We start from the raw sequence: 218,920 nt of genomic DNA, 5'->3' as shown, positions 1-218,920 counted from the left end.
CTTCGACGCGGCGCATCGATTTCTCGGCCTCGGCGCCCTGGACGCCCTTGGCCATCTCGCCCAGCTGGCCCGGCATCTTTTCCAGCAGGTTGGCCATGCCGCCCATCTTCTTCATCTGCTGCATCTGGGCCTTGAAGTCCTCCAGGTCGAAGCCCTTGCCGGACTTCAACTTCTTGGCCATCGCCTCGGCTTCCTTCTGATCGATGCCCTTCTGGACTTCCTCGATCAGGGACAGCACGTCGCCCATGCCCAGGATGCGGCTGGCGATGCGGTCAGGATGGAAGGGCTCGATGCCGGTGACCTTCTCGCCGACGCCGATGAACTTGATCGGCTTGCCGGTGACGTGGCGCACTGACAGCGCCGCGCCGCCGCGCGAATCGCCGTCCATCTTGGTGAGCACCACGCCGGTCAGCGGCAGCGCCTCGTTGAAGGCCTTGGCGGTGTTGACCGCGTCCTGGCCCTGCATCGCGTCGACGACGAACAGCGTTTCCACCGGGTTGATCGCGGCGTGCAGCGCCTTGATCTCGTCCATCATCGCTTCGTCGATGGCGAGGCGGCCGGCGGTGTCCACCAGCAGCACGTCGAAGAAATGGCGGCGGGCGTGGTCGATCGCGGCGCGGGCGATGTCCACCGGCTTTTGCGACGCCTCGGACGGGAACCATTCGACGCCGACTTGCGAGGCCAGCAGCTTCAGCTGCTCGATGGCGGCCGGACGGTAGACGTCGGCGGATACCACTAGCACCTTCTTTTTCTGGGTTTCCTTCAGCCTTTTGGCCAGCTTGCCGACAGTGGTGGTCTTGCCCGCGCCCTGCAGGCCGGCCATCAGCACGATGGCGGGCGGCACGGCGGCCAGGTCGAGCTCGTCGTTCTTCTCGCCCATCAGCTTGACGAGCTCTTCGTTCACCACCCCCACCAGCGCCTGGCCCGGGGTCAGGCTGCCCATCACGTCCTGGCCCAGCGCGCGCTCCTTCACCTGGGCGATGAAGGTCTTGATGACGGGCAGCGCCACGTCGGCTTCCAGGAGCGCCATGCGCACTTCGCGCATCGCGTCCTGGATGTTGGATTCGGTCAGCCGCGCGTTGCCGCGCAGGGTTTTCATCACGCCGGACAGGCGGCTGGTCAAGTTGTCTAGCATGGTGCTGTCCTTACTCTCTGCCAACGAACGGCAGCTTGGTGTAGACTTTCAAATCCATCGATTTTACCACGAGCCGCCCGGGCCGCGCCCGGATTTGATCACATACCCTAATATGACCAGCCTACTGCTCGTTCTGTCCCTGCTCCTGATCCTGTCCTACGGGGCCTTCACCTGGCATTACCTGGCCAACTGGAAAGGCGCGGCGCGCTGGCCGCGCAATCCCAGGCTGGAGCACAGCCTGCTGGGGCTGCTGCTGCTGGTGCAGGCCTTCGTCGTGGTGGTGCCGCTGAGCGCCAGCGGCGGCCTGTCGCTTGGCGTCGGCCACGCGCTGAGCGTGGTGGTGTGGATCATGCTGCTGATTTACTGGACCTGCAGCTTCTTCTACAAGGTGGAGGGCCTGCAGCTGTTCATGATGCCGCTGGCCATGGCCGCGCTGGCCTTCGCCATCGCCTTTCCGGGGCGGCACATGGTCAGCGACCTGTCCAATCCCGCCTTCGTGATGCACATCCTGGTGTCCATGCTGGCTTACAGCCTGTTCGCAATCGGCGCGTTGATCGCGGTGCTGATGCTGATCCTGGAGCGCGCGCTGCACCACCGGCGGGTGTCGATGCTGGCCAAGCAGCTGCCGCCGCTGCTGACGCTGGAAAAGATGATGTTCCAGGTGATCGCTGTCGGCTTCCTGCTGCTGACGCTGACGCTGCTGACCGGCGTGCTGTTCTCTGAGGAAGTGTTTGGCCAGGCCGCCGCGCTGACCCACAAGACGGTGTTCGGCGTGATCTCGTGGCTGATCTTCGCCGGCCTGCTGGTGGGGCGCCGCCTCAAGGGCTGGCGCGGCAAGGTGGCGATACGCTGGGCGCTGGCCGGTTTCCTGTCATTGATGCTGGCATACGTGGGCAGCAAGGTGGTTTTAGAATTGATCCTGCAGCGCGGGTGAGTCCGTTCGCCTCGCGCTGACGCATACCAATACATTTCACGACTGCACTTTCATTAGGAGCTCGCCATGAAGAAGCTGTTCGCTGTCTTTGCCGGTTTGCTGTTGCTGTGCAATCTCGCCTGGGCCGCCGTCAATCTGAACACCGCGACGCCGCAGCAACTGGAGGCCTTGAAGGGCATTGGTCCGGCCAAGGCCAAGGCCATTGTCGATTACCGGACCAAAAACGGCCCGTTCAAGACGGTTGACGATCTGAAGAAGGTCTCCGGCATCGGCGACAAGACGCTGGAAAGCCTGCGCAAGGAAGTCACGGTAGGCGGCGCCGCCCCGGCCGCCAAGCCTGCCGCCGCGAACGCGAAGCCGGCCGCGGCCAAGCCCGCAGCCAAGTAAGCGCCTGCCGGCGAGGTCCGGCGCCGCATTTAAACCGCCATGCTGTTTCGGATGGCGGTTTTTCATTTCCACGGATTTTTTTAATTTGCCGACTTGATTGGTGCGGAGGGTCCTCTGTTGCTGATTGGCAACAATGTGACGGTTTTGTTGTTTTTGCGCGTCTTCTTGATGCCGCGTGGCTTGTGGCAAGTATTTTGTAAACAAGTAGATAGCATTGTTCTGTTGTTTTTTTGTTGATTTTTACCTGTCATGACGGGGCTGTCTTTGTTTTTTTGCAACGCCAGTCTTATATTGGCTACAGCGATCGACGGAACATACCGTCGGCACATAAATGTCCAGGCAAACGGTTTCGCCGGGAAGCCCACAGGACAAAATCAACTGACTTGAAAGGATTTGCAATGAACAAGAAGCTCATCGCCTTGGCGTTGGCTGCCCTGCCTGCGGCGGCCTTGGCCGACGTGACCATCTACGGTCAGATCCGTGGCGGTTACGAATACAACAAAACCTACAGCTCCACTCTGAGCAAGGATGCCAACGGCAAGCCGCAAGGCAGCTCCGAGATCAATGACTGGACCTCGCGCCTGGGTTTCAAGGGCAATGAGGATCTGGGAAATGGTCTGAAGGCGATTTGGCAGGTTGAGAATCGTATTCACGTGGATGGTTCTGGAGCTGGTGATGTGTTCAGTACACGGGATACTTTCGTAGGTTTGGCTGGTGATGGCTGGGGCCAAGTCCGCTTGGGACGACTGTCCAACTATCCGAATCTGGATATGGAGCAGGTGGATCCTGGCTATTACAGCGATCAGAGTGTAGGCGGCCTTGGCATGTTCACCCGTTTGGATGGTCGCGTGAGCAACTCCATTCGTTATGACAGCCCGAACTGGTATGGCTTCAGCTATATGGCATTGTGGGGGGTTGACGAAGCCAGAAAGATTGCAACCGACGGTTCTGGCAGTCGTACCAACAACCAACTGATCAACATTGGTTTGAGCTACGAGAACTCCGGCTACTTTGCCAAATACAGCTTCGTCAATCAGGGCGATTCCAACAAAGTGGGCGCTGGCTTGAAGGATTGGCATCGTTTGGAAGCTGGTTACAATGCCAACAATATTTATGCCGCGTTTGGTTATCAGCAAGTTCGCGGTTATGTAGGCGGAGTAGCCGGAAAGTATTCGGACTCTACGGGGGTGTTGTATAACGTCAATGCGTTGAATGCCAGTGGCGCATCCCTTGATGCCACTCAGTCGGTCAAGACCAAGGAACTGGCTTTGACTGGCGGTTATACCTTTGGCGCGTTTACTCCGTACCTGAGTTACGCCAAGGGGTATGACCTCAGCGTCGGCGGCAATACGGTGTCCAAATCTGGTTATGACCAGTTTGTGCTGGGTCTGGACTACGCGCTGTCCAAGCGCACCGATGTTTACACCTCTTATGGTCACGTGAACTGGAAGGCTAATAACTTGACTAGCGAAAGCTCCTTCGGTCTGGGTCTGATCCATCGCTTCTAACAAACGGTATTCATTCCCTCTGAAAAAGGGCTGCATCGGCAGCCCTTTTTTTGTCCAGTCCGCAGGAGAACTTGATGGACAGGGATTTGCCGGTGCGATTCGCATATAATACCGTCACAGCCTATACCTGATCACGACCGCAAGGTCCGAACCGGATCGATTTCGCTTATGGAAGCTACCGCAGGGATTTCCGGCCTGGGCAGGGCCCTGGTCCAGCACAATATGCTGTTGCAGCAGGATGCGGACGCCATTTCAAAACAGGCGGTCACTTCCCATCTCAGTTTTGTCGAGCAGCTGATCCAGAGCAAGAAGATGGCCGCGCGCGACATCGCGATGTTTTCATCCCGGGTCTTCGGCTACCCGCTGCTGGATCTGGCTTCGCTGGATACCGACCAGCTACCCAAAGGGCTGGTGGATGACGAAGTGATCGCCAGCCGCCGGCTGCTGCCGCTGCTCAAGCGCGGCAACAAGCTTTACATCGGCACTTCCGATCCCACCCAAACCTCCGCCTACCATGCGATCACTTTCAAGACCGGCCTGACGGTCGAAGTGGTGGTGGTGGAGGAGGACAAGCTGTCCAAGCTGATCGGGCGATATCAGGACAATTCGACCTCGGCGCTGAAAGAGCTGGAGAGCGAAGATTTCGGCGATCTGGAGTTCGCGGATCCGGACGCCCAGCTCGACAATGGTCCGCAGACTGAGGTCGATGACGCGCCGGTGGTGAAGTTCATCCACAAGATGTTGCTGGATGCGATAGGCCTCGGCGCTTCCGACATCCACTTCGAGCCATACGAGAAGTACTACCGCATCCGCTACCGGGTGGATGGCGTATTGAAGGAGGTGGCGCAGCCGCCCTTGCTGCTGAAGGAAAAGATAGCCTCGCGCATCAAGGTGATTTCCCGGCTGGACATTTCGGAAAAGCGGCTGCCTCAGGATGGCCGGCTGAAGCTGGTGATTTCCAAGACGCGGGCGATAGATTTCCGCGTCAGCACGCTGCCCACGTTGTACGGCGAAAAGATCGTAATGCGTATCCTGGATTCGTCCGCGGCCTCGCTGGATATCGACCAGCTGGGCTTCGAGCCGGAGCAAAAAGCGCATCTGCTGAGAGCGATCGCCCGTCCGTACGGCATGGTCCTGGTGACCGGCCCCACCGGCAGCGGCAAGACCGTATCGCTTTACACTTGTCTGAACATTTTGAACAAGCCGGACACCAATATCTCCACTGCGGAAGATCCGGTGGAAATCAACCTGCCCGGCATCAACCAAGTCAACGTCAACGAAAAGGCGGGGTTGACCTTCGCCTCGGCGTTGAAGGCCTTTCTGCGGCAGGATCCTGACGTGATCATGGTGGGCGAAATCCGCGATTTCGAGACCGCCGACATCGCGATCAAGGCCGCGCAGACCGGCCACATGGTGTTCTCGACGCTGCATACCAACGACGCGCCGTCCACCTTGACGCGGATGCTGAACATGGGCGTGGCGCCGTTCAATATCGCCAGTTCGGTGCTGTTGATCATGGCGCAACGCTTGGCGCGCAAGCTATGCAGCCATTGCAAGCAGCCTGTGGAGATTCCTGAGGAAGCACTGCTGCGCGCGGGTTTCGTGAAGGAGGACTTGGCCGGCGGCTGGCGTCCTTATGGGCCGGTTGGTTGCGAGGAGTGCCGAAACACCGGCTACAGGGGGCGAGTTGGGATTTTCGAAGTCATGCCGATCAGCGATGCGATGATGCGGCTGATCATGAAGAACGGCACCGCGGTGGACATCTCCGATCTGGCCAGAGAGGAGGGCATGGTCGATCTGCGCCGCGCCGGCCTGCTGAAAGTGATGGCCGGCATGACCTCGCTGGCCGAGGTCGAAGCGGTGACCAACGATTGAACGGCGACCCACGGCGCTGATTAGAGGAAATGGGGCGATGGCGACCACGGCGGCCAAGAAGGCGAATCCAGGCTACATCTGGGAATGGGAAGGCAAGGACAAGTCCGGCAAGATGATACGGGGCGAACTGCGCGCAGAGTCCGAGACTGTCGCCAAGACCCAGTTGCGGCGGCAGGGCATCAACGTCGCCAAGATCCGTCGTCGCCGCAGCGGCTTCGGCAAGCGCATCACCGAGAAGGACATCACGCTGTTCACCCGCCAGCTGTCGACGATGATGCGGGCTGGCGTGCCGTTGCTGCAGGCGTTCGACATCGCCGCCAAGGGGCACAGCAATCCGGCGGTGACGCGGATGCTGCTGGAGGTGAGGGCGGATGTCGAAACCGGCCTGTCGCTGGCGGAGTCGTTCCGCAAGCGCCCTTTGTATTTCGACAAGCTGTTTTGCAACATCATCGCCGCCGGCGAGGCGGGCGGCGTGCTGGACTCGCTGCTGGACAAACTGGCCACCTACAAGGAAAAGGTGATGGCCATCAAGTCCAAGATCAAATCGGCGATGATCTATCCATCGGCCATCGTCGGCACCGCCTTCATCATCACCGCGGTGATCATGATTTACGTGATCCCGGCGTTCAAGGACCTGTTTTCCAGCTTCGGCGCCAACCTGCCGGCGCCGACGCTGTTCGTGATCTGGCTGTCCGATCAGTTCGTCCATTTCTGGTGGCTGATCTTCGGCACGCTGTTCGGCGCGATTTTCGCCTTTTTCTACGCCTTCAAGCGCACGCCCAGCATGCAAGAGCAGATGGACCGCATCCTGCTGCGGCTGCCGGTGATCGGCGACATCATACGCAAGGCCACCATCGCGCGCTGGGCGCGCACGTTGTCGACGCTGTTCTCCGCCGGCGTGCCGCTGGTGGAGGCGCTGGATTCCGTCGGCGGGGCTGCCGGCAACCAGGTTTACGCCGAGGCGACGCGGCGCATCCAGGCGGATGTCAACACCGGTTCCAGCCTCAGTTATTCGATGCAGCGCACCGACCTGTTTCCCAACATGGTGCTACAGATGACCTCGATCGGCGAAGAGTCTGGCTCGCTGGACCAGATGCTGGACAAGGTGGCCGACTTTTACGAGGAAGAAGTGGATAATGCGGTGGCCGCGTTGTCCAGTCTGCTGGAGCCGGCGATCATGGTGATACTGGGCATATTGATAGGCGGGTTGGTGATCGCGATGTACATGCCGATTTTCAAGATGGGCCAGGTGGTGGGTTGATGCTGGACGACATGACATGGTTGTTGGCCACCCATCCTGCCTGGTTGACAGGCGCGGCGCTATTGTTGGGCTTGATGGTGGGCAGTTTTCTGAACGTAGTGATCCATCGCCTGCCCAAGATGCTGGAGCGGGAGTTTTTGGCGGATAGCGTCGAATACCTTGCAGAAGACGGCGTCTCTCCCGCGTTGCGGCTGGCCGCCCAGCAGGCCCGGAGTGAGCTGGAAGATAGAAGGGGCTACAATTTGTGGCGGCCCGCCTCGCATTGCCCGGCTTGCCTTGCCCCGGTGCGGCCCTGGCACAATGTCCCGTTGTTGAGTTTTCTGCTGTTGCGCGGCCGTTGCGGCCAATGCGACGCGGGCATCGCCTGGCGCTACCCGCTGGTGGAGCTGCTGTGCGGCGCATTGTTCGGCTTTCTGGCCTGGAGGCTGGGCTGGGGCTGGCCGCTGGCCGGCGCTTTGGCGTTGACGGCTTGTCTGCTGGCCTTGGCCTTCATCGATTTCGACACCAAGCTGTTGCCGGACTGCCTGACCTTGCCGTTGCTGTGGGGTGGCCTGCTGTTCAATTTGCAGACCGGACACGTCCCGCTGAGCGACGCGGTATGGGGCGCGGTGTTCGGTTATCTGTCGCTGTGGCTGGTGTTTCACGGATTCCGGCTGCTGACCGGCAAGGAAGGTTTCGGCTACGGCGATTTCAAGTTGCTGGCGGCGCTGGGCGCGTGGCTGGGCTGGAGCATGTTGCCGCTGATCATTTTGTTGTCGTCGTTGGTGGGCGCGTTGTTCGGCGTCGCGCTGATGGCGGCTGCCAAAGTGCGGGGCGGGCAGCAGATTCCCTTTGGCCCCTATTTGGCGGCGGCCGGCTGGATCGCGCTGGTATGGGGACCGCAGATCATGAATGGATATTTGGCATGGCTATCCCGGTAGTGGGATTGACCGGGGGCATAGGCTCCGGCAAGAGCGCGGCGGCGGATCGCTTCGCCGAACTGGGCGTGCCGGTGGTGGACACCGACAGCATCGCCCATCAACTGACCGGGCCCGGCGGCGCGGCGATGGCCGCGATCGAGAATGCGTTTGGCTCGTCGGCGCTGGCCGGCGATGGCTCGCTGGATCGCGCGGCGATGCGGGCCCGGGTGTTCGCGGACCCGGAGGAGCGGCACAGGCTGGAGGCCATCCTGCATCCGGCCATCCACGCGGAAAGCTTGCGCCAGCTGGCGGCGGCGTCCGGAGACTACGCGGTGTTGGTGGTGCCGCTGCTGTTTGAAAGCAACCGTTATTTGCCTTTGTTGGCGCGGACGCTGGCGGTGGATTGCCGCGAAGAGGTCCAGGTGGAGCGGGTGATGCGGCGAAGCGGATTGAGCGCGGAGGCGGTGCGTGCGATCATGGCCGCGCAACTGCCGCGCGAGCAGAGGCTGAGCCGCGCCGACGATGTCATCGACAATAGCGGCAGCTTGGCAGAATTGAGGCTTCAAGTTGATGCCAAACACAGTTATTATCTGGCAAATCTTGTCAAAGCATTGTTATAAGGCTTGCTGCAAGCCGTGGAGAAGGGCAGATCTGCCGTGATCAGTTTCGAATTTCCTGTCACCGAGCGCACCCGTATTCTGCTCCGCCTGGAGTATTTGTACGGGCGGCTGGCCTACTTTATCGGCAAGGATCACCCGCATGATCATCACGCCGCGCTGCAGGTGTTGTTCGAGCTGATGGAGACGGCGTCCCGCGCCGACCTGAAGGCCGATCTGCTGCAGGAGCTGGAGCGGCAGAAGCAAATGTTGGAGGCGTTGCGCGACAATCCCAATGTGGCGGAGGAAACGCTGGAAGGCGTGCTGGAGGAGATCGAGCGCGCGTCGTCGCAGCTGCTGGCGCTGACCGGCAAGTTCGGCCAGAACCTGCGCGAGAACGAGTGGCTGATGGCGATCAAGCAGCGCGCCGGCATTCCCGGCGGCACCTGCCAGTTCGACTTGCCGTCTTATCATCTGTGGCAGCAGCGTTCGGCCGAGGTGCGGCGCCAGGATCTGCGTCGCTGGGCCGCGCCGCTGATGCCCACCGCCGACGCCGCCGAAATCCTGCTGCACCTGCTGCGCGACAGCGGCAAGACCTATCATTATGTGGCGCGCAAGGGCGCGTTCCAGCAGATGTCCGGCGGCAAGGTGGTGCAGCTGATCCAGGTCGCCTACGACGACAATCTGGAGCTGCTGCCCGAGCTGTCCGCCAACAAGTACGCGCTCAACATCCGCTTCGTCAACGCGGTGACCGGCGAGACCCGGCCGCGGCAGACCGAGCAGGATGTCGAGTTCCAACTGACCAATTGCAAGTTTTGAGCATCATGTCCGAATCCGTACGCATCGTCGCCTGTCCCACCTGCAAAGCCGAAGTGCGCTGGGAGCCGCAGAGCCGTTACCGCCCGTTCTGCAGCGAACGCTGCCGCCTGATCGACCTGGGACAGTGGGCCAGCGAAACCTACCGGATGCCGGCGGAGGAGGACTCCCCGCCAGGGGAAATGCCGTCGACGCATTGAAGCGCGCAGGCAAACGAAAAACCGCCAGGCCAAGCAGCCCGGCGGTTTTGTTTTGGCGGGCGGCCGTTCAGGCGCGCGCGGCCAGCGCGGCGCCGGAGGCGAAGTAGCGCTTGACGCCGCTGAAGATGGCGTTGGCCATTTGCTGCTGGAATTCAGCGGTGATCAGACGCTGCTCTTCTTCCGGATTGGAGATGAAGGCGGTTTCCACCAGGATGGACGGAATGTCCGGCGCTTTCAGCACGGCGAAGCCCGCTTGCTCCACCGCGTTCTTGTGCAGCTTGTTCAAGCCGCCCAGCTGGCCCAGCACGGTTTTGCCCAGCTTCAGGCTGTCGTTGATGGTGGCGGTCTGGGTCAGATCCAGCAGCGTGTGCGCCAGATACTTGTCCTTGCTGCCGATCTTGACGCCGCCGACCAGGTCGGAATTGTTCTCGGTCTGCGCCAGCGCCTTGGCGAAGGCGCTGGTGGCGCCTTTCTCGGACAGCGCGAACACCGAGGAGCCGCGCGCGGCGCGGTTGGGCGCGGCGTCGGCGTGAATGGAGACGAACAGGTCGGCGTTCAGCTTGCGCGCTTTGGCCACGCGCACGCCCAGCGGGATGAACACGTCGTCGCTGCGCGTCATGTAGGCCCGCATATTGGGCTCGGCGTCGATCAGCTGCTTCAACTGGTGGCCTATCTTCAGCACCACGTCCTTCTCGCGATTGCCCTGCAGGCCGATGGCGCCCGGGTCTTCGCCGCCGTGGCCGGGGTCGAGCATCACGACGATGGGGCGGTCGGTGTTCTTGGACTTGGGTTTGATCTGCGCTGGCGGCTGCTCCATCTTGCCCTTGTTGTAGTCCTGCAGCAGCGCCAGCAGCGGATCGTCTTGCTGGCCGCTGGCCGGATACAGGTCCACCACCAGTCGGTGCTGGTATTCGGCGACCGGCGCCAGCGTGAAGGCCTGCGGTTTGACGTCGGTCTTCAGGTCCAGCACCAAGCGCACGGTGTCCGGGTCGAACTGGCCGGCGCGGGCGGTGCGGATATAAGGATCGGCGGCAGCGATCTGGCCGCTGATGTCCTTCAGCACGCCGTTCAGCTGCACGCCTTGCAGATCGATCACCAGCCGGTTCGGATTGGCCAGCGTGAACTGCTTGTATTGAATGGCGGCGCTGGACTCCAGCGTGATGCGGGTGTAAGTGGACGACGGCCAGATGCGCAAGGCGACGATCTGGCTGCCGGCCGCCCAGCCTTTTCGGCTGACGGCGATCAGAAAGGTGGCGGCCGCTGCGCCTAGCAGCGTGCGGCGTTTTGGGTCGAAAGTCGAATCAGGCATGACTGTCCGGTTTGGCTCAGGGCTTGAAAGTGATAGGTGCGACCATCTCCGTCGACGGCAAGTTCCAGCACGATGTCGGGCGCGGGCGCGAGGCCGCGGGCCTTGTCCGGCCATTCCACCAAGCATAGGCTGTCCTGGCCGAAATATTCGCTGAAGCCGGCGTCGTTCCATTCCTCGGGATCGGCGAAGCGGTACAGGTCGAAGTGATGGACACTATATTCAGGTAAGGCGTAGCTTTCCACCAGGGTGTAGGTGGGACTTTTCACCTTGCCGCGGTGGCCCAGCGCCGCCAGCAGGCCGCGGGTGAAGGTGGTCTTGCCCGCGCCCAGATCGCCCAGCAGGTGGACGGTCAGGCCGGGCGCCGCGGCGGCGGCGAAGGCTGCGCCCAGCGCCAGGGTCGCGCGCTCGTCGGGCAGGCCGCCGCTTTGAACGCTGGTATCATCCATCGCCATGACTGAGAATCCTCCTCAAAAACCGGATTATCCCGAATTGTCGCGCCAAATCAAAGCCTGGGCGCGCGAAGCCGGTTTCGCCGACGCCCGCGTCACGCGCGCGGCGCTGCCGCCTGAGGCGGAACAACGGCTGGAAGCCTGGCTGGCTGCCGGCCATCACGGCGAGATGGACTATATGGCCCGGCATGGCGCGATGCGCGTGCGGCCGGCCGAACTGGTGCCCGGCACGCTGTCGGTGATTTCGCTGCGGATGAACTACTGGCCGGGGGGCGAGCCGGCCGAGCAGGTGCTGGCGGACCCGTCGCGCGCCTACCTGTCGCGTTACGCGCTGGGGCGCGACTATCACAAGGTGCTGCGCAACCGATTGCAGAAACTGGCCGAGCGCATCGAGGGCGCGGTCGGATCGTTCGGCTACCGGGTGTTCACCGACAGCGCGCCGCTGGCCGAGGTGGCGCTGGCGTCGCAGGCCGGCCTGGGCTGGCGCGGCAAGCACACGCTGCTGCTGACCAAGCGCCAGGGCTCGCTGTTTTTCCTCGGCGAGATCCTGACCGACCTGCCGCTGCCGCCGGACGAGGCCGAAGACGGCCATTGCGGCCGCTGCACGCGCTGTCTGGACGTCTGTCCCACCGGCGCCATCATCGAACCCTACACGGTGGATGCGCGCCGCTGCATTTCCTATCTCACCATCGAATTGAAGGGGCCGATTCCGGAGCCGTTGCGGCCCTTGATCGGCAACCGGGTGTACGGCTGCGACGATTGCCAGCTGTTCTGTCCATGGAACCGCTTCGGCGTTTTAACAGCGGAAGCTGATTTTGCGGTGCGTCATGGTCTGGATGGCGCCAGTCTGGTAGAACTGTTCGACTGGAGCGCGGACGAGTTCCGCGAGCGGATGGCGGGCAGCCCGATCTACCGCATCGGCTATCACAAGTGGCTGTCCAATCTGGCGGTGGGCCTGGGCAACGCGCCGACCACGCCGGAGGTGGTGGCCGCGCTGCGCAGGCGGCTGGACTTTCCGGACGAACTGGTGGCCGAGCCGGTGCGCTGGGCGCTGGCCCGGCACGGCCAGTCCTGTTGATTTCAATTGCGGGACGGCGCGATCACCAGCGATTCCCCTTCCAGCACCACCTTGTCGCCGACGCGGCATTGGGTGGAGAGCCGCACCCGTTTCTTTTCCGGGATCAGCTCTTCGACGGTGACGCGGGTGGTGACGGTTTCGCCGATGCGCACCGGCGCCTTGAAGCGGGTGGACTGCGACAGGTAAATGGTGCCGTAGCCGGGCAGGCGGGTGCCGATCACGCCCGAGATCAGGCTGGCGGTCAGCATGCCGTGGGCGATGCGGGTCTCGAAAGGCGTGGCGGCGGCGTAGGTCTGGTCCAGATGCACGGGATTGTTGTCGCCGCTGACAGCGGAGAACAGCAATACGTCGGCCTCGGTGATGGTTTTGCCGGTTTCGGCGCTGGCGCCGACCGCCAGATCCTCGAAATAGACGGTCATGACAACTCCCTGCGAGATTTATGACGGGGAAATGTTGCAGTGCATTGTGACAGCTTTGGCCTGAAATGCAAACCGCAGGGAAATGACGTACTATCGACGCCTAGTTGCATTTTCACCACGCGCCGCGCCGGCGCGTACAAACCAAACGCTCGTTTGAATTTTGCTTGGGGCATAATCAGGCTCTGCTGGCCGTCGTTGCCTTCCGCGTTCGATTAACCCACAGAAGTTTGCTGGAGGAATATGAAAGTTCTAGTCGCAGTGAAACGCGTTGTCGATTACAACGTGAAAGTCCGCGTCAAAGCCGACGGCAGCGACGTTGATATCGCCAACGTCAAGATGTCGATGAATCCCTTCGACGAGATCGCCGTGGAAGAGGCGGTGCGTCTGAAGGAAGCCGGCAAGGTGAGCGAGATCGTCGCCGTGTCCATGGGCGTCAAGCAGTGCGAGGAAACGCTGCGCACCGCGCTGGCGATGGGCGCCGACCGCGCCATTCTGGTGGAAACCGACGTCGAGCTGCAGCCGCTGGCCGTGGCCAAGCTGCTGAAGGCCGTCGCCGACAAGGAACAGCCGCAGCTTGTGATCCTGGGCAAGCAGGCGATCGATGACGACGCCAACCAGACCGGCCAGATGACTTCCGCGCTGCTGGGCTGGTCCCAGGGCACGTTCGCCTCCAAGGTGGACCTGGCGGCCGAGACCGTGGACGTGATCCGCGAGATCGACGGCGGCCTGGAGACCGTCAAGCTGCGCCTGCCGGCCGTGGTCACCGCCGACCTGCGCCTGAACGAGCCGCGCTTCATCAAGCTGCCCAACATCATGGCCGCCAAGAAGAAGCCGCTGGACAAGACCACGCCGGCCGAGCTGGGCGTCGACGCCGCGCCGCGCCTGAAAACGCTGAAAGTGGCTGAACCGGCCAAGCGTTCCGCCGGCATCAAGGTGGCCAACGCCGCCGAACTGGTCGCCAAACTCAAGAACGAAGCAAAGGTGCTGTAAGACATGGCTATTCTCGTTATCGCTGAACACGACAACCAGAGCCTGAAGGCAGGCACCCTGAACACCATCACCGCCGCGGCCAAGCTGGGCGAGGTGCATGTGCTGGTGGCCGGCCACAACGCCGCCGCCGCGGCCGACGCCGCCAAGAGCGTGGCCGGCGTGGCCAAGGTGCTGCTGGCCGACGCCGCCCACTACGCGCACGGCCTGGCCGAAAGCCTGTCCGCGCTGATCGTCGGCCTGGCCAAGGGCTATAGCCACGTGCTGGCCCCGGCTTCGTCCTTCGGCAAGAACCTGCTGCCGCGCGTCGCCGCATTGCTGGACGTCGCCCAGATTTCCGAAATCGTCGCCATCGAATCCGCCGACACCTTCGTGCGCCCGGTCTACGCCGGCAACGTGCTGGCCACCGTGCAGTCGGACGACGCCATCAAGGTGATCACCGTGCGCACCACCGCCTTCGACGCGGCGGGCCAGGGCGGTTCGGCCGCGGTGGAAACCATCGCCGCCGGCGCCGACAGCCAGCTGTCCGCCTTCGTCGGCCAGGAGCTGACCAAGTCCGACCGTCCGGAACTGGGCTCGGCCAAGGTCATCGTGTCCGGCGGCCGCGCGCTGGGTTCGGAAGAGCAGTTCAAGGCGGTGATCGGCCCGCTGGCCGACAAGCTGTCCGCCGCCGTCGGCGCCTCGCGCGCCGCGGTGGACGCCGGCTACGCGCCGAACGACTACCAGGTCGGCCAGACCGGCAAGGTGGTGGCGCCGCAGCTGTACTTCGCGGTCGGCATCTCCGGCGCGATCCAGCACCTGGCGGGCATGAAGGATTCCAAGGTGATCGTCGCGATCAACAAGGACGAAGAGGCCCCGATCTTCCAGGTGGCCGACTACGGCATCGTCGGCGACCTGTTCGCCGTGGTGCCGGAACTGATCGCCGAACTGTCGAAGTAAGCGGCAGCCGGGGGCGCGGCCGCAAGCGCCCCCGACCGAGCAGGCAGCATAGCCGCCGGAACCAACAACAGCAGCCGGCGCCCAATCAGGGAGCGCCGGTTTTTTTTATGGCCCGCGGCGCGGGCCGACGCGAGAGAAGCAGAGGAGAAGCGCGATGATTTATCACGCCCCAATCAAAGACATCCGATTTGCATTGAACGAGCTGGCCGACCTGGCGGCGATCTGCGGGCTGCCGGGCTATGGCGAGTGCTCGGTGGAGCTCACCGACGCGGTGCTGGAGGAGGGCGCCAAGTTCGCCGAGGGCGTGCTGGCGCCGATCAACAAGCAGGGCGACCAGGGCGCCAAGTGGAAGGACGGCGAAGTGACCGCCGCGCCGGGCTTCAAGGACGCCTGGCAACAGTATGTCGAGTCCGGCTGGGTGGGCCTGCGCGCGCCGGAGGAATATGGCGGCCAGGGCATGCCGGCGCTGGTGGCGGCGGCGGTGGAGGAAATGTGGTGTTCGTCCAACCTGGCGTTCTCGCTGGCGCCGCTGCTGACGCTGGGCGCGGTGGAGGCCATCCACCATCACGCCTCCGATGAGCTGAAGAGCGTCTATCTGCCGATGATGGCCAGCGGCCAGTGGACCGGCACCATGAACCTGACCGAGCCGCAGGCAGGCTCCGACCTGGCCCAGGTGCGCACCAAGGCCGCGCCGGCCGCCGACGGCAGCTACCGCGTCAGCGGCCAGAAGATCTTCATCACCTGGGGCGAGCACGACATGGCCGAGAACATCGTCCACCTGGTGCTGGCCCGTCTGCCGGACGCGCCGGCCGGGGTGAAGGGCATCTCGCTGTTCATCGTGCCCAAGTTCCTGGTGAACGCCGACGGCTCGCTTGGCGCGCGCAACGACGTGCGCTGCGTGTCGCTGGAGCACAAGCTGGGCATCCACGGCAGCCCGACCGCGGTGATGAGCTTCGGCGACAACGACGGTGCGGTCGGCTACCTGGTCGGCGAGCCGAACAAGGGCCTGAACTACATGTTCACCATGATGAACCACGCCCGCCTGGGCGTGGGCATCGAAGGCGTGGCGGTGTCCGAGCGCGCTTACCAGAAGGCGGTGGAGTACGCGCGCGATCGGGTACAGAGCAGGGCGGTCGGCTCGCCCGACCCGGCCGGCGTGGCCATCATCCGGCACCCGGACGTGCGCCGCATGCTGATGACGATGCGCGCCCAGATCGAAGCGCAGCGCGCGCTGACTTTCTACGCCGCCGCCGCGCTGGACCGCGCCGCGCGCCATCCGGTGGCCGACGAGGCCGCCCGCAACCAGGCGCTGCTGAATTTCCTGATTCCCATCGTCAAGGGCTGGAACACCGAGCAGGCCAACGAGATCACCAGCCTGGCCATCCAGGTGCATGGCGGCATGGGCTACATCGAGGAGACCGGCGTCGCCCAGTATTATCGCGACGCCCGCATCACCGCCATCTATGAAGGCACCACCGGCATCCAGGCGCTGGACCTGATCGGCCGCAAGACGGCGATGGATCACGGCGTCGCAGCCCGCGCGCTGCTGGCCGAGGCTCAATCGACGGCGAACAAGCTGCAGGCGGCGGGGTTCGATTCCGCCGCGGGCAACCTTTCAGCAGCGATCGCCGACGCCGAGCGCTGCGTCGCCTTCATCCTGGAAACCTTCGGCGCCCAGCCGCAACTGGCGGCGGCGGGCTCTGTGCCGTTCCTGAAGCTGATGGGCATCGTGCTGGGCGCCTGGCAGTTGGGCCGCGCCGCGCTGATCGCCAAGGAAAAGCTGCAGGACGCCGATGCGGACAGCGATTTCCTGAACGCCAAGATCGTCACCGCGCGCTTCTTCGCCGAGCACCTGTTGCCGCAGGTTTCCGGCCTGGCGGCGGCGATCCTGAACGGCGCCGACAGCGCGCTGGCGCTGGATGACAGCCAGTTTTGACCGACCCGGTTCGATATGCGGACGCCGCGGCGTTTTTTTATGCGAAAATGCCGAAAGTTTGCTTTTTGCCGATGTAAATTTCTTGTTCGGATGCGTTGGGAATCAAGCGGCATGCGAGTCTGACGTAAATATTAACGATGACTAAATTTTTATCTGTCATCAAATATTCAGGCGGCCTATTGCAAAATCGTGCTCTTGCTGCTTAATCTAGCGTGCCTGCTGTGATAGTCGCTCAGCAAATTTACGATACGGAAGGCCGATGGTTTCAGGGGACAAGACAATCATGCGCCGCAAGCTGGACTTCAGCCGCTGGCGGCTGCCGGGCCGGCAGTGGCACAAGGCCCTGCCCGCCGCGGCGCTGGGACTGGCCGCGTTCTGGCTGGGCCAGCAGTTAAGCGCGCTGCTGGCGCCTTCCGCGCCCGGCTACCGCGATCTGGCTCCGGCCCAGCCGCAGGCCGCCGCGGCCGCGGCCGCGCAGGGGCATTGGTTCGGCGAGGCGCCGCAGCAGCCGGTGGCGGCTTTGCCGCCGGTCCGGCTGTTGGGCGTGTACGCGCCCAGCCGCGACGGCGTGCAGGGCTTCGCCATCATCGACAGCAACGGCCACCCCGAGCCGCTGTTGCAGGGCAAGCAGACGCCTGACGGCTGGGAGCTGGTCAAGGTCGCGCCCAACGGCGTCACCCTGCGCTCCGGCGGCAACGAGCAGTTCGTTCCGCTACAGCGGCAGAGCGGCGGAGGCGGCGGCGACATGCCGCAATCCGCGCCGTCGCAGCCTCCCGCGATGCAGCCGGCCCAGCCCATGCCCGGCGCCGTCCCCATTCCGATCCCGGGCCAGAACGCCGTACCCGATGCCCAGCCTCAACCCGCGGTGGACCCTGCCGCGATGATTCGCCAATAAGAGAGTGCAATGCGAATTTCCAAGCTCGTCGCCGCCCTGGCCCTGGTTTACAGTTGCAATCTGCTCGCCGCGCCGCAAAACGATACGGTCATGCTCAACTTCGTCAACGCCGACATCGAAACCGTGGTCAAGGCGATAGGCGAGATCAGCGGCAAGAACTTCATCATCGATCCGCGCGTCAAGGGCACCGTCAACATCGTTTCCAGCCGGCCGGTGCCGCGCGCGCTGTCCTACCAGGTGCTGCTGTCGTCGCTGCGCCTGCAGGGATTTTCCGCGGTGGAGGGCAACGGCGTGATCAAGATCGTGCCGGAGGCGGACGCCAAGCTGCACGCCAAGGCGAGCAAGGGCATTCCGCGCGGCGACGGCGACCGGCTGATCACCAAGGTATTCGCGCTGAAAAACAGCAACGCCAACCAGCTGGTGCCGGTGATACGGCCGCTGGTGTCGCCCAACAACACGGTGGCGGCCTATCCGCAATCCAACGCGCTGATCGTCACCGATTACGCCGACAACATCCAGCGCATCGAATCCATCATCGAGTCGGTGGAGTCGGCGGCGGCGGGCGACACCGTGGTGATTCCGGTGCTGTTCGGCTCCGCGGTGGAGTTGGCCAATTCGCTGAACAAGCTGATGCAGGAAGGCGGCGCCGACGGCGGCAAGACCACCATCCTGGCCGACGCGCGCGCCAATGTGCTGATGGTGCGCGCTGATACCCCGGGCAAGATCGGCAAGGTCAAGAGCCTGCTCAAGGTGCTGGACCAGCCCAGCCAGGCCGGCTCCAACGTCCGGGTGGTGTACCTGAAGAACGCCCAGGCGTCCGAGGTGGCCAAGACGTTGCGCCTGCTGCTGGCCAGCGAGGGCAGTCCGGTGCAGACGCGCAGCACGATCAATACCGCAACGTCTACCGGGGGCAGCGCGAGCCTGATGCCTTCCTCCACCGGTGCCGGCAGCGGCAGCGGCGCTTCGGCCCAGAATCCGGTGTCCTCGCCGGACGCCGGGGCGGCCGCGGCGGCCTCCTCGTCCTCGTCTTCCGCGCCGTCCGGCGCCGGCATCGGCACGATGATCCAGGCCGACAGCAACAGCAACGCGTTGATCCTCAATGTGCCGGACCCGATGTACCAGAACCTGCGCAATGTGATCGACCTGCTGGACAAGCGCCGGGCCCAGGTTTACGTCGAAGCGCTGGTGATGGAAGTGACTGCCAGCCGGACCACCAAGATCGGCGTGCAGTGGGCGGCGAATGTGCATGGCAACGGCCTGATCGGCAACAGCCTGCCCAGCCCGTCTCAGCCTCTGGTGACGGGTGGCGGCGGCGCGACGCCGACCTCGCCGTTGTCGGGCCTGGTCAACAGCCTGACCGGCGGCGGCCTGACCGCCGCCATCATCAACACCATCACCGTGGGCGGCGTGCAGATCCCGACGCTGGGCCTGCTGGCCCAGGCTTTGGAGCAGGAGGCGCAAGGCAATCTGGTGGCCAGCCCGCAACTGGTGACGATGGACAACGAGGAGGCCAAGATCGTGATCGGCCAGGAGATAGGGGTGCTCAGCGCCTCTTATCCGGCGGGTTCCAGCGGCACCTCCAACGCGCCTTACAATACTTATGACCGCAAGACGGTGGGCTTCGGCCTGAAGATCACGCCGCAGATCTCCGAGGGCGGCACCATCCGCATGAAGATCAGCCAGGCGGCCGACTCCATCGACGCCACCACGCTGAACGCGGCGGCGGGCCCCACCTTCAACCGCCGCACGCTGGACACGGTGGTGACGGTCGGCGACGGCGGCCTGGTGGCGCTGGGCGGCCTGACCCAGGAAACCACGAGCAACGCCGAGGACAAGGTGCCGCTGCTGGGCGACATCCCGGTCATCGGCAATCTGTTCAAGTATCAGGGCAAGGAGCGCAAGAAGACCAACCTGATGATCTTCATCCGCCCCACCATCATCCGCGACGAGATCGGCAACCGCGCGGTGGCCGGCGAGCGCTACGGCTACGTGATGGACGACGCGACGCGGAATGCCGGACGCAAGCTGCCGCTGAGCCTGAACGATCAACTGAAGGCGCCGGCGGCCGGCAGCATCCACGGCGCGTTGAACGCGCTGGATACGCTGAACAAGTCGGAAGACAACGCCAAGGCCAAGCAATGATGCAAGCCAAGTTCGCGACGCTGCTGCCCTTTCCCTTCGCCCGCGCCAACGGGGTCATCCTGCTGGACGGCGAAGTCGGCCGGGTGCTGCTGCTGCGCGAGGACGCCAAGCCGGCGGCCTGGGCCGAGGCGCTGCGGGTGCATGGCGGCGAGCTGTCGGGCGTGGAGACGCTGACGGCCTCCCAGTTCGAGAAGCGCCTGTCCGAGCACTACGCCAGCCGCGACGGCGCGGCGGCGGAGATGGTGGACGACATCGGCCAGGACATGGACCTGAACCAGATGGTCGAGTCCTTGCCGACGGTGGAGGACCTGCTGGAAAGCGAGGGCGACGCGCCCATCATCCGCATGATCAACGCCTTGCTGACCCAGGCGCTGCGCGACGGCGCGTCCGACATCCACATCGAGGCCTTCGAGGACCGCTCCACCGTGCGCTTCCGCCTGGACGGCACGCTGCGCGACGTGGTCAGCCCGCATCGCGCGCTGCACGCGGCGATGGTGTCGCGGATCAAGATCATGGCCAACCTCGACATCGCCGAGAAGCGCATCCCGCAAGACGGCCGCATCTCGCTGCGTCTGGGCGGCCGGCCGGTGGACGTGCGGGTGTCGACGCTGCCGACCAGCCACGGCGAGCGGGTGGTGCTGCGTCTCTTGGACAAGGAAAACGCCAAGCTGGACCTGGCCACGCTGGGCATGGCCGCCGACACGCTGGCCTCGGTGGACACCCTGATCCGCCAGCCGCACGGCATCCTGCTGGTCACCGGCCCCACCGGCTCCGGCAAGACCACCACGCTGTACGCGGCGCTGTCGCGGCTGGATTCGGCCCACACCAACATCATGACGGTGGAAGACCCGGTGGAGTACCATCTGGACGGCGTCGGCCAGACTCAGGTCAACGCCCGCATCGACATGACTTTCGCCAAGGCGCTGCGCGCGATCCTGCGCCAGGACCCGGACGTGGTGATGATAGGCGAGATCCGCGACCTGGAAACCGCGCAGATCGCGGTGCAGGCCTCGTTGACCGGCCACCTGGTGCTGGCCACGCTGCACACCAACGACGCCGCCAGCGCGGTGACCCGCCTCACCGACATGGGCGTCGAGCCCTTCCTGCTGGCCTCCAGCTTGCTGGGCGTGATGGCGCAGCGGCTGGTGCGGCGCGTCTGCCCGCAATGCAAGGCCCCGCATCCGGTGCCGCTGGACGACGCGCCGGAGACGGTGCATTACCGTCCGGTCGGTTGCCCGGCCTGCGGCCAGTCCGGCTACAAGGGCCGTTACGGCATCTATGAGCTGCTGCTGATCGACGACACCATGCAGCGGCTGATCCACGACCGCGCCTCCGAGCACCGGCTGCGCGACCATGCCAGCCGCCACGGCATGCGCAGCCTGCGCGACGACGGCATGCGCTGGGTCAAGGCCGGCGAGACCAGCCTGGAAGAAATCCTGCGGGTGACGAGGAGCTGATGGCGGCCTTCAAGTACACCGCCTACGACGCGGCGGGCAAGGAGCAGAGCGGCCTGTTGGAGGCCGATTCCGCCCGCGCCGCGCGCGGGCAGCTCAGGGAGCGCGGCCTGCTGCCGGTGACGGTGGACAGCGTCAACGCCAAGACCGGCGGCGCCGGCAGCAATGTGCTGCGCCGCGGCCTGCCGCGCGCCGAGCTGGTGATGATCACCGAGCAGCTGTCGACGCTGCTCAACGCCGGCCTGACGCTGGAGAAGGCGCTGACCGCCGTCACCGAGCAATCGGAAAACGCCCGCAGCCGCACCGTGCTGGCGGCGCTGCGCAGCGACATCCTGGAGGGCAAGGGCTTCGCCCAGGCGCTGTCGTCGGCGCCCGGGGTGTTCTCGCCGCTGTACCGTTCGCTGGTGCAGGCCGGGGAGCAGTCCGGGCACCTGGACATGGTGATGTCGCGGCTGGCGGAATACCTGGACAAACGGCAGAACACCCAGCAGAAGGTGACGCTGGCGCTGGCCTACCCGGCGGTGGTGACGCTGGTCGCCATCCTGGTGGTGGCCGGCCTGATGAGCTATGTGGTGCCGCAGGTGGTCAGTGTGTTCGCCCAGACCAAGCAGACCTTGCCCTTCCTGACCCGCGCGCTGGTGGCCTGCAGCGATTTCCTGCGCCAGTGGGGCGTCGCGCTGCTGATTTCCATCGTCGCGGCGGCGGTTTTGATTATCCGCGCCTTGCGCGCGCCGTCGCTGAAGCGGCGTTTCCACGCCCGGGTGCTGAAGCTGCCGGTGTTCGGCCGGCTGTTCCGCGCGCTGAATACCGCGCGGATGGCCAGCACCTTGTCCATCCTGGTGGGTTCCGGCGTGCCGCTGCTGACCGCGCTGGAAACCGCGCGCGGCCTGATGACCATGCTGCCGATGCAGGACGCGGTGGCCGACGCGATGGCCAAGGTGCGCGAGGGCGTGTCGCTGTCGCGCGCGCTGAACGCTACCCGCCAGTTTCCGCCGGTATTGATCCACCTGATTTCCAGCGGCGAGGCCAGCGGCACGCTGTCCCACATGCTGGACCGCGCCGCCCAGCAGCAGGAGCAAGAGGTGGAGCGCAAGCTGGCCACCTTCACCACGCTGATGGAGCCGCTGCTGATCCTGGTGATGGGCGGCATGGTGCTGTTGATCGTGCTGGCCATCATGATGCCCATCATCGACATGAACCAGATGGTGCATTGAGCGTTCGGATGGATAGCGGATGGGCCCGCCGCGGCGGGCGCAAAGATTTGGAAGAGACGCCGGGGAGCATTCCCGGCATGCATTCGGGAGAAAACATGAAAGCAGTTCGTCGCGCCGCTCAACGCGGTTTCACCCTGATCGAGATCATGGTCGTGATCGTCATCCTCGGCGTGCTGGCCGCGCTGGTGGTGCCCAAGGTGATGAGCCGCCCGGACGAGGCGCGCATCGTCGCCGCCAAGCAGGACATCGGCGCCATCAGCCAGGCGCTGAAGCTGTACCGGCTGGACAACGGCCGCTACCCCAGCACCGACCAGGGCCTGTCGGCGCTGGTGCAGAAGCCGACCGCCGCGCCGGAGCCCAAGAACTGGAAGCCGGGCGGCTACCTGGAGCGCCTGCCCAAGGATCCGTGGGGCAACGCCTACCAGTACGCCAATCCGGGCACTCACGGCGAAATCGACATCTGGAGCTTCGGCGCCGACGGGGAGCCGGGCGGCGAGGGCAACGACGCCGACATCGGCAACTGGGACAGCGGCAAGTAAGGCCGGGCCTGGAGCGAGGCAACGTGACTTCCGCCGCGCGCGCGCGCGGCTTCACGCTGATCGAAGTGATGGTGGTGATGCTGATCATCGGCGTGCTGGCCACCACCGTCACGCTCAGCCTGAGGCCGGACACCCATCGCCAATTGAATGACGAGGGCTACCGCTTCGCGCGCGTGCTGGAGCAGGCCGGCGATCTGGCCGAGATGGGCGACACGCTGGCGCTCAGCTGGAACGGCAAGGGCTACGCCTTCAGCCGGCTGGACGACGACGGCGAATGGCAGCCGGTGACCGAGGAGCTGCTGGCCGCGCACGAGTGGCCGGACGGCATATCGGGCGAGGGCGCGCTGCAGGACGGCAAACCCTGGAAAGGCGACCGGCCGCTGCTGCTGTGGCAGGACGGCCGGGCCGCGGCGCTGGCGCTCAGGCTGGACGGCGCCGGCCGGCGGCTGAGCGTGCTGCAGTCGCCGCTGGGCCGCGTGACGGTGGCGGACGGCTCATGAGGCGGCAGCAAGGCTTCACCCTGTTCGAGGTATTGGTCGCGCTGGCCATCATCGCGGTGGCGCTGGGCGCGCTGCTGCGCGCCACCGGCCTCGCCGCCGACAACGCGGAAGGCATGGAGCGCCGGATGCAGGCCAACTGGGAGGCGCAGAACCAGATCGCGATGCTGCAGGCGCTGCGGCAGTTTCCGGAGCCGGGCCAGCAGGCCGGAGAAAGCAAGGAAGACGGCGTCGAATGGCGCTGGGAGCGCGAAATCTCGCCGACGCCCAATCCCAATTTCCGCAAGGTGACGGTGCGCATCCTGGCGCCCGGCGCCGGCCATTACGTGCTGGCCGAGATGACCGGCTATCTGCGGCAGCAGGCGGGAGGCGGCGGTTGAGCGCGCGGCGGCAGGGCGGCATGACGCTGCTGGAAATCCTGGTGGCGATGAGCTTGTTGGCCATCCTGTCGGTGATGGGCTACAAGGCTTTCGGCTCGCTGCTGATCGCCCGCGAGCGGCTGATGCAGACCGGAGAGCAGTGGGTGGACGTGGCGCGCGCCTTCCGCCGGCTGGAAAGCGATCTGGGAGGCCAGCAGCCGGCGGCCAACGCGGCCGAGCAGCAGCAGGGGCTGACGCTGGGCGTCAGCAGCCTGGTGCTGCAGCCGGACGGCAAGGGCCAGGCGCTGATGCTGGAGGCAGTGTCCACCCGCTACCCGAGCGGGCGGGAGCGCATCGTCTACCAGAGCGGCGAGGGCGGCGTCAGCTGGTCGGCCGGCGATGCCGGCGGCGCTTCGCCCATCGTTTACGCGCTGCTGGGACGGGACATGCGCGTCGATTGGCGGGTGCTGCTCAACGACGGCAGCTGGCAGGAGGCGTGGCCGATGGGCGACGCGGCCCAGGGACGCGTGCCCCGGGCGCTGGAAATGCGGGTGAAGATGCCGGGCAAGCAGCTGGCGCGGCGGATATGGGTGCTGCCATGAGGCGGCGGCAATCCGGCATGGCGGTGATCATGGCGCTGCTGATCGTCGCGCTGGCCACCACCGCGGCCAGCCTGGTGCTGTGGCAGCAGGGGCTGTGGTGGCACCAGCTGGAGAACGACAAGAGCCGAGCCCAGCTGCGGCTGGTGGCCGACGCCGGCCTGGGCTGGGCGATGGAAATCCTGCGCTTCAACAACGGTCCGGCCGGCAACGGCGTGGTGGCGCTGTCCCAGCTGTGGGCGCAGCCCTTGCCGCAGACCGAGGCGCAGGGCGTGAAGGTGAGCGGCGCGCTGGAAGACCTGCAGGGCCGCTTCAACATCAATTCGCTGGTGCTCAACGGCCAGACCAACGCCAAGCAGCTGAAATTCTACAAGCGGCTGCTCAGTTCGCTGGGCTTGCCGGGCAAACTGTCGGAGCCGCTGCTGAAGGAGCTGCGCGGCGGCAAGGACGAAGACGAGAAGCCAAGCGGGGACGGCGCTGCCGCGGCGCCGCAGCCCAATCGTCCGCTGACGCGGGTGGAGATGCTGCGCTGGCTGCCGGGCTACACGCCGGAGGTGATGGAAAAGCTGGCGCCGCACATCGCGGCGCTGCCGCCGTCGGTGACGCAGATCAACGTCAACACCGCGACCGGCGAGGTGCTGAAGGCGATGCTGCCCGGCATGGGCGACGGCAACCTGATGGTGCTGATGAAGCAGCGGCAGACCAATTATTTCAAGGACGCCAATGATTTCAAGGCGAGGCTGCCGGGCGGCGGCTTTGTTTTTCCGGATGTGGACATCGGCGCCGGATCCTCTTATTTCCTGTTGAACAGCCGGGCGGGCTACGGCAAGGCCAGGCTGTCGATGCGGGCGATGATTTACAGCAATCAGAACATCGTCAAACTGGTTTGGCGACAAGAAGGCAACAATGGCCGCAGCCAGCAGGCGCGGCCAGGTGGAGACAAACATGACGACGCTGCGACTCTATCTGCGTCCGGGCTGGCCCGATAGCGAGCCCGGCCTGCCCTGGGCCCTGCTGAACGCCCGCGGCGAGCTCTCCGCCCAGGGAGACAGCGCGCCCGGAGGCTGGCCCAAGGCCGAGCAGTGCGAGCTGGTGCTGCCGGCCGGCCGCACGCTGTTCACCGACGTGAAGCTGCCTGACGCGGTCAAGCAGCCGACGCCGGCCGTGATGGGCTTCGCGCTGGAAGAGGGGCTGGCCAACGATCCGGCGGCCAATCTTTACGCGCTGGGCGAGGCGCTGGCCGGCGGCCGGCGCGCGGTGGCGGTCACCGAGGCGGCCGGCCTGCGGCGCGCGGTGGCCATGCTCAAGAATTTGGGCCGCCTGTGCGACCGCATCGTGCCCGAGGAGTGCCTGCTCGCGCCGCCGCCGGCGGACGGCTGGAGCGTGACCCGCCTGGCCGACCGCTGGCTGGTGCGCGCCGCCGCGCCGTACGCGGCCAGCCTGCCGAGAAGCGGAGGGCAGATGGAGCATGCCTTGTTCGCCTCGCTGCTGGCGGCGGCGCAGCCGGCGCGGCTGCGCTTGCACGGCGTGGACAGCGCCGACGAGGTGCTGGCTCATTTGCCCGGCTGGCAGGGCGAGGCCGCGCGCGGCGACGCGCACGACTGGCGCAGCGGCCGCCGCCACGGCGGTTACGATTTCGCCCAGGGCGATCTGGCCGCCAACCGTTACTGGCGCGACTGGGCGCCGTCGCTGAAAAAGACCGGCTGGCTGCTGGGCGGGCTGCTGATCGCGCAGATCGCGCTGACGCTGGGCCAGTCCGGCTGGTATGCATGGCGGAAGCACAGCCTGTCGCAGCAGATCCGCGCGGCGGCCACGCCGTGGATAGGCGGCCAGGCGCAGCCGGGCAGCAGCGCGCTGGGGATGACGCGGGCGGTGGACAAGCTGAGGCTCAGCCATGGCCAGCCGGCGCGCGACGATCTGGTGGAGCTGATGGGCGCGCTGGCGGCCGTCAGCGGGCGCGAGCTGCAGGTGCGGACGCTGGAGTACGAAGCCGGCAGGCTCAAGCTGCAGGTGGGCGAGGTGCCGGCGGATAGCCTGGCGCGCTGGCGCAAGCTGCTGGCGGCGCGGCAGATCATGCTGGACGCGACGAGCAGCCAGCCAGGCAGCAAGCAACTGGTGGTGGCGCGGGAGCCGTGACGATGAAAGCCTACAAGCAACAATTTCTCGAATACTGGAGCCAGCGCAGCCCGCGCGAGCAGAGGCTGCTGGCGGCGATGGCTGCGGTGCTGGGCGCGGCGCTGCTCTATCTGGCGGTGTGGGAGCCGGCCAGCTCGTCGCTGCAGCGCAACCGAGTGTCGGTCGCGCGGCTGCAGGCGGAGCTGGGCGCGGTGAGCGCGTTGGCCGATGAAGCCGCCAAGCTCAAGCGCCAGCCGGCGCAGTCGCCGCTGCCGGCCAAGGAACTGATCCCGCTGCTGCAGCAGACGGCGAAGAGCCAGGGCCTGTCGGTGGCCGGGCTGCAGTTCAGCGCAGAAGGCGATTCCGGCGTGGCTATGGAGGGCGTGGTCGGCTTCGACGACTGGGTGCGCTTCGTCGGGATCCTGGCCGCGCAGCAGCAGGTGCGGGTGGTCAACGTCAAGGCGGAGGCGCAGCCGGTGCCGGGGCAGGTGAAGATCAAGGCGCTGCTGGCGCACGCGGGGGCGGCGGCATGAGGCGGCGGATCTTGAAATGGCTGGGCGCGGCCGCGCTGCTGTTGGCCGGCCTGGTGTCGTCGCTGCCGGCGAGCTGGCTGTCCTTGCCGGTGTCGCGCTACAGCGATGGGCATTGGGGCGTCAGCGAAGCCAGGGGCACGGTCTGGGACGGCGGCGCGAAGCTGGTCTACCTGGGGGCGGCCGGCGAGGTGCGCAGCATGAGTCCGTTGGCGTGGAAATGGCAGCCCAAGGCCTTGCTGTCCGGCCTGCTGGTCTGGCATCTGGACAGCGCCGGCCAGCCCGGCATGCTGCAGCTGGGCTTCGGCAAGCAGGAGGTCAGGGGGCTGGCGTTGTCGCTGCCGGTGGCGGCGCTGGCCGATTTGTCCAAGACCTGGCAGGCGGCGCGGCTGGGCGGTGAGCTGCAGCTGAACATCCCGCAGCTGGCGCGCCAGGGCAAGGATGTCAGCGGGGCGGTGCAGATTGCTTGGCGCGGCGCGTCGTCGCCGCTGACCACGGTGCTGCCGTTCGGCAGCTACCAGCTGGACGTCGCCGGCACCGGCCAGGGGCTGAGTCTGAACCTGTCCACGCTGGAAGGGCCGCTGATGCTCAGCGGCCAGGGCGCGTTGCCGGCCGGCGGCGCTTTCCACATGGCCGGCACCGCGGACAGCCCGCAGGACAAGTACGATGCGTTGAAGCCCCTGATGCTGATGCTGGGCCAACCGGCCGGCCCGACCAGCGTCAGCTGGCAGGTGAAGCCGGGCATGTGACGTTTTTTGAAAAAAGGCGCCTTGCGTATTGTGCAAGCGCAAAATGCGCGGTACTATAGAAAGGTTTAACCAAACGGGACAGGCGCGAGGCGCCGAGTCCCGTTATTCACATAAGAATTTTGAAAATCCCAGGGTGTACAACGAAACCGGCTCAGCCGGTTTTTGTGTAAGCGCCCGAGCAATGCAACAGGAGCCAGCCAGTGTCAAACCTCCCCGCAATCCTTGTCTTGGCTGACGGCACGCTTTTCAGAGGTAGTGCTATCGGTGCCGCCGGCCACACGGTCGGCGAGGTGGTATTCAATACCGCCATCACCGGTTACCAGGAGATCCTGACGGACCCCTCCTATACCAGGCAGATCGTCACACTCACTTATCCGCACATCGGCAATGTCGGCGCGAATTCGGAAGACACCGAATCCAGCGCCGTTTTTGCATCCGGGCTGATCATTCGCGATCTGCCGCTGTTGCACAGCAACTTCCGCGCCGAAGATTCGCTGTCCGATTACCTGAAGAAACACAAGCTGGTGGCGATCGCCGACATCGACACCCGCAAGCTGACCCGCATCCTGCGCGAGAAGGGCGCCCAGGCCGGCTGCATCATGGCCGGCGACATCGACGAAGCCAAGGCCCTGGAGCTGGCGCGCGGCTTCGGCAGCATGGCCGGCCAGGATCTGGCCAAGGTCGTCAGCTGCCAGAAACCGTACGCCTGGACCGAGAAGCAATGGAAGCTGGGCGCGGGCTACCAGGTGCAGTCGTCCACCCGCTACCACGTCGTGGCCTACGACTTCGGCGTCAAGCACAACATCCTGCGCATGCTGGCCGAGCGCGGCTGCCAGCTGACCATCGTCCCGGCGCAGACGCCGGCCGCCGATGTGCTGGCGATGAATCCGCATGGCGTGTTCCTGTCCAACGGCCCCGGCGATCCGGAACCGTGCGACTACGCGATTGCCGCGATCCGCGACATTCTGGAGACCAAGCTGCCGGTGTTCGGCATCTGCCTGGGCCATCAGCTTCTGGGCCTGGCCACCGGCGCGCAGACTTCCAAGATGAAGTTCGGCCACCACGGCGCCAACCATCCGGTGCAGGATCTGGACAGCGGTCGCGTGATGATCACCAGCCAGAACCACGGCTTCCAGGTGGATGAAACCAGCCTGCCGGCCAACGTCCGCGTCACCCACCGCTCGCTGTTCGACGGCACGGTGCAGGGCATCGCGCTGACCGACCGCCCGGCGTTCTCGTTCCAGGGCCACCCGGAAGCGAGCCCGGGGCCCGAGGACGTGGCCTACCTGTTCGACCGCTTCATCGCGGCGATGGCGGAACGGAAGTAAGGCGGGATAGCGATATGTTGGGCATTACCGACCTTGCCACCTACCTGATCGGCACGCTGATCGTGATCCTGCTGCCGGGGCCGAACGCCATGTACGTGCTGTCGGTGGCGGCGCAGCGCGGCAAGCGCGCCGGCTTCGCCGCCGCCGGCGGCGTGGTCAGCGGCGACTTCATCCTGATGACGCTGGCGGCCACCGGCGCGGCCGGCCTGCTGCAGGCCAACCCGGCGCTGTTCGCGGTGGTCAAGTACATCGGCGGCGGCTATCTGGCCTGGCTGGGCGTCAACATGCTGAAGTCGGGCATCCTGGCCTGGCGCCGTGCGCGCCGAGGCGACGAGTCGCCGGCCAAGGCGTCGGCGCTGTCCGGCGGCCATCCGTACCGCAAGGCGCTGCTGATCAGCCTGATGAACCCGAAGGCCATCCTGTTCTTCGTGTCGTTCTTCGTGCAGTTCGTCGATCCGGCCTATCCGCATCCGGCGGTCACCTTCGCCGCGCTGGGCGCCATCGTCCAGTGCTGCAGCATCGCCAACCTGTCGATGCTGATCCTGCTGGGCGACAAGCTGGCCGCGGCCTTTCGCCGCCGCCGCAAGCTGACGGCGGCGCTGGGCGGCTCGGTGGGCGCGGTGTTCGTCGGATTCGGCGCCAAGCTGGCGGCGGCCAGCCTGTAAGGTCGAAAGCAAACATGCCGCGCCGCCGGGGAGGGGGCGCGGCCGGAAAAATACAAGTCATCAAAGAGTAGAAGCCATGCCAAAGCGTACCGACATCAAAAGCATTCTGATCATTGGCGCCGGCCCGATCGTCATCGGCCAGGCCTGCGAGTTCGACTACTCCGGCGCCCAGGCCTGCAAGGCGCTGCGCGAGGAAGGCTACAAAGTCATCCTGGTCAACTCCAACCCGGCCACCATCATGACCGACCCGGACATGGCCGATGTCACCTACATCGAGCCCATCAGCTGGCCGGTGGTGGAAAAGATCATCGCCAAGGAGCGTCCGGACGCCATCCTGCCGACCATGGGCGGCCAGACCGCGCTGAATTGCGCGCTGGACCTGGCCAAGCACGGCGTGCTCGAAAAATATAAAGTCGAGCTGATCGGCGCCACCGAAGACGCGATCGACAAGGCGGAAGACCGCGGCCGCTTTAAGGAGGCGATGGCCAAGATCGGCCTGTCCTGCCCGCTGTCCTTCGTCTGCCACACCATGGAAGAGTCGCTGGAGGCGCAGGCCAAGGTGGGTTTCCCCACGCTGATCCGCCCGTCCTTCACCATGGGCGGCTCCGGCGGCGGCATCGCCTACAACAAGGAAGAGTTCCTGGCGATCTGCGAGCGCGGCTTCGAGGCTTCCCCCACCCATGAGCTGCTGATCGAGCAGTCGGTGCTGGGCTGGAAGGAATACGAGATGGAAGTCGTTCGCGACAAGAACGACAACTGCATCATCATCTGTTCGATCGAAAACTTCGACCCGATGGGCGTGCACACCGGCGACTCCATCACCGTGGCGCCGGCGCAGACGCTGACCGACAAGGAATACCAGATCATGCGCAACGCCAGCTTGGCGGTGCTGCGCGAGATCGGCGTGGATACCGGCGGCTCCAACGTGCAGTTCGCCACCAATCCGGCCACCGGCGAGATGATCGTCATCGAAATGAATCCGCGCGTCAGCCGTTCCTCCGCGCTGGCGTCCAAGGCCACCGGCTTCCCGATCGCCAAGATCGCCGCCAAGCTGGCGGTGGGCTTCACGCTGGACGAACTGAAGAACGACATCACCGGCGGCGCCACCCCGGCTTCGTTCGAGCCGTCCATCGACTACGTGGTCACCAAGATTCCGCGCTTCGCCTTCGAAAAATTCCCGCAGGCCGACGACCGCCTGACCACCCAGATGAAGTCGGTGGGCGAGGTGATGGCCATGGGCCGCACGCTGCAGGAATCGATGCAGAAGGCGCTGCGCGGCCTGGAGACCGGCCTGTCCGGCTTCGACTCGGTGACCTCCGACGAAGCCGCCATCCGCCACGAGCTGGGCGCGCCGGGACCGGAGCGCATCCTGTACGTGGCCGACGGCTTCCGCATCGGCATGAGCCGCGACGACATTCACGCGGTCAGCAAGATCGATCCGTGGTTCCTGGCCCAGATCGAGGACATCATCGGCGAGGAGCGGGCGCTGGCCGGCCGCAAGATCGAGGACATGGACTACGCCGAGCTGCGTCGCCTGAAGCGCAAGGGCTTCTCCGACCGCCGTCTGGGCGAGCTGCTGGCTTCGGACCAGGCCGCGGTGCGCGCCAAGCGCTGGGCGCTGAACCTGCACCCGGTGTACAAGCGCGTCGACACCTGCGCCGCCGAATTCGCCACCAACACCGCCTACATGTACTCGAGCTACGAGGAGGAGTGCGAGTCCAATCCGTCCGACCGCAAGAAGGTGATGGTGCTGGGCGGCGGGCCCAACCGCATCGGCCAGGGCATCGAGTTCGACTACTGCTGCGTGCATGCGGCATTGAGCCTGCGCGAATCCGGCTTCGAGACCATCATGGTCAACTGCAACCCGGAAACCGTGTCCACCGACTACGACACCTCCGACCGCCTGTACTTCGAGCCGCTGACGCTGGAAGACGTGCTGGAGATTTGCCGCATCGAAAAACCGTTCGGCGTCATCGTGCAATACGGCGGCCAAACCCCGCTGAAACTGGCGCGCGCGCTGGAGGCCAACGGCGTGCCCATCATCGGCACCTCGCCCGACATGATCGACGCCGCCGAGGACCGCGAGCGCTTCCAGAAGCTGCTGAACGAGCTGGGCCTGAAGCAGCCGCCGAACCGCACCGCGCGCGCGCCGGCCGAGGCGATGAAGCTGGCCGACGAAATCGGCTACCCGCTGGTGGTGCGCCCGTCTTATGTGCTGGGCGGCCGCGCGATGGAGATCGTCCATGAGCCCGCCGATCTGGAGCGCTACATGCGCGAGGCGGTCAAAGTGTCGAACGACAGCCCGGTGCTGCTGGACCGCTTCCTCAACGACGCCATCGAGGTGGACGTCGACTGCGTGTCCGACGGCGAAACCGTGGTGATCGGCGGCATCATGCAGCACGTGGAGCAGGCCGGCGTCCACTCCGGCGACTCTGCCTGCTCGCTGCCGGCCTACAGCCTGTTCCCGGCGCTGCAGGACGAAATCCGCCGCCAGACCGAGGCGATGGCCCGCGCGCTGAACGTGGTCGGCCTGATGAACGTGCAGTTCGCGATCCAGGGCGAGACCATCTATGTGCTGGAAGTGAACCCGCGCGCTTCGCGCACGGTGCCCTTCGTCTCCAAGGTGACCTCCGCGCCGCTGGCCAAGATCGCCGCCCGCGCGATGGCCGGCATCAGCCTGGCCGAGCAGGGCTTCACCAAGGAGGTGATCCCGCCGTTCTACGCGGTGAAGGAAGCCGTATTCCCCTTCATCAAGTTCCCCGGCGTGGACACCATCCTGGGACCGGAGATGAAGTCCACCGGCGAAGTGATGGGCGTCGGCAAGACTTTCGCCGAGGCCTACGTCAAGGCGCAGCTGGGCGCGGGCGACCGCCTGCCCAAGAGCGGCAAGGTGTTCCTGTCGGTGCGCGACTCCGACAAGAACGGCGTCGTCGACGTGGCGCGCGAGCTGCAGCGCCTGGGTTTCGGCGTCTGCGCGACGCGCGGCACCGCCAGACACCTGGCCGATGCCGGTCTGATCGTGCAGGTGGTGAACAAGGTGAACGAGGGCCGTCCGCACATCGTCGACATGATCAAGAACGGCGAAGTGGACCTGGTGATCAATACCGTGGACGAGCAGCGCACCGCGATCCAGGACAGCCACTCCATCCGCCGCTCCGCGCTGCAGGCGCGCGTGCCGCAGTACACCACGCTGTCCGCCGCCAAGGCGGTGTGCGTGGGCCTGAAGCACGCTGAATCCTTCGATGTGTACAGCGTGCAGCAGCTGCACGCGCAGATCGCCGGCTGAAAGGGAGTGGCCGCCGGTAGGCTTTGATGCGGAAGCGATTTGCCGTTACAATTCCGCTCAAACCCGCTCGCGCAAGCCGCCGTCCCGTACGGCGGCTTGCGCTTTTGATGAAGGCGGACAACCGCCTGTGGAGAATACTGTAATGATCAAAGTCCCGTTGACTGTACGCGGCGCCGAGCTTCTGAAGGAAGAGCTGCAACGCTTGAAGAGCGTGGAGCGCCCGTCGGTGATCGAGGCGATCGCCGAAGCCCGCTCTCATGGCGACCTGTCGGAAAATGCCGAGTACGACGCGGCCAAGGAACGCCAGGCCTTCGTCGAAGGCCGCATCGCCGAGCTGGAAGGCAAGCTGTCCAATGCCGTGATCATCGATCCGTCCGAGCTGGACGCCGACGGCCGCGTGGTGTTCGGCGCCACGGTCGATCTGATGGACCTGGAAACCGAAGAGAGCGTCACCTACCAGATCGTCGGCGACGACGAGGCCGACATCAAGGTGTGCAAGGTATCGGTCAATTCGCCGATCTCGCGCGCGCTGATCGGCAAGGAAGCCGGCGACGTGGCCGAAGTGGTGGCCCCGGGCGGCATCCGCGAGTACGAAGTGCTCGACGTCAAATACATCTGATCCAGACCGCGCGGCCTTGACCGCGCGTTTTTCATCGGCCGCGTCTGTTGCCGAGCATGGGGGTGAAAATGGACGGCTTGCGTGCAGTGGCCAAGACCTTGTGGATTGGCGGTTTGTGGGTGATCGGCCTGATTGTGGCGCCGGTGCTGTTCAAGTCTCTGGACGCGGCGACTGCCGGCATGGTGGCGGGGCGGCTGTTCGCGGCCATTGCCTGGGTTGGACTGGTGTGCGGGGTGTTCCTGCTGGTCGACCAGGTATGGCGCAACGGGGTGGCGGGCCTGAAACAGGGGGCGTTCTGGCTGATCGTCGGCATGCTGGCCTGCACGTTGATCAACCAGTTCGGCGTCGCGCCTATCATCGTCACCTTGAAGCAGCAGATGAATCACGCGGCCGAAGGGCTGTTCGGCGGCGGTTTCGCCACTTGGCACGCGATTTCCAGCCTGATCTACCTGGTGCAGAGCGTGTTGGGCCTCGCCTATGTCTGGCGCAGCGAGTGACGGGTCAATAAAAAAGCGGCGGCCAGGCCACCGCTTTCAGGCGGCCGACGGCAGGCATCGGGACGATTTTGCAGGAGCCGGCAAAGCCGGGCCTCTCCATGGAGGCGCTTGAGCTGGCAGCCTGTCTTGCGACTTTCCGTCTCCCGTCTTGCCCGGCAAGGAGCCTCGCTGCGCGGGAAACAAAAAAAGCGGTGGTTCAGCCACCGCTTTTTTTCATCCGACAGGCGGGAGGGCTCAGCCCTTCATCGCTTGCTTGTTCTTCGGCAGCGTGATGCACGCCTTGTCGCTGGGACGCCACAGCACCAGCAGCTTGCCGATGTGCTGCACCGGGGCGCAGCCCAGTTCTTCGCAGATCTGCTCGAACATGGCGATGCGGGCTTCGCGGTCGTCGCCCTGCACGCGCACCTTGATCAGTTCGTGGGCGTCCAGGCTGATGGCGATCTCGCGCACCACGGCCTCGGTCAGGCCGTTGTTGCCCACCATCACCACCGGGTCGATGCCGTGCGCCAGACCCTGCAGGTACTTGCGCTGAAACGGCTTGATGTCAATTTTCATGGAAACATGGAATTCAAAGCAAAACGCGATTCTACTAGAATTTGGCTCCAGGCCCAAAGTTTGGGGCTGAAATAACCGAAAAACAACAGGATAGCGCGCCGCCCGGCGCGCATCGGCTATCCTGACGATTGAACCGACAGAAAGCACCGCCGCGTATGGCAAGAAGCAAGAGCAGCAACAGCTGGTTGCAGGAGCACGTCAACGATCCCTATGTGAACATGGCGCAAAAGGACGGCTACCGCGCCCGGGCAGCCTACAAGCTGCTGGAAATCAACGACAAGGACAAGCTGATCCGCCCCGGCACCGTGCTGGCCGACCTGGGCTCCACGCCCGGCAGCTGGTCGCAGGTGGCCGCGCGCCTCGTCGGCGACTCGGGCAAGGTGTTCGCGCTGGACATCCTGGAAATGGACCCGGTGCCCGGCGTCGATTTCATCCAGGGCGACTTCCGCGAGGAAGAGGTTTTGCGCGAATTCGAGCAATTGCTGGGCGGACGCGAGCTCGACCTTGTAATTTCGGATATGGCGCCCAATATGTCAGGCATGAGCGCCATCGACCAGGCCAGGAGTTTCCTGCTATGCGAGCTGGCGTTGGAATTTGCGCGCGATCATTTGAAACCCGGCGGACATTTTCTCGTCAAAGTGTTCCAGGGAAGCGATTTTCAATCCTATCTCAAGTCCATGCGAGAGCTGTTCGACGAGGTGGTGACGCGCAAGCCCAAGGCGTCGCGGGACCGTTCCAGTGAAATCTATCTGCTGGGCAAGGGTCGCCGCTGACATAAAAGGGCGCGCAGCGTACAATCGTAGCCATTCAATACAAGCAACCAAAAAGTCAGGGCACAGAGGAGTCCGCTACTCGTGAACAATATCGGCAAAAACATCGCCATCTGGGTGATCATCGGCTTGGTTCTGATGACCGTCTTCAATCAGTTCAACAAGCGCCAGGACACCCAGAACCAGCTCGAATACTCGCAGTTCGTCAGCGATGTCGAGTCGGGCAAGGTGCAATCCCTGACCATCGAAGGGCACCCGCTGCGCGGCCAGTGGCTGAAAGGCAAGCTGACCGACGGCACCGCGTTCTCCACCTTCGCGCCGTATGACCCGCAGCTGGTCGACGACCTGATCAAGAACAACGTGCGCTTCTCCGCCAAGCCGGAAGAAGAGCCGTCGATGCTGATGAGCATCTTCATCAGCTGGTTCCCGATGTTGCTGCTGATCGGCGTGTGGGTGTTCTTCATGCGCCAGATGCAGGGCGGCGGCAAGGGCGGCGCGTTCTCGTTCGGCAAGAGCAAGGCGCGCATGCTGGACCAGGACGCCAACACCGTGGTGTTCGCCGACGTGGCCGGCTGCGACGAGGCCAAGGAAGAGGTGAAGGAGATTGTCGACTATCTGCGCGATCCTTCCCGCTATCAGAGCCTGGGCGGCCGCATTCCGCGCGGCATCTTGCTGGCAGGCAGCCCCGGCACCGGCAAGACGTTGCTGGCCAAGGCCATCGCCGGCGAGGCCAAGGTGCCGTTCTTCAGCATCTCCGGCTCGGACTTCGTTGAAATGTTCGTCGGCGTGGGCGCGGCCCGCGTGCGCGACATGTTCGAGCAGGCGAAGAAGAACTCGCCGTGCATCATCTTCATCGACGAGATCGACGCGGTCGGCCGTCAGCGCGGCGCCGGTCTCGGCGGCGGCAACGACGAGCGCGAGCAGACGCTGAACCAGCTCTTGGTGGAGATGGACGGCTTCGACACCAATTCCACGGTGATCGTGATCGCCGCCACCAACCGTCCGGACGTGCTGGACCCGGCGCTGCAGCGCCCGGGCCGCTTCGACCGCCAGGTGATCGTGCCGCTGCCGGATATCCGCGGCCGCGAGCAGATCCTGAACGTGCACATGCGCAAGGTGCCGATCGCCGCCGACGTCAACGCCGAGGTGATCGCGCGCGGCACGCCGGGCTTCTCCGGCGCCGACCTCGCCAACCTGATCAACGAGGCCGCCCTGTTCGCCGCCCGCCGCAACAAGCGCCTGGTGGACATGGAAGACCTGGAGTCCGCCAAGGACAAGATCATGATGGGCGCCGAGCGCCGCAGCATGGTGATGACCGAGGAAGAAAAGCGCAACACCGCCTACCACGAGTCCGGCCACGCAGTCGTCGCCAAGCTGCTGCCGAAGTCCGATCCGGTGCACAAGGTCACCATCATTCCGCGCGGCCGCGCGCTGGGTGTGACCATGCAGCTGCCGGAGCAGGACCGCTTCGCCTACGACCGCGGCTACCTGATGGACCGTCTGGCCATCCTGTTCGGCGGCCGCATCGCCGAAGAGCTGTTCATGAACCAGATGACCACCGGCGCCAGCAACGACTTCGAGCGCGCGACGCAGATGGCGCGCGACATGGTCACCCGCTACGGCATGTCCGACAAGCTGGGCCCGATGGTGTACGGCGAAAACGAGGGCGAAGTGTTCCTCGGCCGCTCCATCACCACCCACAAGAACCTGTCCGAAGCCACGCTGCAGCAGGTGGATGCCGAAATCCGCCGCATCATCGACGAGCAGTACGCGCTGGCGCGCCGCCTGCTGGAAGAGAACCGCGACAAGGTGGAGGCGATGACCGCCGCGCTGCTGGAGTACGAAACCATCGACGCCGAGCAGATCAACGACATCATGGAAGGCAAGCCGCCGCGTCCGCCGAAGCCGGGCTCCGGCTTCGCCGCCAAGGCGGAAGACAAGCCGGCCCAACCGGAGGAGCCGGCAGCTTCGTCGGCGACCTCGGACCCGGCTCAGGAAGTCTGATCGCCGCATCCTCCATAACCGGGCAAGCCTTCGCGGGCTTGCCCGGTTTTCTTTCCATTCCCCGCCGCGCAGGCTGGGGGCGCCAGCAACGAGAGCCATCATGAAAACCTTGCAATGCGGGCGCTTCGCGCTCGATTTGTCCCGTCCGCTGGTGATGGGCATCCTCAACGTCACGCCTGACTCCTTCTCCGACGGCGGCCGCTTCAACCGCGTCGACGACGCGCTGGCCAGAGCCGAAGCGATGCTGGCGGAAGGGGCCGATATTCTGGACATCGGCGGCGAATCGACGCGGCCCGGCGCGCCCTTCGTCAGCCCGGAGGAAGAGATGGCGCGGGTGATGCCGGTGCTGGAGAAACTGCGCGGCATCGGCGCGCCGCTGTCGCTCGACACCCGCCGCGCCGAGGTGATGCGCGAGGCGATCCAGCTCGGCGCCGTCGATCTGATCAACGACGTGTCGGCGCTGGAAGACGAGGGCGCTTTGCCGCTGGTGGCCGCCAGCCGCGCCGCGGTGTGCCTGATGCATAAGCAGGGCAACCCGGACACGATGCAGGACCGGCCCGAGTACGCCGACGTGGTGGCCGAGGTGGCCGGCTATCTGCAGCGCCGCGTCCAGCTGTGTCTGGATGCCGGCATCGCCCGCGAGCGTTTGCTGGTCGATCCGGGCTTCGGCTTCGGCAAGACGCTGGAACACAATCTGGCCTTGCTCAAACGGCTGGACGAGATCGAGCGCGCCGCCGGGGTGCCGCAGTTGGTGGGCTTGTCGCGCAAGTCCATGCTGGGCGCGATCACCGGCGAGAACGAGCCATCGGCGCGGCTGGGGGCCAGCGTCGCCGCGGCGCTGGAGTCGGCGCGGCGCGGCGCGGCGGTGATACGCGTGCACGACGTCAAGGCGACGCGGCAGGCGCTGCAACTGTGGCAGGCGTTGCGGGATTCTTGATTTGAAGCTGGTTTTTCCCCTCGTGACGATGGCAAAATGGCGGGCATCGCGCCTGTCAAGGCCTTGAACCGATACAGAGAATATTGAATGAGTCGCAAATATTTCGGCACCGATGGCGTGCGCGGCGAGGTCGGCAAATTTCCGATCACGCCCGAATTCGTGATGAAGCTGGGTTACGCGGCCGGCCGCGTGCTGGTCAACCATGACAAGGACAGCCGCCCCACGGTGCTGATCGGCAAGGACACGCGCATTTCCGGCTATATGCTGGAAGCGGCGCTGCAGGCCGGCTTCACCGCCGCCGGCGTCAACGTGTTGCTGACCGGCCCGCTGCCGACGCCGGGCATCGCCTACCTGACCCGCGCGTTGCGGCTGGAGGCCGGGGTGATGATCTCCGCCTCGCACAATCCGTTCCAGGATAACGGCATCAAGTTCTTCGCCGAAGGCGGCAACAAGCTGGACGACGCGTTGGAGCTGGAGATCGAGGCGATGCTGGAACAGCCCATGGCCACCAATCCGTCGCTGGAGCTGGGCCGCGCCCGCCGCATCGACGGCGCGGCCGAGCGCTACATCGAGTTCTGCAAGAGCACTTTCCCCAACGAGCTCAGCCTGAAGGGGCTGAAGCTGGTGGTCGATTGCGCCAATGGCGCCACCTACCATATCGCGCCCAAGGTATTCCACGAGCTGGGCGCCGAGCTGGTGGAAATCGGCTGCGAGCCCAACGGCTACAACATCAACGACAAGGTGGGCGCCACCTATCCCAAGACGCTGCAGGTGGCGGTGCTGGAACACCAGGCCGACTTCGGCATCGCGCTGGACGGCGACGGCGACCGCCTGATCATGGTGGACGCCGCCGGCCGCATCTACGACGGCGACCAGCTGATCTACGTGATCGCCAAGGCGCGCGCCGCCCGCGGGGAGCTGAAGGGCGGCGTGGTGGGCACCGTGATGACCAATATGGCGATGGAGCTGGCGCTGCAAAAGCAGGATGTGCCCTTCGGCCGCGCCAAGGTCGGCGACCGCTACGTGCTGGAAATGCTGCATGCCGACGGCTGGCAGGTGGGCGGCGAAGCGTCGGGCCACATCCTGTGCCTGGACAAGCACAGCACCGGCGACGGCATCATCTCCAGCCTGCAGGTGCTGGCGGCGGTGCAGCAGCTGGGCGCGGCCCTGGCCGACATTTGCGCCGACTGGCAGCCTTTCCCGCAGACGCTGATCAACGTCCGCCACAACGGTTGCGACTGGAAGGGCGCTTCCGCCGCGCCGCTGGCCGAGGCGGAGGCCGCGCTGAACGGCCGCGGCCGCGTGGTGCTGCGCCCGTCCGGCACCGAGCCGGTGGTGCGGGTGATGGTGGAGGCCGACGACAAGGCGCTGGCCGACACCTGGGCCAAAGCCATCGCCTCGGCGATCGAGAAGATCGCTTCCTGATCGTTCCGCGCAGCGGGTCGACAAAAATGCCAACCTGTACAGGTTGGCATTTTTTGTGCCAAAAATTTGCTATCCGATAATAATAAACTTGAATGTCATCAATCTGTGGATAGAATTGCCGCACCTCTACTCAGGATGACAAAAAGATGAGAACAATACCCGCATTCCCCCTTTCCCGCGCCGCCATCGCCGCTGCGCTGGCGCTGGCCGGTCTGCAGGCGCAGGCCGCCTGCAGCTTGCCCGACGCGCGCATCCACCAGGTCCAGGGCAATGGCCCGCAGAGCCCGATGCAGGGCAAGACGGTCGCCGTGCAGGGCGTGGTCAGCAGCCTGCTGTACGGCAAGGACGGCCCGGTCGGCTTCTTCATCCAGGAAGCGCCGCAGAACCAGGATGCCGATCCCGCCACTTCCGAGGGCATCTACGTTTACACCGGCAAGCTGGCCTTGCCGGCGCTGAGGGCCGGCGACGTGGTCGGCGTGCGCGGCAAGGTGCTGGAGTTCGGCCGCAAGGGCGACGCGCGCACCGAGACCCAGCTGCAGCCGTCGGCGGCAGCCGATGTGCAGCTGTGCGGCTACCAGGGCGAGCTGGCTCCGGTCCGCCTGCGGCTGCCCTTGAGCGGCGACGCGGCGCAGCTGGAGTCGCTGGCGGGCATGGTCGTCAAGTTCGAGCAGCCGCTGTTTGTCGTCGACAGCTACAACTACGGCCGCTACGGCGAGCTGACGCTGTCGAGCCAAGCGCGGCAGTGGGTGCCGACCCAGCTTTATCGCCCCGGCAGCGCCGAGGCCCAGGCGCTGCGCGCGGCCAATCCGCGCGACCGCCTGCTGCTGGACGACGGCAAGACCTGGCAGAACGCCGATGCCTGGCTGCCCGGGCCGGGCGGCCTGTCCGCCGCCAACACGCTGCGGGTGGGGGACCGCCTGGACGGCCTGACCGGCGTGGTGTCGTTCAGCAACGGCGCCTACCGCGTCCAGCCGCTGTACCTGCCGCAGGTTTCCGCCGCCAACCCGCGCGCGGCGGCCCCGGCGCGCAAGGCGGGCCAACTGCGGGTGGCCAGCTTCAACGTGCTCAATTTCTTCAACGGCGACGGCCTGGGCGGCGGCTTTCCGACCGAGCGCGGCGCCAAGACCCGCGACGACTTCCTGCGGCAGAAAGCCAAGATCGTCAGCGCCATCCGCCAGCTGGACGCCGACGTGCTGGGCCTGATGGAGTTGGAGAACGACGGTTTCGGGCCGCAGTCGGCGGTCAAGGAGCTGGTCGACGCGCTGAACGCCGGACAGGACGCGGACAAGCAGTACCGCTTCGTCGATCCCGGCCTGCCCAGGATCGGCACCGACGCCATCACTACCGGCATGCTCTACCGCCCGTCGCGGGTGAAGCCCGATGGCGCCGCCAAGGCGCTGACGGTGGGGGATCCGAGCAAAAACCGCCCCAGCCTGGCGCAGACCTTCGCCGCCGACGGCAAGAAGCTGACGCTGGTGGTCAACCATCTGAAATCGAAGGGCAGCAGCTGCGAGCAGGTCAAGGTGAACGGCGCGCCCGACACGGATACCGGTGACGGCCAGGGCAATTGCAATCTGACCCGCGTGCAGGCGGCGCAGGACCTGGTGCGGTGGGCGAAGCAGCGCGGCGCATCCGCCAAGGAGGGCTTGCTGGTGATGGGCGACATGAACGCCTATGCCAAGGAGGATCCGATCCGCGTCTTCGAGGATGGCGGCCTGTCCAACCTGCTGGCGCGTTTCCAGAAAGATGCTTATTCCTATGTCTACCAGGGCGAGTCCGGCAACCTCGACCACGCGCTGGCCGACGCCTCGCTGACGAAATGGGTGGCAGTGGCCGGCGAATGGCACATCAACGCCGATGAGCCGACCGCGCTGGAATACGGCAGCGAGTTCAAATCCGCTTCCCAGCGGCAGAACTACTACGCGCCGGACGCCTACCGCTCGTCCGATCACGATCCCTTGTACGTCGACCTGCAACTGGTGCCGATCGCCGGCGCGGATGAGCTGGCGCTGGGCATGCTGGGGCTGACGGGTCTGCTGGCCTGGCGGCGCCGCAAGTGAGGCTGCCGCCGGCCAGCCTGCTGCCGGCGCTGTTGCCGTTGCTGACGCCTTGGGGCGAAGCGGCGCGGCGCTGGTTGTTCGATCCGGCCGCCGGCGGCGAGTGGTGGCGGGCCTTCACCGCCAGCTGGGTGCACGCCGACTGGCGGCACGCGGCATTGAACAGCGCCAGCCTGCTGTTGCTGGCTGGCCTGGGCGGCCGGCGCGCGGCCTGGCCGCTGTGCGCGCTGGCGCTGTTGCTGCCCTGGCTGATCGCGCTGCAGCAGCTGGCCTTGCCCGAGCCTCAGCCGTATCTCGGCGCGTCGGGCGTGGTGTATGGCTGGTGGGCGGCGATCGCGTGGCTGAAGCAGCGCGAAGCCACGGGCCATTGGCTGGCGGCGGCGCTGCTGCTGCGCCTGGCCTGGCAGGGGCTATGGCCTAACCTGGGGCCGGGCGGCGAGCCGGTGCTGTGGTCGGCCCATGTCGGCGGCGCCTTGCTGGCGCCGCTGCTGCTGGCCGGCCTCAGCCGAACGCGACGCGCGGCACCCGCGGCATCACCGCGCTCATCAGCTCGTAGCTGATGGTGCCGGCGGCGGCGGCCACCTTTTCGATCGGCGCGCTCGGCCCCCACAGTTCCACCCGGCTGCCGACGCCGGCCTGGGGCAGGTGGCTGATGTCTACGGTCAGCATGTCCATCGATACCCGGCCGACCAGCTGGCATGGGTGGCCGTCTATCGCCGCCGGCGCGCCGTTGGCGGCCACGCGCGGGTAGCCGTCGGCGTAGCCGCAGGCGACCACGCCGATGCGCATCGGGCGGTCGGCGATGAAGCGGCGGCCGTAGCCGATGGCGTCGCCGGGCTGCAGCTGCTGCACGGCGATGATGTCGGCCGACAGCGTCATCGCCGGCATCAGGCCGAGATCGGCGCCGGTTTCGTGCTCGAACGGCGACGCGCCGTACAGCACGATGCCGGGCCGGCCTATGTCGCCGTGGGTGTGCGGGTGGCGCAGCAGCGCCGCGGAGTTGGCGGCGCAGACCTTCAGTCCGCTGGCGACGGCCACCGGCTCGAAGCGGGCCCATTGCTCGGCGACGCCGTAATCTTCATCGGCGGTGGCGAAGTGGGTCATGACCGCGGTCAGCCGCACGCCGGGCAGCGCCTGCAACCGGGCTTGGGCGGCGGCGGCGTCTTCCGGGCGGAAGCCCAGCCGGTTCATGCCGCTGTTGACCTTCAGCCAGACTTCCACCGGGCGGTCGGCGGAACCTTTGGCCAGCCAGTCCATCTGTTGTTGTGAGTGGACGGCGCCGCCAAGGCGGTAGTCGGCCATCGCGGCGGCCTCGGCCGCATCGAACGGCCCCTCCAGCAGCGCGATGGGATGGTTGAATCCCGCTTCGCGCAGCAGCACCGCGTCTTCGATATTGAGCAGGGCAAAACCGTCGGCCAGATCGGCCAACGCCTTTGCAGTGTCCAATACGCCGTGGCCGTAGGCATTGGCCTTGATTACGGCGAATAGGCTGCGTGCCTGGGAATGCTGGCGGGTAAACAGGAAGTTGTGGCGGATGGCCGGGAGGGAAATCTCCAGCCGGATAGGGCGTGTCATGTCAAGAAAGCGTGTACGAGAGGTGTGCTATTATACACCTCCGTGCATGGACATTAGCCGCCCAGCCGCTTGATTGCGACGATTTGGAATAAAGCCGGCGGACGGAATACTAGATGGATACTCTGCAGATACTTCTCGACTTTTTCGCTGGTTACGGCTACGTGGCCGTGTTCGCGGTGCTGTTGATTTGCGGTTTCGGCGTGCCGATTCCGGAGGACATCACTTTGGTGGCCGGCGGCGTGATTTCCGGCCTGGGCTACGCCAATGTGCACTACATGTTCGTGGTCGGCATGGCGGGCGTGCTGGTCGGCGACGGCATCATGTTCCTGGCCGGGCGCATCTTCGGCCACAAGGTGCTGCGCTTCAAGCCCATCGCCCGCATCCTGACCAAGGAGCGTTTTGAGGCGGTGCAGGAGAAGTTCGAGAAATACGGCAACTGGGTGCTGTTCGTCGCCCGTTTCCTGCCCGGCTTGCGTTCCCCCATCTTCATCACCGCCGGCATGACCCGGCGCGTGTCCTACTGGCGTTTCCTGATGATGGACGGCTTCGCCGCGCTGATCTCGGTGCCGGTCTGGGTCTATCTCGGCTATTACGGCGCGGCCAACCGCGACTGGCTGATGATGATGGTGCATCGCGGCCAGGCGGGCATCCTCACCGTGGTGGCGGTGCTGCTCTTGGTGGTCGGTTTCGTCTGGTTCAAGCGCCGCCGCCTGTCCTGCGCGAAGAAGTAAGCGCGCCGCCGCATGAAAAAGGCCATCCTCTGGATGGCCTTTTTGCTGGATGGCGGAATGATCAGCCCACCTGCAGCAGCTCCACTTCGAACACCAGCGTCGCGTGCGGCGGGATCACGCCGCCGGCGCCGCGCGCGCCGTAGCCCAGTTCGGACGGGATGGTCAGCTTGCGCTTGCCGCCCACCTTCATGCCTTGCACGCCCTGGTCCCAGCCCTTGATCACGTAGCCGGCGCCCAGCTCGAAGCTGAACGGCTGCATGCGGTCCTTGCTGGAGTCGAACTTGGTGCCGTCGGTCAGCCAGCCGGTGTAGTGAACGGTGACTTCCTGGCCTGCGGCGGCTTCGGCGCCTTCGCCGACCAGCAATTCCTCGATGATCAGTTCGCTCATGCTATTTCCTTCCGGAAGAATGGTGTTGACCGCGGGATTGTAGCAGCCGGCCGGCCGATTTGTGTTTTCCCCCGCGTGGCATATAACGAAAAACAGAGCGTTCGTCTCTATTTTCCACGCGATGCAAGGGGGTGTGCCATGGATGTCACTCACCACGATGTTCCGCCCGTGCGCCCGGTGGCGCGCAAGGTGGAGCTGCGGCAGCCGCTTCTGTGGCTGAAAAGAGGGTTCCGCGACTTTCAGAAAGCGCCGGCCGATTGCCTGTTCTACGGCGCGGTGTTCGTGCTGATGGGGTATCTGCTGGGCGCCTATGTCGAGCAGGCGCCGGAGCTGGTGATCACCTTCGCCACCATCTTCCTGCTGGCCGGCCCCTTCCTGGCGATCGGCCTTTACGACATCGCCAAGCAGATGGAGGCCTTCGACGGCCATGGCCGCGTCAAACTGCTGCACAGCATGGCCGCCTGGCGCGTCAACATGCCGGGCTTCAGCCTGTACGCGGTGCTGCTGGCGGTGCTGGTGTTCGGCTGGTTCCGCGTGTCGCTGCTGATGTTCGCGCTGTTTTACGACACCGCGGCGCTGCCGAATCTGAACGAGATCGTCGCCGACGCGTTCAATCCGGACAATCTGGAATTCCTGATCGCCTACTTCGCCGTCGGCTTCCTGTTCGCCCAGCTGGTGTTCTCGGTCAGCGTCGTCGCCATTCCGCTGCTGCTGGACAAGGAAGTGGACACCATCACCGCGATGATCGCCAGCGTGCAGGCGGTGTACCGCAATCTGCTGACGATGGGCATCTGGGCCGCTATCATAGTCGCGATGACGGTGGTGGGCTTCGTCACCTATTACCTGGGCCTGATCATCATCATGCCGGTGCTGGCGCTGGCCAGCTGGCATGCCTATCGGGATTTGATCACCTTCGAGAGATGACCGCCAAGCAATGACTCATAACGTCGTATTTCTTGACCGGGACAGCTTGCCTGCCCCGGTTCCCGTTTTTGGCTTTCCCGTTCATTACCGCGAATATCCGGCGACCGCCGCCCATGAGGTCGCGGCCCACGCCGCCGAGGCCGACGTGGTGATCAGCAACAAGGTGCCCCTGTCGCGCGAGACGATAGCAGGACTGCCGAACCTCAAGCTGATCGCCATCGCGGCCACCGGCTACAACCATGTCGATCTGGAGGCCTGCCGCGAGCGCGGCGTCGCGGTGTGCAATATCCGCCATTACGGCGATCACACCGTCGCCGAGCACGCGTTCATGCTGATGATGGCCTTGATGAAGAACCTGCCGGCCTATCAGCGCGACGTCGCCGCCGGCGTCTGGAGCCAGTCCCGGCAGTTTTGCCATTTCGGCGCGCCGATACGCGAGGTGCGCGGCGCGACGCTGGCCATCGTCGGCAGCGGCGGCATCGGCAGCCGGCTGGCCGAGATGGCGCGCGCCTTCGGCATGGAGGTGGTGTTCGCCGAGCGCAAGGGCGCAGGGGAGGCCAGGGAGGGAAGGGTTCCGTTCGCCGAGGCGCTGGCGCGCGCCGACGTGGTGTCGCTGCACTGTCCGCTGACCGACGAGACCCGCGGCATGATCGCCCAGCCGGAGCTGATGACGATGAAGCCGGGCGCCATCCTGATCAATACCGCGCGCGGCGGCCTGGTCGATGAGGCCGATCTGGTGGCGGCGCTGAAATATGGGCAGCTGGGGGGGGCGGGTTTCGATGTGCTGGGCAGCGAGCCGCCGTCGCCGGACAATCCGCTGCTGAAGGCGCGTTTGCCCAATCTGATCGTCACCCCTCACGTGGGCTGGGCCAGCGGAGAGGCGATGAGACGCTTGGCCGCGCAGTTGGTCTCCAATATCGAAGCGTTCGCGCGCGGCGAGAGGGTAAACCGTTTGATTTAATTAGTAATAAGAAATTTTATGATATCGCTTGGCATTCTTTAGCGGATAGTCAGCTTGCCTTGTCATGCCTCGCTAGATTTTGTTGTTTTTGTTTAAAAAGAATTTGATTATAGTTATGTGATTGACTATTTTTCAAAGGCCCGGCCGGTTTGCCGGCCTGGGCTACCCCGCTTGTTGCACCGTGGACAGTACGCCTGCCACGGTGTTTTTTTGTCCATCGGCCGGAATCAGTCGCCGATAGCGTTGGGATTGACGCGTGGCGCGTCTTCTTCGCCCATGCCCAGCTTGCCGCGCACGCAGGTGATGTAGCGGTTGACATCGGGGCCGCCGCCGTAGCGCTGGGCATGCCAGATCATCTCGCCCAGGCATTCCATGATCTCGTGCTGGGCGCGATGCTCGTCGCCATGGCGCAGCGCCAGCTGCGCGTAAAGCGCGCGGATGCCGAAGGGCTGGTCGATGGAGCGCTGCTCGGCGATGGCAACATGCAGGCCCAGATGCAGGAAGGGGTTGGTCTCGCCCATGTCCGGGGTCCACTCCTGCTCCATGAAGGCATCCGGGTTTTCCAGGATGGGATGATACTCAGGGTGGTCTATAAGAATGGAGAGGACGATCTGTTCCAGGTCGGACAAGGTCTCGCCGGACTTGGATTTGTGCCAGGTGTCGAAGAAGAAGCGGCGGGCATCCTGGCGGCTGGGGCTGAACAACATCGATAAAGACCTCGGGCGATTGCTGGCTGGGCTCGGCGCGGGCGCGCCGCTTGAACGCAACAGGGTATCTGGGTCGCAGGCGGCTGCCATTCCGGGCTGCGGCATTATACGGGAGGGAGCTAGCCATGACCACGCTCTACGATTTTAGCGCGAAGCGGGCCGACGGCGCCGAGCAGGCGCTTTCGGCCTATGAGGGCCGGGTGGCGCTGCTGGTGAATACGGCCAGCGAATGCGGCTACACCCGGCAGTACGGCGGCCTGCAGGAGCTGCAGGACTACTTCGCCGGGCAGGATTTTGTCGTGCTCGGTTTTCCCTGCAACCAGTTCGGCGGGCAGGAGCCGGGCGGGGAGGACGAGATCGTGGCCTTTTGCCAGAGCCGTTTCGGCGTGACCTTTCCCTTGTTCGCCAAGCTGCAGGTGAACGGCGATGGCGCGCATCCGTTGTGGCGCTGGCTGACCCAGGCCGATTCCGAGCGTCCGCATCCCATCAAGTGGAACTTCACCAAGTTTCTGGTCGACGGCCGGGGGAGGGTGGTGAAGCGCTACGAGCCGGCGGTGGAGCCGCACGAGCTGGTCGACGACGTCAAGGCGCTGCTGGCGAGGTGAAAAGCGAACGGCCCGCGCAGGCGGGCCGTCGAGGGAGCCGTGGATGGCTTACTTGCGGCGGAAGACCACATCCCATACGCCGTGGCCCAGCTTGATGCCGCGGGCTTCGAACTTGGTCAGCGGCCGATAGTCCGGGCGCGGCGCGTAGCCGTCGGCGGTATTCTCCAGATCGGCATTGCCGCTCAGCACTTCCAGGATCTGGACCGCGTAGTCTTCCCAGTCGGTGGCGGCGTGGAAATAGCCGCCCGGCTTCAGCTTTCTGGCTAGTTTCTCCACCAGCGGGGCCTGGATCAGGCGGCGCTTGTTGTGGCGTTTCTTGTGCCACGGGTCCGGGAAGAAAATGTGCACGCCGTCCAGGCTGCCGTCGGCCAGCATGTTGTCCAGCACTTCCACCGCGTCGTGGCGCATCAGCCGCAGATTGCTCAGTTCCTTCTCGGCGATCAGCTTGCACAGATTGCCGACGCCGGGGCCATGCACCTCGATGCCGAGATAATCATTGCCCGGATTGGCGGCGGCGATCTCGGCGGTGGCGCCGCCCATGCCGAAGCCGATTTCCAGGATCTTGGGCGCGGCGCGGCCGAAAGCCTGCTCCAGGTCTATCGTTTCCGGACGGTACTCTATGCCCCACTTGGGCATGCCTTCGTCCATCGCCCGCTGCTGGCCTGCGGACAGATGGCCCTGGCGCAGCACAAAGCTGCGGATCGCGCGTTTGAAAGCCGGATTTTCCATTTTGCTGGTCTGCTGAAAACTCAAAAAAACCGCGATGTTACCGAATCTCGGCGTAGCTTGCGAGTATTGCCGCCCGCCGCGGCTCGTCCCGCCGCAGCGCGTCCAGATAATCGAGCACGCTGGGCCAGCGCAGACGGACGGCCAGCTCGCGCCGCATCCGGCCGTTGTCCAGGCGGCGCGATTCGGCCAGGAACGACCATTGCTGCGGCGAGACGCGCGCCTTCACTTCGCCGCGCGGCAATTGCGGCGGCACCGGCAGGCCGAGCGTTTCGCCCAGGCGGCGGTACCACAGGCTGACCGGCAGCGGCTGGTCGTCGCAGGCGTTGTAGACGCGGATGCCGCTTCTGCGGCGCAAGGCCGCCGCGCACAGCTGCGCCAGGTCGTCGGCGTGGATGTGGTTGCTCCAGCTGTCTTCGGCGTCGACGATCAAGGGCGCGGCGGCGGCGAAGCGCGACAGCGGCAGCCGCTCGTCGGCGTAGATGCCCGGCGCGCGCAGGATGGTCAACGCGCAGCCGCGGGCGATGGCGAAGCGGCGCAGCTGGGATTCCGCGTCGGCGCGGCGCAGCGCGCGATCATTGCGCGGACGGACCGCCGCGGCCTCGTCCAGCACGGCGCCGCCTGTGTCGCCATACACGCCGCTGGTGCTGATGTAGATCAATTGCTGTGGTATGCTGTTCGTTTTTGCCAGCGCGTACAACAACTTGCGCATTCTCGGGTCTGTCCGGCCATGGGCCGGCGGCGGCGCGGTCAGCAGCGCGGCGTCGGCCAGCCCGGCGAGGCGCGCCAGGCTGGGGGCATGGTCCAGATCGCCTATCAGCGGCAAAGCGCCCAGCGCGCGCCAGCGGGCGGCGGCCTCCTCGGTGCGGCACAGGGCCAATATCCGCCAGTTCCGGCGAAGCTGCGGCACGGCGCGCCTGGCGACATCGCCGGCGCCGATGACAAGTAAAGTACGCATGGTGTGCATTTTAGCCAGAATTCGGGATTGAGAAACGATTATGACTTGCCAGGTGAAAGTGCTCCCCAGCGGGCATGCATTCAGTGTCGAAGCGCACGAGACCATTCTTGAGGCCGCGCTGCGCCAGGGCGTGGGCCTGCCCTACGGCTGCCGCGACGGGGCGTGCGGAGCCTGCAAAGGCAAAGTGCTGGAAGGCGAGGTGAGCCAGGACGGCTTCCAGGAAAAGGCGCTGTCCGCCGCCGAGCGCGCGCAGGGCATGGCCTTGTTCTGCTGTGCGAAGCCGCAAGGCGACATCAGCATCGAGGCGCGCGAAGTGACCGGCATCGGCGACATCCAGATCAAGACGCTGCCGTGCCGGGTCGAAACGATAGAGAAGATCCACGATGTGGCGGTGCTGAAGCTGAAGCTGCCGGTATCCGAGCGTTTGCAGTTCCGCGCCGGCCAGTACATCGATATCCTGATGAAGGACGGCAAAAAGCGCAGCTTCTCGATCGCCAACGCGCCGCACGACGATTCCTTCCTGGAACTGCACATCCGCAATCAACCTGGCGGTTCGTTCTCCGAATACGTGTTCCATCAGATGAAGGAGCGCGAGATCATGCGCTTCAAGGGGCCGATGGGTTCCTTCTTCCTGCGCGAGGAGTCGGACAAGCCCATCGTGCTGATCGCCAGCGGCACCGGCTTCGCGCCGGTCAAGGGCATCATCGAGCATGCGATCCATCACGGCATCACCCGGCCGATGAAGTTCTACTGGGGCGCCCGCACCAAGGCTGACCTGTACATGGCGGAACTGGCCGAGGGCTGGGCCGCCGCGCACCCGCACATCAGCTATGTTCCTGTGCTGTCGGAGGCGTTGCCGGAAGACAACTGGACCGGCCGTACCGGATTCGTGCACCAGGCGGTGCTGGAAGACTTCGCCGATCTGTCGGGTTGCCAAGTCTACGCCTGCGGCGCGCCAGTGATGGTGGAGGCGGCCCACGGCACCTTCATCCGCGAGCGCGGCCTGCCGGAAGACGAGTTCTTCTCCGACGCCTTCTTCCTGGCCAAGGATATGGGCGGCGGCAAGTAAACAGTACAAACCTTTGATCTGTATGCAAAAAGCCCCCGGCTCGCGCCGGGGGCTTTTTATTTGCCTTGCATCAAGTCGCCGGGATGGCCGGTTTGATTTGGGTCAATTCCATTGTTGGCTAAGTGGTTATTATGTCGATGGCAAGTCAATTGAAACCGCATGCCGGTAGGAGGGAACCATGGAGTTGCTGACCCTATTGTTGGCCGACGATGTCGGCCGTCTGAGCCTGTTGACTATCGTGGTCGCCACCGTGGTGGCTTTCGGGGCTTTGTGGGTGATTTTCCGGAACATGAACAAGCCGGGCAAGTAAGGATTATCCCTGTCGTTTTCAGTATTTCCTCTTGATGTGTGTGTTGGCGGATACGGTGGTGGGCCGTATCCGTTTTTTTTCGCCCGTCTGGGCTGGTTTTTGTTCTGCATCAGACTATTTCCGCTTCGGGCTTTCTCTCCCGCTTCTCCTTTCTATGCTTAAGAGCCGCTCGCAAAACCTGGCGGAACATCCGGGCCGCGCAGGATTGGCAGTTCGTCTGCGGCGCTGAGCGCGCGTTTCCGCCGCTCCGGATTCGGCAGTCCATGACGCCTTAATGCAAGCCTTGGTCGCATTCCCCGGAAGTCGCCGAATTGATGCCTGGGCCTGCTTGATGCAAATCAACCTAACAACCGACACCGCTGGAAAGCCTTGTTTTTCGGGGTATACCATAATTTCAGATGATAAGAATTTAATAATGTAATGCTCGGTTTACATCCCAGATCGGAGAACGAAAATGTCCACTGAAACTGCAACTCAAGCCGGCTTGGCCGAGGGCGCGTCGCCCAGGCTGAAGCTGGGCGCGCTGACGGCGCTGGTCGTCGGCTCCATGATAGGCGGCGGCATCTTCTCGCTGCCGCAGAACATGGCGGCCGGTGCCGGCGCGGGCGCCATCCTGATTGGCTGGGCCATCACCTTCGTCGGCATGCTGGCGCTGGCCTTCGTGTTCCAGATGCTGGCCTCGCGCAAGCCGGAAGTGTCCGGCGGCGTGTACGGATACGCCAAGGCCGGCTTCGGCGACTACATGGGCTTCAACTCGGCCTGGGGTTACTGGATCTCGGCCTGGATCGGCAACGTCTCCTATTTTGTGGTGATGTTCTCGGCGCTGGGCTTTTGGGTGCCGGCCTTCGGCGACGGCAATACGCCCATCGCCATCGCCTGCGCGTCGGTGGTGCTGTGGAGCCTGCACTTCCTGGTGCTGCGCGGCGTGCACGGCGCTGCCTTCATCAATACCGTCACCACCATCGCCAAGCTGGTGCCGCTGGCGCTGTTCATCCTATTGATCGTGTTCGCCTTCAAGGTCGATACCTTCAGCCTGGACTTCTGGGGCAGCGCCAAGCTCGGCTCCATCGTCGACCAGGTGAAGAGCACCATGCTGGTGACGGTGTGGGTGTTCATCGGCATCGAGGGCGCGTCGATGTTCTCCGGCCGCGCCGAGAGCATGAAGGATGTGGGCAAGGCCACCGTGATCGGCTTCCTGTTGACCATCGCGCTCTTGGTCGCGGTATCGGTGCTGTCGCTGGGCGTGATGACTCAGACTGAACTGGCCGCGCTGAAGAATCCATCCACCGCCTACGTGCTGCAGAAAGCCTTCGGCACCTTCGGCGCCAACCTGATGAACGCGGGCCTGGTGATCTCCGTCGGCGGCGCGCTGCTGGCCTGGACCTTGCTGGCCGCCGAAGCGCCTTACCTCGCCGGCAAGGACGGCGTGATGCCCAAGGTGTTCGGCACCGTCAACGGCAACGACACTCCGGCCGCCTCGCTGTGGCTCACCAACGGCCTGATCCAGCTGTTCCTGCTGATCACGCTGAAGAGCTCGGCCGGCTACCTGGCGCTGCTGTCGCTGGCCACCTCGATGATTCTGATTCCCTACCTGCTGTGCGCCGGCTATTCCCTGCTGGTGGCCAAGCGCGGCGAGGGCTACGCCCAGGGCGAAAGCACCGCCAAGGAATTTTGGACCGCCGCGCTGGCCACACTGTATGGCGCCTGGCTGATCTACGCCGCCGGTCCCAAGTATCTGTTCCTGTCCATGGTGCTGTACGCGCCGGGCCTGCTGTTCTACCTGTGGGCCAAGAAAGAGCAAGGCCGCAAGCCGTTCAACCTGATCGAAGCCGTACTGGCCGCCATCGTGGTGGTGCTGGCCCTGATCGCGGTCTACATGCTGGCGACCGGTCAGATCGGCCTGTAAGCGAAAGATTTTGAAACCAGTGGGGGCGGATGCCCGCCCCCGAAGTCAGACAAGACTCAAGGAGTAGCGTTATGACCAAGTTTGGTGTTCATTCTGAATGCGGCAAGTTGCGCACCGTGATGGTGTGCCGTCCCGGCCTCGCCCACAAGCGCCTGACCCCCGACAATTGCCATGACCTGCTGTTCGACGACGTGATCTGGGTGGAGCGCGCGCAGAAGGACCACGCCTACATGGTCGAGCAGATGCGCGCCCGCGGCATCGAAGTGATCGAAGTGCACGACGCGCTGGCCAAGGTGCTGGATGACAAGGCCGCCCGCAACTGGATCCTGGACCGCAAGGTCAAGGCCGACAACGTGGGCATCGGCATGCTGTCCGACCTGCGCAGCTGGCTCAACGAAATGCCGTCGTCGCAGCTGGCCGACCACCTGGTGGGCGGCATCGCCAAGTTCGAGTTGCCGTTCGACCCGAAAGGCCTGTTCGGCGGCTACCTGGACCGCTCCGACTTCGTGCTGCCTCCGGTGCCGAACAGCCTGTTCCAGCGCGACCCGTCTTGCTGGATCTACGAAGGCGTGACGCTGAACCCGATGTACTGGCCGGCCCGCCGCCAGGAAACGCTGATCCTGCAATCGATCTACCAGTTCCACCCGTACTTCGCCGGCAAGGTCAACATCTGGTGGGGCGGCTGCGATACCGATCACGGCCCGGCCACGCTGGAGGGCGGCGACGTGATGCCGATCGGCAACGGCGTGGTGCTGATCGGCATGGGCGAGCGCACCAGCCCGCAGGCGGTGGTGCAGGTGGCCAAGCGCGTGCTGCACCGCGAGGGCGGCGCCCGTCGCGTGATCGCCTGCCAGATGCCCAAGTCCCGCGCGGCGATGCACCTGGACACCGTGTTCAGCTTCCTCGACATCGACCTGCTGTCGGTATTCCCGGACGTGGTGGATGAAATCACCTGCACCAGCATGTACGCCGGCGACCGCGAAGGCGAGATCGTCTTCGAACGCCACGAAGGCGTGAAGCTGGTGGACGTGGTGCGCGAGGCGCTGAATCTGAAGGAAATCCGCGTGATCCAGACCGGCGGCGATGCCTACCAGCGCGAACGCGAGCAATGGGACGATGGCAACAACGTGGTGGCGCTGGACCGCCGCGTGGTGGTGGCCTACGACCGCAACACCTACACCAACCGCCTGATGCGCGAGCACGGGGTGGAAGTGATCGAGATCCCGGCCTCCGAACTGGGCCGCGGCCGCGGCGGCGGCCACTGCATGACCTGCCCGATCATCCGCGACGAAGTGAAGGTGTAAGGCGGTTTGCCCCGGGCGGCGAGGCCGGCCGGGGCTGAAAATACTCATTTGGTTTGTTTGCAAAAAGACAGGTTGACCGTCGCTTCCACGGGAGCGGCGGCCCGCTTGCCCAGACTCTAATCAGGAGCAACATCATGGCTTTCAATCTGCGCAACCGTAACTTCCTCCGCATGCTGGACTTCACCCCGCGCGAAATCCGCTACATGCTCGACCTGGCCCGCGACCTGAAGCGCGCCAAGTACTCCGGCACCGAACAGCAGCACCTGAAGGGCAAGAACATCGCCCTGATCTTTGAAAAGACTTCCACCCGCACCCGCTGCGCCTTCGAAGTGGCCTGCTACGACCAGGGCGCCAACGTCACCTACCTCGGACCGTCCGGCTCGCAGATCGGCATCAAGGAATCGATGAAGGACACCGCCCGCGTGCTGGGCCGCATGTACGACGCCATCGAATACCGCGGCTTCGACCAGCACATGGTGGAAACCGAGCTGGCCAAGTTCGCCGGCGTGCCGGTGTACAACGGCCTGACCGACGAATGGCACCCGACCCAGATGCTGGCCGACGTGCTGACCATGTGGGAAAACAGCGACAAGCCGATCTCGCAGATCAGCTACACCTACCTGGGCGACGCCCGCAACAATATGGGCAACTCGCTGCTGGTGATCGGCGCCAAGCTGGGCATGGACGTCCGCATCGGCGCGCCCAAGCACCTGTGGCCGGCCGACGAGCTGGTGGCCGAGTGCCGCGAGATCGCCGTCAAGACCGGCGCCCGCATCACGCTGACCGAAGACGCCAAGGTCGCGGTCAAGGGCACCGACTTCATCCACACCGATGTCTGGGTGTCGATGGGCGAGCCGGCTGAAGTGTGGGCCGAGCGCATCCGCCTGCTGAAGCCTTACCAGGTCAACAGCGCGCTGATGGCCGCCGCCGAAAACCCGCAGGTGAAATTCATGCACTGCCTGCCGGCCTACCACAACAGCGAAACCAAGGTGGGCAAGGAAATCGCCGCGCAGTATCCGGAACTGGCCAACGGCATCGAAGTGACCGAGGACGTGTTCGAGTCCGAGGCTTGCATCGCCTTCGAGCAGGCTGAGAACCGCATGCACACCATCAAGGCCATCCTGGTGGCCACGCTGGGCGATTAAGCCTGGACTTGGGCCGGCCACGGCCGGCCCGATCGCACATCAACCGGCCAAGGCCTCCTGACCGGAAGCCTTGGCCGGCGTCGTTGAAAGAATGAGGAAGGAAGAATTATGCGAGTCGTCGTAGCTTTGGGCGGCAATGCCCTGCAGCGTCGTGGTGAGGCCATGACCGCCGACAACCAGCGCGCCAACGTCAAGGTGGCCGCCGAGCAACTGGCCGCCGTGACCCGCCTGGGCCACAATCTGGTGATGTGCCACGGCAACGGCCCGCAAGTGGGCCTCTTGGGTCTGCAGAACGATGCCTACGCCCGCCACGTGGATGAGAAAGTCACCCCGTATCCGCTGGACGTGCTGGGCGCGCAGACCGAGGGCATGATCGGCTACATGGTGGAGCAGGAGCTGGGCAATGTGCTGCCGTTCGAGGTGCCGATCGCCACCATCCTGACCCAGACCGAAGTGGACGCCAACGATCCGGCGTTTCAGAACCCGACCAAATTCGTCGGCCCGGTTTATTCCAAGGAAGAAGCCGAGAAGCTGGCCGCGGACAAGGGCTGGGCGGTCAAAGCCGACGGCCAGTACTATCGCCGCGTGGTGCCGAGCCCGAAACCGAAGCGCATCTTCGAAATGCGTCCGATCAAGTGGCTGATCGAAAAGGGCGCGGTGGTGATCGCGGCCGGCGGCGGCGGCATTCCCACCATGTATGAGGGCGACAAGCTGGTGGGCGTGGAGGCGGTGATCGACAAGGATCTGGCGTCCGCGCTGCTGGCGCGCGAGATCGACGCCGATTACTTCGTGATCGCCACCGACGTGAAGAGCGTGTTCGTCGGCTGGGGCACGCCGGAAGCCAAGGCTATCCGCCAGGCGCACCCGGACGAGATGGACAAGCTGGGCTTCGCCGCTGGTTCGATGGGGCCGAAAGTGGAGGCAGCTTGCGAGTTCGCCCGCCTGACCGGCAAGAAGGCCGTGATCGGCGCGCTGGAGGACATCGAGAAGATCGTCAAGGGCGAGGCCGGCACCGTGATCTCCACCGGCAAGCCGGGCATCGAGTGGTACTGAGCGGATAGGAATTCCGTGCCAAGCGAAAGGGCTGCCGATGGCAGCCCTTTTTGATGTCGGCGGCGGGTCTTATTCCGACTTCAACTGGCGGATCAGATCCTCCAGCTCGGCCGGGTCGGGCGGCAGGCCGTCGCGATCCGGCGCGGAATCGGCGCCCGGCGCTTTGACATTGCCCTGCGTGGCGGCGTCGGTGATCTGGTCGTTCACTGCTGCGGGGTGCGCCATGGCCGGTCTCCTTGGTTCAAGTGGCGGGGTGGAATTCCAGATTAGCCGTCTGTCCGGCGGACGGGAATGGTTGCAACTACGCAGTCATTTGCAAGGACTCCTTCAGGCCCAGTTCGCGCGCGTGGCGCTGCGCCAGCTCCTGGCCGGCGAGATAGCCGGCGTCGTACAGCCGCGACAGATTGGAGTAGGACCAGTCCAGTTCCTCGCGGAAGCCTTCCCGGCGGATGTGGGCGTCGAAATTGATTTTCAGCACCTCGGTGCGCGGGCGGCCCTGCTCGTCGCGGTTGTGCAGCGCCTCGAACAGGCGCAGGTCGTCGCGGGCGATGGCCGTCAGCGGCGCGATGATGGATTGCACCCAGGCGTCGTAGAGATTGCGCGGCGGATGCAGCAGCTTGCTGCTGCCCAGCACGTCGAACACGATGGTGTAGTCGATGTGGGGATGCAGCTCGAACAGCCGCTTGAAGTTCAGCGTGTCTATCGCCGCGCCTTCGATGTAATAGTCGTTGCCCAGCTTGTACGGCGGGTAGATGAAGGGAAAGGACAGCGCGGCGAGGAAATGCTCGTGGGTGACTTCGCGCTTGTCCCAGCAGCGCATTTCTCCCTGGCTGACGTTGTAGGCGTTCAGGTAGAACTCGCCCGGCAGCGACTGCAGCTTGGAAAAATCCACTACCTGATCAATGAAGGGCACGTGCGCGCACAGGCCCTGGCTATCGGAGGTGAGGCCGCTGGGGCACAACGCGGCCAGCGCGAGCGAGGTCCAGTCGGCGAACAGGCGATGGGCCGGGCTGCTGTCGGCCTGCCGCTGTATCGCCTGCAAAAAGGGATTGTTCGACAGCAGCGAGCGCCAGGCGTCGGCCAGCGGGCCGGGCTTGTTGAATACCTTGTAGTTGACCGGGAACAGGCTGTAGATCCGGTCGGACACGCCCATGTCGGCCAGCCGGGACAACGCCGCCACGGCGTCGCCCTGGCGTGGGGCCGCGTACAGCAGGCCGACGATGGCGCCGGCGCCGGAGGCGGAAATGATGTCGAACTTGACGCCGGCTTCGGTCAGCGCGACCAGGGCGCCGGCCATCAGCGTGGCGTTGGGCGCGCCGCCGCCCAGCACCAGCGCGATCGAGGGACGTTTGAATTGTGCCATCGCATGCTTCTCCATCGTGGATTGCCATAGGGAAATGCCGCTGGAAAATACAAATGCATGCTGAAGTATGGCCGGAAAACCGTATTTTGCAACGCAGCATGCAGAGGCGCCGCTGTGGCGGAAAAGACGCATTCCCGATGTCATGACGCAGAACAATGAAAGATACCTTGCGATACAAGGTATCTTGCCATACAGTTCACTCAGACATCCGGGTGCAGCAGTTTACCGATGTTACTTGTAATGCAAGGTATCGTGTATTGCCAGTCGGTGAGGAAGGCAACAATGAAGACGCAATTGAAAAAAGGCACGCTGGACATGTGCGTGCTGGCGGCGCTGTCCCAGGCCGACAGCTATGCCTACGAGCTGGTCAGCAAGCTGTCGCAGGGCATGGACATCAGCGAAGGCACCATCTATCCGCTGATGCGCAGGCTGCAGAACGAATCGTGGGTGAGCACCTATCTGGTGGAATCGTCGTCGGGCCCATCGCGCAAGTACTACAAGCTGACCGAGGCGGGCAGGCGCGAGCTGGAGACGATGCGGCGGGAATGGCAGGAGTTTGTGGCCGAAGTGGAAAACGTGCTGCGGGGCGGCCCGGCGGCAGCGACAGAGGGAGCGCAACAATGACACGCAAGGAATTCCTGAGGCAGCTGGAGCAAGCGCTGTCCGGCCTGAAGCCGGAGGCGGTGCGCGAAATCCTCGCCGATTACGACGAGTATTTCAGCGACGCGCAGGCCGATGGCCGCGACGAGGCCGAGGTGGTGGAGGCGCTGGGCAGCCCGCAGAAGCTGGCGCGGGAGCTGAAGGCGCAAACCCATTACCGGCAATGGCAGGAGCACCGCTCCTTCGCCAACCTGACGCGGGTGGTGGCGTCGATCGCGGGGCTGGGCGTGCTGAATTTCATCCTGGCCATCCCCTTGCTGGTCTATCTGCTGCTTCTGACCGTGGGCTACATCGCGTCGGCCGGCTTCCTGTTGTCGGGGCTGGCGGTGGTATTGGCCTGGGGCAGCCACAGCCTGTTCGGCTGGCCGCAGTTCACCAGCGACGGCTCCGGCTGGTATATCGGCCGCTACGGCGACAGCGGCGCCGAAATGGCCTGGCGCACCCAGATGGACGACCACGCCGGACAGGTCTGGATCGACAAGGGCCTGCTGATGCTGGAGCCGGACGACGGCGACCGCTTCGAGCTCAAGACCAGCCAGGGCGCCTTGCTGCTGGTGTCCAAGTCTGGCGGCAAGCTGACGGTCGACGCCAGCCAGCCGGCGACGCGCGAACTGGCGCGGATCGATGACGGCCAGGTCAGCATCGACGGCGGCGCGATCCGCGAGCTGAAGCTGCGCGAGGATAGCGGCGACGTATTCACCGCCAGGGTCGACGACGGCAAGCGCCTGGAGACGCTGGACGTGTCCGCCGGCGGGACCGTGCTGAAACTGGTGGCCAGCGGCCCGAACGGCAGCATCTCGCTGAAGGATGGCGACAGCACGCTGGAGATTTCCGAACGCAGCATCGAATTGAAGGACGGCATGGACCATATCCAGATCGATGCGCTGCCGGGCCTGTCGGTAGGCATGAGCGCGCTGGTGGTGGGGCTGATGCTGCTGCTGGGCGGCTCGCTGGGGCTGGTGTTCTGCGTGTGGCTGACCCGGCTGACCTGGCGCGCGCTGGTGGCTTACGTCAAGTATCAGATTGAACTGGTGTCCGGCAAGGGCGGCGAAAACGCCGCGGCCTGAACCTCAAACTTGCGATGGGAGTATGGATCATGAAGAACGATGCCTGCCTGCAACAGTTGCAACTGACCCTGGTCGAATTGCCGGAAGCCGAATTGCGCAAGATCCTCCGCGATTATCGCGGCTATATCCGCGGCGCGGTGGCCGACCGCGCCAGCGAAAGCCGCTTGCTGGCCGTGCTGGCCGATACCCGCCAACTGGCCGCCGGCCTTTCGCGCCGATCCGGCCGGGAGAGGCTGGCCACCCATGGCCTGGCGCTGGCCGCCGCGCTGGCGGCCACGCTGGCCTGCTACTGGCTGTTCCTGAATTGAAACGCTTGCGGAGGAAACCGAGATGAACATCGTCAAGATTGGCTGCGGGCTGTTGCTGCTGGGCAGCGCGGCCGCGCGGGCGGAGGACGCCGCCGCCATCGACAGGCTGAATTTCAACGGCGACGCGCTGAAGCTGGAGCTGAGCGCCGACGCCGCCAGGCCCTACAAGCTGGATGTGGAGAAGCGCAACTGGTCTGACGCCGACTGCAAGCTGACGGTGACTCGAATGGGAGGAGACTTGACCTTCCAGGTCAAGCTGAACAAGCCGGTCGGCGACCGCTGCAAGCTGACGGTCCGCGGCAACGTCAAGCCCGGCAAGCAGGTGGGCGTGGATATGCGGGCGTTCGACGGCGACCTGAACGGACGCTTCGCCTCGGTGCAGATGCGCGGACTGGCGCTGAAAGTGGATCTGAAGGGCGCTTACGGCGCGGTGGCGCTGAGTGGCGACGCGATCAAGGCCGAGGTGGACGCCAGCGTCGATGACCTGAAGGCCAAGGGCCAGGCGTTGAATCTGGAGTTCGACGGCGCGACGCGCGGCGTGGCGCTGGAAGGGCAGGCGGTGAAGGCCGACCTCAAGCTGCGCGGCGCGCAGCCGGCGGCCAGCGTCGACGTCAAAGGCCAGATGGTGAATCTGGATTTCCATGCCGACCGGCAGGCCAAGCTGGATTATCAGGTCAGCGGGCAGGCCGGCAAGGTCAGCGGCGACTGGGCCAACACGCCCGGCGCGCCGCTGAGGCTGAGAGTGGGCGGTTCGGCGGTGAAGGTGTCGCTGGAACGCAACTGATAGCAGAATGACTCCGTGTCCCTTTGCCCGGCAAGCCCGCCGGGCTTTTTTCGTCGCGCCATGAAAAACGGAGCCGTCGGCTCCGTTTTCAACATGCGCGGTCGCGAATCGCGCTCGCCGCGCTCAATGGCCTTCGTAGCTGCAGACGGTGAACAGATCCAGGCCGCCGTCGCGCACCAGCTGGCCGCCGCCCAATTCCGGCAGTTCGATGATGGCCGCGGCTTCCAGCACGTCGGCGCCCATGCGCTTGAGCAGCTTGTAGCCGGCCATCATGGTGCCGCCGGTGGCGACCAAGTCGTCGATCAGGATCACGCGGTCGCCCGGCTTGCAGGCGTCGGTGTGCATTTCCACCGCGGCGTTGCCGTATTCCAGTTCGTATTCTTCTTCCACCGTGGTGAACGGCAGCTTGCCCTTCTTGCGGATCGGCACGAAGCCGACATTCAGCTCATAGGCCAGCACCGAGCCGATGATGAAGCCGCGCGCGTCCAGGCCCGCCACCAGATCCACCTTTTCCATCATGTAGCGATGGACGTAGATGTCGATCAGCATGCGGAAGGTTTTCGGGTTCTGCAGCAGCGGGGTGATGTCGCGGAACATCACGCCCTGTTGCGGCCAGTTGGGCACGGTGCGGATCCAGCCCTTCAGGTAGCTGGAGTAGTCGAGGTTGCTGAGGTTTTCCATGGGCCTATTGTACTTCGAAATCAAGAGACTGTGCCGACTGGCGTCGGTCAGAAAAAAAACGGCCCGCCGCGAGCGGCAGGCCGTCGGATGAGCCGATTATTGTGCGTTCAGTGGAAGAAAGCCAGCTTGAAGATCCACAGCGCGGCGATGATCACCACCGCCGGGCGCAGGTCGGAGAAGCGGCCGGCCAGAATCTTGATCACCGCGTAGCTGATGAAGCCGAAGGCGATGCCGTCGGCGATGGAGAAGGTGAACGGCATCGCCAGCGCGGTCATCACCGCCGGGGCGGATTCGGTCAGGTCGTTCCATTCGATTTCGGCCAGGCCCCGCGCCATCAGCACGGCGACGTAGCACAACGCCGGCGCGGTGGCGTAGGCCGGCACGGTGGCGGCCAGCGGTGACAGCCACAGCGCGGCCAGGAACAGCAGCGCCACCACCACGGCGGTCAGGCCGGTGCGGCCGCCGACGGCGGTGCCGGCGGCGGATTCGATGTAGGCGGTGGTGGACGAGGTGCCCATCGCGGCGCCGGCGGTGATGGCGATGGAGTCGGCCATCAGCGCGCGCTTCAGGCGCGGCAGCTTGCCGTCCTTGTCCAAAAGGCCAGCGCGGTGCGACACGCCGACCAGGGTGCCGGTGGTGTCGAACAGGTCGACGAAGAAGAACACGAAGATCACGCCGATCAGGCCGGCGTGCAGCGCGCCCTGGATGTCCATCGCCATGAAGGTGGGGGCCATGCTCGGCACCGGGGCGACGATGCCCTTGAACGGGGACAGGCCGAGCGCGATCGACAGCACCGTCACCACCAGGATGCCGATGATGATGGAGCCGGGCACCTTGCGGTATTCCAGCGCCACGATCAGGAAGAAGCCGAAGATGGACAGCAGCGCGGTGGGCTTGTGGATGTCGCCCAGCGTCAGATAGGTTTCCGGGTGCGGCGCGATCACGCCGGCATTCTTCAGCGCGATGATGGCGAGAAACATGCCGACGCCGGCCGAGATGGCGAACTTCAGCGACTGCGGAATCGCGTTGACGATGGCCTCCCGCACCTTGAACAGGCTGACCGCCAGGAACACGATGCCGGAAATGAACACCGCGCCCAGCGCGGTTTCCCACGACAGGCCCATGCCCTTGACCACGCTGAAGGTGAAGTAGGCGTTCAGGCCCATGCCGGGCGCCAGCGCGATCGGGTAGTTGGCCACCAGGCCCATGATGGCGGTGCCCAGCGCGGCGGCCAGGCAGGTGGCGACGAAGACCGCGTTCAGGTCCATGCCGGTGGAGGACAGGATCAGCGGGTTGACCAGGATGATGTAGGCCATGGTCAAGAAGGTGGTGAAGCCGGCTATCACCTCGGTTTTGACCGTGGTGCCGTGCTCCTTGAGCTTGAAAAAGCTTTCCAGCAGTTGCATGAAGAATGACTCCGGGCGGATCGCGAGAGTTCGGAAAACGCGGCATTATCGGCCTCTAGGCGCTCAAACACCTAAATCTTGACGTGAAAATATGTCATTGCTTAACAATGGCGGTCTCGCTGTGATATCCTGAAAAATTACTCTTCGGCAAACGTTTGTATTTATGAGCCAGCTTATCGGGAACATTTACATCGTGGTCGCGCCGTCCGGCGCTGGCAAGACTTCGCTGGTGGCGGCCTTGCTGCAGGCCGAACCCAGCGTCGAGCTGTCGGTGTCCTACAGCACCCGCGCGGCGCGCAAGGGCGAGGTCGACGGCAAGCACTATCACTTCGTCGACCGCTCGGTGTTCGACGCCATGGTGGAGCGCGGCGACTTCCTCGAGCACGCCGAGGTGTATGGCAACTGCTACGGCACCAGCGCGCCGTGGATACGCGGCCGCCTGGAAGCCGGCAAGGACATCCTGCTGGAAATCGACTGGCAGGGCGCCGAACAGGTGCGCGCCGTATTTCCCGACGCCATCGGCATCTTCATCGCGCCGCCGTCGATCGAGGAGCTGGAGCGCCGCCTGCGCGGCCGCGACACCGACACCGAAGAGGTGATTCTGCGCCGGCTGGCCTCGGCCCGCGCCGAGATCGACAAGATCGCCGAGTACGACTACATCGTGGTCAACGACGATTTCGAGCGCGCCAAGCTGGACCTGATCAGCATCGTGCGCGCGCAGCGCCTGAAGAGCGGCCCGCAGCGCCGCCGCCTGGCCGACATGTTCCGCCGCATGGGCACCGCCGGCGCGAAATGAAAATAGTTCCGTCCCGCTGTGCCGGATGGGACGAAAATCGATATAGTGATCCCTGTAACCGTCATTTTAGCTGAGAGAAACCATGGCCCGTATTACTGTTGACGACTGCCTGGACCGCATCCAGAACCGTTTTGACCTGACCCTGGCCGCCGCCTACCGCGCCCGCCAGGTGGCCTCCGGCGCCAGCGCCTTCGTGGAGCCGGGCCGCCACAAGCCGACCGTGATCGCCCTGCGTGAAATCGCCGCCGGCCACGTCGGCAAGGAACTCCTCAACCGCGGCAAGGCCTGATTGACGCAGCGCGGAGCGTGAAGATGGGCACCGGCATTGAGACAGGCATCGACTACAACGCCCTGATCGACTCTGAAGCGGCGGCGTTCCTGGAGAGCGCCGCGCGCTACCTCAAGCCGGAAGACGTCGAGATGCTCAGGCTGGCCTTTCAGGTCAGCCGCGAGGCGCACGAAGGGCAGACCCGCAAGAGCGGCGAGCCCTACATCACCCATCCGCTGGCGGTGGCCACCATGCTCACCGACTGGCGCTTGGACGTGCAGGGCCTGGCCGCCGCGCTGTTGCACGATGTGCTGGAAGACACCGGCGTAACCAAGCCGACGTTGATCGAGAAGTTCGGCAAGATCGTCGCCGACCTGGTGGACGGCCTGTCCAAGCTGGAGCGGCTGGAATACCAGACCAAGGAAGACGCCCAGGCCGAAAGCTTCCGCAAGATGGTGCTGGCGATGGCGCGCGACATCCGCGTCATCATCGTCAAGCTGGCCGACCGGCTGCACAATATGCGCACGCTGGACTCGATGCGCGAGGACAAGCGCCGCCGCATCGCGCTGGAAACCCTGGAAATCTACGCGCCGATCGCAAACCGCATCGGCCTGAACAAGGTCTACCGCGAGCTGCAGGACCTGGCGTTCAAGCATCTGCACCCGCACCGCTACAGCGTGTTGTCCAAGGCGGTGCGCGCCGCGCGCGGCAATCGCCGCGAAGTGGTCAACAAGATTCTGCTGGCCGTCAGCCAGCGGCTGGTGCAGAGCAATATCGAGGCCACCATCAAGGGCCGCGAGAAAAACCTCTACAGCATCTACAAGAAGATGCAGGAAAAGCACCTGTCCTTCTCCGAGGTGCTGGACATCTACGGCTTCCGCGTCGTCGTCAACGACATCCCGGCCTGCTATCTGGCGCTGGGCGCGCTGCACAGCCTGTACAAGCCTATTCCTGGCAAATTCAAGGATTACATCGCCATTCCCAAGGGCAATGGCTACCAGAGCCTGCACACCACGCTGTTCGGCCCCTACGGCACGCCGGTGGAGATGCAGATTCGCACCCGCGAGATGCACAACGTGGCCGAGGCCGGCGTGGCCTCGCACTGGATGTACAAGAGCGGCGAGGGCGTCAACACCGCGCAGCAGCGCACGCACCAGTGGCTGCAGAAGCTCTTGGACATGCAGGAGGAGAGCGACGACGCCGTCGAGTTCCTCGAGCACATCAAGATCGACCTGTTCCCGGACGAGGTCTACGTGTTCACGCCCAAGGGCAAGATCATGGTGTTGCCGCAAGGCTCCACCCCGGTGGACTTTGCCTACGCGGTGCACACCGACGTCGGCCATCGCTGCATCGCCGCCCGCGTCAATCACGCGTTGGTGCCGCTGCGCTCCGCCTTGCGCAACGGCGACACCGTCGAGATCATCACCTCCACCCAGGCCAAGCCCAATCCGTCGTGGCTGGCCTTCGTGCAGAGCGGCCGCGCCCGCTCCGGCATCCGCAACTACCTGAAGAGCCTGCAGCGCGAAGAGGCGGTGGCGCTGGGCGAGAAACTGCTCAGGCAGGCGGTGGGCGCGCTGGCGTCGACGCCGCTGGCGGTCAGCGACGAGCTGCGCGCCGAGTATCTCGCCGCCTACGGCGAGAAGATGCATGGTTTCGACGACGCGCTGGCCGAGATCGGCGCCGGCAAGCTGCTTCCCATCGTGGTGGCGCGCCGGATGCTGGAGCTGGCCGGCGAGCGGCTGGGCGAGGGCGTGCGCGTCGGTCCGATCACCATCCGCGGCAACGAGGCCGGCATGGTGCAGCTGTCCAGCTGCTGCAACCCGCTGCCCGGCGACGACATCCTGGGGGTGATCACCAAGGGCCAGGGCCTGGTGATACACCGGGTCAGCTGTCCGAACGCGCGCCGCGCCGATCCGGACAAGCTGCTGGAGGTCAACTGGGAGGCGCAGCGCGACCGGATGTTCGGGGTCACCGTCGGCGTGTTGTCGCGCAACGAGCGCGGCGCGCTGGCCGACATCGCCACCGCGATCTCGCAAGCCTCTGCCAATATCGAAAGCGCCGACACGCAGGACAGCAGCCGCGACGGCGACAGCCTGTTCAATATCCACTTCCGCCTGCAGGTGGAGGGCGTGGAACACCTGGAACGCGTGCTCGCGGCCGTTCGCCAACTGGCGGTGGTGCAGCGCGTGGAGAGAAAGTGAGCCAAATGAATCTACGCATCAATGGCGAAGACAGAAGCTTCGCCGGCATCGCCACGTTCGCGGAACTGGTCGCCGCGCTGGATCTGGCCGGCAAGCGCATCGCGATCGAGCGCAACGGCGAGATCGTGCCTCGCGGCAGCTTCGCCGAGGCGAGGCTGGCCGACGGCGACGAACTGGAAATCGTGGTGGCGGTCGGCGGCGGCTGAGTCCGTTCTCCTGCCGCTCTGACGTCAATGGAAGAAAAGGGAATGCAGGTGGACGATAAACTGGTGATAGCCGGCCGAGAGTACGGTTCTCGCTTGCTGGTGGGGACCGGCAAATACAAGGATTTCGAGCAGACCGCGGCGGCGCTGGATATCTCCGGCACCGAAATCGTCACGGCGGCGATACGGCGTGTGAACCTGGGGCAGCACGCTAACGAGCCGAATTTGCTGGACTTTTTGCCGCAAAACCGGTATAACCTCCTGCCCAACACGGCGGGATGCTATTCCGCCGAAGACGCCGTGCGCACCTTGCGGCTGGCGCGGGAGCTTCTCGACGACCATCGTTTCGTGAAGCTGGAAGTGCTGGGGGACCCGAACAATCTGTACCCCAATGTGAAGGAAACCCTCAAGGCTGCCGAGGTGCTGGTGGCGGAGGGATTCGATGTCTTGGTTTATACCTCGGACGACCCCATCGTCGCGCGCGAGCTGGAGCAGATCGGCTGCTGCGCGATCATGCCGCTGGCCAGCCTGATCGGCTCGGGCATGGGGATCTTGAATCCGTGGAACCTGCAATTGATCATCGAGCAGTCCAATGTTCCCGTGATCGTGGATGCCGGCGTCGGCACCGCGTCCGACGCGGCGATAGCGATGGAATTGGGCTGCGACGGCGTGCTGATGAATACCGCGATTGCCGCTGCGCGCAATCCGGTTCAAATGGCGCACGCCATGAAATTGGCCGTGGAAGCTGGCCGCGCCGCGTATCTCGCCGGCCGGATGCCGAAACGTTTTTATAGTGCAGTGCCAAGTTCTCCTAGTGAGGGGGTGATTTCTTCCGTCAAGTCGTGATGTTCATGGCCCAGGCTGGCCGCGCCAAACCGCGCAAAACACCACAAGATGACCTGACGTTGTCGTTTCAGACTTTTACAAATGCAGTAACATTGCTAAAATGCTGTTTTTACAGGCGGCGGCTTTAGCCACGCCCTAAAGAAATCTAAGGACCCTTAAGTAAATGCCGACTATTCGCGTTAAAGAGAACGAACCGTTTGAAGTTGCCCTGCGTCGCTTCAAGCGCTCCGTGGAAAAAACTGGCCTGCTGACCGAACTGCGCGCTCGCGAGTTCTACGAGAAGCCGACCACCGAGCGCAAGCGCAAGCACGCTGCCGCGGTTAAGCGCCACTACAAGCGCATCCGCAGCCAAATGCTGCCGCCGAAACTCTACTAAGAGTTTTCCGGCATCAAGCAGGACCGCAGGCCATGCCTGCGGTTTTGCCATTTGTACTCCCGAATTTCCCCCGCTGCCCGCGCAGCGCCTGATTGCCAAGTGAGCACGACATGAGCCTCAGAGTTCGCATCACCGACGACATGAAGTCCGCCATGAAAGCCAAGGAAGCCGACAAGCTGGCCGCGATCCGCCTGCTGTTGGCCGCCATCAAGCAGAAAGAGGTGGACGAGCGCATCGAACTGGACGACGCCGGCGTCATCGCCGTCATCGACAAGATGATCAAGCAGCGTCGTGACTCCATCTCCCAGTATCAGGCCGCCCAGCGCCAGGATCTGGTCGACAAGGAACAGGCCGAGATGGACGTGCTGATGGGCTATATGCCGCAGCAGCTGTCCCAGGCCGAGATCGAGGCGCTGATCGCCAAGGCGGTGGCCGACACCGGCGCCGCCGGCATGCAGGACATGGGCAAGGTGATGGGCGCGCTGCGTCCGCAATTGGCCGGCCGCGCCGACATGGCGCAGGTATCCGCGCTGATCAAGGCAAAGCTGAGCGCCTGACGCCCGGGTAGCAGGATTTGATTCCGCAGGATTTCATCGACCAGCTGCTGTCCCGCGTCGACATCGTCGACGTGGTGGACCGCTATGTTCCGCTGAAGCGGGGCGGGCAGAACTATATGGCCTGCTGCCCCTTTCACAAGGAAAAATCGCCCTCATTTACGGTAAGCCCCAGCAAGCAGTTCTACCACTGCTTCGGTTGCGGCGCGCACGGCTCGGCCATCGGCTTCGTCATGGAGTATCAGGGCATCGGCTTCATCGACGCGGTCAAGATGCTGGCCGAGGGCATCGGCATGCAGGTGCCGAACGAGCGCAACGTCAATCCGGAGGCCAGCCGCAAGGCGCGCGAGAAGCAGGTCTCGCTGGAGCAGCTGATGCAGCAGGCCAGCGATTTCTACCGCCGCGAGCTGAAGGGCGCGGCCAACGCCGTCGCCTACTGCAAGGGACGGGGGCTGTCCGGCGAGGTCGCCGCCCGCTTCGGCCTGGGCTACGCGCCGGACGGCTGGCAGAACCTGGAGGCCGCGGTCGACAACTACCAGGACGACAAGCTGGTGGAAGCCGGCTTGGTGATCGTGGCCGAGGACAGCGGGCGCCGCTACGACCGTTTCCGCGACCGGCTGATGTTTCCAATCCGCAATCAGCGCGGCGCCATCGTCGGTTTCGGCGGCCGGGTGCTGGGCAAGGGCGAGCCGAAGTACCTGAACTCGCCGGAGACGCCGCTGTTCGAGAAGGGCCGCGAGCTGTACGGCCTGTACGAGGCGCGGCAGGCGATACGGGATAAGAACCGGGTTCTGGTGGTCGAAGGCTATATGGACGTGGTGGCGCTGGCGCAATACGGCGTCGGCTACGCGGTGGCCACGCTGGGCACCGCCACCACCGGCGAGCACGTGCGCAAGCTGCTCAAGCACGCCGAGCAGGTGTATTTCTGCTTCGACGGCGACGCGGCCGGGCAGAAAGCCGCCTGGCGCGCGCTGGAGAACAGCCTGCCGCAGCTGGTGGACGGCAAGGCGCTGAACTTCCTGTTCCTGCCGACCGAGCACGATCCGGACAGCTATGTGCGCGAATTCGGCGCCGATGCGTTTGAGCAGTTGTTGGTTCAGGAAAGCCTGCCGCTGTCGGTGTATTTCACCCGCGAGCTATGCCGCGGCGTCAATCTCGGCACGCCGGAAGGCAAGGCGGATCTGATCCGCCAGGCATCGCCGCTGCTGGCCCAGATCGCGGCGCCGGCGCTGGGCTACATGATACGCAAGCGGCTGGCCGAAATGGCCGGCGTGGACGTCGACGAGCTGGACATGCTCACCGGCGGCGGCAAGCCGCAGCGGTCCGAGCGCGGCAGCCGCGGCGGCGGCAAGCGCGAGTACCGGCTGCCGGCGGAGTCGCAGCGGGTGGTCAACACCACCATGGTCAAGAAGCTGATCAAGTGGTTGCTGATGAACCCGCAATGGGCGGGCGACGTGAAATTGCCGGACAGCCTGGCGCTGTCGGACGAGCTGGGCTGTTTCGCGATGCTGGCCGAGCGGGTGCTGGAGCATGGCGACGCGCCGAACACCGCGCAATTGATCGAAGGGCTGCGCGGCACGCCGTACGAGGGTTTGATCGACGGCGTGCTGCAGCAGGCGATGCAGGATCCGGACGAGTTCGCCGACCCCAGCGACGATGACCGGCAGCTGTTCCAGGACGGCAATGTCAAATTGCTCAAAATGCTGCATGCGGAGCAACTGGAGCGGCTAAAACTGAAGGACCGGCACGAGGGACTGACTCCGGAGGAGAAGGTTCTGATGGGCCAGTTGTTGCGGGAAATGTTCTCGCCGTCGAACTAACGGGTTCGACGGAAAAGTTCAAGTGGTTGTGTTATAATCAACTGTTTTTTTCGGCTTTTTTTCAAGCAGGAAGCGAAATGGCGGCCTCTCCCGAAAACCAGAAAGATGTGCAGGACAGCCAACAAGAGGTGATGAGCCTGGAAGAGCAGCGGAAACGCTTGCGCCAGCTGATCGCCCTGGGCAAAGAGCGTGGGTATCTGACCTACGCCGAAATCAACGACCACCTGCCGGAAGACGTATCCGACGCCGAGCAGATCGAAAACATCGTCACGATGATCGCCGGTCTGGGCATTCAGGTATGCGAGGAAGCGCCGGACGCCGAAACCTTGCTGATGTCTGACGCCACCCCGTCGGTGGCGGATGAAGACGCCGTGGAAGAGGCCGAGGCGGCCTTGTCCTCGGTGGATTCCGAATTCGGCCGCACCACCGACCCGGTGCGCATGTACATGCGCGAAATGGGCTCGGTCGAGCTGTTGACCCGCGAGGGCGAGATCGAAATCGCCAAGCGGATCGAGGACGGCCTCAAGTACATGATCCAGGCCATCTCCGCCTGCCCCGGCACCATCGCCGAGGTGCTGGAGCTGATGGAACGCGTGGCGCGCGATGAAATCCGCGTCGACGAAGTCGTCGACGGTTTCATCGACCTCAACGCCCCGACCGAGGACGAAGCCCAATTCGCCGAACCCGAGGACAGCGACGACCTGCTGGACGAGGAAGAGGAAGAGGAAGAGGACGAGGAAGGCGAGGTCGATGCCGACGCCGACGCCGCGGCCAATCTGGAAGAGCTGAAACAGCACGCGCTGGAGCACTTCGCCGGCGTGCGCATGCTGTTCGACAAGATGGTCAAGGCGCTGAGCACCAAGGGCCCGCAGAGCAAGGAATACCAGGAGTTGCAGGACGCGATCACCACCGAGTTCATGCTGGTGCGCTTCGCCACCCGCCAGGTGGAAAGCCTCTGTGAATCGCTGCGCGGCCGCGTCAACGAGATCCGCACTTACGAGCGCGACATCCAGGACATCTGCGTCAGCCGCGTGCGCATGGACCGCGCCCACTTCATCAAGGTGTTCCCGGGCAACGAGATCAACACCGACTGGGTGGAAAGCGAAATCGATTCCGGCAAGGCCTGGAGCGAGGCGCTGACCCGCTTCAAGCACGCCATCATCGAGAAGCAGACCCGTCTGTCCGATCTGCAGGACAAGGCGATGCTGTCGATCAAGGCGTTGAAGGAAATCAACCGCCAGATGTCGGCCGGCGAATCCAAGGCGCGCCGCGCCAAGAAGGAAATGATCGAGGCCAACCTGCGTCTGGTGATTTCCATCGCCAAGAAGTACACCAACCGCGGCCTGCAGTTCCTGGATCTGATCCAGGAAGGCAACATTGGCTTGATGAAGGCGGTGGACAAGTTCGAATACCGCCGCGGCTACAAGTTCTCGACTTACGCCACCTGGTGGATTCGCCAGGCGATCACCCGCTCCATCGCGGACCAGGCGCGCACCATCCGCATTCCGGTGCACATGATCGAGACCATCAACAAGATGAATCGCATCTCGCGCCAGATCCTGCAGGAAAGCGGCCGCGAGCCGGATCCGGCGGAGCTGGCCGAAAAGATGGAGATGCCGGAAGAGAAGATTCGCAAGATCATGAAGATTTCCAAGGAGCCCATCTCCATGGAAACCCCGATCGGCGACGACGACGATTCCCATCTCGGCGACTTCATCGAGGACCAGAACAACCTGGCCCCGTCCGACGCGGCGATGTATTCCAGCCTGAAGGACGCGACCAAGGAAGTGCTGGACACGCTGACGCCGCGCGAGGCCAAGGTTCTGCGCATGCGTTTCGGCATCGACATGAACACCGACCACACGCTGGAAGAAGTGGGCAAGCAGTTCGACGTGACCCGCGAGCGGATCCGCCAGATCGAGGCCAAGGCGTTGCGCAAGCTGCGCCATCCGACCCGTTCCGAGCGCCTGCGCAGCTTCCTGGACAGCGAGCCGGGCGGCCAGTAAGCGCACCGCTTCAAATGTCGGAAATCCCCAAGCTCATTGAATAAAGGGCTTGGGGATTTTTATTTTCCCCTGCTATAATCGCCCACTCTTCAGGGCCTCTAGCTCATGCTTGGTTAGAGCAGCGGACTCATAATCCGTTGGTGCCGAGTTCGACTCTCGGGGGGCCCACCAGATCATCAGGGGTTGCGCGCGAGCGCAACCCCTTTCCCTTTTCTGTTTCCCGACAAGAGCCCCCGTTCGCCGTTTTCTTGAGCGAACGGCCTATCCCGCCTGGCGGCGTCCGCCCTTGCCGCGCAAGAAACCCGCGGCGTTTGCGACTAATCTGCAAACGGCAGGGGAGAGCGCCATGGAATGCTGGAGAGCGATTTGTTGGGCTGGGATGCTGTCAATCTGCGCGCAGGCGGCCGGGCTTTGCGTCTTGAGCGGCGCGCGGGACGCCGGCCGTCAGGCGTCGCTGCTGGAACTGTACACCTCGGAGGGATGCAGCAGCTGTCCGCCGGCCGAAAGCTGGCTGTCTGGGCTTGCCGCGGCGGGGTTGGACGCGAAGCGGGCGGTGCCGCTGGCTTTCCATGTCGATTACTGGGATGGCCTGGGCTGGCGGGACCGTTTCGCCAGCCCCGATTATTCGCAGCGCCAACGCTGGCGCGCGGCGCAGGCCGGATCATCGCTGATTTACACCCCGCAGATGCTGGTCAATGGGCGCGACTGGCGTTTCTCCGGCTATGACGGCCTGCACGAGAGCCTTCCCCGCGGGCGGGCGGGAGCCGCGCTGCGAGTGAGGGGGCGGCAAGCGGGAGACGGCGTGGACATCGAGGCGGAAGCCGTTCTCGAGCCTGGCGAGCCGCCGCTGCGCTTGATGCTGGCGCTGTTCGAGGACGGCCTGCAAAGCCGCGTGGCGGCCGGCGAGAACGCGGGCAGGCTGCTGAGGCACGACGCGGTGGCGCGGACCCTGGCCGGTCCCTTCCCAGTCAGCGGCGCCAAAACGACGCTGAAACGGCATCTGCGCTTCGCCGATGGCCAGAAGCCGGGCGCCAGCGGCGCGGCGCTCTGGCTGGAGGACGGACAGGGGCGGGTACGCCAGGCGTTGGCCGCGCATTGCGCAGGTGGCTGAACAGACAGGTGCGTTTTCCGCCGGGAATGCCGATCCTATGCGGGGTCCTGCCACGATATTCGCGGCATGGATTGTCGTTCCATCAGTCCGAGGAGCCTGCATGATGTCGCCAGCCGAAGCCCGCAGCATAGTGGAAGCCCTCGCCATTGGAGTGGATCCGCTCACTGGCGAGCTGTTGTCGCAACACGCCGTTCTCCGGCAGCCGGAAGTGGTGCGCGCGCTGTTCCTGGCCAGCCGGGCGTTGGAGGCCGCCTTGAGCCGCGACGAGGAGCGGGAAGGCGGCGAGGCCGGGCCGGCCGCGCTGGTTCCGCTTCCGCCTGGCATCCACGCCCGCCGCCGGCCGCGCGCGCTGGCGGCCTGAGCCGCCATAAAACCGAAACGGAGCCCGAGGGCTCCGTTTGCCGGGATGCGCGCTACAAGGCGGCGCCGGGCGACACGCCCTTGGGCAGCAGCAGCCACAGGCTGCCCTGCTGCTTCATCCGGCCGGCGTACATGCCGGCCTCGGTGCCGTAGCCCCAGAACAAGTCGGCGCGCAGCGCGCCCTTGATCGCGCTGCCGGTATCCTGGGCATGCACCAGCCGCACCAGCGGCTCGCTGGAGTGGGGCCAGGTGGTGGACAGGTAGACCGGCGCTCCCAGCGGGATGTAGCGCGGGTCGACCGCGATGCTGTAGCCGCCGGTCAGCGGCACGCCCAACGCGCCGATCGGCCCGCCGTTGTCGCCGGGCAATGGCTTGAAGAAGATGTAGCTCTGGTTGACCGCCAGCAGCTCGTCGCGGCGCTGCGGGTTTTTCGCCAGCCAGTCCTTGATTCCCTGCATCGACGCCTGCCCCAGCGTCATTTCGCCCTTGTCCACCAGCCATTTGCCTATCGACTGGTAGGGATAGCCGTTCTGGTCGGCGAAGCCGACGTGCAGGAAGCTGCCGTCGTCCAGCTGGATGCGGCCGGAGCCCTGCACCTGCAGGAAGAACAGCTCCACCGGGTCTTCCACCCAGGCGATCACCGGCGCGCTGCCGGCGATGCTGCCCTGGTTGATCTGGCCGCGGGTGAAATAGGGCAGCAGGCGGGAGCCGGACAGTCTGCCCTTCAGGCGGATGCCGCGCGGGTCGGCGGGAAAGTCGGCCGGGTTGATCTCGATATTGCCGCCTGCGGCCAGCGCCAGCCGTCCGGGGCCGGTCTGCTTGGCGCGCAGCACGCCGCGATTGCGCTGGCTCATCGGCACATCGACGCTGACCATGTCGCGCGGCGCGCCGTAGACCGGCCACGGCGTGCGTTCGGAGCGGTTGAGGCTGCCGTTGAGCAGCGGCTCGTAGTAACCGGTGATCAGGCCGCTGTCGCGGCCGCCGTCGCGCAGCTTCCAGGCGGTGAAGCGGTTTTCGAAGAAGCGGCGCGCGGCGTCGTGGTCGTTGTCCGCCAGCGCGCTGGCCTCGCGGCAGACGCCGCTCCAGGCCGGTTTCTTCTGCAGGGTGCGGCAGCTTTGGCGCAGGCCTTGAATCGTGTCGCCGACGGCCTGGTCGTTCCAGGCGGGCAGAGAGGCCGGGCTGGCGCTGTCGGCGCCGGCGGGAATGCCGGTGGCCGGGCGGCCTGGGACGACGGACGGGGTGGTGGTGCAGCCGGCCAACGCCAGCAAGGCCAGCCATAGCGGCCAGCTTTTCTTGAACAGTGTCTGCTTCATGCTTGGGGCCGGATGGCCTTCCCGTGGTAGATGGTCTGGATTGTAACCTGATGGACGGCCCGGGGTGATGCCGGGCAGATGTGAAGTCATGGAGCTGAAACAAAACCGAAAAGTTTCATCGTTAACATGGACGGGTCCCATGGATATGGCCGGCGGCGCGGATGCCGAACGGCCATCGTCGCGAGAAATTTGGAGAAAACGATGAAACGAATCGCAAGCCGCACCCTGCTGTTGGCCGCTCTGGCCTGCTCCGGCGCTTTCGCCGCCCATGCCGTCTACGCCGATGACGCGGCGGTTGCCGTGCCGACCGACGAGCAGCTGGCCGTCAGCGTCAAGCAGGCGCTGGACGCCGAACCCGATCTGAAGGTGCTGGACCTGAAGGTGTCCAGCAAGAAAGGCGAAGTGACGATCGAAGGCGTGATGACCGACGATCAGCAGATGTTCAAGGCCGGCCAGGCGGCCGAGAAGGTGCCGGGCGTCAAGTTCGTCATCAACAAGATGGAACAGAAGGGCTGATTCCGGCCCGGGTTTGACGGAATGTGCGAAAAAGCCGGACTTTGTCCGGCTTTTTCGCGTTCGGCGCGGGGCGGTTCAGGCTTCCAGCGCCAGCAGCTCGGCCATGGTCTGGCGGCGGCGGATCAGTCTGGGCTCGCCGCCGTCCACCAGCACCTCGGCCAGCAGCGGCCGGCTGTTGTAGTTGGACGACATCGAGGCGCCATAAGCGCCGGCGTCGTGGAACACCATCAGGTCGCCGACCGCTGCCGGCGGCAGCGGCCGGGTTTCCACGGTGCCGCCTTCCTGTTGGGTGAACACGTCGCCGGATTCGCACAGCGGCCCGGCCACCACGGTGTCCTTCGCGCCGGTCTTTTCATGGCCGTCGGCGTCCAGCACGGTGATGTGGTGGTAGCTGCCGTACAGCGACGGCCGCATCAGGTCGTTGAAGCCGGCGTCCACCAGCGCGAAGCGGCGGCTGCCCATGTTCTTCACCGCGCGCACTTCGGCGAGCAGCGCGCCGGATTCGGCCACCAGGAAGCGGCCGGGTTCGATTTCCAGCCGCACCGGATGGCCGAGGCGCTCGGCGATGCGCCGGCGCGCGGCGTCCCACAGCTGGAAATAGTGCCCGGTGTCGATGCGCGGCTCGCCGTCGCGGTAGGGGATGGACAGGCCGCCGCCGGCGGAGATGGCTTCGATGTCGCAGTCCAGTTTCGCCACCAGCTCCACCATCGCGCCGCACACCTGCTCCAGGTGGCCGTAGTCGACGCCGGAGCCGATGTGCATGTGCACGCCCACCAGCCGCAGCTTGAACTGGCGGATGGCGCGCAGCGCCTCGTCCAGGTCGCCGTGCCAGATGCCATGCTTGCTGTTCTCGCCGCCGGTGTTGGTTTTCTGGCTGTGGCCGTGGCCGAAGCCGGGGTTGATGCGCAGCCACACCGGGTGGCCGGGCGCGGCTTCGCCCAGCTGGCGCAGCATGTCGATGGAGCCGGCGTTGACCGGAATGTTCTCGGCCACCACCCTGGCCAGCGTCGGCCGGTCCAGCACGTCGGCGGTGAATACGATGTCGGCGTCCTCGCCGCCGCCGCGGTAGCCGGCTGCCAGCGCGCGTTCGATCTCGCCCAGCGACACCGCGTCCACCTTCACGCCCTCGGCGCGCATCAGCCGCAGGATGTGAGTGTTGGAGTTGGCTTTCTGCGCGTAGCGTATGGTGTCGAACGCCTTCAGCTGGGCGATGCGCTGGCGGATGGCCCCGGCATCGTAGACCCATAGCGGGGTGCCGTGCCGGCGGGCGATGTCGGCGAGCTGGAGGGGGGCGAAAGCGTGCATGGCGGCTATTCCGGTTGAGGTTTCAAACGATGATCCACCGGCTTGTCGCAAAAATAAAATAGCAATTTGTTGGCAGGTCTTTCATTTATGATATGGATTGAATCCAGAAACGGGAGTGGCCGTGTCGATCAATCTGCGTCATGTCGAAGTATTCCGGGCGGTGATGACCTGCGGCAGCGTCAGCGGCGCCGCGCGTTTGCTGCATACCTCGCAGCCGACGGTCAGCCGCGAGCTGGCGCGCTGCGAGCAGCTATTGGGTTTGGCCCTGTTCGAGCGCGGCCATGGCCGACTGCGGCCCACCCAGCAGGCATTGCAGCTGTTCGCCGAGGTGGAGCGCAGCTTCGTCGGCCTGGAGCGCATCGTCGCCAGCGCGGATGCGATCCGCCGGTTCGCCGGCGGCCAATTGGCCATCGCCTGCCTGCCGGTGTTCGCGCAGGCATTGCTGCCGGCGGCCTGCGCCGATTTCGTCGCCGATTTTCCCGATGTGGGCGTGGACATCAGTCCGCAGGAGTCGCCATGGCTGGAGGAATGGCTGGCGGCGCAGCGCTTCGATCTGGGCTTGACCGAGCAACAGCAGGCCCCGGCCGGTTGCCTGGCGCAGCCTTTGTGGCAGGGGGACGAGTTGTGCGTGCTGCCGGCGGCGCATCCGCTGGCGGCAAAACGCAGGCTGGAGGCGCGTGACTTCGACGGCCTGTTCTTCATCAGCCTGGCCGCCAGCGACAGCTACCGCCAGCAGGTGGACGCCTGGTTCGCGCGCGAAGGCGTGGCGCGGCGGCTGCAGCTGTCCAGCCATAGCGCGGCCTCGGTGTGCGAGATGGTCAGGCTGGGCCTGGGGGTGGCCATCGTCAATCCTTTGACGGCGCTGGCCGAGGCGGGGAGGGGCGTGGCGGTGAGGCCGCTGGCCGAGGCCATTCCGTTTTCCGTGCAATTGGTGTTGCCGCAGTTCCGCCCGGCGTCGCCGTTGCCGCTGCGTTTTGTCGATGCCTTGCGCCGGACGGGGGGCGAGCTGGACAGCAGGCTGGCGGCTTTGTGCGGATGAGGACGGGAATGGGCGGGGAAGAGGTGTTTGCTTGACATAAAAGCAATTATATTGCTCATATATGCCAATTAATTGTATTTATTTTTGTTATATTCGATTTGATGGCATTCTGATTTGTAAAATACTGTCGCATTCTCGAATCCCGTCCTTGCCATGCGGGTATTTGCGCCTGATTTCCTCCCCCTGCATTGACAGGTCCGACTACTTCGTTCATCAATAGTTCCTGAACGCTATCTTTCATAGAGCAAAAGCGCTATTTGTCGTGCTTTTTCGAATGATGGCAAGAGTTTGCCTTATTTTTCAGTAGTGACCACTGTCTGTCTCACCCTGGCGTGACTGGCGATGGCCGGCGCCTAGGGTGTCTGTCTTTCCGTCATTCCGCCATGCAGGATTCTTTCCTGGGTCCGCGGCAGTTCTGATTACAAGGAACCCATAATGACGACGTCTGCGCTCAATCCCTTGCGCCAGCCCAAGCCGTTTTACCTGATCTTCTCGATCGAATTCTGGGAGCGTTTCGGCTTCTACGGCCTGCAGGGCATCCTGGCCGTCTACCTGGTGAAGGCCCTGGGCCTGCGCGAGGCCGACTCCTTCACGCTGTTTTCGTCCTTCATCGCGCTGGTGTACGGCCTGATCGCCGTCGGCGGCTGGCTGGGCGACAAGGTGCTGGGCACCAAGCGCACCATTCTGCTGGGCGCGCTGGTGCTGACCGCGGGTTACGCGATGGTGACCGCGTCGGCCGACCACATCAGCCTGCTGTATCTGGGCATGGGCACCATCGCGGTGGGCAACGGCCTGTTCAAGGCCAATCCGTCGTCGCTGTTGTCCAAGTGCTACGAGGAGAACGATCCTCGTCTGGACGGCGCCTTCACCATGTACTACATGGCGATCAACATCGGTTCGCTGCTGTCGATGCTGGCCACGCCGTGGCTGGCCGACAAGTTCGGCTACGCCCACGCTTTCGCGCTGTCGGTGGTGGGCATGCTGATCACCGTCGCCAACTTCATCCTGATGCGGGGCTGGGTCAAGGAATACGGTTCCGACGCCGACTTCCGCACGCCCAAGCTGTCCACCTGGCTGGCGGTGCTGGCCGGCGTGGTGGTCGCCTGCGCCGCCGCCGCGCTGCTGCTCAAGCACGAGATCATCGCCAACGTGGTGCTGGCCGTGCTGTCCATCGGCGTGGTGGGCCTGTACGTCAAGGAGACGCTGCTGCTGAAGGGCGCGGAGCGCAAGAAGATGATCGTGGCCGCCATCCTGATGTTGCAGGCGACGGTATTCTTCGTGCTGTACAACCAGATGCCGCTGTCGCTGAACTTCTTCGCCATCCACAACACCGAGCACACGCTGTTCGGCATCCCGGTGCAGCCGGAGCAGTTCCAGTCGCTGAATCCGTTCTGGATCATGCTGGCCAGCCCGCTGCTCGCCGTCTGCTACAACAAGCTGGGCAACCGCCTGCCGATGCCGCACAAGTTCGCGATCGGCATGGTGCTGTGCGCCGGCGCCTTCCTGGTGCTGCCGCTGGGCGCCAAGTACGCCAACGCCCAGGGCCTGGTGTCGTCCAACTGGATGGTGCTGAGCTATCTGCTGCAGAGCGTGGGCGAGTTGCTGATTTCCGGCCTGGGGCTGGCGATGGTGGCGCAGCTGGTGCCGCAGCGGCTGATGGGCTTCATCATGGGCGCCTGGTTCCTGACCTCGGCCGCGTCGTCGGTGATCGCCGGCTGGGTGGCGGGCCTGACCGCCGCGCCGGACAACGTCACCAGCCCGCTGGCCACGCTGGAGATCTACAGCCGCGTGTTCACCCAGATCGGCGTGGTGACCGGCGCGATCGCGGTCGTGACCATCATCATCGCGCCGTGGCTGCACCGGATGACGCTGGACGAGAAGCCGGAGCATCCGGAGCACGAAATGGCGCTGGACGCCCGCTGAGCGCGGCATCCGCCAAATCGCAACGGGGACCGATTCGGTCCCCGTTTTGCTTGCCTAGCCGTCCAGCCGGCGGCTCCAGTCTTCCAGTTGGCCGCTTGCCAGCCTGTTCTCGATCAGCCGCCGCCAGGACTCCACCAGCGGCAGCCGGGCGGCCTCCAGCAGCAGCTCCCGCTCCAGGCCGCGGCGGTAGAAGACATCGGCCAGCCGCGCCAGCGTCCATTCCGGATGCGGGCGCGCCAGCAGGCGGATGTCGTCGCCGGCGCCGACATCGCCCTCGCGCAGCACCCGGCAGTACCAGCCGGTGCGGCCGCTGTCCTGCAAGCGTTTGGCCATGTCGCGCTGGTCGAAGCGGTGGTTGAGCTTCCAGCAAGGCTGGCGGCCCTGGGAAATCTCCAGCACCGCGGCGCCGATGGCCAACTGGTCGCCCAGGCACAGCGTGGTCTCGTCCACGCCCAGCGTGCTGAGGTTTTCGCCGAAACCGCCGGGCTGGTCCAGCGCCGGACGCGGGCCGATTTCGTCGCGCCAGCGGGCGTAATGCTCGAAGGCGTACAGGTGAACCGCCTTGTGCGGGCCGCCGTGGTGGCGCGGATCGCCTTGCTCGTCGCCGGCCAGCCCCAGCGCGCCCACCTCCGCGCGTCCCGCCAGCGGCTGTTTGGCGATGGCGCTGAGCGCGCCGGGGCGGACATAGGGCGCGGCCTTGCCGGCCAGCGTCGCCAGCACGCTGCCGATGACGGTTTCCCGGCTCATTCCGCCAGCTCCACCACCACCCGCTTGTTGCGCGCGCCCTTGCTTTCTATCTTCTTCACCCGCACCCGGCCCACTTCGCCGGTGCGGGCGACATGGGTGCCGCCGCAGGGCTGCAGGTCCACGCCCTCCACCTCGATCAGCCGGATTTCCGGCAGGTGCAAGGGCGGCGTCACCGACATGGTGCGGATCAGCTCGGGCTGCGCCTTCAGCGCTTCGCCGCTGGTCATTTTCACCGCGAGGGGCAGATCGGCGGCCACCAGCCGGTTCAGCTCGGCCTCGATATGCTCCTTGTCCAGCTCCATGCCTTCCGGCAGCGCGAAGTCCAGCCGGCCCGATTCCGCGGTCATGTTGCCGCCGGTGACCCCGGCCTTGATCACCACGCCCAGCAAATGCAGACAGGTGTGGATGCGCATGTGGCGGTAGCGGCGATCCCAGTCCAGCTCCAGCGTCACCTCGGTTCCCGGCGCGAGGCGGACATCGCCCTCGGTCTGGTGCAGGATGGCGCGGGTGTCGCGGTCGCGGCGGGTGTCGGCGATGCGCAGCGTCGAGCCGTCGGCCAGCTTCAGGGTGGCGCTGTCGCCGGGCTGGCCGCCGCCCAGCGGATAGCACAATGTGTCTTCCAGCGTCAGGCCGGCGTCGCCGTGGGCCAGCACGCGGGTGGCCAGGCGGGTCTGGTAGGGGTCTTGATAGAATCGTTCCGTCATGATGCGTCCTTTGTCGTCTTGTCTGGACAGGGTGACGGCTGCCGGGCGGGATTTCAAGTGACAGCGCCGCGGAGAAAAGACGGTAACAGCTTGTGGCGCAAGGCTTTAACGCCGATAATCGCCGCCAAATCGTTTTTCTTAAAAGCCGTTTTCAATGCAAAGACACAATCTGGAGCACTACAACCCGCCGCCGGACACCGGCCTTTCCGTGATCTACGCCGATAGCTGCCTCCTGGTGCTGGACAAGCCCAGCGGCCTGTTGTCGGTGCCGGGGCGGGGCGAGGACAAGGCCGATTGCCTGATCAGCCGCGCGCAGAAGGTCTACCCGGACGCGCTGACCGTGCACCGGCTGGACATGGACACTTCCGGCCTGGTGGTGATGGGGCGCGGCCCGGAGATGCAGCGCGCGCTGTCGATCGCCTTCATGGACCGCAAGGTCAAGAAGCGCTATATCGCGGTGGTGGACGGCATCGTGGAAAGCAATAGCGGCACGGTGGACCTGCCGCTGATCATCGATTGGCCGAACCGGCCGCGGCAGAAGGTGGATTTCGACGAGGGCAAAGAAGCCATCACCCATTACCGGGTGATTCTGCGCGACACCGGCCGCAACATCAGCCGGATGGAGCTGGATCCGCAAACCGGCCGCGCCCACCAACTGCGCATGCACATGCTGCATCTGGAGTCCGGCCACCCCATCCTCGGCGACGACATCTACGCGCCGCCGGAGGCGCAGGCCAAGGCCGACCGCCTGCTGCTGCACGCGTCGCGGCTGGTGCTGCGCCACCCGGTGACTTTCGAGGAAATGGAGTTCGAGGCACCGGCGCCGTTCTGAGGCCGGCTCTGGTCCGCAAAAAAAGGGATGCTGTTTGGCATCCCTTTTATTTTGGCTGGTCGGGCCGCTTACTGCCGAGCGGTGCGGACGTTGTCCGTCGGCGCGGCGTCCGCGTTGCTGCGCCACGGATTGATGTCCAGCCCGCCGCGGCGGGTGTAGCGGGCGTAGACGGTGAGCCTCTCCGGCGCGCAGGCGCGCAGCACGTCGACGAAGATGCGCTCCACGCATTGCTCGTGGAACTCGTTGTGCTGGCGGAAGCCGATCAGGTAGCGCAACAGCGCTTCGCGGTCGATCTTCGGCCCGGTGTAGCGGATGGATACGCTGCCCCAGTCCGGCTGGCCGGTGACCAGGCAGTTGGACTTCAACAGATTGCTGCACAGGGTTTCGCTGACGATGTCGGCGGCGTCGGCCTTGAGAACTTCCGGGCAGGGCGCGTAGTGGTCGACGGCGATGTCCAGCTCGTCGATGTACTCGCCTGCCAGCTCGCGCACCTGTTCGGCGGCGAAGGCCTGCGGCAGCGCGATGGAGACCGAAACCTCCGCGCCGGCGGCGGCGGACAGGTCGCGCGCCAGTTGCGCGGCCAGCGCGTCGACGCCGTCCATTTGCGTCTGGTTGTAGCTGTTCAGGTAGAGCTTGAACGATTTGGACTCGATCAGCCTGGGGCTGGCGGCCGGGATGCGGAAGGTGGCGATGCCGACCTGCGGCTTGCCGCGGGCGTTGAGCCAGGACAGCTCGAAGCCGGTCCAGATGTCGACGCCGGCGAAGGGCAGCGCGGCTTCGTCCACGCCGATCTCGTCGCGCTTGGTCTTGCGCGCGATCGGGAACAGCAGGGAGGGATCGTACTGGTCCTGGTAGCTGACGGTCTTGCCCAGCGGCGAATGTTCGGGGGTGAGATGGCTCATGGATGCGACTTTCTAACCGAATGCTGATGAATCATAGGCCGGCGGCTCATTGCTCGCGGCGCATGAACTGGCGCGGGCGGAAGCCCTGCGCGAACAAGGCGGCGAAGTAGACCGCCGCGCCGACGCCGACCAGCAGCAGCAGCCACAGCGCGCGTTGCCAGGCGTGGCCGTGCCAGTCTATCGGCAGCCACCGCAGGCAGGCCAGCAGCGCGGCCGCCATCACCGCGATGGCGACGCTGAGCTTGGCGAGGAAGGCTTTCCAGCCCGCCTCGGGCCGGTAGATGCCGCGTTTTCGCAGCGTGTGCATCAACAGGCCGGCGTTGATGCAGGAGGCGAGGCCGATCGACAGCGCCAGGCCGGCGTGCTTCAGCGGAAACACGAAGGCCAGGTTCATCACCTGGGTGGCGATCAGCGTCGCCACCGCGATGCGCACCGGCGTCTTGATGTCTTGGCGCGCGTAAAAGCCCGGCGCCAGCACCTTGACCAGGATCAGCCCGAGCAGGCCGAAGGAGTAGGCGATCACCGCCTGCTGCGACATCAGCGCGTCGTGGGCGCTGAACTTGCCGTACATGAACATGGTGTACAGCAGCGGGCCGGATAGCAGGCCCAGGCCGACGGTGGCCGGCACCGCGAGCAGCAGCGACAGCCGGATACCCCAGTCCAGCAGCACGCTGAACTCGGCGTCGGACTTGCTGGCCGCGTGCTTGGACAAGGACGGCAGCAGGATGGTGCCGAGCGCCACGCCCAGCACGCCGGACGGGAATTCCATCAGCCGGTCGGCGTAATACATCCACGACACGCTGCCGGTGGGCAGGAAGGAGGCGAAGGTGGAGTTGATCAGCAGCGAGATCTGCGCCACCGACACGCCGAAGATCGCCGGCCCCATCTGCCTGATCACCCGCCACACTTCCGGATCGCGGAAGGCCAGGATGGGCCGGGCCAGCATGCCGACCTGCTTCAGGAAGGGTAGCTGCCACACCAGCTGGATCAGGCCGCCGACGAACACCGCCCACGCCATCGCCATGATCGGCGGATGGAAGTAATGGGTGAAGCACAGCGCGAACACGATGAAGCTGAGGTTCAGGAAGGTGGGGGTGAAGGCCGGGATCGAGAACTTGCCCCAGCTGTTCAGGATGCTGCCGGTCATCGACGACAGCGAGATGAAGAATATATAGGGGAAAGACACCCGCAGGATGTCGGCGAACAGCGCGGCCTTGGCCGGCTCGCGGTAGAAGCCGGGCGCCGAGATCCACATGATGGCCGGCGCGGCCAGCATGCCTATCGCCGTCACCAGCAGCAGCACCGAGCCCAGCACGCCGGTGACCTTGGCGACGAACTCGCGCGTTTCCTCATGGGTCTTGTTCTGCTTGTATTCGCCGAGGATGGGCACGAAAGCCTGCGAGAACGCGCCTTCGGCGAACAGCCGGCGCAGCATGTTGGGAATCTTGAAGGCGGCGTTGAAGGCGTCGGCGGCCATGCCGGCGCCGAAGATGCGGGCGACCAGGGTGTCGCGCACCAGGCCGAGGACGCGGGACACCATGGTCATGCTGCTGACTGCAGCCAGGGCCTTGAGCAGGTTCATTTTGGTTTGACGGCCGATACTAGGCGGATTGAGCAAGCCCGCTAGTTTACGCTGGCGGGTTTATTGTTGCAAAACCTGAGTTTAGGGCTTAGAATCGCGGGTTTCAGATTCCGCTATCAGGAGAAAGATTCATGGCTAACAGCGCACAAGCTCGCAAGCGTGCACGCACAGCCCTTAAGCAGCGCGCGCATAACGCCAGCCTGCGTACTGCGTTCCGTACCGCAGTGAAGAAAGTGCTCAAGGCAATTGAAGCCGGCGACAAGGCCGCCGCTCGCGTGGTGTTCCAGGCTTCGGAAAAAGTGATCGACCGCATTGCTGACAAGGGCGTGTTCCACAAGAACAAGGCCGCTCGTCACAAGAGCCGTCTGTCCGCTCAGATCAAGGCCATGGCCTAATCGATCGACAGCCCAGGCTGCAAGAATACGCAAAGGCTCCGCATCGCGGGGCCTTTTGTGTATCCGCGCCCCCGCCGCAGCGATGCGGCGGGGGCGTTGTCCTTTACCGCGTCGACAAGGGCAAGGGGCTTATGCATACTCGATGAATCCGCACGCAGAAACGGGAGCGCCGCCGATGAAAACCGCCATTGCGATTCGCCATGTCGCGTTCGAGGATCTCGGCTCTTTGCGACGCCAGCTGGAAATGCGCGGCTACCGCATCGAATACCGCGAGGCCGGCGTGGACCCGCTGGACAGCCCGGCGCTGGAGCAGGCCGACCTGCTGGTGGTGCTGGGCGGCCCGATCGGCGTCGGCGACGGCGATCTGTATCCGTTTCTTAAGCACGAGCGGCGGCTGCTGGAGCGGAGGCTGAGGCGGCGCCGGCCGACCTTGGGCATCTGCCTGGGCGCGCAATTGATGGCGAGCGCGCTGGGCGCGCGGGTGGCGCCGATGGGGCATAAGGAGATCGGCTACGCGCCGCTGCGTTTGACCGATGCCGGACGGGCGTCGCCGCTGGCGCCGCTGGCCGACGCGCCGGTGCTGCACTGGCATGGCGACCAGTTCGCCATCCCCGACGGCGCTCAGTGCCTGGCTGGCAGCGAGTTGTGTCCGCACCAGGCTTTCGCCGTCGAGGATTACGCGCTTGGCTTGCAATTCCATCCGGAAGTGGAGCCGGCGCAGCTGGAGCGCTGGCTGATCGGCCACAGCGGCGAGCTGGCGGCCGCCGGCATCGATCCGCGCGAACTGCGCGAGCAGAACCGGCGGCACGGCGAAGCCTTGCCCGCGCTGGCCGCCCAGACGCTTACCCGCTGGTTGAACGCCACGGGCGCCTGAGCCCGGGCCATCGACCCGGTTCTCAGAGCAGGCGCGCCGCCTGGCGAGCCATCTCGCCCTCCTCGTCGGTGGGCAGCACATAGGCCGGCAGACGGCTGCCGGCGGCGGTGAGCCGGCGCGCATGGGCGAGGTTGGCCGCGTGGTCCAGCTCGAATCCCAGCCAGGACAGTTGCTGCAAGATCCTGGCCCTGACCTCCGCCGAATGCTCGCCGATGCCGGCGGTGAAGATCAGCGCGTCCAGGCCGCGCATCGCCGCGGCCAGGCTGGCCGCCTCGCGCGCCGTCCGGTAGCAGAACAGTTCCACCGCCTCGCGGGCCTCCGGCAGTTCGCTGGCCAGCAGCTCGCGCATGTCGGCCGACACGCCGGACACGCCCAGCAGGCCGGAGTTCTTGTACAGCTCGCGCCGCACGTCCTTCACCCCCATGCCTTCATGCTCCTGCCAGTACAGGATCACCTCCGGGTCGATATAGCCGGGCCGGCTGCCCATCATCAGGCCGTCCACCGCCGAAAACCCCATGCTGGACGCCACGCTCTGGCCGGATTCGATCGCGCAGGCGCTGGCGCCGCTGCCCAGGTGGCAGACCACCACCTTGCCGTGGGCCAGGCCGATCTCCGGCAGCCGCCGCGCGATGGCGGCGTAGGACAGGCCGTGGAAGCCGTAGCGGCGCACGCCCTCGTCGTGCCAGTGGCGGGCGATGCCGAAGCGGGTGGCCACCGTCGGCTGGGTGGCGTGGAAGGCGGTGTCGAAGCAGGCGATTTGCGGCAGTTGCGGATCTATCCGGCTGAAGGCGTCTATCACCGCCAGGCTGACCGGCTGGTGCAGCGGCGCCAGCGCGATGTAGTCGTCCAGCGCGGCCCGGGTATCGGCATCCACCCGCACCGGCTGGCGGAAGCGGTTGCCGCCATGCACCACGCGGTGCGCCACCGCCCGCGCCTCCAGCCCCTGGTCGGCCAGGCCGTTCAGCGCCGCCGCCAGCGCGGTGTCGTGGGCGGCGTCGGCCAGGCCGCGCTCGGCCAGTTTCTGGCCGTTGGCGTCGGCCAGCGAGAACACGGCTTCGCGGCTGCCGAAGCGGTCCACCATGCCGCGCGCCAGCAGCGTCTGGCCGTCCAGCGAGAACGCGCGGAACTTCAGCGTGGCGGAGCCGGCGTTGATCGCCAGCAGGCAGCGGTTCATGGACGTCCTCCCTGACGGCGCTTCTGGTGGGCCAGCAAGCTGGCGATGGCGCTGGAGGCCAGGCGGCCGCTGGCGTCGTCGGCGCGGCTGGTCAGCACCATCGGCACGCGCGCGCCCATCACGATGCCGGCGGAGGCGGCCTGGGCCAGATAGGTCAGCTGCTTGCCCAGCATATTGCCGGCTTCCAGGTCCGGCACCAGCAGGATGTCCGGATCGCCGGCCACCGGCGAGACGATGCCCTTGCTCTCGGCGGCTTCCTTGGAGATGGCGTTGTCGAAGGCCAGCGGGCCGTCGAGGATGGCGCCGGTGATCTGGCCGCGGTCGGCCATCTTGCACAGCGCGGCGGCGTCCAGCGTCGAGCGCATGTCGGGGTTGATGGTTTCCACCGCGGCCAAAATGGCCACCTTGGGGCAGGGGATGCCCAGCGCGTGGGTCAGGTCGATGGCGTTCTGGCAGATGTCGCGCTTGGTGATCAGGTCCGGCTCGATATTGACCGCGGCGTCGGTGATGAACAGATAGCGGGGATAGCTCTCCACCTTCATCACCCAGATGTGGCTGATGCGGCGGTCGGTGCGGATGCCGGTCTCGCGCGCTAGCGCGGCGCTCATGAATTCGTCGGTGTGCAGGCTGCCCTTCATCAGGATGTCGGCGTAGCCGTCGCGCACCAGCTGCACCGCGCGCTCGGCGGCGGCATGGCTGTGTTCGACGTCCAGGCATTCAAAGCGCCTGAGGTCCACTTCCAGTTCGTCGGCCAGTTTTTGCAGCCGCGCCTTGGGCGCCACCAGGATGGGCGTGGCGATGCCGTTGTCGGCGGCCTCCACCGCGCCCAGCAGCGATTCCCGGCTGCAGGGGTGGGCCACCGCCATCGGCAGCGCGCCCAGCTGGCGCGCCTGTTGCAGGATGTCGTCGAATGCGTGGGTATCGTGAATCATGCCGCTCTCCTCAAGCCTTGATGTGGTGTCCGCCGTCTACGTAGATGGTCTGGCCGGTCAGGCCGCTGGCGGCGTCGGAAATCAGGAAGGCGCAGGTCATGCCCACTTCTTCGATCTCCACCAGGCGATTCTGCGGCGCGCGGGAGATGGCGTCCTGGATCAACTGGTCGAAATGCGCGATGCCGGAGGCGGCGCGCGTTTTCAGCGGGCCGGGCGACACCGCGTGCACGCGGATGCGCTTGGGGCCGAGCTCGTTGGCCAGGTAGCGCGACACGCTTTCCAGCGCCGCCTTGACCGGGCCCATGATGTTGTAGTTTTCCACCACCTTGTCGGCGCCGTAATAGCTCATGGTGATCAGGCTGCCGCCTCGCGTCATCAGCGGCTCGGCCAGCCGCGCCATTTCGATAAAGGAGTAGCACGATACCCGCATCGCCTGCTGGAAACCGGCGAGCGAACAGTCGGTGACGCGGCCGTGCAAGTCTTCCATCGGGCAATAGGCGATGGAGTGGATGATGAAGTCCAGCCCGCCCCAGTGCTTTTCTATCTCGGCGAACACATGCTCCAGCTGGCCCGGCTGCTCCACGTCCAGCGGCAGCACCAGCTTGGCCTGCAAAGCTTCGGCCAGCGGCCGCACGTATTTCTCGGCCTTGGCGTTGAGGTAGGTGACCGCGCATTCCGCGCCCAGTTGATGCAGCACGCTGGCGCAGCCGTAGGCGATGCTGTCTTCATTGGCGATGCCGACGATGAGTCCTCTCTTGCCGGCGAGGATGTTGCGTATGCTTTCCATCTGACCTTCTTGGTAAACCATTTGGACCTCCGGGATAGCGTTGCAGGGCGGTGTTGCAGCAGAATGATTAAAAGTGGTTTTTGTATTGCCGTTTCAGTCGGATATAATGGCTGGTTTGCAGGCGGCGCACTTGTGTTTGAAAGCTGGCGGCCGCATCTGTACAGTCAGACCTGTCCTGAGTTTAGTTCCGGATGTGGTGCAGTGCAGCAATCATGCGTATTATGCCATTGTGGTCAATTGGCGGGAAAGTAAAGCTATGCCGATCTATGAATATCGTTGCGGCGCCTGTGGCGTCGCCAAGGAACACCTGCAGAAACTGAGCGACGCGCCGGTGGCCGCCTGTCCGGAATGCGGCAGCGCCGACTACCACAAGCAGCTGTCCGCCGCGGGCTTCCAGCTGAAGGGCTCGGGCTGGTACGCGACCGACTTCAAGGGCGGCTCGTCCTCGTCCTCCTCCGGCGGCTCCGCCTCTTCCGGAGGCCATAGCTGCGGCGCCGGCTGCGGTTGCGACTGATGTCGGTTCCCCCGCAGATCAAAATGACCCTGAAGGGCTATCTGATCGCCGGCCTGCTGATCTGGCTGCCGCTGGCGATCACCCTTTGGGTCTTGAACCTGATCATCGGTTCGCTGGACCAGACGCTGACCCTGCTGCCGGCCGAGTGGCGGCCCGAGCAGCTGTTCGGCATGCACATCCCCGGCCTGGGGGTGGTGTTCGCGGTATTGGTGGTGATGGGCACCGGCATGCTGGCCGCCAACGTGCTGGGCCGCCGCCTGGTGGAGTTCTGGCACGGCCTGCTGTCGCGCACGCCGGTGGTCAATTCCATCTACAACAGCGTCAAGCAGGTCAGCGACACGCTGCTGTCCGATTCCGGCAACGCGTTCAAGAACGCGCTGCTGGTGCGCTGGCCGCACCAGAACGCCTGGACCGTCGCTTTCCAGACCGGCACGCCGGCCCAGGAAATCCTGCGCCACGCGGAGAACGGCGAAGAGCTGGTCAGCGTTTACGTGCCGACCACGCCGAACCCCACTTCCGGCTATTTCATCGTGGTGCCGCGCAGCGACACCCGCGAGCTGAACATGAGCGTCGACGAGGCGCTCAAGTACGTCATTTCCATGGGCGTGGTGGTTCCGAACCCGCCGCCGCAGGCTCAGCGCCCGCGGCTGAATGATGAACATAATCGGCAGGGCTAGGCCGTCACCCTGTCTAGCCCCTAAGCATGTCGTCCCCTAGCGGGAACTTCGAAGAATTCAATCAAAAAGGTTTACCCAATGCGCACCGATTATTGCGGACTCATCGACAAGAAATACCTCGGTCAAACCGTGACCGTCAAAGGCTGGGCCCATCGCCGCCGCGACCATGGCGGCGTGATCTTCATCGACCTGCGCGACCGCGAAGGCCTGGTGCAGGTGGTGATCGATCCGGACACCCCGGAGGCGTTCAAGCTGGCTGACAGCAGCCGCGGCGAGTACGTGCTGTCCATTACCGGCATCGTGCGCGAGCGTCCGGCCGGCACCGCCAACAGCAAGATGATCTCCGGCGAGATCGAGATCCTGGCCAAGGAAATCGAGATCCTGAACGCCGCGGCCACGCCGCCGTTCCAGATCGACGACGAGAACCTGTCGGAAAACGTCCGCCTGACCAACCGCGTGATCGACCTGCGCCGCCCGGCGATGCAGAAGAACCTGCGCCTGCGCTACAAGGTGGCGATGGGCGTGCGCAACCACCTGGACAAGCAGGGCTTCATCGACATCGAAACCCCGATGCTGACCCGCTCCACCCCGGAAGGCGCCCGCGACTACCTGGTGCCGTCCCGCGTGCATCCGGGCGAATTCTTCGCGCTGCCGCAATCGCCGCAGCTGTTCAAGCAGCTGCTGATGGTGGCCGGCTTCGACCGCTACTACCAGATCACCAAGTGCTTCCGCGACGAAGACCTGCGCGCCGACCGCCAGCCTGAATTCACCCAGATCGATATCGAGACCTCGTTCCTGAACGAGGATCAGATCATGGACATCACCGAGACCATGACCCGCGAGATCTTCAGCGACGTGCTGGGCGTGACGCTGCCGACCTTCCCGCGCATGACTTACGGCGACGCCATGTTCTACTACGGCTCCGACAAGCCGGACATGCGCGTTTCGCTGAAATTCACCGAACTGACCGACGTGATGAAGTCGGAAGAGTTCAAGGTGTTCCGCGGCGCCGCCGATATGGCCAATGGCCGCGTGGTGGCCCTGCGCGTGCCGAACGGCGCGTCGTTCAGCCGCAAGGAAATCGACGACTACACCCAGTTCGTCGGCATCTACGGCGCCAAGGGCCTGGCCTACATCAAGGTCAACGACGCGAGCAAGCTGAACGAAGAGGGCCTGCAGTCCCCGATCGTCAAGTTCCTGTCGGCCAATGGCCTGAAGGAAATCATCGAGCGCACCGGCGCGCAAAACGGCGACATCATCTTCTTCGGCGCCGACAAGGCCAAGGTGGTGAACGAGGCGATCGGCGCGCTGCGCATCAAGATCGGCCACGAGCACGGCCTGGAAAACGGCTACTTCGTCAAGGAATGGCGCCCGCTGTGGGTGGTGGACTTCCCGATGTTCGAGCACGACGAGGAAGCCGACCGCTGGACCGCCTGCCACCATCCGTTCACCAGCCCGAAGCCGGGCCACGAGGACCTGATGGCCACCGATCCGGGCGCCTGCCTGGCCCGCGCCTACGATATGGTGCTGAACGGCTGGGAAATCGGCGGCGGCTCGATCCGTATCCACCGCGCCGAGATCCAGGAGAAGGTGTTCGGCGCGCTGAAGATCAGCCCGGAAGAGCAGCAGAACAAGTTCGGCTTCCTGCTGGACAACCTGAAGTTCGGCGCGCCGCCGCACGGCGGCCTGGCTTTCGGCCTGGATCGCCTGGTGACGCTGATGTGCGGCGCGGAGTCCATCCGCGACGTGATCGCCTTCCCCAAGACTCAGCGCGCCCAGTGCCTGCTGACCAACGCGCCGAACGCGGTGGACGACAAGCAGCTGCGCGAGCTGAACCTGCGCCTGCGCCAGAAGGCGGAGCCGACTACCTGATCCCGCCGGATCGCATAGAGAAAACGGACAGCTTGCTGTCCGTTTTTTTATTCCCGCCAGATCAGCGGGTATAAATCGTCGGCTGGACCGACATGCCGACCCGCAATTGCCGCAAGGCCGGCTGGCCGGGATCCAGCTGGATGCGGACGGGCAGCCGCTGCACCACCTTGGTGAAATTGCCGGTGGCGTTTTGCGGGGCGATGGGGGCGAAGGCCATGCCGCTGGCCGGCGCCAGGCTGCTGACGCGGCCGTTCAGGCTGACGCCGGGCAAGGTGTCGACCTGAACGTTGACCGCCTGGCCGGGACGTATCGAGGCGAGCTGGGTTTCGCGGTAGTTGGCTTCGATGTAGACCGCCTGCAAGGGCACCACCGCCATCAGCGGGGTGCCGGTGGTGACATAGCTGCCGACACGCGCGGACAGCCTGCCGACGGTGCCGGCCACCGGCGCGCTGATGCGGGTATAGGAGAGGTTGAGCTCTGCGGTATGCCGCGCCGCCTCGCTGCGCGCCAACGCCGCTTCGGCCTTGTGAAGGTCGGCGGCGATGATGTCGGACTGCAGCCTGGCGGCGGCCAGCGCCGCTTGGTCGCGCTCTTTCGCCGCGGCGCTGATGCGCAGCTGGGCCTCGGCTTGCTGGGCGTCCTGCTGCGAGCCCGAGCCATCGGAGGATAGGTCGCGATAGCGGCGCTGGTTGGCCCTGGCCAGCGCCAGCGACGCGTCGTCGGCGCTGACCGCGGCGCCGGCCTGGGCGATGACGGCGCCCTGGCGGCTGGCCTGGGCTTTCAGCCCTTCGACATTGGCCCGGGCCGCCAGCACGTCGGCGCGGGCGGCGGCCAGCGCGGCTTGCTGATCCTGGTTGTCCAGCTCCGCCACCAGCTGGCCGGCGGCGACCGACTGGTGATCCTTCACCAGCAGCCGGCTGATTTGTCCGGAGAGGCGGGGCGCCACCAGGGTGAAGTCCGCCTGGACGTAGGCGTCGTCGGTGCTTTGCTCCGAGGTGTCGCTTTCGTGGCGGTTCAGCAAGTAAAGGGAGGCGGCGGCGAGGGCGAGCAGCACGCCGGCGCTCAAGTATTTGGCGGATCGTGGCATGGTCATGGTTTGTCTCCGGATTCAGGGTGTCTGGGGGGCGGCTGGCGGCGCGCTGCCGGGCGGGGGCACGTATTGCAGGCACAGCACGGGGAGGATGAGCAGCAGCGCGATGGCGCCGAGCAGCCAGTAAGCGTCGGATATCGCCAGCACGAACGCTTGCTGGCGCACGCCTGCGCCCAGTCCGTCCGGCAGCTGGACCACGCCGGCCACCTGGCCCAGGCGGTCGGTCAGGTCTGTGTTGTGGAAGCGTTCGCGCAGGGTGACGAAATGGCTGACCACCGCGCTGCCGAGCAGAATGCCGAACGCGCGCAGGGTGTTGACGGTGCCCGCCACGTAAGGGCCTTCCGGCGGCAGCACCACGCTGGTGCACAGGAACAGGGTGGAAATCACGGCCATCGGCTGGCCGACGGCTTGCAGCGCCTGGGCCAGCAGGAAGTATGTCCAGGTCCAGTCGCTGGTGATGCGGCTGGCGAAGAGGCAGGCCAGCGCGATCAGGCCCAGCCCGAGCGCGAAGACGTGCCGCGCGTCGACGCGGCGGCGATAGAGCAGCAGCGCCACCAGCGAGCCCAGCAGCAATTGCGGCACGGCGATGATCAGGCCGATGGGGGCGCTTTGCTGGCTGCGGTAGCCCCAGACGCGCTCCAGATGGATGGCGGGCAGCAGCGAGCCCGACAGCATCACGACCAGCAGCACGACGAAGGCGGAAAAACCCAGGGCCAGATTCCGCTTGCCCAGCAGCTGGAGCTTGATGAAGGGCGCGGGATGGAACCACTCGCTGAGCAGGAACAAGGCGGTCATGCCGGCGCCGCCCAGCGCCAGCCAGCAGATCAGATCGGAGCGCCACCAGTCCAGCCGCCCCCCTCGATCCAGCGCCAGCGCCAGCATGGACAGCCCGACGCAGGCGCAGCCCATGCCAAACCAGTTGGCCTGGCGCAGGCGCGGCAGCAAAACGGGGTCCTGCGGCAGGCCCCAGGCCACCATCGCCATCGACAGCAGCGCCAGCGGCAGGCTTTGCCAATAGACCAGCGGCCAATGGCGCCAGACGTCGGTCCATTGTCCGCCCAGCCAGGCGGCGAGATTGGGCGAGAAGGTGGCGGTCAGCGCGTACAGCGCCAAGCCGTGCAGCCGCACCGACAATGGCAGAAAGCGCAGCGCGGCCATCATCAGCACCGGGATCAGCATGCCGCCTATCAGGCCTTGCGCGGCGCGCAGCGCCAGCAAAAGCGGCAGGCTGTGGATGGCCGGCAGCAGCGCGGCGAGCAGGGCGAAGGCCGCCACCATCGCCAGGTGGAAGCGGCGCAGCGAGAAGGTGATGGCCAGCCAGCAGGAGAAGGGCATGGCCACCAGCTCGCCGGCCAGGTAGGCGCTGTTGAGCCAGGCGCCCTCGTCGGCGCCGAAGCCCAGCGCGCCGCGCAGATCGGCCAGCGCCAGCGCGCCGACGCGGTTGTTGAGGCCGGACATGATGGTGGCCAGCAGCACGCCGCACAGGCCGACGATCAGGCGGGGGCCGAAAGGCGCCGGCCGCGGCGGGGACGGGGCTGGCGCGCTCATGACGCTTCCTTCCCGGCGGCGGCCTGCTCGGCGTCCCAGCCGCCGCCCAGCGCCTTGTAAAGGCCGACCAGGGCCAGCGCGATGCCGGTGCGGCTGTCGGTCAGCTCGCGCTGGCTGGACAGCAGGGCCTGCTCGGCGTGGAGCACCGCCAGAAAGTGGCTGGCGCCCTCGCGGTAACGCTGCAAAGCCGCGTCGCGCGCGATGCTTTGCTGTTCGAAAGCCCGCTGCAGCTGGATTTGCCGCGATTGTTCGCTGGAATAGGCGTAGAGCGCGTCGTCTACCTCGTGCCAGGCGCGCAGCACGGTCTGGCGATAGAGCACGGCGGCTTCCTGCTGCCTGGCCTGGCTCAGCTCCAGCTTGCGGCTCAGCCGGCCGCCTTCGAAGATGGGCAGGTAGAAGGATGGACCGACCGAGAAGAAGCGGGAGGACCAGCTGCCGAAGTCGCTGGCCTCCAGCGCCTGGTAGCCGAAGCTGCCGTTCAGGCGGATGCGGGGATAGAAGTCGGCCTGGGCCATGCCTATCGCCGCCGTGGCTTCGTGCAGCTGCGCTTCGGCCAGCAGGATGTCGGGCCGGCGCCTCGCCAGCTCGGACGGCAGGCCCACCGGCACCTCGCGCGGCAGCGGCGGCAGGCCGGCGGGCGGCGCCAGCAGCGCTTCCAGCGCATGGGGCGGCTCGCCCAGCAGCAGGGCGAGCGCGTTCATCAGCGCGGCGCGCTGCTGGCGCAGCCGCGGCAGCTGCGACTCGAACACCGCCAACTGGGCGCTGGCGGCGGCGGTTTCGTAACGGGTGGCGACGCCATGTTGTGCGCGCCGCTGGGTCAGCTCCTGCAGTTTGAGCGCAGACTGCCGGTTGTGCTCGACGATGTCCAGCTGGGCCTGCGCATTGCGCAATAGCAGATAGTTGCGGGCGATGTCGGCCGCCAGGATCACCCTGGCGCCTTCGCTGCGCATCCGCGCGGCGTCCAGGCCGGCGTAGGCGGCTTCCCGCAAGCGGCGGTTGTAGCCCCAGATGTCCAGCTCCCAGCTGCTGTCCAGCCCGGCCTGGCGCAGATTGTGCGGCGTATTCGGCGCGCCGAGCCTGGCCAGAGGGCCCTCGCCGCTGATCGCTTCGCGCGAATACTGCGCGCCCAGCCCCAGCCTGGGCAGGTTGGCGGATTCCGCGATGCCGAGCTGGGCGCGGCTCTGCGCCAATCGGGCCTCGGCTATCTTCAGATCCAGGTTGCCCTGCGCGGCCAGCTGCTGCAGCGAGTCGAGCACGGGATCGTTGAACAGCTTCCACCACCGGGCGTCAATGGGGCGGGAGGCGGCTGCGCCGGCTTGCGCTTCCGTGTTGCTGTCCGGCAGGCGAAAAGCGGGCGGCGGGATGGACGGACGCTGGAAGTCGGGTCCCGCCGCGCAGCCGGCCAGCAGCAGGCTGGCGGCCAGCAGGATCGGCAGGGCCGGTTTGCGCGTCAGGATGGAGAGGACGGACGGGGCGATGCGGGGGCGTGGGGTCATGCCGTTCTGCCATGAATGGTTATGCAGGCGTTATATTGCTACCGGCGTCAGGGCGCGTAAAATGCATAAATATGAACCGGGATATTCATTTGATGCATCTTCTGCGCGAGGACTTGAACCTGCTGGTGCTGTTCTCGACGCTGGCTGAAACGCGTTCGGTGACGCGGGCTGCCAAGCACCTGGCCCTGAGCCAGCCGGCGGTCAGCCATGCCTTGGGGCGCTTGCGCCAATTGCTGGACGACGCGCTGTTCATCCGCGGCAAGGAGGGATTCGTGCTGACCGCGCGCGCGGAGCAGCTGGTGGCGCCGGTGAACGATGTGCTGGCCCGCGTCTGCGCCATCCTGCAGCCGCCGGTTTTCGATCCGGCCAGCGCCAGCCGCAGCTTCCGCCTGGCGGTGAGCGACTACACCGAGGCGACGCTGCTGCCGCCTTTGCTGCGCGGGCTGAGGCGCGAGGCGAGAGGGGTCAGGCTCTCCCTGCAGCCGGTCGGCGACAAGGTGTTGTCGCAACTGGAGTCGGGCGAGCTGGATCTGAGTTTCTGGGGATGGACGCCGCCGGGAGCGGGCTTCCACTACCGGGAATTGTTCCGCGAGCGCTTCATCGGCGTGATGCACCGCGACCATCCGCTGGCGGCAAAGGCGAGGGCCGGTTCGCTGGATCTGGACGACTACCTATCCTGCGGACATGTCGACGCGACGTTTCTGAAGGAAAACCAGGGCTTGGTGGACCGGGCGCTGGAGCGGTTGGGCCGCGCAAGGGACATCGCGCTGCATGCGCCGGGCTTCGTCGGCAGCCTGAGCGCGCTGGAGGGCACGGATCTGTTGATGAGCCTGCCTTCCAGGCTGGGGCGCGGATTGCGGGAACGATTCGGCTTGCTGGCGTTCGAACTGCCATTCGAGATCGACAGCTACGCCTACGCCTTGATCTGGCACGCCCGCATCGACGGCGACCCCGGACTGGCGTGGCTGCGGGAGCGGATTCTGCAGCACGGCGAGCCGGAGGGCGGGGACCGGGAGGCGAGCCCGATCTTGTCTTCCACGCTTGAATCGGACGCGATCGTCCCCATATAGGGCTTGCGGCCTGCCGGACTCGATGGCATTGCGAAACTTAATTGCCATCATATGGAATTACAATTGGCCGGTTCGACGCGGTTGTTTTATAAAGCCTCGCATTCCCCCGACGTTTCCCGATGCCCGATCAGGGACGCGTTGTCATACCAAGACTTTCAAGGAGATCCAAATGGCCGTACTCGTTGGCAAGCAAGCCCCGTTCTTCGCTGGTGAAAAGACTTTCTCCGCCGTGCTGGGCAATGGCGAGATCGTAGACAACTACTCCTTCAAGCAAGCCACCGCCGGCAAGTACGCCGTGGTGTTCTTCTACCCGCTGGACTTCACCTTCGTCTGCCCGTCCGAACTGATCGCCTTCGACCACCGCCTGGCTGAATTCAAGGCCAAGAACGTGGAAGTGATCGGCGTGTCCATCGACAGCCAGTTCACTCACGCCGCATGGCGCAACACCCCGGTCGACAAGGGCGGCATCGGCCAAGTCGGCTACACCCTGGTGGCCGACATCCAGCACGACCTGTGCAAGGCCTACGACGTTGAAGCCGACGGCGGCGTCGCTTTCCGCGGCTCCTTCCTGATCGACAAGTCCGGCGTGGTGCAGCACCAAGTGGTGAACAACCTGCCGCTGGGCCGCAACGTCGACGAAATGCTGCGCATGGTCGACGCGCTGCAATTCACCGAAGAGCACGGCGAAGTGTGCCCGGCTGGCTGGAACAAGGGCAAGAAGGGCATGAAGCCGTCCGCCGAAGGCGTGGCTTCCTACCTGGCTGAAAACGCCAAGGACCTGTAATCCGCGACTGAGCCGGATTCCGTTCCGCACCCCGCCCGCGCGAGCCGGCGGGGTGTTGTTTTATCGGCCGGGGCGCGAGCCGCCTAGCGGCTTGCCGCCGCGGGGGCGAGCATGGCTTTCAGCGCGCCGTGCTGGACGGCCACGCTCAGGCAGGCGGCCAGCGCGCACAGCCACCACAGCGCCGCGCCGCCCAGCTGGCCGTACAACGCGGTGCCCAGCGCCGGCGCCACCAGCGTCCGGCCGTTCCAGGCGGCGTTGTACAGCCCCAGGTAGCTGCCGCGCAGCCGGCCTTCTGAGCGGTGCATCACCAGCTGCGCGTAGCAGGGCGACAGCAGCAGCTCGCCGAAGGTCAGCGTCACCATCATCAGCACCGCCCACTGCGCGCCGTGGCCGGCGTTCAGCCACAGGAAGGAGCAGCCGGTCAGCAGCACGCCCAGCTGGGTGCTGCGCGCCAGCCCCCAGCGCAGGATGCGCCGGCTGACCGGGATCTGCAGCGCCACCACCATCAGGCCGTTGATGGTGAACAGATAGCCCACCCATTGCGGCCCTAGCTGGTAGTGTTCGCGCAGGAACAGCGCCAGCGTCACGTACATCTGGTCGAAAGCCAGCGTGATCAGCACCAGCGCCAGGATGGCGCGCAGGAAGCTGGCGTCGCGCCAGGGGCCGGCCAGCGAGCCGTCGCCGCCGGCCTGGCGCCGCTGCGGACGGGTGCTTTCGACGTGGCGGGCATAGGACCAGGCCATCCAGCAAGCGCCAAGCATCGTGCCGGCGGCATTGGCGGCATACACCCACTGGTAGCCGTAGGCGGCGAGGAAGCCGCTGGTGACGCCGGCGATGGCGACGCCCAGGTTGAAGGCCACCCGCATCATGCCCTGGGCGACCGGGCGCTGCTGCGGCGCGCAGGGCTCCAGCGCCAGCCGTTGGTTGATCGGCCGGAAGCCGCCGTCCGCCATGCCTGACAGCACCAGCAGCGGCATGAACAGCCATACCGGAATCTGCGATGCCAGCAAGGCCATGCACAGGCCGGACACGGCCAGGGCCAGCACGCCCAGCGCGCGGCTGTCGAAGCGGTCGCTCAGGCTGCCGCCCTTCAGCGAACCGGCCAGCATGCCGGCCCCGTAGAAGGCCATCAGCATGCCGATCTGGCTGTAGGGCAGGTGATAGTTCTCGCGCAGGTAGAGCGGCAGGAACAGCTTGGAGATGCCGCCTACGTTGTTGATGAAGCTGCAGGCGACCTGGATGTAGACGCTGGGCGGCAGGCCGCGGTAGGGGCGGGCGAGCCGGTCAAGCAAAGCGGTTCGGGGCATGGCGCGGCAACGGCCGTTCGGCCTGGTTCCGGCTGCGCGGCGGAAGCAGATTGGCGGATCGTTGTATGGTTATGCGATATGCTTATTCTTCTATTTAAAACAATAACCAGTCAATGGCTTTGTTGCATTATTTCACTGGCAGTTTTGCCTTGACCGTGCGCATCATGGTGGCCTGCTTCTCCGCGCGGGGATGCAGGCCGTCGGGCTGGAAGGCGCTCAGATCGCCGGCGAAGCCCTCGACCAGCAGCGGCGCGTAGGCCAGGCGGTTGCGCCGGGCCAGATCGTCATAAACGGCGCGGAACTCGGCGCCGTAGCGGGAGCCATAGTTGGGTGGCAGCGCCATGCCCACCAGCAGCACCTTGGCCTTGCTGGCCTGGGCCAGGTCTATCATCCGCTGCAGGTTGCGGCGCATCTCGGCCATCGGCAGGCCGCGCAGGCCGTCATTGGCGCCCAGCTCCAGCACCAGCACGTCGGGCCGGTGGCGGGCGAGCGCGTCGGGCAGCCTGGCCAGGCCGCCGGCGCTGGTTTCGCCGGAGACGCTGGCGTTGACGACCTGGTGCCGGGGCGCGAGATCGCGCGCCAGCAGCGCCGCCCAGCCTTGGCCCGGAGCCAGGCCGTAGCCGGCCGACAAGCTGTCGCCGAACACCAGCACCGTGGCGGCGAAGGCGGGCAACTGCCACAGCAGCAACAAGGGGAACAGCATTTTGCAGACGATAGAGCGCATGAACCATCCTGAGAAAAAGAAGGCGGTATTGGCCGCCAGCGAGTTGGCGAAACAAGTGCATTTCCGCGGCGATGTGCTGCACATCCTGCGCAGCGCGTCGTTGACCCTGTATTCCGGCGAGAGCGTGGCCATCGTCGGCACCTCGGGCTCGGGCAAGTCCACGCTGCTGTCGCTGCTGGCCGGCCTCGACCACCCCAGCGACGGCGAGGTGGCGCTGTTCGGCAAGCCGCTGTCGCGGCTGAACGAAGATGCCCGCGCGCTGCTCAGGCGCGACAAGGTGGGTTTCGTGTTCCAGAACTTCCAGCTGCTGCCGCAATTGACCGCGCTGGAGAACGTCATGCTGCCACTGGAGCTGGCCGGGCGCAACGACGCGCGCGAAGCGGCGCAGCGGATGCTGGAGCGCGTGGGGCTGGCGGCGCGGCTTGGCCATTATCCGCGCCACCTGTCCGGCGGCGAACAGCAGCGGGTGGCGCTGGCGCGCGCCTTCGTCATCCACCCCGGCTTGTTGTTCGCCGACGAGCCGACCGGCAATCTCGATCCGCACACCGGCCGCCAGATCATAGACCTGCTGTTCCAGCTGAATGCCGAGCAGGGCACGGCGCTGGTGCTGGTCACCCACGACAACGAGCTGGCCAGCCGCTGCGACGCCATTTACCGGCTGGTGGACGGCAAGCTGAACGGAGCGCGCGCCGAATGAGCCCGTTTGGACGTTTCCGTTTCGTTTCCCGCTTCATCCGCCGCGAGCTGGCGGCGGGCGAGCTGACCATCCTCGGCCTGGCGCTGCTGGTGGCGGTGGCGGCGATGAGCAGCGTCGCCTTTTTCTCCGACCGGGTGGAAAAGGCGCTGACCACCCAGGCCACCCAGCTGCTGGCGGCCGATCTGGTGCTCTCCGGCAACGAGACGGCGCCGGACGCGGTGCGGGCCGAGGCGAAGCGCCGCGGCCTGCAGACCGCCGACAACATCACCTTCCCGTCGATGGTGTTCGCCGGCGGGCAGGCGACGCTGGCGCAATACAAGGCGGTGAGCTCCGGCTACCCGCTGCGCGGCGAAACGACGGTGCGGCTGGCCGACGGCGCCGAGAAAAGCGGCCGGCTGCAGCCGGCGCCGGGCACAGCCTGGGCCGACGCCAGGCTGATCAGCCGGCTCAAGCTGAAGCTGGGCGACGAGATCGGCGTCGGCAACGCCCAGTTGAAGCTGGCCGGCGCGATTGTCCGCGAGCCGGACGGCAGCATGGACATCTACAATTTCGTGCCGCGGCTGATGTTCAACAGCGCCGACCTGCCGGCCACCGGCCTGGTGCAGGAGGGCAGCCGCATCCGCTGGCGCTTGCTGTTCGCCGGCGAAGACCGCCAGGTCGCCGATTTCCGCGCCTGGCTGCGCGCGCACAAGCCCAAGGGCGCCAGGCTGGAAAACGTGGAAGAGATGCGGCCGGAAATCCGTACCGGCCTGGAGCGCGCGCGGCGCTTCCTCGGCCTGACCGCGATGCTGACGGTGGCGCTGGCCGCGTCGGCGGTGGCGCTGGTGGTGCGCCGCTACCTGCAGCGCCATTGGCAGCAGGTGGCGGTGCTGCGCTGCCTGGGGCTGGGCTCCGGCGAGGTATGGGGGCTGTTCGTCGGCTTGTTCGCGCTGGTGGGGCTGCTGGCCGGCCTGATCGGCACGCTGGCCGGCTTCGGCGTGCAACTGGGGCTGATGCGGCTGTTCAGCGGCTATGTCGGCGAGATCCTGCCCGATCCGGGCTGGCAGCCATGGCTGATCGGCCCGCTGGCGGCGCAGCTGCTGCTGGCCGGCCTGGCGCTGCCGCCCTTGATGGGCATACGCGACGTGTCGCCGGCGGCGGTGCTGCGCAACGAGCTGCCGCCGACTCGCCAAGGCGTGATCGCGCCGGTGCTGGCGCTGGCCACGCTGCTGGGCCTGGCTTCGTGGCAGGTGGGGGAGTGGTCGCTGGCCGGCTGGCTGCTGGCGGCGATGCTGGGTTTTCTCGGCGTGTCCGGCGCGCTGGCGCTGGGCCTGGTGCTGCTGTTGCGCCGGCTGCCGCGCGGCGGCAAGGTGGGTTGGCGCTTCGGCATCGCCAACCTGGCCCGGCGGCGCTGGCTGGCGGTGCTGCAGATCGCCTCGCTGTCGGTGGGGCTGATGGCGCTGCTGACGCTGACCGTGGTGCGCGACGACCTGATCGGCGCCTGGCAGCGCAGCGTGCCGGCCGACGCGCCGAACAAATTCGTGATCAACATCCAGGGCAACCAGCTGGACGGCGTGCGCGACGCGTTCGCCGCGGCCGGGCGGCCGCAGCCCGAGCTCGCGCCCATGGTGCGCGCCCGGCTGATCGCCATCAACGAGCAGCCGGTGCGCCCGGCAAGCTATGACAACGAGCAGGCGCGGCGGCTGGCCGAGCGCGAGTTCAACCTGTCCTGGCGCGCCGAGCCGCCGCCGGGCAACCAGGTGGTGTCCGGCAAGTGGTGGGACGAGGGCAAGCGGGTGAATCCGCAATTCTCGGTGGAGAAGGGCCTGGCCAATCTCCTGGGCATCAAGCTGGGCGACACGCTGGCCTTCGACCTGGCCGGCACTGCTTACCGCGCCAAGGTGACCAGCCTGCGCGAGGTGCCCTGGGACAGCTTCCGCGTCAATTTCTTCGTGATCGGCACGCCGGGCCAGTTCAGCCGGCAGCCGGCCAGCTGGATCACCAGCTTCCGGCTGGAGCCGGCGGACGAAGCCTTCGCCAATCAATTGGTGGAGCGCTTCCCCAATCTGACGGTGATCGACGTGGGCAGCATCCTGGCCGAGGTCAGGGCGATGGTGGACAAGCTGACGCGCGCGATCGAGGCGATGTTCCTGCTGGCGCTGGCGGCCGGCGTGCTGGTGCTGTGGGCGTCGCTGACCGCCACCCGCGACGAGCGGCTGGCCGACGTGGGCCTGATGCGGGCGCTGGGCGCGTCGCGCCGGCAGGTGCGCAGCGTGGTGCTGGCCGAGCTGGTGTGGCTGGGCGCGGTGGCCGGCCTGCTGGCGGCGCTGGGGGCGATGGGGATCGGCGTGCTGGCGGCGGTGAAGCTGTTTTCCCTGCCGCTGCTGCTCAACTGGTGGCTGCTGCCGCTGGGCATGGCCGGCGGGGTGCTGGTGGTGACGCTGGCCGGCTGGCCGCTGGTGGGCAAGGTGACGAGAACGCCGCCGCTGACGGTGCTGCGCGCCATAGGCTAGCGGCGGAACAAGCGGGACGAACCCGCGGAAGGAGAGGCGATGGACGAAATGGTGTTGGCGGCGCTGGCCAAGTGGCCGAACGTGCCGGCGGTGTTCGGCTGGCTGCGGCTGGACGCCCGGGGCCAGTGGTGGATCAAGGACGCCAGGCTGCAGCATGAGGGGATGGTGGAGTTCTTCAACCGCAATTACAGCCGCGACGGCCAGGGCCGCTGCTATGTGCAGAACGGCCCGCAGAAAGTGTATGTGCAGCTGGACGCCGCGCCCCTGGCGGCGCGGCGCACGCCCAAGGGCTGGAGCACCGTGCCTTACGACGACGACGTGCCGGCGCGCGCGGCCTGGCTGACGCCGGACGGGATGCTGCTGCTGGAGATCGGCGGCGAGCTGGCCGCGGTGGACGACCGCGACCTGGCCGCGGTGCTGGAAGAGGCGCTGCCGGACTGGGACGGCGACGCGGCGTCGCTGCCCGCCGTGCTGAAGGTGGGCGACGCCGGCCTGCCGCTGGCGGCCGAGACCTTGCCGGCGCTGCAGGCCCGTTACGGCATCGTCGCCCGGCCCAGGTAAGTCGCTTGTCTGGATGAGAAAAAGCCCCGCCGAAACGGCGGGGCTTTGTCATGGCGCGGCAGGATCAGACCGGTTCGGCCTTGACGCCGACCAGCCGCTTGCGGCCGGCCAGCATGCCGATGCAGAAGGCCGCGGCGGCGATCAGGCTGAACAGCAGCGCCAGCGGCCAGGCTTCGTGGCTGTGGCCGCGGATCAGGCCGACGGCGAACGGGCCCATCGAGGCCAGCATATAGCCTATGCCCTGGGCCATGCCGGACAGGCTGGCCGCCACGTGCTGGTCGGGAGAGCGGTGCGCCAGCAGGCTCAGCGCGGTGCTGAACAGGCCGCCCTGGCCGAAGCCGAGCAGCGCCGCCCACAGCATCAGGCTGTCGGTGGGCGCGTACAGCATGCCCAGCAAGCCGGCGATCACCGCCAGCAGCGTGATGGCGATGGGCGGGCGCTGGTTGCGGCAGCGGTGGGCCAGGATGGGCACCAGCAGCGACGCCGGCACCTGCACCATGGTGGACAGCGACAGCATCAGCCCGCCTTGCATCGCGGTCAGGCCGCGGTCCATCAGGATGGACGGTAGCCAGCCGAACACGATGTAGGCCAGCGACGATTGCAGGCCCATGAACAGCGTCACCTGCCAGGCCAGCGGATCGCGCAGCAGGCCGCGGACCCGCCACTGGCCGCCGCTGGCGGCGTGGCGGGTGTTCAACTGCGGCCACCATACAATCAAGGCCAGCGCCGCCGGCAAGGCCCACAAGGCCAGCGCCGGCCGCCAGTCGTGGCTGAAGTGCTCGGCCACCGGCACGGTGAAGCCCGCGGCCAGGGCCGCGCCCAGGCACAGCGCCATGGTGTAGACGCCGGTCATCAGGCCGGCGCGGCTGGCGAAGTCGCGCTTGACGATGCCGGGCAGCAGCACGCCGATCACGCCGATGGCGGCGCCGGCCAGCGCCGAGCCGGCGAACAGGCCGAACAAGCCCAGCTGGGTGCGCAGCAGGATGCCGGCGGCCAGCGCCAGCAGGACGACGGCGATGGTTTTCTCGCTGCCCAGGCGGCGGGCCAGATGCGGCGCCAGCGGTCCGAACAGCCCTAGGCAGGCCACCGGCAGCGTGGTCAGCAGGCCGGACATCGCCGGGGTGAGGCCGGTATCGGCGCTGACCATGGCCAGCACCGGCGCCAGGCTGGACAGCGCCGGCCGCAGATTGAGCCCCACCAGCACCAGCCCCAGCAGCAACAGCAGCGCGCGCTTGCGGCTGCCGGTTTGCGGCACGGCGGAGGGAGTGTCGTCATCGATCAACAGTTCGTCGGCGATGGCTTGGGGCCGACCCGTATTTTCTTGCATCGTGCTTCCTTCTTATTGTTGCTTGTCCAGCAGCCGGTCCAGCGTGGCCAGCAGCGGGCGGGTGATGGCGGCGGCGGCTTGGCCGGCTTCGTCCGGCCGGCCTTGCCGGATCGCGTCGAAGATGGCGGCGTGGGCGGCCAGGTCCGGATCGGGCAGCGCTTCGTCGCGGATCGAGTCCTGGACGCTTTGCCGCACCGCGCGCGAGAAAAAATGGTAGAGGCCGGCCAGCGCCTGGTTGCCGCTGGCGTCGGCGATGGCGACATGGAAGGCGAGGTCGCGCTCGGCGTAGCTTTCCGGCGTTTCGCCGTCCTGCGGCCGCAGCCCTTCCAGCGTGGCGGCGATGCGGGCGATGTCGGCGCCGCCGGCGCGCTCGGCGGCCAGCCGCGCGGCGCTTTCCTCCAGCAGGCAGCGGACTTCCAGATGCTCGCGCAGGCTGGCGCGGCTGATCGCGCGCATCACCTCGCCCGGGTTGACGATGGCCCGCACATAGGTGCCGTCGCCCTGGCGCACTTCCAGCAGGCCGGCGTACAGCAGCACCCGCACCGCCTCGCGCACGGTGTTGCGGCTGATGCCCAGCTCGTCGGCCAGTTCGGGTTCGGTGGGAATGCGGCTGCCTACCGGCCAGCGGCCTTGTTCCAGCTGGCGGCCCAGATTGTCGACGGCGATGTCGACCAGCGAGCGTTTCGCGGCGGAAATATTCATAGATCCCGGCTTAAACATCCAATCATCCGATGAATTTTACCGGCAAACGCCGAGGAGGGCAAAGCCAAGAGGGGGTCAGGCGGTGGCGGAGAAACCGCTGCTGGACAGGCCCAGCCCCTGGCCTACCAGCAGCGAGTTCAGCGTGTAGGGCGCGCCGATCGAATACACCAGCGCGTACATCGCGAGGCCGCTGATCTGCTGGGCGGACAGCATGCTGTTGCCGGACGGGTAACTGAGCAGGTTCTGCAAGTTGAACGGAAAGGTATTGGGCGTTTGCGGGGTGTGGATCACCAGTTGCCGGTTGCGTTGCTGGGCTTGCAGCGCGCGGCTTTCATTGACCAGCGAGCCGCCGCCTTGCGAGGTGTAGCTGTTGGCGAGCGTGTTCAGCGATTGCGCCGCCGTGTACAGCAGGTTCGCGGCGCCGCTGGAATCGCTGTTGTAGGCCGCCTGCAGCGAAGTGACGCTGAGGCTCAGCGTGCCGCCCAGTCCGTACTGGGCCGGGCTCTGGTAGCTGAGGCCGATCTGGCTGAGCAGGGTCAGCAGCGAGCTGCCGTTGCTGTAGCTGTTCTGTACCTGCTGGTTCAGCATCTGCGGCAGCATGGCGGCGATCGGGTCATTGCTTGAGCGCACCTGATTGCCCAGCAGGCTGTTGATGGCGCCCTGGGCGGTATTGAAGGCGCTGGCCAGCGACTGCGCGTTGGTGTTGAGCTGGCCGAAATCGACATTGACCGTAATGTTGCTGCTGCCGGTGGCCAGCAGGTTGGCCGACACGCCGCTGCCCAGCTGAATGCCGGAATTGCTGGCGTTGGAGCCGGAAGTGCCGTTGATGGTGTAGCTGGCGTTCTGCGCGGCCTGGGTCTGGGTCAGGTTCTGGCCGCTGCCCACGGCCTGGGTCTGGTCGAATGCCAGCCGCGACAGGCCGCTCTGGTCGGTGTTGCTGCCGTCGTTGTCGCTGACCGTGATCTTGAAATTGTTGCTGGCGCCGGTGCTGGCCTGGCTGATCTGCAATTGATAGGCGCCGGACGAGTTCTGCACCACGTTGGCCACGACCCCGGCGCCGGCGCCGTTGATCGAACTGGCGATGCTGGACAAGGTGCCGTTGTTGATGTTGATGGTCACCGGCGTGTCGTTGGCGGTGAAGCTGGTGGCCGAGGTCGGACTGGTGTAGGCATAGCTGCCGGTGGTGATGGTCAGGCTGCCGCTGCCCACCACGGTGGTGCCGCTGTCGGGCAGTGAGAAGCTGGTGGTCGCGCTGTGCGCTTGCGCCAGCTGGGAGACATTGAGCAGGTAGCTGGCGTTTTGCGCGCCGGCGGAGGTGCTGACGCTGGCCACCGCGGGATTGCTGCTGCTGGCGGTGCCGCCGCCGAATCGTATCGATGGCGCGTATATCTGCTGCAGGCTGCTCTGGAAGGTGCCGAGTATCGACATCAGCTGGCCCAGCGTGGACAGCTCGATCTGGATCGGATCGGTTGCGCTGCTGCTGGCGCTGCTCTGGCTGGCGGCGCTGGACGAACCCAGCAATAGTCCGCTCGACAACAAACTGCTCAAGTTTGGCAGCAGGCTGTCGAAAGACGAGAGAGAGGGGTTGTATCCGGACAGGGAGTTCATTGCCAACACTCGCAAGCCACATCTTGTTCAAGTGTAGATCAAATCGTTCAAGTCATTGCTTATTCAGCATTTTGTCGGTTTTGGCCGTGCGTCCGCATATGGGATTTTGCGTAAGCGAGACACAAAAAAACGGCATGGCGCGAAGCGGCATGCCGTAGGCGGGGGAGGGCGCTTACTTGGCCATCGCATCCTTCACGCATTTCTTGGCGAAGCTTTGCTTGGCGGCGCCGGCCAGCTTTTTCTCCGCGGCCTTGGCGTCACAGCTGGCCTGGGCGGCGGCGGTGTCCTTTTCGCATTTCTTCAGGAAGCTTTGCTTGGCGGCGCCGGCCAGTTTCTTTTCGGCCGCCTTGGCGTCGCAGGCTGCGTCGGCCAGCGCCAGGTTGGCGCTGAACAGGGCGAGTACGGCGATCAGCACGGATTTGCGCATGATGGTTGGTCTCCAGTGAAGGCCCGCGGCGCGGGCGGATGTCATTCCGATTGTTTTTGTCTGGCGTTCAGCCAATAAACGGCGCTCAACGCCGCCAGTGAAAACAGCAGCAACATCAGCGCCAGCTGGTGGGCTGCGCCATAGTTGGCTTGCTCCACTTGATTGTACAGCGCGATCGATATCACGCGCGTTTCGCCGTCTATGTTGCCGCCTATCATCAGCACCACGCCGAATTCGCCGACCGTATGCGCGAAACCCAGGCAGGCCGCGCTGAGCAGGCCGCTGCGGCAGGAAGGCAGGATCACGTGGCGCATCCGCTGCCAGCGCCCCGCGCCCAGCAGCAGCGCGCTTTCCAGCTCTTCCTGCCGCACCGCGCGGAAGCTGGCCAGCAGCGGCTGCAGCACGAAGGGCAGCGAATACAGGATCGAGGCGAGCACCACGCCGGGAAAGGTGAAGGCGAGGCCGGACAGCCCTAAAGCAGAAGTCAGCTTGCCGACCGGACCGTGCGGGCCGAAAGCCAGCAGCAGGTAGAAGCCGAGCACCGTCGGCGGCAGCACCAGCGGCAGCATGGCGCCGGCCTCCAGGAACGGGCGCAGCCGGGAGCGGCTGTGCGCCAGCCACCAGGCGCAGGGAATGCACAGCGCCAGCAGCAGCAGGGTGCTGATGCCGGCCAGGCGCAATGTCAGCGCGATCGCGCTCCAGTCCTGGGGACTCACGGCTTGAAGCGGTAGCCGGCCTGGGCCATCAGCGCGCGCGCCTGCTCGCCTTTGAGGAAGGCCATCAGCGCGGTCGCGGCCGGAGTGGGCTTGATCAGCAGCGCGTCCTGGCGGATCGGCTGATGCAGTTTTTCAGGCACCAGCCAGTAGCGGCCGCGTATGCCTTGCTCCAGCAATTGGGAATAGGCGACGAAGGCGAAATCGGCGCCGCCGACTTCGGCGAACTGCATGGTCTGGCCGATATTGTCGCCGGTCAGCAGCTTGGGTTTCACCACCGCTTCCAGCTTCAGCGCGGCCAGCGTTTCCATCGCGGCGCGGCCATACGGCGCGGTGGCCGGGTTGGCGACGGCCAGCTTGGCGAAGTCGCCCCGGCGCAGCGCCGCTTCGCCGGCGTCGTCCCGCTGCTTGCTCCACAGCGCCAGCTGGCCGTAAGCATAGGTGAACTGGCTGGCGGCCTGGCCCACGCCGGCCTTGGCCAGCTCGGTAGGGCGTTCGTCGTCGGCGGACAGGAACACCTCGAACGGCGCGCCCTGGCGGATTTGCGCGGCCAGCTTGCCGGACGCGCCGGCGCTGGCCTTGAGGTCGTGTCCGGTGGCGGCCTTGAAGGATTTGGCGATCTTGTCCAGAGTCTGCTGGAAATTGCTGGCGACGGCGACATTGACGGTGTCGGCGAAGGCGAGGGGGGAGAGAAGCAGGCACAGCAGGGCAAGGCGCAGGCGCGGCATGGCGGACTCCGGGAACTGGATCATCCGCCCATTATGCTGCGAAAGGCCGGCGGCTAGCCAGCCGCCCGGCCGGCGGTCTTGAACTGGAGCAACTGTTGCCAGTCACAGCCTAGCAGGTCCTGCCAGTCTTCTCCGCGGACCCCGGCGGGATGGGGCGCCGCGCTTTGCAGATTGACGACGCCGCCCAGCAGGCGGCCGTCGCGCGAGTCCTCGAGCTGCGCGACGCTGGCCACCTGTTCCAGATAGGGGGCGATGCCGCGGACCAGCGGCGACTGGCCGTTTATCGGCCGGCCGGGCGTCGGGCCGGCATCGATCCCGGGGACCGCCAGCCGCAGCCTGGCGATGCCGGGTCCCGGCTCCGCCGCCTGGGGAATGGCGGGCATCCAGGCGCGCAGCAGCGTCTGCAGTCTAAGGTTGAGGCTGTGTCCGAGCGCGGTGGCCACCAGTTGCCAGCGGCCGTCGCGGCGGGTGTCGAGCAGCCACAGCGGCTCCAGCAGCAGGCCATGGTAGGGGGTAAGCAGCCGGGGGGACTCGGCGTAGACGAACTGGCGGTTGTGCCTGCCCTGGCAGAAGCCGGGACGGGCGGTTTGCGGGGCGCCGTCGCCGCCGCGGGCCACCCGGCACAGCTCGTTCCAGGCGACCAGCGCGCATCCGAGATTGAAGAAGGGTTTCATCGTTTGTTCTACCCTGGCCGTATCTTGTTGAATAAAGTGAAGGAGCGCCCGGCGCGAAGCCGGTTGTCTAGGCTGAAAAATAGGCAAAAACCGGCAAATGACTATTGATTTGGCGCAAATGACCGGGCTTGTGGCCAGTGCAAGCTGTCATGTCGGACAGCCTCGCTTGCTGGTATGATTCCGCCTTCGTCGCCATGGCGGCCGTCACATCTGGATTTGCGAAGCGTTTAAATGAAGAAAATTTCCCGCGTTCTGTTGTTGCTGCTGCTGTGCGCGGCGGGGTGGCTGGCCTGGGCGCTGCTGCTGCCGGTCGAGATGCCGGCGGGCGGCTACAAGCTGCTGGTCGGCCCCAACCGCACGATGAAGCAGATCGCCCATTCGCTGGCGAAAGACGGCGCGATACGCGACGGCCAGCTGATGGTCGCGCTGGCCAGGCTCACCGGCTCGGACCGCAAGGTGAAAGCCGGCCTGTACCGTCTGGACGGCAGCCAGTCGATGCTGGACGTGCTCAATCGCCTGGTGCAGGGACATCCGGACGAGGCCAGCCTGACCACGATCGAGGGCTGGACCTTTCGCCAGCTGCGCCAGGCGGTGGAGCGCAATCCGGACATCCGCCATGACGGACGGCAGCTGAGCGATGCGGACCTGGTGGCGCGGATCGGTCTGGGCGACGCCAGCCCCGAGGGCCTGTTTTTCCCCAGCACCTATCTGTTCACGCCGGGCACGTCCGACCTGGACTTGTACCGCCAGGCCTACGCCATGATGCGCCAGCAGCTTGACGCCGCCTGGGCGGCGCGCAAGCCCGGCTTGCCCTATGCCTCGCCGTATGAATTGCTGACCATGGCCAGCCTGATCGAGAAGGAAACCTCCAGCGAGGCCGACCGGCCGATGGTGGCGGCGGTGTTCGTCAATCGCTTGAAGAAAGGTATGCGGCTGCAGACCGACCCCTCGGTGATCTACGGCATGGGCACCAGCTACCAGGGCAATATCGGCAAGGCCGACCTGCGGCGCGATACGCCTTACAATACTTATACCCGCGCCGGCCTGACGCCGACGCCGATCTCGATGCCGGGCAAGGCCGCGCTGTACGCCGCGGCCCAGCCGGCCGAAACCGACGCGCTGTACTTCGTCGCCCGCGGCGACGGCAGTTCCGAGTTTTCCAGCACCCTGGAGCAGCACAACCAGGCGGTGCGCAAATACATCCTGAAGAAAGGCCAGCAATGAGCACGCAGCAGGTCCGACGCGGCCGTTTCATCACGCTGGAAGGCATAGACGGCGCGGGCAAGAGCACCCACCTCTCCTTCATCCGCGACTGGCTGTCCGGACGCGATGTCGACGCCGCGTTCACCCGCGAGCCCGGCGGCACCCCGCTGTCGGAAAAGATACGCGACCTGCTGCTGGATCCCGGCACCGTGGCTTCGCTGGACGCCGAGGCGCTGCTGGCCTTCGCCGCGCGCCAGCAGCACATCGCCGAAGTGATAGAGCCGGCGCTGGCCGCCGGACGCTGGCTGGTGTCCGACCGCTTCACCGACTCCACCTACGCTTTCCAGGGCGGCGGCCGCGGCGTGCCGTTCGAGCGCATCCGCGCGCTGGAGGACTGGGTGCAGCGCGGCCTGCAGCCCGACCTGACCTTGCTGTTCGACCTGCCGACCGAAGTGGCCGCCGGGCGCATGGCCGGCACCCGGGTGCCCGACCGTTTCGAGCAGGAGGCCGCCGATTTCCACCGCCGCGTGCGCGCGGCCTATCTGCGCCGGGCCGAGGAGGCGCCGCAGCGCATCGTGGTGCTGGACGCCGGCCGCGGCATCGCCGACATCCAGGCCGACATCGCCGTCCATCTGCAGCGCCTGCTGGAGCGCGGCTGATGCTGTACCCGTGGCAGAGCGATGACTGGGCGCGGCTCTCCGCCGAGCGCGAGCGCATGCCGGGCGCCTGGCTGTTCACCGGCGGCGCCGGCATCGGCAAGCTGGCTTTCGCCGAACACCTGTCGCTGTCGCTGCTGTGCGAGAGCCCCGCGGCCCATCATCAGCCCTGCGGCCAATGCCAGGGCTGCCGCTGGTTCGCCAGCGGCACCCATCCGGACTTCCGCCGCCTGTCGCCGTTCGCCGACGAGGAGGAGGAGGGCAAGGAAGCCAAGACCACGCGCAAGCTGCCGCAGATCAAGATCGAGGCGGTGCGCGAGGTGATCGATTTCGCCCATCTGACCGCGCACCGCGCCGGCCGCCGCGTGATCCTGGTGGAGCCGGCCGAGAACCTGAACCTGGCCGCCGCCAACGCCTTGCTGAAGATACTTGAGGAGCCGCCGGAGGCCGTGCTGTTCCTGCTGGTGTCGCACGCGCCGCAGCGCTTGCTGCCCACCATCCGCAGCCGCTGCCGCCAGTTCGCGCTGACCCGCCCGTCGGAGCCGGCCGCGCTGGCCTGGCTGAAGGAGCAGGGCATCGCCGATGCCGAGGCGGAACTGGCGCACAACGGCGGCGCGCCGCTGTTCGACCACGATCCCGATCTCGCCGCCCTGCGCGCCCAGTTCGTCCGCGGCCTGGGCCAGCCCAGTTTCGCCGGCATGCTGCAATTGGCGGAGCTGATCGACAAGAACAAGCAGCTGTCTTTGACGCAGCCGCTGGCCTGGCTGCAGAAATGGCTGCATGACCTGGCCGCGCTGTGCCTGGCCGGCCGGGTCCGCTATTATCCAGATCAGGAGAGGGCGCTCGCCGCGCTGGCGCCGCGTTGCGACGTCGTCCTGCTGATGGCCTGCCAGCAGGCCTTGACCGCGCTGGCGCCGTTCTCCCAGCATACCCTGAACATCCGCCTGCAACTGGAGGCGGTGTTGATGGATTATCTGAAGATCTTCGCCGGCGGAAAGGCCGGCTGAGCAAAGGGGCCTGCATGGATGCCGCCAACAACCGGCCTGATCTGAACAATCCCAATCGTCCCGGCGTGCTGTCGCTGCATATCAAGGAGCGCAGCGCGCTGTTCGCCGCCTACATGCCTTTTTTGCGCAACGGCGGCATTTTCATACCCACCAACAAGGAAATGCAGCTGGGCGAAGAGGTGTTCCTGCTGCTGACGCTGATGGAGGATCCCCAGCGCATCGCGGTGCAGGCCAAGGTGGTGTGGATCACGCCCGGCGGCGCCAACAACAGCCGGGTGCAGGGCGTCGGCGTGGAGTTCGTTTCCGGCGAGGCCGGCAAGCAGGCCAAGGACAAGATAGAGACGCTGCTGGGCGGCGTGCTCAACTCCAGCCGCCCCACCCATACCATGTGAGGTCCGGGTAGAGGACGTGATATCCTGTGGACCGGATTCACGTTTTGCTGCCCACCGACCATGTTGATCGATTCCCACTGCCACATCAATTTTCCCGACCTCGCCGAGCGCATGCCCGATGTGCTGGCCAATATGCGCCAGAACCAGGTGACGCACGCGCTGGTGATCGGCGTCAGCCGCCCCAAGTATCCGCAGGTGCTGGCGCTGGCCGAAACGCATCCCAATCTGTACGCCACCGTCGGCGTGCATCCGGACGATAAGGACGCGGAGGAATACAGCGAGGACGAGCTGGTGCAGCTGGCCGCCCACCCGCGCGTGGTCGGCATCGGCGAGACCGGCCTGGATTACCACTGGTGCAAGGGCGAGCTGGACTGGCAGCACGAGCGCTTCCGCACCCATATCCGCGCCGCCAAGCGCGTCGGCCTGCCGCTGGTGATCCACACCCGCGAGTCCGCCGAGGACACCATCCGCATCATGCGGGAAGAGCATGCCGAGCAATGCGGCGGCGTGATGCATTGCTTCACCGAGACCTGGGAAGTGGCCGAGGCCGCGCTGGCGCTGGGCTTCTACATCTCCTTCTCCGGCGTGGTGACCTTCAAGAACGCCAAGCAGGTGCAGGAAGTGGCGCAGAAGGTGCCGCTGGAGCGGATGCTGATCGAAACCGACTCGCCCTATCTCGCGCCGGTGCCGTTCCGCGGCAAGACCAACGAGCCGGCCTATGTGCGCCACGTCGCGGAGTTCATCGCGCAGCTGCGCGGCATCCCGTTCGAGGAGGTGGCGCAAGCCACCACGGACAATTTCTTCCGCCTGTTCGCCAAGGCGGCGGGCTGAAACGGAGAGGGATATGCGGCTGCCCGCATTGGGTTTGATCGGATGGTTGATCGCGCTGCCGGCGCTGGCCAATTGCGTCAACCTGGCCGGACGCAGCTACTGCGCGCCGCCGGGCGGCCAGGCGGTGCTGCACCAGGGCCAGCCCTACTGCGGCGCCGGCGCCTGCGTGTCCGACGAGTTCGGCAATCTGTTCTGCTCGCCGTATCCCGGCGGCGGCGTGGTCCGCGCCCGCGGCGGCTTTTACGCCGGGCCCGGCCTGTGCTTGCTGGGGCCGGACGGCGCGCCGAACTGCGCGGCGCAGCCGGGCGGCAGCTGCGCGATCGGTCCGGGCGGCCAACCGGTTTGCGAAGGCGGCGCCGTCGCCGTACCCGCAGCGCGGGCGCAGCCGTGCCAGTGATCAAGCAAGGAGAGTCGTGAATACGCTAGAAGTCACCATCCTGGGCTGCGGCTCCAGCTCCGGCACGCCGGCGATAGGCTGCGGCTGCCCCACCTGCCGCTCGGACGACGTCCGCAACAAGCGCACCCGCGCCAGCGCCTACGTGCGGGTGGGGGAGCTGGGCTTCCTGATCGATACCGGGCCGGATCTGCGCCAGCAGGCGCTGCGCGAGGGCGTGAGCCGGCTGGACGCGGTGTTGTACACCCATCCGCACGCCGACCACCTGAACGGCATCGACGACCTGCGCGCCTTCTGCTACCTGAAAAAGGGGCCGATCTCGCTGTACGGCAACGACTTCACCATTGCCAACATCCGCGAGCGCTTCGGCTACGCGCTGCAGCCGCCGTCCAAGATGTGGGACAAGCCGGTGCTGCTGCCGGAGGTGGTCAACGGCCCGTTCCGGCACCAGGGCGTGGCGCTGACGCCGATTCCCTTGCTGCACGGCAGCTGGCCCTGTCTGGGCTGGCGCATCGGCGACGTGGCCTGGCTGACCGACCTGTCCCACATCCCGGATAGCAGCCTGCCCTTGCTGGAAGGGCTGGAGTTGCTGTTTCTCGATTGCCTGAACCAGGATCCCTATCCATCCCACCTGTGCGTGGACCAGGCTTTCGAATGGGCGGGTCGCATCGCCGCGCGCCGCACGGTGCTGATCCACATGACCCACAAGCTGGAATATCTCGATCTCAGCGAGCGCTGCCCGCCCGGCGTCGAGGTGGGTTTCGATGGCTGGCGCGCCGAAGTGGCCATGGGATGATGGTTGTCATGTTAAAAAACATGATGATTATCAATGGCTTGTGATTTTTACTTCTTAAGCGGGATCTTCTGGTCCAGCACCGCCACCGCGGTGATCGCGTTGTCCGGGCTGCCGTCCACCAGCTTGTCCGAGTAGGTGAGGTAGGTCAGCACATTGCGCTTCGGGTCGACGATGCGCACCACGCGCACGTGCTTGAACACGAAGGACGCGCCCTCCTTGAATACCTGCTCTTGCGACGGAATCGGCTTGCTGAAGCGGATCGCGCCCACCTGGCGGCAGGCGACGGAGAAGCGGGACGGATCCTTGGCCAACCCCATCGCGCCCTTGTAGCCGCCGGTCTTGGCGCGCGACACGTAGCAGGCGACGCCCTGCACCGAGGGATCGTCAAAGGCTTCCACCACCACCTTGTCGTTGGGGCTGAGCAGCTTGAAGGTGGTGGACACTTCGCCCACCTCTTCGGCCAGGGCCGGCAGGGACAGGCAGGCGAGCAGCAGCAGGACGGCTTGTTTCATCGGTTTTCTCCGGCGTGGGCCGGCCGCCTGGAGCGGCCGGGCTGGGTCACAGGGTGCGACGATTGTAGGCAAAGCCGCCCGCCGCCTCAATCTCCGGCGGCTCGGCCGCGGAAGGCGGCCATCTCGTCGGCGACGAAGTGCTCTATCATCGTGCGGTAGACCGCCGCGGTCAGCACCGGATCGGCGCCCAGCTCGCCGGCCAGCCGCTCGACGCGCCGCATCACCTGGTCCACCCGCTTGCCGCCTTCCACTTCTTCCCGGCTGCGCTTGAACGCGGCCGCCTGGCGCACGTAGATGCCGCGCTCGGCGATCAGCGCCACCAGCGCGCGGTCGACGCGGTCTATCTGTTCCCTGACTTCAGCCAGGTCCTGGCATTGAAAAACGCTGTCCATCCCTTGTCTCCTTGAACGCGCGGAATCGGCGCTTGCGCGTCAGCCCGCGGCGCGTCAGTAGTAATTGAGGCCCATCGCGGCTTTCACCTCGGCCAGCGTGCGGGCGGCCACGTCGCGGGCGCGGCGGGTGCCGGTCTTCAGCATTTCCAGCACCGCGGCGGGGTCCTGGGCATAGCGCTCGCGGCGCTCGCGGATCGGCGCCAGCATCTCCTGCAGGCAGTCTTCCAGATGCTTCTTGATCACGGTGTCGCCCAGGCCGCCGCGCTGGTATTGGGCTTTCAGTTCCGCCACCAGCGCCTGGTCCGGATGGAAGGCGTCCAGATAGGTGAACACCACATTGCCTTCCACCTGGCCGGGGTCGGCCACCCGCAGGTGGTTGGGGTCGGTGTACATCATCTTCACCGCCTGGCGGATGTCGTCGGGCGTGGCCGACAGCGTGATGGTGTTGCCCAGCGATTTGGACATCTTGGCCTTGCCGTCTATGCCGGGCAGGCGGGAGCCTACCTCCGGCACCACGGCGCGGGTTTCCACCAGCACCGGCCGCTCGACGCTGGCGTTGAAGCGGCGGACGATTTCGTTGGTCTGCTCGATCATCGGGATCTGGTCGTCGCCGACCGGCACGATGGTGGCCTTGAAGGCGGTGATGTCGGCGGCCTGGGCGGCCGGATAGGTGAGAAAGCCGGCCGGGATGTCGCGCTCGTAGCCGCGCTGCTTGATCTCGTCCTTGATCGTGGGATTGCGCTCCAGCCGGGCCACCGTCACCAGATTCAGATAGTAGGACGCCAGCTCGGTCAGTTCCGGCACCAGGCTCTGGATGAAGATGGTGCTCTTGGCCGGGTCGATGCCGACGGCCAGGTAGTCCAGCGCCACCTGCAGCACGTTGTCGCGCACCTTCAGGTAGTTGCCCATATTGTCGGTCAGCGCCTGGGCGTCGGCCAGCAGCAGGAACTGCACGCAGCGGTTCTGCAGGATCACGCGGTTGCGCAGCGAGCCGACGTAATGGCCCAGATGCAGCTGGCCGGTGGTGCGGTCGCCGGTGAGAATGATGTCTTGCGAGCTGATAGTGTCCAGATTCATGTCGATCTCCATCGGGTTGGAGAGGTGGCCGACAAGGTGGACTGGGAAGGACCGCCAAAAACTAAACCCGGTGCGCCTTGTCGGCAGCCTCCGGGTTTCATTGCATATGCGTTCGCCGGCGCCGCCTAGGAGAGGCGCCACCACCAAAATCGGATTGCGAATGCGGGTGCGGTTTTCATCTCTTCATCAAAACACGGGGCCGCGCGCCGCGTCAAGCCCCTAGCGGTTCAGTGGCGCGAGCCGAGGTCATGGTCGGCGGCTGGGCCTTCCAGCTGGCGGGTCAGCTCGTCGCAAGTGATGATCCTGCCGTCGCGCAGCGTGATGTGGGCCTGAACCTGGAAGCGGGCGGCGCTGCCGTCCTTCTTGGCGACGCTCACCTGGTGGTGAGTCAGCACGCAGTCGAGATCCTGGGCCACGGCGAGAAAGTGCACTTCCATTTTCTCCACGACTTCGCGCAGCGCGCGCAGATGGCGCTTGAAGCCGGCGAGGTCCAGTTCGCGGCCATCGACGCGCTGGCGGTAGCCGGGGGCCATGTAGCGGGCGATGCTGTCGTCGTCGACGCGGCCGGCTTCGATCAGCTCGGCGAACATGCCGCGGACGATGGCGAGGTTGTCGGGGGCTCGGAGGGAAGTGTTCATGGTGCAGTCTCCTGGAGTGGCGCGCCGCGCCGGTGGTGGATGACAACACTGTAGGAGCTTTACGGTTTGATGCGTTAGCGGCAAAGTATCAATTATTGTCTCAATCGGATCAATCATGGATACGGTCAATCTGCCGTTTCGCTGCGTGGCGGTGCGAGGAGTGTCGCGCGGCGGGGTCGCCAGCCATGTCCACGACGTCGGCCAGCTGATTTATCTGCGCCGCGGCGCGATGTTGTGCCAGAGCGAGACCATGCGCTGGCTGATGGCGGCGGGGCAGGTCGGCTGGATTCCCGCCGGCATGGAGCACAGCGCCGAACCGCTGGCGGAGCTGGATGGCGTGACGGCCTATGCCGACCGCGCCGCCTACCCGGATCTCCCTACCGAGGCGCGAGTGGTGCCGGCCGGCGGCATGATGGGCCTGCTGCTGGAGAGGCAGCTGAGCTATGAGGCGGAGCCATGGCGCGGCCGCCGGCAACGGCTGGCCGGGGTGATCGTCGACGAGCTGCTGCAATTGGCGCCTTTGCCGCAGCAGCTGCCATTGCCGGCCGAGCGCCGCTTGCGCGCGCTGTGCCGGCGGGTGCTGTCGGATTTGGGGCGGGGATGGCTGCTGGACGAGCTGGCGGCGGCGCATGGGTTTTCCCGCGCCAGCCTGACGCGGGCGTTCGCCAGGGAAACCGGGGTATCGTTCGGCAATTGGCTGGGACAGGCCAGGCTGCTGGAGGCGGCGCGCCTGCTCAGCGGCGGCGCGGCGGTGGGAGAGGCCGCGTTACAGGTAGGCTATCAGTCCCTGAGCGCGTTTGGCGCGGCGTTCCGTCGCCATCTGGGTATGGCGCCGGGCGAATTCCAGCGTGCTCAGGCCCGGGTTTGAATCCAGCGGCGCGGCGCGGGCGGGCTTTGGGCCGGGGGCGGCTTGCGCAGTGTTCAACAGCCGGCGGAACAGCATTTCCGCCAGTTCGCGCTGGGCCGGCGTTTGTCCCTGGCTGGCCGCGGCGATGCCATTGACCCGTTGCGGGGACGGCTGCCGCAAGACCGCGATCGGCGGCAGGTGGGGATCGGGCAGATTCATGACGCTCTCTTTGGTAATATTCACAATATTTGAGAGCGAATAGTTGCTATTGTTCTGTTGTTTTCAGGAAATTTACAAATAAACAATGGCATAGCGCTAAATGGCGCCTTGCCTGGATGGCATGGCTGGCCATGCCGGGAGAAAAATGACGATGGCGAGAGAGAAAACGGGCGGGCTGGTGTATTCCACCGAGCACGGGCGGATGTGTCCGGCATGCCGGCAACCTGAGGCGGAATGCCGCTGCAAGGCGCCGACAGGCCCGGCCGGCGACGGCGTGGTCCGGGTATCCAGGGAAACCAAGGGCCGCGGCGGCAAGGCGGTGACGGTGGTGAAGGGGCTGCAGCTGGCGGCCGACGAACTGGCCAAGGTGGGGAAGCAGCTGCGCGCGCGTTGCGGCAGCGGCGGCACGGTGAAGGACTGGACGCTGGAGATCCAGGGCGACCACGTGGAGATCGTGATCGCCGAGCTGGCCAGGCTGGGCTTCCAGGCCAAGCGGGCGGGCGGCTAAGCGCCGCCCGCGCCGGGATCAGAACTTACGGCCCAGGGCGGCCTTGTGCATGATGGTGGACGCGATCTCCTCGATCGACTTGTGGGTGGTGCTGATGAAGGGCACGCCGTGATGGCGGAACATCGATTCCGCCTCGTTCACCTCGCGCCGGCAGTTGTCCATGCTGGCGTACTTGGAGTCCGGCCGGCGCTCCGAGCGGATGTGGTGCAGCCGGTTGGGATCGATGGTGAGGCCGAACATCTTTTCCTTGAACGGCAGCAGGATTTTGGGCAGGGTCGGGCTGCCCAGGTCTTCCGGCGTCAGCGGGTAGTTGGCCGCGCGGATGCCGTATTGCAGCGCCAGATAGAGGCAGGTCGGCGTCTTGCCGGAGCGGGACACCCCGACCAGGATCACGTCGGCTTCGTCCAGGTCTTTCAGCTTGACGCCGTCGTCGTGGTTCAGCGAGAAATTCACCGCCTCGATCCGGTGATCGTATTTTTCCTCGTTGACCATACCATGGGCCTTGCCCACCGTCAGGGTCGCCTTCTGGCTGAGCTCGCCCTCCAGGCGGCCGATGAAGGTTTCGAAGAAGTCGATCAGCACCACGTTTTCCAGCCGCAGCGCCTCGCGCACTTCCGGGTTGACGATGCTGGTGAAGACCAGCGGACGCAAGTGGTCGCGTTCGGCGATTTCGCTGATCCGTTCGGCCAGCGCGCGCGCTTTTTCCACCGTGTCGACGAAAGGCACGGTCTCGCGCTGGAAGTCGAGCGCGTCGAACTGGGTCAACAGCGTGTGGCCCAGCGATTCTGCGGTGATACCGGTGCGGTCTGAAATGAAGAAGGCTGAACGGTGGTGCGACATGGATGACCTTGCGGATGGTGGATTTGCCTGCTGCAAAGTGTATACCGGCGCGGGCGGCGGCGATATGGCGGGATTCGCTCGGTTTTCTTCATGTAATCATAAAATTACATGACAATTGACTATTGCGAACGGTCATTTTCAAAACAACTGTTTGATTGTATTGATTTTGTTTACCGTCCTGTCGCAAAAAGTCTTGTGCAGCGCAAAAGATGCTACGCAATTCGCACGTAATTCGGCTAGAATGCGGCCCATCGTCCCAATCCCAACACAGGAAGTGAAGTGATGGCAGACAACTACGTCATCTGGTTCGAGAAGCTGCGCATGACCGACGTGGAAGAGGTAGGCGGCAAGAACGCCTCCCTCGGTGAAATGATCAGTCAGCTGGCGGGTTCCGGCGTTCGTGTTCCCGGCGGCTTTGCCACCACCGCCCAGGCGTACCGGGATTTCCTGCAGCACAATGGCCTGGCCGACAAGATCAGCGCCGCGCTGGCCAAACTCGATATCGACGACGTCAGCGAACTGGCCCGGGTGGGCAAGGAAATCCGCCAGTGGATCATCGACACCCCGTTCCCGGCCAAACTGGATGCCGACATCAAGGAAGCCTGGGACAAGATGGTGGCCGACGCCGGCGGCGCCGACATCTCGGTAGCGGTCCGCTCTTCCGCCACCGCCGAAGACCTTCCCGACGCCTCGTTCGCAGGCCAGCAAGAAACCTTCCTGAATATCCGCGGCCTTGACAATGTCAAGGATGCGATGAAGCACGTTTTCGCCTCCCTCTACAACGACCGCGCCATTTCCTACCGCGTGCACAAGGGCTTCGCCCACGACGTGGTGGCCTTGTCCGCCGGCGTGCAGCGCATGGTGCGTTCCGACAAGGGCGCGGCCGGCGTGATGTTCACCATCGACACCGAATCCGGTTTCGAGGACGTGGTGTTCATCACCGCCTCTTACGGCCTGGGCGAGACCGTGGTGCAGGGCGCGGTGAATCCGGACGAGTTCTACGTGCACAAGCCGACGCTGAAAGCCGGCCGTCCGGCGGTGCTGCGCAAGACCATGGGCTCCAAGCTGATCAAGATGGAGTTCACCGACGCGTCGCAAGCCGGCCGTTCGGTCAAGACCGTGGATGTCGAGCCGGCGCTGCGCAAGGAATTCTCGATCAACGACGCCGAAGTGGCCGAACTGGCCCAGTACGCGCTGATCATCGAAAAGCATTACGGCCGCCCGATGGACATCGAGTGGGGCCGCGACGGCGTGGACGGCAAGCTGTACATCCTGCAGGCGCGTCCGGAAACCGTTAAGTCGCAGGAAGACCGCAAGGACACCCTGCGCCGCTACCGCCTGAACAGCAAGTCCGAAATCCTGTGCGAAGGCCGCGCCATCGGCCAGAAGATCGGCCAGGGCACCGTGCGCACCATCCGCGACGCGTCCGAGATGGATCAGGTCAAGCCCGGCGACGTGCTGGTGACCGACATGACCGACCCGGATTGGGAGCCGGTGATGAAGCGCGCCGCCGCCATCGTCACCAACCGCGGCGGCCGCACCTGCCACGCGGCCATCATCGCGCGCGAGCTGGGCATCCCGGCCGTGGTCGGCTGCGGCGACGCCACCCGCGTGTTGAAGGAAGGCATGCAGGTCACCGTGTCCTGCGCCGAGGGCGACACCGGCAACATCTACGACGGCCTGCTGGACGTGGAAGTCATCGATCTGGAACTGGACAAGATGCCGAAGGCGCCGGTCAAGATCATGATGAACGTCGGCAACCCGGAACTGGCGTTCGATTTCGCACAATTGCCGAACGAAGGCGTGGGCCTGGCGCGGATGGAGTTCGTCATCAACCGCCAGATCGGCATCCACCCGAAAGCGCTGCTGGAATTCGACAAGCTGAGCCCGGAGCTGAAGGAAACCATTTCCGACCGCATCGCCGGCTACGCCAGCCCGGTGGACTTCTACGTCGACAAGATCGCCGAAGGCGTGTCCACGCTGGCCGCGGCTTTCTATCCGAAGAAGGTCATCGTGCGCATGTCGGACTTCAAGTCCAACGAGTACGCCAACCTGATCGGCGGCCAGCTGTACGAGCCGCACGAAGAAAACCCGATGATCGGCTTCCGCGGCGCCGCCCGCTACGTGGCCGAGTCGTTCCGCGACTGTTTCGAGCTTGAATGCCGCGCCATCAAGAAGGTGCGCGACGTGATGGGCCTGACCAACGTCGAGGTGATGATTCCCTTCGTCCGCACGCTGGCCGAAGCCGAGAAGGTGGTCGAGATCCTGGCCGAAAACGGCCTGAAGCGCGGCGAAAACGGCCTGCGCCTGATCATGATGTGCGAGCTGCCGACCAACGCGGTGCTGGCGGAGAAGTTCCTGCAGCACTTCGACGGCTTCTCGATCGGCTCCAACGACATGACCCAGCTGACGCTGGGCGTGGACCGCGACTCCGGCGGCCCGATCGCCTCCACCTTCGACGAGCGCAACGAGGCGGTGAAGGCGATGCTGCACATGTCCATCCAGGCTTGCCGCAAGCTGGGCAAGTATGTCGGCATCTGCGGCCAGGGCCCGTCCGACCATCCGGATTTCGCCAAGTGGCTGGTGGAAGAGGGCATCGAGACCGTGTCGCTGAACCCGGACACCGTGGTGGAAACCTGGCTGTATCTGGCCAAGGAACTGAACAGCTGAGGCTGACGGTTATCCATCGGTGAATGAGAAACCGCCCGGTAACGGGCGGTTTTTCTTTGCCTGCCGCTGACCGGGCTCAGCCTCCGGCGCCGCCGTTCCGGCCGAGCTGATCCTGGATCAGCTTGGCTTTTTCCAGCAGCCGCTCGGTGCCTTTTTCCCGCTCCGCCTCCTGTTCCTGCCGCGCCTCCGCCGCTTCGCGCTCGGCGGCCATCGCCTGTTGCTCGCCTTCCTGCAGCAAGGCGTCGATGGCGTCGAAATTGAAGAGGTCGCGGGTGTTGGCCAGCCGCTCCGAGTAATGGACCACGTTGGCGGCGTCGGCCAGGATGATGGACGGGGAGGTGTAGCCGCTCAGCGGGTACTCGGTGATCAGCACGCCGTAGCGTTTGTGGAAATCGCGGCCGCGCAGCGTGGACAGCAGCGCGATATTGGGCAGGCCGTGCTCGTGCCGCGCGCGCGCCAGCGACGACGGCGAGTCGACGGTGATCACGATCAGCTTCAGATGGGGCCAGCTATCCAGAAAGCGCCGGGTTTCCCGCAGCAGCAGCAGGCCGGCGTGCTCGTCCTCGTCGACCGACAACAGGGTGACGATCAGCTTCGGCGTGTGGGAGAAGCCCTCCAGCGGAGCGTCGCGCTTCTGGTCGTCCACCAGCATGAAGCTGGGCAAATAGCTGCCTTGGCGTGGGAAATCGCCGATGACGGGCAGCATTTCATCGCCGTATTGCACCCAAAAGTCTTCCATTTCCACTCCTCCTAGCATTTTCATCGTGGACGAGCGGACAGCGAAATCAAGAATTTCGTCCTAAATGAAACGAAAAACCCGCCTGGCGGCGGGTTGGCGGAAACGGGCGCGGGCACCTCAGGAAGTCTGCAGCGCCGGCTCCGGCGCGGCTTCCTGCCGGTTTCTGGGCGGGGCAGGCGGCTCGGCGCCTTCCAGCACCTGGCGCATTTTTTCCACGTCCAGCGCCTTTTCCCACTTGGCGATCACCACGGTGGCGACGCCGTTGCCGATCAGGTTGGTGATGGCGCGCGCTTCGGACATGAAGCGGTCGATGCCGATCAACAGCGCCAGGCCTTCCACCGGCAGCTTGCCGCCCAGCGTCGCCAGTGTGGCCGCCAGGGTGATGAAGCCGCCGCCGGTCACCGCCGCCGCGCCCTTGGAGGTCAGCAGCAGCACGCCGATGATGGCCAGTTCCTCGCCCAGCGTCAGGTTCACATTGGTGGCCTGGGCGATGAAGATCGCCGCCATGGTCAGGTAGATGGAGGTGCCGTCCAGGTTGAACGAGTAGCCGGTGGGCACCACCATGCCGACCACCGGCTTGGAGCAGCCCAGGTTTTCCAGCTTCTTCATGATGCCCGGCAGCGCGGATTCCGACGACGAGGTGCCCAGCACCAGCAGGATTTCTTCCTTGATGTAGACCAGGAAGCGCCACAGGCTGAAGCCGGAGAAGCGGGCGATGGTGCCCAGCACGATGAAGACGAAGGCGAAACAGGTCATGTAGACGCAGGCCATCAAAAAGCCCAGCTGCTTCAGCGAACCGATGCCGTACTTGCCGATGGTGAAGGCCATCGCGCCGAAGGCGCCGATCGGGGCCAGCTTCATCAGCATGTTGATCACGCCGAACAGCGCGTGCGAGAACTCGTCCAGGATGTGGACGATGTTCTTGCCGTTGTCGCCCATTTTGGTCAGCGCCAGGCCCAGCACCACCGAGAAGGTCAGCACCTGCAGGATCTCGCCGCTGGCGAAAGCGCCGACGACGGTGTCCGGGATGATGTGCAGCAGGAAATCGACGGTGTTCATTTCCTTGGCGCCGGCGGTGTATTTGGCGATGTCCTTGGCGTGCAGCGTGTGCGGGTCGATGTTGAGGCCGGCGCCCGGCTGCAGCAGGTTGACCACGATCAGGCCGATCACCAGCGCCAGCGTGGTGACGGCTTCGAAGTAGAACAGCGCCTTGACGCCGACGCGGCCCACTTCCTTCATGTCGCCCATCTTGGCGATGCCGACCACGACGGTGGCGAAGATGATGGGGGCGATCATCATTTTGATCAGCTTGATGAAGGCGTCGCCCAGCGGTTTCATCTTGGCGCCCAGGTCAGGGGCGAGGGCGCCGAGCGTGACGCCCAGCGCGATGGCGATCAGCACCTGGACGTACAGGCGCGAAAAGAAGGGGGTCTTGGTTTGCATGGTTCTCCCGACTGGCGTTGGTTGCTTCGGATGCGGACTCTTGGACGGTCCATTTGCATCCGATGCTAACAACTGCCATCAGCCGGGAGCATTGTCGATATCCCTATCGGGGATAACCCTGATGCCGTATCTGCTTTGAATAATCAGTGCAGCTGTTTCAGGTAGGAGGCGAAGCCGCTGAGCAGCATTTCCACCGAGATGGCGGTCAGCACCAGGCCCATCAGCCGCTCCAGCGCGGTGATCGCTTGTTCGCCCAGCAGTTTCTGCAGCTTGCCGGAGAACAGGAACACCACGGTGGTGACCAGCATGCAGATGGTCAGCGCGCCCATCCATTCCAGCATCCGGCCCGGCTCGCGGGTGGACAGCAACAGCACGGTGGCCATCGCCGACGGGCCCGCGATCAGCGGAATGGCGATCGGCACGATGAAAGGCTCGCCGTGCAGCTTGTCGCCGCCGAACACGCTGCCTTCGCCGGGGAAGATCATCTTGATCGCGATCAGGAACAGGATCACGCCGCCGGCGATGCGCATCGACTCGTCGGTCAGGTGCATCAGCTCGAGGAAGTTGCGGCCGAACAGCATGAAGATGGTCAGCACCAGGAAGGCGATCAGGCACTCGCGGTAGACCACGCGCTTGCGGCGCTCGGGCTTCACCTGCTTCAGCGCGGAGATGAACAGGGGGATATTGCCCAGCGGGTCGGTGATCAGGATCAGCAGGATGGTGGCGGACAGAAACGAGGTTTGCATGGTCTGAGGCTTGGGTGGGGTTGGCGGCGATTATCGCATGCCGTCAGGGTGGCCGCGAGCGGGGATGCGACTGAAAATTAACCGTTTTCGCGATTCCTGGCGGCGAACGTCCGTAAAAATGCCGCCCGGCCATCGGCGGGGCGGCATGTCGCCGGAGCGGGCAGGCGCTTACTGCTCGCCGTTTTCGGGCTCGGTCCCGCCGTTTTCCCCGTCCTTCTGCTTGCGCGCGCTGCCTTCCACCATATTGATGACGAACAGCCGGCATTGCAGCGAGCCGTTGAACAGCGGCGTGCGGCGCTTCGGCGCCAGGTGGATCAGCTTGCCCAGGCGCAGGTCGCCGCTGAACAGGCAGGCGGTCCAGCCGGCGAAATGGGCCTTCAGCCAATCGCCCAGCTCCGGGTACCAGGCCGCCAGCTGGTCCTGCTCCTCCAGCCGCACGCCGTAAGGCGGATTGCTGACGATCAGGCCGTGCTCGGCGTGCGGGCGGGTGTCGGCCACGTCGGCGGCGGCGACCTCGATCAGGTCGGCCAGGCCGGCGCGCTCCAGGTTGGCGCGGGCGATGCTGACCATGGCCTGCGAGCGGTCCGAGCCGCGGATGGCCAGCGAAGCGGCCGGCTGCTCGGCCTTGCGGGCGTCCAGCTGCAGTTTTTCCCAAACCGCGGAATCGAAGCTGGACAGCGCTTCGAAGCCGAAACGGCGGGCGCGGCCGGGCGCGCGGTTCAGCGCGATGTCGGCGGCTTCCACCAGGAAAGTGCCGCTGCCGCACATCGGGTCCAGCAGCGGTTGGCTGCCGTCATAGCCGGCCAGCAGCAGGATGCCGGCGGCCAGGTTCTCGCGCAGCGGCGCCTCGCCGGTTTCCTCGCGCCAGCCGCGCTTGAACAGGGGCTCGCCGCTGGTGTCCAGATAGATGGTCGCCTCGTTGGCGGTCAGAAAGACGTTGACGCGCACGTCTGGGTGGCGGGTATCGACGCTGGGGCGGCCCTGATGGGTCTGGCGGAAGCGGTCGCAGATCGCGTCCTTCACCGTCAGCGCGATGTAGTCCAGGCTCTTGACGCGGGCGGCGATGCCGTCGGCCTTCAGCTTGATGGTGCGCGACACGTCGAACCAGCGCGGCCAGTCCACGCCCATCGCCAGCCGGTAGATGTCCTGTTCGCCGTGGTAGCCGCCGTGGGCCAGGCGCAGCAGCACGCGGCTGGCGGTGCGGCTGTGCAGGTTGACGGCCATCATCAGGCGCGCGTCGCCGGCGAAGGCCACGCCGCCGTCGGCCGGCGCGATGTCGCCTGCGCCCAGCGCCAGCAATTCGTCGGCCAGGATCTGTTCCAGGCCGCGCGGGCAGGGGGCGAACATGGCCAGCCTGCTGTCCAGGCGGTTGGTGATCACGTTTTCGGCGCGGGCGGCCGGCGCGTGGCCGTGGCCGCCGTCATGCGGGCGTTGTTCGAAAGCGCGGCGCGGCTGGTCGACGCGATGGGTGTCGCGGAAGGTCTGCAAGCCGCGCGGACGATGCTCGTTCCTGTCGCCGCGCGGGTTGCGGTCTTCGCGCGGCTGCCACTGCGGCTTGTCGTCGCGGCGGGTGCGGTTGTCGCGCTCGCCGTCCTCGCGCTTGGCGAACAGCTTGCGCGGCGCGTCGCCGTCCTGGCGCGGGGCGCGCTCTTCGCGCGGCTGCCATTGCGGCTTGTCGTCGCGGCGGAAGCGATTGTCGCGCTCGCCATCCTCGCGCTTGGCGAACAGCTTGCGCGGCGCCTCGCCGTCCTGGCGCGGGGCGCGGTCTTCGCGCGGCTGCCATTGCGGCTTGTCGTCGCGGCGGAAGCGGTTGTCGCGCTCGCCGTCCTCACGCTTGGAGAACAGCTTGCGCGGCGCGTCGCCGTCCTGGCGCGGGGCGCGGTCTTCGCGCGGCTGCCACTGCGGCTTGTCGTCGCGCTGGACGCGGTTGTCGCCGCCCTCGCGCTTGGCGAACATCTTGCGCGGACCGTTGTCGCCGTAGGGCGCGCGGTCTTCGCGGGCTTGCCATTGCGGCTTGTCATCGCGGCGGAAGTCGCCTTCGGCGCGCGGCTTGAATTCGCGGGGCGGGGCGTTTTCGGTATGCAGCGGCTTGCGGCCGGACGGGCCGCGGTCGCGGCTGTAGCGCTTGTCCTGCGGCGCGCCGTCGCGGCGGAAGTCGGAGGAGCGTTCCACGCCTTCCGGCAGCGGCTTGCGGCTGGACGGACCGCGGTCGCGGTCGTAGCGGCGCTCATGGCCGGCTTCCGGCTGGCGCTTGTCGAAACGGCGGTCGTCCTGGCGCGGTTGCCAGGACGGCTTGTCGCCGTCGCGGCTGAAGCGTTTCTGCTGGCCTTCGCCGCGGTCGTCGGGGCGCTTGTCGAAGCGGCGGTCGTCCTGGCGCGGCTGCCAGGCCGGCTTGTCGCCGTCGCGGCTGAAGCGCTTCTGCTGGCCTTCGCCACGGTCGTCGGGGCGCTTGTCGAAACGGCGGTCGTCCTGGCGCGGCTGCCAGGCCGGCTTGTCGCCGTCGCGGCTGAAGCGTTTCTGCTGGCCTTCGCCGCGTTCGTCGGGGCGCTTGTCGAAGCGGCGGTCGTCCTGGCGCGGCTGCCAGGCCGGCTTGTCGCCGTCGCGGTTGAAGCGTTTCTGCTGGCCTTCGCCGCGGTCGTCAGGGCGCTTGTCGAAACGGCGCGGTTCCTGGCCGGGCTTCCAGTCCGGCTTGCCCGGGCCGGGGCGTTGTCCGGAGTAGGGCGCGCGCGGCTTGCCGTCTTGCGGCTGCCGATCGGGAGCGCTCGGGTTTCCGCCTGCCGGCGAGTTGGCCGCGCGTTCGCGGCTGGTTTGATCGCGGCGCTGGTTGGCGCGTTGGCGGGAGCGGAAACTGGACATGAAACGACCTCGAATGGACAAGCTAAAATAAGTAATTGTTTAATTTTAACGTATTTGGCCGCCGCCTGCTTGGTAACGCTGCGGCTTTCCGCTACCATAATCGGTTCGATTGGATATTGGATTGCGATGTTGCACAGCAGTTTCGCCTCCCGGCTGGTGGCCTGGCAACGGCGGCACGGCCGCCACGACCTGCCTTGGCAGGTGAAGGATCCATACCGCGTCTGGCTGTCCGAGATTATGCTGCAGCAGACCCAGGTGAAGAGCGTGCTCGATTATTATCCGCGCTTCCTGGCCCGGTTCCCGGACGTGGCGGCGTTGGCCGCCGCGCCGGTGGACGACGTGCTGGCGCAGTGGAGCGGCCTGGGCTACTACAGCCGGGCGCGCAATCTGCACAAGGCGGCGCGGATGGTGATGGACGAGTTCGGCGGCGCGTTTCCTGCCGAACGCGAGCAGCTGGAGTGCTTGCCCGGCGTGGGGCGCTCCACCGCCGCCGCGATTTCGGCCTTCGCCTTCGGCCGGCGCGAAACCATTCTCGACGGCAATGTCAAACGCGTGCTGGCGCGCTGTTTCGGCATAGACGGCTTTCCCGGCGACAAGGCGATAGAGAAGCGCATGTGGACGCTGGCCGAGCAGATTCTGCCGGCCGACGCCGCCGACATCGGCCCTTATGTGCAGGGCCTGATGGACCTGGGCGCGACGGTGTGCAGCCGCGGCAAGCCGGCCTGCGCCGTCTGTCCTATGGTGGACGGCTGCGTGGCGGCGCGCGAGGGCCGCACCGGCGAGCTGCCGACGCCGCGGCCGAAGAAAGCGGTGCCTACCCGGCATACGGCGATGCTGCTGGCGCGGCATGAAAACAAGGTATGGCTTGAGCGCCGGCCGCCCACCGGCATCTGGGGCGGGCTGTTGTCGCTGCCGGAGTTCGCTACCACCTTGGAGATGGAAGATTGGCTGAGCGGCCGCGGCGATGGCGACATGCTGCCCGCCTGGCCGGAGCTGGAGCATGTATTCACCCATTTTCGCCTGATCATCACGCCGCAGCCGGTCCGGATCGACCGCCTGGCCGCGGCGGGAGTCGCCGAGGCCGACGGCCAGTGGCTGGACATCGACCAGGCGGTGGACGCCGGCGTGCCGGCGCCGGTGCGCCGATTGCTGCTGAGGCTGGCGGCGCATGATTGAAAGAGGGCAGGCTCGTCCTGCCCGCGTGGCCAATCCGCTGGCCGGGCGAGCCCGGCCGCGGTTTTCAGACGGCGAGTCCGTCCAGATAGAACTGATATGGTTTCCGTAGTCCGCACCGTTGCCGATACCCTGGCCGACGCCGCCGACCCCGCGCGCTGGCTAGAGCGCATGTCCGCCGTCTTTCCCCATGAGGAAGGCGCGCTGCTGGCGCGCGCCTTTCACGCCGCGCGGGAGCTGTACGCCGGCAAGACCGTCCCTTCCACCGGGGAAGACCTGTTCACCCACGCGGTGGCCGCCGCCGCGGTGGTCGCCGACCTGAATCTGCTGCCCGACGCCATTGTCGCCACGCTGCTGTTTTCGGCGCCGGACTACCAGCCGGAATGGCAGGCCTGGCTGACCGAGAACTTCAACCCGACCGTGGCGATGCTGGTGGACGGCGTCGGCGGCGTGCGCCGCATCACCGAGTTCGCCCGCATCGACAGGATGGCCACGCCGGAAGACTGCGCGCGCCAGGCCGAGACCATGCGCAAGATGCTGCTGGCCATGGTGGCGGACATCCGCGTGGTGCTGATCAAGCTGGCCTGGCGCACCCAGACCATGCACTACCTGGCCAACGTGCCGGACGAGACGGTGCGCCGCCGCATCGCCGGCGAGACGCTGGAGCTGTTCGCGCCGCTGGCCAACCGGCTGGGCGTCTGGCAGATCAAGTGGGAGCTGGAGGACCTGGGCCTCAGGCACACCGAGCCGGACACTTACAAGAAGATCGCCAAGCTGCTGGACGAGCGCCGGCTGGAGCGCATCGATTACATCGAGCGGGTGCTGGACGTCCTGCGCGAGGAGTTGAAGAAGGCCGGCGTCAGGGCCGAGGTGGCCGGCCGGCCCAAACACATCTATTCCATCTGGAAGAAGATGAAAAAGAAAAAGCTCGATTTCACCGAGCTTTACGACATCCGCGCGGTGCGCATCCTGGTGGACAAACTGCCCGACTGCTACACCGCGCTCGGCATCATCCACGGCATGTGGCAGCCGATCCGCGGCGAGTTCGACGACTACATCTCCCATCCCAAGGCCAACAACTACCGCAGCCTGCACACCGCGGTGGTCGGCCCGGAGGACAAGGCGCTGGAGGTGCAGATCCGCACCTTCGAGATGCACGAGCACGCCGAGTTCGGCGTGGCCGCCCACTGGCGCTACAAGGAAGGCGGCAAGGGCGACGCGGCTTACGAGGAAAAGATCTCCTGGCTGCGCCAGCTGCTGGACTGGCGCGAGGAAATGTCCGACCGCGAAGGCCTGGCCGAGGCGTTCAAGACCGAGCTGTTCGCCGACACCATCTACGTGCTGACGCCGCAGGGCAAGGTGCTGGCGCTGCCGCAAGGCGCGACGCCGATCGACTTCGCCTACGCCATCCACTCCGGGCTGGGCAACCGTTGCCGCGGCGCCAAGGTGGAGGGGCAGATCGTGCCCTTGTCCACGCCGCTGCAGAACGGCCAGCGCGTGGAAGTGCTGGTGGCCAAGGAGGGCGGGCCGTCGGTCAACTGGCTGCACGACGGCTGGGTGAAGAGCCACCGCGCCATTTCCAAGATCCGCCAGTACATCCGGCTGCAAAACGCCGACACCGTGCGCGAGACCGGCAAGGCGCTGTTCGAGCGCGAGCTGGCGCGGCGGCCGCACATCCAGCCCAATCTGCAGCAGCTGGCGGAAAAGCTGGGCTACGACAAGCTGGACGAAGTCTACGGCGCGCTGGGACACGGCGAGCTGACGATACGCGCGGTCAGCAACGCGATCACCAGCTTCGCGCCGCCGCCGGCGGTGGAGGTGCAGCCGGAAAGCCTGATCCGCGCCAGCAAGGGCGGCCATGACGCCGGCGGCGTGCTGATCGAGGGCGTGGACAATCTGATGACGGTGCTGGCCAAGTGCTGCAAGCCGGCGCCGCCGGACCAGGTGATGGGCTTCGTCACCAAGGGCCGAGGCATCTCCATCCACCGCAGCAGCTGCCTGACGCTGAAAAAACTGTCGCAGGAAGTTCCGGAGCGGCTGATCGCCGCCGAGTGGGGCGAGCAGAAGAACAGCGTGTTCCCGATCGACATCGAGGTGATGTCGCAGGACCGGCCGGGCCTGCTGCGCGACATCTCCGACGTGCTGTCGCGCGAGAAGCTGAACCTGATCGGCGTCAACACCCTGTCGCGTGACCTGAAGAGCCGTTTGCGGCTGACGGTGGAAGTGCGCCAGGTGCAGGACATCAGCCGCGTGTTGTCGCGCCTGATGGAACTGTCCGGCGTGCAGGAGGCGCGCCGGGTCTGAGCGGTGACGGCGAAGCCGGCTGGAATGCCCGCGGGACGGGCGTTGCGGCCGGTTTCTCTTTTGGCGCGGGCGAGTGGCCGGCGCCGGACGGTTTGCGTTTAAGCAAGTCGCATCGATTCGCAATTTGCTTTCATGTGAAGAAATTTTCATAATCGTGGGCATTGCCCTGGGCAAACCGCCGTCATGCGGTTTGCGCCTTTTGGACGCATACGAGAGAGATCGATATGTCTGCACTGATTGAAGCCGCGCGCCGCGCGCTGTCCCTGATGGACCTGACCACCCTCAACGACGACGATACCGACGAGAAGGTGGCCGCGCTGTGCCGCAAGGCCAAGAGCCCGGACGGCACCGTGGCGGCGGTATGCGTGTATCCGCGCTTCGTGCCCATCGCCAAGAAGACGCTGCGCGAAGCGGGTTGTCCGGAAGTGCAGGTGGCCACCGTCACCAACTTCCCGCACGGCAATGACGACATCTCGATCGCGGTGGCCGAAACCCGCGCCGCCATCGCCTACGGCGCCGACGAAGTGGACGTGGTGTTTCCGTACCGCGCGCTGATGGCCGGCAACCGCGACATCGGCTACGAGCTGGTCAGGGCCTGCAAGGAAGCCTGCGGCGGCAAGCTGTTGAAGGTGATCATCGAAAGCGGCGAGCTGAAGGACGCGGCGCTGATCCGCGCAGCCAGCGAGATTTCCATCCGCGCCGGCGCGGACTTCATCAAGACCTCCACCGGCAAGGTGCCGGTCAATGCCACCTTGGCTGCGGCCGAGACCATGCTGGCCGTGATCAAGGAGCAGGGCGGCCAGTGCGGTTTCAAGGCCGCCGGCGGCGTCAAGAGCGCCACCGAGGCCGCGGAATACCTGGCCCTGGCCGCGCGCCTGCTGGGCGAAGGCTGGGTGAGCGCCCGCCATTTCCGCTTCGGCGCGTCCAGCCTGCTGGCCAATCTGCAGATCGAGATCGCCGGCGGCGTCGCCAAGCCGACTTCCGGCTACTGATCCATTCGAATTCGCGGGGTTACCGCACTCTGGCCGGGCGATTTCCCGGCCGCATCGCCCATCGCCGTTTCATTCTGCAGCGCGATGGGTTTCAGGCAGGAGAATGCCATGTTTTTGCCGCAGGAAATCATCCGCAAGAAACGCGACAACCTGACGCTGTCGCAACAGGACATTCAGCAATTCGTCGCCGGCATCACCGACAACAGCGTCGCCGACAGCCAGATCGCCGCCTTGGCGATGGCCATCTACTTCAATGGCATGGAGCTGGATGAAAACGTCCACCTGGCGCTGGCGATGCGCGATTCCGGCCGCCGCATGCACTGGAAAGACCTGAACCTGCCCGGCCCCATCGTCGACAAGCACTCCACCGGCGGCGTCGGCGACGTGGTGTCGCTGATGCTCGGGCCGATGGTCGCCGCCTGCGGCGGCTTCGTGCCGATGATTTCCGGCCGCGGCCTGGGCCATACCGGCGGCACGCTGGACAAGCTGTCGGCGGTGCCCGGCTATAACCCGTTCCCCGAGCCGGAGCTGTTCCGCAAGGTGGTGAAGGACGTCGGCGTGGCCATCATCGGCCAGACCTCCGACCTCGCCCCGGCCGACCGCCGCTTCTACGCCACGCGCGACGTCACCGCCACCGTGGAGTCGATCGCGCTGATCACCGCCTCCATCCTGTCCAAGAAACTGGCCGCCGGCCTGGACGTGCTGGTGATGGACGTGAAGGCCGGCAGCGGCGCCTTCATGCCGACCATGCAGAAGTCCATCGAACTGGCCGAGCGCATCGTCAAGGTGGGCAATGGCGCCGGGGTGGCCACCACCGCGCTGATCACCGAGATGAGCCAGCCGCTGGCCTCCACCGCCGGCAACAGCATCGAAACCCGCGAGGCGGTGCGCTACCTGAAGGGCGACGAGCGCAATCCGCGCCTGCACGAAGTGACGATGGCGCTGTGCGCGCAGATGCTGATCGGCGGCAAGCTGGCCGCCGACGAGGCCGACGCCCGCGCCAAGCTGCAGGCCGCGCTGGATTCCGGCCGCGCCGCCGAGATTTTCGGCCGCATGGTGACCGCGCTGGGCGGTCCGGCCGACTTCATGGAACACTACGACCGCCATCTGGCGCCGGCGCCGATCGTGCGCCCGGTGTACGCCGACCGCGCCGGCTATGTCGGCGCGATGGACACCCGCGGCATCGGCATGGCGGTATGCGCGCTGGGCGGCGGACGCCGTCTGGCCACCGACGTGCTGGATTTCCGCGTAGGACTGTCGCAGTTCGTCGAACTGGGCCAGAATATCGGCAAAGACACACCGCTGATGATGATCCACGCCGCCGACGAGGCGAGCTTCGAAGACGCGGCGCGCCGCGTCAGGGCCGCCATCCGCGTTGACGAAGCCGCGCCGTCCGAGCTGCCGCTGGTTTACCAGATCATCCGCGGCGAATAAGGCCGGGGAGGCATCATGAAACGCGCAATCATCTTGATCTTGGACTCGCTGGGCATCGGCGCGGCCGCCGACGCGCCGCAGTTCGGCGACGCCGGCAGCAACACGCTGGGCCACATCGCGATGGAGGCGGCCGCCGGCCGCGCCAACGTCGGCCGCAGCGGCCCGCTGAAGCTGCCCAATCTGTCCAAGATGGGCCTGGGCCACGCTTGCCGGCTGTCGTCCGGCTATTTTCCGGAAGGCATGGACCCGGCCGATCCGTTGGCCGCCTACGGCTACGCCCGCGAAATCTCCAGCGGCAAGGACACCCCGTCTGGCCACTGGGAGATCGCCGGGGTGCCGGTGCTGTTCGACTGGGGCTATTTCTCAGACCACGACAACAGCTTCCCGCAGCAACTGCTGGACGCCATCGTCGAGAAGGCCGGCCTGCCGGGCTATCTGGGCAACTGCCATGCTTCCGGCACCGAGATTCTGGACCGCCTGGGCGAGGAGCACATGAAGAGCGGCAAGCCGATCTTCTACACCTCGGCCGACTCGGTGTTCCAGATCGCCTGCCACGAAGAGACCTACGGCCTCGAGCGGCTGTACGAGCTGTGCAGGATCACCCGCGAGCTGCTGGAGCCGTACAACATCGGCCGCGTGATCGCCCGGCCCTTCGTCGGCGAAGGCAAGGGCAGGTTCGCCCGCACCGGCAACCGCAAGGACCTGGCGGTGGAGCCGCCGGCGGCCACGGTGCTGAAGAAGCTGGCCGACGCCGGCGGCGACGTGGTGTCGATCGGCAAGATCGCCGACATCTACGCCCACGTCGGCATCACCCACAAGCACAAGGCCACCGGCTTTGACCAATTGTGGGACGCCACCCTGACGGCGATGGACCAGCATCAGGACAAGCCGGCCATCATCATGGCCAACTTCGTCGATTTCGATTCCAGTTACGGCCATCGCCGCAACACCGCCGGCTACGCCGCGGCGCTGGAGGAGTTCGACGCGCGCCTGCCCGAGGTGATGGCCGCGCTCGGCGACGACGATATCCTGATCCTGTCGGCCGACCACGGCTGCGACCCAACCTGGCCCGGCAGCGACCACACCCGCGAGCACATCCCGGTGCTGTGCTACGGCAAGAAGGTCAAGGCGGGGCCGATAGGCGAGCGCGCCACTTTCGCCGACATCGGCCAGAGCGTGGCCGCCCACCTGGGACTGCCCGCAATGGACTACGGCACGTCCTTCCTGGACTGACGCCGCCGCCCCGGGCCGCCGCGCGCGGCCCGGGGCCGTTTTTCCCGGTCCGCGCAAGCGGGGCGGGAACAGAATCATTTAGAGGAGACCTTGAATGGCAACCCCGCATATCAACGCCAAAGACGGCGCCTTCGCCGAAACCGTACTGATGCCGGGCGACCCGCTGCGCGCCCAGCTGATCGCCGAGACCTTCCTGGAAGGCGCGGAGCTGGTCACCAACGTCCGCAACGTGCTCGGCTACACCGGCAGCTACAAGGGCAAGCGCCTGTCGGTGATGGCCCACGGCATGGGCATTCCGTCCGCCAGCATCTACACCACCGAGCTGGTCAAGGACTACGGCGTCAAGAACATCATCCGCATCGGCTCCTGCGGCGCGGTGACGCCTGACATCAAGCTGCGCGAGCTGTTCGTCGCCATGGGCGCGTCCACCGACAGCAAGGTGAACCGCATGCGCTTCAACGACCACGACTACGCCGCCATCGCCGATTACACGCTGCTGCGCACCGTGGTGGACACCGCCGCCGAGCAGGGCAAGCGCATCACCGTCGGCAACGTGTTCTCCGCCGACCTGTTCTACGGCGTGCAGCCGAACATGTTGGACGTGCTCTCCAAGATGCAGGTCAATGTGATCGAGATGGAGCTGGCAGGCATCTACAGCGTGGCCGCCCAGTATGGCGCGCGCGCGGTCGGCATCCTGACCGTGTCCGACATTATCCCGACCGGCGAGGCCACCAGCGCCGAAGAGCGCCAGACCTCGTTCCGCGACATGATGGAAGTGGCGCTGGACGCCGCGATCAAGCTGTAAGCCGCTGATAGCCATGAATAAACGGACGCCGGCCGGCGTCCGTTTTGGCATCTGGGGGAGGGGTGTGGCATGCGCGCACACGGTTTATCGTGCAGTGCACAAAAAATGCTTGCCTAATCCAGATGGGATACCGATAATCGGTATTGCATCAGGGCGTTGCGCACTGTGGCGTTCCTGGTGTTGTCTCCTCCATCCTCCTTCTTTAGGTGGAACTTGGCGCAACACGCTTGAGCGTTGCGCTTTTTTTTTGCCGCCGTTTCCCGCCCGGATTCCACCGTTTCCCACCCGCTGGAAATCTGTTGTGTCACAAGGGTTTGACAGCTACCCGGCCACTGCACTAGAATCCGTAACTTTCAAGAATTACGATGGAAGAGTTCCATGAAGACCTTTTCTGCCAAGGCGCATGAGGTAAAGCGCGAATGGTACGTGGTCGACGCCGCCGATAAGGTGCTGGGTCGCCTGGCTGCCGAAATCGCCCGCCGTCTGCGTGGCAAACACAAGCCGGAATTCACCCCGCACGTTGACACTGGCGATTTCATCGTCGTAGTGAACGTCGACAAGCTGCGCGTGACCGGTACCAAGGCACAAGACAAGAAGTACTACCGTCACTCCGGTTACCCGGGCGGCATCTACGAACGCACCTTCACCGAACTGCAAAACCAGTTCCCGGAGCGCGTTCTGGAAAAGGCCGTGAAAGGCATGCTGCCGAAGGGTCCGCTGGGCTACGCCATGATCAAGAAGCTCAAGGTATACGCCGGCGCTGAGCACCCGCACGTCGCCCAACAGCCCAAAGTGCTGGAAATCTGATTTTAAGGCTTAACAATGAACGGTAAATACTACTACGGCACTGGCCGTCGCAAGAGCTCCGTTGCTCGCGTGTTCATGCAGAAGGGTTCCGGCCAAATCATCGTTAACGGCAAGCCTGTTGACGAGTATTTCGCCCGTGAAACCGGTCGCATGGTTATCCGCCAGCCGCTGGTTCTGACCGAAAACGTCGAATCCTTCGACATCAAGGTAAACGTTGTCGGCGGCGGCGAAACTGGCCAAGCCGGCGCGATCCGCCACGGCATCACCCGCGCTCTGATCGACTTCGACGCTGCTCTGAAGTCCGCTCTGTCGGCCGCTGGCTACGTGACTCGCGACGCTCGCGAAGTTGAACGTAAGAAGGTCGGCCTGCGCAAAGCTCGCCGCGCCAAGCAGTTCTCCAAGCGTTAATCGCGGATTCCTGCTCGGAAAAACCGCCCGGCTTCGGCCCGGCGGTTTTTCTTTTGCTGTGCACTTGCCGCCACAGCGTCTACTGCCTAAACTGTCGCTTTTGCGACATTTTTTTATATAAAGGGCAGTCCACATGATCAAGGTTGGGATCGTCGGGGGCACCGGTTACACCGGAGTCGAGTTGTTGCGTTTGCTGGCCAAGCATCCGCAGGCGCGCGTGACGGCGGTGACTTCGCGCAAGGATGCCGGCATCCGCGTCGACGAGATGTTTCCCAGCTTGCGCGGCCGCATCGATCTGGCGTTCAGCACGCCCGACGAAGCCAGGCTGCAGGATTGCGACGTGGTGTTCTTCGCCACGCCCAACGGCATCGCGATGCAGGAGGCTGCCGCGCTGCTGGATGCCGGTGTGCGGGTGGTGGACCTGGCGGCAGACTTCCGCATCAAGGACGTGTTCGAGTGGGAGAAGTGGTACGGCATGCCGCACGCCGCTCCGCAACTGGTGGCCGACGCCGTCTACGGCCTGCCCGAGGTGAACCGCGAGGCCATTCGCAGCGCCCGGCTGGTGGCCAATCCGGGTTGCTATCCGACCGCCGTGCAACTGGGCTTCCTGCCATTGATCGAAGCAGGCGCGATCGACGCCGCCAGCCTGATCGCCGATTGCAAGTCCGGCGTGTCCGGCGCCGGCCGCAAGGGCGAGATCGGCGCGCTGCTGGCCGAGGCCGGCGACTCGTTCAAGGCTTACGGCGTGGCCGGCCACCGCCACTTGCCGGAAATCCGCCAGGGTTTGGCGCGGGCCAGCGGCAAGCCGGTGGGGCTGACTTTCGTTCCGCACCTGACGCCGATGATACGCGGCATCCACGCCACGCTGTATGCCCGGCTTTCCAAGGATGTCGATCTGCAGCAGCTGTTCGAGAGCCGCTATGCCGGGGAGGCTTTCGTCGATGTGCTGCCGGCGGGCAGCCATCCCGAAACGCGCTCGGTGCGCGGCGCCAATCTGTGCCGCATCGCGGCGCACAGGCCGCAGGGCGGCGACACGGTGGTGGTGCTGTCGGTGATAGACAACCTGGTCAAGGGCGCGGCAGGCCAGGCGGTGCAGAACATGAATCTGATGTTCGGCCTGCCGGAGACCGACGGTCTGGATGTGGTGCCGCTGTTGCCGTGATCGCAGGGCTGGGGCTTGAACGCTCGCCATTCGCCCCGATATCCGACTAAAATAGTGGGTGAATGGCCGCGACCGGCCCGATTGAATTGCGAGGTTACACATGACAGAAGCTGCTACCGAAATGCCGTGCCCGATCAACTTCACCGAAAGCGCCTGCGCCAAGGTGCAGGATCTGATCGCTGAAGAGGGCAATCCCGACCTGAAGCTGCGCGTGTTCGTTACCGGCGGCGGCTGTTCCGGCTTCCAGTACGGTTTCACGTTCGATGAAATCGCCAACGAGGACGATACCGCGATTGAGCGGCAGGGTGTGACCTTCCTGGTGGATCCGATGAGCTACCAGTACCTGGTCGGCGCCGAGATCGACTACCAGGAAAGCCTGGAAGGCTCGCAGTTCGTGATCCGCAATCCGAACGCCACCACCACTTGCGGTTGTGGTTCTTCGTTCTCGGTGTGATACTGAACGCAGGTAAGAACCAGGCCCGGGCCCTTGCCCCGGGCCTTTTCGCTGTGGAATCCAGGACATGAACAAGCTGCCGCCGGTGGTATTGCCCAAGATCGAATTCAATCGTGAATTCTCTTTCACGGATGCCGACTTCGAGCGCATCCGCAAGTTGATCTACAAGGAGGCGGGGATTTCCCTGAATCCGTCCAAGAAGGACATGGTGTACGGCCGGCTGGTGCGGCGCATCCGCGAGCTCAAGCTGCCCGGTTTCGCCGCCTATGTCGATTTCCTGGAATCGATTGGCGGCAAGCGAGAATTTGAGCAGTTCGTCAACGCGCTGACCACCAATCTGACCTTCTTCTTCCGCGAGGAGCACCATTTTCCGATTCTGTCGGAGCATTTGAAGAAGAAGGCGGCGGCCAGCGGCGAGCTGGCGATCTGGTGCGCGGCGGCCTCCACCGGCGAAGAGCCGTACTCGCTGGCGATTACGGCGCTTGAGGCCTTTCCGGGCGCGTCGCGGCCCAATATTTCCGTGCTCGCCACCGATCTGGACACCAGCGTGCTGGAGACCGGGCGCAAGGGCATTTATCCGGCGGACAAGATCGCCCGCCTGCCGGCCGGCCATGCGGTCAAGTATTTCGACAAGCAGCCCGACGGCAGCTACCAGGCCAAGCAGGCGCTGCGCAATATGATCACCTTCCAGCGCCTGAACCTGGTCGAAAGCAATTGGAGCGTGCGCAAGCAGTACGACGCGATCTTCTGCCGCAACGTGATGATCTATTTCGACCGCGATACCCAGTTCGCCGTGCTCAAGCGCTTCGCGCCGCTGCTGAAGCCGGACGGGCTGCTGTTCGTCGGCCACTCGGAAAATTTCTATTTCGCGTCCGATTACTTCCATTTGCGCGGCAAGACCGTGTACGAGCACGCGAAAAAGTAGGCATTTGTCAGACAAAACAGTCGCCGCGCCGCGCGATTGCCATTACCATTTCGTCTCTAACGGGCAAGCGAGTCTTGCCCGTTGTCTTTGAGCGGGGAGGCGGTATGCGAGTGGCGGTTCTCGGAGCCGGCGTGGTGGGCGTGTCCACCGCCTGGTTCCTGGCCAGGATGGGACACGAAGTGGTGGTGCTGGAGCGCGCCTGCGGCGCGGCGAGGGAGACCAGTTTCGCCAATGGCGGCCAGCTGTCGGTCAGCCAGTCCGAACCCTGGGCAAACCCGGGCGCGCCATGGCAGGTGCTGCGCTGGCTGTGGCGCGACGACGCGCCGCTGCTGTTCCGGCCGCGGATGGATCCGTCGCAATGGCGCTGGATCGCCGGATTCCTGGCGGAGTGCCTGCCTGGCCGCCATCAGCGCAATATGCGGCAGATGGTGGCACTGGGGCTGTACAGCCGGGACGCGATGCGCCAGCTGCGCGAGGAAACCGGCATTTCCTACCGCCGGCTGTCGCGCGGCATTCTGAGCCTGCATTACGACGCCTGCCAGCTGCGCCATGCCCGGCGCTCGGCTCAGCGGCTGCAGGCACTGGGAGTGGACAAGCGCGTGCTCAGCCCGATGCAGGCGCTGGCGCTGGAGCCGGCGCTGGAGCCTGCTTTGCCGCGGCTGGCGGGAGCCAGCTGGTGCCCGGACGACGAGTCCGGCGACGTGCATCTGTTCACCCGGGGGCTGGCCGAGGTTGCAGCGGGCCTGGGGGTGGAGTTCCGTTACAATACCCGGATCAACGCGCTGGAAACGGCGGACGGCGCGGTATCGGCGGTATCGGTGACGGGACCGGACGGCGGCTACCAGCGCGTGGCGGCCGACGCCTATGTGCTGGCGCTGGGCAGCCACTCGCCGTTGCTGACCGCGCCGCTGGGACTGCGGCTGCCGGTCTATCCGGCCAAGGGCTATTCGGCGACGGCGCCGGTGAAGAGCCTGATCGCCGCGCCCATGGTCAGCCTGACCGACGAGTCCCATAAACTGGTGTTCAGCCGCTTGGGCGACGAGCTGCGCATCGCCGGCACCGCCGAACTGTCCGGTTATTCGTCCAGCCTCGATCCGCTGCGCTGCGAGGCCTTGCTGCGGCGGGCCAGGACGCTGTTTCCTGCGGCCTGCGACTGGGAGGCCGCGCGCTTCTGGAGCGGGTTGCGGCCGGCGACGCCGGGCAACGTGCCCTTGATAGGGCAGAGCGGAATCGGCAGGCTGTTCCTGAACACCGGCCACGGCACCTTGGGTTGGACCGAGGGCGCGGGCTCGGGCAAAGCGCTGGCGGAGATCATCAGCGGCAGGACGCCGCAGCTGGATTTCGCGTTTTGCGGGTCGTGAGGCCCTGGCGCGATCGATGAATGGTTTTGGCCGGCGCCCTTTGCGCCGGCGTTTGGAGCGTGAATGAGCGAAGTGCAGGAAATGACGCCGTATCAGCTGCTGGGCGGAGAGGGCGTGGTCCGCTGGCTGTGCGACCGGTTCTACGACATCATGGACAGCGAGCCTTCGGTGAAGCCGCTGCGCGACATGCATCCGGCCGATCTCGCCGGCTCAAGCCAGAAACTGTTCATGTTTCTGTCGGGCTGGCTGGGCGGCCCTTCGCTGTATATGGAGGCCTTCGGCCACCCGCGGCTGAGGATGCGCCACATGCCGTTCGCGGTGGACGAAGCCGCGCGCGACCAGTGGATGTTCTGCATGCGCAAGGCGGTGAGCGAGCTGGTGGCGGAGGATTGGCTGAAGGACAAGCTGCTGGAGGCGTTCTACAACACCGCGGATTTCATGCGCAACCGCTGAGCCGGCCGCGCGCGGGCCGACGGTTTGGGGAGATCGGCGCGGCATCGCTGGCAGCTGTTCAAAGAGATGCTTGAAGTCGGCGTCTCTTTGTCCATGATTAAAGTATCCATACTTGGAGTCTGGACATGGGCCGCCGGATGCTGCTGCTGCTCGTCATCGGATTGGGCGGAGAGTCCGCCCTGGCGGGGTGTTTGCCGCAGGCGATGATGTGCGCGTCGCCGCGCGACCCGGAGGTGAAGCGGCCGGAACTGGCCGAGCAGGGTTTGCAACTGGGCCCCTTGAGGCTGGAGCACGAGCCCGGCAGCCAGAGCCTCAAGTTGACGCCGGCGCTGGATATGGGCAAGCGCACCCACCTGTCGGTGCGCATGCATCACAAAGACGTCGGCCTGAGGCTGAAATTCAATACCGATTAGACACAGGGCTCAGCTTGGCCGATGGCCGCGCTCGATCTGCACGCCCACGCGCTTCACGCCGGGCAGTATCCCCAGCTTGGTGACCGCCACTCTGACCCACGGCGCGCCGAACTCCTCGCGCACCATCTTCGCGATATGCTCGGCCAGCGCTTCAAGCAGCAGGAAGTGTTGCTCTTCCAGCGACTGGCGCAGCCGCTCCACCACTACGCCGTAGTGTATGGTGTCGCCGATGTCGTCGCTGTGGCAGGGCGTGTCGCTGGGAATGCCGATTTCCAGGTCGATTTCAATGGTCTGGGCGGCTGTGCGCTCCCAGTCGTACACGCCGATCACGGTGTCGGCGCGCACTTCGCGCAGGAATATGATGTCCATCTGTCAGTCAGGTGGTTGGGCTTTCGCGCCCGATACCGTAAAATCCGAAGCTCTCTATTCTAATGCAACGGATACCGCTCCACCATGACCACGACCGCATTCGCTTTTGTTCTGGCGGCCTATTTGATCGGATCGCTGTCTTTCGCCGTGATCGTCAGCAAGGCGATGGGCATGGCCGATCCGCGCAGCTACGGCTCCGGCAATCCCGGCGCCACCAATGTGCTGCGCACCGGCAAGAAGCTCGCCGCCGCGCTGACGCTGCTGGGCGACGGCGTCAAAGGCTGGGTGGCGGTGGCGCTGGCGTCCTGGCTGGGGCCGCGCTACGGCCTGGGCGAGCAAGGCATCGCCCTGTGCGCGCTGGCCGTGCTGTTCGGCCACATGTGGCCGGTGTTCTTCGGCTTCAAGGGCGGCAAGGGCGTGGCCACCGCGGTGGGCATCCTGTTCGGCATCCATCCCTGGCTGGCGCTGGCCGCGCTGGCCACCTGGCTGTTCATGGCCTTCGTGGTGAAGATTTCTTCGCTGTCGGCCATCATCGCCTGCGTGCTGGTGCCGGTGTACGCCTTTTTCATCCTGGGGCCGCAAAGCGTGTATTTCGGCACCTGCATCATCATCGCCATCGTGGTGGTTCACCGGCACAAGTCCAACCTGATCAAGCTGATGACGGGCAAGGAAGACAAGATAGGCAATAAGGGCGACGCCGGCTGAGCCGCGCGTCGGGAATGAAAAAAGCCGTCCCCAGGGACGGCTTTTCGTTTGTCTGGGGGCTCTGTCAATGAAAGCCGCTGGCGAAACGGCTCCAGCGCGGCATCCAGTTGGCGGTGATGTCGGCGGAGGCGATGACGCCGACGGCGCGGCCGATCAGCAGCTCGCGCGGCACCAGGCCGAAGTAGCGCGAGTCGGCGCTGTCGTCCCGGTTGTCGCCCAGCATCAGGTACTGTCCGGCCGGAATGGCGATGGGGCCGAAGTTGCTGCGGGCATTGACGCCGGCCAGCCATTGCACGCGGTGAGGCGGCAGCGCGCCGCTTTCCCGCAGGCGCAGCGCGGGCAGCGCCACATTGTCGGCCACGGTCTCGGTCAGCCGCTCCAGCGGCTGGTAGCGCGCGGCGCTGCCATTGATGATCAGCTGTTCATCGCGCATTTCCACCGTGTCGCCCGGCAGCCCCACCAGGCGCTTGATCAGACGCGTGCCGTCCTTGGGCGATGAGAAGGTGACGATGTCGCCGCGCTGGGGTTCGCCGGTGCGATGCAGGATGACGTTGGTCAGCGGCAGCTTCAGGTCGTAGGCCAGCCGGTTGACCAGCACCATGTCCCCTTCCAGGACGGTGGGACGCATCGAGCCTGACGGAATGGGGTTCCAGTCCGCGACGGCGGTGCGGAACAGGCCAAACACCAGGAGGAAAATCAGGAATCCGCGATTGTTGCGCAGCCAGTGGCTCATGCTTTTTGTTCCAGTCATGTCGATGTTTGAAATGCTGTCCCGCGGCGTAGGCCCAGAGCCAGCCGCTTCCGCAGCGCAACCCGGTTGGGACTGGGCCGCGGCGGGGAAGTTCAGCCGTCGGACAGCACGCGTATATGGGCGGCGACGCTGCGGCCCAGCGCCGACAGGTCGTAGCCGCCCTCCAGCACCGACACGATGCGGCCGGCGCAGTATTGGTCGGCGATTCCCACCAGATGGCGGGTCACCCATTCGTAGTCGGACTCGATCAATCCAAGCGAGCCCATGTCGTCCTCGCGGTGGGCGTCGAAGCCGGCCGAGATGAACAGCATCTGGGGCTGGAACTCGTGCAGCAGCGGCAGCCAGACATTTTCCACCGCTTCGCGGAATTCGCGTCCGCCGCTGCCTGCCTTCAGCGGCACATTGTGCATGTTCGGCCCCATCGGCTCGTCGCCGCTGTACGGATAGAACGGGTGCTGGAAGATGGACACCATCAGCACGCGCGGATCGTCTCGCAGGATTTCCTCGGTGCCGTTGCCGTGGTGGACGTCGAAATCCACCACCGCCACCCGCTCGAACTTGTAGTGGGCCAGCGCGTGGGCGACGCCGACGGCGATGTTGTTGAAGAAGCAGAAACCCATCGCCTTGTCGCTTTCGGCGTGATGGCCGGGCGGCCGGATCGCGCAGAAGGCATTGGGCGCCTTGTCCTCGGCCACCAGCTCCACCGCCTTCACCACCGCGCCGGCCGCGCGGCGGGCCGCCTGCAGCGTGCCGGGCGACATCGCGGTGTCAGGGTCCATGCGGAAGGTGCCCACGCTGGGCGCGCAGGCTTCCAGGTATTCGACGTAGCGCGGCGGATGCACTCGGGCCAGCTGCTCGTAGCCGACTTCGGGCGCTTCCACTTCCTGAAGGGAGTCGAAAATCTGCGAGGCCATCAGCTGGTCGCGGATGGCGGTCAAGCGCTCCGGGCACTCCGGGTGGCCCGCCCCCATATTGTGTTGCAGACAGTCGGGATGAGTGACGTAGGCGGTCAGTCCATTCCGCTGCAGGCGGTTTTTCAGCCAAGTGAACACGAATGCTCCCCGCGTGCTTACAATGGGATTGCGATATGTGAATTTGATAAATACTGCGCGCAAGCGGGGTCAAATGCAATCATTCTCCCAGGCCTACCGGCAACTGAACACGCTGATATTGGGCAAGCCGCAGGCGATCCGGCTGGCTTTCGCCTGCCTGATCGCGCGGGGGCATCTGCTGATCGAGGACGTGCCCGGCGTGGGCAAGACCACGCTGGCGCACGGCCTGGCCGCGGTGCTGGGGCTGGATTACCGGCGGGTGCAGTTCACCAGCGACCTGCTGCCGGCGGACATCCTGGGCGTCAGCATCTATCAGCGCGACAGCGGCCGCTTCGAGTTGCACAAGGGGCCGGTGTTCACCCAGGTGCTGCTGGCCGACGAGATCAACCGCGCGTCGCCCAAGGTGCAGTCGGCGCTGCTGGAGGCGATGGAGGAGCGCCAGGCCTCGATAGACGGCCACACCCACCCGTTGCCGGCGCCGTTCTTCGTGATCGCCACCCAGAACCCCGGCGAGCAGATGGGCACCTTTCCCTTGCCGGAGTCCCAGCTGGACCGCTTCCTGATGCGGATTTCGCTCGGCTATCCGCCGCGGGAGGCCGAGCGCGCGCTTTTGATGGGCGAGGATCGCCGCGCGCTGCTGGAGCGCTTCCGGGCGGCGATGGCGCCGGACGAGCTGCTGGCGCTGCAGCAGAAGGCGGCCGCGGTCACGGTGTCGCCGGCGCTGGCCGATTACCTGCTGGCGCTGTTGGAAGCGACGCGCAGGCCGGGGGCGTTCGCCACCGGGCTGAGCCCGCGCGCCGGACAGGCGTTGGTGGCCGCCGCGCGCGGCTGGGCGCTGCTGGCGGGGCGGGACCATTTGCTGCCGGAAGATGTGAAGGCGATTTTCGCGCCGGTGGCCGCCCATCGCTTGCAGTCGGCTTCCGGCGCGCCGGTCGAGGCGGAACTGGACAAGTTGCTCGCCCATGTTCCCATTCCGTGAGCGTCTGCGGCGCTGGTGGTGGTCGCGCCTGCCGCAGGAAGACCGCTGCGAGTTGTCGCAGCGCCGCATCTATCTGCTGCCCACCCGTTTCGGCCTGCTGTTGATGGCGGTGGCGCTGGCCGTCTGGCTCGGCGCGCTCAACTACCAGGTCAGCCTGGCTTACGCGCTGGCGTTCTGGATCGCCGGCCTGCTGCTGGTGGCGGTGCTGATGGCCTACCGGCAGCTGGCGGGGCTGAGGCTGAGCGCCGACGGCGGCCCGGCCGTGTTCGCCGGCGAGGCCGCGCGTTTTTCCCTGCTGCTGGAAAATCGGACGCCCGCCGCCAGGCGCTTGCGGGTCGCCGCCGAGGGCGGCGAGCCCCAGGCGTGCGAGCTGGAAGGCATGGCCGATGCCAGGATGACGTTGGCGCTGCCCGCGCCCAGGCGAGGCTGGCAGTTTTTGCCGGCCTGCGTGGTGGAGAGCGACGCGCCGTTCGGGCTGGTGCGGGCGTGGGCGGTGCTGAGGCTGCGCGCGCGGGTGCTGGCCTATCCGGCCCCGCTGCCGGACGCCGCCAGGGGACGCCGGGAGGCGGAAGCCGGCAAGGGTGGAGGAGATGGCATTGGAGACGAGGATTTTTCCCATCTGGACGCCTATCGCCACGGCGATACGCCGAGGCAGATCGCCTGGAAGGTGATGGCGCGGCGGGATCTGCTGGCCAGCAAGCGGTTTTCCGCCGAGGCCGGCCCCGGGCTGCAGCGGCTGGGCTGGGACGATTACGCCGGCGAGTCCGATCCCGAGCGGAGGCTGTCCCGCCTGGCCTGGCGAGTGGAGCAGTGCGAGCGCCACCGCCAGCGCTACCGGCTGTGCCTGCCGGATGGCGAGATCGGGCCGCAGCCGCGCCAGCGCGAGCTGGCCCTGGGCGCGCTGGCGCTGTTCGGGAGCGCGCGATGACGGCGGCGGCCGAGCAGGAGCCGAACCGCTGGCCGGTGCTGCTGGCCCTGCTGTGGATCGTGTCGCCGCTGGCCTGGCATCTGCCGTTCTGGCTGCCGGCAGGCTGCGCGCTGGCCCTGCTGTGGCGCGGCTGGCGGCCGGCGTTGCCGCCGCGCTGGCTGCTGCTGCCGGCGCTGCCGATGGCGGCCGCGGCGCTGTGGGCGAGCCTGGGCACGCTGGTGGGGCGGGAGGGCGGCGTCGCCTTGCTGACCATGCTGATCGCTTTCAAAGCCTTCGAGACTCGCACGCTGCGCGATTGGCGCGTGCTGGTGGCCTTGGGCTTTTTCCTGGCGGCGATGCCCCTGCTGTTCGACCAGTCGCCGTTGATGGCGGTCTGGCTGGCGCTGGCCATGCTGTTGCTGACCTGGGCCGCCGCGAGGCTGGCCGGCGCGATGCCGCGCGGCAGCTGGCGGCATGCCTGGCAGGCCTTGGCGCTGTCGCTGCCGCTGATGCTGGTTCTGTTCGTGGCGATGCCGCGGCTGCCGCAGCCGTTGTGGAGCCTGGGCGCGCCGCCGCAAACCGCTTCCAGCGGCCTGGGCGACGATATGGAGCCGGGCAGCATCAGCCGGCTGATCCTCAATCGGGAGCCGGCGTTTTCCGCGGTGTTCGACGGCGCCGCGCCGCGGCAGGACCAATTGTATTGGCGGGTGGCGTTGCTGGACGATTTCGACGGCCGCCGCTGGCAAGGACTGGGAGGGGAGCGCGGCGAGCGGGCCGGGCCGGCGGAGGGGCGCGTTCTGCGCTACCGCCTGACGCTGCGCGCCGACCGCGGCCGTTTGCCGGCGCTGGAGCTGGCAAACGGCGCGGGGCCGGGCAGCCGCCTGGAAGGCGGCGGACTGTTGCGCCAGGACCCGCGCAGCGACGAGCTGCTCGGCTATGCGCAGGAAAGCCGGCTGGGGGCGCGCAGTCCGGCGGCGCTGAGTCCGGCCCGGCGGGCCTTCTACCTGCGCCTGCCGCCCGGGAATTCACAAAGCCGGGAGCTGGCCGTCCAGCTGGCTGCGGCGGGAGGCGACGGCCGCGGATTCCTGCGCGCGGCGCTGGACTTCCTGAAGCGCGGCGGTTTCCGCTACACCCTGCAGCAACCGCTGCTGGGCGAGCAGGCGGTGGATCATTTCCTGTTCGCCAGCCGCCAGGGCTTCTGCGAGCACTACGCGTCCTCGTTCGCCTTTTTGGCCCGGGCGGCGGGGCTTCCGGCCCGGGTGGTGGTCGGCTATCAAGGGGGAGAATACAACCCGGTCGGCCGTTTCTGGCAGCTGCGCTCGTCGGACGCCCACGCCTGGGTGGAGGTCTGGCTGGACGGCGCGTGGCAGCGGGTGGATCCGACGGCCGCGGTATCGCCGGGGCGGCTGGCGCTGGGCGCTGAGCAGGCGCTGCCGGCGCTGAGGACGGAGAGCGGCATGGCGGCGGCGCTGCCGCCCCAGTGGCTGAGGCGCGTCCGCCAGCAATGGTTTGCGGCCAACTTCGCCTGGCAGCAGTGGGTGGTCGGCTATGACGCGGATCGCCAGCAGGGGCTGTTCCGATGGCTGGGGCTGGGCGAACGGGTCGATGCCGCCAGCGTGCTGCGGGCGCTGGCGGCCGGGATGGCGCTGGCGATGATGCCGCTGGTTTTGTGGTGGCGCGGGAGGCCGGCGGCGGAGCCGCTGCCCGCGGGCTGGGAAGCATTGCGCAGGCGGCTGGAGAAGAGGGGCATCGCGGCGCCGCGCGCGCAGGGGCCGCTGGAGCGGCTGAAGGCGGCGCGGGGGCTGCCGCGCGACGATTTCAGCCGTCTGAAAGCGTTGGTCGATGAATACATCGAACTGCGCTATCGACGGACCGCGGCCGACGTCGCGCGCGAAAAACGCTGGCTGAGGCGGGCGCGGCGCTGGAAATGACAAAGCCCGGCGGGAGGCCGGGCCGATGGCGGCGTCTGGCGGACTTCAGAGCAGGAAGTCGCGGGAGATGCCTTTGCGGCGCAAGATGCGGCGCAGCTGCTCCAGGCCCTCGATCTGGATCTGGCGCACGCGTTCGCGGGTCAGGTTCAGCGAGGCGGCCAGCTCCTCCAGCGTGCAGATTTCGTAGCCGTTGAGTCCGTAGCGGCGCTCGATCACCAGCCGCTGCTTCTCGTTCAGCTGGCTCAGCCAGTCGTGGACGAACATCTCCAGCTGGCTGTTGTGCAGCTGCAGCTCCGGCTCCTCGTGCTGCTCGTCGGGGATGGACTCGCCGATCGACAGCATCGGGTCTATGTCCAGCGGCGCGTCCAGCGAGGCCATGCGCTCGTTCAGGTTCAGCACCTTGCGCACGTCCTCCACCGGCTTGCCGACCAGGTGGGCGATCTCCTCCACGCTGGGTTCGCGGCCGATCTGGCTCTCCAGATGGCGCGAGGCGCGCAGATAGACGTTCAGCTCCTTGATCACGTGCACCGGCAGGCGGATGGTGCGGGACTGGTTCATGATCGCCCGCTCTATGCTCTGGCGTATCCACCAGGTGGCATAGGTGGAGAAGCGGAAGCCGCGTTCGGGATCGAACTTCTCCAGCGCGTGCATCAGGCCGATGTTGCCCTCCTCGATCAGGTCGAGCAGGGCCAGCCCGCGGTTGATGTAGTGCTTGGCGATGTTCACCACCAGCCGAAGATTGTGCTCGATCATCTTCTGCCGGGCTTCGAACTCGCCGGCCACCACCCGCCTGGCCAGCGCCAGTTCTTCCTGAGGCGTCAGGAGCGCGTTGTTGCCGATGTCGTTCAGATAGATCTGGGTGACGTCGGCGACCACGTCCTCGAAGACCGCTGGGCTTTCGGCGCTTTCCTCGGCCTCGGCTTCGGCTGCGCTTTCCTCGCCATTGTCTTCGTCAAGAATGTCGTCCTCGTCCAGAATGTCTATTTCGTTGCTCATCTCTCTACCCCCGTCGCTGTCTTGTCCCGGCGGGGGTGGATGGCCACGCCCGGTCAGGACTTGTGTTCAAGATACTGCATCGGGTCCACCGGCTTGCCGAAGCGGCGGATCTCGAAATGCAGCTTGACTTGGTCGGCATCGGAATTGCCCATTTCGGCAATCTTCTGCCCTTTCTTGACAGACTGTCCTTCCTTGACCAGCAACTGGCTGTTGTGCGCGTATGCGGACAGGAAGGTCTTGTTATGTTTGATGATGATCAGCTTGCCGTAACCCCTCAGTCCGGCGCCGCTGTACACCACTTTGCCGTCGCCGGCCGCCAGCACCGGCTGGCCCATCCGGCCAGTAATCTCGATGCCCTTGTTGCTGTCCGAATATCCCTTGGTCATCTTGCCTTCGGTAGGCCAGGCCCAGGCCACCGCGTCTTCTTCCTGCTTGGCGCTGGGGGCGCTGGCTTCCTTGGCCGGCGCCGGGGCCTGCGCGACCGCGCTGGCTTCCGGCTTCTTCGCCGGCGGCGGGACAACCGCGGGAGCGGATGTTTGAGCGTTGTTGTTGTTGGCTGCGCGCCCCTCGCTCTGGGCCGGCAGATTCTTCACCGCTTCGCTGCTGTACGGCAGCTTCAGCGCTTTCGGGTAAGCCTTGACGCTGGAGCCGCCGGCATTCTTCGCCGTCTCGCTCGCCGCCACCACCGGCGCGGCGGCGGGCTTGTCCGCCGTGGCGGCCGCCGGGCTTGCCGCGCCGCCCGGGGGCGTCAAGCGCAGCACCTGGCCGACCTTGATGCTGTTGTCGGGCAGGTTGTTCCACGCCGCCACGTCCTTGTACTTCAGCCCGTGGTTCAGGGAAATCCGGAACAGGTTGTCGCCCGGTTTTACCACGTAAGTGTTGCCGTTTTCAGCGGCCGCGTCATCCGCCACCGGCTGGACTTTCAGACTGCCCTGGTCCCGGTAGGGGGTGGCCACGGTGGCGTCGTGCGGAGCGGACGGGGCTTCAACCTTGGCCGGAGCCGCCTGGGCGACCCGCGCCGGCGCGGCGCTTTCCACCGGGGCGGCCTGTTGCACCATGCTGCTGCAACCGGCCAAACCGGCCGCTATTGCGGCGACTAATATATGCGCATACCTGCAATGCATTTTTAGCATGTTTTTTTTGTTCAAACGTTGAATAAGAGTTTTGCTTGATTGTCTGACAGCTCAAGTGTTGCGTTTTTGCAGTCTTAACTGCGTCCGTTCAGCAGCGGAACGAATTTGACCGGGTCCAGCCGGGTCTTTTGCAGGCCTTGGGCCGTCTTCTCCAGCAGCCACAGGTGCTGCTCGGCCTCGCCCAGCGGCAGCACCATGCGGCCGCCGTCGGCCAGCTGGTCCACCAGCGGCGCCGGCACCGCCCGCGCGGCAGCGGTGATGATGATGCCGTCGAAAGGCGCGGCTTCAGGCAGGCCGGCATTGCCGTCGCCGTGCACCAGCCGGGCGTGGACCAGCTTGGCGGCGCGCAGATTGCGTCTTGCTTGGTCAAGAATCGCGCCCAGTCGTTCAATCGAGTAGACCTCGGCGCCCGTCTTCAGCAGCACCGCCGTCTGGTAGCCGCAGCCGGTGCCGACTTCCAGGATCTTGCCGGGCTGCCGGCCCTGGATCAGCAGCTCGGTCATCCGCGCCACCGTCAGCGGCTGGGAAATGGTCTGGCCGTGGCCGATGGGCAGCGACACGTCGTCGTAGGCGCGGGTGGCCAGCGCCTGGTCGACGAACAGGTGGCGCGGCACCTCGTGCATCGCCGACAGCACCCGCTCGTCGCTGATGCCGTGCTGGCGCAGGCGGTCGCTCATGCGTCGGCGCGTGCGCTCGGACAGCATGCCGTAGGCCTGGGCGTTCGGGGTCAGCGGTGCAGCCATGTGGAAATCCTGTCCAGTTGCCCGTAGGCGGTCAGATCCAGCATCAGCGGCGTGACGGACACCTGCTTGGACGCGACGCAGCCGAAGTCGGTGCCGGCGCCGGCATCCTGCACCGCGCCGACCGGTCCTACCCAGTATATCGTCTCGCCGCGGGGATTCTGTGATTTGATGACCGGCTGGGCGGCGTGGCGGCGGCCCAGGCGGGTGACCTGGACGGAGCCCAAATCCTCCGCTGGCACGTCGGGGACGTTGACGTTGAGCAGGACCGGCTGCTGGAACGGATCCGCCTGGCAGCGCTCCACCAGTTGCTCCACCACTTTGCCGGCGCTGGCGAAATGCTTGCCGCTGTGGCCGGCCATCGAGACGGCGATGGAGGGAATGCCCAGCATGAAGCCCTCGGTGGCGGCGGCGACGGTGCCGGAATACAGCGTGTCGTCGCCCATGTTCGGTCCGTGGTTGATGCCGGTGAAGATCATGTCCGGCTTGAAGTCGAGGAAGCCGGTGACCGCGAGATGGACGCAGTCGGTAGGGGTGCCGTTGACGTAATGGAAGCCGTTGGCGGCCTTGCGCACCGTCAGCGGGCGGTCCAGCGTCAGCGAGTTGCTGGCGCCGCTGCGGTCGCGCTCAGGGGCCACCACCGCCACTTCGCCGTAGCGCTGCAGCGTCTGGGCCAGCATGGCCAGGCCGGGCGCGAAATAACCGTCGTCGTTGCTGAGCAGAAACTTCATACTGTCTTTCCGTGTGTATCGCCCGATTGTAGCGCCGCCAGCATGACGGCGGATAGCGCGGCGTGGGCGCGGGGAGCGTAAAAAAACCCGCGGAAGGCGGGTTTGTCTAGCCTGTTCAGGCGTAGTAGCGTTTGCTGAATTCCAGCATCCGCTCGATCGGCACGCGCGCGGCGTCCATCTGTTCCGGGCTCAGGTAGTCGATGGCCAGGCCTTCGCCCCGCTGCGCGCGCTTCACCGCCTCGATGGTGTTCATCTTCATGTAAGGACAGGAGTTGCACTGGCAGCCGGCGTAGATCGGCGCCTGGCGCAGGTCGAGGTCGGGACGGGCCAGGCCCATGTTGTACAGGATGCCGTCTTCGGTGGCGACGAAGATCACCGCCTTGGCGTCGCCCTGGTAGGCCTTCACCCAGTTCAGCATGCCGGAGGTGGAGCCGACGTAATCGGCTTTCTTCAGCACCGGCAGCGGGCTTTCCGGGTGGGCGATCAGGTATTTCTCGCCGGGCACGGCCTCGAAAGCCTCGTTCAGCGCCGCCTCGTTGAACTTGTCGTGCACCTCGCACACCGCCGACCACAGCGGCATGTCGTAGCCGTACTGGTCGTTGAGGTAGCCGCCCATATTGCGGTCAGGCGAGAAGATCACCTGCTTACCCTCGGCGTACAGGTGGGCGATGATGTCGTCGACGTTGCGGCTGGTGACGATCCAGTCCGACACCGCTTTGTGTTCGGCGCTGGAGTTGATGTAGGACACGTGCACGTGGTCCGGGTAGCGCTTGCGCCACAGGGTCAGCTCGGCGACATCGGTCTGGGTCACCAGCGAGCAGGTCGAGCCGGCGTCAGGCAGGATCACCGTGGCGTCCGGGTTGAGGATCTTCGCGGTCTCGGCCATGAAGCGCACCCCGGCGAACACGATGATGTCGGCCTGAGCCTCCTTGGCGTACAAGGACAGTTCCAGGCTGTCTCCCACCTTGTCGGCCATCTGCTGGATTTCCGGCTGGGTGTAATAATGAGCGAGGGTGACGACGCGTTTCGTCATGGTGTTTCGGCTCCTGCCAGACCGGGAGAAGGGCCCCGGCCGGTTGAATGCTGCGGCGCAATAAACGTTTGTTGCGAAACTATAAAGGTTAGCAATATTGTAAAGCTTGCGCCACTGGCTGGGTATCGGCCCGGATTAATTTCCTCAGCCGCCGTGGCTGAAATGCATCTGTCAGCGGTTTGTCGGAGGTCAAAATGACGCCTAGCTTCCATCTGCATGATGAGGACGGCGTGGATCACGCCCACGACGACGATCACGACGCCAATCATTCCCATCTGCACCGCCACGGCGGTCCGGGGGGCGGGGACGGCAGGCGGCTGAGCAGCCGCGCGCTGGCCAAGGTGTTGGCGTTGACCTGCGGCTTCGCGCTGGTGGAGGCGCTGGGCGGCTGGTGGAGCGGCTCGCTGGCGCTGTTGTCCGACGCCGGCCACATGCTGACCGATTCGCTGTCGCTGCTGCTGGCGCTGTGGGCGGCCCGCATCGGCAGCCGGCCGGCCACCGATCGGCTGTCGTTCGGCCATGGCCGGGCCGAGGTGCTGGGCGCGCTGCTGAACAGCCTGCTGCTGTTCGGGCTGTCGGTCTTTATCGTCGCGGAGGCGGCGGAGCGGCTGCTGCGGCCGCAGGCGGTGAACGGGATGGGCGTGATGCTGATCGCCGCGATCGGCCTGGCGGTCAATGTGCTGGCGGCCTGGGTGCTCAGCCGCGGCGCGCATTCGCTGAATAGCAGGGCCGCGTTGTTGCATGTGCTGGGCGATCTGTTCGGCTCGGTGGCCGCCATCGCGTCCGGCGTGCTTATCTACCTCACCGGCTGGACGGCGGCGGACCCGCTGCTGTCCATCCTGGTGGCGTTGCTGCTGCTGGCCGCCGCCTGGCGCCTGATCCGCCAGGTGGTGATCGTGCTGATGGAAGGCGTGCCGGCGCATCTGGACTACAACCGCATCGGCGAGGCGCTGTCGGCCATCGCCGGCGTCCGCTCCGTCCATGATCTGCACGTGTGGACGATGTCGGCCGAGCGGGTGGCGCTGTCCGCCCACGTGCGCATCGCCGCGCCGCAGGACTGGCCGCGCATCCTGGCCGCCTGCCAATTGATGCTGTCGCGCGAATTTTGCATAGATCACGTAACCTTGCAGGCGGAATGGCCGGCGTCCGCGCCCGCCGGCAAGCCGGTACCGATAGATATCATCTCCGAGGACAAGCATTCATGAGGCCGCATTACCTGACCCCGCTGTTTTCCCCGCGCACCGTGGCCGTGGTCGGCGCCAGCGACCGGCCGGGTTCGATCGGCCAGGCGGTGTTCGCCAATCTGCTGGCCAGCTCCTTCCAGGGCAAGCTGTTCCCGGTCAACCTCAATCACAAGGTGGTGGGTGGCATGCCGGCGGTGGCCTCGGTGCGGCAGATCGAGGAGCCGGTGGACCTGGCGGTGGTGGTGACGGCGATCCGCTCGCTGCCGGCCGTGATCAAGGATTGCGGCAAGAAGGGCGTGAAGGCGGTGCTGCTGGCCAAGGAGTTTTCCGACAGCGAGCAGCTGGAGCAGGAACTGATCAACGAGGCTCAGTCCATCGCCCGCCATTTCGGCATCCGCATCCTCGGCCCCAATGTGCTGGGCCTGATGCGCCCGGTGGCCGGCTTCAACGCCAGCAATTACAACGGCAAGGTGCGGCCGGGCAATCTGGCGCTGGTGTCGGAGTCGTCGGCGCTGTGCGCGGCGATGCTGGACTGGGCGGACAGCAAGGAGATCGGCTTCTCCAGCGTGGTGCCGCTGGGCGGGGCGCTGGACGTCGGCTTCGGCGAAATTCTCGATTACCTGGTGGCCGACAACGCCACCCAGGGCATTCTGTTGCATGTTCACCACATTCACGACGCCCGCCGCTTCATGTCGGCGCTGCGCGCCGCCGCCCGCACCAAGCCGGTGGTGGTGATCAAGTCCGGCCGCTTCGAAAACGACGCCAGCGGCCTGACCCACGCCAGCAACCTGGTGGCCAGCGGCGACGCCTTCGACGCCGCGCTGGCCCGCGCCGGCGTGCTGCGGGTGTCGTCCATCGCCCAGCTGTTCACCGCCGCCAAGGTGCTGGCCGCCAATTACCGCGTCGGCGGCCGCCGGCTGGCCATCGTCACCAACGGTTTCGGCCCCGGCATGCTGGCCGCCGACAGCGCCGTCGATTACGGCGTGGAGCTGGCCAAGCTGAGCGAGGGCACGGTCAAGCTGCTGGACAGCGTGCTGCCGCGCAACTGGTCGCACGGCAATCCGCTGGACATCATCGGCGACGCCAGCCCGATGCGTTTCCGCACCGCGGTCAAGGCCTGCGTCGACGATCCCGGCGTGGACGGCGTGATGGTGATCTTCACCCCGCAGGCCGGCACCGACCACCTGACCACCGCGCAACTGATGATAGGCCTGCAGCGCGAGACGACGAAGCCCTTATTCCTGTCCTGGCTGGGCGATGCCAAGGTGTCGGAAAGCCGCGAGCTGTTCTCCAAGGCCAAGTGCGCCCACTTCCGCGCGCCGGAATACGGCATCGAGGTGTTCCGCCATCTGGCCGACTACCAGCGCAACCAGCAGCTGCTGTTGCAGACGCCCGGGCCGCTGGAGGGCTTGCGCAACGATCCGGACGTCAACACCGCGCGCAAGGTGATGGACGCGGCGCTGGCCGAAGGCCGCACCGTGCTGTCGGAGCGCGAATCCAAGCAGGTGCTGGCCGCCTTCCATATCCCGGTCAACCCGACCACGCTGGCCCGCACCGCCGACCAGGCGGCCAAGCAGGCGGCCAAGATCGGCTATCCGGTGGTGCTGAAGATCGACTCGCCGGACATCATCTACAAGTCCGACGTCGGCGGGGTGGAGCTCAATATCAGCAATGAGGAGACCCTGCGCGCCGCCTTCGACGCCATCCTCGCCCGCACCCGCCAGGCGCGGCCGGACGCGCGCGTCGACGGCGTGTCGGTGCAGCCGATGCGCAAGCGCCGCTTCGCGCGCGAGCTGATGGTGGGCGTGGCGCGCGACGCCGGCCTTGGCCCGGTGATCGCCTTCGGCGCCGGCGGCATCGCGGTGGAGGTGATGCGCGACCTGGCGCTGTCTTTGCCGCCGCTGAACGATTATCTGGTGGACAGCATGATAGGCCAGACCCGCATCGGCCAATTGCTGGGGCCGTTCAAGAACCTGCCGCCGGTGGACGTGGACGAGCTGCGCCACGTGCTGTTGCAGGTATCGGAAATGGTGTGCGAGCTGCCGCAGTTGAGGGAGATGGACATCAATCCGCTGGTGGCGGACGAGCAGGGGGTGATCGCGCTGGACGCGCGCATCTTCGTCGGCCCGGCGCGCGCCGACCAGAAACGCTACGGCCACATGGCCATCATGCCTTATCCCACCCATATGGTGGTGTGCGCCAAGCTGCATGACGGCACGCCGGTGATGATACGGCCGATCCGGCCGGAGGACGCGGACATGCAGCAGGCCTTCGTCCGCAATCTGTCGGAAGAAAGCCGCTACAACCGCTACCTTTCCAGCATCAAGCAGCTGTCGCAAAGCATGCTGGTCCGCTTCACCCAGCTCGACTACGACCGCGAGATGGCGCTGGCGATGACGCGCGACGGCGAAGGCGGCGAGGAGATGCTGGCGGTCGCGCGCTTCATCACCGATCCGGACAACGAGGCTTGCGAGTTCGCGCTGGAGGTGGCCGACGACTGGCAGGGGCGCGGCATCGGCACCTTGCTGTTGCAGGCCTTGTTCGACGCGGCGCGCGAGCAGGGGTTGAAGCTGATGCGCGGCGAAGTCCTGGCCGGCAACAAGGGCATGCTGAAACTGATGCATAAACTGGGATTTAGCGTCGAGCCGCACCCCGAGGACAGGGCGCTGACGCTGGTGCTGAAGACGCTGTAAGCGGACGCTTCCGGACGGTCTTGCATTAAGCGCTTGCAAGATAAGGGAAATCTGCCATAAAATCGTGGGCTTTTCTATATCCAGTTTTTTTCAAGGACAATCGACAATGGTAGTGATTCGTCTGGCCCGCGGCGGCGCCAAGAACCGTCCGTTCTACAACATCGTGGTGACCGATTCCCGCAACCGTCGTGACGGTCGCTTCATCGAGCGCGTTGGCTTCTACAACCCGGTAGCCAACGAGAAGCAAGAGCGCGTCCGCTTCACCATGGACCGTCTGAACTACTGGGTCGGCGTTGGCGCCCAGCTGTCCGACTCCGTTGCCAAGCTGCTGAAAGAGCAGAAAGTCGTAGCCGCTTAATCCGGCTATCCGACCTCAAGACGGAATTGGGCGCATGCGCGACGAAGATCTCGTAGTAATGGGCTTTGTGCGCGGCGCCTTCGGTATCAAGGGCTGGGTGAAAATCCACGCCGATACCGAATACGCTGACGGCCTGTTCGATTACCCGGTCTGGTGGCTGGGCAAGAACGGCAGCTGGAAGCCGTATACATTTGAGAACGGCGCAGTCCAGCCCAAGGCGCTCGCCGCCAAGCTGGAAGGCGTTGAAGGCAGAGATGCCGCCGAGTTGTTGCGCGGTTCGCAGATCGCGGTTCCGCGCAGCGAACTGCCTGCCCCGGCTGATGACGAGTACTACTGGAACGACCTGATGGGTCTGACCGTGGTCAATCAGCAGGGCGAGACGCTCGGCAAGGTGGACACTCTGCTCGAAACCGGCGCCAACGACGTGCTGGTGGTGAAAGGCGACGATGGCCAGCAGCGGCTGATTCCGTTCGTGGAACAGTACGTGCTGGACGTAGTGCCGGCCGAAGGACGCATCCTGGTGGACTGGGGTCTGGATTACTGATGCAGATCGACGCGGTGACGCTGTTCCCGGAGATGTTCGATTCGATTGCCCGCTTTGGCGTCAGCCAGCGGGCGCTTGACTTGGGCCTCTGGCATTTCAAAGCCTGGAATCCGCGCGATTTCACCCACGACAACTATCGTCGGGTGGACGACCGGCCTTATGGCGGCGGCCCCGGCATGGTGATGCAGATCGAGCCGCTGGAGCAGGCGATAGGCGCCGCGCGCGCGCGTCAGCGCGAAGCCGGCGTCGAAGCCAGCCACGTGGTCTACCTGTCGCCGCAAGGCGTCAGGCTCAGCCACGCCAAGGCGGCGGAGCTGTCGCAACGGCAAGGCCTGATCCTGCTGTGCGGCCGCTACGAAGGCATAGACGAGCGTCTGATCGCCACCCAGGTCGATGAGGAAATCTCGATCGGCGATTACGTGCTGTCGGGCGGCGAATTGCCGGCGATGGTGCTGGCCGACGCGGTGGTCCGGCTGCTGCCGGGCGTATTGAACGACGCCCAGTCGGCATACGAAGACTCATTTGTGGACGGTCTCTTGGACTGCCCGCACTATACCCGACCCGAAGAGTATCGAGGCATGCGGGTGCCGGACGTGCTGTTGTCCGGTAATCATGCCCTGATCGCCAAATGGCGGCTCAAGCAATCGCTGGGGCGGACGTGGAAACGCCGGCCCGAGCTGCTGCAAGACCGCGTTTTGACAAAACAGGAATCTCGGCTGCTGGCGGAGTACCAGCAGGAACAAGATATCCGCAAAAAACCGGAGTAAAACATGGATCTGATCCAGAAACTCGAGCAAGAAGAAATCGCACGCCTGGGCAAGACCCTGCCGGCATTCGCCCCGGGCGATACCGTCGTGGTTCAAGTCAAGGTAAAGGAAGGCAACCGCGAGCGTCTGCAGGCTTACGAAGGCGTTGTGATCGCCAAGCGTAACCGCGGCCTGAACAGCGCGTTCACCGTGCGCAAAATGTCCGCCGGCGAAGGCGTTGAGCGTACCTTCCAGACCTACTCCCCGCTGGTGGCTTCCGTTGAAGTGAAGCGCCGCGGCGACGTGCGTCGCGCCAAGCTGTACTACCTGCGTGGTCGTACCGGCAAGTCCGCACGCATCAAAGAAAAGCTGCCGGCCCGCAAGCAGGGTTAATCCTGCCGGCGACAGCCGCTATCATCAAAGCGCAAGGCCTGGCCTTGCGCTTTTTTCATTGGGGGGAGGGGAATGGACTATCCGGTGGTGATCGCCGCGCCGTTCGGGCGCTTGGGCATGCGCTGCGAAGCCGGCGCGCTGCGCGAGCTGCGCTTCCTGCCGGCAGCCGCGGTTTTGCGTCCGCCCGAGCCGGGCAGCCTGGCGGCCGAGGTGGCCGGGCAGCTGGATGCCTATTACGCCGATCCGCGCCATGTGTTCACCGTGCCGTGGCGGCTGGCCGGCACGCCGTACCAACTGCGGGTATGGGAGCGGATTTCCGCGATACCTTGCGGCGAAACCCGCCGCTACCTGGACCTTTCCCGGGACTTGGCGTCGTCGCCGCGCGCGGTGGGCGGCGCTTGCGGCCGCAACCCCATTCCCATCATCGTGCCCTGCCATCGGGTGGTGGCGAGCGCCGGCCTCGGCGGCTTCAACCAGTCCACCGGCGACGAGACGCTGGACATCAAGAAATGGCTGCTGAGGCATGAGCTCGGATAAGGACAGCATCGACGCCTTTCTCGACCAGCTGTGGCTGGAGGATGGCCTGTCGCAGAACACGCTGGCCGCCTACCGCCGCGATTTGTCCAAGCTGGCCGCCAGGTTGGCCGAGCAGGGCGCGACGCTGGAGGCGGCCGGGCCGGCGGATCTAGAGCGGGCGCTGCTGGCCGGCGTGGCCAGCGAGAAGCCGGCCACCCGCGCGCGGCTGATCTCGGCCCTGCGCCGCTATTGCCAGCACTTGTTGCGCAGCGGCATCCGCTCCGACGATCCCAGCGCCAGGCTGGCTTCGCCCAAGCGCGGGCAGCGTCTGCCCAAGTCGCTGTCCGAGGTCGACGTCGAAGCGCTGTTGGACGCGCCGGATACGGAGACGCCGCTCGGCCTGCGCGACCGGGCGATGCTGGAGGTGCTGTACGCCAGCGGCCTGCGGGTGTCGGAGCTGGTGGGCATGACGCTGAACCAGCTGAACCTGCTGGACGGCGTGGTGAAGACGATGGGCAAGGGCAGCAAGGAGCGGCTGGTGCCGCTAGGCGAGATCGCCCAGGACTGGCTGCTGCGCTACCTGAAGGAGGCGCGGCCGCTGCTGCTGGCCGGCCTGCCGTGCGACGCGGTGTTCGTCACCCAGCGCAAGGCCGGAATGACGCGGCAGATGGCCTGGCACCTGATTTCGCAATACGCCAGCCGCCAGGGCCTGTCCAAGGTCAGCCCGCACGTGCTGCGCCACGCCTTCGCCACCCATCTGGTCAACCACGGCGCCGACCTGCGGGTGGTGCAGCTGCTGCTGGGGCATTCCGACATTTCCACTACCCAGATCTACACCCACGTCGCGCGCGAGCGGCTGAAGCAGCTGCATGCGCGCCATCATCCGCGCGGCTGAGGCCGGTTCTCTGCCGCGGCGCGTACGGCTGAAAATAAAAAAGACCCGGCATGGCCGGGTCTTTTGCTTTGGGTTGAACGATCGCGATCAGACGGGTTCCGCCGCCAGCGCGCTCTGGTCGAACAGCAGCTCCACCTTGTCGTCGGCCACGGTGACGGTGACTTCGCCGCCAGCCACCAGCCGGCCGAACAGCAGCTCGTCGGCCAGCGCCTTGCGCAGCGTGTCCTGGATCAGGCGGGCCATCGGCCGCGCGCCCATCAGCGGGTCGAAGCCGTTCTTCGCCAGGTAGCGGCGCAGCTCGTCGGTGAAGTGGATGTCGACGTGCTTCTCCGACAACTGCTGTTCCAGCTGCATCAGGAACTTGTCCACCACCTGCAGGATGATCTGCTCGTCCAGCATGCCGAACGGGATGATGGCATCCAGCCGGTTGCGGAACTCGGGGCTGAACATCCGCTTGATGTCGCCCATCTCGTCGCCGGCGGCCTTGGTCTGGGTGAAGCCCAGCGAAGGCTTGGACAACGATTCGGCGCCGGCGTTGGTGGTCATGATCAGCACCACGTTGCGGAAGTCCGCCTTGCGGCCGTTGTTGTCGGTCAGCGTGCCGTGGTCCATCACCTGCAACAGCACGTTGTAGATGTCCGGATGCGCTTTTTCGATCTCATCCAGCAGCACCACCGCGTACGGATGCTTGTTGATGGCCTCGGTCAGCTGGCCGCCCTGCTCGAAGCCGACGTAACCGGGAGGCGCGCCGATCAGCCGCGACACCGCGTGGCGCTCCATGTACTCGGACATGTCGAAGCGGATCAACTCGACGCCGAGGATGTAGGCCAGCTGGCGCGCCAGTTCGGTCTTGCCGACGCCGGTGGGGCCGGAGAACAGGAACGATCCGATCGGCTTCTGCGGGTTGCCCAGGCCGGAGCGGGTCATCTTGATCGCGCTGGCCAGGCCTTCGATCGCCTTCTCCTGGCCGAACACCACGTTCTTCAGATCGCGCTCCAGGTTCTTCAGCACGTTCTTGTCGTCGCTGGAGACCGTCTTCGGCGGAATGCGGGCGATCTTGGCGACGATCTCTTCGATCTCCGACTTGTTGATCACCTTCTTCTGCCGCGACTTGGGCAGGATCTTCTGCGCGGCGCCGGCCTCGTCGATCACGTCGATGGCCTTGTCCGGCAGGTGGCGGTCGTTGATGTAGCGCGCCGAAAGCTCCGCCGCGGTGGACAGCGCCGACTGCGTGTACTTGACGCCGTGGTGGGCTTCGAAGCGCGACTTCAGGCCCTTCAGGATTTCCACCGTCTGCTGCACCGTCGGCTCGGTGACGTCTATCTTCTGGAAACGGCGGGACAGCGCGTTGTCCTTCTCGAAGATGCCGCGGTACTCGTTGTACGTCGTCGCGCCGATGCAGCGCAGGCTGCCGTTGGACAGCGCCGGCTTCAGCAGGTTGGACGCGTCCAGCGTGCCGCCCGACGCCGCGCCGGCGCCGATCAGCGTGTGGATCTCGTCGATGAACAGGATGGCGTTGGTGTCCTCGGTCAGTTGCTTAATCACCGCCTTCAGCCGCTGCTCGAAATCGCCGCGGTACTTGGTGCCGGCCAGCAGGGCGCCCATGTCCAGCGCGTAGACGGTGGACTTGGACAGGATCTCCGGCACCTCGCCGCCGACGATGCGGCGCGCCAGGCCCTCGGCGATGGCGGTCTTGCCGACCCCGGCCTCGCCGACCAGCAGCGGGTTGTTCTTGCGGCGGCGGCACAGGATCTGCACCGTGCGCTCAAGCTCGTGCTCGCGGCCGATCAGCGGGTCGATCTTGCCGTCGCGGGCCATCTGGTTGAGGTTCTGGGTGTAGTTCTCCAGCGCTCCGCCCGGTCCGGTGGCCTGCTCTTCGCCGTCTGCGTCGTTGTTGCCGCTGTCGCGCGGCTCCTGCGGCGGCTGCTGCGACCGCTGCTTGGTGATGCCGTGCGAGATGAAGTTGACGACGTCCAGCCGCGAGATGCCTTGCTGGTGCAGGTAGTACACCGCGTGCGAATCCTTCTCGCCGAAGATCGCGACCAGGATGTTGGCGCCGGATACTTCCTTCTTGCCCGACGACTGCACGTGCAGGATCGCGCGCTGGATCACGCGTTGGAATCCAAGCGTCGGCTGGGTTTCGACTTCCGCCTCGCCAGGCACGGTGGGAGTGTGCTCATCGATGAAGTCGGTCAGCTGCTTCTTGAGTTGGTCGATATTGGCGCCGCAGGCCCGCAAGACTTCTGCGGCCGACGGGTTGTCGGTCATCGCGAGCAGCAAATGCTCCACGCTGATGAACTCGTGGCGCTTGCGCCGTGCGTCCATGAACGCCATGTGCAGGCTTACTTCAAGCTCCTGGGCAATCATCAGTTTTCCTCCATTACGCACTGAAGCGGATGCTGATGCGCTTTCGCATATTGCAACACCTGCTCGACCTTCGTTGCAGCCACGTCTTTGGTATAAACGCCACACACGCCGTGACCTTGCGTGTGGACTTGCAGCATGATCTGGGTGGCCTTCTCTCGGTTCATGTAGAAGAACTGTTGGAGAACCTGCACCACGAAGTCCATTGGGGTAAAATCATCGTTCAATAACAACACCTTATACATCGGGGGTGGGTTTTCCCTAACCCGTGACGCCTCAAGCTGGGCATCGTCTTTGACCGAGGTGGACATGTCGACTTTCACTGAAACGGTGCCTCACTTCAATTTTGGTTCCCCCAGACTTTTTTTCAAGGGGGCTCTCAAGATCGCAATCACTTGACGCCGCCGCCGCGCTTGCGTAGAAATGCAGCTGGTGCTTGGCTTAACTGTTTGGCATTTTGCGGCACAGCATTTTGTCAAACTCTATTAAGCTCTAAGTTGGTCGGCTTCACCAGCCTTTTTTTCGCAAGGAAGTTAAATGGCATTTGGTACCGTGAAGTGGTTCAATGACGCAAAAGGCTTCGGCTTTATTACCCCGGACGAAGGTGGCGAGGATCTGTTCGCCCATTTCTCGGCCATCAACATGCAAGGCTTCAAGACCCTGAAAGAGGGTCAGCGTGTGAGCTTTGAAGTGGTGTCCGGCCCGAAAGGTAAGCAAGCGTCCAATATCCAGAACGCGTAAGTCTGTTCTGGACCCAGCCCCGCCGCGTGGTGGGCTGCAAGGCATATTTCAAAGCCCGCCTATGGCGGGCTTTTCATTTTGGCGGCGCTCATCCGGCCGGCGCGCGCAGGATGTAGACCAGCGATGCCGGCGCGGCGGGGATGTCGCGCAGGCTGCCGTGATGGCTGAAGCCAAGCCGCAGCAGCACGCGGATCGAGGGCAGGTTGGCCGGGCGGACTTTGGCGAACACCGCCGGCGCGGCCAAGGAGCCGAACGCGCAGTGCAGCGCTTGCCGGGCCATTTCGCTGGCCAGTCCCCGCCCCCAGGCGGACGGCGCGAAGCGGTAGCCCAGGTTCAGCCTGTCCCGTCCGCCGTAATCGCTGTAGCTGAGGCCGCCAAAGCCGATGATCCTATTCGGCTCTTCTTTGGCGGCGATCGCCCAGCGTCCGAAACCATGTCGTTCCCATTCTTTGATCCAGCCGAGCAACTGCGCGCGGGCATGCTCTAGCGAGGAGTATGGCCCATGGGGATTGTGGCGGTTGGTTTCGGGGTCTCCGAATATCGCGTACAGCGCTTCGGCGTCGCCGGCGCAGACCGCGCGCAGCAGCAGGCGTTCGCTCTGGGTATGCCGCATCTCCTTCTCTTCACTTTCGTCGAATGGCGGGATGTCCATTGTCGGAAATTGGGAGACATCATGTAACGCGTTGGCTGAAATATTTGACATGGATTTTCATTATGTCTCTGAGTCTGGATGATCTTGAGTTGCTGTTGGACGTGGCCGCATTGGGCAGCTTCAGCCAGGCGGCTGCGCGCAGAGGCTGGTCGCAGCCGCAGGCCAGCCAGCGCGTCGCTGTGCTGGAGAAGCGGCTGGGCGCGAAATTGTTCAGCCGGCACCGCCGCGGCGCGGAGCCTACCGCGGCCTGCTTGGCCTTTCTGCCCGCGGCGCGAGCGGCATTGGATGCGCTGGCGGAGGGGCGGGAGCGTTTGGCCGGGGCGGAGGGACTGCCCAGGGTGCGGGTGGCTTGTCTGCCTTCTCTGGCCGGGGTGGTATTCGGCCCCTTGCTGGCGAGGCTGGCCGAGGCGCCGCTGGAAATCCGCTGCGATACCGATCATTCTCCCCAAATCCTGCAGCAGTTGCTGGGCGGGGAGCTGGATATCGGCTTTGTGTTGCAGCGTCCGGCCGTTTCGGGGCTGGAGCTGGAGGCATTGTGCGATTCGCCGATCGTGGCGGTGGCGGCCTCTTCCCATCCGCTGGCGGGAGTGGAGCAGGCGCAGTCGCTTGGCCGGTTGGCGGAATACCCGCTGGCGCCGCAGAACTGGGGAGAGGGCGCCGAGGAGCTGGTTCGCCGCCTGAGGCGGCTGCGCGCGCCAGGCCGTCCCATCCATTTGCTGCAACCGGCCTCTGCCGCGCGCGATCTGGCCCTCTGGCATGGCTACGTGGCCTTCGTGCCGCGTCTGGCGGTGCGGCAGGAACTGGAGTGGGGCGCGCTGCGGGAGTTGCCGCTGCAGGAGCCGGAGCTTGGCCATTGGCGCTTGATGATGGCATGGCGCGGCGGCAAGCGGCCGGACGCGGCGAAGACAATGGCGCTGGAGGCCGCGCGGGCGCTGGCCGGCGACTGGCGTTGATTTGCCTAGCCATGCGCGATAGGACGGCGGGAATAGGCGCGCGGGCATGAAAAAAGCCCCCGGCAACCGGGGGCTTGCGGCTTGTCGGCCAGGGGTCAGGCCTGCAGGGCGGAGATCGCCGCGTTGAAGGTGGCGCTGGGGCGCATCACCGCGCGGCACTTGGCGGCGTCCGGCAGGTAGTAGCCGCCGATATCGGCCGCTTTGCCTTGCACGGCCTTCAGTTCGGCCAGGATCTTCTGCTCGTTGTCGGCCAGTTGCTTGGCGACAGGCGCGAAGCGGGCCTGCAGCTCCTGGTCGTCGGTTTGCGCGGCCAGCGCCTGGGCCCAGTACAGGGACAGGTAGAACTGGCTGCCGCGGTTGTCCAGCTCGCCGGTGCGGCGGGACGGGGACTTGTTTTCGTCCAGCAGCTTGCCGGTGGCCAGGTCCAGCGTCTTGGCCAATACCTTGGCCTTGGCGTTGCCGGTCTTGATGCCCAGGTCTTCCAGCGACACCGCCAGAGCCAGGAATTCGCCGAGCGAGTCCCAGCGCAGGTGGTTTTCTTCCAGCAACTGCTGCACGTGCTTCGGAGCCGAGCCGCCGGCGCCGGTTTCGTACATGCCGCCGCCGGCCATCAGCGGCACGATGGACAGCATCTTGGCCGAGGTGCCCAGCTCCATGATCGGGAACAGGTCGGTCAGGTAGTCGCGCAGGATGTTGCCGGTGACCGAGATGGTATCCAGGCCGCGGGCTACGCGTTCAAGCGTGAAGCGCATCGCGCGAACCTGGGACATGATGTGGATGTCCAGGCCGGAAGTGTCGTAATCCTTCAAGTAGGTTTGCACCTTCTTGATCAGCTCGTTCTCATGCGGACGGTACGGGTCCAGCCAGAACACGGCCGGCATGCCGGAGTTGCGGGCACGGGTCACGGCCAGCTTGACCCAATCGCGGATCGGAGCATCCTTGACCTGGCACATGCGCCAGATGTCGCCGGCTTCCACGTTTTGGCTCAGCAGCACTTCGCCGGTGGCGAGATCGACGATGTTGGCGACGCCGTCGGCCTGGATTTCATAGGTCTTGTCATGCGAGCCGTACTCTTCGGCCTTCTGCGCCATCAGGCCGACATTGGGCACGGTGCCCATGGTGCGCGGGTCGAAGTTGCCGTGCCATTTGCAGAAGTTGATCATCTCCTGGTAAATGCGGGCGAAGGTGGATTCCGGCATCACCGCCTTGCAGTCGTAAGGCTTGCCGTCGGCGCCCCACATCTTGCCGCCGGCGCGGATCATGGCCGGCATCGAGGCGTCGACGATGATGTCGTTGGGCGAGTGGAAGTTGGTGATGCCCTTGGCGGAGTCCACCATCGCCAGGCGCGGGCGGTGTTCCTGGCAGGCGTGCAGATCGCGGATGATCTCTTCGCGCTTGGAGGCCGGCAGGGTCTCGATCTTCTCGTACAGCGTGGACATGCCGTTGTTGACGTTGACGCCCAGCTCGTCGAACAGCTTGCCGTGCTTCTCGAACGCGTCCTTGTAGTAGATCTTGACGCAGTGGCCGAACACGATGGGGTGGGACACCTTCATCATGGTGGCCTTCACGTGCAGGGAGAACAGGATGCCGGCTTCGCGGCAGTCTTCCATCTCGCGCTCGTAGAACTCGCACAGCGCTTTCTTGCTCATGAACATCGAGTCGATGATCTCGCCGTTCTGCAGCGCCACCTTGGGCTTCAGCACGATGGTCTGGCCGCTGTTGGTCACCAGCTCCATCCTGACATCGCGTGTCTTGTCCAGCGTGATGGACTTCTCGCCATGGTAGAAGTCGCCGTGGTGCATGTGGGAGACGTGAGTCTGCGACCACTGCTTCCATTCGCCCATCGAGTGCGGATGCTTCTTGGCGTAGTTTTTCACCGCCAGCGGCGCGCGGCGGTCGGAGTTGCCTTCGCGCAGCACCGGGTTGACGGCGGAGCCCAGACACTTGGCGTAGCGGTCCTTGATCGCCTTTTCTTCGTCGGTGGCGGGGTTTTCCGGGTAATCGGGCAGCTTGTAGCCCTTGGATTGCAGCTCCTTGACGCAGGCGGCCAGCTGGGCCACCGAGGCGCTGATATTCGGCAGCTTGATGATGTTGGCTTCCGGCTGCAGCGTCAGCTTGCCGAGCTCGGCCAGCGTGTTCGGCACCTTCTGTTCGTCGGTCAGATAGTCGGGGAATTCGGCCAGCACGCGCGCGGCCACGGAGATGTCGGCGGTGTCTACCTGGACGCCGGCCGAGCCCGCGAAGGCCTGGACGATGGGCAGGAAAGAACTGGTGGCCAGCGCCGGCGCTTCGTCGGTGAGGGTGTAGATGATTTTCGATTGTTCTGCTGGCATTACTCTATCTCCATGTTGATCTTGTGACGACAGAACGATTGCGCGAAGAGTTCATCGCTCGGACGACGTCCCGGGGAACATCGGAGCGCGCGGCCGGCCTGACGCGGGCGTCTGGCGGCTCTTGGGCAATTTTCAAAAGCGAATTATACCCCTTCTCACCGGCTTGGTCGGCGGCGCAACTGAAACTTTTATGCCTGGTAACTGGGGATGGACGTTCGGATGCGAATAAAACACTTGTTCGAACCGCCGCAGGGCGGCATCCGGCGCACGATATCGATCACGGCGGGCTCCGGGCTTGCTATCATTCGCCTACCTTATGTTTAGCCGTGTCGTCCGCATGCCCCAGCTCATCCTGCTCAACAAGCCTTACGGCGTGATCTGCCAGTTTTCCGAACATCCCACTCATCCTACGCTGAAGTCCTGCGTGCCGCAGTCCGGCGTCTATCCGGCCGGCCGGCTCGATACCGACAGCGAAGGCTTGCTGTTGCTGACCGGCGACGGCGTCTTGCAGCACCGCATCGCCGATCCGCGCTGGAAGCTGCCCAAGACTTACTGGGTGCAGGTGGAGGGCGAACCCAAGGAAGAGCAGCTGGAGATCCTCCGCCAAGGCGTGGATCTGGGCGATTTCGTCACCCGGCCGGCTCAGGCGCGTCGCATCGATACTCCGGAGTTGTGGCCGCGCAATCCGCCGGTGCGCTTTCGCAAGACGGTGCCCGACTGCTGGCTGGAGATCATCATCAGCGAGGGCAAGAACCGCCAGGTGCGGCGGATGACCGCCAAGGCTGGCCTGCCCACGCTGCGGCTGGTGCGGGTGGCGATCGGCCCGTGGACGCTGGATGGGCTGCAGCCTGGGGAGATGCGCGCGATCGATGTTCCGCTTGAGGATTTGCCGCGGGCGCAGCCCGCCGGCCGCAGCGGCAAGCCGCGGCCCAATGCGCCCCAGGCGCCGAAGCCGAAGACCGGCAAAACGCCTGCCTTCCGTTTCGCGCGCGGCAAGAAATCCTAGCGGGGGCTTCGGCGGCGCAGCGTTTAGCCTGAGGGCGGGGCCGCTGGTTTTCTATCCGCGCTGGGCGGGCAGACGTGTCGCCAGCCGCTATCGCTGCGTTTGCCGGGCAGAAATGCGGAGCGGGAAAGCTTTCGCTTTCCCGCTGGGGTGTTGCGGCGCCGATGCCGCGCGCCGATCTATTGGGTCACGGACCAAACAGCTAGTGGTTATGATGATCCTCGAAATAAGCGATCGGTCCCGCACTGGTTAGGCCAATATGGAAGTTCGAGCTTTCCGAAAACACCTCGCCGGCGCTTTCGGCAGCCCGCACGAATTCGAACAGCACTTCAACTTCCTTGAACTTGCGCGCCAGGATCAGATTGCCGTCCAGCCAATTGCGGATCTCGTCCGAGTGCGGGTGCTGGTTTTCCAGCGAGAGCTGGAAGCCTTCACCGCTGATCAGACTGATTGCCGGCGGCATGCTGATGTCGAACTGGCTCAATTCCTTTTGCGCCAGCTCCGCGAAGCTGGACAGTTCGAGGTTGGCCTTTTCCCGGATATCGGAAAGGGCAATGGACCCGTCGTCCCCGATGTGGCCAAGCAGCTGGCTCAAGCTGGGAATGGCGGAGGTGGTTTCAAACGACATCACTTGCTCCTCTTCTGAACGTTACCATCTAGTAATAATAGGAAACGATTCCTCGAGTGAGCTGGTCAATTGGCCAGTTTTTTGAGCTCGAACAGCAGATCCAGCGCCTGGCGCGGGCTCAACTCATTGGGATCAATCTCGTGTAGACGGTCTACGGCCGGATTAAGTTCCGGCTCGGGAGCCGGCGCCGGCGCGGCGAACAGATCCGGCTGCACGCGCGCGGCGGACTGGTTCTCCAGGTCGGCCAGATGGCGGCGAGCGTCGCGTATCACCTTGCCCGGCACGCCGGCCAGCTGCGCCACCGCCAGGCCGTAGCTCTGGCTGGCCGGGCCGTCCTCGACGTGGTGCAGGAACACGATGCGGTCCTTGTGCTCCACCGCCGACAGATGCACGTTGGCCACCGCCGGGTATTCGCCGGCCAGCGTGGTCAGTTCGAAGTAGTGAGTGGCGAACAGGGTGTAGGCGCGGTTCTTTTCGATCAGCGCGCGGGCGATGGCCCAGGCCAGCGCCAGGCCGTCGAAGGTGGACGTTCCGCGGCCCACCTCGTCCATTAACACTAGCGAGTGCTCGCTTGCGTTGTTGAGGATATTGGCGGTCTCGGTCATTTCCACCATGAAGGTGGAGCGGCCGCCGGCCAGGTCGTCCGACGCGCCGATGCGGGTGAAGATGCGATCGATCGGGCCGATCACGGCGCTGTCGGCCGGCACGAAGCTGCCGACGTGGGCCAGCAGCGTGATCAGCGCGTTTTGCCGCATGTAAGTGGATTTACCGCCCATGTTCGGGCCGGTGATCAACAGCAGCTTGCGTTCGGCCGACAGCTTGGTGTCGTTGGCGATGAAGCGCTCGACTTCCGCCTCCACCACCGGGTGGCGGCCGGCGACGATGTCGAGCTTGGGCTCGGGCACGAATTGCGGCTCGGCGTAGTTGCCGATGGCGGCGCGCTGGGCGAAGGCGGACAGCACGTCCAGCGCGGCCACTGCCTGGGAGATCCGCTTCAATTCGGCGATGTGCGGAGCCAGCTCGTCCAGCAGCGCCTCGTACAGTTGCTTTTCCAGCGCCAGCGCGCGGTCCTGCGCGGTCAGCGCCTTGTCTTCGAACTCCTTCAGCTCCGGCGTGATGTAGCGTTCGGCGTTCTTCAGCGTCTGGCGGCGGCGGTAGTCGTCCGGCACCTTGTCCGACTGCGCCTTGGACACCTCGATGTAGAAGCCGTGCACGCGGTTGAACTCCACCTTCAAGGTGGTGATGCCGGTGCGTTCCTTCTCGCGCGCTTCCAGTTTCAGCAGGAAGTCACCGCAGTCGGTCTGGATGGCGCGCAACTCGTCCAGCACCGGGCTGAAGCCGTTATTGATCACGCCGCCGTCGCGCAGGAAAGTGGCCGGCTCCGGCAGGATGGCGGCGGCCAGCATCTTTTGCACCGGCGATTCGGTCGGCAGCACGCCGGAGAGCTCGTTCAGCAGCTCGGAATCCAGCGAGGCCGCCAGCGTCTTGACGCCGGAGAGGGCGGTCAAGGAATCGCGCAGCGCCGACAGGTCGCGCGGGCGGGCGGAGCGCAGCGCCACCCGCGAGGTGATGCGCTCGATGTCCGATACTTGGTCCAGTTCGGCGTGCACGTCCTGGTAACGCGGCAGCAGCGCGCGCACCGCGCCGTGGCGGCGGGCGAGCTTCTTATGGTTGCGCATCGGGTGGTGCAGCCAGTGGCCGAGCAGGCGGCTGCCCATACTGGTGGCGCAGGTGTCGAGCAGGGACGCCAGCGTCGGCGAGGCCTCGCCGCGTATGGTTTCGGTCAGTTCCAGATTGCGGCGGGTGGCGGCATCCATGCGGATCAGCTCGCCGGCGTCTTCCACCGACAGCGCGGAGATGTGGGCCGGGTTCACGCCCTGAGTGGATTTCACGTATTCCAGCAAGGCGCCCGCCGCGCCGACGGCCACCGGCAGCGTGTCGGCGCCGAAGCCGGCCAGGTCGCGGGTGCCGAAGTGGCGGGTCAGCGCCAGCTTGGACGACTCGATGTCGAACTGCCACGGCGGCAGCTTTTTCTTCGGGGTCGAGATGCCTTCGAAGGCGGCGAGGCCGGTATCGTCCGGGATCACCAGCTCGGCCGGCTTCAGCCGCTCCAGCTCGCTGGACAAATCCTCCACATCCGCCTGCATCACCTTGAACTCGCCGCTGGCGAGCGACAGCCAGGCCAGGCCCAGCACGCCCTTGACCATATTGACCGCCAGCACCAGGTTGTCGCGCTTGTCGTCCAGGAGCGCGGCGTCGGTCAGCGTGCCCGGCGTGACGATGCGCACCACCTTGCGCTCGACCGGCCCCTTGGCCAGCGCCGGATCGCCGATCTGTTCGGCGATGGCCACCGACTCGCCCATCTTCACCAGCCGCGCCAGGTAGCCTTCGGCGGCGTGGTAGGGAATGCCGGCCATCTTGATCGGCACGCCGGCGCTGGCGCCGCGCGCGGTCAAAGTGATGTCCAGCAAGCGCGCCGCCTTTTCGGCATCCTCGTAGAACAGCTCGTAGAAATCGCCCATGCGGTAGAACAGCAGCTTGTCTGCGTGGTCGCGCTTCAGGGCGAAATATTGGGCCATCATCGGGGTGTGCTGGGGCGTGCTCATCGGGTGTCGGGCTCTGCTCTTGTGTCGGTCTGGATAAATGCTTAACGCCCCGGTGGAGGCGGGGCGTTGGAGTCGCCGCCATTCTAACGCGCGGCGGCGGGGGTGTCAGCCGGTGCGGGCTGCGGCAGAATGGCGTCATCGCCATAGGAGAGCCCATCATGTCTGATCTCGATCCGCAGTCCGCGCTGGGGCGCCTGTTCGACGCCGCCGTCGCCAGCGCGATGCCGGAACGGCTGGCCGATCATCTGCCGCCGCCGCCCAAGGGCCGTACCGTGGTGGTCGGCGCCGGCAAGGCCGCCGCGGCGATGGCGCGCGAATTGGAGCGAGCCTGGCCGGGCGAGCTGTCCGGCGTGGTGGCGACGCGCTACGGCCACGCGGTGGCGACCGAGCGGATTGCGGTGCTGGAGGCCTCGCACCCGGTGCCGGACGCGGCCGGTTGCGCGGCGGCCGAACGCATTTTGCGAGCTGTTCAGGGGCTGAGCGAAGACGATCTGGTGATCTGTCTGCTGTCCGGCGGCGGCTCGGCCTTGCTGACCTTGCCGGCGGACGGCGTCAGCCTGGCGGACAAGCAGGAGATCAGCCGGCAATTGCTGGCCTGCGGCGCCGGCATCGATGAAATGAACGCGCTGCGCAAGCATCTGTCGGCGATCAAGGGCGGGCGGCTGGCGCTGGCCTGCGCGCCAGCCAAGCTGGTGACGCTGGCGATTTCCGACGTGGTGGGAGACGATCCGGCGGTGATCGCCTCCGGACCGACGGCGGCGGACCCGAGCACTTATGCCGACGCGCGCGCCGTTGTCGCCAAATATGGCCTGACCCTGCCGCCGGCAGTGACTGCGCTGCTGGCGGCGGGGCCGGACGAAACGCCCAAACCGGGCGATGCCCGGCTGGCGCATGCCGCATACCGGCTGATCGCCACGCCGCAGCTGGCTTTGCGGGCGGCGGCGGCCGAGGCGGAGCGGCTGGGCCTGAACGTGCTGCTGCTGGGCGACAGCATAGAGGGCGAGTCGCGCGAGGCGGCCAAGGTCCACGCCGGCATCGCGCGTCAGATCGCCGCGCACGGCTCGCCGGTGGCCAGGCCGGCGCTGATCCTGTCCGGCGGCGAAACCACGGTGACGTTGAAGGGCAAGGGCAGGGGCGGGCGCAACAGCGAGTTTCTGCTCGCGCTGGCCATCGCGCTGAACGGCTTGCCGGGCGCATACGCGTTGGCGGCCGACACCGACGGCATCGACGGCAGCGAGGACAACGCCGGCGCGCTGATATCGCCGGACACGCTGGCGCGGGCGGCGGCGCTGGGCATGGATGCCGGCGCGCGCTTGGCGGACAACGACGGCTATGGCTTCTTCGCCGCGCTGGGCGATCTGCTGATCACCGGCCCCACCCACACCAACGTCAACGATTTCCGCGCCATTCTGCTGGTGTAAAAGCCTGTCAGGGAGACGGCGCGGGCAGGCGCTCAGACCGTGAAGCGCCCGGCCAGGCTTACCAGCCGCTGGGCAATCGCCTGCAGTTCGCCCGCGGTTTCCGCGCTGTCCCGCACCGCCATGCTGTTCTGTTCCGACATTTTCGACACTTGCTCGACATTCTGCGCCAGCGCCTGGCTGGCGTGGCTCTGCTCGCGCAGCGAGGACGTGATCTGATGGATGCTTTCCAGAACGTCGTCCACGCAGTGGCGGATATTGTCCATGCTGCTGCCGGCTTCGCGGGCGCGCTGCTGGCCGTCCATGATGGACTTCATGCCCTGCTGCATGCTGTCGTTGCCCTTCTGCGCGGTGTTCTGGATCTGGCTGACGATATGGCTGATCTCGGTGGTGGACAGCGCGGTGCGTTCCGCCAGCTTTCTGACTTCGTCGGCCACCACGGCGAAGCCGCGGCCCATCTCGCCGGCGCGCGCCGCCTCGATCGCCGCGTTCAGCGCCAGCAGATTGGTCTGGTCGGCCACGTCGCGGATCACGTCGACGATGCCGGCGATGGATTCGGATTGCTTGCCCAGATCGGCGATGGTGTTGGAGACCGACGACACGTCGCGCACGATGCCGTCCATGCTGCTGGCGGTGGCGGCGATCACCTGGTTGCCGTCCGACGAGCGGCTGGCGGCGTCGGTGGACAGGCGGTTGGCTTGCTCGGACTGTTCCGCGCATACCGACAGGCTGGTGCTGAGTTGCTCTATCGCCGCGGCCATGCTGGAGGCGGCCTCGCTCTGCCGGGCGCTGCCGGCGGTGATGCTCTGCGCGCTGTGCGCCATCGCGTCGGCGGCTAGATTGACTTCGCGCGAGGTGTCCAGCAATTGGGTCACGGTCTCGCGCAGCTGGTTGCGCATCTGGCGGATCGCCGCGAGCAGGCTGAGGTCGTCCCGGTCGCGCAGATGGATGCGGGTGTCCAGCCGACCCGCCGCCAGTTGTTCCACCACCTGCTGCACATAAAGCGGTTCTCCGCCCAGTTGCAGCGTGATAGACAGGTAGAGCTGGTGGAACAGGAAGATGGCCAACAGCATGGACGCGACGCCGATGGCGATATAGGTGTTGCGCTGGCTGGCGGTGCGGTCTATCCGCGCCTGCAGCAGCTGGTCCAGCTGTGACAGGCCGGCGGCGATGTAGGCGGATACCGTTTCGGCGCCGGCGGCGCTGTGTCCCGCCACTTTCAGCCCGGCGGCGCCGGTTTTGCCGCCGATCGCGTCGTCTATCGCCGGCAGCTGGCTTTTGAGCGCCGCGGCCAGCTTGTCCGCCTGGCGCGGCATCTCCGGCTTCAGCACGGCGTTGTAGGCCACAGCCTTGGCGATGTCGCTGGCGAGGCCGTCATTGACCTCGGCGATCAGCGGCCGCAGCTCCACCAGGCGGTCGCGCTGGGCAGGATCGAGAGGATGGTTGGCCTCGGCCAGCGACGCGATGGCGTTGGCTTCGCCCAGATGGCTGATCAGCGTGGTCAGCTTGGCGGTGGCGGCGTCCATCAGATAATAAGTGTCGATGTCCGGATCCAGCGTCAGGTTGGAGTTGTCGCTGACGACGCCGATCAGATTGTTCAGCTTGTCGCTGAGATTGCCGTAGGCGGCGATCCATTGCGTAGGCTGGGCGGACTGGGTGGCCTTCAGCTTGTCCCAGGCCGCGGCGGTGTCCTTCCAGGCGGCATCGCTGGCCAGTTCCGGCCCCAGCCGGCCGTTGGTGTCCTGCAGCGCCTGCCATTTTCCCTGCAGCTGTTGGGAGGCGGCGGGAAAGTCGTTTCTGGCCTGGGGCTCGCCCAGCGCCGCGCGCACCGCCAGTTCCTGAGCCTGCTGGGCTTGGGCCAGCATCGCGGTCAGCGGCTGCATGTAGGCGACGCCGACTTTTTCCTTGGCGGTGGATTCGATATTGTCCTGGTTGCTGCGATACAGGCCATAGACCAGATACAACAGCGCCGCGGCGAACAGCACGCCGATCACGGCGAAGCGTTGCGGGTAGCTCAGGCGCTGCATCAGCCTGACGATGGGTGTGGACATGGCGCGGCTCCTTGTGAAAGCGGGTTGCCGCGCCATTTGTTGCCCGGCACGCTTGCATACCCTTTGTATAAGTGATTTTGCTTATCTCACCGGGAAAATATCCGCTACTGGTTTTACAGGCAGTTCCGTCGGGAACGGAATGGCGCGCCGGGCGGCCCCGGCGCTGGGAGGACGATTTCAGATGGTTTTGGAGTAGCGGGCGTGGGTTTCGCGCTCGCGCAGATGGCGGTCGAAGATCATCGCGATATTGCGGATCAGGAAGCGGCCCTGGGGCTCCACCATCAGGAAGTCGCCGTCGAAGGACAGCAGGCCCTGCTGCTGGAATTCGCGTATCTGTGGCATTTCCGCCGCAAAATATTGGGCGAAATTGATGCCGTGGATTTCTTCTATGGCTTCCACCGACAGCGCGAAGCGGCACATCAGGCTCTGGATGATGGTGCGGCGCAGCACGTCGTCGTTGTCCAGCGTCAGCCCGCGCACTACCGGCAGCCGGCCCTGGTCCAGCGCCGCGTAATAGCCGTCCAGCGTTTTGTCGTTCTGGCTGTAACAGGATCCCACTTTGCCGATGGAGGCGACGCCGAAGGCCAGCATGTCGCAGTCGGCATGGGTGGAATAGCCCTGGAAATTGCGTTGCAGCCGGCCCTGGCGCAGGGCGATGGCCAGCTCGTCGTCGGGCTTGGCGAAATGGTCCATGCCGATGAACACGTAGCCGGCGTCGGTCAGCGTCTTCACCGCGTCTTGCAGGATGTCCAGCTTGACCGCGGCCGGCGGCAGATCCGCCTCGTTGATGCGCCGCTGCGGCATGAATACGCTGGGCAGGTGGGCGTAGTTGTACAGCGACAGCCGGTCCGGATCCAGCGCCAGCGCCTTTTGCAGCGTGTCGCGCATGGTTTCGCGGCTTTGCAGCGGCAGGCCGTAGATCAGGTCCAGGCTGACCGATTTGAACCCGCCCTCGCGCGCCGCCTCGATCACCGCGCGGGTTTCCTCCTCGGTTTGCACCCGGTTCACCGCCCGCTGCACCGCCGGATCGAAATCCTGTATGCCCACGCTGACGCGGTTGAAACCATATCCTGCCAATTTCAGCATGGTTTCACGTTTTACCTTGCGCGGATCAATCTCTATGGAATATTCTCCGTCGCTCAGGAATTCGAAGTGGCTGCTCAGGATGCCCATCAGCCGCTCAAGCTGGGCATCGGACAGGAAGGTGGGCGTGCCGCCGCCGAAGTGCAGCTGTATCACTTTTTCCCGGATGCCCAGTTCGGCGGACACCAAGCGGATTTCTTTCTCCAGGTAATCCAAATACTGGTCCGCCTTGCCGCTGTCCTTGGTGATGATCTTGTTGCAGGCGCAGTAATAGCAGATGGTGTTGCAAAAAGGTATATGAGCGTACAATGATAGAGGTTTGCGGTTGGCGCCGATCTGGCGCTGGCGCAATTTGTCCAGATAGTCTTGCGTCGAGAAGTTGGACGTAAAACGATCTGCCGTCGGGTAGGATGTGTATCTTGGCCCCGCGCCATCCAGCTTCTCGATCAACTCTCGATCGAAAACGAAATGGACGGGAGAGAAGGGGTGGGTAGTTTTCATGTCGTATTCGGATGGTAAAACTTCTGGAGGACTGGTAAATTTGCGAAAAACTTGTGAATTCCGCCTTGATAAGGGTCAAGCTTCGCCGGCTTGTAGCACACACAGCATGTCTGAACAAAACCATACCTCCCTGCATACGCTGAAAATCTCCTGCTCCAGCTGCAGTCTGCGCGAGCTGTGCCTGCCTGTCGGTTTGAACCGAGAGGAAATGGGCCAACTGGACGCGGTGATCCGCCAGAGCCGCCGCCTGAAGCGCGGCGAATACCTATTCCGCAGCGGCGAGTCCTTCAAGTCGCTGTACGCGATCCGCACCGGTTTCTTCAAGACCTGTGTCGCCAGCCAGGATGGCCGCGAGCAGGTGACCGGCTTCCTGATGTCGGGCGAGCTGATGGGGCTGGACGGCATTTCCTCCAGCAATCACAGCTGCGACGCGGTGGCGCTGGAGGACAGCGAAGTGTGCGAGCTGCCGTTCACCCGGATGGAGTCGCTGTCCCGCGACATCCCCAGCCTGCAGCACCACTTCTACCGCCTGATGAGCCGCGAGATCGTGCGCGACCAGAACGTGATGCTGCTGTTGGGCAACATGAAGGCGGAGGAGCGCATCGCCGCCTTCCTGCTGAACCTGTCGCAGCGGCTGTCCACCCGCGGTTTCGCCGCCAACGACTTCATCCTGCGCATGAGCCGCGAAGAGATCGGCAGCTTCCTCGGCCTGAAGCTGGAGACGGTCAGCCGCACGCTGTCCAAGTTCCAGCAGCAGGGCTGGATCACCGTCGACCACAAGCACATCCAGCTGGTGCAGGTCGGCGATTTGAAAAACCTGATTTCAGGCTGCATGCACGCCGACGGCCATTAAGGCAGTCCGGAATCGGCAATCAAGGCAGGCGCGACGCCTGCCTTTTTTCATGCCCGCGAGATTTTGAGCCTCAGCGCGTCCAGGCGCGCCGGGTCCGGCCAGCCGGGCGGAACGGCAAAGCCGCGCGCGACCTCGCGCCACAGGCCGCCGCCGACTGCTTGCAGTTCGGCCAGCAACTGCGGCGCCGGCATCGCTTGCAGCCGCGCGCGCAGGGTGGCCTCGTCCTGCGTATCGGCTTCGGCCAGCAGCGCGGGGGCGAGCCATGACAGCCTGGGCAGCCAGGCCCAGCGCGAATCGCCGCCGGCGCGCGGCCAGGGGGTGTCCCTCGGCGCGAGCCAGCCGCGCAGTTGATGGGGATTGAGCGGCGCGGGCGGCGATTGGTCCGCTGGATAGAAGAACCAGCCGCAGAGCCGGGCCGCGGCGCGGCAGTCCTGAAAACCGTCCGGCAGGATGGCAAGCGCGTCGGAATGGCGGGAAAGCCGCAATTGTGTTGTGGTTTTGGTCGCTTTCAAACGCCAGGCGTCATTGAGGCCGGGGCCGATCAGATCGTCGGCGGTTTCGCCCAGCGAAAGGTAAAACTTGCTGGCTGTTTCCAGATGCCAGGGCTCGCCGTCCAGCCGCAGCAGGAAGTCGAACTCCCCGATCGTCCGGCGCTCCCGGTTTATGACTTTGAGATTTTCCGCGATGGGGTCGATGTGCGGCGCCTGGTGAAACCAGAAGGAAAAAAGCCGTTCGGCATATTGTCCCAGCCGCTTGCCGGGGGCGGCGGCCAGCCAGGCTTCCAGCTCGGCCGGCGCATGGTCCAGCCGGGCCAGCAGCGCCTCGCCGTCCGGTCCCAGCAATCGTTCCGGCGGCAGATCGGCGCCGCACAGCCAGGGCGAAGGAGAGGTCAGCAGAAAGGCGAGGTCGCGCACCGCGGGGCGCGCGTAGGGCAGGGCGAGGCTGGGCTCAGTCGGCATCCCCGGGACGGCCGGAGGCGGTGCGCTGCACCTGTTTGTAGAAGCCGCGCAGGATGTCGATCTCCTCGCGCAGCATCCCGGCGCGATGGAACATGGTGCGCATCCGGCGCATCAGCCGCTCGCTGTTGCGGCGTTGGAAGTAGCCGATTTCGTCCATCGCCTGTTCCAGGTGGCCGCACATGCCGTCCACTTCGCTCTGCGTCGCCGCCTCGCCCTCGGCGCGCAGGTATTCCACGTCCACGCCGGTGTGGCTGAACAGTTCGTAGGTCATCACCTGCACCGCCATCGCCAGATTCAGCGAGAAGTAGTCTGGGTTGCCGGGGATGGTCACCAGGCGGTTGCATTGCTCCACTTCCTCGATCGACAGGCCGAAGGTCTCGTTGCCGAACACCAGGGCCACCTGTTCGCCGTTGCGGGCGCGGGCGATCAATTCCGGCGTGGTCTGGCGCGGGGTGGACAGCGGCGTGGTCAGTTCGCGGCGGCGGCTGGTCAGCGCGCAGGTGACGGTGACGTCGGCCAGCGCCTCGGCCAGCGTGGAAACCACGGTGGCGTTCTCCAGCAGGTCCACCGCGCCCGAGGCCAGCGTGTTGGCCTCGTCGCTGGGAAACACCTTGGGTTCGACCAGGTACAGGCGGCTCAAACCCATGGTTTTCATCGCGCGCGCGGCCGAGCCGATATTGCCCGGATGGTTGGGGCGGGCCAGCACCACGCGGATGTTTTTCAGAAAATCAGGTACTTGGGGTTTATTCATTGGCGTTTTCACATTAAAATAGCGGGCATATACCAAAAGCCCGCGCCCAGGCGTCGGGTTTTTTTGTTCCTTAACCCAGATTGTTACCGGCGGGTGTCGCGTCATCGACGGACACCCGCCCATCGTTCAAGTGTAGAGGCCGTCAATGCATCCGATGCTCAATGTCGCGGTTAAAGCCGCTCGCCGCGCAGGCAGTGTTATCCAGCGCGCGTCGCTCAACCTCGACGCCATCCGCGTAGAGAAGAAAAAGCACAATGACTTTGTGACCGAGGTGGATCGCGCCGCCGAAGACGCGATCATCAGCGTCATTCTCGAAGCCTATCCGAAGCACGCGATTCTAGCAGAAGAGTCCGGCGCCAAAGGCGTGGGTTCTTCCGAATACGAATGGATCATCGACCCGATCGACGGCACCACCAACTTCCTGCACGGCCATCCCCAGTACGGCATCTCGATCGCGCTGGCGCACAAGGGCCAGGTCCAGCAGGCGGTGGTCTACGACCCGAACCGCAACGATCTGTTCACCGCCTCGCGCGGCGTCGGCGCCTTCCTCAACGATCGCCGCATCCGCGTCTCCAAGCGCTTCATGATGAATGAATGCTTGATCGGCACGGGTTTCCCGGTTGCCGACCAGAGCTACCTCGACCAATACCTGGGCATGCTGAAAGACGTGATCGGCAAGACCGCCGGCGTGCGCCGCGAAGGCGCCGCGTCGCTGGATCTGTGCAACGTCGCCTGCGGCCGCACCGAAGGCTTCTTCGAACTGAATCTGAAGCCGTGGGACATCGCGGCCGGCAGCCTGATCGTGCAGGAAGCGGGCGGCATCGTCACCGACCCCACCGGCGAGCAGGGCTGGTTCGAGTCCGGCGACATCGTCGCCGGCAGCCCGAAGGTGCTGGCCCAGCTGCTGCATCTGCTGGCGCCGCACGTAAGCAAGTAAGCGGATAGAGCATTCCGAAAACGGCAGACCGCGCGGTCTGCCGTTTTTTTATGCCCGCAAGCACAGCGCGCGGAACTGTTGCCATCGCCGCCACTCTAGGTTCAATATACCCGATGGGGGTATTAAGGCCTTAGACAGGCTCTCAATGGAGCGCGCGATGCAAAGACGTCAAATGATGCGATGGGGGGCCGCGCTGGCTTTGTCCCCATGGTTGTTCAGACAGGCTGCGGCCGAATCCGCCCATGCGGGCCGCGGGGCGATGGCGATGGGAGAGGCGATGCCGGATGCCGCGGCCCTGGGTTTGGCCAGGGGCCTGCCGCTGCCGGAGCTGAAACGGCTGCCGCTGGAGCGCAAGGACGGCGCGCTGCAGGGCTGCCTGACCGCGGCCGCGGTGAGCCTGCCCTTGCTGCCCGGCAAGCCGGCGACGGCGTTCTGGGCATACAACGACAGCGTGCCGGGCCCGGCGATCGAGTTGTCAGAGGGCGAGACGCTGGCCCTGCGCTTCGACAACCGCTTGCCGCAGCCGACCACCGTGCATTGGCATGGCCTGCCGATTCCGGCCGACCAGGACGGCAATCCGCATGACCCGGTCCTGCCCGGCCACGGCCGCGACTACCGTTTCTCCTTGCCGGCCGGCAGCGCCGGCAGCTACTGGTACCACCCGCATCCGCACGGCCATACCGCCGAGCAGGTGTACCGCGGACTCGCCGGCGTGTTCGTGGTGAGGGGGCGCGACGATCCGCTGGGCCATCTGCCGGAGCGCTGGCTGGTGCTGTCCGATCTGAAGCTGGACGAGGACGGCAAGATCGCCGCCAACAGCGACGCCGACAAGATGGACGGCCGCGAGGGGCAGTTCGTGCTGGTCAACGGCGCGTGGCGGCCCAGGCTGGCGCTGGGGCGCGGCGAGCGCCAGCGCTGGCGGATCTGGAACGCGACCAGCGCGCGGGTGCTGAAGCTGGTGCTGCCGGCGCACGAGGTCTGGCTGGTCGGGACCGATGGCGGGCTGATCGAAAAGCCGCGCCGGGTCGAATCTGTCGTGCTGCCGCCGGGCGCGCGCGCGGAGCTGGCCGTCACCGGCCGCTTCGCCGCCGGTAAGCCGGTCGGCCTGGTCGCGTTGCCGTACGCGCGCGGCAAGATGATGGCGCCGGAGCAGGACAAAGCGCTGCCCTTGCTGGACATCGAAGCCGGGAGCGCGGCCGTCACCGCCTCTTTGCCGGCTAGCCTGCGCCGGATCGATCCGCTGCCGAAGCCTGCGGTGATGCGGCGCGTGGTCTTCAGCGAGGATATGGCCAATCCGGCGGCGATGTTCCTGATCAACGGCAAGACCTTCGACATGGACCGGATGGACTTCACCGGCAAGGTCGGCGCGGTGGAGGAGTGGGAAATCGACAACCAGGCCGATATGGACCATCCCTTCCATCTGCACGGCACCCAGTTCCAGGTGACGGAGCGGCATGACGGCAAGGGCTGGCGGCGCGAGCCCTACCTCGCCTGGCGCGATGTGGTCAACGTGCCGCCGGCGCAGAAGGTCAGGCTGCGCTTCCGCCAGGACATGCCGGGGCCGCGGATGTTCCACTGCCATATTCTGGAGCACGAGGACGCCGGCATGATGGGGACGCTGGATGTCCGTGCCTAGCGCGATGGGATGGGCGATAATGCCGATATGAAAAATCCAGGAACCGTCATGGGCGATACACATTCTCCCCAGGAGTGCTGCCATGAGGCGGCGCAGGCCGAGCGCAGCGTGGTGCAGCCCGGCAAGGCCGCGCTGTTGAAGCGCCTGGCGCGGATCGAGGGCCAGGTGCGCGGCATCAGCGGCATGATCGAGTCCGACCGCTACTGCGTGGACGTGCTGACCCAGGTGGCGGCGGTGAAGTCGGCGCTGGACGCGGTGGCGCTGCAGTTGCTGGAGAACCACATGAAGGGCTGCGTTTCGCGCGCGCTGCAGCAGGGCGACGCCACCGGCATGGTGACCGAGCTGATCGATGTGGTGAAGAAGGTGCGCTGAAGCCAAGCCTTGAGAAAGCCCGCATTGGCGGGCTTTCGTTTCTTTAACCGGGAGTCGGAAATGAAAAAACTGGCATGTCTCGCGTTGTTGCTCGCCGGCGCCGCCCACGCTGCGCCGATTCCGTTCGAAACCTACATCAAGCTGCACAACGGCATGCTGGAAGCCGAAGTGGTGTCCATGGCCGGCGCGCCGGATTACGGCAGCGACAGCAACCAGGGCAGGCTCGCCAGCGGCGTGGCCACCGTGTCCACCACCCGCCAGCTGTCCTGGCTGGCCGACGGCCAGATTCCCTACAACACCATCGTTACGCTGCGCAACGGCGTGGTGGTGGACATCAAGCGCGACAAGAAGTTGTAAATCCGCCGCGTTTTGGCGGCGCAGCGCGTGGATGTTCCTGAATTAACGCGCTTAAAGTTTGCCTGGCCGCGGCAAAGTGCGTAGAATGCTGCGGTTTACTACCTTGCCTTTCGCAATCGCATGGCGGAAGGCTACGAATAGCCAAAAGGAGTTCACATGCGCCATTACGAAATCGTGTTCATCGTGCACCCGGACCAGTCCGAACAGGTCCCGGCCATGATCGAACGCTACAAGGGTATGGTTCTGGCCGCCGAAGGCAAGATCCACCGTCTGGAAGACTGGGGCCGCCGCCAACTGGCTTACCCGATCCAGAAGCTGCACAAAGCTCACTACGTTCTGATGAACGTTGAGTGCCAGTCGGAAACCCTGGCCGAGATCGAGCACGCCTTCAAGTTCAACGACGCTGTTCTGCGTCACCTCAGCATCAAGCTGGACCGCGCCATCACCGACGCGTCCCCGATGATGAAGGACGAAAAGGCTAAAAACCTGCTGGACGCCCAGCAGCCGGCAGCCGAGGCCGAAGCTTCTGCCTAATCGGCAGAGGTAACGGACTTGCAGAACCGTCTGGTATTGACCGTCACGGTTGAACGCGAGGATGCGCTGAGATACACGCCCGCCGGCTTGCCGGTAGTGGAAATGTGGCTCAAGCATCAGTCTAGACAGACAGCTGGCGGATTCGAACGCGATGTGGCCTGCGATATACAGGCCGTGTGGATAGGCGACGACGCCCGGAAACATTCCGGGAAACTGGCGGGGCAGGTGATCAACGTCACCGGATTCCTCGGCCAGCGCAGTCTGCGCAATCCGCGGTTGGTACTCAATATCGAATATGTTGAATTTGTAAAAGGTTAGTCAAAATGGCTCGTCAACTCTTCAAGCGCAAGAAGTTCTGCCGCTTCACGGCAGAAGGCATCAAGGAAATCGACTACAAATCCGTTGATCTCCTGAAAGATTTCATCGCCGAAAACGGCAAAATCATCCCGGCTCGCATCACCGGTACCAAGGCTCGCTACCAGCGTCAGCTGACCACCGCTATCAAGCGTGCTCGCTTCCTGGCTTTCCTGCCGTACACCGACCAGCACTAAGACCGGGAAAGGAACTTAAAAGATGCAAATCATTCTGCTCGAAAAAGTTGCCAACCTGGGTCAACTGGGTGACGTGGTCAACGTGAAGAACGGCTTCGCCCGCAACTTCCTGATCCCGCAAGGCAAAGCCAAGCGCGCTACCGAAGCCAACCTGAAAGAGTTCGACGCTCGCCGCGCCGAACTGGAAGCCAAGCAAGCCGAAATCCTGGCCGACGCCAAGGTTCGCGCTGAGAAGCTGAACGAAGCCGTGATCACCATCGCCCAGAAGGCGGGTGTGGATGGTCGTCTGTTCGGCTCCGTGACCAACGTGGACGTGGCTGAAGCCGTGACCGCGTTCGGCGTGGAAGTGAAGCGTTTCGAAGTTCGTCTGCCGAACGGCCCGTTCAAGGCCATCGGCGAGTACGACATCGAGATCGCCCTGCACCACGACGTGGTTACCCCGATCAAGATCGTTGTGGTCGGCGAAGCTTAATTCCTGCTTCAGGAATCTTCGAGAAAAGCCCGCTTCGGCGGGCTTTTTCGCGTCTGGCGAAAATATGGTTGCGTAGCGCAACTTGTATCGCTTATGGTTGCGTATCGCAATGATATAGAGACGCATGATGGATGAGCGGGAGCTGCGCGCCTTGTCGCGCGACATCGTCAGGGAGCTGGGCATGCTGGCCGGCCGCTGCGGCGAGGTGGAGCTGAGCCCGGTGGAGGCGCATCTGCTGATCGAGCTGGAGGCGGGGCCGGCCAGCAATCAGCAATTGGCCGGCCGTCTGCGGGTGGATAAATCCAACAGCAGCCGGCCGCTGCAGCGGCTGGCCGAACGCGGGCTGATCGCCTGGCTGGCGGATCCGGCAGACGGCCGCAGCAAGCTGGCTGAGCTGACCGATCAGGGCCGCGATTGGCTGCGGCGCCTGCACGCGGCGATGGACGCCGACATGGCGCGGGTGCTGGCGCAGCTGGACCCGCCGGAGCGGGCGGCGCTGGAGCGCGGCTTGCGCGTGTACCGCCGGGCGCTGCAGCATGCCGATCGGCAGCGCGGCTACGCGATCCGGCCGCTGGCGGCGGCGGACAACGGCGCGCTGGCGGCGCTGATACGGCGGGTGTCGGCCGAATACGGCCTGGGCCAGGGCTGCAGCTTTCTCGATCCGCAGCTGGACGCGCTGCATCCGGTTTACGACCGGCCGGGCTCGCACTACCTGGCGGTGATCGCTCCGGGCGGGCGGCTGCTCGGCGGCGGCGGCATCGCGCCGCTGGCGGGGGGCTGGGCCGGCGTTTGCGAGCTGCAGAAAATGTATTTCGACGCGGCGCTGCGCGGCCGCGGCCTGGGGCGGCGCTTGCTGCGGCTATTGCTGGACGAGGCGCGGGCGCAGGGCTATCGGCAGTGCTATCTGGAGACCACCGCCGCGCTGGGCGAGGCGACGGCGCTGTACGCGTCCGAGGGCTTTGTCCGGCTGGACACGCATTGGGGCGATACCGGCCATGGGGCTTGCGAGATCGCGATGGCGCGCGATTTGTAGCAATATCAGAATGCCCTGATCAAGGACAATCCGCGGCTGTTGGCTTATTGCGACAATATGGGCCTGACAATGCAGAAAGTCGCATCATGGTATACCTGCAACTCGTAGTGGTGCTGGGGCTGATCTTCCTCGGCGTGCGCATGGGCGGCATCGGGCTGGGCGTCACCGGCGGCGCCGGCCTGTTCATCCTGACCTTCGTCTTCGGCCTCAAGCCCGGCCACGCGCCGATAGACGTGATCCTGATCATCATCTCGGTCATCACCGCGTCGGCGGCGCTGCAGTCGGCGCGCGGGCTGGATTACATGGTGGGCGTCGCCGCGCGGCTGCTGCGGCGCAATCCGCGCCACATCGTGCTGCTGGCGCCGCTGGTGGGCTGGCTGTCCACCTTCCTCGCCGGCACCGGCTTCATCGCGCTGGCGCTGATGCCCATCGTGGTGGAGGTGGCCGAGAAGACCGGCATCCGGCCGGAGCGGCCGCTGGCCGGCCTGACCGTGGCGTCGCAGAACGCCATCGTCGCCTGCCCGGTGTCGGCCGCCACCGTGGCGCTGGCCACGGTGCTGGCGCCGCACGGCGTCGCGCTGACCGACATCATCATGATCAGCATCCCGGCGACGCTGCTCGGCGCGCTGGCGGGCGGCGCGGTCATGCTGCGCTACGGCCGCGAGCTGGCCGACGACCCGGTCTACCGCCGCAGGCTGGAGGAAGGGCGCGTCAGCCGGCCGCAAACCGGTTCGGAGGAGGCCTTGCCGCGCACCGCCGCCTGGTCGGTATACGGCTTCCTGTTCACCGTGGCGCTGATCGTGTGCCTGGCCGCCATGCCGCAGCTGCGGCCGGCCTGGCCCGGCGCCAAGGGCATGGAGCCGGTGGCGATGGTGGATGTGATCCAGATGTGCATGCTGGCTTACTCCGCGCTGGCGGTATTGGCGTGCAAGGCGGATCTGCAGGCCATGGTGTCGGGCAGCATGTTCCGCTCCGGCGCGGTGGCGGCGGTGACCATCCTGGGGGCGGCCTGGATGAGCGACACCTTCATCCAGGCGAATCTGCCGCTGTTCAAGCACAACATCGTCGGCATCATCGAATCGGCGCCGTGGCTGTTCGCCTTCGCGGTGTTCACGATGGCGGTGATCCTGTTCAGCCAGGGGGCGACCACCAAGGTGATGATGCCGCTGGGGCTGTCGCTGGGCATCGCGGCGCCGGTGCTGATCGCCATTTACCCTGCGGTGGTGGGCGTTTACGTGCTGCCCAGCTATCCCAGCCTGATCGCCGCGGTGGAGATGGATTACACCGGCACCACCCGCATCGGGCGCTGGGTGTTCAACCACAGCTTCATCGTGCCGGGGCTGGTGAGCACCGCGGTGTCGATCGCGGCGGGGTTCGGCCTGATGGCGCTGAGGTGATTCAGTCTTCCGCCTTCAGCACCACGCGGGCGCGCAGGCCGGGCGCGCCCTGTTCGGCGATGGCCAGCAGGCGGTCGATGTTGGGATGGCTGCCGGGATGGGCGCGGGCGGCGGCGGTGTGTTCGGCGAACAGCTCCAGCCCCTCGCGCGCGGCCTTGCGGTCGATGTGGCCGTGTCGTTTGACCAGCGCGTGGTAGACGCGCAGCGAGCCGGCGGTGCCGGGCAGGTTTTCCAGCCGGTGCATCGCTTCGCCTTCCGGATTGAGCAAGACGATGGCTTCGATGCCGTCGGTGGCCGGCAGGGTTTGCAGCAGGTCCTGGAACGGGGTCATGGTCATTCTCCTTGTTATGTGTGTTGCCTGTCCGTCTAGGATAAGGGCTAAAGATGACAGTTCTAGTGGACGGCATTCATTAAACTGACAGCAAGTGTTAACGAATGTTTCATATTGGTGCGTTTTTAGCCGCTTTTGCACCGTAATGGTGCCAATTTTGGCGCTTCACCTTGATATGTTTGTTTGAAACGGCGTTTTCAAACGTAATGCAGGCTGGCACGCTGTTTGCTTTATGCATCCGGAGCTGTGAGCAGGGTCGGGAGGCCCGCGCGCCAGTCTGCAAAGGGGAGGATGAGAGCGGCAAAGCCGCCCTTGAACGGGGTTGTCGAAGAGGTAAGCTTCGACAACCCCGATTCATTTCAACGGTACCGGTTTGCGCCGGCGGCTGATCCTGTCGAGCCGGCTCATGAGCCGCTGCGAGGCGGGGCGTCTGTGCGCCCTGCATCTGGCGGGGAGGAGTTGCCAGACGCGGGAGGAGCGGACAGCGAACGCCGCCAATCAAGCCGCGCGAGTGCGCGCGGCCGGACGCTGAAACGCGGGCGCGGCGTGATGCTCATGGCATTGCGGAGCCGATTCCCACGGTCAAGGCCATGCCATGCATGGCCTTTTTTGCAACCATCTTCATGACGATGGCTTGTGGTCAAGCCTACAGATCAGACTTTGTTCATCTTGACCCGAACTATCTTCGGCAACTATGATTCATATCAAAGTTTCAGAAATTCCTGAAAGTTGAGAATGTCATGAATATTCCACCACTGGTGCAGGCCTTCGTGCTGCACTTCGGCGAGATGGGCAGCCGCTGGGGCATCAACCGCACCGTCGGCCAGATCTACGCCTTGTTGTATGTATCGGAAAAACCGCTGAACGCCGACGAGATCGGCGAGGCGATCGGCTGTTCCCGCTCCAATGTCAGCATGGGGCTGAAGGAGCTGCAGTCGTGGCGGCTGGTCAAGCTGCAGCACTTTCCCGGCGACCGCCGCGAATACTTCTCCACGCCGGAAGACGTGTGGCTGATCTTCAAAACCCTGGCCGAGGAGCGCAAGAAGCGAGAGGTGGAGCCGACTCTGACCATGCTGCGCGGCGCCATCATGGAAAGCCCGGCCAGCGAGGCCGAGCAGCACGCGCAGGCCAGGATGAAGGAGATGTACCAGCTGATCGAACTGGTCACCACCTGGTTCTCCGACATCCAGCACATGGACGTGGAAACCCTGCAGCGGCTGATGAAGCTGGGCTCGCAGGTACAGAAGGTGCTGCAGTTCACCCAATCCCTGTCCCGCCTGGGCAACCGCGATCATGATCGGGAGCACGCAGAATGATGACTGAAATCGACCCCGTCACGCTGGCGCGCATCCAGTTCGCCACCAATATCAGCTTTCACATCCTGTTTCCCACCATCAACATCGCGATGGCCTGGGTGCTGCTGTTCTTCAAGGTGCGTTTCCGCCAGACCGGCGACCAGGGCTGGATGGACGCCTACGGCTTCTGGGTGAAGATCTTCGCGCTGTCGTTCGCGCTGGGCGTGGTGTCCGGCGTGACGATGAGCTTCCAGTTCGGCACCAACTGGCCGGGCTATATGCAGACGGTGGGCAATATCGCCGGCCCGCTGCTGGCCTACGAGATCCTGACCGCTTTCTTTCTGGAGGCCGGTTTCCTCGGCATCATGCTGTTCGGGCGGAGCCGGGTGCCGGAGAAGGTGCACACGCTGTCCACCTTGCTGGTGGCGGGCGGCAACACGCTGTCGGCGTTCTGGATCATCGCGCTCAATTCCTGGATGCAGACGCCGACCGGCCACGTGATGCGCGACGGCCGCGCCCATGTGCTCAGCTGGATAGATGTCATCTTCAATCCGTCGATGCCGTACCGGCTGACCCACATGCTGCTGGCCTCCGGCTTGACCGTGGCCTTCCTGATCGCCGGCCTGTCCGCCTACCGCTACCTGCGCGGGGAGCGCGGGCGCGGCATGATGGTGGCCTTGAAGACCGGCGTGTTCCTGGCCGCGCTGCTGATTCCGCTGCAGATGTTCGTCGGCGACATGCACGGCCTCAACACCCTGAAGCACCAGCCGGCCAAGCTGGCGGCGATAGAAGGCATCTGGCATACCGAGAAGGACGTGCCGCTGCTGCTGTTCGCGCTGCCCAACGCCGAAACCCGCAGCAACGATTACGCCATCGGCGTGCCGCAGCTGGGCAGCCTGATCCTCACCCACCAGTGGGGCGGCGAGATCAAGGGCTTGAACGAGTTCGAGCAGCATCCGCCGGTGGCCAAGGTGTTCTGGAGCTTCCGCGTGATGGTGGCGATGGGCGGGCTGATGCTGCTGGCGTCGTGGCTGGCCGCCTGGCAGCTGAAGAAGCGCGGGGAGCTGAACCCCAAGCTGGCGCGCCTGCTGGTGGCGATGACCTTTTCCGGCTGGATCGCCACGCTGGCCGGCTGGTTCGTCACCGAGATCGGCCGCCAGCCCTGGCTGGTGACCGGCATTCTCACCACCGCGCAGGCGGCGGGGGCGGCCACCGCGCCGATGCTGTTCACCTCGCTGGGCACCTATCTGGCCTTGTACGCGCTGCTGCTGGTGGCCTATGTCTCGGTGCTGTTCCACCTGGCGCGCAAGGCCGGCGCGCCTGAACTGGCGGCCGCCGCCCAACTGAAGGAGAAACTGGCATGAGCGAGGCTTATTACCTGCCGGCGGTATTCGCCGGGCTGATGGCGCTGGCGATGCTGGTGTACGTGGTGCTGGACGGCTTCGACCTCGGCGTCGGCATCCTGCTGCCGCTGGCCAGCGACGAGGAAAAGGATCTGATGATCGCGTCCATCGGGCCGTTCTGGGACGCCAACGAAACTTGGCTGGTGCTGGGCGCGGGCCTGCTGCTGGTGGCTTTCCCGCTGGCGCACGGCGTGGTGTTCGGCGCGCTGTACCTGCCGGTGCTGGCGATGCTGGTGGGGCTGATCCTGCGCGGCGTGGCCTTCGACTTCCGCGTCAAGGCGCAGGACCCGCACAAGCCGTGGTGGAACGCGGCCTTCGCCGGCGGCTCGATGCTGGCGGCGCTGGCCCAGGGCGTGATGCTGGGCCGCTATCTGACCGGCTTCGCCGACACCTCCACTTCCTGGCTGTTCTCGTTGGTGGTGGGCATCGGCCTGGCGCTGGCCTACGCGCTACTCGGCGCCTGCTGGCTGGTGATGAAGGCCCATGGCGGCTTGCAGGCCAAGGCGATACGTTGGGCGCAGCTGAGCCTGTACGGCGCCGGCACCGCGGTGGTGGCGGTGTCGCTGGTGACGCCGCTGGCCAATCCGGCCATCGCCGCCAAGTGGTTCGCGCTGCCGCAATTCCTGCTGTTGCTGCCGCTGCCGCTGGGCACGCTGGCGCTGTTCGTGCTGCTGATCGCCTGCCTGCCCAGGCTGGCCCGCCGTCAGGCCGCCGGCAACGACAGCTTCTGCTGGCTGCCGTTCGCCGCCAGCGTCGGCATCGTGCTGCTGTCGTTCTGGGGACTGACTTACAGCGTGTTTCCGGAGGTGGTGCTGGGCCGGATGACCATCTGGCAGGCGGCGGCGGACCCAGAAGCGCTGTGGGTGATACTGTGGGGCGCCATCGTGGTGCTGCCCTGCATCATCGGCTACACCGCTTTCGCCTACCGGGTGTTCTGGGGCAAGGCCGACAAGCTCAGCTACCAGTAGATCGGGGCAAAAAACAAAAAAGCGCGCCGGCATGGCGCGCTTTTTTTGCGTCTTCATTCCATTTTTGCGTCTTGATGCAAATTTAATGTCATATTATCGTAACGATACTGTCATTTTGTCCGGCCACAATCCGCCGCGTGAATGCCAGCCGCCATAACGATAAATGGAGAAGCCGATGTCCCGAGCCCTGTCCCTCACCTTACGCCGCGCCGCCGCGCTCGCGCCGCTGACGCTGGCCTTGTCCCTGCCGGCGCAGGCCGCCACCGAAATCCAGTTCTGGCATTCGATGGAAGGCTCGCTGGGCGACCGCGTCAATGCCATCGCCGCCCAGTTCAACGCCAGCCAGAAGGACTACAAGGTGGTGCCGGTGTACAAGGGCCAGTACGACGAGTCGCTGGCCGCGGCCATCGCCGCCTACCGCAGCGGCAACGCGCCCGCCGTCGTCCAGGTGTTCGAAGTGGGCACCGCCACCATGATCCAGGCCAAGAAAGCGGTCAAGCCGGTATATCAGGTGATGGCCGACGCCGGCGAAAAGCTGGACGAGAAAGCCTTCATCCCGGCGGTGGCCAGCTATTACAGCGACGCCAAGACCGGCCATCTGCTGTCCCTGCCGTTTAATGCTTCCACCCCGGTGCTGTACTACAACAAGGACGCGTTCAAGAAGGCCGGCCTGCCGGACGCGCCGCCCAAGACCTGGCCGGAACTGGCCGCCGCCGCCGCCAAGCTGAAGGCTTCCGGCATGCGTTGCGGCTACAGCACCGGCTGGCAGGGCTGGGTGCAGCTGGAGAACTTCAGCGCCTGGCACAGCCTGCCGTTCGCCAGCCAGGACAACGGCTTCGGCGGCGGCAACGCCACGCTGCAGTTCAACGGCCCGGTCCAGGTCAAGCACATCGAATTCCTGGCCAAGATGGCCAAGGACGGCACCTTCAGCTACGCCGGCCGCAAGGACGAGGCCACGCTGAAGTTCTACAGCGGCGAATGCGGCATCATGACCGGCAGCTCCGGCTCGCTGGCCAATATCCGCAAGAACGCGAAATTCGCCTTCGGCATGGGCATGATGCCCTACGATCCGGCGGTGAAGGGCGCGCCGCAGAACGCCTTGATCGGCGGCGCCAGCCTGTGGGTGATGGCCGGCAAGTCCCCGTCCGAGTACAAGGGCGTGGCCCGCTTCTTCAAGATGCTGACCTCGCCGGAAGTGATGGCCAAGTGGCACCAGGACACCGGTTATCTGCCGGTGGTGACCGCGGCTTACGATCTTTCCCGCAAGCAGGGCTTCTACGACAAGAACCCGGGCGCCGACATCGCCACCCGCCAGATGCAGAACAAGCCGCCCAAGTCCTACACCCGCGGCCTGCGCCTGGGCTACATGCCGCAGATCCGCACGGTGATGGACGAAGAGCTGGAAGAAGTGTGGACCGGCAAGAAGAGCGCCAAGGCCGCGCTGGACAGCGCCGTGCTGCGCGGCAACGAGCTGCTGCGCCGTTTCGAGAAAACCGCCAATTGATCCATCCGGAAACGGGCGCGCCGCGAGGCCGCCCGTTTTTCTCGATAGAGTCCACGCATGCAGAATCGCATTCATTTTTCCAATCGCTGGCTGGGTTTCGCCTTGATGGCGCCGCAGCTGGCGATCACCTTGATCTTCTTCCTGTGGCCGGCGCTGGAGGCGCTGTGGCAGTCGGTGCAGCAGCAGGACCCGTTCGGCCTGGACAGCCAGTTCGTCGGCCTGGCCAATTTCAGCCTGCTGTGCCATGACCCGCTGTATCTGGGCACCATCCAGACCACGCTGCTGTTCAGCGCGCTGGTGACCTTGCTGGGCACCGGCAGCGCGCTGATCCTGGCGGTGATGGCCAACCAGATCGTCCGCGGCAGGCGCGTCTACCAGACGGTGCTGATCGCGCCGTACGCCATCGCGCCGTCGGTGGTGGCGGTGCTGTGGCTGTTCCTGTTCAACCCCAGCCTGGGCTGGATCAGCTACCTGTTGCGCGAGGCCGGCTACGAGTGGAACCACGCGCTCAACGGCGGCCAGGCGCTGCTGCTGGTGGTGCTGGCCTCGGCCTGGAAGCAGCTCAGCTACAACTTCCTGTTCTTCTACGCCGGCCTGCAGGCGATACCGGCGTCCTTGATCGAAGCCGCGGCGATAGACGGCGCCGGCCCCTTGCGCCGCTTCCGCGACCTGGTGTTCCCGCTGCTGTCGCCGACCAGCTTCTTCCTGCTGGTGGTCAACCTGGTGTACGCCTTCTTCGATACCTTCGCGGTGATCGACGCGGCCACCGGCGGCGGGCCGGGCAAGTCCACCGAGACCATGATCCTCAAGGTGTATCTGGAAGGCTTCAAGGGCCTGGACCTGGGCAGTTCGGCCGCGCAGTCGGTGGTGCTGATGGCGGTGGTCGGCCTGTTGACGCTGATCCAGTTCCGTTACGTGGAAAGAAAGGTGCAGTACTGATGGTGGAGAACCGCAAAGGGCTGGACCTGTTCTGCCACGCGATGCTGATCGCGGGCATGCTGGTGGTGGCCTTTCCCTTGTATCTGATGTTCGCCGCGGCCAGCCAGAGCGCCGATCAGGTGACGCGGGTGCCGCTGTCGCTCCTACCCGGCAGCCAGCTGTGGACCAACCTCGACACCGTGCTGTGGAACGGCAGCGGCGGATTGGCGGTGCCGCTGGCGCGCACGCTGTGGAACAGCTTCGTGATGGCGATGCTGATCGCCGTCGGCAAGATCGTCATTTCCTTCCTGTCGGCCTACGCCATCGTCTATTTCCGCTTCCCGCTGCGCAAGACCGGCTTCGCGCTGATCTTCGCCACGCTGATGCTGCCGGTGGAGGTGCGCATTTTCCCGACGGTGGAAGTGGTGACCAAGATGGGGCTGATCAACAGCTATACCGGCCTGACGCTGCCCTTGATCGCGTCCGCCACCGCCACCTTCCTGCTGCGGCAGTTCTTCATGACGCTGCCCAAGGAATTGATGGAGGCGTCGCGGGTGGACGGCGCGGGGCCGATCCGCTTCATGGTGGACGTGGTGCTGCCCTTGTCGCGCACCAATATCGCGGCCTTGTTCGTGATCACCTTCATCTACGGCTGGAACCAGTATCTGTGGCCGCTCTTGGTCACCCATGATCCGGCGATGTCCACCTCGGTGATCGCGATCAAGGGCATGCTGGGCGAGGGCGCGGTGCAGTGGCACCTGGTGATGGCGTCGGCGCTCTTGACCCTGCTGCCGCCGCTGGCGGTGGTGATCGGCATGCAGCGCTGGTTCGTCAAGGGCCTGGTGGACAACGAGAAATGAGAAAGAGCGCCTGATGGCAAAACTGAGTCTGAAGAATATCGCCAAGCGCTATCCCGGCGCCGAGCGCCGGGTACTGGAAGAGATTTCGGCGGAGATCGCCGACGGCGAGTTCGTGGTCATCGTCGGCCCGTCCGGCTGCGGCAAATCCACGCTGCTGCGGATGGTGGCCGGGCTGGAGAGCACCGAGGACGGCGAGATCCGCATCGGCGAGCGCCTGGTCAACCAGTTGGAGCCCAAGGACCGCGACATCGCGATGGTGTTCCAGAACTACGCGCTGTATCCGCACATGACGGTGGCGGAGAACATGGGCTACGCGCTCAAGCTCAAGGGCCTGAAGAAGGTTGAGATCATGGAGCGGGTGCTGAAAGTGGCCGCGGTGCTGGAGCTGGAGCAGCTGTTGCAGCGCAAGCCGCGCGAGCTGTCCGGCGGCCAGCGCCAGCGGGTGGCGATGGGCCGTGCCATCGTGCGCGAGCCGGCGGTGTTCCTGTTCGACGAGCCGCTGTCCAACCTGGACGCCAAGCTGCGCGGCCAGATGCGGCTGGAAATCCAGCGCCTGCACCGCCGGCTGGCCACCACCAGCCTGTATGTCACCCACGATCAGGTGGAGGCGATGACGCTGGCCGACCGCGTGATCGTGCTGAACAAAGGCCATATCGAGCAGATCGGCGCGCCGGACGAAATCTACGACCGGCCGGCCACCGCCTTCGTCGCCGCCTTCATGGGCTCGCCGGGGATGAATCTGTTTGACGCGCAGGCGGACGAGCGCGGCGAGCGGCTATTGCTCGGCGACGGCGTGTCGCTGGCGCTGCCGGCGGCCAATCCGGCGCTGGCGGGGCGCAGGCTGAAGGCCGGCATCCGCCCCGAGCATCTGCGCGCGGCGGGCGAGGGCGGCGAGACGCTCAGCCTGCGGGTGGACAGCCTGGAGATGCTGGGCGCCGACAATTATGTCTACGGCCTGCTGGCCGGGCAGAACGTGGTGGCGCGGCTGGCGCATGGCCATCGGCCCGAGCCGGGCAGCCGGCTGGAAGTGGCGGTGCGTGCCGAGTCGCTGCACCTGTTCGACGCGGAAACACAGAGGAGAATCGAGCATGCCGCAGCATCGCAAGCAAGCCTGGCCGTATCCTGAGGTCGTCGCCCACCGCGGCGGCGGCACGCTGGCGCCGGAAAACACCGTCGCCGGCTTCCGCGAGGGCATCCGCTACGGCTACCGCGCCGCCGAGTGCGACGTGAAGCTGTCGGCCGACAATGTCTGCTTCCTGCTGCACGACGACACCGTGGACCGCACCAGCAACGGCAAGGGCGCAGCAAAAGCCAAGACCATGGCCGAGTTGTCCCTGCTGGACGCTGGCGGCTGGAAAGGCGCGGCCTTCGCCGGCGAGGCATTGCCGACGCTGGCCAATGTGGCGGCCTGCTGCCTGGCGCAGGACATGCTGCTGAATATCGAGATCAAGCCCTGCCCGGGGCGCTTCGAGGAAACCGGCCGGCTGGTGGCGCAAGAAGCCGCGCGGCTGTGGGCCGGCGCGTCGGCCCCGCCCTTGCTCTCTTCGTTCGAGATCGACGCGCTGCGCGCGGCCCAGGCCGCCGAGCCGGCGCTGCCGCGCGCCTTCCTGTGCGAGGAGATTCCGGCCGACTGGCGCGCCATCCTGGCCGAGCTGGACTGCGTGGCGCTGCACTGCGACCACCAGGCCCTGACCGAGCAGCTGGCGCGCGACATCAAGGCCGCCGGCTACCAGCTGTTGTGCTACACGGTCAACGATCCGGCCGACGCCCGCCGCTTGCTGGGCTGGGGCGTGGACAGCCTGTGCACCGACAGGCTGGACCTGTTGCCGGCGCGCGGCTAGCGCTCACTGCGCCCAGCGCTGGAATATGGGCTGCAGCGCGCCGCTCTGCTGCAGCCGTTTCAGCGCCGCCTCGAACTGCCGCGCGCGCGGATCGCCCTTGGCGAAGGCCACGTAGCGCGGCATCTCCACCAACGGCCTGGGCAGCACCTTCACCAGGCCGGCGGCCCTTTGCTCCTGGATGAAGTACATCAGCTGCACCTTGTCGCCGATGATGACATCCACCCGGCCGGCCAGCAGCATCGCCACCAGCTGGCGCGGCGAGCCGGCGTGGTCGTCGCGGGTGAGCGGGGCCTTGTCGAATTCGGTGTCGTAGCTGTAGCCGCGCACCTGGCCGATCACATAGGGCTTGAGATCGGCCAGGCCGCGCCAATCCGTCAGCGGGTTGCGCTTCATGACGACGAACACCGTCTGGCCCTTGCGCAGCGGGCCGACCAGATCGTATTGCGCGCGGCGTTCCGCGGTGCCGGTGAACACAAAGCCGGCGTCGGCCTCTTTCAGCACCAGTTGCTGTTTCACCCGTTCCCAAGGCAGCAGGCTGATGCGAAAGGGTTGGCCGGTTTCGCGCATCACCGCGCTGACCAGCTCCACGTCCAGCCCTTGGGGCTCCATATCGTCGGACAGATAGCTGTATGGCTCGAAATTGGCGTCAGCCGCCAGCCGCCAGGGCCGCTTGTCGGCGGCCAGTGCGGCCGCGGCGGCCAAGAGCAGCGCGCACCAGAGCAGGGATTTCATCCGCGTCTCGATTCCTGTGTCGGCGGGCCATCCGGATGGCCGGATTCGGACCGAATGCTTCAGCTTAGCATTTGGATATGGCGATCAAGCGTTTCCCGGAAGACATTTCCCAAACGGTCTGTTTGCAATTCGTTTACTTATTTTTGATTGTCAGCATGGGAACTTTATTGCTAGATTTTTGCGCATTCCCGCCCGCCCAGGGCGGAATGATGCGGCTGACATCCCTGCCAGTGTGACTTTCCCCCCACTCGAGCCATTCCGCGCGCGGCCCTCCGCCGGCCTGCCTGTCCTTCCATTTTGTTAGGCGCAGCATGAAACGGGGGGCCTGCGGCCGCTCGCAATGATTCCACCCGGCGTCAGACCGGGAGACTGTCCCGCGGCTTCGCGCCGGGGACGCCGATACGCTCAGGACAACAAGGAAAACCATGGAGTTGCTTCATTCTTTGATCAATGCCGTCAACGACGTGCTGTGGGGCAAGGTGCTGATCGCCCTGCTGTTGGCCGTGGGCCTGTATTTCTCGCTGCGTTCCGGCCTGCTGCAACTGAGGCTGTTCTCGCGCGGCTGGCGCGAAATGATGGGCGGCCGCGGCGGCCATGTCAGCAAGAATGACATCTCGCCGTTCCAGGCCTTCGCCACCGGGCTGGCCAGCCGGGTGGGCACCGGCAATATCGCCGGCGTCGCCATCGCCATCGCCGCCGGCGGACCCGGCGCGGTGTTCTGGATGTGGCTGACCGCCTTGCTCGGCATGTCCAGCGCCTTCGTCGAGTCGACGCTGGCCCAGCTGTTCAAGACCAGCCATCACGACGACACCTTCCGCGGCGGCCCCGCCTACTACATCCAGAAAGGCCTGGGCCTGCGCTGGCTGGGCGTGTTGTTCGCGCTGTGCCTGATCCTGGCCTTCGGCCTGGTGTTCAACGCGGTGCAGGCCAACTCCATCGTCGCGGCGACGGAAGGCGCCTGGGGCTGGAACCGCTACGCGGTGGGCGTGGGCCTGGTGCTGCTGACCGCGCCGGTGATCTTCGGCGGTGTGCGCTCGGTGGCGCGGGTGGCGGAATGGCTGGTGCCGGTGATGGCGCTGATCTATCTGCTGATGGCTTTCTATGTGCTGGCCATCCACGCGGCTGAGTTGCCCGGCCTGGTGGTCTTGATCGTCAAGAGCGCGCTGGGCCTGGAGCAGGCCGCCGGCGGCGTGGCCGGCTACGCGGTCAGCCAGGCGATGATGCTGGGCATCAAGCGCGGCCTGTTCTCCAACGAGGCCGGCATGGGCTCGGCGCCGAATGCCGCCGCGACCGCCACTTCCAAGCATCCGGCCAGCCAGGGCGCGATCCAGATGTTCGGCGTCTTCATCGACACCATGGTGGTGTGCACCGCCACCGCGGCCATCATCCTGCTGTCCGGCGTGCACGACCAGGGCCTGAGCGGCGTGGCGCTGACACAGAAGGCCGTCGAGTCGCAGTTCGGCCCGATAGGCGTGTCCTTCCTGGCGGTGGCGATGTTCCTGTTCGCGTTTTCGTCCATCCTGGGCAATTACGCCTACGCCGAGGGCAACGTGGAGTTCATCCGCAACAACAAGCGCGCCTTGCTGGGCTTCCGCCTGGTGGTGCTGGCCATGGTGCTGTTCGGCGCGCTGGCCAGCCTGCCGCTGGTGTGGGACATGGCCGACCTGGCGATGGGTCTGATGGCGCTGATCAATCTGGTGGCCATCGTGCTGCTGTCCCGCTATTTCTTCACCGTGCTGGGCGATTACCAGCGCCAGTTGAAAGCCGGCGTCGCCGCGCCGGTGTTCAAGGCGGACCAGTATCCGGAACTGGCCGGCAAGGTGGAAAAGGGCATCTGGTAAGCCCGCCGGCGCGATCCGCGCTTGCCATGGCCAAGCCCGCCGTTTCCGGCGGGCTTTTGCGTTTGGGGCCGTTTGACCGTCCACGAGCGGACGCTAGGGCTGATCGCCCAGCAGGTAGCGCTGGCTCATCGCCTTGAAATGGTCGCCGCCCGATTTTTCCAGCAGCTCGAACAGCACCATCTCGCGGCTGACGATGACCGCGCCGGCCGCGCGCATCCGCGCCGTCGCCAGCTCGATGTCGGCGGGCTTGCGGCTGGAGATCGCGTCGGCGACGACGAAGACCCGCTTGCCGGCGGCCAGCAGCTGCAGCACGGTCTGCAGCACGCAGACATGGGCCTCCATGCCGCAGACGATGATTTGCTTCTTTTCCATCAGCGCCGGCGGCAGGCAGGCGGCCGCCACGCAGGAGAAATGCAGCTTGTCGACCGTCTCCGCGTCGGGCGCGGCCTCCCGCAGCGCGGCCAGGGTGCCGCCCAGGCCACGCGGGTATTGCTCGGAAAACACGATGGGCAGGCCGTGGTCGCGCGCCACGCCTATCAGCCAGCGGCTGCGCGCCAGCAGCCCTTCCGCATCATGCACCGCCGGCAACAGCTTGTCCTGGATGTCCACCACCAAGAGGCCGGCTTCCTGTTTTTGCATCAGCATGTTCCGCTCCTGTCGATTCGAGGCTACAGCTTAACGCCAAAGCGAAGCGGAGGGGCCGGGGCGGCGCGGAAATATGCTTATGTGTTGTCGGATTGGCCAGCCTGCCAGCGGCTCGCCATCTCGCCGACCAGCTGGCGGCCGGGATTGCCCGCCCGGAGCCATTCTTCGGGCGGGAACAGATCGAACAGGCCCACCTTGAACAGCGTCGGCACCGCCAGCTCCAGCTGGCGCTCCACTTCGCCGCGCTCGCCCTGGTTGTAGGCGGCAATGTTGACCAGCATCGCCGCGATGGTGCCGGTTTGCACCGTGCTGCCGTCGCGCAGCTTCACCGCCGGCAGCGTCTCGCCGTCGGCGATGACTTTGCGGTTAATCGCGGACAGGGCTTCGGTGTGTTGTACATGCTTCATGGCTGACTCCTTGCGTGGAATGAGCGCCCAGTATCGCGCTGGCGGGATTGGCCTGCTTTCCATATAGTGCCAACAAATATCCATAAAGGGCCAATATGGAGCGAGCCATTCTGCCGGGACTGACGGCGGCGGCGCTGCGGCGCTGCGCCGGCGACCATACCGCGCGCCATGCCCACGCCGAGGGGCAACTGGCTTGGGCCAGCGAAGGCGCGCTGGAGCTGGAGGCGGATGGCCGGCGTATCCTGCTCCCCGGCGGCTGCGTCGGCTGGATTCCGCCGGGCATGCCGCATGGCGCGCATTATCATGGCGAGTTGCGCGGCTGGAGCCTGCAATTGGACGCCGCCCTGCTGCCGGCCTTGCCGCCGGTCTTGCGCGTATGGCGCGCCTCGCCGCTGCTGCAGGGCGTGTTCCTGCGACTGGGCGCCTGGCCGGAACAGGCCGGCGCGGACGCCGCCCGGCGGCTGATCGGCGTGCTGGCGGACGAGCTGGCCTGGGCCGAGCCCTATCCCGCCAGCCTGGCCTGGCCGCGCCATCCGGCGCTGCGCAAGCTGGCGGAGGCATTGCTGCGCGAGCCGGCGCTGGATTGGGACCTGGCGCGCTGGGCCGGCCATGTCGGCATGTCGCGGCGCAGCCTGATCCGCCATTTCCGCGCCGAAACCGGCATGGGCGTCGCCGAGTGGCGCGAGCGGCTGCGCATGCTGCGGGCCAGGGCGCTGCTAGCCGAGGGGCGGTCGGTCAGTTACTGCGCGGCGGAGCTGGGCTATGCCGGCAGCAGCGCCTTCATCGTCGCCTTCCGCCGCTGTTTCGGCGAGACGCCGGGGCATTTCTTGTCTGCATAAAAATTATATTGCAATGCACAAAAGTTATTTGGCATGATGGTTTGCCGGACCTGGCGGCGATCCCGCCTGTGTCCATCAACTTAGTGCCATGCCCGCCATGGCTCCCAGGAGACCATCATGTCCCAGTCCTACCTGATCCGTTCGGTCGAGCCGTCCGACGCCGCCGCCATCCACCGCATCAAGACCGCGCCGGGCGTTTATCCCGATACTTTGCAGTTGCCGCACCAGCCCCTGTCCGTCACCGAGAAGCAGCTGAACGAGCAGCCGGCCAACATCCATCATCTGGTGGCCTGTGCCGATGGCGAGGTGGTGGGCTCGGCCGGACTGATCGTCAACGAGGGCATGCGGGTGCGCCACAGCGCCGACCTGTTCCTGGTCGTGCGCGACGATTGGCAGGGCAAGGGCGTCGGCGGGGCCTTGATGCGCGCCGTCGTCGATCTGGCCGACAACTGGCTGGGCCTGATCCGCATCGAGCTGAAGGTGATTCACGACAATGCCCGCGCCATCGCCCTGTACGAGAAATTCGGCTTCGAGTACGAGGGCCGGCTGCGCCAGGAGCAATTGCGCGCCGGCAAGCTGGAGGATGTGCTGGTGATGGGCCGCCTGCGCTGGCCGGGGAGGGCTGAAGCATGAGCGACTATCGAATCCGCCATGCGGAACCGTCCGACGCCGAGGCCTTGAACGCGATGTTCAGCGACCCGGCGGTGTTCGGCGCCATGCTGGGCCTGCCCTGGCCGGCCTTGAGCAAGCGGCGCGAGTGGCTGCAAAAGCACGAGCGCCGCAGGATCGTGCTGGTGGCGGTCGACCGCGACGACCGGGCGCGAGGCTGGGCGGCGTTGATCCCATCCGCGCGCGAGCGTCTGCTGCGCGCGGCGGAGCTGGGCATCGGCGTCGACGCCGGCCTGCATGGCCAGGGCATAGGCTCGCTGCTGATGGCGGCGGCGCTGGAGCAGGCCGACGACTGGCTGGGCCTGCGCCGCGTCGAGCTGACGGTGTTCGCCGACAATGCCCGCGCCCAGCGTCTGTACCGCAAGTTCGGCTTCGTCGAGGAAGCCAGGATGCGGGCCTATGCGCTGCGCGACGGCGCCTACCATGACGTGCTGGCGATGGCGCGGCTGCGGGAGGGCGCATGAGCGAATTCAGAATCCGCCACCTGGAGCCGGGCGACGCGGCCGATCTGCGCGAGCTGGCCGCCGACGCCTCGGTATACGGCAACACTTTGCAGCTGCCTTATCCGTCCTCATCCAGAATGGCCGCCAGGGTGGAGCATTTGCTGGCGCCGGGGCGCTATCAACTGGTCTGCGAGGCAGCGGAGGGCAAGGTGGTCGGCAGCGCCGGATTGTGGCGCTTCGACGATGAGCGCCTGTCGCACATCGCCGGCCTTGGCATCAACGTCCATCTCGGCTGGCAGGGGCGCGGCGTCGGCAAGCTGCTGATGGCGGCCTTGCTGGACCTGGCCGACAACTGGATAGGCTTCGAGCGGATCGAATTGACGGTCTACCCCGACAACCTGGCGGCGCAGGCGCTGTACCGCCGCTTCGGCTTTGTCGAGGAGGGGCGGTTGCGCGCGCACTCCTTCCGCAACGGCGCTTATCACGATGCCTTGCTGATGGGCCGTTTGCGCGGCGACCGAGCCTGAGATGAAATAAAAAACGCCGTGGACCTTCTGGTCCGCGGCGCTTTTTTCTTGTCGGCAGGCGGTGATTACTTCTGCGCCGGAGCCTGTTGCTGCACTTGCTGGGATTGGCCTTGCAGTTGGGCGTCCATGCGGTCGCGCATGGACTTCATGTTGTCGTAGCCTTCGCCGGCGATGGCGGCGCCGGACAGCAGGATCAGGGACAGGGCGGCGATGGCGGTTTGCTTCAGCATGGTGGTTTCCTTTCAGTGTGTGGATTGCCAGCTTTCGCTTATGCATCAAAAATATTGATGTCTTATTTCGAGTATCGCTGGCTTCTTGTTACGGAGACCATTCTATTGCCGACGCTTCCGCGATAAAATCGGAAAGAACCGAACAATAAATTCAAAAAATTTGAATTAGGTGTGGCGATGAAACTGACTCTGGAAGCGATTCAGGTGCTGGATGCGATCGAACAGCACGGCAGCTTCGCCGCGGCGGCCGAGGCGCTGTTCAAAGTGCCGTCGGCCTTGACCTATACCGTGCAGAAGCTGGAACAGGGCCTGGGCGTGGCCATCTACGATCGCAGCGGCCACCGCGCGCGGCTGACGCCGGCCGGCGAGCGGCTGCTGAAGGACGGCCGCCACCTGCTGGACGCGGCGCGCCAGCTGGAACTCAGGGTCAGCAAGCAGGCGCAGGGCTGGGAGGATAGGCTGCGCATCGTGGTCGGCGACCTGGTCGGCTTCGAGCAACTGTTGCCGACCATCGCCGATTTCGACCGGCTGCAGTCGGATACCCGGCTGCATTTCATCCGCGAAAGCTTCGGCGGCATCTGGGATGCATTGTACGACGACCGCGCCGACCTGGTGATAGGCGCGCCCAACCAGCCGCCGCCGGGGGATTACTTCACCCGCGACATCGGCGATTACGATTTCGTGCTGGTGGCAGCGGCCGGCCATCCGCTGGCCGCCGAACCGGAGCCGGTGCCGCCGCACGCGCTGCGGCGCTATCGGGCAGTGGCGGTGGGCGATACCTCGCGCCGCCTGCCGGCGAGGACCGGCGGGCTGCTGGAAGGACAGCAGGTGCTGACCGTGCACAGCAGCCAGGCCAAATTGAAGGCCATCGTCGCAGGCCTCGGCACCGGCCACCTGCCGCGTTCGCATGTGCGGGCGCATCTGGACAGCGGCGAGCTGGTGGAGAAGGCGGAGGAGGAGAGCGGCAGTTTTCCGCCGATGTGCTTCGCCTGGAAGCAGGAACAGCCGGGACGGGCGATGCAGTGGTTCATCCAGCGGCTGGAGCTGGCGGTGGCGCAGGGAGAGCTTTATATCTGACAACGCCGCCGCCGGGACGGCGGCGGCGGGACCAGGGTTCAACCGTTGGACGGGATGGAGTTGTTCTGCGGAATCATCGGCGCAGGCTGTCCGTGCAGCTGGGCGTCCATCCTGCCGCGCATCGCCCACATCACGGACAGGCCGTCTCCGGCCATGACGGAGCCGGAAAGCGTCAAAAGCGCGAGAGCGGTGACAACTAGGGTTTTCAACATGGCTTTCTTCCTTGTTCTTGGCTGGGAATCAGGCCGCGTCAAGCCGCTGTGGGCTGGCGATGCTGTTGCAGGGCAGCAGTTTGGCTACGGTCTACCGCGCCGCGGCATCGTGTCGCGGCGCTGATTTGCAGTGTAGACCTTGTCAGGCACGTTGACGTGCGCCCAGTTGTAAAAGATTTTTAAATCCAATAGTTTATGTTGACGTGTTCAGATGGCGCTAGATGTCCTGCCCCTCGACGATGCCGTCGTGGCTGGCCGCCTGGCGCGGCAAAATCAGGTTCAGCAGGATGGCCAGCAAGGAACACAGGCCGACGCCGGACAGCGCGAAATCGCCCAGCTTCAGCGTCAGGCCGCCGATGCCGGCAGTCAGCACCACCGAGATGATCACCAGATTGCGCGGCTCCATCAGGTCGACCTTGGCTTCGATCAGCGTCTTCAGACCGATGGAGGCGATGGTGCCGAACAGCAGCACCATGATGCCGCCCATCACCGGCATCGGGATGGATTGCAGCAGCGCGTTGAACTTGCCGAAGAAGGCCATGAAGATGGCGAACACCGCCGCCCAGGTCATGGTCACCGGGTTGAAGTTGCGGGTGATCATCACCGCGCCGGTCACTTCGGCGTAGGTGGTCACCGGCGGGCCGCCGATCAGGCCGGCCACGCACACGCCCAGGCCGTCGCCGGCCAGCGTGCGGTGCAGGCCGGGCGTCTTGGTGTAGTCCTTGCCGGTGACGCCGCCGATGGCCATCACGCCGCCGATGTGCTCGATGGCCGGGGCGATGGCCACCGGCAGCATGAAGGCCGCGGCCGCCCAGTTGACTTCCGGACTGTGGAACGTCGGGTAGGCAAGCCACGGCGCGGCGGCCAGCTTGGCGAAGTCCACCGCGCCGAGGAAGGCGGCGGCGATGTAGCCGACGACGACGCCGGCCAGGATGGGCACCAGCTTGAACATGCCGCGGGCGTAGATGGACACCACGATGGTGGTGGCCAGCGAGATGGCGGCCAGCAGCAGCGAGGTTTCGTACGGCAGCACCTGCTTGCCGCCGGCCTGGCCCATCGCCATGCCGGAGGCCGCGGTGGCGACCGACAGGCCGATGATCATGATCACCGGGCCGATCACCACCGGCGGCAGCAGCTTGTTGACCAGCGCCATGCCGCGCCAGCGCACGACGGCGGCGAACACGAAGTACATGAAGCCGGCGGCGAACAGGCCGAACATGGTCGCGCCCGGGCCCCAGGTGTGCATCGAGTAGATGATGGGGCCGATGAAGGCGAAGGAGGAACCGAGGAAAATCGGCACCTGGCGGGAGGTAGCGGCCTGGAACAGCAGGGTGCCCAGGCCGGCACCCAGCAGCGCCATCGCCGGATTCAGGCCGGTGAGCAGCGGCACCAGCACCAGCGCGCCGAAGGCGACGAACAGGATCTGGGCGCCGGACACCGCCAGCTTGAGTTGTTGAAGCATCATTCTTCCTTGCTTAATTGTCGTTTTGTAATCTTGAAACGCTCAGACTGCGCAATACATCACCGCCTGCGCCAGCACATTGTCCGCCTCGGCCGCCACGCTGCTGTGGCGGCGGAAGTCCAGCACCATCCGCTGCACCGCTTGATAGCATTCGTAGTTGGGCTTGGCCTGGTAATGGATGTCCACGCCCAGCCGCGCCGCCACTTTCTTCACCGTTGTCGGCTTGATGCAGACGTGGCGCTGCGGATCGAAGCAGGCCAGGAAACAGCTGACGATCGGCCATTTGGCCGCGTTGGCCTTGGGATCCATCCGCGCCATCGCCAGCGTGTCCGCATAGGCGGCGAAACTGTCCGGCCCGAAATCATGCAGCACGTCGCGCAAGGCCTGCACGAAGGGCAGGTTCAGGTCGCGGTTGTCCATGTAGTTGCGAAAGGCGATCTTCTCGAAGGTGCTGACGGTGGTGGCCAGCGAGATGATCTGGCGGCAGGCGTGGGTGGCGTCGGCCAGCTTGCCGCTGGCCAGCGCCGCGTCCAGCTTGCCGCGGGTCAGCTCGCGCTGGCACAGCGCCTCGGCTTTGGCGTAGCTTTTGTGCCTGCGCGCCAGCGTCTGCCAGTCCGGGTCCTGAAAGCCGCCGGGGAAGCGGGCGAGGAAGTCTGCGTCTATCGCGGCGTAGCGGTCATCCATGGCGTTCATCCTTGCTGGCTTGCAAAAAAGCCGCCGGCTGCGGAAGCAACGGGCGGCTGATTGGGCGCATGGCGATCAGGTCTGCTTGGTGCCGAAGATCTTGTCGCCGGCGTCGCCGAGGCCGGGAATGATGTAGCCGTGCTCGTTCAGGTGGCTGTCCAGCGAGGCGGCGTAGAGCTGCACGTCCGGGTGGGCGTCGTTGACGATCTTCACGCCTTCCGGCGCGGCCACCATCACCACGGCCTTGATGGTTTTGCAGCCGTTGCGCTTCAGGAGGTCGATGGTGGCGACCAGCGAGCCGCCGGTGGCCAGCATCGGGTCGATGATGATGGCGATGCGCTCGTCCAGGTTGCCGACGAATTTTTCAAAGTAGGATACCGGCTCCAGCGTTTCTTCGTTGCGGGCCAGGCCCACCACGCTGATCTTGGCCGAGGGCACCAGGTCGAGCACGCCGTCCAGCATGCCGATGCCGGCGCGCAGGATGGGCACCACGGTGACTTTCTTGCCCTTGATCTGCTTGACGTCGATCTTACCGCACCAGCCGTCGATGGTGACGGCTTCCAGCTCGAAATCGCGGGTGGCTTCGTAGGCGAGCAGGCGGGCCAGCTCCTGGGTCAGCTGACGGAACTTCATGGTGCTGGTGTCGGCTTCGCGCAAGAGTCCCAGCTTGTGCTGTACCAGCGGATGATCAACGATGGTGATGTTCAATTTCGGCTCCCTACCTTGGCAAAAAGCTGCTTGCCGGGGGGCAAACAGCTTTCAATACATATGACAGCGGCAGCCGCAAGGCTGCCGTGGATGGTATGGGGCATCATTCTAACGCGGATGGCCTCCAAAACGCAAAAACCGGCCGGAGCCGGGTTGCTGGAAAAGCTTACAGGTCTTTGAGCAGATCCTGCAGTTCGCCGTTCTGGAACATTTCGTACATGATGTCCGAACCGCCGACGAATTCGCCCTTCACGTACAGCTGGGGGATGGTCGGCCAGTTGGAGAAATCCTTGACGCCCTGGCGGATGTCGGGATCGCGCAGCACGTCCACGGTCAGGAAGTTTTCCACGCCACAGGCCTTCAGAATCTGCACCGCGCGCGAGGAAAAGCCGCACTGCGGGAACTGGGCGGAACCCTTCATGAACAGCACCACCGAGTTGTCGGCGACGGTTTGCTGGATATCTTGTTGAATCGACATGTCTTGAATCCTTGCTGTTGGCCGGCGCTATTTCCGCCGGAAATACCCGATCATTTCAATAAGTTATTTTACGTGCGGGCGGCAGGCTGGTCAATTTGGCCGGCCCCGGCCTGCCACTGCGGCAGGAACAGCCGCACCTGGCCCTCGTACAGCGCGCGCCGGGTCACCAGCCGCGACACCGACGCCGCCGCCAGCGCGGTGGCCATCAGCGGGATGATCATGCCGGAGGTGTCGGTCATCTCCATCACGATGACGAAGCCGGTCATCGGCGCCCGCGTCATGCCGGCGAAGAAGCCCACCATGCCCAGCAGCACCACCATGGTTTGCGGCAGGAAAGGCATCAGCTGCGACATATTGAGGCCGAAACCGGCGCCGACGGCCAGCGACGGCGCGAACATGCCGCCGGGCACCGCGCTGATGTGGCTGACGAACATGCTGATCAGCTTCAAGACGCCGTAGTCCTGCAGCGCCGCGCCGTGGCCTTCGATGATGTCGCGGGCGCGGAAGTAGCCGGTGCCGAAGGTGCTGCCGTGGCTGACGATGCCGATCACCGCCAGCGCCAGGCCGCAGCCGGCGGCGAAGCGCACCGGATAGCGGATGCGCCAGCCGTGCAGCGGGCCGGGCAGCCGTTGCGACAGCGCCAGCAGCACGCGGCAGGCGAGGCCGCCGATCAGGCCGCCGACGACGCCGCAGACGGGAATGGCCAGCCAGGCCTGCTTGCTGTCCATCGCCACGTGGACGATGCCGAAGTAGTTGTAGTTGCCGTTGATGGCGAAAGTGGTGAGGCCGGCGACGATCACCGACAACAGGATGGTGGAGCTGGCGCGCATGTCGAAAGTGCGGCCCATTTCCTCGATGGCGAACACGATGCCGGCCAGCGGCGCGTTGAAGGCCGCGGCCACGCCGGCGGCGGCGCCGGCCAGGATGAAGCTGCGCGCGGCGCCGTCGTGGCGCTGCGCGGCCTTGCGGTTGAGAGAGTACTTGATCGCCGCGCCCACCTGGACGATGGGGCCTTCATAGCCGAAGGTGGCGCCGGAGCTGATGCCGATCAGCGTCAGCAGCACCTTGCCGAAGGCGGCTTTCAGCGTGAAGCAGTATTCGCGCAGCTTGTGCATGCGGGGCTCCAGCGCCGCGATGGACTGCGGAATGCCGCCGCCGGCAGAGCTGGGGAAGAAGCGATGCATGATCCAGATCGCCAGCGCCAGGCCGGCCGGGGTGATCAGCAGGCTCCAAAAGGGCGACGCGTCGTAGGCCTTGAAGAACAGGTCGTGCGACCAGTGGCTGCCCTGGGCGAAGACGTAAGCCACCAGGCCGATCAGGATGGCCGCGATCCAGACCGGAACCTGGCGCCGCCATTGCGCGGCGGACAGGTAGAGATAGCGCAGGCGGCGGTTGACGCGCTGGCGCCTGGAACGGCGGGGTAGGTGATCCTGCATCGGGTGGATGGCTCCTGGGCGGCACGGCGTGCCGATTTTTAAATCATTTTTGTCTAATATACTCCGAACCTGCCTCGAATACGAGCGCGGCCCGCTTGCGCTTGGCAAGCGGGCCGCTGCTTACTGCCTTGTTTCGCTTAGGCCGGGCTGCGTTCCAGCACCGCGGCGAAGAAGCCGTCGGTGTTATGCAGATGCGGTTTCAGCTCCAGGTAGTCGCCGCATTGCAGCGGGATCTTCTGCTCGGCCAGCACTTCGTCCACCTTCACCAGCCTGAAGTCGGCATGCTCGGCCAGGAAGGCTTCGACGATGGCCTGGTTCTCCTGCGGCAGCAGGCTGCAGGTGGCGTAGACCAGGCGGCCGCCGCTCTTCACCAGCCGCGCGGCGGAGGCGAGGATGGACGCCTGCTTGGCGTTCAGCTCGGCCACGCTGTCCGGGCTCTGGCGGAATTTCAGGTCCGGGTTGCGGCGCAGGGTGCCGAGGCCGGAGCAGGGCGCGTCCACCAGCACGCGGTCGGCCTTGCCGGCCAGGCGCTTCACCTTGGCGTCGTTCTCGTGAGCCAGCAGCTGCGGGTGCACGTTGGACAGGCCGGAGCGGGCCTGGCGCGGCTTGAAGTTGGCCAGACGCTTCTCGGAAACATCAAACGCGTACAGGCGGCCGCTGGATGACATCTGCGCGCCCAAAAGCAGCGTCTTGCCGCCGGCGCCGGCGCAGAAGTCCACCACCATTTCGCCGCGGCGGGCGCCGGTGATCAGGCCCAGCAACTGGCTGCCCTCGTCCTGCACCTCGAAAGCGCCGGACTTGAACAGCTCGTGCCTGGACAGCGCGGGCTTGTCTTTCAGACGGATGCCCAGCGGCGAGTACGGCGTGGCTTCGCAGGCGATGCCGTCGGCGTTCAGGCGGTCCAGCAGCTCTTCGCGCTTCATCTTCAGGGTGTTGACGCGCAGGTCCAGCGGCGCCATCGACATCAGGCCCTGGCCCAGCGCTTCCACCGCAGCCGGCTCCTGTTCGCCCAGGCGCTCGATCACCCATTGCGGCAGCTCTGCGCGGATCTCCAGGCTGTCTTCCAGCGTCTTGCCCTTGACCGTGCCCAGCCATTCGCGCTCGCCGGCGCTGGTGGCCTCGGACAGTTCCTTGACGTTCAGCTTGTTGAACTTCATCAGCGCCACCAGCGCCAGGCGGCGCGGCGTGGCCTTTTCCGGCGCGATCAGCGCGCGCAGCTGGATCAGGCGGCGCAGCGCGCCGAACGCGGTTTCGGCGATCAGGTGGCGGTCGGCGCTGCCCAGCTTGTTGTGTTCGCGGAAATAGGCGGACAGCACGGCGTCGGCAGGACGGTCGAAGCGGGTCATCTGGCCGATGACGGTTTCCAGGTGTTTCAGTTGGCTATGGCTAATGTGCATTTTTGTTCCGTATCGTCGGTTGCGGCGGCAGTTCCCACTGCCGCTTGCCGTTCACATCCACGCGGATCGCTTTCAGTTCGATCCGCTTGTCCTTGTCGGCGCGGATGATGCGCACCGGCAAGTTGGCGAAATCCGGGGCCAGCCAAAATTCGGTGAAGTCTCCGTCGCCCTGGGCGCGGAACACGATCACGCGCATCTTGCCGGCGCCGGTGTCATAGTCGAAGGCGCCGTTCGGCGCCATCGGGTATTCGTATACCTTCTTGGCGGTGGTGATCTGTATCGGCGCATGGCCCAGATCGCCCCCCTTCAACGCTAGCTGGAAAGCCAGGCTGAACGCGTCCTGCGCGCCGGGCTTCAGCGGCAGCTGCTTGTCTTCGCTGCTGCCGTAGCGCAACAGTCCGGCGCCGTAGTCGAAGCGCGCCGACTCTTTCAGGTCGCCGCCGCGGAACGACTGCATGCTGTCCGGCCGCAGCCCGGACTTGCCTATCGTCCCTAGTGCAAGATAGCGCAGCTTGGGGCCGATGAAAGGGCTGACCGTGATGTCCAGCTGGTAATGGCCCTGGCTTCGCTGCCAGTCCAGGTCGCCGAAGCCGAGCATCGCGTTGTTCCAGTAGCCCTGGTAGCGGATCTTGGCGGCGGCGGGGAATTGCCGCAACGGCGCGTCCGGGTGGATAAGGCCGGCCTTGTCCGCGCCGTTCTCGCGCGGCGCGCTCTCCGCGGCCGGCGCGCTGGACGGCTGTTCCGCCGCTGCTTGCCGCGAGGCTTCCGCCGCGGGTTCGGAACTGGCTTGGGGCGCCGAGGCGGTTTTGGCCGCCGGGGCCGAGGCTGCCGTTTTGGCTTGCTCCGCCGGCTTCGAGGCTTCGCGCTTGCGGGCCGGCTTGGGCTTGGGTTTCGGTTTTGGCTTCGCCGTCTCAGCCGGCTGCAGGCTGACGCCGGCCGCCGCCGGATCGCGCGGCGGCGGCGTCTCGTCCAGCCGCATCGCCTGCATCTTGACGTCTATCTTCTCGAGCTTGGGCTCGTCCGCCGGCGGCGCGCTGATCGCGGGCAGCAAGTCGGAGCCGAGCAACGCGAGGTGCAGCAGCAGAGACAGGACAAGAGCGATCAGCAGCAGACGGCGACGGGTCATTTAGGCCTTGCTTGAGGGTACGGGCGACAGCAGGCTGGCGGCGGCCCCCGGGCCGCTGGCCACCTTGCCGTCCACGACGGCGATCTCGCCGGCGGCGAAGCGGCGCACCGCTTCCGGGTACAGCTGGTGTTCCAGTTTCAGCACGCGCGCGGCCAGGCTGTCCGGCGTGTCGCCGTCCAGCACGCTGACCGCGCCCTGGGCGACGATGGGGCCGTGGTCCAGCTCGGCGGTGACGAAGTGTACCGTGCATCCGGCCAGTTTGCAGCCCATTTCCAATGCCCGCTCATGGGTATGCAGGCCGGGGAAGGCCGGCAGCAGCGACGGGTGGATGTTCAGCATCCGGCCTTCGTAGCGGCGGGTGAAGCCTTCGGTCAGGATGCGCATGAAGCCGGCCAGCACCACCAGATCCGGCGCATGGGCGTCGATGGCCTCGGCCAGCGCGGCGTCGAAGGCCTCGCGGCTGGGGTAGGCCTTGTGGTCCAGCGCCGCCGTGGCGATGCCGCGCTCGGCCGCCCAGGCCAGGCCGGCCGCGTCCGGGCGGTTGGCGATCACCGCCGCGACGCGGGCGCCTGGAATGCCGGCGTCGACTATGGCCTGCATATTGGAGCCGCGGCCGGAAATCAGGATGACGATGTTTTTCATGGCTCTTGTCCGGAATGGCTTGCCATTCCTGTTCGTTGCGATTGCGCTGGCTTGGTTCCATCCGCCCGGCGATAAACGACAAGCGCCGCCGGCAGAGCCAGCGGCGCGCGGTGTGGCGGCGGGTTTCGCCTCAGCCGATCTGGGTCTGGTGCTCGTCGCCCACGCGCTCGCGCACCTGGCCGATGCGGTAGACGGTTTCGCCGGCTTCGCGCAGCAGCGCCATCGCCTGCTCGGCGTGTTCCGGCGCCACCACCACCACCATGCCGATGCCGCAGTTGAAGGTGCGGTACATCTCCTGGATGTCCACATTGCCTTCGCGCTGCAGCCACTGGAACAGCTTGGGCAGCTGCCAGCTGGCGGCGTCGATCTGGGCGACGGTGTTGTCCGGCAGCACGCGCGGCGTGTTCTCGGTGATGCCGCCGCCGGTGATGTGGGCCATGCCCTTGACCGGCAGCGTCTCCATCAGCTTCAGCAGCGGCTTCACGTAGATGCGGGTCGGGGCGATCACCGCGTCGCGCAGCGTCTTGTCGCCGTCGAATGGCGCGTCCAGGTCCGGCTGCGCGCGGTCGATGATCTTGCGCACCAGGCTGTAGCCGTTGGAGTGCACGCCGTTGGAGGCCAGGCCCAGCACAACGTCGCCGGCGGCGATGTTGCGGCCGCTGATCACCTTGCTCTTTTCCACCACGCCGACGGCGAAGCCGGCCAGGTCGTATTCGCCGGCCGGGTACATGCCCGGCATCTCGGCGGTTTCGCCGCCGGTCAGCGCGCAGCCGGCCTGTTCGCAGCCGGCGGCGACGCCCTTGATCACCTCGGTGGCCTGGGCCACGTCCAGCTTGCCGCAGGCGAAGTAGTCGAGGAAGAACAGCGGCTCGGCGCCCTGCACCAGGATGTCGTTGACGCTCATCGCCACCAGATCGATGCCGACGGTGTCATGGCGGTTCCAGTCGAAAGCCAGCTTGAGCTTGGTGCCCACGCCGTCGGTGCCGGAAACCAGCACCGGCTCCTTGTACTTCTTGGAGATTTCCACCAGTGCGCCGAAACCGCCGATGCCGCCGAGGACTTCCGGGCGCATGGTGCGCTTGGCAAAAGGCTTGATGTTTTCGACCAGCGCGTCGCCGGCGTCGATGTCTACGCCGGCATCACGGTAACTGAGGGACGTGGTGTTCAAGATGATCTCGCTTTCTGCAAACTTGAAATATTTTTACATCAAGCTTTCGCCGGTGCGAAAGCACTGTATTTTAACTGAAAATCGGCAAAAAGGCTGATGCGGCGGACAGGCTTTTTCCTTTGCGGCCTCGATTTGCCGATGTCATCAATCTTGTCCGGGAAAATGGCGGTTCCAACGGCGGGCCGTATCGTCGTAAAATCGTATTCATTGATGTCAGCACGCAACGCAGCACCGCAAACTTTGGACCAGCTCGTACTCGATCTCACGCCCACGCCGCTGCCGGCCTTCGACAACTTCCTGGCCGAGCGCAACCGTGAAGTGATCACCGCACTGACCGCCACCGAAGGCGAACGCTTCATATATCTGTGGGGCGAGCCCGGTTGCGGCAAAACCCATCTGCTGCAGGCCTGGATCGCCCACGCCGAGCGGCTGGGCCGCGCCGCCATCTATCTGGACGGCAAGGGCGACCACTTGCCGGACTTCGCGCGCGAAGCCAGCTTCATCGCGGTGGACCACGTCGACGACCTGGCGCCGGACGACCAGATCATGCTGTTCTCCTTCTACAACTCCTTGAAGGAGGGCGGGGAGGGGCGGCTCTTGATGGCCGGGCGCAAGCCGCCGGTGGCGCTGTCGGTGCGCGACGATCTGCGCACCCGCCTGGGCTGGGGCCTGGTGCTGGAGGTGAAAGCCTTGTCCGACGACGACAAGCTAGCCGCCTTGCGCAGCCACGCCGCCAACCGCCAGCTGTCGATACCCGACGACGTCTACCGCTACCTGCTCACCCACTGGAGGCGCGACCTGACCAGCCTGATCTCGATGATAGACATGCTGGATCGCTATTCGCTGGCGCTGAGGCGCCCGATCACCGTGCCGCTGGTGAAAAACGTTTTGCAAACCGCCACCCCGGAATCATGACGACAGCCACCCCCGCCAAACGCAGGCTCGCCCTGTTCGACCTCGACCACACTCTGATCGCCGGCGACTCCGATTTCGAATGGCCGCGCTTCCTGATCAAGCGCGGCATTCTGGACGCCGCCCAGTACGACGAGCGCAACAGCTATTTCTACCGCCAGTACCAGAACGGCACGCTGGACATGAACGAGTACCTGGCGTTCATCCTGGCGCCGCTGACGCGCTTTTCGCGCCATCAGCTGGATGAGCTGCACGCCGATTACCTGGAAAACCACATCAAGCCGCTGATCCCCAACAAGGCGCGCGAGCGCCTGGCCGCCCACCGCGCCGAGGGCGACCAGATCGTCATCATCACCGCGACCAACCGCTTCATCACCGGGCCGATCGCCCGCGAGCTGGGCGTCGAGCACCTGATCGCGATCGAGCTGGAGCAGGACGATGACGGCAACTACACCGGCCGCCCGACCGGCGTATTGAGCTTCAAGGAAGGCAAGATCACCCGCATCGAGCAGTGGCTGGCGGAGCGCGGCGAGAGCTGGGACAGCTATGCCGAGAGTTTCTTCTACAGCGACTCGCACAACGACCTGCCGCTGATGAAGCTGGTGGACAATCCGGTGGCGGTGGATGCCGACGACAAGCTGCGGGCTTACGCCGAGGAGCATGGCTGGCCGGTGATTTCTTTAAGAGACTGACCGCGTCGGACAAGACGCCCGATGCCGCGTGGCTTCAGGCGTCTTGTCAGTCGCGTATCTCGAGTTTTAACAGCCTGCCGCCTTCGTGGCAGGCTGTTTTCCTATCGGCAGAAAGGAACGCATGATGGACGCCCTGCAGGATTTTCTGCGCCGCGCCGAGGCGGTGCTGTCCCGGCTGGAACCGATGCTGCCGCCGCCGCGGCGCGAGCCGGATTGGAGCGCGCAAGCCTTCCGCTGGCACCGCCAGGGGCTGGCCGGCTGGCTGGAAGCGGTGCATGAGCCGCATTCGGTGGAGATGGGCCGGCTGGCCAGCGTGGACGCCCAGCGCGAGCAGCTGCTGGCCAATACCCGCCAGTTCATCGAAGGCCTGCCGGCCAACAATGTGCTGCTGACCGGCGCGCGCGGAACCGGCAAGTCGTCGCTGGTGAAGGCGCTGCTGCCCGAGTTCGGCCGCGACGGCCTGCGCCTGATCGAGATCGACCGCGAGCATCTGGCCGACCTGCCGCAACTGGTGGAGCTGCTGGCCGGGCGGCGGGAGCGTTTCATCCTGTTTTGCGACGACCTGTCGTTCGAGAACGGCGACGCCGGCTACAAGGCGCTGAAGAGCGCGCTGGACGGCGGCCTCTCGCGCCGCTGCGACAATCTGCTGGTGTACGCGACATCCAACCGCCGCCACTTGCTGCCGGAGCAGATGAGCGAGAACCGCGAGGGCTGGATGCATGACGGCGAGATCCACCCCGGCGAGGCGGTGGAGGAGAAGGTGTCGCTGTCCGACCGTTTCGGCCTGTGGCTGTCGTTCTACCCGTTCGACCAGGATGCCTACCTGGCGGCGGTCAAGGCATGGCTGGGCCATTTCGGCCTGAAATGCGGCGACAAGGCCGAACGCGCGGCGCTGCAATGGAGCTTGTCGCGCGGCAGCCGCTCCGGCCGGGTGGCCTGGCAGTTCGCCTGCCATTGGGCCGGCAGCCAGAAGCTGGCCAAGCAGGCCGGCAGGAAATGACCCGGGCGGCATGCGCCCATACACAGATTGAAGACATGACGAGCGACAAAATCATAGAGGTGGTGGCCGGCGCGCTGATGCGGCCGGACGGCAGTTTCATGCTGGGCAGCCGCCCCGAGGGCAAGCCTTACGCCGGTTACTGGGAGTTTCCCGGCGGCAAGGTGGAGCCGGGCGAAACGCCGCTGGAGGCATTGAAGCGCGAGTTTCACGAGGAAATGGGCATCATCGTCACCGCCGCGACGCCGTGGCTGACCAAGATCCACCATTACGAGCACGCCTCGGTCCACCTGCGCTTTTTCCGCATCTGGGACTGGCAGGGCGAGCCGCAGCCGCGCGAGGCGCAGTCCTTCGCCTGGCAGCGGCCGGGCCGCTACACGGTGGGGCCGATGTTGCCTGCCAACGGGCCGATATTGAAATCGCTGGAGCTGCCGGCCTGCTATGCGATCACCTGCGCCGCCGAGATCGGCGTCGAGGCGCAGCTGGCGCGGCTGGCCGAGCGCGAATGGGGCATGGTGCAGGTGCGCGAGCATCAGATGGGGCGCGAGCAACTGGCCGATTTCGTCGCCCGCGCCGCCGCCATCGTCCGTCCGCGCGGCGGCAAGCTGGTGGTCAACGCCGATCCGGCCTGGCTCGCCGGCTGGCCGGTGGACGGCGTGCATCTGACCGGCGCGCGCCTGGCCGCGCTGACGGAGCGGCCGGCGTTCGACTGGGTAGGCGCGTCGATACACGGCGCGGACGAGTTGGCGCGCGCCGGCGAGCTGGGGCTCGACTACGCGCTGTTGAGCCCGGTGGCGCCCACCGTCACGCATCCCGGCGCGGCGCTGCTGGGCTGGGACGGTTTCGCCGCCTGCCTGGCCGACGGGGTGCCGCTGCCGGTGTACGCCCTGGGCGGCATGAGCGTCGAGGATCTGGATCTGGCCCGCCTGCGCGGCGCCCACGGCGTGGCGCTGATGCGGGGGGCGTGGCGATGACGGCCAAGCAGCGCAAGCTGCTGATCCTGGGCGCGGCTTTGCTGGCCTTCGGCGCCGTAAAATTCGGCCTGATCTACTATTGGTATCTGCATAACAGGCAGCCGGCCGCGCCGGCGGCGCGGACCTTGTCATGCGACATCGAGCGCGGCGCCTGCGCGCTGCCGGGCGGCGGCGCGCTGCGTTTTTCCGCCCGGCCGTCCCACGGCCAGCCCTTCGAGATCCGGCTGGACGGGGTGGCGGCGGAGGCGGCGGAGGCGGCGCCGACCGCCGACTTCACGATGCCGGACATGGACATGGGCTTCAACCGCTATACCTTCGTTCGCGACGGCGAGGGATGGAAGGCCAGGGCGATCCTGCCGATGTGCGTCAGCGGCAGCCGCGACTGGCAGGTGGAGGTGAAGGCGGGCCAGGCGGCGTATCTGCTGCCGTTCCGCGTGCGCTGAAGGAGTTGGCCGGTCCAATGAAAAAAGCTCCCTTTCGGGAGCTTTTTCGCGCCTGGGGCGGTTTACTTGGCGGCGGAGGCTGCCTTGTGTTTTTGATGCGCGGCGCCGGAGGCGTGTTTCTTGTGCGCTTTTTTCTTGTGGTGCTTCTTGTGCTCGGCCTTGTGTTCCATTTTCTTCTCGGCGGCCGGGGCGGAAGCGGCCGGCGCGGCGAAGGCGGAAGTGGCGAAAGCGGCAGCGATCAGAGCGGTCAGCAGTTTTTTCATGGTATTCACCTTCCAGGAAGTCGCTTATTGGTATTGGAAAGCCAAGCTATGGCGCCGGGCGGGAGCCCGGCCTTGCTATGAGCCGCGCCGGCTGGCGAAGTTCATCCCATTATGCTGACGGATGCGTAATTTATTGTAAATGGCATATGGGCCAGTCGGTCAGCCCAGCCAGTAGCTCAGCGCCACGCCGGCGAACACCGCCGCGCCGACGCGGTTGTTGTCGAGAAAGGCTTTGAAGCACTTGGCGCGGTCGCGGTCCTTGATCTCGCGGTATTGCTGCGCGATCAGGCCGACGGCGGCGGCGAGGCCCAGGTAGTAGGGCCAGGCCAGCTCCAGGTGGACGCCGATGCCGCACATCAGGGCCAGGAAGGCGGCGTGGCACAGCATCACGCCCGCGACGTCGTAGTCGCCCATGGTGATGGCCGAGGTCTTGATGCCGATCTTCAGGTCGTCCGGCTTGTCGGCGATGGCGTAGGCGGTGTCGTAGGCCACCACCCAGAACAGATTGGCCAGCAGCAGCAGCCAGGCGAGCAGCGGCACCTCGCCGGTTTCGGCGGCGAAGCCCATCGGGATGCCGAAGGAGAACGCCACGCCCAGATAGGCCTGCGGCATCGGGAAGAAGCGCTTGGTGAACGGATAGCTGGCCGCGATCAGCACCGCCGGCACGCTCAGGAGCTTGGTCAGATCGTTCAGCGGCAGCACCAGCAGGAAAGACAGGATGGCCAGCAGGGCGGCCAGCAGCAGCGCCTCCTTCTTGCTGACCGCGCCGCGGGCGAACGGGCGCTGGCTGGTGCGCGCGACGTGGGCGTCGTAGTCGCGGTCGGCGTAATCGTTGATCACGCAGCCGGCCGAGCGCATCAGGAAAGTGCCCAGGCAGAAGATGGCGATGATGGACAGGTGGGGCGCGCCATGGGTGGCGATCCACAGCGCCCACAGCGTCGGCCACAGCAGCAGCAGGGTGCCGATAGGCTTGTCCCAGCGCATCAGCTGCCGGTAGTTTTCGTAGCGGTCGCGGACGGCGGCGATCGAGATCACAGGAAATCCTCCAAGGCGGGCAGGAACAGCTCGGTCAGCAGCAACGGCGAGCCGCCCAGCAGGAATCGGCAGCGGCGAGCCGGATAGCCGGCCGCCGGCTGGACCCGGCCGGCGGCGGCGGCCAGCGGATGGCCGTCGGCCAGCCGCGCGTAGCGCAGCGGCTCGCGGACGAGCTCGGGCAGTTCGCCGAACAGCGTCAGGCCCAGGGAGCGGCTGCCGCGCCGCAGCACCGGCAGCCAGGCCGGGCAGTCGGGACGGGCGGCGCTGCGGGCGAACACCACCGGCGAGCCATCCAGGGTCAGCAGCACGTGGCGGGCGTATACCGGCTCGCCTTCTGCCAGATCCAGCGCTTCGGCCTCGTCGGCCTGGACGCGGTCCTCGCCCTGGCTCAGCACGGCCACCGCGAAGCGGCGGCCGCCGGCCTGCAGCCGCAGGCTCAGCGAGGCGGGCTCGGTCAGGCAGTCCAGAAGGGAGTCGGACAGGGCGGGGGGCGCGGCGCGCCACAGGGCATCGTTTACCATGGCGCGCATTATGCCAAAAGCCGCGGGGGCTTGTCGCCTGCGGCGGTACCCGGCGCGCAGACTTGCCGTTATCATGCTGGCAGCGCGTTGGACGGGAGGGCATATGCTGGATCTGCTGTTGTGGCTGCTGGGCTACCAGCTGGCCGGAGAGGCGCTGGTGCGCTGGATGGGCTGGCCGATGCCGGGCCCGGTGATGGGCTTGCTGCTGCTGTTCGCCACATTGTGGCTGCGCCGCTCGGCGCCGGAGACCTTGCAGCGCGAGACGCCGCGTTTCCTTGGCCACATGTCGCTGCTGTTCATCCCGGCCGGCGGCGCGCTGCTGGCCTACGCGCCGATGCTGCGCGCGCACGGCTGGCAGCTGGCGCTGATCATGCTGGCGTCCTCGCTGGCCACGCTGTTGGCCACCGGGCTGGTCCTGAAACTGCTGCTGCGCGGGAGGCGGCATTGACGGCGGCCTGGCTGGATTCGCCGCTGACCGGCGTGTTCGTCACCTTGCTGGCCTACCGGCTGGGGGGGGGGGGGGGGGGCCCCCGCCCC

The 218,920-nt window shown here is 65.6% G+C and carries 227 protein-coding genes and 1 tRNA gene (1 of these 228 only partly in view); 147 read left to right on the top strand and 81 right to left on the bottom strand.

The window, feature by feature from the left end:
* Window positions 1-1,135 carry the 5' portion of a signal recognition particle protein gene (ffh, locus tag ACY3GB_RS09920; RefSeq protein ID WP_463088573.1) on the bottom strand. It extends 221 nt beyond the left edge of the window, so 1,135 of the gene's 1,356 nt are visible here — the first part of the coding sequence; its start codon is at window positions 1,133-1,135; the stop codon falls past the left edge of the window.
* Between the two features lie 112 nt (window positions 1,136-1,247).
* Between ffh and ACY3GB_RS09915 the strand changes: the two genes are divergently transcribed.
* The 9 genes from ACY3GB_RS09915 to yacG all read left to right on the top strand — a co-directional run bounded on the left by ACY3GB_RS09915 (window position 1,248) and on the right by yacG (window position 9,611).
* Window positions 1,248-2,069: a cytochrome C assembly family protein gene (locus ACY3GB_RS09915; protein WP_463088572.1), complete on the top strand. Its 822-nt coding sequence runs from the start codon at window positions 1,248-1,250 to the stop codon at window positions 2,067-2,069.
* A 66-nt stretch (window positions 2,070-2,135) separates the two neighbouring features.
* Complete coding sequence (locus tag ACY3GB_RS09910; protein ID WP_021479149.1) at window positions 2,136-2,456, top strand: ComEA family DNA-binding protein; 321 nt, start codon at window positions 2,136-2,138, stop codon at window positions 2,454-2,456.
* A 398-nt stretch (window positions 2,457-2,854) separates the two neighbouring features.
* Entirely contained in the window at window positions 2,855-3,964 is a 1,110-nt protein-coding gene (locus tag ACY3GB_RS09905) for a porin (RefSeq protein WP_463088571.1), read from the top strand.
* A 168-nt stretch (window positions 3,965-4,132) separates the two neighbouring features.
* Complete coding sequence (gene pilB, locus ACY3GB_RS09900; RefSeq protein ID WP_463088570.1) at window positions 4,133-5,839, top strand: type IV-A pilus assembly ATPase PilB; 1,707 nt, start codon at window positions 4,133-4,135, stop codon at window positions 5,837-5,839.
* Window positions 5,840-5,876: 37 nt separating this feature from the next.
* A complete protein-coding gene (locus ACY3GB_RS09895; protein ID WP_463088569.1) occupies window positions 5,877-7,100 on the top strand; it encodes a type II secretion system F family protein in 1,224 nt (407 codons plus the stop codon).
* 11 nt (window positions 7,101-7,111) lie between these two features.
* Window positions 7,112-8,020, top strand: coding sequence for a prepilin peptidase (locus tag ACY3GB_RS09890; RefSeq protein ID WP_463088568.1), 909 nt, complete (start codon window positions 7,112-7,114; stop codon window positions 8,018-8,020).
* Complete coding sequence (coaE, locus tag ACY3GB_RS09885) at window positions 8,005-8,619, top strand: dephospho-CoA kinase (RefSeq protein WP_463088567.1); 615 nt, start codon at window positions 8,005-8,007, stop codon at window positions 8,617-8,619. Before ACY3GB_RS09890 ends, coaE begins: the two co-directional genes overlap by 16 nt.
* Window positions 8,620-8,655: 36 nt before the next feature.
* On the top strand, window positions 8,656-9,414 hold the full coding sequence (gene zapD, locus ACY3GB_RS09880) for a cell division protein ZapD (RefSeq protein WP_031297029.1): 759 nt from the start codon (window positions 8,656-8,658) through the stop codon (window positions 9,412-9,414).
* A gap of 5 nt (window positions 9,415-9,419) precedes the next feature.
* On the top strand, window positions 9,420-9,611 hold the full coding sequence (yacG, locus tag ACY3GB_RS09875; protein WP_168227892.1) for a DNA gyrase inhibitor YacG: 192 nt from the start codon (window positions 9,420-9,422) through the stop codon (window positions 9,609-9,611).
* Window positions 9,612-9,678: 67 nt separating this feature from the next.
* On the opposite strand, the gene ACY3GB_RS09870 is transcribed toward yacG, so the two are convergent.
* Window positions 9,679-10,920, bottom strand: coding sequence for an N-acetylmuramoyl-L-alanine amidase (locus tag ACY3GB_RS09870; protein WP_463088566.1), 1,242 nt, complete (start codon window positions 10,918-10,920; stop codon window positions 9,679-9,681).
* Complete coding sequence (gene tsaE / locus ACY3GB_RS09865; RefSeq protein ID WP_210425956.1) at window positions 10,878-11,372, bottom strand: tRNA (adenosine(37)-N6)-threonylcarbamoyltransferase complex ATPase subunit type 1 TsaE; 495 nt, start codon at window positions 11,370-11,372, stop codon at window positions 10,878-10,880. The genes ACY3GB_RS09870 and tsaE overlap by 43 nt, the downstream gene beginning before the upstream one ends.
* Window positions 11,373-11,409: 37 nt before the next feature.
* Here tsaE and queG point away from each other — a divergent pair, with 37 nt between their 5' ends.
* Window positions 11,410-12,447, top strand: coding sequence for a tRNA epoxyqueuosine(34) reductase QueG (gene queG, locus ACY3GB_RS09860; protein ID WP_463088565.1), 1,038 nt, complete (start codon window positions 11,410-11,412; stop codon window positions 12,445-12,447).
* Between the two features lie 2 nt (window positions 12,448-12,449).
* Here the strand turns inward: queG and ACY3GB_RS09855 are convergent, their stop codons facing one another.
* Window positions 12,450-12,866, bottom strand: a complete 417-nt coding sequence (locus ACY3GB_RS09855; RefSeq protein ID WP_463088564.1) for a MaoC family dehydratase — start codon at window positions 12,864-12,866, stop codon at window positions 12,450-12,452.
* 240 nt (window positions 12,867-13,106) lie between these two features.
* Between ACY3GB_RS09855 and ACY3GB_RS09850 the strand changes: the two genes are divergently transcribed.
* From ACY3GB_RS09850 to ACY3GB_RS09755, 20 genes are all read left to right on the top strand, one after another.
* Window positions 13,107-13,856 (top strand): electron transfer flavoprotein subunit beta/FixA family protein, encoded by a 750-nt coding sequence (locus ACY3GB_RS09850; RefSeq protein ID WP_043612593.1) that lies wholly within the window; start codon window positions 13,107-13,109, stop codon window positions 13,854-13,856.
* Window positions 13,857-13,859: 3 nt separating this feature from the next.
* Window positions 13,860-14,792: an electron transfer flavoprotein subunit alpha/FixB family protein gene (locus ACY3GB_RS09845; RefSeq protein ID WP_463088563.1), complete on the top strand. Its 933-nt coding sequence runs from the start codon at window positions 13,860-13,862 to the stop codon at window positions 14,790-14,792.
* 154 nt (window positions 14,793-14,946) lie between these two features.
* On the top strand, window positions 14,947-16,728 hold the full coding sequence (locus tag ACY3GB_RS09840) for an acyl-CoA dehydrogenase (protein WP_463088562.1): 1,782 nt from the start codon (window positions 14,947-14,949) through the stop codon (window positions 16,726-16,728).
* A gap of 283 nt (window positions 16,729-17,011) precedes the next feature.
* On the top strand, window positions 17,012-17,623 hold the full coding sequence (locus ACY3GB_RS09835) for a type II secretion system protein N (RefSeq protein WP_463088561.1): 612 nt from the start codon (window positions 17,012-17,014) through the stop codon (window positions 17,621-17,623).
* A gap of 9 nt (window positions 17,624-17,632) precedes the next feature.
* A complete protein-coding gene (gene gspD / locus ACY3GB_RS09830) occupies window positions 17,633-19,765 on the top strand; it encodes a type II secretion system secretin GspD (RefSeq protein ID WP_463088560.1) in 2,133 nt (710 codons plus the stop codon).
* Complete coding sequence (gene gspE, locus ACY3GB_RS09825) at window positions 19,762-21,222, top strand: type II secretion system ATPase GspE (RefSeq protein ID WP_463088559.1); 1,461 nt, start codon at window positions 19,762-19,764, stop codon at window positions 21,220-21,222. The genes gspD and gspE overlap by 4 nt, the downstream gene beginning before the upstream one ends.
* Window positions 21,222-22,433, top strand: coding sequence for a type II secretion system inner membrane protein GspF (gene gspF, locus ACY3GB_RS09820; protein ID WP_463088558.1), 1,212 nt, complete (start codon window positions 21,222-21,224; stop codon window positions 22,431-22,433). The genes gspE and gspF overlap by 1 nt, the downstream gene beginning before the upstream one ends.
* A gap of 95 nt (window positions 22,434-22,528) precedes the next feature.
* Window positions 22,529-22,972 carry a type II secretion system major pseudopilin GspG gene (gene gspG, locus ACY3GB_RS09815; protein WP_144410143.1) on the top strand — a complete coding sequence of 148 codons (444 nt, stop codon included), beginning with the start codon at window positions 22,529-22,531 and terminating at the stop codon, window positions 22,970-22,972.
* Window positions 22,973-22,995: 23 nt separating this feature from the next.
* Window positions 22,996-23,472, top strand: a complete 477-nt coding sequence (locus tag ACY3GB_RS09810) for a prepilin-type N-terminal cleavage/methylation domain-containing protein (protein WP_115617776.1) — start codon at window positions 22,996-22,998, stop codon at window positions 23,470-23,472.
* Window positions 23,469-23,849, top strand: a complete 381-nt coding sequence (gspI, locus tag ACY3GB_RS09805; RefSeq protein WP_046155573.1) for a type II secretion system minor pseudopilin GspI — start codon at window positions 23,469-23,471, stop codon at window positions 23,847-23,849. Before ACY3GB_RS09810 ends, gspI begins: the two co-directional genes overlap by 4 nt.
* The gene (locus ACY3GB_RS09800) at window positions 23,846-24,430 is read left to right on the top strand and encodes a type II secretion system protein GspJ (RefSeq protein WP_463088557.1); all 585 of its coding nucleotides are present in this window, start codon (window positions 23,846-23,848) and stop codon (window positions 24,428-24,430) included. Before gspI ends, ACY3GB_RS09800 begins: the two co-directional genes overlap by 4 nt.
* Window positions 24,427-25,416: a type II secretion system minor pseudopilin GspK gene (gene gspK / locus ACY3GB_RS09795; protein WP_463088556.1), complete on the top strand. Its 990-nt coding sequence runs from the start codon at window positions 24,427-24,429 to the stop codon at window positions 25,414-25,416. The genes ACY3GB_RS09800 and gspK overlap by 4 nt, the downstream gene beginning before the upstream one ends.
* On the top strand, window positions 25,373-26,563 hold the full coding sequence (gspL, locus tag ACY3GB_RS09790; RefSeq protein WP_463088555.1) for a type II secretion system protein GspL: 1,191 nt from the start codon (window positions 25,373-25,375) through the stop codon (window positions 26,561-26,563). The genes gspK and gspL overlap by 44 nt, the downstream gene beginning before the upstream one ends.
* A 2-nt stretch (window positions 26,564-26,565) precedes the next feature.
* The gene (gspM, locus tag ACY3GB_RS09785; protein WP_463088554.1) at window positions 26,566-27,075 is read left to right on the top strand and encodes a type II secretion system protein GspM; all 510 of its coding nucleotides are present in this window, start codon (window positions 26,566-26,568) and stop codon (window positions 27,073-27,075) included.
* An 11-nt stretch (window positions 27,076-27,086) separates the two neighbouring features.
* Window positions 27,087-27,821 (top strand): type II secretion system protein N, encoded by a 735-nt coding sequence (locus tag ACY3GB_RS09780; RefSeq protein WP_463088553.1) that lies wholly within the window; start codon window positions 27,087-27,089, stop codon window positions 27,819-27,821.
* Between the two features lie 200 nt (window positions 27,822-28,021).
* Entirely contained in the window at window positions 28,022-29,149 is a 1,128-nt protein-coding gene (gene carA, locus ACY3GB_RS09775) for a glutamine-hydrolyzing carbamoyl-phosphate synthase small subunit (protein ID WP_463088552.1), read from the top strand.
* A 14-nt stretch (window positions 29,150-29,163) separates the two neighbouring features.
* Complete coding sequence (gene leuE, locus ACY3GB_RS09770; RefSeq protein ID WP_463088551.1) at window positions 29,164-29,814, top strand: leucine efflux protein LeuE; 651 nt, start codon at window positions 29,164-29,166, stop codon at window positions 29,812-29,814.
* A gap of 76 nt (window positions 29,815-29,890) precedes the next feature.
* A complete protein-coding gene (gene carB / locus ACY3GB_RS09765; protein WP_463088550.1) occupies window positions 29,891-33,100 on the top strand; it encodes a carbamoyl-phosphate synthase large subunit in 3,210 nt (1,069 codons plus the stop codon).
* A gap of 142 nt (window positions 33,101-33,242) precedes the next feature.
* Complete coding sequence (gene greA / locus ACY3GB_RS09760; protein WP_046155565.1) at window positions 33,243-33,719, top strand: transcription elongation factor GreA; 477 nt, start codon at window positions 33,243-33,245, stop codon at window positions 33,717-33,719.
* A gap of 68 nt (window positions 33,720-33,787) precedes the next feature.
* Window positions 33,788-34,216: a DUF4149 domain-containing protein gene (locus tag ACY3GB_RS09755; protein WP_463088549.1), complete on the top strand. Its 429-nt coding sequence runs from the start codon at window positions 33,788-33,790 to the stop codon at window positions 34,214-34,216.
* 234 nt (window positions 34,217-34,450) lie between these two features.
* Here ACY3GB_RS09755 and yhbY read toward each other — a convergent pair whose 3' ends face one another.
* Window positions 34,451-34,771, bottom strand: a complete 321-nt coding sequence (yhbY, locus tag ACY3GB_RS09750) for a ribosome assembly RNA-binding protein YhbY (protein ID WP_463088548.1) — start codon at window positions 34,769-34,771, stop codon at window positions 34,451-34,453.
* Between the two features lie 155 nt (window positions 34,772-34,926).
* On the opposite strand from yhbY, the gene rlmE reads away from it, so the two are divergent.
* The 6 genes from rlmE (at window position 34,927) to ACY3GB_RS09720 (ending at window position 42,524) form a co-directional block, all read left to right on the top strand.
* Window positions 34,927-35,544, top strand: a complete 618-nt coding sequence (gene rlmE / locus ACY3GB_RS09745) for a 23S rRNA (uridine(2552)-2'-O)-methyltransferase RlmE (protein WP_463088547.1) — start codon at window positions 34,927-34,929, stop codon at window positions 35,542-35,544.
* Window positions 35,545-35,625: 81 nt separating this feature from the next.
* Entirely contained in the window at window positions 35,626-37,545 is a 1,920-nt protein-coding gene (gene ftsH, locus ACY3GB_RS09740) for an ATP-dependent zinc metalloprotease FtsH (protein ID WP_463088546.1), read from the top strand.
* A 100-nt stretch (window positions 37,546-37,645) separates the two neighbouring features.
* On the top strand, window positions 37,646-38,482 hold the full coding sequence (gene folP / locus ACY3GB_RS09735) for a dihydropteroate synthase (protein ID WP_463088545.1): 837 nt from the start codon (window positions 37,646-37,648) through the stop codon (window positions 38,480-38,482).
* Window positions 38,483-38,569: 87 nt separating this feature from the next.
* Window positions 38,570-39,907, top strand: a complete 1,338-nt coding sequence (gene glmM, locus ACY3GB_RS09730; RefSeq protein WP_463088544.1) for a phosphoglucosamine mutase — start codon at window positions 38,570-38,572, stop codon at window positions 39,905-39,907.
* A 146-nt stretch (window positions 39,908-40,053) separates the two neighbouring features.
* Entirely contained in the window at window positions 40,054-41,967 is a 1,914-nt protein-coding gene (locus ACY3GB_RS09725; protein ID WP_463088543.1) for an ExeM/NucH family extracellular endonuclease, read from the top strand.
* Window positions 41,964-42,524 (top strand): rhomboid family intramembrane serine protease, encoded by a 561-nt coding sequence (locus tag ACY3GB_RS09720; protein WP_463088542.1) that lies wholly within the window; start codon window positions 41,964-41,966, stop codon window positions 42,522-42,524. The genes ACY3GB_RS09725 and ACY3GB_RS09720 overlap by 4 nt, the downstream gene beginning before the upstream one ends.
* Here ACY3GB_RS09720 and alr read toward each other — a convergent pair.
* On the bottom strand, window positions 42,466-43,539 hold the full coding sequence (gene alr, locus ACY3GB_RS09715; RefSeq protein WP_463088541.1) for an alanine racemase: 1,074 nt from the start codon (window positions 43,537-43,539) through the stop codon (window positions 42,466-42,468). The genes ACY3GB_RS09720 and alr overlap by 59 nt on opposite strands.
* Before the next feature lie 113 nt (window positions 43,540-43,652).
* Between alr and ACY3GB_RS09710 the strand changes: the two genes are divergently transcribed.
* Window positions 43,653-44,270 carry a DedA family protein gene (locus ACY3GB_RS09710; RefSeq protein ID WP_021478731.1) on the top strand — a complete coding sequence of 206 codons (618 nt, stop codon included), beginning with the start codon at window positions 43,653-43,655 and terminating at the stop codon, window positions 44,268-44,270.
* 61 nt (window positions 44,271-44,331) lie between these two features.
* On the opposite strand, the gene ACY3GB_RS09705 is transcribed toward ACY3GB_RS09710, so the two are convergent.
* Window positions 44,332-44,658 (bottom strand): FKBP-type peptidyl-prolyl cis-trans isomerase, encoded by a 327-nt coding sequence (locus ACY3GB_RS09705; RefSeq protein ID WP_046155559.1) that lies wholly within the window; start codon window positions 44,656-44,658, stop codon window positions 44,332-44,334.
* Window positions 44,659-44,796: 138 nt separating this feature from the next.
* On the opposite strand from ACY3GB_RS09705, the gene ACY3GB_RS09700 reads away from it, so the two are divergent.
* Together ACY3GB_RS09700 and ACY3GB_RS09695 are read left to right on the top strand one after the other, a co-directional pair.
* On the top strand, window positions 44,797-45,582 hold the full coding sequence (locus tag ACY3GB_RS09700; protein ID WP_463088540.1) for a DUF2189 domain-containing protein: 786 nt from the start codon (window positions 44,797-44,799) through the stop codon (window positions 45,580-45,582).
* Window positions 45,583-45,592: 10 nt separating this feature from the next.
* Window positions 45,593-46,543, top strand: a complete 951-nt coding sequence (locus tag ACY3GB_RS09695) for a D-2-hydroxyacid dehydrogenase (RefSeq protein ID WP_463088539.1) — start codon at window positions 45,593-45,595, stop codon at window positions 46,541-46,543.
* Window positions 46,544-46,770: 227 nt separating this feature from the next.
* On the opposite strand, the gene ACY3GB_RS09690 is transcribed toward ACY3GB_RS09695, so the two are convergent.
* Window positions 46,771-47,250 carry a DUF1841 family protein gene (locus ACY3GB_RS09690; RefSeq protein ID WP_463088538.1) on the bottom strand — a complete coding sequence of 160 codons (480 nt, stop codon included), beginning with the start codon at window positions 47,248-47,250 and terminating at the stop codon, window positions 46,771-46,773.
* 125 nt (window positions 47,251-47,375) lie between these two features.
* On the opposite strand from ACY3GB_RS09690, the gene ACY3GB_RS09685 reads away from it, so the two are divergent.
* Window positions 47,376-47,855 (top strand): glutathione peroxidase, encoded by a 480-nt coding sequence (locus tag ACY3GB_RS09685; RefSeq protein WP_463088537.1) that lies wholly within the window; start codon window positions 47,376-47,378, stop codon window positions 47,853-47,855.
* Window positions 47,856-47,903: 48 nt separating this feature from the next.
* Here ACY3GB_RS09685 and trmB read toward each other — a convergent pair whose 3' ends face one another.
* Together trmB and ACY3GB_RS09675 are read right to left on the bottom strand one after the other, a co-directional pair.
* Window positions 47,904-48,584: a tRNA (guanosine(46)-N7)-methyltransferase TrmB gene (trmB, locus tag ACY3GB_RS09680; RefSeq protein WP_463088536.1), complete on the bottom strand. Its 681-nt coding sequence runs from the start codon at window positions 48,582-48,584 to the stop codon at window positions 47,904-47,906.
* Between the two features lie 37 nt (window positions 48,585-48,621).
* Window positions 48,622-49,539 (bottom strand): SDR family oxidoreductase, encoded by a 918-nt coding sequence (locus ACY3GB_RS09675; RefSeq protein ID WP_463088535.1) that lies wholly within the window; start codon window positions 49,537-49,539, stop codon window positions 48,622-48,624.
* A 52-nt stretch (window positions 49,540-49,591) separates the two neighbouring features.
* Between ACY3GB_RS09675 and ACY3GB_RS09670 the strand changes: the two genes are divergently transcribed.
* From ACY3GB_RS09670 to arcC, 6 genes are all read left to right on the top strand, one after another.
* Window positions 49,592-50,608, top strand: a complete 1,017-nt coding sequence (locus tag ACY3GB_RS09670; protein WP_463088534.1) for a CDP-6-deoxy-delta-3,4-glucoseen reductase — start codon at window positions 49,592-49,594, stop codon at window positions 50,606-50,608.
* 178 nt (window positions 50,609-50,786) lie between these two features.
* On the top strand, window positions 50,787-50,918 hold the full coding sequence (locus ACY3GB_RS09665; protein ID WP_021478740.1) for a DUF3149 domain-containing protein: 132 nt from the start codon (window positions 50,787-50,789) through the stop codon (window positions 50,916-50,918).
* A gap of 454 nt (window positions 50,919-51,372) precedes the next feature.
* Window positions 51,373-52,824, top strand: a complete 1,452-nt coding sequence (gene arcD / locus ACY3GB_RS09660; RefSeq protein ID WP_463088533.1) for an arginine-ornithine antiporter — start codon at window positions 51,373-51,375, stop codon at window positions 52,822-52,824.
* Between the two features lie 71 nt (window positions 52,825-52,895).
* Window positions 52,896-54,128 carry an arginine deiminase gene (locus ACY3GB_RS09655; RefSeq protein ID WP_463088532.1) on the top strand — a complete coding sequence of 411 codons (1,233 nt, stop codon included), beginning with the start codon at window positions 52,896-52,898 and terminating at the stop codon, window positions 54,126-54,128.
* A 134-nt stretch (window positions 54,129-54,262) separates the two neighbouring features.
* A complete protein-coding gene (locus ACY3GB_RS09650; RefSeq protein ID WP_463088531.1) occupies window positions 54,263-55,273 on the top strand; it encodes an ornithine carbamoyltransferase in 1,011 nt (336 codons plus the stop codon).
* Window positions 55,274-55,381: 108 nt separating this feature from the next.
* A complete protein-coding gene (gene arcC / locus ACY3GB_RS09645; RefSeq protein WP_463088530.1) occupies window positions 55,382-56,326 on the top strand; it encodes a carbamate kinase in 945 nt (314 codons plus the stop codon).
* Between the two features lie 69 nt (window positions 56,327-56,395).
* Here the strand turns inward: arcC and ACY3GB_RS09640 are convergent, their stop codons facing one another.
* Together ACY3GB_RS09640 and ACY3GB_RS09635 are read right to left on the bottom strand one after the other, a co-directional pair.
* Window positions 56,396-56,551 (bottom strand): hypothetical protein, encoded by a 156-nt coding sequence (locus ACY3GB_RS09640; RefSeq protein WP_463088529.1) that lies wholly within the window; start codon window positions 56,549-56,551, stop codon window positions 56,396-56,398.
* 76 nt (window positions 56,552-56,627) lie between these two features.
* Complete coding sequence (locus ACY3GB_RS09635; protein ID WP_463088528.1) at window positions 56,628-57,689, bottom strand: patatin-like phospholipase family protein; 1,062 nt, start codon at window positions 57,687-57,689, stop codon at window positions 56,628-56,630.
* Between the two features lie 282 nt (window positions 57,690-57,971).
* Between ACY3GB_RS09635 and ACY3GB_RS09630 the strand changes: the two genes are divergently transcribed.
* The 4 genes from ACY3GB_RS09630 to ACY3GB_RS09615 are packed head-to-tail and all read left to right on the top strand — an operon-like array spanning window position 57,972 to window position 60,508.
* The gene (locus ACY3GB_RS09630) at window positions 57,972-58,313 is read left to right on the top strand and encodes a PadR family transcriptional regulator (RefSeq protein ID WP_021478747.1); all 342 of its coding nucleotides are present in this window, start codon (window positions 57,972-57,974) and stop codon (window positions 58,311-58,313) included.
* On the top strand, window positions 58,310-59,416 hold the full coding sequence (locus ACY3GB_RS09625) for a DUF1700 domain-containing protein (RefSeq protein WP_463088527.1): 1,107 nt from the start codon (window positions 58,310-58,312) through the stop codon (window positions 59,414-59,416). The genes ACY3GB_RS09630 and ACY3GB_RS09625 overlap by 4 nt, the downstream gene beginning before the upstream one ends.
* Before the next feature lie 29 nt (window positions 59,417-59,445).
* Window positions 59,446-59,724 (top strand): hypothetical protein, encoded by a 279-nt coding sequence (locus tag ACY3GB_RS09620; protein WP_463088526.1) that lies wholly within the window; start codon window positions 59,446-59,448, stop codon window positions 59,722-59,724.
* Between the two features lie 22 nt (window positions 59,725-59,746).
* Window positions 59,747-60,508: a hypothetical protein gene (locus ACY3GB_RS09615; RefSeq protein WP_463088525.1), complete on the top strand. Its 762-nt coding sequence runs from the start codon at window positions 59,747-59,749 to the stop codon at window positions 60,506-60,508.
* Window positions 60,509-60,631: 123 nt separating this feature from the next.
* Here ACY3GB_RS09615 and ACY3GB_RS09610 read toward each other — a convergent pair whose 3' ends face one another.
* Together ACY3GB_RS09610 and ACY3GB_RS09605 are read right to left on the bottom strand one after the other, a co-directional pair.
* A complete protein-coding gene (locus tag ACY3GB_RS09610) occupies window positions 60,632-61,189 on the bottom strand; it encodes an adenine phosphoribosyltransferase (protein WP_021478751.1) in 558 nt (185 codons plus the stop codon).
* A 107-nt stretch (window positions 61,190-61,296) separates the two neighbouring features.
* On the bottom strand, window positions 61,297-62,595 hold the full coding sequence (locus ACY3GB_RS09605) for an NCS2 family permease (RefSeq protein WP_463088524.1): 1,299 nt from the start codon (window positions 62,593-62,595) through the stop codon (window positions 61,297-61,299).
* 163 nt (window positions 62,596-62,758) lie between these two features.
* Here ACY3GB_RS09605 and gmk point away from each other — a divergent pair, with 163 nt between their 5' ends.
* The 12 genes from gmk (at window position 62,759) to ACY3GB_RS09545 (ending at window position 73,137) form a co-directional block, all read left to right on the top strand.
* The gene (gene gmk, locus ACY3GB_RS09600; RefSeq protein ID WP_463088523.1) at window positions 62,759-63,391 is read left to right on the top strand and encodes a guanylate kinase; all 633 of its coding nucleotides are present in this window, start codon (window positions 62,759-62,761) and stop codon (window positions 63,389-63,391) included.
* An 82-nt stretch (window positions 63,392-63,473) separates the two neighbouring features.
* Window positions 63,474-63,680, top strand: coding sequence for a DNA-directed RNA polymerase subunit omega (rpoZ, locus tag ACY3GB_RS09595; protein WP_463088522.1), 207 nt, complete (start codon window positions 63,474-63,476; stop codon window positions 63,678-63,680).
* Window positions 63,681-63,703: 23 nt separating this feature from the next.
* On the top strand, window positions 63,704-65,860 hold the full coding sequence (locus tag ACY3GB_RS09590; protein ID WP_046155548.1) for a RelA/SpoT family protein: 2,157 nt from the start codon (window positions 63,704-63,706) through the stop codon (window positions 65,858-65,860).
* Between the two features lie 5 nt (window positions 65,861-65,865).
* Window positions 65,866-66,066 carry a sulfur carrier protein ThiS gene (thiS, locus tag ACY3GB_RS09585; protein WP_021478756.1) on the top strand — a complete coding sequence of 67 codons (201 nt, stop codon included), beginning with the start codon at window positions 65,866-65,868 and terminating at the stop codon, window positions 66,064-66,066.
* Window positions 66,067-66,108: 42 nt separating this feature from the next.
* A complete protein-coding gene (locus ACY3GB_RS09580) occupies window positions 66,109-66,909 on the top strand; it encodes a thiazole synthase (RefSeq protein ID WP_463088521.1) in 801 nt (266 codons plus the stop codon).
* A gap of 163 nt (window positions 66,910-67,072) precedes the next feature.
* Window positions 67,073-67,285: a 30S ribosomal protein S21 gene (gene rpsU, locus ACY3GB_RS09575; protein WP_021478758.1), complete on the top strand. Its 213-nt coding sequence runs from the start codon at window positions 67,073-67,075 to the stop codon at window positions 67,283-67,285.
* Between the two features lie 110 nt (window positions 67,286-67,395).
* The gene (locus ACY3GB_RS09570; RefSeq protein WP_463088520.1) at window positions 67,396-67,842 is read left to right on the top strand and encodes a GatB/YqeY domain-containing protein; all 447 of its coding nucleotides are present in this window, start codon (window positions 67,396-67,398) and stop codon (window positions 67,840-67,842) included.
* A 17-nt stretch (window positions 67,843-67,859) separates the two neighbouring features.
* Complete coding sequence (gene dnaG, locus ACY3GB_RS09565; RefSeq protein ID WP_463088519.1) at window positions 67,860-69,659, top strand: DNA primase; 1,800 nt, start codon at window positions 67,860-67,862, stop codon at window positions 69,657-69,659.
* 77 nt (window positions 69,660-69,736) lie between these two features.
* A complete protein-coding gene (gene rpoD / locus ACY3GB_RS09560; RefSeq protein ID WP_463088518.1) occupies window positions 69,737-71,665 on the top strand; it encodes an RNA polymerase sigma factor RpoD in 1,929 nt (642 codons plus the stop codon).
* Window positions 71,666-71,757: 92 nt separating this feature from the next.
* Window positions 71,758-71,836: transfer RNA gene (locus tag ACY3GB_RS09555), tRNA-Ile, on the top strand.
* A gap of 247 nt (window positions 71,837-72,083) precedes the next feature.
* Complete coding sequence (locus tag ACY3GB_RS09550; RefSeq protein WP_463088517.1) at window positions 72,084-72,776, top strand: DUF1223 domain-containing protein; 693 nt, start codon at window positions 72,084-72,086, stop codon at window positions 72,774-72,776.
* A 100-nt stretch (window positions 72,777-72,876) separates the two neighbouring features.
* On the top strand, window positions 72,877-73,137 hold the full coding sequence (locus ACY3GB_RS09545) for a hypothetical protein (RefSeq protein ID WP_463088516.1): 261 nt from the start codon (window positions 72,877-72,879) through the stop codon (window positions 73,135-73,137).
* Between the two features lie 52 nt (window positions 73,138-73,189).
* Here the strand turns inward: ACY3GB_RS09545 and mltA are convergent, their stop codons facing one another.
* Window positions 73,190-74,449: a murein transglycosylase A gene (gene mltA / locus ACY3GB_RS09540; RefSeq protein ID WP_463088515.1), complete on the bottom strand. Its 1,260-nt coding sequence runs from the start codon at window positions 74,447-74,449 to the stop codon at window positions 73,190-73,192.
* Window positions 74,450-74,650: 201 nt separating this feature from the next.
* Between mltA and ACY3GB_RS09535 the strand changes: the two genes are divergently transcribed.
* Window positions 74,651-74,965, top strand: a complete 315-nt coding sequence (locus ACY3GB_RS09535) for a BON domain-containing protein (RefSeq protein ID WP_463088514.1) — start codon at window positions 74,651-74,653, stop codon at window positions 74,963-74,965.
* Window positions 74,966-75,040: 75 nt separating this feature from the next.
* On the opposite strand, the gene lysA is transcribed toward ACY3GB_RS09535, so the two are convergent.
* Window positions 75,041-76,270 carry a diaminopimelate decarboxylase gene (gene lysA / locus ACY3GB_RS09530; RefSeq protein ID WP_463088513.1) on the bottom strand — a complete coding sequence of 410 codons (1,230 nt, stop codon included), beginning with the start codon at window positions 76,268-76,270 and terminating at the stop codon, window positions 75,041-75,043.
* 121 nt (window positions 76,271-76,391) lie between these two features.
* On the opposite strand from lysA, the gene ACY3GB_RS09525 reads away from it, so the two are divergent.
* Both ACY3GB_RS09525 and dtpA read left to right on the top strand, forming a co-directional pair.
* Entirely contained in the window at window positions 76,392-77,309 is a 918-nt protein-coding gene (locus ACY3GB_RS09525; protein WP_463088512.1) for a LysR family transcriptional regulator, read from the top strand.
* A gap of 435 nt (window positions 77,310-77,744) precedes the next feature.
* The gene (gene dtpA, locus ACY3GB_RS09520; RefSeq protein WP_463088511.1) at window positions 77,745-79,232 is read left to right on the top strand and encodes a dipeptide/tripeptide permease DtpA; all 1,488 of its coding nucleotides are present in this window, start codon (window positions 77,745-77,747) and stop codon (window positions 79,230-79,232) included.
* Between the two features lie 54 nt (window positions 79,233-79,286).
* Here the strand turns inward: dtpA and ACY3GB_RS09515 are convergent, their stop codons facing one another.
* The gene (locus tag ACY3GB_RS09515; protein ID WP_463088510.1) at window positions 79,287-79,979 is read right to left on the bottom strand and encodes an MOSC domain-containing protein; all 693 of its coding nucleotides are present in this window, start codon (window positions 79,977-79,979) and stop codon (window positions 79,287-79,289) included.
* Window positions 79,976-80,683, bottom strand: coding sequence for an alanyl-tRNA editing protein (locus tag ACY3GB_RS09510; protein WP_463088509.1), 708 nt, complete (start codon window positions 80,681-80,683; stop codon window positions 79,976-79,978). Before ACY3GB_RS09510 ends, ACY3GB_RS09515 begins: the two co-directional genes overlap by 4 nt.
* A gap of 154 nt (window positions 80,684-80,837) precedes the next feature.
* Here ACY3GB_RS09510 and ACY3GB_RS09505 point away from each other — a divergent pair, with 154 nt between their 5' ends.
* Window positions 80,838-81,515 carry a pseudouridine synthase gene (locus ACY3GB_RS09505; protein ID WP_021478771.1) on the top strand — a complete coding sequence of 226 codons (678 nt, stop codon included), beginning with the start codon at window positions 80,838-80,840 and terminating at the stop codon, window positions 81,513-81,515.
* Window positions 81,516-81,583: 68 nt separating this feature from the next.
* Here the strand turns inward: ACY3GB_RS09505 and queF are convergent, their stop codons facing one another.
* Window positions 81,584-82,417 carry an NADPH-dependent 7-cyano-7-deazaguanine reductase QueF gene (queF, locus tag ACY3GB_RS09500; protein WP_463088508.1) on the bottom strand — a complete coding sequence of 278 codons (834 nt, stop codon included), beginning with the start codon at window positions 82,415-82,417 and terminating at the stop codon, window positions 81,584-81,586.
* A 46-nt stretch (window positions 82,418-82,463) separates the two neighbouring features.
* The gene (murJ, locus tag ACY3GB_RS09495) at window positions 82,464-83,999 is read right to left on the bottom strand and encodes a murein biosynthesis integral membrane protein MurJ (protein WP_463088507.1); all 1,536 of its coding nucleotides are present in this window, start codon (window positions 83,997-83,999) and stop codon (window positions 82,464-82,466) included.
* A gap of 131 nt (window positions 84,000-84,130) precedes the next feature.
* On the opposite strand from murJ, the gene rpsT reads away from it, so the two are divergent.
* Together rpsT and ACY3GB_RS09485 are read left to right on the top strand one after the other, a co-directional pair.
* Window positions 84,131-84,394: a 30S ribosomal protein S20 gene (gene rpsT, locus ACY3GB_RS09490; RefSeq protein ID WP_011137294.1), complete on the top strand. Its 264-nt coding sequence runs from the start codon at window positions 84,131-84,133 to the stop codon at window positions 84,392-84,394.
* A 175-nt stretch (window positions 84,395-84,569) separates the two neighbouring features.
* A complete protein-coding gene (locus tag ACY3GB_RS09485; RefSeq protein WP_463088506.1) occupies window positions 84,570-85,268 on the top strand; it encodes a glutamine amidotransferase in 699 nt (232 codons plus the stop codon).
* Between the two features lie 22 nt (window positions 85,269-85,290).
* Here the strand turns inward: ACY3GB_RS09485 and ACY3GB_RS09480 are convergent, their stop codons facing one another.
* From ACY3GB_RS09480 to fabI, 3 genes are read right to left on the bottom strand one after another with little or no spacing between them, the layout of a single operon-like run.
* The gene (locus ACY3GB_RS09480; protein WP_463088505.1) at window positions 85,291-86,442 is read right to left on the bottom strand and encodes an acetate/propionate family kinase; all 1,152 of its coding nucleotides are present in this window, start codon (window positions 86,440-86,442) and stop codon (window positions 85,291-85,293) included.
* On the bottom strand, window positions 86,439-87,374 hold the full coding sequence (locus ACY3GB_RS09475) for a phosphate acetyltransferase (protein WP_463088504.1): 936 nt from the start codon (window positions 87,372-87,374) through the stop codon (window positions 86,439-86,441). Before ACY3GB_RS09475 ends, ACY3GB_RS09480 begins: the two co-directional genes overlap by 4 nt.
* 10 nt (window positions 87,375-87,384) lie before the next feature.
* On the bottom strand, window positions 87,385-88,182 hold the full coding sequence (fabI, locus tag ACY3GB_RS09470) for an enoyl-ACP reductase FabI (protein ID WP_463088503.1): 798 nt from the start codon (window positions 88,180-88,182) through the stop codon (window positions 87,385-87,387).
* A 235-nt stretch (window positions 88,183-88,417) separates the two neighbouring features.
* Between fabI and ACY3GB_RS09465 the strand changes: the two genes are divergently transcribed.
* From ACY3GB_RS09465 to aspS, 3 genes are all read left to right on the top strand, one after another.
* Window positions 88,418-88,675 (top strand): FmdB family zinc ribbon protein, encoded by a 258-nt coding sequence (locus tag ACY3GB_RS09465; protein ID WP_463088502.1) that lies wholly within the window; start codon window positions 88,418-88,420, stop codon window positions 88,673-88,675.
* 23 nt (window positions 88,676-88,698) lie between these two features.
* Window positions 88,699-89,352 (top strand): DUF502 domain-containing protein, encoded by a 654-nt coding sequence (locus ACY3GB_RS09460; protein WP_347371106.1) that lies wholly within the window; start codon window positions 88,699-88,701, stop codon window positions 89,350-89,352.
* Window positions 89,353-89,430: 78 nt separating this feature from the next.
* Complete coding sequence (gene aspS, locus ACY3GB_RS09455) at window positions 89,431-91,224, top strand: aspartate--tRNA ligase (RefSeq protein ID WP_463088501.1); 1,794 nt, start codon at window positions 89,431-89,433, stop codon at window positions 91,222-91,224.
* 61 nt (window positions 91,225-91,285) lie between these two features.
* On the opposite strand, the gene ACY3GB_RS09450 is transcribed toward aspS, so the two are convergent.
* From ACY3GB_RS09450 to ACY3GB_RS09440, 3 genes are read right to left on the bottom strand one after another with little or no spacing between them, the layout of a single operon-like run.
* On the bottom strand, window positions 91,286-92,317 hold the full coding sequence (locus ACY3GB_RS09450; RefSeq protein ID WP_463088500.1) for an HlyD family secretion protein: 1,032 nt from the start codon (window positions 92,315-92,317) through the stop codon (window positions 91,286-91,288).
* 15 nt (window positions 92,318-92,332) lie between these two features.
* Window positions 92,333-93,862 (bottom strand): MFS transporter, encoded by a 1,530-nt coding sequence (locus ACY3GB_RS09445; RefSeq protein ID WP_463088499.1) that lies wholly within the window; start codon window positions 93,860-93,862, stop codon window positions 92,333-92,335.
* Window positions 93,859-95,358 (bottom strand): efflux transporter outer membrane subunit, encoded by a 1,500-nt coding sequence (locus ACY3GB_RS09440; RefSeq protein ID WP_463088498.1) that lies wholly within the window; start codon window positions 95,356-95,358, stop codon window positions 93,859-93,861. The genes ACY3GB_RS09445 and ACY3GB_RS09440 overlap by 4 nt, the downstream gene beginning before the upstream one ends.
* A 92-nt stretch (window positions 95,359-95,450) precedes the next feature.
* Between ACY3GB_RS09440 and ACY3GB_RS09435 the strand changes: the two genes are divergently transcribed.
* Together ACY3GB_RS09435 and ACY3GB_RS09430 are read left to right on the top strand one after the other, a co-directional pair.
* A complete protein-coding gene (locus ACY3GB_RS09435) occupies window positions 95,451-96,428 on the top strand; it encodes a LysR family transcriptional regulator (protein ID WP_463088497.1) in 978 nt (325 codons plus the stop codon).
* Between the two features lie 169 nt (window positions 96,429-96,597).
* On the top strand, window positions 96,598-97,212 hold the full coding sequence (locus ACY3GB_RS09430; RefSeq protein WP_021478781.1) for a peroxiredoxin: 615 nt from the start codon (window positions 96,598-96,600) through the stop codon (window positions 97,210-97,212).
* A gap of 83 nt (window positions 97,213-97,295) precedes the next feature.
* Here the strand turns inward: ACY3GB_RS09430 and ACY3GB_RS09425 are convergent, their stop codons facing one another.
* Together ACY3GB_RS09425 and ACY3GB_RS09420 are read right to left on the bottom strand one after the other, a co-directional pair.
* On the bottom strand, window positions 97,296-98,519 hold the full coding sequence (locus ACY3GB_RS09425) for an MFS transporter (protein WP_463088496.1): 1,224 nt from the start codon (window positions 98,517-98,519) through the stop codon (window positions 97,296-97,298).
* A 127-nt stretch (window positions 98,520-98,646) separates the two neighbouring features.
* Complete coding sequence (locus tag ACY3GB_RS09420) at window positions 98,647-99,243, bottom strand: arylesterase (protein WP_463088495.1); 597 nt, start codon at window positions 99,241-99,243, stop codon at window positions 98,647-98,649.
* Here ACY3GB_RS09420 and ACY3GB_RS09415 point away from each other — a divergent pair.
* The 3 genes from ACY3GB_RS09415 to ACY3GB_RS09405 are packed head-to-tail and all read left to right on the top strand — an operon-like array spanning window position 99,242 to window position 102,993.
* A complete protein-coding gene (locus ACY3GB_RS09415) occupies window positions 99,242-99,940 on the top strand; it encodes an ABC transporter ATP-binding protein (protein ID WP_046155525.1) in 699 nt (232 codons plus the stop codon). The two genes, ACY3GB_RS09420 and ACY3GB_RS09415, sit on opposite strands and share 2 nt — an antisense overlap.
* Window positions 99,937-102,432 (top strand): ABC transporter permease, encoded by a 2,496-nt coding sequence (locus tag ACY3GB_RS09410; RefSeq protein WP_463088494.1) that lies wholly within the window; start codon window positions 99,937-99,939, stop codon window positions 102,430-102,432. Before ACY3GB_RS09415 ends, ACY3GB_RS09410 begins: the two co-directional genes overlap by 4 nt.
* 39 nt (window positions 102,433-102,471) lie before the next feature.
* Window positions 102,472-102,993, top strand: coding sequence for a DUF2946 family protein (locus ACY3GB_RS09405; protein ID WP_104945234.1), 522 nt, complete (start codon window positions 102,472-102,474; stop codon window positions 102,991-102,993).
* Between the two features lie 64 nt (window positions 102,994-103,057).
* On the opposite strand, the gene ACY3GB_RS09400 is transcribed toward ACY3GB_RS09405, so the two are convergent.
* The 7 genes from ACY3GB_RS09400 to ACY3GB_RS09370 all read right to left on the bottom strand — a co-directional run bounded on the left by ACY3GB_RS09400 (window position 103,058) and on the right by ACY3GB_RS09370 (window position 109,172).
* Entirely contained in the window at window positions 103,058-104,320 is a 1,263-nt protein-coding gene (locus ACY3GB_RS09400) for a CynX/NimT family MFS transporter (protein ID WP_463088493.1), read from the bottom strand.
* Between the two features lie 12 nt (window positions 104,321-104,332).
* A complete protein-coding gene (locus ACY3GB_RS09395; protein WP_463088492.1) occupies window positions 104,333-105,022 on the bottom strand; it encodes a FadR/GntR family transcriptional regulator in 690 nt (229 codons plus the stop codon).
* 75 nt (window positions 105,023-105,097) lie between these two features.
* Window positions 105,098-106,630 carry a flagellar filament capping protein FliD gene (gene fliD, locus ACY3GB_RS09390; RefSeq protein ID WP_463088491.1) on the bottom strand — a complete coding sequence of 511 codons (1,533 nt, stop codon included), beginning with the start codon at window positions 106,628-106,630 and terminating at the stop codon, window positions 105,098-105,100.
* A 172-nt stretch (window positions 106,631-106,802) separates the two neighbouring features.
* Window positions 106,803-107,057, bottom strand: a complete 255-nt coding sequence (locus ACY3GB_RS09385) for a hypothetical protein (protein ID WP_463088490.1) — start codon at window positions 107,055-107,057, stop codon at window positions 106,803-106,805.
* A 41-nt stretch (window positions 107,058-107,098) separates the two neighbouring features.
* Window positions 107,099-107,773: a molybdate ABC transporter permease subunit gene (modB, locus tag ACY3GB_RS09380; protein ID WP_463088489.1), complete on the bottom strand. Its 675-nt coding sequence runs from the start codon at window positions 107,771-107,773 to the stop codon at window positions 107,099-107,101.
* A complete protein-coding gene (modA, locus tag ACY3GB_RS09375; protein ID WP_463088488.1) occupies window positions 107,770-108,498 on the bottom strand; it encodes a molybdate ABC transporter substrate-binding protein in 729 nt (242 codons plus the stop codon). The genes modB and modA overlap by 4 nt, the downstream gene beginning before the upstream one ends.
* 53 nt (window positions 108,499-108,551) lie before the next feature.
* Complete coding sequence (locus ACY3GB_RS09370) at window positions 108,552-109,172, bottom strand: DUF3313 family protein (protein WP_463088487.1); 621 nt, start codon at window positions 109,170-109,172, stop codon at window positions 108,552-108,554.
* A 231-nt stretch (window positions 109,173-109,403) separates the two neighbouring features.
* Here ACY3GB_RS09370 and mltG point away from each other — a divergent pair, with 231 nt between their 5' ends.
* Genes mltG through ACY3GB_RS09335 form a run of 7 tightly spaced genes read left to right on the top strand, consistent with a single transcriptional unit; the run spans window position 109,404 to window position 114,451 of the window.
* A complete protein-coding gene (gene mltG, locus ACY3GB_RS09365; protein WP_463088486.1) occupies window positions 109,404-110,396 on the top strand; it encodes an endolytic transglycosylase MltG in 993 nt (330 codons plus the stop codon).
* Window positions 110,393-111,034, top strand: a complete 642-nt coding sequence (tmk, locus tag ACY3GB_RS09360; protein ID WP_021478795.1) for a dTMP kinase — start codon at window positions 110,393-110,395, stop codon at window positions 111,032-111,034. Before mltG ends, tmk begins: the two co-directional genes overlap by 4 nt.
* Entirely contained in the window at window positions 111,034-112,038 is a 1,005-nt protein-coding gene (locus ACY3GB_RS09355) for a DNA polymerase III subunit delta' (RefSeq protein WP_463088485.1), read from the top strand. Before tmk ends, ACY3GB_RS09355 begins: the two co-directional genes overlap by 1 nt.
* A 14-nt stretch (window positions 112,039-112,052) precedes the next feature.
* Window positions 112,053-112,430: a PilZ domain-containing protein gene (locus ACY3GB_RS09350; RefSeq protein WP_221665403.1), complete on the top strand. Its 378-nt coding sequence runs from the start codon at window positions 112,053-112,055 to the stop codon at window positions 112,428-112,430.
* Window positions 112,431-112,490: 60 nt separating this feature from the next.
* Window positions 112,491-113,261 carry a TatD family hydrolase gene (locus ACY3GB_RS09345; protein WP_463088484.1) on the top strand — a complete coding sequence of 257 codons (771 nt, stop codon included), beginning with the start codon at window positions 112,491-112,493 and terminating at the stop codon, window positions 113,259-113,261.
* A 13-nt stretch (window positions 113,262-113,274) separates the two neighbouring features.
* Window positions 113,275-113,658 (top strand): hypothetical protein, encoded by a 384-nt coding sequence (locus ACY3GB_RS09340; RefSeq protein WP_463088483.1) that lies wholly within the window; start codon window positions 113,275-113,277, stop codon window positions 113,656-113,658.
* Between the two features lie 16 nt (window positions 113,659-113,674).
* Complete coding sequence (locus ACY3GB_RS09335; RefSeq protein ID WP_463088482.1) at window positions 113,675-114,451, top strand: MBL fold metallo-hydrolase; 777 nt, start codon at window positions 113,675-113,677, stop codon at window positions 114,449-114,451.
* Between the two features lie 47 nt (window positions 114,452-114,498).
* Here ACY3GB_RS09335 and ACY3GB_RS09330 read toward each other — a convergent pair whose 3' ends face one another.
* From ACY3GB_RS09330 to ACY3GB_RS09315, 4 genes are all read right to left on the bottom strand, one after another.
* Window positions 114,499-114,963 carry a CreA family protein gene (locus ACY3GB_RS09330; protein ID WP_463088481.1) on the bottom strand — a complete coding sequence of 155 codons (465 nt, stop codon included), beginning with the start codon at window positions 114,961-114,963 and terminating at the stop codon, window positions 114,499-114,501.
* A gap of 86 nt (window positions 114,964-115,049) precedes the next feature.
* The gene (locus tag ACY3GB_RS09325; protein WP_463088480.1) at window positions 115,050-115,355 is read right to left on the bottom strand and encodes a chorismate mutase; all 306 of its coding nucleotides are present in this window, start codon (window positions 115,353-115,355) and stop codon (window positions 115,050-115,052) included.
* Between the two features lie 54 nt (window positions 115,356-115,409).
* Window positions 115,410-116,432 (bottom strand): tryptophan--tRNA ligase, encoded by a 1,023-nt coding sequence (gene trpS, locus ACY3GB_RS09320; RefSeq protein WP_463088479.1) that lies wholly within the window; start codon window positions 116,430-116,432, stop codon window positions 115,410-115,412.
* Between the two features lie 227 nt (window positions 116,433-116,659).
* Entirely contained in the window at window positions 116,660-117,070 is a 411-nt protein-coding gene (locus ACY3GB_RS09315) for a nuclear transport factor 2 family protein (RefSeq protein WP_463088478.1), read from the bottom strand.
* 115 nt (window positions 117,071-117,185) lie between these two features.
* Between ACY3GB_RS09315 and ACY3GB_RS09310 the strand changes: the two genes are divergently transcribed.
* Both ACY3GB_RS09310 and ACY3GB_RS09305 read left to right on the top strand, forming a co-directional pair.
* Window positions 117,186-117,938, top strand: a complete 753-nt coding sequence (locus ACY3GB_RS09310; RefSeq protein WP_463088477.1) for an AraC family transcriptional regulator — start codon at window positions 117,186-117,188, stop codon at window positions 117,936-117,938.
* 349 nt (window positions 117,939-118,287) lie between these two features.
* Complete coding sequence (locus ACY3GB_RS09305) at window positions 118,288-118,644, top strand: translation initiation factor Sui1 (RefSeq protein WP_463088476.1); 357 nt, start codon at window positions 118,288-118,290, stop codon at window positions 118,642-118,644.
* 18 nt (window positions 118,645-118,662) lie between these two features.
* Here ACY3GB_RS09305 and ppsR read toward each other — a convergent pair whose 3' ends face one another.
* The gene (gene ppsR / locus ACY3GB_RS09300; protein WP_463088475.1) at window positions 118,663-119,484 is read right to left on the bottom strand and encodes a posphoenolpyruvate synthetase regulatory kinase/phosphorylase PpsR; all 822 of its coding nucleotides are present in this window, start codon (window positions 119,482-119,484) and stop codon (window positions 118,663-118,665) included.
* Between the two features lie 282 nt (window positions 119,485-119,766).
* Here ppsR and ppsA point away from each other — a divergent pair, with 282 nt between their 5' ends.
* Window positions 119,767-122,154 (top strand): phosphoenolpyruvate synthase, encoded by a 2,388-nt coding sequence (gene ppsA / locus ACY3GB_RS09295; RefSeq protein WP_463088474.1) that lies wholly within the window; start codon window positions 119,767-119,769, stop codon window positions 122,152-122,154.
* A 76-nt stretch (window positions 122,155-122,230) separates the two neighbouring features.
* On the opposite strand, the gene ACY3GB_RS09290 is transcribed toward ppsA, so the two are convergent.
* The 4 genes from ACY3GB_RS09290 to ACY3GB_RS09275 all read right to left on the bottom strand — a co-directional run bounded on the left by ACY3GB_RS09290 (window position 122,231) and on the right by ACY3GB_RS09275 (window position 127,938).
* Window positions 122,231-122,893, bottom strand: coding sequence for a redoxin family protein (locus ACY3GB_RS09290; RefSeq protein ID WP_463088473.1), 663 nt, complete (start codon window positions 122,891-122,893; stop codon window positions 122,231-122,233).
* 117 nt (window positions 122,894-123,010) lie between these two features.
* The gene (locus ACY3GB_RS09285; protein ID WP_463088472.1) at window positions 123,011-124,336 is read right to left on the bottom strand and encodes a dicarboxylate/amino acid:cation symporter; all 1,326 of its coding nucleotides are present in this window, start codon (window positions 124,334-124,336) and stop codon (window positions 123,011-123,013) included.
* A 143-nt stretch (window positions 124,337-124,479) separates the two neighbouring features.
* On the bottom strand, window positions 124,480-125,082 hold the full coding sequence (locus ACY3GB_RS09280; RefSeq protein WP_021478811.1) for a MarC family protein: 603 nt from the start codon (window positions 125,080-125,082) through the stop codon (window positions 124,480-124,482).
* A gap of 168 nt (window positions 125,083-125,250) precedes the next feature.
* On the bottom strand, window positions 125,251-127,938 hold the full coding sequence (locus ACY3GB_RS09275; protein WP_463088471.1) for a THUMP domain-containing class I SAM-dependent RNA methyltransferase: 2,688 nt from the start codon (window positions 127,936-127,938) through the stop codon (window positions 125,251-125,253).
* A 129-nt stretch (window positions 127,939-128,067) separates the two neighbouring features.
* Here ACY3GB_RS09275 and mutY point away from each other — a divergent pair, with 129 nt between their 5' ends.
* The 14 genes from mutY (at window position 128,068) to ACY3GB_RS09205 (ending at window position 141,862) form a co-directional block, all read left to right on the top strand.
* Window positions 128,068-129,114 (top strand): A/G-specific adenine glycosylase, encoded by a 1,047-nt coding sequence (gene mutY, locus ACY3GB_RS09270; RefSeq protein WP_463090932.1) that lies wholly within the window; start codon window positions 128,068-128,070, stop codon window positions 129,112-129,114.
* Window positions 129,115-129,210: 96 nt separating this feature from the next.
* On the top strand, window positions 129,211-131,415 hold the full coding sequence (locus tag ACY3GB_RS09265; protein WP_463088470.1) for a RelA/SpoT family protein: 2,205 nt from the start codon (window positions 129,211-129,213) through the stop codon (window positions 131,413-131,415).
* A gap of 224 nt (window positions 131,416-131,639) precedes the next feature.
* Entirely contained in the window at window positions 131,640-132,407 is a 768-nt protein-coding gene (deoC, locus tag ACY3GB_RS09260) for a deoxyribose-phosphate aldolase (protein ID WP_463088469.1), read from the top strand.
* A 108-nt stretch (window positions 132,408-132,515) separates the two neighbouring features.
* Entirely contained in the window at window positions 132,516-133,841 is a 1,326-nt protein-coding gene (gene deoA / locus ACY3GB_RS09255) for a thymidine phosphorylase (RefSeq protein WP_463088468.1), read from the top strand.
* A gap of 15 nt (window positions 133,842-133,856) precedes the next feature.
* Window positions 133,857-135,074, top strand: a complete 1,218-nt coding sequence (locus ACY3GB_RS09250; RefSeq protein ID WP_463088467.1) for a phosphopentomutase — start codon at window positions 133,857-133,859, stop codon at window positions 135,072-135,074.
* A 94-nt stretch (window positions 135,075-135,168) separates the two neighbouring features.
* Window positions 135,169-135,879, top strand: a complete 711-nt coding sequence (gene deoD / locus ACY3GB_RS09245) for a purine-nucleoside phosphorylase (RefSeq protein ID WP_463088466.1) — start codon at window positions 135,169-135,171, stop codon at window positions 135,877-135,879.
* 378 nt (window positions 135,880-136,257) lie between these two features.
* A complete protein-coding gene (gene rplM / locus ACY3GB_RS09240) occupies window positions 136,258-136,686 on the top strand; it encodes a 50S ribosomal protein L13 (RefSeq protein ID WP_021475775.1) in 429 nt (142 codons plus the stop codon).
* A 15-nt stretch (window positions 136,687-136,701) separates the two neighbouring features.
* Complete coding sequence (gene rpsI / locus ACY3GB_RS09235; RefSeq protein ID WP_021475776.1) at window positions 136,702-137,094, top strand: 30S ribosomal protein S9; 393 nt, start codon at window positions 136,702-136,704, stop codon at window positions 137,092-137,094.
* A 133-nt stretch (window positions 137,095-137,227) separates the two neighbouring features.
* Entirely contained in the window at window positions 137,228-138,256 is a 1,029-nt protein-coding gene (argC, locus tag ACY3GB_RS09230) for an N-acetyl-gamma-glutamyl-phosphate reductase (RefSeq protein WP_463088465.1), read from the top strand.
* A 121-nt stretch (window positions 138,257-138,377) separates the two neighbouring features.
* Complete coding sequence (gene erpA, locus ACY3GB_RS09225) at window positions 138,378-138,710, top strand: iron-sulfur cluster insertion protein ErpA (RefSeq protein WP_369826569.1); 333 nt, start codon at window positions 138,378-138,380, stop codon at window positions 138,708-138,710.
* 67 nt (window positions 138,711-138,777) lie between these two features.
* Complete coding sequence (locus ACY3GB_RS09220) at window positions 138,778-139,635, top strand: CheR family methyltransferase (protein WP_463088464.1); 858 nt, start codon at window positions 138,778-138,780, stop codon at window positions 139,633-139,635.
* 104 nt (window positions 139,636-139,739) lie between these two features.
* Complete coding sequence (locus ACY3GB_RS09215; protein WP_463088463.1) at window positions 139,740-140,996, top strand: D-amino acid dehydrogenase; 1,257 nt, start codon at window positions 139,740-139,742, stop codon at window positions 140,994-140,996.
* 63 nt (window positions 140,997-141,059) lie between these two features.
* Entirely contained in the window at window positions 141,060-141,449 is a 390-nt protein-coding gene (locus ACY3GB_RS09210; RefSeq protein WP_186009515.1) for a group II truncated hemoglobin, read from the top strand.
* 125 nt (window positions 141,450-141,574) lie between these two features.
* Window positions 141,575-141,862 carry a hypothetical protein gene (locus tag ACY3GB_RS09205; protein WP_463088462.1) on the top strand — a complete coding sequence of 96 codons (288 nt, stop codon included), beginning with the start codon at window positions 141,575-141,577 and terminating at the stop codon, window positions 141,860-141,862.
* Between the two features lie 9 nt (window positions 141,863-141,871).
* On the opposite strand, the gene ACY3GB_RS09200 is transcribed toward ACY3GB_RS09205, so the two are convergent.
* Window positions 141,872-142,231, bottom strand: a complete 360-nt coding sequence (locus ACY3GB_RS09200; protein WP_021475188.1) for a dihydroneopterin aldolase — start codon at window positions 142,229-142,231, stop codon at window positions 141,872-141,874.
* 84 nt (window positions 142,232-142,315) lie between these two features.
* Here ACY3GB_RS09200 and plsY point away from each other — a divergent pair, with 84 nt between their 5' ends.
* The gene (gene plsY / locus ACY3GB_RS09195) at window positions 142,316-142,936 is read left to right on the top strand and encodes a glycerol-3-phosphate 1-O-acyltransferase PlsY (RefSeq protein ID WP_463088461.1); all 621 of its coding nucleotides are present in this window, start codon (window positions 142,316-142,318) and stop codon (window positions 142,934-142,936) included.
* Between the two features lie 64 nt (window positions 142,937-143,000).
* Here plsY and lepB read toward each other — a convergent pair whose 3' ends face one another.
* On the bottom strand, window positions 143,001-143,669 hold the full coding sequence (gene lepB / locus ACY3GB_RS09190; RefSeq protein WP_463088460.1) for a signal peptidase I: 669 nt from the start codon (window positions 143,667-143,669) through the stop codon (window positions 143,001-143,003).
* Window positions 143,670-143,779: 110 nt separating this feature from the next.
* Window positions 143,780-144,739, bottom strand: coding sequence for a histone deacetylase family protein (locus ACY3GB_RS09185; RefSeq protein ID WP_070979595.1), 960 nt, complete (start codon window positions 144,737-144,739; stop codon window positions 143,780-143,782).
* 73 nt (window positions 144,740-144,812) lie between these two features.
* Between ACY3GB_RS09185 and ACY3GB_RS09180 the strand changes: the two genes are divergently transcribed.
* The 3 genes from ACY3GB_RS09180 to ACY3GB_RS09170 are packed head-to-tail and all read left to right on the top strand — an operon-like array spanning window position 144,813 to window position 148,556.
* Window positions 144,813-145,718, top strand: a complete 906-nt coding sequence (locus ACY3GB_RS09180; RefSeq protein WP_463088459.1) for an AAA family ATPase — start codon at window positions 144,813-144,815, stop codon at window positions 145,716-145,718.
* A complete protein-coding gene (locus ACY3GB_RS09175; RefSeq protein ID WP_463088458.1) occupies window positions 145,702-146,646 on the top strand; it encodes a DUF58 domain-containing protein in 945 nt (314 codons plus the stop codon). The genes ACY3GB_RS09180 and ACY3GB_RS09175 overlap by 17 nt, the downstream gene beginning before the upstream one ends.
* Entirely contained in the window at window positions 146,643-148,556 is a 1,914-nt protein-coding gene (locus ACY3GB_RS09170) for a transglutaminase TgpA family protein (protein WP_463088457.1), read from the top strand. The genes ACY3GB_RS09175 and ACY3GB_RS09170 overlap by 4 nt, the downstream gene beginning before the upstream one ends.
* A 45-nt stretch (window positions 148,557-148,601) precedes the next feature.
* Here ACY3GB_RS09170 and rpoS read toward each other — a convergent pair whose 3' ends face one another.
* The 5 genes from rpoS to nadA all read right to left on the bottom strand — a co-directional run bounded on the left by rpoS (window position 148,602) and on the right by nadA (window position 153,189).
* The gene (rpoS, locus tag ACY3GB_RS09165; protein ID WP_463088456.1) at window positions 148,602-149,552 is read right to left on the bottom strand and encodes an RNA polymerase sigma factor RpoS; all 951 of its coding nucleotides are present in this window, start codon (window positions 149,550-149,552) and stop codon (window positions 148,602-148,604) included.
* Between the two features lie 53 nt (window positions 149,553-149,605).
* A complete protein-coding gene (locus tag ACY3GB_RS09160) occupies window positions 149,606-150,610 on the bottom strand; it encodes a peptidoglycan DD-metalloendopeptidase family protein (RefSeq protein WP_463088455.1) in 1,005 nt (334 codons plus the stop codon).
* A gap of 149 nt (window positions 150,611-150,759) precedes the next feature.
* The gene (locus tag ACY3GB_RS09155; protein ID WP_046155486.1) at window positions 150,760-151,428 is read right to left on the bottom strand and encodes a protein-L-isoaspartate(D-aspartate) O-methyltransferase; all 669 of its coding nucleotides are present in this window, start codon (window positions 151,426-151,428) and stop codon (window positions 150,760-150,762) included.
* Window positions 151,413-152,156, bottom strand: a complete 744-nt coding sequence (gene surE / locus ACY3GB_RS09150; protein WP_463088454.1) for a 5'/3'-nucleotidase SurE — start codon at window positions 152,154-152,156, stop codon at window positions 151,413-151,415. Before surE ends, ACY3GB_RS09155 begins: the two co-directional genes overlap by 16 nt.
* Before the next feature lie 115 nt (window positions 152,157-152,271).
* Window positions 152,272-153,189, bottom strand: coding sequence for a quinolinate synthase NadA (gene nadA / locus ACY3GB_RS09145; protein ID WP_463088453.1), 918 nt, complete (start codon window positions 153,187-153,189; stop codon window positions 152,272-152,274).
* Between the two features lie 194 nt (window positions 153,190-153,383).
* On the opposite strand from nadA, the gene ACY3GB_RS09140 reads away from it, so the two are divergent.
* From ACY3GB_RS09140 to xerD, 8 genes are all read left to right on the top strand, one after another.
* On the top strand, window positions 153,384-154,394 hold the full coding sequence (locus ACY3GB_RS09140) for a cation diffusion facilitator family transporter (protein WP_463088452.1): 1,011 nt from the start codon (window positions 153,384-153,386) through the stop codon (window positions 154,392-154,394).
* The gene (locus tag ACY3GB_RS09135) at window positions 154,391-157,066 is read left to right on the top strand and encodes a bifunctional acetate--CoA ligase family protein/GNAT family N-acetyltransferase (protein WP_463088451.1); all 2,676 of its coding nucleotides are present in this window, start codon (window positions 154,391-154,393) and stop codon (window positions 157,064-157,066) included. Before ACY3GB_RS09140 ends, ACY3GB_RS09135 begins: the two co-directional genes overlap by 4 nt.
* Window positions 157,067-157,172: 106 nt before the next feature.
* On the top strand, window positions 157,173-157,424 hold the full coding sequence (rpsP, locus tag ACY3GB_RS09130; protein ID WP_011137222.1) for a 30S ribosomal protein S16: 252 nt from the start codon (window positions 157,173-157,175) through the stop codon (window positions 157,422-157,424).
* Between the two features lie 34 nt (window positions 157,425-157,458).
* Complete coding sequence (rimM, locus tag ACY3GB_RS09125) at window positions 157,459-157,968, top strand: ribosome maturation factor RimM (protein WP_463088450.1); 510 nt, start codon at window positions 157,459-157,461, stop codon at window positions 157,966-157,968.
* The gene (gene trmD, locus ACY3GB_RS09120) at window positions 157,968-158,735 is read left to right on the top strand and encodes a tRNA (guanosine(37)-N1)-methyltransferase TrmD (protein WP_463088449.1); all 768 of its coding nucleotides are present in this window, start codon (window positions 157,968-157,970) and stop codon (window positions 158,733-158,735) included. Before rimM ends, trmD begins: the two co-directional genes overlap by 1 nt.
* A gap of 3 nt (window positions 158,736-158,738) precedes the next feature.
* Window positions 158,739-159,107: a 50S ribosomal protein L19 gene (gene rplS, locus ACY3GB_RS09115; RefSeq protein ID WP_021476697.1), complete on the top strand. Its 369-nt coding sequence runs from the start codon at window positions 158,739-158,741 to the stop codon at window positions 159,105-159,107.
* A gap of 72 nt (window positions 159,108-159,179) precedes the next feature.
* Window positions 159,180-159,644: a methylated-DNA--[protein]-cysteine S-methyltransferase gene (locus ACY3GB_RS09110; protein WP_463088448.1), complete on the top strand. Its 465-nt coding sequence runs from the start codon at window positions 159,180-159,182 to the stop codon at window positions 159,642-159,644.
* Complete coding sequence (xerD, locus tag ACY3GB_RS09105) at window positions 159,631-160,518, top strand: site-specific tyrosine recombinase XerD (RefSeq protein ID WP_463088447.1); 888 nt, start codon at window positions 159,631-159,633, stop codon at window positions 160,516-160,518. The genes ACY3GB_RS09110 and xerD overlap by 14 nt, the downstream gene beginning before the upstream one ends.
* Window positions 160,519-160,605: 87 nt before the next feature.
* Here the strand turns inward: xerD and clpA are convergent, their stop codons facing one another.
* Together clpA and clpS are read right to left on the bottom strand one after the other, a co-directional pair.
* A complete protein-coding gene (gene clpA / locus ACY3GB_RS09100; RefSeq protein WP_166440170.1) occupies window positions 160,606-162,885 on the bottom strand; it encodes an ATP-dependent Clp protease ATP-binding subunit ClpA in 2,280 nt (759 codons plus the stop codon).
* On the bottom strand, window positions 162,885-163,193 hold the full coding sequence (gene clpS / locus ACY3GB_RS09095) for an ATP-dependent Clp protease adapter ClpS (RefSeq protein WP_021476693.1): 309 nt from the start codon (window positions 163,191-163,193) through the stop codon (window positions 162,885-162,887). The genes clpA and clpS overlap by 1 nt, the downstream gene beginning before the upstream one ends.
* Window positions 163,194-163,419: 226 nt before the next feature.
* On the opposite strand from clpS, the gene ACY3GB_RS09090 reads away from it, so the two are divergent.
* A complete protein-coding gene (locus tag ACY3GB_RS09090; RefSeq protein ID WP_011137214.1) occupies window positions 163,420-163,623 on the top strand; it encodes a cold-shock protein in 204 nt (67 codons plus the stop codon).
* A gap of 88 nt (window positions 163,624-163,711) precedes the next feature.
* Here the strand turns inward: ACY3GB_RS09090 and ACY3GB_RS09085 are convergent, their stop codons facing one another.
* Window positions 163,712-164,236 carry a GNAT family N-acetyltransferase gene (locus ACY3GB_RS09085; protein WP_463088446.1) on the bottom strand — a complete coding sequence of 175 codons (525 nt, stop codon included), beginning with the start codon at window positions 164,234-164,236 and terminating at the stop codon, window positions 163,712-163,714.
* A 101-nt stretch (window positions 164,237-164,337) separates the two neighbouring features.
* Here ACY3GB_RS09085 and ACY3GB_RS09080 point away from each other — a divergent pair, with 101 nt between their 5' ends.
* Window positions 164,338-165,228: a LysR family transcriptional regulator gene (locus ACY3GB_RS09080; protein WP_463088445.1), complete on the top strand. Its 891-nt coding sequence runs from the start codon at window positions 164,338-164,340 to the stop codon at window positions 165,226-165,228.
* Window positions 165,229-165,323: 95 nt separating this feature from the next.
* Here the strand turns inward: ACY3GB_RS09080 and ACY3GB_RS09075 are convergent, their stop codons facing one another.
* Window positions 165,324-167,561: an NADP-dependent isocitrate dehydrogenase gene (locus ACY3GB_RS09075; protein WP_463088444.1), complete on the bottom strand. Its 2,238-nt coding sequence runs from the start codon at window positions 167,559-167,561 to the stop codon at window positions 165,324-165,326.
* Between the two features lie 337 nt (window positions 167,562-167,898).
* On the opposite strand from ACY3GB_RS09075, the gene ACY3GB_RS09070 reads away from it, so the two are divergent.
* The gene (locus tag ACY3GB_RS09070; protein WP_463088443.1) at window positions 167,899-168,567 is read left to right on the top strand and encodes a pseudouridine synthase; all 669 of its coding nucleotides are present in this window, start codon (window positions 167,899-167,901) and stop codon (window positions 168,565-168,567) included.
* Window positions 168,568-168,766: 199 nt separating this feature from the next.
* Here the strand turns inward: ACY3GB_RS09070 and ACY3GB_RS09065 are convergent, their stop codons facing one another.
* Entirely contained in the window at window positions 168,767-169,192 is a 426-nt protein-coding gene (locus ACY3GB_RS09065; RefSeq protein WP_463088442.1) for a hypothetical protein, read from the bottom strand.
* Window positions 169,193-169,257: 65 nt separating this feature from the next.
* Window positions 169,258-171,798, bottom strand: coding sequence for a DNA mismatch repair protein MutS (gene mutS / locus ACY3GB_RS09060; protein ID WP_463088441.1), 2,541 nt, complete (start codon window positions 171,796-171,798; stop codon window positions 169,258-169,260).
* Window positions 171,799-171,956: 158 nt separating this feature from the next.
* Here mutS and ACY3GB_RS09055 point away from each other — a divergent pair, with 158 nt between their 5' ends.
* Complete coding sequence (locus tag ACY3GB_RS09055) at window positions 171,957-173,219, top strand: glycerate kinase type-2 family protein (RefSeq protein ID WP_463088440.1); 1,263 nt, start codon at window positions 171,957-171,959, stop codon at window positions 173,217-173,219.
* Window positions 173,220-173,251: 32 nt separating this feature from the next.
* On the opposite strand, the gene ACY3GB_RS09050 is transcribed toward ACY3GB_RS09055, so the two are convergent.
* Both ACY3GB_RS09050 and hemN read right to left on the bottom strand, forming a co-directional pair.
* Entirely contained in the window at window positions 173,252-175,267 is a 2,016-nt protein-coding gene (locus ACY3GB_RS09050; RefSeq protein ID WP_463088439.1) for a methyl-accepting chemotaxis protein, read from the bottom strand.
* A gap of 177 nt (window positions 175,268-175,444) precedes the next feature.
* A complete protein-coding gene (hemN, locus tag ACY3GB_RS09045) occupies window positions 175,445-176,851 on the bottom strand; it encodes an oxygen-independent coproporphyrinogen III oxidase (protein ID WP_463088438.1) in 1,407 nt (468 codons plus the stop codon).
* 106 nt (window positions 176,852-176,957) lie between these two features.
* Between hemN and fnr the strand changes: the two genes are divergently transcribed.
* On the top strand, window positions 176,958-177,704 hold the full coding sequence (gene fnr, locus ACY3GB_RS09040; RefSeq protein ID WP_463088437.1) for a fumarate/nitrate reduction transcriptional regulator Fnr: 747 nt from the start codon (window positions 176,958-176,960) through the stop codon (window positions 177,702-177,704).
* A gap of 47 nt (window positions 177,705-177,751) precedes the next feature.
* On the opposite strand, the gene ACY3GB_RS09035 is transcribed toward fnr, so the two are convergent.
* Together ACY3GB_RS09035 and ACY3GB_RS09030 are read right to left on the bottom strand one after the other, a co-directional pair.
* Window positions 177,752-178,618: a DUF1853 family protein gene (locus ACY3GB_RS09035; protein WP_463088436.1), complete on the bottom strand. Its 867-nt coding sequence runs from the start codon at window positions 178,616-178,618 to the stop codon at window positions 177,752-177,754.
* Window positions 178,619-178,652: 34 nt separating this feature from the next.
* Entirely contained in the window at window positions 178,653-179,414 is a 762-nt protein-coding gene (locus ACY3GB_RS09030; RefSeq protein ID WP_463088435.1) for an RNA methyltransferase, read from the bottom strand.
* 145 nt (window positions 179,415-179,559) lie between these two features.
* Between ACY3GB_RS09030 and ACY3GB_RS09025 the strand changes: the two genes are divergently transcribed.
* From ACY3GB_RS09025 to ACY3GB_RS08980, 10 genes are all read left to right on the top strand, one after another.
* Entirely contained in the window at window positions 179,560-180,351 is a 792-nt protein-coding gene (locus ACY3GB_RS09025) for an inositol monophosphatase family protein (RefSeq protein WP_463088434.1), read from the top strand.
* A gap of 157 nt (window positions 180,352-180,508) precedes the next feature.
* A complete protein-coding gene (locus tag ACY3GB_RS09020; protein ID WP_463088433.1) occupies window positions 180,509-181,987 on the top strand; it encodes a multicopper oxidase family protein in 1,479 nt (492 codons plus the stop codon).
* Window positions 181,988-182,035: 48 nt separating this feature from the next.
* Window positions 182,036-182,359, top strand: coding sequence for a metal-sensitive transcriptional regulator (locus ACY3GB_RS09015; RefSeq protein ID WP_021476678.1), 324 nt, complete (start codon window positions 182,036-182,038; stop codon window positions 182,357-182,359).
* A gap of 60 nt (window positions 182,360-182,419) precedes the next feature.
* A complete protein-coding gene (locus tag ACY3GB_RS09010; RefSeq protein ID WP_463088432.1) occupies window positions 182,420-182,716 on the top strand; it encodes a hypothetical protein in 297 nt (98 codons plus the stop codon).
* A 156-nt stretch (window positions 182,717-182,872) separates the two neighbouring features.
* A complete protein-coding gene (gene rpsF, locus ACY3GB_RS09005; protein ID WP_021476675.1) occupies window positions 182,873-183,250 on the top strand; it encodes a 30S ribosomal protein S6 in 378 nt (125 codons plus the stop codon).
* A gap of 18 nt (window positions 183,251-183,268) precedes the next feature.
* A complete protein-coding gene (gene priB / locus ACY3GB_RS09000; RefSeq protein ID WP_021476674.1) occupies window positions 183,269-183,568 on the top strand; it encodes a primosomal replication protein N in 300 nt (99 codons plus the stop codon).
* 5 nt (window positions 183,569-183,573) lie between these two features.
* Window positions 183,574-183,801: a 30S ribosomal protein S18 gene (gene rpsR, locus ACY3GB_RS08995; protein ID WP_011137185.1), complete on the top strand. Its 228-nt coding sequence runs from the start codon at window positions 183,574-183,576 to the stop codon at window positions 183,799-183,801.
* 22 nt (window positions 183,802-183,823) lie between these two features.
* Window positions 183,824-184,273 (top strand): 50S ribosomal protein L9, encoded by a 450-nt coding sequence (gene rplI / locus ACY3GB_RS08990; RefSeq protein WP_021476673.1) that lies wholly within the window; start codon window positions 183,824-183,826, stop codon window positions 184,271-184,273.
* Window positions 184,274-184,397: 124 nt separating this feature from the next.
* The gene (locus ACY3GB_RS08985; protein ID WP_463088431.1) at window positions 184,398-185,306 is read left to right on the top strand and encodes a GNAT family N-acetyltransferase; all 909 of its coding nucleotides are present in this window, start codon (window positions 184,398-184,400) and stop codon (window positions 185,304-185,306) included.
* Window positions 185,307-185,392: 86 nt separating this feature from the next.
* The gene (locus ACY3GB_RS08980; RefSeq protein ID WP_463088430.1) at window positions 185,393-186,703 is read left to right on the top strand and encodes an anaerobic C4-dicarboxylate transporter family protein; all 1,311 of its coding nucleotides are present in this window, start codon (window positions 185,393-185,395) and stop codon (window positions 186,701-186,703) included.
* 1 nt (window position 186,704) lies between these two features.
* On the opposite strand, the gene ACY3GB_RS08975 is transcribed toward ACY3GB_RS08980, so the two are convergent.
* On the bottom strand, window positions 186,705-187,034 hold the full coding sequence (locus ACY3GB_RS08975; protein WP_463088429.1) for a DUF2322 family protein: 330 nt from the start codon (window positions 187,032-187,034) through the stop codon (window positions 186,705-186,707).
* Window positions 187,035-187,774: 740 nt separating this feature from the next.
* On the opposite strand from ACY3GB_RS08975, the gene ACY3GB_RS08970 reads away from it, so the two are divergent.
* From ACY3GB_RS08970 to ugpQ, 8 genes are all read left to right on the top strand, one after another.
* Window positions 187,775-188,350: a GbsR/MarR family transcriptional regulator gene (locus ACY3GB_RS08970; RefSeq protein WP_021476669.1), complete on the top strand. Its 576-nt coding sequence runs from the start codon at window positions 187,775-187,777 to the stop codon at window positions 188,348-188,350.
* Window positions 188,347-189,693, top strand: coding sequence for a cytochrome ubiquinol oxidase subunit I (locus tag ACY3GB_RS08965; protein WP_463088428.1), 1,347 nt, complete (start codon window positions 188,347-188,349; stop codon window positions 189,691-189,693). Before ACY3GB_RS08970 ends, ACY3GB_RS08965 begins: the two co-directional genes overlap by 4 nt.
* Window positions 189,690-190,700: a cytochrome d ubiquinol oxidase subunit II gene (locus tag ACY3GB_RS08960; RefSeq protein ID WP_011137204.1), complete on the top strand. Its 1,011-nt coding sequence runs from the start codon at window positions 189,690-189,692 to the stop codon at window positions 190,698-190,700. The genes ACY3GB_RS08965 and ACY3GB_RS08960 overlap by 4 nt, the downstream gene beginning before the upstream one ends.
* Before the next feature lie 175 nt (window positions 190,701-190,875).
* Entirely contained in the window at window positions 190,876-192,204 is a 1,329-nt protein-coding gene (ugpB, locus tag ACY3GB_RS08955; protein ID WP_463088427.1) for a sn-glycerol-3-phosphate ABC transporter substrate-binding protein UgpB, read from the top strand.
* A 57-nt stretch (window positions 192,205-192,261) separates the two neighbouring features.
* Window positions 192,262-193,143, top strand: coding sequence for a sn-glycerol-3-phosphate ABC transporter permease UgpA (ugpA, locus tag ACY3GB_RS08950; RefSeq protein ID WP_463088426.1), 882 nt, complete (start codon window positions 192,262-192,264; stop codon window positions 193,141-193,143).
* Complete coding sequence (gene ugpE / locus ACY3GB_RS08945; RefSeq protein ID WP_463088425.1) at window positions 193,143-193,982, top strand: sn-glycerol-3-phosphate ABC transporter permease UgpE; 840 nt, start codon at window positions 193,143-193,145, stop codon at window positions 193,980-193,982. The genes ugpA and ugpE overlap by 1 nt, the downstream gene beginning before the upstream one ends.
* Window positions 193,983-193,995: 13 nt before the next feature.
* A complete protein-coding gene (locus ACY3GB_RS08940; protein WP_463088424.1) occupies window positions 193,996-195,108 on the top strand; it encodes a sn-glycerol-3-phosphate import ATP-binding protein UgpC in 1,113 nt (370 codons plus the stop codon).
* A complete protein-coding gene (gene ugpQ, locus ACY3GB_RS08935) occupies window positions 195,071-195,823 on the top strand; it encodes a glycerophosphodiester phosphodiesterase (protein ID WP_463088423.1) in 753 nt (250 codons plus the stop codon). The genes ACY3GB_RS08940 and ugpQ overlap by 38 nt, the downstream gene beginning before the upstream one ends.
* Window positions 195,824-195,826: 3 nt before the next feature.
* On the opposite strand, the gene ACY3GB_RS08930 is transcribed toward ugpQ, so the two are convergent.
* Window positions 195,827-196,555 carry a substrate-binding periplasmic protein gene (locus tag ACY3GB_RS08930; protein WP_463088422.1) on the bottom strand — a complete coding sequence of 243 codons (729 nt, stop codon included), beginning with the start codon at window positions 196,553-196,555 and terminating at the stop codon, window positions 195,827-195,829.
* 425 nt (window positions 196,556-196,980) lie between these two features.
* On the opposite strand from ACY3GB_RS08930, the gene ACY3GB_RS08925 reads away from it, so the two are divergent.
* Window positions 196,981-198,396 (top strand): alanine/glycine:cation symporter family protein, encoded by a 1,416-nt coding sequence (locus ACY3GB_RS08925; RefSeq protein ID WP_463088421.1) that lies wholly within the window; start codon window positions 196,981-196,983, stop codon window positions 198,394-198,396.
* Window positions 198,397-198,489: 93 nt separating this feature from the next.
* Here ACY3GB_RS08925 and ACY3GB_RS08920 read toward each other — a convergent pair whose 3' ends face one another.
* Both ACY3GB_RS08920 and ACY3GB_RS08915 read right to left on the bottom strand, forming a co-directional pair.
* Entirely contained in the window at window positions 198,490-199,041 is a 552-nt protein-coding gene (locus tag ACY3GB_RS08920) for a hydrolase (RefSeq protein ID WP_463088420.1), read from the bottom strand.
* 77 nt (window positions 199,042-199,118) lie between these two features.
* Window positions 199,119-199,448 carry a DUF7709 family protein gene (locus tag ACY3GB_RS08915; RefSeq protein ID WP_463088419.1) on the bottom strand — a complete coding sequence of 110 codons (330 nt, stop codon included), beginning with the start codon at window positions 199,446-199,448 and terminating at the stop codon, window positions 199,119-199,121.
* Between the two features lie 95 nt (window positions 199,449-199,543).
* Here ACY3GB_RS08915 and ACY3GB_RS08910 point away from each other — a divergent pair, with 95 nt between their 5' ends.
* The 4 genes from ACY3GB_RS08910 to ACY3GB_RS08895 all read left to right on the top strand — a co-directional run bounded on the left by ACY3GB_RS08910 (window position 199,544) and on the right by ACY3GB_RS08895 (window position 201,926).
* Window positions 199,544-200,287 (top strand): helix-turn-helix transcriptional regulator, encoded by a 744-nt coding sequence (locus ACY3GB_RS08910; protein WP_463088418.1) that lies wholly within the window; start codon window positions 199,544-199,546, stop codon window positions 200,285-200,287.
* Window positions 200,288-200,404: 117 nt separating this feature from the next.
* On the top strand, window positions 200,405-200,920 hold the full coding sequence (locus tag ACY3GB_RS08905; protein ID WP_463088417.1) for a GNAT family N-acetyltransferase: 516 nt from the start codon (window positions 200,405-200,407) through the stop codon (window positions 200,918-200,920).
* Complete coding sequence (locus ACY3GB_RS08900) at window positions 200,917-201,420, top strand: GNAT family N-acetyltransferase (RefSeq protein WP_463088416.1); 504 nt, start codon at window positions 200,917-200,919, stop codon at window positions 201,418-201,420. The genes ACY3GB_RS08905 and ACY3GB_RS08900 overlap by 4 nt, the downstream gene beginning before the upstream one ends.
* The gene (locus tag ACY3GB_RS08895; RefSeq protein ID WP_463088415.1) at window positions 201,417-201,926 is read left to right on the top strand and encodes a GNAT family N-acetyltransferase; all 510 of its coding nucleotides are present in this window, start codon (window positions 201,417-201,419) and stop codon (window positions 201,924-201,926) included. Before ACY3GB_RS08900 ends, ACY3GB_RS08895 begins: the two co-directional genes overlap by 4 nt.
* A gap of 65 nt (window positions 201,927-201,991) precedes the next feature.
* Here the strand turns inward: ACY3GB_RS08895 and ACY3GB_RS08890 are convergent, their stop codons facing one another.
* Window positions 201,992-202,156 carry a hypothetical protein gene (locus ACY3GB_RS08890; protein WP_463088414.1) on the bottom strand — a complete coding sequence of 55 codons (165 nt, stop codon included), beginning with the start codon at window positions 202,154-202,156 and terminating at the stop codon, window positions 201,992-201,994.
* Window positions 202,157-202,333: 177 nt separating this feature from the next.
* Between ACY3GB_RS08890 and ACY3GB_RS08885 the strand changes: the two genes are divergently transcribed.
* Window positions 202,334-203,233, top strand: a complete 900-nt coding sequence (locus ACY3GB_RS08885; protein WP_463088413.1) for a LysR family transcriptional regulator — start codon at window positions 202,334-202,336, stop codon at window positions 203,231-203,233.
* A gap of 38 nt (window positions 203,234-203,271) precedes the next feature.
* Here ACY3GB_RS08885 and ACY3GB_RS08880 read toward each other — a convergent pair whose 3' ends face one another.
* The 11 genes from ACY3GB_RS08880 to ACY3GB_RS08830 form a co-directional block, all read right to left on the bottom strand.
* Window positions 203,272-203,445 (bottom strand): hypothetical protein, encoded by a 174-nt coding sequence (locus ACY3GB_RS08880; protein ID WP_221663587.1) that lies wholly within the window; start codon window positions 203,443-203,445, stop codon window positions 203,272-203,274.
* Between the two features lie 217 nt (window positions 203,446-203,662).
* The gene (locus tag ACY3GB_RS08875) at window positions 203,663-204,907 is read right to left on the bottom strand and encodes a uracil-xanthine permease family protein (RefSeq protein ID WP_463090931.1); all 1,245 of its coding nucleotides are present in this window, start codon (window positions 204,905-204,907) and stop codon (window positions 203,663-203,665) included.
* 42 nt (window positions 204,908-204,949) lie between these two features.
* Window positions 204,950-205,591 carry a hypothetical protein gene (locus ACY3GB_RS08870; RefSeq protein WP_463088412.1) on the bottom strand — a complete coding sequence of 214 codons (642 nt, stop codon included), beginning with the start codon at window positions 205,589-205,591 and terminating at the stop codon, window positions 204,950-204,952.
* A 75-nt stretch (window positions 205,592-205,666) separates the two neighbouring features.
* Window positions 205,667-206,299, bottom strand: coding sequence for a uracil phosphoribosyltransferase (upp, locus tag ACY3GB_RS08865; RefSeq protein WP_463088411.1), 633 nt, complete (start codon window positions 206,297-206,299; stop codon window positions 205,667-205,669).
* A 166-nt stretch (window positions 206,300-206,465) separates the two neighbouring features.
* Complete coding sequence (grxD, locus tag ACY3GB_RS08860; protein ID WP_046157362.1) at window positions 206,466-206,777, bottom strand: Grx4 family monothiol glutaredoxin; 312 nt, start codon at window positions 206,775-206,777, stop codon at window positions 206,466-206,468.
* Between the two features lie 68 nt (window positions 206,778-206,845).
* Window positions 206,846-208,213, bottom strand: a complete 1,368-nt coding sequence (locus ACY3GB_RS08855) for a chloride channel protein (protein ID WP_463088410.1) — start codon at window positions 208,211-208,213, stop codon at window positions 206,846-206,848.
* Window positions 208,214-208,350: 137 nt separating this feature from the next.
* On the bottom strand, window positions 208,351-209,604 hold the full coding sequence (locus ACY3GB_RS08850; RefSeq protein WP_463090930.1) for an RsmB/NOP family class I SAM-dependent RNA methyltransferase: 1,254 nt from the start codon (window positions 209,602-209,604) through the stop codon (window positions 208,351-208,353).
* Window positions 209,600-210,736 (bottom strand): DUF3108 domain-containing protein, encoded by a 1,137-nt coding sequence (locus tag ACY3GB_RS08845; protein ID WP_463088409.1) that lies wholly within the window; start codon window positions 210,734-210,736, stop codon window positions 209,600-209,602. Before ACY3GB_RS08845 ends, ACY3GB_RS08850 begins: the two co-directional genes overlap by 5 nt.
* Entirely contained in the window at window positions 210,737-211,378 is a 642-nt protein-coding gene (gene purN / locus ACY3GB_RS08840; RefSeq protein WP_463088408.1) for a phosphoribosylglycinamide formyltransferase, read from the bottom strand. It lies immediately after the preceding gene.
* A 130-nt stretch (window positions 211,379-211,508) separates the two neighbouring features.
* The gene (purM, locus tag ACY3GB_RS08835) at window positions 211,509-212,546 is read right to left on the bottom strand and encodes a phosphoribosylformylglycinamidine cyclo-ligase (RefSeq protein WP_463088407.1); all 1,038 of its coding nucleotides are present in this window, start codon (window positions 212,544-212,546) and stop codon (window positions 211,509-211,511) included.
* Between the two features lie 38 nt (window positions 212,547-212,584).
* Window positions 212,585-212,770: a hypothetical protein gene (locus ACY3GB_RS08830; RefSeq protein ID WP_463088406.1), complete on the bottom strand. Its 186-nt coding sequence runs from the start codon at window positions 212,768-212,770 to the stop codon at window positions 212,585-212,587.
* 16 nt (window positions 212,771-212,786) lie between these two features.
* On the opposite strand from ACY3GB_RS08830, the gene hda reads away from it, so the two are divergent.
* From hda to ACY3GB_RS08805, 5 genes are all read left to right on the top strand, one after another.
* The gene (gene hda, locus ACY3GB_RS08825) at window positions 212,787-213,461 is read left to right on the top strand and encodes a DnaA regulatory inactivator Hda (protein ID WP_011137161.1); all 675 of its coding nucleotides are present in this window, start codon (window positions 212,787-212,789) and stop codon (window positions 213,459-213,461) included.
* On the top strand, window positions 213,458-214,150 hold the full coding sequence (locus tag ACY3GB_RS08820; RefSeq protein ID WP_463088405.1) for a histidinol-phosphatase: 693 nt from the start codon (window positions 213,458-213,460) through the stop codon (window positions 214,148-214,150). Before hda ends, ACY3GB_RS08820 begins: the two co-directional genes overlap by 4 nt.
* Window positions 214,151-214,274: 124 nt before the next feature.
* Complete coding sequence (locus tag ACY3GB_RS08815; RefSeq protein WP_463090929.1) at window positions 214,275-215,150, top strand: ATP-binding protein; 876 nt, start codon at window positions 214,275-214,277, stop codon at window positions 215,148-215,150.
* Window positions 215,151-215,185: 35 nt separating this feature from the next.
* Entirely contained in the window at window positions 215,186-216,121 is a 936-nt protein-coding gene (locus ACY3GB_RS08810) for a Nudix family hydrolase (protein WP_463088404.1), read from the top strand.
* A complete protein-coding gene (locus ACY3GB_RS08805) occupies window positions 216,118-216,564 on the top strand; it encodes a hypothetical protein (protein ID WP_463088403.1) in 447 nt (148 codons plus the stop codon). The genes ACY3GB_RS08810 and ACY3GB_RS08805 overlap by 4 nt, the downstream gene beginning before the upstream one ends.
* A gap of 62 nt (window positions 216,565-216,626) precedes the next feature.
* Here ACY3GB_RS08805 and ACY3GB_RS08800 read toward each other — a convergent pair whose 3' ends face one another.
* From ACY3GB_RS08800 to ACY3GB_RS08790, 3 genes are all read right to left on the bottom strand, one after another.
* Entirely contained in the window at window positions 216,627-216,827 is a 201-nt protein-coding gene (locus ACY3GB_RS08800) for a hypothetical protein (protein WP_021476637.1), read from the bottom strand.
* 159 nt (window positions 216,828-216,986) lie between these two features.
* Window positions 216,987-217,862 (bottom strand): 4-hydroxybenzoate octaprenyltransferase, encoded by an 876-nt coding sequence (gene ubiA / locus ACY3GB_RS08795; protein WP_463088402.1) that lies wholly within the window; start codon window positions 217,860-217,862, stop codon window positions 216,987-216,989.
* Complete coding sequence (locus tag ACY3GB_RS08790; RefSeq protein ID WP_463088401.1) at window positions 217,859-218,392, bottom strand: chorismate--pyruvate lyase family protein; 534 nt, start codon at window positions 218,390-218,392, stop codon at window positions 217,859-217,861. Before ACY3GB_RS08790 ends, ubiA begins: the two co-directional genes overlap by 4 nt.
* A gap of 94 nt (window positions 218,393-218,486) precedes the next feature.
* Between ACY3GB_RS08790 and ACY3GB_RS08785 the strand changes: the two genes are divergently transcribed.
* Window positions 218,487-218,831 (top strand): CidA/LrgA family protein, encoded by a 345-nt coding sequence (locus ACY3GB_RS08785; protein ID WP_463088400.1) that lies wholly within the window; start codon window positions 218,487-218,489, stop codon window positions 218,829-218,831.
* Window positions 218,832-218,920: the final 89 nt, after the last annotated feature.

The organism is Chromobacterium sp. Ag138 (assembly GCF_055181315.1).
The sequence above is the reverse complement of the archived record's forward strand: the minus strand, read 5'-3'. Positions and strand labels throughout refer to the sequence as shown.

Bases quoted from the DNA above. Each gene is read 5' to 3' on its own strand.
- ACY3GB_RS09025 (WP_463088434.1), top strand. From the start codon at position 179,560: ATGCATCCGATGCTCAATGTCGCGGTTAAAGCCGCTCGCCGCGCAGGC.
- ACY3GB_RS08845 (WP_463088409.1), bottom strand. From the start codon at position 210,736: ATGACCCGTCGCCGTCTGCTGCTGATCGCTCTTGTCCTGTCTCTGCTG.
- plsY (WP_463088461.1), top strand. From the start codon at position 142,316: ATGACCACGACCGCATTCGCTTTTGTTCTGGCGGCCTATTTGATCGGA.
- ACY3GB_RS09205 (WP_463088462.1), top strand. From the start codon at position 141,575: ATGGGCCGCCGGATGCTGCTGCTGCTCGTCATCGGATTGGGCGGAGAG.
- ACY3GB_RS09655 (WP_463088532.1), top strand. From the start codon at position 52,896: ATGACCAAGTTTGGTGTTCATTCTGAATGCGGCAAGTTGCGCACCGTG.
- ACY3GB_RS09160 (WP_463088455.1), bottom strand. From the start codon at position 150,610: ATGGTGCAACAGGCCGCCCCGGTGGAAAGCGCCGCGCCGGCGCGGGTC.
- ACY3GB_RS08925 (WP_463088421.1), top strand. From the start codon at position 196,981: ATGGAGTTGCTTCATTCTTTGATCAATGCCGTCAACGACGTGCTGTGG.
- pilB (WP_463088570.1), top strand. From the start codon at position 4,133: ATGGAAGCTACCGCAGGGATTTCCGGCCTGGGCAGGGCCCTGGTCCAG.
- fnr (WP_463088437.1), top strand. From the start codon at position 176,958: ATGTCTGAACAAAACCATACCTCCCTGCATACGCTGAAAATCTCCTGC.
- ACY3GB_RS09620 (WP_463088526.1), top strand. From the start codon at position 59,446: ATGAAGAACGATGCCTGCCTGCAACAGTTGCAACTGACCCTGGTCGAA.
- ACY3GB_RS09755 (WP_463088549.1), top strand. From the start codon at position 33,788: ATGGACGGCTTGCGTGCAGTGGCCAAGACCTTGTGGATTGGCGGTTTG.
- ACY3GB_RS09140 (WP_463088452.1), top strand. From the start codon at position 153,384: ATGACGCCTAGCTTCCATCTGCATGATGAGGACGGCGTGGATCACGCC.
- ACY3GB_RS09210 (WP_186009515.1), top strand. From the start codon at position 141,060: ATGAGCGAAGTGCAGGAAATGACGCCGTATCAGCTGCTGGGCGGAGAG.
- ACY3GB_RS09460 (WP_347371106.1), top strand. From the start codon at position 88,699: ATGACCCTGAAGGGCTATCTGATCGCCGGCCTGCTGATCTGGCTGCCG.
- rlmE (WP_463088547.1), top strand. From the start codon at position 34,927: ATGGCAAGAAGCAAGAGCAGCAACAGCTGGTTGCAGGAGCACGTCAAC.
- ACY3GB_RS08975 (WP_463088429.1), bottom strand. From the start codon at position 187,034: ATGACCCCGTTCCAGGACCTGCTGCAAACCCTGCCGGCCACCGACGGC.
- tmk (WP_021478795.1), top strand. From the start codon at position 110,393: ATGAGCACGCAGCAGGTCCGACGCGGCCGTTTCATCACGCTGGAAGGC.
- ACY3GB_RS09010 (WP_463088432.1), top strand. From the start codon at position 182,420: ATGAAAAAACTGGCATGTCTCGCGTTGTTGCTCGCCGGCGCCGCCCAC.
- ACY3GB_RS08880 (WP_221663587.1), bottom strand. From the start codon at position 203,445: ATGTTGAAAACCCTAGTTGTCACCGCTCTCGCGCTTTTGACGCTTTCC.
- ACY3GB_RS09705 (WP_046155559.1), bottom strand. From the start codon at position 44,658: ATGAGCGAACTGATCATCGAGGAATTGCTGGTCGGCGAAGGCGCCGAA.
- gspM (WP_463088554.1), top strand. From the start codon at position 26,566: ATGAAAGCCTACAAGCAACAATTTCTCGAATACTGGAGCCAGCGCAGC.
- alr (WP_463088541.1), bottom strand. From the start codon at position 43,539: ATGACACGCCCTATCCGGCTGGAGATTTCCCTCCCGGCCATCCGCCAC.
- mltG (WP_463088486.1), top strand. From the start codon at position 109,404: ATGAAGAAAATTTCCCGCGTTCTGTTGTTGCTGCTGCTGTGCGCGGCG.
- rplM (WP_021475775.1), top strand. From the start codon at position 136,258: ATGAAGACCTTTTCTGCCAAGGCGCATGAGGTAAAGCGCGAATGGTAC.
- carB (WP_463088550.1), top strand. From the start codon at position 29,891: ATGCCAAAGCGTACCGACATCAAAAGCATTCTGATCATTGGCGCCGGC.
- ACY3GB_RS09080 (WP_463088445.1), top strand. From the start codon at position 164,338: ATGTCTCTGAGTCTGGATGATCTTGAGTTGCTGTTGGACGTGGCCGCA.
- arcC (WP_463088530.1), top strand. From the start codon at position 55,382: ATGCGAGTCGTCGTAGCTTTGGGCGGCAATGCCCTGCAGCGTCGTGGT.
- glmM (WP_463088544.1), top strand. From the start codon at position 38,570: ATGAGTCGCAAATATTTCGGCACCGATGGCGTGCGCGGCGAGGTCGGC.
- ACY3GB_RS09870 (WP_463088566.1), bottom strand. From the start codon at position 10,920: ATGCCTGATTCGACTTTCGACCCAAAACGCCGCACGCTGCTAGGCGCA.
- rpoD (WP_463088518.1), top strand. From the start codon at position 69,737: ATGGCGGCCTCTCCCGAAAACCAGAAAGATGTGCAGGACAGCCAACAA.
- ACY3GB_RS08805 (WP_463088403.1), top strand. From the start codon at position 216,118: ATGACGGCCAAGCAGCGCAAGCTGCTGATCCTGGGCGCGGCTTTGCTG.
- ACY3GB_RS09340 (WP_463088483.1), top strand. From the start codon at position 113,275: ATGCGGCTGCCCGCATTGGGTTTGATCGGATGGTTGATCGCGCTGCCG.
- ACY3GB_RS08800 (WP_021476637.1), bottom strand. From the start codon at position 216,827: ATGAAAAAACTGCTGACCGCTCTGATCGCTGCCGCTTTCGCCACTTCC.
- ACY3GB_RS09510 (WP_463088509.1), bottom strand. From the start codon at position 80,683: ATGACGGAACGATTCTATCAAGACCCCTACCAGACCCGCCTGGCCACC.
- ACY3GB_RS09175 (WP_463088458.1), top strand. From the start codon at position 145,702: ATGTTCCCATTCCGTGAGCGTCTGCGGCGCTGGTGGTGGTCGCGCCTG.
- ugpE (WP_463088425.1), top strand. From the start codon at position 193,143: ATGGTGGAGAACCGCAAAGGGCTGGACCTGTTCTGCCACGCGATGCTG.
- ACY3GB_RS09725 (WP_463088543.1), top strand. From the start codon at position 40,054: ATGAGAACAATACCCGCATTCCCCCTTTCCCGCGCCGCCATCGCCGCT.
- aspS (WP_463088501.1), top strand. From the start codon at position 89,431: ATGCGCACCGATTATTGCGGACTCATCGACAAGAAATACCTCGGTCAA.
- ACY3GB_RS09850 (WP_043612593.1), top strand. From the start codon at position 13,107: ATGAAAGTTCTAGTCGCAGTGAAACGCGTTGTCGATTACAACGTGAAA.
- gmk (WP_463088523.1), top strand. From the start codon at position 62,759: ATGAGCCAGCTTATCGGGAACATTTACATCGTGGTCGCGCCGTCCGGC.
- gspD (WP_463088560.1), top strand. From the start codon at position 17,633: ATGCGAATTTCCAAGCTCGTCGCCGCCCTGGCCCTGGTTTACAGTTGC.
- ACY3GB_RS09090 (WP_011137214.1), top strand. From the start codon at position 163,420: ATGGCATTTGGTACCGTGAAGTGGTTCAATGACGCAAAAGGCTTCGGC.
- ACY3GB_RS09405 (WP_104945234.1), top strand. From the start codon at position 102,472: ATGGACGAAATGGTGTTGGCGGCGCTGGCCAAGTGGCCGAACGTGCCG.
- ACY3GB_RS09610 (WP_021478751.1), bottom strand. From the start codon at position 61,189: ATGGAAAACCTCAGCAACCTCGACTACTCCAGCTACCTGAAGGGCTGG.
- surE (WP_463088454.1), bottom strand. From the start codon at position 152,156: ATGAAGTTTCTGCTCAGCAACGACGACGGTTATTTCGCGCCCGGCCTG.
- ACY3GB_RS09410 (WP_463088494.1), top strand. From the start codon at position 99,937: ATGAGCCCGTTTGGACGTTTCCGTTTCGTTTCCCGCTTCATCCGCCGC.
- ACY3GB_RS09515 (WP_463088510.1), bottom strand. From the start codon at position 79,979: ATGAGCCGGGAAACCGTCATCGGCAGCGTGCTGGCGACGCTGGCCGGC.
- ACY3GB_RS09915 (WP_463088572.1), top strand. From the start codon at position 1,248: ATGACCAGCCTACTGCTCGTTCTGTCCCTGCTCCTGATCCTGTCCTAC.
- ACY3GB_RS09415 (WP_046155525.1), top strand. From the start codon at position 99,242: ATGAACCATCCTGAGAAAAAGAAGGCGGTATTGGCCGCCAGCGAGTTG.
- rpsU (WP_021478758.1), top strand. From the start codon at position 67,073: ATGCCGACTATTCGCGTTAAAGAGAACGAACCGTTTGAAGTTGCCCTG.
- ppsA (WP_463088474.1), top strand. From the start codon at position 119,767: ATGGCAGACAACTACGTCATCTGGTTCGAGAAGCTGCGCATGACCGAC.
- rplS (WP_021476697.1), top strand. From the start codon at position 158,739: ATGGATCTGATCCAGAAACTCGAGCAAGAAGAAATCGCACGCCTGGGC.
- ACY3GB_RS09475 (WP_463088504.1), bottom strand. From the start codon at position 87,374: ATGATTCACGATACCCACGCATTCGACGACATCCTGCAACAGGCGCGC.
- rpsR (WP_011137185.1), top strand. From the start codon at position 183,574: ATGGCTCGTCAACTCTTCAAGCGCAAGAAGTTCTGCCGCTTCACGGCA.
- ACY3GB_RS09895 (WP_463088569.1), top strand. From the start codon at position 5,877: ATGGCGACCACGGCGGCCAAGAAGGCGAATCCAGGCTACATCTGGGAA.
- ACY3GB_RS09385 (WP_463088490.1), bottom strand. From the start codon at position 107,057: ATGCGCAAATCCGTGCTGATCGCCGTACTCGCCCTGTTCAGCGCCAAC.
- ACY3GB_RS09265 (WP_463088470.1), top strand. From the start codon at position 129,211: ATGGTTTCCGTAGTCCGCACCGTTGCCGATACCCTGGCCGACGCCGCC.
- ACY3GB_RS08855 (WP_463088410.1), bottom strand. From the start codon at position 208,213: ATGCAGGATCACCTACCCCGCCGTTCCAGGCGCCAGCGCGTCAACCGC.
- folP (WP_463088545.1), top strand. From the start codon at position 37,646: ATGAAAACCTTGCAATGCGGGCGCTTCGCGCTCGATTTGTCCCGTCCG.
- xerD (WP_463088447.1), top strand. From the start codon at position 159,631: ATGAGCTCGGATAAGGACAGCATCGACGCCTTTCTCGACCAGCTGTGG.
- queF (WP_463088508.1), bottom strand. From the start codon at position 82,417: ATGAGCCATCTCACCCCCGAACATTCGCCGCTGGGCAAGACCGTCAGC.
- coaE (WP_463088567.1), top strand. From the start codon at position 8,005: ATGGCTATCCCGGTAGTGGGATTGACCGGGGGCATAGGCTCCGGCAAG.
- ACY3GB_RS09085 (WP_463088446.1), bottom strand. From the start codon at position 164,236: ATGCGGCATACCCAGAGCGAACGCCTGCTGCTGCGCGCGGTCTGCGCC.
- ACY3GB_RS09305 (WP_463088476.1), top strand. From the start codon at position 118,288: ATGGCGAGAGAGAAAACGGGCGGGCTGGTGTATTCCACCGAGCACGGG.
- ACY3GB_RS08820 (WP_463088405.1), top strand. From the start codon at position 213,458: ATGACGACAGCCACCCCCGCCAAACGCAGGCTCGCCCTGTTCGACCTC.
- clpA (WP_166440170.1), bottom strand. From the start codon at position 162,885: ATGATTGCCCAGGAGCTTGAAGTAAGCCTGCACATGGCGTTCATGGAC.
- deoA (WP_463088468.1), top strand. From the start codon at position 132,516: ATGTTTTTGCCGCAGGAAATCATCCGCAAGAAACGCGACAACCTGACG.
- ACY3GB_RS09635 (WP_463088528.1), bottom strand. From the start codon at position 57,689: ATGGCACAATTCAAACGTCCCTCGATCGCGCTGGTGCTGGGCGGCGGC.
- gspF (WP_463088558.1), top strand. From the start codon at position 21,222: ATGGCGGCCTTCAAGTACACCGCCTACGACGCGGCGGGCAAGGAGCAG.
- murJ (WP_463088507.1), bottom strand. From the start codon at position 83,999: ATGAACCTGCTCAAGGCCCTGGCTGCAGTCAGCAGCATGACCATGGTG.
- ACY3GB_RS09015 (WP_021476678.1), top strand. From the start codon at position 182,036: ATGGGCGATACACATTCTCCCCAGGAGTGCTGCCATGAGGCGGCGCAG.
- ACY3GB_RS09330 (WP_463088481.1), bottom strand. From the start codon at position 114,963: ATGAAACAAGCCGTCCTGCTGCTGCTCGCCTGCCTGTCCCTGCCGGCC.
- ACY3GB_RS08785 (WP_463088400.1), top strand. From the start codon at position 218,487: ATGCTGGATCTGCTGTTGTGGCTGCTGGGCTACCAGCTGGCCGGAGAG.
- gspE (WP_463088559.1), top strand. From the start codon at position 19,762: ATGATGCAAGCCAAGTTCGCGACGCTGCTGCCCTTTCCCTTCGCCCGC.
- erpA (WP_369826569.1), top strand. From the start codon at position 138,378: ATGCCGTGCCCGATCAACTTCACCGAAAGCGCCTGCGCCAAGGTGCAG.
- ACY3GB_RS09030 (WP_463088435.1), bottom strand. From the start codon at position 179,414: ATGAATAAACCCCAAGTACCTGATTTTCTGAAAAACATCCGCGTGGTG.
- ACY3GB_RS09425 (WP_463088496.1), bottom strand. From the start codon at position 98,519: ATGCCCCGAACCGCTTTGCTTGACCGGCTCGCCCGCCCCTACCGCGGC.
- ACY3GB_RS09535 (WP_463088514.1), top strand. From the start codon at position 74,651: ATGAAACGAATCGCAAGCCGCACCCTGCTGTTGGCCGCTCTGGCCTGC.
- rpsP (WP_011137222.1), top strand. From the start codon at position 157,173: ATGGTAGTGATTCGTCTGGCCCGCGGCGGCGCCAAGAACCGTCCGTTC.
- purN (WP_463088408.1), bottom strand. From the start codon at position 211,378: ATGAAAAACATCGTCATCCTGATTTCCGGCCGCGGCTCCAATATGCAG.
- ACY3GB_RS09070 (WP_463088443.1), top strand. From the start codon at position 167,899: ATGCCCCAGCTCATCCTGCTCAACAAGCCTTACGGCGTGATCTGCCAG.
- rpsT (WP_011137294.1), top strand. From the start codon at position 84,131: ATGGCTAACAGCGCACAAGCTCGCAAGCGTGCACGCACAGCCCTTAAG.
- ACY3GB_RS09280 (WP_021478811.1), bottom strand. From the start codon at position 125,082: ATGCAAACCTCGTTTCTGTCCGCCACCATCCTGCTGATCCTGATCACC.
- ACY3GB_RS09345 (WP_463088484.1), top strand. From the start codon at position 112,491: ATGTTGATCGATTCCCACTGCCACATCAATTTTCCCGACCTCGCCGAG.
- ACY3GB_RS09290 (WP_463088473.1), bottom strand. From the start codon at position 122,893: ATGGAAGACTTTTGGGTGCAATACGGCGATGAAATGCTGCCCGTCATC.
- fabI (WP_463088503.1), bottom strand. From the start codon at position 88,182: ATGGTTTACCAAGAAGGTCAGATGGAAAGCATACGCAACATCCTCGCC.
- ACY3GB_RS09440 (WP_463088498.1), bottom strand. From the start codon at position 95,358: ATGACCCCACGCCCCCGCATCGCCCCGTCCGTCCTCTCCATCCTGACG.
- ACY3GB_RS09845 (WP_463088563.1), top strand. From the start codon at position 13,860: ATGGCTATTCTCGTTATCGCTGAACACGACAACCAGAGCCTGAAGGCA.
- arcD (WP_463088533.1), top strand. From the start codon at position 51,373: ATGTCCACTGAAACTGCAACTCAAGCCGGCTTGGCCGAGGGCGCGTCG.
- ACY3GB_RS09275 (WP_463088471.1), bottom strand. From the start codon at position 127,938: ATGTCCAGTTTCCGCTCCCGCCAACGCGCCAACCAGCGCCGCGATCAA.
- argC (WP_463088465.1), top strand. From the start codon at position 137,228: ATGATCAAGGTTGGGATCGTCGGGGGCACCGGTTACACCGGAGTCGAG.
- ACY3GB_RS09505 (WP_021478771.1), top strand. From the start codon at position 80,838: ATGCAAAGACACAATCTGGAGCACTACAACCCGCCGCCGGACACCGGC.
- ACY3GB_RS08815 (WP_463090929.1), top strand. From the start codon at position 214,275: ATGGACGCCCTGCAGGATTTTCTGCGCCGCGCCGAGGCGGTGCTGTCC.
- ACY3GB_RS09675 (WP_463088535.1), bottom strand. From the start codon at position 49,539: ATGCGTACTTTACTTGTCATCGGCGCCGGCGATGTCGCCAGGCGCGCC.
- ACY3GB_RS09285 (WP_463088472.1), bottom strand. From the start codon at position 124,336: ATGCAAACCAAGACCCCCTTCTTTTCGCGCCTGTACGTCCAGGTGCTG.
- ACY3GB_RS09135 (WP_463088451.1), top strand. From the start codon at position 154,391: ATGAGGCCGCATTACCTGACCCCGCTGTTTTCCCCGCGCACCGTGGCC.
- ACY3GB_RS09480 (WP_463088505.1), bottom strand. From the start codon at position 86,442: ATGAACCGCTGCCTGCTGGCGATCAACGCCGGCTCCGCCACGCTGAAG.
- ACY3GB_RS09710 (WP_021478731.1), top strand. From the start codon at position 43,653: ATGGATACTCTGCAGATACTTCTCGACTTTTTCGCTGGTTACGGCTAC.
- ACY3GB_RS09890 (WP_463088568.1), top strand. From the start codon at position 7,112: ATGACATGGTTGTTGGCCACCCATCCTGCCTGGTTGACAGGCGCGGCG.
- ACY3GB_RS09400 (WP_463088493.1), bottom strand. From the start codon at position 104,320: ATGCAAGAAAATACGGGTCGGCCCCAAGCCATCGCCGACGAACTGTTG.
- ACY3GB_RS08985 (WP_463088431.1), top strand. From the start codon at position 184,398: ATGATGGATGAGCGGGAGCTGCGCGCCTTGTCGCGCGACATCGTCAGG.
- ACY3GB_RS08930 (WP_463088422.1), bottom strand. From the start codon at position 196,555: ATGAAATCCCTGCTCTGGTGCGCGCTGCTCTTGGCCGCCGCGGCCGCA.
- nadA (WP_463088453.1), bottom strand. From the start codon at position 153,189: ATGACGAAACGCGTCGTCACCCTCGCTCATTATTACACCCAGCCGGAA.
- gspK (WP_463088556.1), top strand. From the start codon at position 24,427: ATGAGGCGGCGGCAATCCGGCATGGCGGTGATCATGGCGCTGCTGATC.
- hemN (WP_463088438.1), bottom strand. From the start codon at position 176,851: ATGAAAACTACCCACCCCTTCTCTCCCGTCCATTTCGTTTTCGATCGA.
- ACY3GB_RS08870 (WP_463088412.1), bottom strand. From the start codon at position 205,591: ATGGATGACCGCTACGCCGCGATAGACGCAGACTTCCTCGCCCGCTTC.
- gspG (WP_144410143.1), top strand. From the start codon at position 22,529: ATGAAAGCAGTTCGTCGCGCCGCTCAACGCGGTTTCACCCTGATCGAG.
- lepB (WP_463088460.1), bottom strand. From the start codon at position 143,669: ATGAGCCACTGGCTGCGCAACAATCGCGGATTCCTGATTTTCCTCCTG.
- ACY3GB_RS09485 (WP_463088506.1), top strand. From the start codon at position 84,570: ATGAAAACCGCCATTGCGATTCGCCATGTCGCGTTCGAGGATCTCGGC.
- ACY3GB_RS09695 (WP_463088539.1), top strand. From the start codon at position 45,593: ATGACTCATAACGTCGTATTTCTTGACCGGGACAGCTTGCCTGCCCCG.
- greA (WP_046155565.1), top strand. From the start codon at position 33,243: ATGATCAAAGTCCCGTTGACTGTACGCGGCGCCGAGCTTCTGAAGGAA.
- clpS (WP_021476693.1), bottom strand. From the start codon at position 163,193: ATGTCCACCTCGGTCAAAGACGATGCCCAGCTTGAGGCGTCACGGGTT.
- ACY3GB_RS09640 (WP_463088529.1), bottom strand. From the start codon at position 56,551: ATGGCGCACCCCGCAGCAGTGAACGACCAGATCACCGACGCCGCCACG.
- ACY3GB_RS09155 (WP_046155486.1), bottom strand. From the start codon at position 151,428: ATGGCTGCACCGCTGACCCCGAACGCCCAGGCCTACGGCATGCTGTCC.
- ACY3GB_RS09050 (WP_463088439.1), bottom strand. From the start codon at position 175,267: ATGTCCACACCCATCGTCAGGCTGATGCAGCGCCTGAGCTACCCGCAA.
- ACY3GB_RS09905 (WP_463088571.1), top strand. From the start codon at position 2,855: ATGAACAAGAAGCTCATCGCCTTGGCGTTGGCTGCCCTGCCTGCGGCG.
- ACY3GB_RS09350 (WP_221665403.1), top strand. From the start codon at position 112,053: ATGGATGCCGCCAACAACCGGCCTGATCTGAACAATCCCAATCGTCCC.
- rpsF (WP_021476675.1), top strand. From the start codon at position 182,873: ATGCGCCATTACGAAATCGTGTTCATCGTGCACCCGGACCAGTCCGAA.
- ACY3GB_RS09420 (WP_463088495.1), bottom strand. From the start codon at position 99,243: ATGCGCTCTATCGTCTGCAAAATGCTGTTCCCCTTGTTGCTGCTGTGG.
- ACY3GB_RS09170 (WP_463088457.1), top strand. From the start codon at position 146,643: ATGACGGCGGCGGCCGAGCAGGAGCCGAACCGCTGGCCGGTGCTGCTG.
- deoD (WP_463088466.1), top strand. From the start codon at position 135,169: ATGGCAACCCCGCATATCAACGCCAAAGACGGCGCCTTCGCCGAAACC.
- ACY3GB_RS08920 (WP_463088420.1), bottom strand. From the start codon at position 199,041: ATGCTGATGCAAAAACAGGAAGCCGGCCTCTTGGTGGTGGACATCCAG.
- modA (WP_463088488.1), bottom strand. From the start codon at position 108,498: ATGCCGCGCCTGCGCCTTGCCCTGCTGTGCCTGCTTCTCTCCCCCCTC.
- ACY3GB_RS09835 (WP_463088561.1), top strand. From the start codon at position 17,012: ATGCGCCGCAAGCTGGACTTCAGCCGCTGGCGGCTGCCGGGCCGGCAG.
- ACY3GB_RS09445 (WP_463088499.1), bottom strand. From the start codon at position 93,862: ATGAGCGCGCCAGCCCCGTCCCCGCCGCGGCCGGCGCCTTTCGGCCCC.
- ACY3GB_RS08885 (WP_463088413.1), top strand. From the start codon at position 202,334: ATGAAACTGACTCTGGAAGCGATTCAGGTGCTGGATGCGATCGAACAG.
- ugpA (WP_463088426.1), top strand. From the start codon at position 192,262: ATGCAGAATCGCATTCATTTTTCCAATCGCTGGCTGGGTTTCGCCTTG.
- ACY3GB_RS09650 (WP_463088531.1), top strand. From the start codon at position 54,263: ATGGCTTTCAATCTGCGCAACCGTAACTTCCTCCGCATGCTGGACTTC.
- ACY3GB_RS09310 (WP_463088477.1), top strand. From the start codon at position 117,186: ATGGATACGGTCAATCTGCCGTTTCGCTGCGTGGCGGTGCGAGGAGTG.
- ACY3GB_RS08970 (WP_021476669.1), top strand. From the start codon at position 187,775: ATGAATATTCCACCACTGGTGCAGGCCTTCGTGCTGCACTTCGGCGAG.
- gspL (WP_463088555.1), top strand. From the start codon at position 25,373: ATGACGACGCTGCGACTCTATCTGCGTCCGGGCTGGCCCGATAGCGAG.
- ACY3GB_RS08965 (WP_463088428.1), top strand. From the start codon at position 188,347: ATGATGACTGAAATCGACCCCGTCACGCTGGCGCGCATCCAGTTCGCC.
- ACY3GB_RS08895 (WP_463088415.1), top strand. From the start codon at position 201,417: ATGAGCGAATTCAGAATCCGCCACCTGGAGCCGGGCGACGCGGCCGAT.
- ACY3GB_RS09370 (WP_463088487.1), bottom strand. From the start codon at position 109,172: ATGAAACCCTTCTTCAATCTCGGATGCGCGCTGGTCGCCTGGAACGAG.
- ACY3GB_RS09215 (WP_463088463.1), top strand. From the start codon at position 139,740: ATGCGAGTGGCGGTTCTCGGAGCCGGCGTGGTGGGCGTGTCCACCGCC.
- ACY3GB_RS09020 (WP_463088433.1), top strand. From the start codon at position 180,509: ATGCAAAGACGTCAAATGATGCGATGGGGGGCCGCGCTGGCTTTGTCC.
- ACY3GB_RS09630 (WP_021478747.1), top strand. From the start codon at position 57,972: ATGAAGACGCAATTGAAAAAAGGCACGCTGGACATGTGCGTGCTGGCG.
- ACY3GB_RS09435 (WP_463088497.1), top strand. From the start codon at position 95,451: ATGCATCTTCTGCGCGAGGACTTGAACCTGCTGGTGCTGTTCTCGACG.
- ACY3GB_RS08940 (WP_463088424.1), top strand. From the start codon at position 193,996: ATGGCAAAACTGAGTCTGAAGAATATCGCCAAGCGCTATCCCGGCGCC.
- ACY3GB_RS09250 (WP_463088467.1), top strand. From the start codon at position 133,857: ATGAAACGCGCAATCATCTTGATCTTGGACTCGCTGGGCATCGGCGCG.
- ugpB (WP_463088427.1), top strand. From the start codon at position 190,876: ATGTCCCGAGCCCTGTCCCTCACCTTACGCCGCGCCGCCGCGCTCGCG.
- ACY3GB_RS09580 (WP_463088521.1), top strand. From the start codon at position 66,109: ATGCAGGTGGACGATAAACTGGTGATAGCCGGCCGAGAGTACGGTTCT.
- ACY3GB_RS08915 (WP_463088419.1), bottom strand. From the start codon at position 199,448: ATGAAGCATGTACAACACACCGAAGCCCTGTCCGCGATTAACCGCAAA.
- leuE (WP_463088551.1), top strand. From the start codon at position 29,164: ATGTTGGGCATTACCGACCTTGCCACCTACCTGATCGGCACGCTGATC.
- ACY3GB_RS09110 (WP_463088448.1), top strand. From the start codon at position 159,180: ATGGACTATCCGGTGGTGATCGCCGCGCCGTTCGGGCGCTTGGGCATG.
- ACY3GB_RS09700 (WP_463088540.1), top strand. From the start codon at position 44,797: ATGGATGTCACTCACCACGATGTTCCGCCCGTGCGCCCGGTGGCGCGC.
- ACY3GB_RS08790 (WP_463088401.1), bottom strand. From the start codon at position 218,392: ATGCGCGCCATGGTAAACGATGCCCTGTGGCGCGCCGCGCCCCCCGCC.
- ACY3GB_RS09690 (WP_463088538.1), bottom strand. From the start codon at position 47,250: ATGTTGTTCAGCCCCAGCCGCCAGGATGCCCGCCGCTTCTTCTTCGAC.
- ACY3GB_RS08900 (WP_463088416.1), top strand. From the start codon at position 200,917: ATGAGCGACTATCGAATCCGCCATGCGGAACCGTCCGACGCCGAGGCC.
- ACY3GB_RS09325 (WP_463088480.1), bottom strand. From the start codon at position 115,355: ATGGACAGCGTTTTTCAATGCCAGGACCTGGCTGAAGTCAGGGAACAG.
- ACY3GB_RS08810 (WP_463088404.1), top strand. From the start codon at position 215,186: ATGACGAGCGACAAAATCATAGAGGTGGTGGCCGGCGCGCTGATGCGG.
- yhbY (WP_463088548.1), bottom strand. From the start codon at position 34,771: ATGAAAATTGACATCAAGCCGTTTCAGCGCAAGTACCTGCAGGGTCTG.
- ACY3GB_RS09465 (WP_463088502.1), top strand. From the start codon at position 88,418: ATGCCGATCTATGAATATCGTTGCGGCGCCTGTGGCGTCGCCAAGGAA.
- tsaE (WP_210425956.1), bottom strand. From the start codon at position 11,372: ATGGCGATGGATGATACCAGCGTTCAAAGCGGCGGCCTGCCCGACGAG.
- ACY3GB_RS08980 (WP_463088430.1), top strand. From the start codon at position 185,393: ATGGTATACCTGCAACTCGTAGTGGTGCTGGGGCTGATCTTCCTCGGC.
- rpoS (WP_463088456.1), bottom strand. From the start codon at position 149,552: ATGAGCAACGAAATAGACATTCTGGACGAGGACGACATTCTTGACGAA.
- ACY3GB_RS09430 (WP_021478781.1), top strand. From the start codon at position 96,598: ATGGCCGTACTCGTTGGCAAGCAAGCCCCGTTCTTCGCTGGTGAAAAG.
- rimM (WP_463088450.1), top strand. From the start codon at position 157,459: ATGCGCGACGAAGATCTCGTAGTAATGGGCTTTGTGCGCGGCGCCTTC.
- ACY3GB_RS09590 (WP_046155548.1), top strand. From the start codon at position 63,704: ATGGGCACCGGCATTGAGACAGGCATCGACTACAACGCCCTGATCGAC.
- trmD (WP_463088449.1), top strand. From the start codon at position 157,968: ATGCAGATCGACGCGGTGACGCTGTTCCCGGAGATGTTCGATTCGATT.
- ACY3GB_RS09605 (WP_463088524.1), bottom strand. From the start codon at position 62,595: ATGCAACTGCTGGAAAGCTTTTTCAAGCTCAAGGAGCACGGCACCACG.
- ugpQ (WP_463088423.1), top strand. From the start codon at position 195,071: ATGCCGCAGCATCGCAAGCAAGCCTGGCCGTATCCTGAGGTCGTCGCC.
- ACY3GB_RS09200 (WP_021475188.1), bottom strand. From the start codon at position 142,231: ATGGACATCATATTCCTGCGCGAAGTGCGCGCCGACACCGTGATCGGC.
- lysA (WP_463088513.1), bottom strand. From the start codon at position 76,270: ATGCACGCTTTCGCCCCCCTCCAGCTCGCCGACATCGCCCGCCGGCAC.
- ACY3GB_RS09615 (WP_463088525.1), top strand. From the start codon at position 59,747: ATGAACATCGTCAAGATTGGCTGCGGGCTGTTGCTGCTGGGCAGCGCG.
- rpsI (WP_021475776.1), top strand. From the start codon at position 136,702: ATGAACGGTAAATACTACTACGGCACTGGCCGTCGCAAGAGCTCCGTT.
- ACY3GB_RS09545 (WP_463088516.1), top strand. From the start codon at position 72,877: ATGATGTCGCCAGCCGAAGCCCGCAGCATAGTGGAAGCCCTCGCCATT.
- trmB (WP_463088536.1), bottom strand. From the start codon at position 48,584: ATGGAAAATCCGGCTTTCAAACGCGCGATCCGCAGCTTTGTGCTGCGC.
- fliD (WP_463088491.1), bottom strand. From the start codon at position 106,630: ATGAACTCCCTGTCCGGATACAACCCCTCTCTCTCGTCTTTCGACAGC.
- ACY3GB_RS09840 (WP_463088562.1), top strand. From the start codon at position 14,947: ATGATTTATCACGCCCCAATCAAAGACATCCGATTTGCATTGAACGAG.
- ACY3GB_RS09075 (WP_463088444.1), bottom strand. From the start codon at position 167,561: ATGCCAGCAGAACAATCGAAAATCATCTACACCCTCACCGACGAAGCG.
- ACY3GB_RS09395 (WP_463088492.1), bottom strand. From the start codon at position 105,022: ATGAATATTTCCGCCGCGAAACGCTCGCTGGTCGACATCGCCGTCGAC.
- ACY3GB_RS09665 (WP_021478740.1), top strand. From the start codon at position 50,787: ATGGAGTTGCTGACCCTATTGTTGGCCGACGATGTCGGCCGTCTGAGC.
- ACY3GB_RS09355 (WP_463088485.1), top strand. From the start codon at position 111,034: ATGCTGTACCCGTGGCAGAGCGATGACTGGGCGCGGCTCTCCGCCGAG.
- ACY3GB_RS09450 (WP_463088500.1), bottom strand. From the start codon at position 92,317: ATGACCATGCCACGATCCGCCAAATACTTGAGCGCCGGCGTGCTGCTC.
- yacG (WP_168227892.1), top strand. From the start codon at position 9,420: ATGTCCGAATCCGTACGCATCGTCGCCTGTCCCACCTGCAAAGCCGAA.
- ACY3GB_RS09855 (WP_463088564.1), bottom strand. From the start codon at position 12,866: ATGACCGTCTATTTCGAGGATCTGGCGGTCGGCGCCAGCGCCGAAACC.
- ACY3GB_RS09625 (WP_463088527.1), top strand. From the start codon at position 58,310: ATGACACGCAAGGAATTCCTGAGGCAGCTGGAGCAAGCGCTGTCCGGC.
- ACY3GB_RS08905 (WP_463088417.1), top strand. From the start codon at position 200,405: ATGTCCCAGTCCTACCTGATCCGTTCGGTCGAGCCGTCCGACGCCGCC.
- ACY3GB_RS08910 (WP_463088418.1), top strand. From the start codon at position 199,544: ATGGAGCGAGCCATTCTGCCGGGACTGACGGCGGCGGCGCTGCGGCGC.
- grxD (WP_046157362.1), bottom strand. From the start codon at position 206,777: ATGTCGATTCAACAAGATATCCAGCAAACCGTCGCCGACAACTCGGTG.
- ACY3GB_RS08875 (WP_463090931.1), bottom strand. From the start codon at position 204,907: ATGCTTCAACAACTCAAGCTGGCGGTGTCCGGCGCCCAGATCCTGTTC.
- ppsR (WP_463088475.1), bottom strand. From the start codon at position 119,484: ATGTCGCACCACCGTTCAGCCTTCTTCATTTCAGACCGCACCGGTATC.
- ACY3GB_RS09065 (WP_463088442.1), bottom strand. From the start codon at position 169,192: ATGTCGTTTGAAACCACCTCCGCCATTCCCAGCTTGAGCCAGCTGCTT.
- ACY3GB_RS09315 (WP_463088478.1), bottom strand. From the start codon at position 117,070: ATGAACACTTCCCTCCGAGCCCCCGACAACCTCGCCATCGTCCGCGGC.
- deoC (WP_463088469.1), top strand. From the start codon at position 131,640: ATGTCTGCACTGATTGAAGCCGCGCGCCGCGCGCTGTCCCTGATGGAC.
- thiS (WP_021478756.1), top strand. From the start codon at position 65,866: ATGAATCTACGCATCAATGGCGAAGACAGAAGCTTCGCCGGCATCGCC.
- gspI (WP_046155573.1), top strand. From the start codon at position 23,469: ATGAGGCGGCAGCAAGGCTTCACCCTGTTCGAGGTATTGGTCGCGCTG.
- mutS (WP_463088441.1), bottom strand. From the start codon at position 171,798: ATGAGCACGCCCCAGCACACCCCGATGATGGCCCAATATTTCGCCCTG.
- ACY3GB_RS09685 (WP_463088537.1), top strand. From the start codon at position 47,376: ATGACCACGCTCTACGATTTTAGCGCGAAGCGGGCCGACGGCGCCGAG.
- ACY3GB_RS09570 (WP_463088520.1), top strand. From the start codon at position 67,396: ATGAGCCTCAGAGTTCGCATCACCGACGACATGAAGTCCGCCATGAAA.
- ACY3GB_RS09180 (WP_463088459.1), top strand. From the start codon at position 144,813: ATGCAATCATTCTCCCAGGCCTACCGGCAACTGAACACGCTGATATTG.
- ACY3GB_RS09055 (WP_463088440.1), top strand. From the start codon at position 171,957: ATGTCTGATCTCGATCCGCAGTCCGCGCTGGGGCGCCTGTTCGACGCC.
- ACY3GB_RS09910 (WP_021479149.1), top strand. From the start codon at position 2,136: ATGAAGAAGCTGTTCGCTGTCTTTGCCGGTTTGCTGTTGCTGTGCAAT.
- dtpA (WP_463088511.1), top strand. From the start codon at position 77,745: ATGACGACGTCTGCGCTCAATCCCTTGCGCCAGCCCAAGCCGTTTTAC.
- ACY3GB_RS09220 (WP_463088464.1), top strand. From the start codon at position 138,778: ATGAACAAGCTGCCGCCGGTGGTATTGCCCAAGATCGAATTCAATCGT.
- ACY3GB_RS08890 (WP_463088414.1), bottom strand. From the start codon at position 202,156: ATGCTGAAGCAAACCGCCATCGCCGCCCTGTCCCTGATCCTGCTGTCC.
- rpoZ (WP_463088522.1), top strand. From the start codon at position 63,474: ATGGCCCGTATTACTGTTGACGACTGCCTGGACCGCATCCAGAACCGT.
- ACY3GB_RS08960 (WP_011137204.1), top strand. From the start codon at position 189,690: ATGAGCGAGGCTTATTACCTGCCGGCGGTATTCGCCGGGCTGATGGCG.
- trpS (WP_463088479.1), bottom strand. From the start codon at position 116,432: ATGAATCTGGACACTATCAGCTCGCAAGACATCATTCTCACCGGCGAC.
- rplI (WP_021476673.1), top strand. From the start codon at position 183,824: ATGCAAATCATTCTGCTCGAAAAAGTTGCCAACCTGGGTCAACTGGGT.
- mltA (WP_463088515.1), bottom strand. From the start codon at position 74,449: ATGAAGCAGACACTGTTCAAGAAAAGCTGGCCGCTATGGCTGGCCTTG.